The organism is Bordetella muralis, assembly GCF_054781015.1.
In genome coordinates this window covers 1-230,686 of sequence record NZ_BAAGVF010000004.1, presented here as the reverse complement: position 1 = coordinate 230,686, position 230,686 = coordinate 1, and the positions used below count along the sequence as shown (strand labels likewise).

Annotated in this window: 189 protein-coding genes, 4 tRNA genes, 1 other RNA gene and 6 pseudogenes (1 of these 200 cut by a window edge); 82 read left to right on the top strand and 118 right to left on the bottom strand. The window is 58.6% G+C overall.

The genetic code is table 11. The annotated features are described in order from the left end of the window. A protein-coding gene (locus tag ACYVIT_RS09680; RefSeq protein WP_415807567.1) for a heavy metal sensor histidine kinase crosses the window boundary here: on the bottom strand, window positions 1–782 show its 5' portion. Its footprint begins 589 nt before the window's first position; only the first 782 of its 1,371 coding nucleotides appear in the window; it begins with the start codon at window positions 780–782; its stop codon lies beyond the left edge, outside the window. Next, the gene (locus ACYVIT_RS09675; protein WP_415789067.1) at window positions 782–1,471 is read right to left on the bottom strand and encodes a heavy metal response regulator transcription factor; all 690 of its coding nucleotides are present in this window, start codon (window positions 1,469–1,471) and stop codon (window positions 782–784) included. The genes ACYVIT_RS09680 and ACYVIT_RS09675 overlap by 1 nt, the downstream gene beginning before the upstream one ends. Before the next feature lie 747 nt (window positions 1,472–2,218). Between ACYVIT_RS09675 and ACYVIT_RS09670 the strand changes: the two genes are divergently transcribed. The 7 genes from ACYVIT_RS09670 (at window position 2,219) to ACYVIT_RS09640 (ending at window position 10,980) form a co-directional block, all read left to right on the top strand. Continuing rightward, window positions 2,219–3,490 (top strand): TolC family protein, encoded by a 1,272-nt coding sequence (locus tag ACYVIT_RS09670; protein ID WP_415807568.1) that lies wholly within the window; start codon window positions 2,219–2,221, stop codon window positions 3,488–3,490. Between the two features lie 19 nt (window positions 3,491–3,509). Beyond that, complete coding sequence (locus ACYVIT_RS09665; RefSeq protein ID WP_415807569.1) at window positions 3,510–5,012, top strand: efflux RND transporter periplasmic adaptor subunit; 1,503 nt, start codon at window positions 3,510–3,512, stop codon at window positions 5,010–5,012. A 12-nt stretch (window positions 5,013–5,024) separates the two neighbouring features. Continuing rightward, window positions 5,025–8,204: an efflux RND transporter permease subunit gene (locus ACYVIT_RS09660; RefSeq protein WP_415789058.1), complete on the top strand. Its 3,180-nt coding sequence runs from the start codon at window positions 5,025–5,027 to the stop codon at window positions 8,202–8,204. Window positions 8,205–8,344: 140 nt separating this feature from the next. After that, window positions 8,345–8,794 carry a disulfide bond formation protein B gene (locus ACYVIT_RS09655; protein ID WP_415807570.1) on the top strand — a complete coding sequence of 150 codons (450 nt, stop codon included), beginning with the start codon at window positions 8,345–8,347 and terminating at the stop codon, window positions 8,792–8,794. Next, window positions 8,791–9,456, top strand: coding sequence for a DsbA family protein (locus ACYVIT_RS09650; protein ID WP_415807571.1), 666 nt, complete (start codon window positions 8,791–8,793; stop codon window positions 9,454–9,456). Before ACYVIT_RS09655 ends, ACYVIT_RS09650 begins: the two co-directional genes overlap by 4 nt. Window positions 9,457–9,641: 185 nt before the next feature. Beyond that, on the top strand, window positions 9,642–10,274 hold the full coding sequence (locus ACYVIT_RS09645; RefSeq protein WP_415807602.1) for a cation transporter: 633 nt from the start codon (window positions 9,642–9,644) through the stop codon (window positions 10,272–10,274). Window positions 10,275–10,473: 199 nt separating this feature from the next. Then, complete coding sequence (locus ACYVIT_RS09640) at window positions 10,474–10,980, top strand: ArsR/SmtB family transcription factor (protein WP_460478189.1); 507 nt, start codon at window positions 10,474–10,476, stop codon at window positions 10,978–10,980. 232 nt (window positions 10,981–11,212) lie between these two features. Here the strand turns inward: ACYVIT_RS09640 and ACYVIT_RS09635 are convergent, their stop codons facing one another. Continuing rightward, window positions 11,213–12,181: an arsenic resistance protein gene (locus tag ACYVIT_RS09635; protein WP_415807572.1), complete on the bottom strand. Its 969-nt coding sequence runs from the start codon at window positions 12,179–12,181 to the stop codon at window positions 11,213–11,215. Between the two features lie 198 nt (window positions 12,182–12,379). Between ACYVIT_RS09635 and ACYVIT_RS09630 the strand changes: the two are divergent. After that, window positions 12,380–12,745, top strand: a pseudogene (locus ACYVIT_RS09630) (ArsB/NhaD family transporter); the annotation flags it as partial. 229 nt (window positions 12,746–12,974) lie between these two features. Here the strand turns inward: ACYVIT_RS09630 and ACYVIT_RS09625 are convergent. The 9 genes from ACYVIT_RS09625 to cysS all read right to left on the bottom strand — a co-directional run bounded on the left by ACYVIT_RS09625 (window position 12,975) and on the right by cysS (window position 23,582). Then, entirely contained in the window at window positions 12,975–13,838 is an 864-nt protein-coding gene (locus ACYVIT_RS09625; RefSeq protein ID WP_415807573.1) for a phage integrase N-terminal domain-containing protein, read from the bottom strand. Window positions 13,839–14,889: 1,051 nt separating this feature from the next. After that, the gene (locus ACYVIT_RS09620) at window positions 14,890–16,065 is read right to left on the bottom strand and encodes an STY4528 family pathogenicity island replication protein (RefSeq protein WP_415807574.1); all 1,176 of its coding nucleotides are present in this window, start codon (window positions 16,063–16,065) and stop codon (window positions 14,890–14,892) included. A gap of 193 nt (window positions 16,066–16,258) precedes the next feature. Next, complete coding sequence (locus ACYVIT_RS09615; protein ID WP_415807575.1) at window positions 16,259–17,455, bottom strand: tyrosine-type recombinase/integrase; 1,197 nt, start codon at window positions 17,453–17,455, stop codon at window positions 16,259–16,261. A gap of 162 nt (window positions 17,456–17,617) precedes the next feature. After that, window positions 17,618–17,710 (bottom strand) — tRNA-Ser (locus ACYVIT_RS09610). A 70-nt stretch (window positions 17,711–17,780) separates the two neighbouring features. Further along, window positions 17,781–19,046: an aspartate kinase gene (locus tag ACYVIT_RS09605; protein ID WP_415807576.1), complete on the bottom strand. Its 1,266-nt coding sequence runs from the start codon at window positions 19,044–19,046 to the stop codon at window positions 17,781–17,783. 395 nt (window positions 19,047–19,441) lie between these two features. Further along, a complete protein-coding gene (tilS, locus tag ACYVIT_RS09600) occupies window positions 19,442–20,434 on the bottom strand; it encodes a tRNA lysidine(34) synthetase TilS (protein WP_415807604.1) in 993 nt (330 codons plus the stop codon). Between the two features lie 25 nt (window positions 20,435–20,459). After that, window positions 20,460–21,425 carry an acetyl-CoA carboxylase carboxyltransferase subunit alpha gene (locus ACYVIT_RS09595; protein ID WP_415807577.1) on the bottom strand — a complete coding sequence of 322 codons (966 nt, stop codon included), beginning with the start codon at window positions 21,423–21,425 and terminating at the stop codon, window positions 20,460–20,462. A 36-nt stretch (window positions 21,426–21,461) separates the two neighbouring features. Beyond that, on the bottom strand, window positions 21,462–22,106 hold the full coding sequence (locus ACYVIT_RS09590) for a DNA-3-methyladenine glycosylase family protein (RefSeq protein WP_415807578.1): 645 nt from the start codon (window positions 22,104–22,106) through the stop codon (window positions 21,462–21,464). A gap of 15 nt (window positions 22,107–22,121) precedes the next feature. Further along, the gene (cysS, locus tag ACYVIT_RS09585) at window positions 22,122–23,582 is read right to left on the bottom strand and encodes a cysteine--tRNA ligase (RefSeq protein WP_415807579.1); all 1,461 of its coding nucleotides are present in this window, start codon (window positions 23,580–23,582) and stop codon (window positions 22,122–22,124) included. Between the two features lie 261 nt (window positions 23,583–23,843). Between cysS and ACYVIT_RS09580 the strand changes: the two genes are divergently transcribed. From ACYVIT_RS09580 to ACYVIT_RS09570, 3 genes are all read left to right on the top strand, one after another. Beyond that, window positions 23,844–24,449, top strand: a complete 606-nt coding sequence (locus ACYVIT_RS09580) for a tetratricopeptide repeat protein (protein WP_415807605.1) — start codon at window positions 23,844–23,846, stop codon at window positions 24,447–24,449. 131 nt (window positions 24,450–24,580) lie between these two features. Further along, the gene (locus tag ACYVIT_RS09575; protein ID WP_415807580.1) at window positions 24,581–25,090 is read left to right on the top strand and encodes a peptidylprolyl isomerase; all 510 of its coding nucleotides are present in this window, start codon (window positions 24,581–24,583) and stop codon (window positions 25,088–25,090) included. Next, window positions 25,083–25,853: a UDP-2,3-diacylglucosamine diphosphatase gene (locus tag ACYVIT_RS09570; protein ID WP_460478188.1), complete on the top strand. Its 771-nt coding sequence runs from the start codon at window positions 25,083–25,085 to the stop codon at window positions 25,851–25,853. The genes ACYVIT_RS09575 and ACYVIT_RS09570 overlap by 8 nt, the downstream gene beginning before the upstream one ends. Before the next feature lie 102 nt (window positions 25,854–25,955). Here the strand turns inward: ACYVIT_RS09570 and ACYVIT_RS09565 are convergent, their stop codons facing one another. The 3 genes from ACYVIT_RS09565 to ACYVIT_RS09555 all read right to left on the bottom strand — a co-directional run bounded on the left by ACYVIT_RS09565 (window position 25,956) and on the right by ACYVIT_RS09555 (window position 29,485). Then, a complete protein-coding gene (locus tag ACYVIT_RS09565) occupies window positions 25,956–26,822 on the bottom strand; it encodes an undecaprenyl-diphosphate phosphatase (protein ID WP_415807582.1) in 867 nt (288 codons plus the stop codon). A gap of 24 nt (window positions 26,823–26,846) precedes the next feature. After that, window positions 26,847–28,430, bottom strand: a complete 1,584-nt coding sequence (locus ACYVIT_RS09560) for a TerC family protein (RefSeq protein ID WP_415807583.1) — start codon at window positions 28,428–28,430, stop codon at window positions 26,847–26,849. A 272-nt stretch (window positions 28,431–28,702) separates the two neighbouring features. Continuing rightward, window positions 28,703–29,485 carry an inositol monophosphatase family protein gene (locus ACYVIT_RS09555; RefSeq protein WP_415807584.1) on the bottom strand — a complete coding sequence of 261 codons (783 nt, stop codon included), beginning with the start codon at window positions 29,483–29,485 and terminating at the stop codon, window positions 28,703–28,705. Between the two features lie 151 nt (window positions 29,486–29,636). Here ACYVIT_RS09555 and ACYVIT_RS09550 point away from each other — a divergent pair, with 151 nt between their 5' ends. Further along, entirely contained in the window at window positions 29,637–30,428 is a 792-nt protein-coding gene (locus tag ACYVIT_RS09550) for an RNA methyltransferase (RefSeq protein ID WP_415807585.1), read from the top strand. A gap of 219 nt (window positions 30,429–30,647) precedes the next feature. Here the strand turns inward: ACYVIT_RS09550 and ACYVIT_RS09545 are convergent, their stop codons facing one another. Continuing rightward, on the bottom strand, window positions 30,648–31,640 hold the full coding sequence (locus tag ACYVIT_RS09545) for a Bug family tripartite tricarboxylate transporter substrate binding protein (RefSeq protein ID WP_415807586.1): 993 nt from the start codon (window positions 31,638–31,640) through the stop codon (window positions 30,648–30,650). Window positions 31,641–31,815: 175 nt separating this feature from the next. Here ACYVIT_RS09545 and ACYVIT_RS09540 point away from each other — a divergent pair, with 175 nt between their 5' ends. Then, window positions 31,816–32,577: an IclR family transcriptional regulator gene (locus ACYVIT_RS09540; RefSeq protein ID WP_460478187.1), complete on the top strand. Its 762-nt coding sequence runs from the start codon at window positions 31,816–31,818 to the stop codon at window positions 32,575–32,577. A gap of 114 nt (window positions 32,578–32,691) precedes the next feature. Here ACYVIT_RS09540 and ACYVIT_RS09535 read toward each other — a convergent pair whose 3' ends face one another. From ACYVIT_RS09535 to ACYVIT_RS09510, 6 genes are all read right to left on the bottom strand, one after another. Further along, complete coding sequence (locus ACYVIT_RS09535; RefSeq protein ID WP_415807588.1) at window positions 32,692–33,513, bottom strand: mechanosensitive ion channel family protein; 822 nt, start codon at window positions 33,511–33,513, stop codon at window positions 32,692–32,694. 114 nt (window positions 33,514–33,627) lie between these two features. Continuing rightward, window positions 33,628–34,773, bottom strand: coding sequence for a DUF1513 domain-containing protein (locus ACYVIT_RS09530; protein WP_415807589.1), 1,146 nt, complete (start codon window positions 34,771–34,773; stop codon window positions 33,628–33,630). Beyond that, window positions 34,763–35,836, bottom strand: coding sequence for an imelysin family protein (locus tag ACYVIT_RS09525; protein WP_415807590.1), 1,074 nt, complete (start codon window positions 35,834–35,836; stop codon window positions 34,763–34,765). Before ACYVIT_RS09525 ends, ACYVIT_RS09530 begins: the two co-directional genes overlap by 11 nt. Window positions 35,837–35,856: 20 nt before the next feature. Next, window positions 35,857–37,365, bottom strand: coding sequence for a di-heme oxidoreductase family protein (locus ACYVIT_RS09520; protein WP_415807591.1), 1,509 nt, complete (start codon window positions 37,363–37,365; stop codon window positions 35,857–35,859). Further along, window positions 37,362–38,660, bottom strand: coding sequence for an imelysin family protein (locus ACYVIT_RS09515; protein WP_415807592.1), 1,299 nt, complete (start codon window positions 38,658–38,660; stop codon window positions 37,362–37,364). Before ACYVIT_RS09515 ends, ACYVIT_RS09520 begins: the two co-directional genes overlap by 4 nt. 175 nt (window positions 38,661–38,835) lie before the next feature. Continuing rightward, window positions 38,836–39,381, bottom strand: a complete 546-nt coding sequence (locus tag ACYVIT_RS09510; protein WP_415807593.1) for an antibiotic biosynthesis monooxygenase — start codon at window positions 39,379–39,381, stop codon at window positions 38,836–38,838. Between the two features lie 304 nt (window positions 39,382–39,685). On the opposite strand from ACYVIT_RS09510, the gene ACYVIT_RS09505 reads away from it, so the two are divergent. Then, window positions 39,686–40,240, top strand: coding sequence for an NADPH-dependent FMN reductase (locus tag ACYVIT_RS09505; protein WP_415807594.1), 555 nt, complete (start codon window positions 39,686–39,688; stop codon window positions 40,238–40,240). A gap of 673 nt (window positions 40,241–40,913) precedes the next feature. Here ACYVIT_RS09505 and ACYVIT_RS09500 read toward each other — a convergent pair. Next, window positions 40,914–41,132 (bottom strand): dodecin, encoded by a 219-nt coding sequence (locus tag ACYVIT_RS09500; RefSeq protein ID WP_094822407.1) that lies wholly within the window; start codon window positions 41,130–41,132, stop codon window positions 40,914–40,916. Between the two features lie 355 nt (window positions 41,133–41,487). Between ACYVIT_RS09500 and ACYVIT_RS09495 the strand changes: the two genes are divergently transcribed. Further along, entirely contained in the window at window positions 41,488–42,456 is a 969-nt protein-coding gene (locus ACYVIT_RS09495) for a LysR family transcriptional regulator (RefSeq protein WP_460478186.1), read from the top strand. A 69-nt stretch (window positions 42,457–42,525) separates the two neighbouring features. Here the strand turns inward: ACYVIT_RS09495 and ACYVIT_RS09490 are convergent, their stop codons facing one another. The 3 genes from ACYVIT_RS09490 to ACYVIT_RS09480 form a co-directional block, all read right to left on the bottom strand. Further along, window positions 42,526–43,911, bottom strand: a complete 1,386-nt coding sequence (locus ACYVIT_RS09490) for an MFS transporter (protein ID WP_415807596.1) — start codon at window positions 43,909–43,911, stop codon at window positions 42,526–42,528. A 74-nt stretch (window positions 43,912–43,985) separates the two neighbouring features. Next, a complete protein-coding gene (locus tag ACYVIT_RS09485) occupies window positions 43,986–45,656 on the bottom strand; it encodes a hydantoinase B/oxoprolinase family protein (protein WP_415807597.1) in 1,671 nt (556 codons plus the stop codon). A gap of 1 nt (window position 45,657) precedes the next feature. Beyond that, complete coding sequence (locus tag ACYVIT_RS09480; RefSeq protein WP_415807598.1) at window positions 45,658–47,769, bottom strand: hydantoinase/oxoprolinase family protein; 2,112 nt, start codon at window positions 47,767–47,769, stop codon at window positions 45,658–45,660. A 336-nt stretch (window positions 47,770–48,105) separates the two neighbouring features. Between ACYVIT_RS09480 and ACYVIT_RS09475 the strand changes: the two genes are divergently transcribed. Continuing rightward, window positions 48,106–49,947, top strand: a complete 1,842-nt coding sequence (locus ACYVIT_RS09475) for a PhoX family protein (protein WP_415807599.1) — start codon at window positions 48,106–48,108, stop codon at window positions 49,945–49,947. 364 nt (window positions 49,948–50,311) lie between these two features. Here the strand turns inward: ACYVIT_RS09475 and ACYVIT_RS09470 are convergent, their stop codons facing one another. Both ACYVIT_RS09470 and ACYVIT_RS09465 read right to left on the bottom strand, forming a co-directional pair. Next, a complete protein-coding gene (locus tag ACYVIT_RS09470) occupies window positions 50,312–50,923 on the bottom strand; it encodes a YiiX/YebB-like N1pC/P60 family cysteine hydrolase (RefSeq protein WP_415807920.1) in 612 nt (203 codons plus the stop codon). Beyond that, window positions 50,920–51,321, bottom strand: a complete 402-nt coding sequence (locus ACYVIT_RS09465; RefSeq protein WP_179266627.1) for a DUF4878 domain-containing protein — start codon at window positions 51,319–51,321, stop codon at window positions 50,920–50,922. Before ACYVIT_RS09465 ends, ACYVIT_RS09470 begins: the two co-directional genes overlap by 4 nt. A 488-nt stretch (window positions 51,322–51,809) precedes the next feature. Here ACYVIT_RS09465 and ACYVIT_RS09460 point away from each other — a divergent pair, with 488 nt between their 5' ends. Further along, entirely contained in the window at window positions 51,810–52,760 is a 951-nt protein-coding gene (locus ACYVIT_RS09460; RefSeq protein ID WP_415807919.1) for a DUF3829 domain-containing protein, read from the top strand. A 49-nt stretch (window positions 52,761–52,809) separates the two neighbouring features. Here ACYVIT_RS09460 and ACYVIT_RS09455 read toward each other — a convergent pair whose 3' ends face one another. The 4 genes from ACYVIT_RS09455 to ACYVIT_RS09440 all read right to left on the bottom strand — a co-directional run bounded on the left by ACYVIT_RS09455 (window position 52,810) and on the right by ACYVIT_RS09440 (window position 56,601). Beyond that, entirely contained in the window at window positions 52,810–53,136 is a 327-nt protein-coding gene (locus ACYVIT_RS09455; RefSeq protein WP_415807918.1) for a DUF3325 family protein, read from the bottom strand. Further along, window positions 53,129–54,808, bottom strand: coding sequence for a PepSY-associated TM helix domain-containing protein (locus ACYVIT_RS09450; protein ID WP_415807917.1), 1,680 nt, complete (start codon window positions 54,806–54,808; stop codon window positions 53,129–53,131). Before ACYVIT_RS09450 ends, ACYVIT_RS09455 begins: the two co-directional genes overlap by 8 nt. Window positions 54,809–54,842: 34 nt before the next feature. Further along, complete coding sequence (locus ACYVIT_RS09445) at window positions 54,843–55,130, bottom strand: iron uptake protein (protein WP_415807929.1); 288 nt, start codon at window positions 55,128–55,130, stop codon at window positions 54,843–54,845. Window positions 55,131–55,707: 577 nt separating this feature from the next. Next, a complete protein-coding gene (locus tag ACYVIT_RS09440) occupies window positions 55,708–56,601 on the bottom strand; it encodes a LysR family transcriptional regulator (protein WP_415807916.1) in 894 nt (297 codons plus the stop codon). A gap of 323 nt (window positions 56,602–56,924) precedes the next feature. Between ACYVIT_RS09440 and ACYVIT_RS09435 the strand changes: the two genes are divergently transcribed. The 7 genes from ACYVIT_RS09435 to ACYVIT_RS09405 all read left to right on the top strand — a co-directional run bounded on the left by ACYVIT_RS09435 (window position 56,925) and on the right by ACYVIT_RS09405 (window position 63,623). Continuing rightward, a complete protein-coding gene (locus ACYVIT_RS09435; protein ID WP_415807915.1) occupies window positions 56,925–57,887 on the top strand; it encodes a tripartite tricarboxylate transporter substrate binding protein in 963 nt (320 codons plus the stop codon). A 20-nt stretch (window positions 57,888–57,907) separates the two neighbouring features. Continuing rightward, window positions 57,908–58,852 (top strand): tripartite tricarboxylate transporter substrate binding protein, encoded by a 945-nt coding sequence (locus ACYVIT_RS09430; RefSeq protein ID WP_415807914.1) that lies wholly within the window; start codon window positions 57,908–57,910, stop codon window positions 58,850–58,852. Window positions 58,853–58,891: 39 nt separating this feature from the next. Then, on the top strand, window positions 58,892–59,686 hold the full coding sequence (locus tag ACYVIT_RS09425) for a creatininase family protein (RefSeq protein ID WP_415807913.1): 795 nt from the start codon (window positions 58,892–58,894) through the stop codon (window positions 59,684–59,686). After that, on the top strand, window positions 59,683–60,477 hold the full coding sequence (locus ACYVIT_RS09420) for an HpcH/HpaI aldolase family protein (protein ID WP_415807912.1): 795 nt from the start codon (window positions 59,683–59,685) through the stop codon (window positions 60,475–60,477). Before ACYVIT_RS09425 ends, ACYVIT_RS09420 begins: the two co-directional genes overlap by 4 nt. Then, window positions 60,477–61,274: a maleate cis-trans isomerase family protein gene (locus tag ACYVIT_RS09415; protein ID WP_415807911.1), complete on the top strand. Its 798-nt coding sequence runs from the start codon at window positions 60,477–60,479 to the stop codon at window positions 61,272–61,274. The genes ACYVIT_RS09420 and ACYVIT_RS09415 overlap by 1 nt, the downstream gene beginning before the upstream one ends. Window positions 61,275–61,277: 3 nt before the next feature. Then, window positions 61,278–62,543 (top strand): Zn-dependent hydrolase, encoded by a 1,266-nt coding sequence (locus ACYVIT_RS09410; protein ID WP_415807910.1) that lies wholly within the window; start codon window positions 61,278–61,280, stop codon window positions 62,541–62,543. 93 nt (window positions 62,544–62,636) lie between these two features. After that, entirely contained in the window at window positions 62,637–63,623 is a 987-nt protein-coding gene (locus tag ACYVIT_RS09405) for a hydroxyacid dehydrogenase (protein ID WP_415807909.1), read from the top strand. Here ACYVIT_RS09405 and ACYVIT_RS09400 read toward each other — a convergent pair. Beyond that, window positions 63,607–63,927 (bottom strand): helix-turn-helix domain-containing protein, encoded by a 321-nt coding sequence (locus ACYVIT_RS09400; RefSeq protein ID WP_415807908.1) that lies wholly within the window; start codon window positions 63,925–63,927, stop codon window positions 63,607–63,609. The two genes, ACYVIT_RS09405 and ACYVIT_RS09400, sit on opposite strands and share 17 nt — an antisense overlap. After that, entirely contained in the window at window positions 63,927–64,289 is a 363-nt protein-coding gene (locus ACYVIT_RS09395) for a type II toxin-antitoxin system RelE/ParE family toxin (RefSeq protein ID WP_415807907.1), read from the bottom strand. Before ACYVIT_RS09395 ends, ACYVIT_RS09400 begins: the two co-directional genes overlap by 1 nt. Window positions 64,290–64,604: 315 nt before the next feature. On the opposite strand from ACYVIT_RS09395, the gene mutS reads away from it, so the two are divergent. After that, window positions 64,605–67,259, top strand: a complete 2,655-nt coding sequence (gene mutS, locus ACYVIT_RS09390; RefSeq protein WP_415807906.1) for a DNA mismatch repair protein MutS — start codon at window positions 64,605–64,607, stop codon at window positions 67,257–67,259. A gap of 50 nt (window positions 67,260–67,309) precedes the next feature. Beyond that, entirely contained in the window at window positions 67,310–68,449 is a 1,140-nt protein-coding gene (locus ACYVIT_RS09385) for a ribosomal protein uL16 3-hydroxylase (RefSeq protein WP_415807928.1), read from the top strand. 29 nt (window positions 68,450–68,478) lie between these two features. Here ACYVIT_RS09385 and ACYVIT_RS09380 read toward each other — a convergent pair whose 3' ends face one another. The 3 genes from ACYVIT_RS09380 to ACYVIT_RS09370 form a co-directional block, all read right to left on the bottom strand. Then, on the bottom strand, window positions 68,479–68,931 hold the full coding sequence (locus tag ACYVIT_RS09380) for a CesT family type III secretion system chaperone (RefSeq protein WP_415807905.1): 453 nt from the start codon (window positions 68,929–68,931) through the stop codon (window positions 68,479–68,481). A 64-nt stretch (window positions 68,932–68,995) separates the two neighbouring features. Beyond that, the gene (locus ACYVIT_RS09375) at window positions 68,996–72,262 is read right to left on the bottom strand and encodes a hypothetical protein (RefSeq protein WP_415807904.1); all 3,267 of its coding nucleotides are present in this window, start codon (window positions 72,260–72,262) and stop codon (window positions 68,996–68,998) included. A gap of 65 nt (window positions 72,263–72,327) precedes the next feature. Further along, complete coding sequence (locus tag ACYVIT_RS09370; protein ID WP_415807903.1) at window positions 72,328–72,711, bottom strand: type III secretion system chaperone; 384 nt, start codon at window positions 72,709–72,711, stop codon at window positions 72,328–72,330. Window positions 72,712–73,062: 351 nt separating this feature from the next. Between ACYVIT_RS09370 and ACYVIT_RS09365 the strand changes: the two genes are divergently transcribed. Further along, window positions 73,063–73,281 (top strand): endopeptidase, encoded by a 219-nt coding sequence (locus ACYVIT_RS09365; RefSeq protein ID WP_415807902.1) that lies wholly within the window; start codon window positions 73,063–73,065, stop codon window positions 73,279–73,281. Between the two features lie 160 nt (window positions 73,282–73,441). Here the strand turns inward: ACYVIT_RS09365 and bamC are convergent, their stop codons facing one another. From bamC to ACYVIT_RS09345, 4 genes are all read right to left on the bottom strand, one after another. After that, window positions 73,442–74,572, bottom strand: a complete 1,131-nt coding sequence (bamC, locus tag ACYVIT_RS09360; protein ID WP_415807901.1) for an outer membrane protein assembly factor BamC — start codon at window positions 74,570–74,572, stop codon at window positions 73,442–73,444. A gap of 11 nt (window positions 74,573–74,583) precedes the next feature. Continuing rightward, a complete protein-coding gene (gene dapA / locus ACYVIT_RS09355) occupies window positions 74,584–75,486 on the bottom strand; it encodes a 4-hydroxy-tetrahydrodipicolinate synthase (RefSeq protein ID WP_415807900.1) in 903 nt (300 codons plus the stop codon). A gap of 84 nt (window positions 75,487–75,570) precedes the next feature. Beyond that, window positions 75,571–76,218, bottom strand: coding sequence for a site-2 protease family protein (locus ACYVIT_RS09350; RefSeq protein WP_415807899.1), 648 nt, complete (start codon window positions 76,216–76,218; stop codon window positions 75,571–75,573). 26 nt (window positions 76,219–76,244) lie between these two features. Next, window positions 76,245–76,871 carry an L-threonylcarbamoyladenylate synthase gene (locus ACYVIT_RS09345; RefSeq protein WP_415807898.1) on the bottom strand — a complete coding sequence of 209 codons (627 nt, stop codon included), beginning with the start codon at window positions 76,869–76,871 and terminating at the stop codon, window positions 76,245–76,247. A 43-nt stretch (window positions 76,872–76,914) separates the two neighbouring features. On the opposite strand from ACYVIT_RS09345, the gene ypfJ reads away from it, so the two are divergent. The 3 genes from ypfJ (at window position 76,915) to ACYVIT_RS09330 (ending at window position 79,285) form a co-directional block, all read left to right on the top strand. Next, window positions 76,915–77,772, top strand: a complete 858-nt coding sequence (gene ypfJ / locus ACYVIT_RS09340; protein WP_415807897.1) for a KPN_02809 family neutral zinc metallopeptidase — start codon at window positions 76,915–76,917, stop codon at window positions 77,770–77,772. A gap of 209 nt (window positions 77,773–77,981) precedes the next feature. Next, a complete protein-coding gene (locus ACYVIT_RS09335) occupies window positions 77,982–78,518 on the top strand; it encodes a hypothetical protein (protein ID WP_415807896.1) in 537 nt (178 codons plus the stop codon). 2 nt (window positions 78,519–78,520) lie between these two features. Next, entirely contained in the window at window positions 78,521–79,285 is a 765-nt protein-coding gene (locus ACYVIT_RS09330) for a DUF1828 domain-containing protein (protein ID WP_415807895.1), read from the top strand. 24 nt (window positions 79,286–79,309) lie between these two features. Here the strand turns inward: ACYVIT_RS09330 and ACYVIT_RS09325 are convergent, their stop codons facing one another. Further along, on the bottom strand, window positions 79,310–79,582 hold the full coding sequence (locus ACYVIT_RS09325) for a hypothetical protein (protein WP_415807927.1): 273 nt from the start codon (window positions 79,580–79,582) through the stop codon (window positions 79,310–79,312). 227 nt (window positions 79,583–79,809) lie between these two features. On the opposite strand from ACYVIT_RS09325, the gene ACYVIT_RS09320 reads away from it, so the two are divergent. The 4 genes from ACYVIT_RS09320 to pntB all read left to right on the top strand — a co-directional run bounded on the left by ACYVIT_RS09320 (window position 79,810) and on the right by pntB (window position 85,111). Next, window positions 79,810–79,885 (top strand) — tRNA-His (locus ACYVIT_RS09320). A gap of 225 nt (window positions 79,886–80,110) precedes the next feature. After that, on the top strand, window positions 80,111–81,568 hold the full coding sequence (locus tag ACYVIT_RS09315) for a phospholipase D-like domain-containing protein (RefSeq protein WP_415807894.1): 1,458 nt from the start codon (window positions 80,111–80,113) through the stop codon (window positions 81,566–81,568). Window positions 81,569–82,059: 491 nt separating this feature from the next. Then, complete coding sequence (locus tag ACYVIT_RS09310; RefSeq protein WP_415807893.1) at window positions 82,060–83,670, top strand: Re/Si-specific NAD(P)(+) transhydrogenase subunit alpha; 1,611 nt, start codon at window positions 82,060–82,062, stop codon at window positions 83,668–83,670. A gap of 28 nt (window positions 83,671–83,698) precedes the next feature. Further along, the gene (pntB, locus tag ACYVIT_RS09305; protein ID WP_415807892.1) at window positions 83,699–85,111 is read left to right on the top strand and encodes a Re/Si-specific NAD(P)(+) transhydrogenase subunit beta; all 1,413 of its coding nucleotides are present in this window, start codon (window positions 83,699–83,701) and stop codon (window positions 85,109–85,111) included. Window positions 85,112–85,290: 179 nt separating this feature from the next. On the opposite strand, the gene ACYVIT_RS09300 is transcribed toward pntB, so the two are convergent. Continuing rightward, window positions 85,291–86,274 (bottom strand): alpha/beta fold hydrolase, encoded by a 984-nt coding sequence (locus ACYVIT_RS09300; RefSeq protein WP_415807891.1) that lies wholly within the window; start codon window positions 86,272–86,274, stop codon window positions 85,291–85,293. 193 nt (window positions 86,275–86,467) lie between these two features. Next, window positions 86,468–86,544 (bottom strand) — tRNA-Arg (locus tag ACYVIT_RS09295). 291 nt (window positions 86,545–86,835) lie between these two features. Here ACYVIT_RS09295 and ACYVIT_RS09290 point away from each other — a divergent pair. The 3 genes from ACYVIT_RS09290 (at window position 86,836) to ACYVIT_RS09280 (ending at window position 90,213) form a co-directional block, all read left to right on the top strand. After that, window positions 86,836–88,071 (top strand): phospholipase A, encoded by a 1,236-nt coding sequence (locus ACYVIT_RS09290; RefSeq protein WP_415807890.1) that lies wholly within the window; start codon window positions 86,836–86,838, stop codon window positions 88,069–88,071. Window positions 88,072–88,159: 88 nt separating this feature from the next. Then, a complete protein-coding gene (locus ACYVIT_RS09285; RefSeq protein WP_415807889.1) occupies window positions 88,160–88,804 on the top strand; it encodes a flavin reductase family protein in 645 nt (214 codons plus the stop codon). A gap of 146 nt (window positions 88,805–88,950) precedes the next feature. After that, window positions 88,951–90,213, top strand: coding sequence for an MFS transporter (locus tag ACYVIT_RS09280; protein WP_415807888.1), 1,263 nt, complete (start codon window positions 88,951–88,953; stop codon window positions 90,211–90,213). A gap of 41 nt (window positions 90,214–90,254) precedes the next feature. Here the strand turns inward: ACYVIT_RS09280 and prpR are convergent, their stop codons facing one another. Beyond that, a complete protein-coding gene (prpR, locus tag ACYVIT_RS09275) occupies window positions 90,255–92,180 on the bottom strand; it encodes a propionate catabolism operon regulatory protein PrpR (protein WP_460478185.1) in 1,926 nt (641 codons plus the stop codon). Between the two features lie 179 nt (window positions 92,181–92,359). Here prpR and ACYVIT_RS09270 point away from each other — a divergent pair, with 179 nt between their 5' ends. The 3 genes from ACYVIT_RS09270 (at window position 92,360) to ACYVIT_RS09260 (ending at window position 95,582) form a co-directional block, all read left to right on the top strand. Beyond that, window positions 92,360–93,556, top strand: a complete 1,197-nt coding sequence (locus ACYVIT_RS09270; RefSeq protein WP_415807926.1) for a CaiB/BaiF CoA transferase family protein — start codon at window positions 92,360–92,362, stop codon at window positions 93,554–93,556. 13 nt (window positions 93,557–93,569) lie between these two features. Further along, the gene (locus ACYVIT_RS09265; RefSeq protein WP_415807886.1) at window positions 93,570–94,493 is read left to right on the top strand and encodes a hydroxymethylglutaryl-CoA lyase; all 924 of its coding nucleotides are present in this window, start codon (window positions 93,570–93,572) and stop codon (window positions 94,491–94,493) included. A 69-nt stretch (window positions 94,494–94,562) separates the two neighbouring features. Continuing rightward, window positions 94,563–95,582, top strand: coding sequence for a Bug family tripartite tricarboxylate transporter substrate binding protein (locus ACYVIT_RS09260; protein WP_415807885.1), 1,020 nt, complete (start codon window positions 94,563–94,565; stop codon window positions 95,580–95,582). A gap of 10 nt (window positions 95,583–95,592) precedes the next feature. Here the strand turns inward: ACYVIT_RS09260 and ACYVIT_RS09255 are convergent, their stop codons facing one another. Both ACYVIT_RS09255 and ACYVIT_RS09250 read right to left on the bottom strand, forming a co-directional pair. Further along, entirely contained in the window at window positions 95,593–96,246 is a 654-nt protein-coding gene (locus ACYVIT_RS09255) for a VOC family protein (RefSeq protein WP_415807884.1), read from the bottom strand. Between the two features lie 158 nt (window positions 96,247–96,404). Then, the gene (locus ACYVIT_RS09250) at window positions 96,405–97,961 is read right to left on the bottom strand and encodes an AMP-binding protein (protein WP_415807883.1); all 1,557 of its coding nucleotides are present in this window, start codon (window positions 97,959–97,961) and stop codon (window positions 96,405–96,407) included. 222 nt (window positions 97,962–98,183) lie between these two features. Between ACYVIT_RS09250 and ACYVIT_RS09245 the strand changes: the two genes are divergently transcribed. Next, window positions 98,184–99,170, top strand: a complete 987-nt coding sequence (locus ACYVIT_RS09245; protein ID WP_415807882.1) for a Bug family tripartite tricarboxylate transporter substrate binding protein — start codon at window positions 98,184–98,186, stop codon at window positions 99,168–99,170. 54 nt (window positions 99,171–99,224) lie between these two features. Here the strand turns inward: ACYVIT_RS09245 and ACYVIT_RS09240 are convergent, their stop codons facing one another. Beyond that, entirely contained in the window at window positions 99,225–100,124 is a 900-nt protein-coding gene (locus ACYVIT_RS09240) for a LysR family transcriptional regulator (protein WP_415807881.1), read from the bottom strand. Between the two features lie 86 nt (window positions 100,125–100,210). Here ACYVIT_RS09240 and ACYVIT_RS09235 point away from each other — a divergent pair, with 86 nt between their 5' ends. Continuing rightward, window positions 100,211–101,368 (top strand): acyl-CoA dehydrogenase family protein, encoded by a 1,158-nt coding sequence (locus ACYVIT_RS09235; protein WP_415807880.1) that lies wholly within the window; start codon window positions 100,211–100,213, stop codon window positions 101,366–101,368. 198 nt (window positions 101,369–101,566) lie between these two features. On the opposite strand, the gene lpdA is transcribed toward ACYVIT_RS09235, so the two are convergent. The 14 genes from lpdA to ACYVIT_RS09165 form a co-directional block, all read right to left on the bottom strand. Then, the gene (gene lpdA / locus ACYVIT_RS09230; RefSeq protein ID WP_415807879.1) at window positions 101,567–102,964 is read right to left on the bottom strand and encodes a dihydrolipoyl dehydrogenase; all 1,398 of its coding nucleotides are present in this window, start codon (window positions 102,962–102,964) and stop codon (window positions 101,567–101,569) included. Then, a complete protein-coding gene (locus tag ACYVIT_RS09225) occupies window positions 102,964–104,283 on the bottom strand; it encodes a dihydrolipoamide acetyltransferase family protein (protein WP_415807878.1) in 1,320 nt (439 codons plus the stop codon). The genes lpdA and ACYVIT_RS09225 overlap by 1 nt, the downstream gene beginning before the upstream one ends. A 1-nt stretch (window position 104,284) precedes the next feature. Beyond that, on the bottom strand, window positions 104,285–105,328 hold the full coding sequence (locus ACYVIT_RS09220) for an alpha-ketoacid dehydrogenase subunit beta (RefSeq protein WP_415807877.1): 1,044 nt from the start codon (window positions 105,326–105,328) through the stop codon (window positions 104,285–104,287). A gap of 2 nt (window positions 105,329–105,330) precedes the next feature. Next, entirely contained in the window at window positions 105,331–106,563 is a 1,233-nt protein-coding gene (locus ACYVIT_RS09215) for a 3-methyl-2-oxobutanoate dehydrogenase (2-methylpropanoyl-transferring) subunit alpha (protein WP_415807876.1), read from the bottom strand. Between the two features lie 326 nt (window positions 106,564–106,889). Next, a complete protein-coding gene (locus ACYVIT_RS09210) occupies window positions 106,890–107,759 on the bottom strand; it encodes a polyprenyl synthetase family protein (RefSeq protein WP_415807875.1) in 870 nt (289 codons plus the stop codon). Between the two features lie 98 nt (window positions 107,760–107,857). Next, entirely contained in the window at window positions 107,858–109,735 is a 1,878-nt protein-coding gene (locus ACYVIT_RS09205; protein ID WP_460478184.1) for a 1-deoxy-D-xylulose-5-phosphate synthase, read from the bottom strand. A 102-nt stretch (window positions 109,736–109,837) separates the two neighbouring features. Further along, entirely contained in the window at window positions 109,838–110,761 is a 924-nt protein-coding gene (ispH, locus tag ACYVIT_RS09200) for a 4-hydroxy-3-methylbut-2-enyl diphosphate reductase (protein WP_415807873.1), read from the bottom strand. Between the two features lie 212 nt (window positions 110,762–110,973). Beyond that, the gene (locus ACYVIT_RS09195; RefSeq protein ID WP_415807872.1) at window positions 110,974–112,050 is read right to left on the bottom strand and encodes a terpene synthase family protein; all 1,077 of its coding nucleotides are present in this window, start codon (window positions 112,048–112,050) and stop codon (window positions 110,974–110,976) included. Window positions 112,051–112,505: 455 nt separating this feature from the next. Beyond that, window positions 112,506–112,582: transfer RNA gene (locus ACYVIT_RS09190), tRNA-Pro, on the bottom strand. 141 nt (window positions 112,583–112,723) lie between these two features. Then, window positions 112,724–113,104: an RNA-binding S4 domain-containing protein gene (locus ACYVIT_RS09185; RefSeq protein ID WP_415807925.1), complete on the bottom strand. Its 381-nt coding sequence runs from the start codon at window positions 113,102–113,104 to the stop codon at window positions 112,724–112,726. 106 nt (window positions 113,105–113,210) lie between these two features. Beyond that, complete coding sequence (locus ACYVIT_RS09180; protein WP_415807871.1) at window positions 113,211–113,843, bottom strand: SagB/ThcOx family dehydrogenase; 633 nt, start codon at window positions 113,841–113,843, stop codon at window positions 113,211–113,213. A 170-nt stretch (window positions 113,844–114,013) separates the two neighbouring features. Then, on the bottom strand, window positions 114,014–115,399 hold the full coding sequence (locus ACYVIT_RS09175) for a YcaO-like family protein (RefSeq protein WP_415807870.1): 1,386 nt from the start codon (window positions 115,397–115,399) through the stop codon (window positions 114,014–114,016). 8 nt (window positions 115,400–115,407) lie between these two features. Continuing rightward, window positions 115,408–116,037, bottom strand: coding sequence for a hypothetical protein (locus ACYVIT_RS09170; RefSeq protein WP_415807869.1), 630 nt, complete (start codon window positions 116,035–116,037; stop codon window positions 115,408–115,410). 10 nt (window positions 116,038–116,047) lie between these two features. Further along, window positions 116,048–116,956, bottom strand: coding sequence for a hypothetical protein (locus ACYVIT_RS09165; RefSeq protein ID WP_415807868.1), 909 nt, complete (start codon window positions 116,954–116,956; stop codon window positions 116,048–116,050). Between the two features lie 17 nt (window positions 116,957–116,973). On the opposite strand from ACYVIT_RS09165, the gene ACYVIT_RS09160 reads away from it, so the two are divergent. Then, complete coding sequence (locus ACYVIT_RS09160) at window positions 116,974–117,621, top strand: phosphatase PAP2 family protein (RefSeq protein ID WP_415807867.1); 648 nt, start codon at window positions 116,974–116,976, stop codon at window positions 117,619–117,621. Between the two features lie 220 nt (window positions 117,622–117,841). Beyond that, a complete protein-coding gene (locus tag ACYVIT_RS09155) occupies window positions 117,842–118,441 on the top strand; it encodes a nitroreductase family protein (protein ID WP_415807866.1) in 600 nt (199 codons plus the stop codon). A gap of 354 nt (window positions 118,442–118,795) precedes the next feature. On the opposite strand, the gene ACYVIT_RS09150 is transcribed toward ACYVIT_RS09155, so the two are convergent. Next, complete coding sequence (locus ACYVIT_RS09150) at window positions 118,796–119,719, bottom strand: LysR family transcriptional regulator (protein ID WP_415807865.1); 924 nt, start codon at window positions 119,717–119,719, stop codon at window positions 118,796–118,798. A 112-nt stretch (window positions 119,720–119,831) separates the two neighbouring features. On the opposite strand from ACYVIT_RS09150, the gene ACYVIT_RS09145 reads away from it, so the two are divergent. The 3 genes from ACYVIT_RS09145 to ACYVIT_RS09135 all read left to right on the top strand — a co-directional run bounded on the left by ACYVIT_RS09145 (window position 119,832) and on the right by ACYVIT_RS09135 (window position 123,068). Next, complete coding sequence (locus ACYVIT_RS09145; RefSeq protein ID WP_415807864.1) at window positions 119,832–120,797, top strand: Bug family tripartite tricarboxylate transporter substrate binding protein; 966 nt, start codon at window positions 119,832–119,834, stop codon at window positions 120,795–120,797. Window positions 120,798–120,831: 34 nt separating this feature from the next. Beyond that, a complete protein-coding gene (locus tag ACYVIT_RS09140; RefSeq protein WP_415807863.1) occupies window positions 120,832–121,995 on the top strand; it encodes a mandelate racemase/muconate lactonizing enzyme family protein in 1,164 nt (387 codons plus the stop codon). A gap of 212 nt (window positions 121,996–122,207) precedes the next feature. Further along, a complete protein-coding gene (locus ACYVIT_RS09135) occupies window positions 122,208–123,068 on the top strand; it encodes an amidohydrolase family protein (RefSeq protein ID WP_415807862.1) in 861 nt (286 codons plus the stop codon). 26 nt (window positions 123,069–123,094) lie between these two features. Here the strand turns inward: ACYVIT_RS09135 and ACYVIT_RS09130 are convergent, their stop codons facing one another. Next, a complete protein-coding gene (locus ACYVIT_RS09130; protein ID WP_460478183.1) occupies window positions 123,095–124,105 on the bottom strand; it encodes a helix-turn-helix transcriptional regulator in 1,011 nt (336 codons plus the stop codon). 191 nt (window positions 124,106–124,296) lie between these two features. Between ACYVIT_RS09130 and ACYVIT_RS09125 the strand changes: the two genes are divergently transcribed. Continuing rightward, window positions 124,297–126,531, top strand: coding sequence for a TonB-dependent siderophore receptor (locus ACYVIT_RS09125; RefSeq protein ID WP_415807861.1), 2,235 nt, complete (start codon window positions 124,297–124,299; stop codon window positions 126,529–126,531). A 116-nt stretch (window positions 126,532–126,647) separates the two neighbouring features. Here ACYVIT_RS09125 and pstB read toward each other — a convergent pair whose 3' ends face one another. From pstB to ppk1, 5 genes are all read right to left on the bottom strand, one after another. Further along, entirely contained in the window at window positions 126,648–127,457 is an 810-nt protein-coding gene (gene pstB / locus ACYVIT_RS09120; protein WP_415807860.1) for a phosphate ABC transporter ATP-binding protein PstB, read from the bottom strand. A gap of 42 nt (window positions 127,458–127,499) precedes the next feature. Further along, window positions 127,500–128,357, bottom strand: a complete 858-nt coding sequence (gene pstA / locus ACYVIT_RS09115) for a phosphate ABC transporter permease PstA (protein WP_415807859.1) — start codon at window positions 128,355–128,357, stop codon at window positions 127,500–127,502. Window positions 128,358–128,387: 30 nt separating this feature from the next. Next, on the bottom strand, window positions 128,388–129,404 hold the full coding sequence (gene pstC / locus ACYVIT_RS09110) for a phosphate ABC transporter permease subunit PstC (RefSeq protein WP_415807858.1): 1,017 nt from the start codon (window positions 129,402–129,404) through the stop codon (window positions 128,388–128,390). Window positions 129,405–129,515: 111 nt separating this feature from the next. Next, window positions 129,516–130,556, bottom strand: a complete 1,041-nt coding sequence (gene pstS / locus ACYVIT_RS09105) for a phosphate ABC transporter substrate-binding protein PstS (RefSeq protein ID WP_415807857.1) — start codon at window positions 130,554–130,556, stop codon at window positions 129,516–129,518. A gap of 143 nt (window positions 130,557–130,699) precedes the next feature. Then, window positions 130,700–132,769 (bottom strand): polyphosphate kinase 1, encoded by a 2,070-nt coding sequence (gene ppk1 / locus ACYVIT_RS09100; protein ID WP_415807856.1) that lies wholly within the window; start codon window positions 132,767–132,769, stop codon window positions 130,700–130,702. Window positions 132,770–132,948: 179 nt separating this feature from the next. Between ppk1 and ppx the strand changes: the two genes are divergently transcribed. Next, a complete protein-coding gene (gene ppx, locus ACYVIT_RS09095) occupies window positions 132,949–134,436 on the top strand; it encodes an exopolyphosphatase (RefSeq protein ID WP_415807855.1) in 1,488 nt (495 codons plus the stop codon). Between the two features lie 146 nt (window positions 134,437–134,582). Here ppx and ACYVIT_RS09090 read toward each other — a convergent pair whose 3' ends face one another. From ACYVIT_RS09090 to ACYVIT_RS09070, 5 genes are all read right to left on the bottom strand, one after another. Next, a complete protein-coding gene (locus ACYVIT_RS09090) occupies window positions 134,583–135,383 on the bottom strand; it encodes a GNAT family N-acetyltransferase (RefSeq protein WP_415807854.1) in 801 nt (266 codons plus the stop codon). Window positions 135,384–135,592: 209 nt separating this feature from the next. Next, window positions 135,593–136,936 carry a phosphoglucosamine mutase gene (glmM, locus tag ACYVIT_RS09085; protein WP_415807853.1) on the bottom strand — a complete coding sequence of 448 codons (1,344 nt, stop codon included), beginning with the start codon at window positions 136,934–136,936 and terminating at the stop codon, window positions 135,593–135,595. After that, on the bottom strand, window positions 136,933–137,775 hold the full coding sequence (folP, locus tag ACYVIT_RS09080) for a dihydropteroate synthase (RefSeq protein ID WP_415807852.1): 843 nt from the start codon (window positions 137,773–137,775) through the stop codon (window positions 136,933–136,935). The genes glmM and folP overlap by 4 nt, the downstream gene beginning before the upstream one ends. A gap of 27 nt (window positions 137,776–137,802) precedes the next feature. Beyond that, complete coding sequence (gene ftsH / locus ACYVIT_RS09075; RefSeq protein WP_415807851.1) at window positions 137,803–139,692, bottom strand: ATP-dependent zinc metalloprotease FtsH; 1,890 nt, start codon at window positions 139,690–139,692, stop codon at window positions 137,803–137,805. Between the two features lie 148 nt (window positions 139,693–139,840). Next, complete coding sequence (locus ACYVIT_RS09070; RefSeq protein ID WP_415807850.1) at window positions 139,841–140,476, bottom strand: RlmE family RNA methyltransferase; 636 nt, start codon at window positions 140,474–140,476, stop codon at window positions 139,841–139,843. 18 nt (window positions 140,477–140,494) lie between these two features. Here ACYVIT_RS09070 and ACYVIT_RS09065 point away from each other — a divergent pair, with 18 nt between their 5' ends. Then, window positions 140,495–141,103: a YhbY family RNA-binding protein gene (locus ACYVIT_RS09065; protein ID WP_415807849.1), complete on the top strand. Its 609-nt coding sequence runs from the start codon at window positions 140,495–140,497 to the stop codon at window positions 141,101–141,103. A 93-nt stretch (window positions 141,104–141,196) separates the two neighbouring features. Here the strand turns inward: ACYVIT_RS09065 and greA are convergent, their stop codons facing one another. Both greA and ACYVIT_RS09055 read right to left on the bottom strand, forming a co-directional pair. Continuing rightward, complete coding sequence (gene greA / locus ACYVIT_RS09060; protein WP_415807848.1) at window positions 141,197–141,673, bottom strand: transcription elongation factor GreA; 477 nt, start codon at window positions 141,671–141,673, stop codon at window positions 141,197–141,199. Between the two features lie 347 nt (window positions 141,674–142,020). Beyond that, the gene (locus tag ACYVIT_RS09055) at window positions 142,021–143,343 is read right to left on the bottom strand and encodes a solute carrier family 23 protein (RefSeq protein WP_415807847.1); all 1,323 of its coding nucleotides are present in this window, start codon (window positions 143,341–143,343) and stop codon (window positions 142,021–142,023) included. A 267-nt stretch (window positions 143,344–143,610) separates the two neighbouring features. Here ACYVIT_RS09055 and ACYVIT_RS09050 point away from each other — a divergent pair, with 267 nt between their 5' ends. The 5 genes from ACYVIT_RS09050 to ACYVIT_RS09030 all read left to right on the top strand — a co-directional run bounded on the left by ACYVIT_RS09050 (window position 143,611) and on the right by ACYVIT_RS09030 (window position 149,431). Continuing rightward, window positions 143,611–144,933: an ABC transporter substrate-binding protein gene (locus ACYVIT_RS09050; protein WP_415807846.1), complete on the top strand. Its 1,323-nt coding sequence runs from the start codon at window positions 143,611–143,613 to the stop codon at window positions 144,931–144,933. A gap of 77 nt (window positions 144,934–145,010) precedes the next feature. Beyond that, window positions 145,011–146,714 carry an ABC transporter permease gene (locus tag ACYVIT_RS09045; RefSeq protein ID WP_415807845.1) on the top strand — a complete coding sequence of 568 codons (1,704 nt, stop codon included), beginning with the start codon at window positions 145,011–145,013 and terminating at the stop codon, window positions 146,712–146,714. A 2-nt stretch (window positions 146,715–146,716) separates the two neighbouring features. Continuing rightward, entirely contained in the window at window positions 146,717–147,802 is a 1,086-nt protein-coding gene (locus ACYVIT_RS09040; RefSeq protein ID WP_415807844.1) for an ABC transporter ATP-binding protein, read from the top strand. A gap of 8 nt (window positions 147,803–147,810) precedes the next feature. Beyond that, window positions 147,811–148,752: a LysR family transcriptional regulator gene (locus ACYVIT_RS09035; RefSeq protein ID WP_415807843.1), complete on the top strand. Its 942-nt coding sequence runs from the start codon at window positions 147,811–147,813 to the stop codon at window positions 148,750–148,752. A 40-nt stretch (window positions 148,753–148,792) separates the two neighbouring features. Beyond that, window positions 148,793–149,431 (top strand): histidine phosphatase family protein, encoded by a 639-nt coding sequence (locus ACYVIT_RS09030; protein WP_415807842.1) that lies wholly within the window; start codon window positions 148,793–148,795, stop codon window positions 149,429–149,431. 21 nt (window positions 149,432–149,452) lie between these two features. Here the strand turns inward: ACYVIT_RS09030 and ACYVIT_RS09025 are convergent, their stop codons facing one another. The 3 genes from ACYVIT_RS09025 to carA form a co-directional block, all read right to left on the bottom strand. Next, a complete protein-coding gene (locus ACYVIT_RS09025) occupies window positions 149,453–150,211 on the bottom strand; it encodes an SDR family oxidoreductase (RefSeq protein ID WP_415807841.1) in 759 nt (252 codons plus the stop codon). Between the two features lie 118 nt (window positions 150,212–150,329). Continuing rightward, on the bottom strand, window positions 150,330–153,572 hold the full coding sequence (carB, locus tag ACYVIT_RS09020) for a carbamoyl-phosphate synthase large subunit (RefSeq protein ID WP_415807840.1): 3,243 nt from the start codon (window positions 153,570–153,572) through the stop codon (window positions 150,330–150,332). Window positions 153,573–153,582: 10 nt separating this feature from the next. Further along, window positions 153,583–154,740, bottom strand: coding sequence for a glutamine-hydrolyzing carbamoyl-phosphate synthase small subunit (gene carA / locus ACYVIT_RS09015; RefSeq protein WP_415807839.1), 1,158 nt, complete (start codon window positions 154,738–154,740; stop codon window positions 153,583–153,585). 255 nt (window positions 154,741–154,995) lie between these two features. On the opposite strand from carA, the gene tal reads away from it, so the two are divergent. Next, window positions 154,996–155,949 carry a transaldolase gene (tal, locus tag ACYVIT_RS09010; protein WP_415807838.1) on the top strand — a complete coding sequence of 318 codons (954 nt, stop codon included), beginning with the start codon at window positions 154,996–154,998 and terminating at the stop codon, window positions 155,947–155,949. A gap of 749 nt (window positions 155,950–156,698) precedes the next feature. Here tal and ACYVIT_RS09005 read toward each other — a convergent pair. From ACYVIT_RS09005 to ACYVIT_RS08950, 12 genes are all read right to left on the bottom strand, one after another. Continuing rightward, window positions 156,699–157,226 (bottom strand): carboxymuconolactone decarboxylase family protein, encoded by a 528-nt coding sequence (locus ACYVIT_RS09005; protein WP_415809043.1) that lies wholly within the window; start codon window positions 157,224–157,226, stop codon window positions 156,699–156,701. Between the two features lie 24 nt (window positions 157,227–157,250). Further along, a complete protein-coding gene (locus ACYVIT_RS09000; protein ID WP_415809042.1) occupies window positions 157,251–158,048 on the bottom strand; it encodes an ABC transporter permease in 798 nt (265 codons plus the stop codon). Between the two features lies 1 nt (window position 158,049). After that, window positions 158,050–158,859 carry an ABC transporter ATP-binding protein gene (locus ACYVIT_RS08995; RefSeq protein ID WP_415809041.1) on the bottom strand — a complete coding sequence of 270 codons (810 nt, stop codon included), beginning with the start codon at window positions 158,857–158,859 and terminating at the stop codon, window positions 158,050–158,052. Then, the gene (locus tag ACYVIT_RS08990) at window positions 158,852–159,892 is read right to left on the bottom strand and encodes an ABC transporter substrate-binding protein (protein ID WP_415809040.1); all 1,041 of its coding nucleotides are present in this window, start codon (window positions 159,890–159,892) and stop codon (window positions 158,852–158,854) included. The genes ACYVIT_RS08995 and ACYVIT_RS08990 overlap by 8 nt, the downstream gene beginning before the upstream one ends. A gap of 282 nt (window positions 159,893–160,174) precedes the next feature. Next, the gene (recR, locus tag ACYVIT_RS08985) at window positions 160,175–160,783 is read right to left on the bottom strand and encodes a recombination mediator RecR (protein WP_415809039.1); all 609 of its coding nucleotides are present in this window, start codon (window positions 160,781–160,783) and stop codon (window positions 160,175–160,177) included. An 84-nt stretch (window positions 160,784–160,867) separates the two neighbouring features. Further along, the gene (locus ACYVIT_RS08980) at window positions 160,868–161,194 is read right to left on the bottom strand and encodes a YbaB/EbfC family nucleoid-associated protein (protein WP_415809038.1); all 327 of its coding nucleotides are present in this window, start codon (window positions 161,192–161,194) and stop codon (window positions 160,868–160,870) included. A gap of 80 nt (window positions 161,195–161,274) precedes the next feature. Next, window positions 161,275–163,599: a DNA polymerase III subunit gamma/tau gene (locus ACYVIT_RS08975; RefSeq protein WP_415809037.1), complete on the bottom strand. Its 2,325-nt coding sequence runs from the start codon at window positions 163,597–163,599 to the stop codon at window positions 161,275–161,277. Between the two features lie 126 nt (window positions 163,600–163,725). Continuing rightward, window positions 163,726–163,823: signal recognition particle sRNA small type (gene ffs, locus ACYVIT_RS08970), an RNA gene on the bottom strand. Between the two features lie 209 nt (window positions 163,824–164,032). Continuing rightward, the gene (locus ACYVIT_RS08965; RefSeq protein WP_415807181.1) at window positions 164,033–167,515 is read right to left on the bottom strand and encodes a UvrD-helicase domain-containing protein; all 3,483 of its coding nucleotides are present in this window, start codon (window positions 167,513–167,515) and stop codon (window positions 164,033–164,035) included. Next, window positions 167,512–170,412, bottom strand: a complete 2,901-nt coding sequence (locus ACYVIT_RS08960; protein WP_415807180.1) for a PD-(D/E)XK nuclease family protein — start codon at window positions 170,410–170,412, stop codon at window positions 167,512–167,514. The genes ACYVIT_RS08965 and ACYVIT_RS08960 overlap by 4 nt, the downstream gene beginning before the upstream one ends. Window positions 170,413–170,583: 171 nt before the next feature. Continuing rightward, window positions 170,584–171,558, bottom strand: coding sequence for a Bug family tripartite tricarboxylate transporter substrate binding protein (locus ACYVIT_RS08955; RefSeq protein ID WP_415807178.1), 975 nt, complete (start codon window positions 171,556–171,558; stop codon window positions 170,584–170,586). Between the two features lie 124 nt (window positions 171,559–171,682). Next, a complete protein-coding gene (locus ACYVIT_RS08950) occupies window positions 171,683–172,792 on the bottom strand; it encodes a 2-methylaconitate cis-trans isomerase PrpF family protein (protein WP_460478182.1) in 1,110 nt (369 codons plus the stop codon). A gap of 61 nt (window positions 172,793–172,853) precedes the next feature. Between ACYVIT_RS08950 and ACYVIT_RS08945 the strand changes: the two genes are divergently transcribed. After that, on the top strand, window positions 172,854–173,789 hold the full coding sequence (locus ACYVIT_RS08945) for a LysR family transcriptional regulator (RefSeq protein WP_415807177.1): 936 nt from the start codon (window positions 172,854–172,856) through the stop codon (window positions 173,787–173,789). An 88-nt stretch (window positions 173,790–173,877) separates the two neighbouring features. On the opposite strand, the gene ACYVIT_RS08940 is transcribed toward ACYVIT_RS08945, so the two are convergent. After that, entirely contained in the window at window positions 173,878–174,081 is a 204-nt protein-coding gene (locus ACYVIT_RS08940) for a cold-shock protein (protein WP_415807176.1), read from the bottom strand. A 362-nt stretch (window positions 174,082–174,443) separates the two neighbouring features. Between ACYVIT_RS08940 and fabZ the strand changes: the two genes are divergently transcribed. Continuing rightward, a complete protein-coding gene (gene fabZ, locus ACYVIT_RS08935; RefSeq protein WP_415807175.1) occupies window positions 174,444–174,887 on the top strand; it encodes a 3-hydroxyacyl-ACP dehydratase FabZ in 444 nt (147 codons plus the stop codon). Window positions 174,888–175,285: 398 nt separating this feature from the next. Here the strand turns inward: fabZ and ACYVIT_RS08930 are convergent, their stop codons facing one another. Then, window positions 175,286–175,993, bottom strand: coding sequence for a FadR/GntR family transcriptional regulator (locus tag ACYVIT_RS08930; RefSeq protein WP_415807174.1), 708 nt, complete (start codon window positions 175,991–175,993; stop codon window positions 175,286–175,288). Between the two features lie 230 nt (window positions 175,994–176,223). On the opposite strand from ACYVIT_RS08930, the gene ilvD reads away from it, so the two are divergent. From ilvD to ACYVIT_RS08900, 6 genes are all read left to right on the top strand, one after another. Beyond that, window positions 176,224–177,933: a dihydroxy-acid dehydratase gene (ilvD, locus tag ACYVIT_RS08925; protein ID WP_415807173.1), complete on the top strand. Its 1,710-nt coding sequence runs from the start codon at window positions 176,224–176,226 to the stop codon at window positions 177,931–177,933. A 73-nt stretch (window positions 177,934–178,006) separates the two neighbouring features. Then, window positions 178,007–179,293, top strand: a complete 1,287-nt coding sequence (locus tag ACYVIT_RS08920; protein WP_415807172.1) for an MFS transporter — start codon at window positions 178,007–178,009, stop codon at window positions 179,291–179,293. Window positions 179,294–179,343: 50 nt separating this feature from the next. Further along, window positions 179,344–180,717: an FAD-dependent oxidoreductase gene (locus ACYVIT_RS08915; RefSeq protein ID WP_415807171.1), complete on the top strand. Its 1,374-nt coding sequence runs from the start codon at window positions 179,344–179,346 to the stop codon at window positions 180,715–180,717. Between the two features lie 693 nt (window positions 180,718–181,410). Further along, complete coding sequence (locus ACYVIT_RS08910; protein ID WP_415807170.1) at window positions 181,411–182,091, top strand: SOS response-associated peptidase; 681 nt, start codon at window positions 181,411–181,413, stop codon at window positions 182,089–182,091. Window positions 182,092–182,901: 810 nt separating this feature from the next. Beyond that, window positions 182,902–183,201 (top strand): hypothetical protein, encoded by a 300-nt coding sequence (locus ACYVIT_RS08905; protein WP_415807169.1) that lies wholly within the window; start codon window positions 182,902–182,904, stop codon window positions 183,199–183,201. A gap of 11 nt (window positions 183,202–183,212) precedes the next feature. Then, entirely contained in the window at window positions 183,213–184,040 is an 828-nt protein-coding gene (locus tag ACYVIT_RS08900) for a hypothetical protein (RefSeq protein ID WP_415807168.1), read from the top strand. Here ACYVIT_RS08900 and ACYVIT_RS08895 read toward each other — a convergent pair. From ACYVIT_RS08895 to ACYVIT_RS08880, 4 genes are read right to left on the bottom strand one after another with little or no spacing between them, the layout of a single operon-like run. Further along, complete coding sequence (locus tag ACYVIT_RS08895) at window positions 184,037–184,588, bottom strand: hypothetical protein (RefSeq protein WP_415807167.1); 552 nt, start codon at window positions 184,586–184,588, stop codon at window positions 184,037–184,039. The genes ACYVIT_RS08900 and ACYVIT_RS08895 overlap by 4 nt on opposite strands. Beyond that, entirely contained in the window at window positions 184,585–185,061 is a 477-nt protein-coding gene (locus ACYVIT_RS08890) for a hypothetical protein (protein WP_415807165.1), read from the bottom strand. Before ACYVIT_RS08890 ends, ACYVIT_RS08895 begins: the two co-directional genes overlap by 4 nt. Continuing rightward, window positions 185,045–185,398 (bottom strand): hypothetical protein, encoded by a 354-nt coding sequence (locus ACYVIT_RS08885; protein WP_415807164.1) that lies wholly within the window; start codon window positions 185,396–185,398, stop codon window positions 185,045–185,047. Before ACYVIT_RS08885 ends, ACYVIT_RS08890 begins: the two co-directional genes overlap by 17 nt. Before the next feature lie 18 nt (window positions 185,399–185,416). Then, complete coding sequence (locus ACYVIT_RS08880; protein WP_415807163.1) at window positions 185,417–185,965, bottom strand: glycoside hydrolase family 19 protein; 549 nt, start codon at window positions 185,963–185,965, stop codon at window positions 185,417–185,419. A 131-nt stretch (window positions 185,966–186,096) separates the two neighbouring features. On the opposite strand from ACYVIT_RS08880, the gene ACYVIT_RS08875 reads away from it, so the two are divergent. Further along, window positions 186,097–186,789 (top strand): hypothetical protein, encoded by a 693-nt coding sequence (locus ACYVIT_RS08875; protein WP_415807162.1) that lies wholly within the window; start codon window positions 186,097–186,099, stop codon window positions 186,787–186,789. A 12-nt stretch (window positions 186,790–186,801) separates the two neighbouring features. Here ACYVIT_RS08875 and ACYVIT_RS08870 read toward each other — a convergent pair whose 3' ends face one another. The 4 genes from ACYVIT_RS08870 to ACYVIT_RS08855 all read right to left on the bottom strand — a co-directional run bounded on the left by ACYVIT_RS08870 (window position 186,802) and on the right by ACYVIT_RS08855 (window position 191,740). Continuing rightward, window positions 186,802–187,572 carry a hypothetical protein gene (locus tag ACYVIT_RS08870; RefSeq protein ID WP_415807161.1) on the bottom strand — a complete coding sequence of 257 codons (771 nt, stop codon included), beginning with the start codon at window positions 187,570–187,572 and terminating at the stop codon, window positions 186,802–186,804. A gap of 2 nt (window positions 187,573–187,574) precedes the next feature. Then, the gene (locus ACYVIT_RS08865) at window positions 187,575–189,338 is read right to left on the bottom strand and encodes an SGNH/GDSL hydrolase family protein (RefSeq protein WP_415807159.1); all 1,764 of its coding nucleotides are present in this window, start codon (window positions 189,336–189,338) and stop codon (window positions 187,575–187,577) included. Window positions 189,339–189,400: 62 nt separating this feature from the next. Next, window positions 189,401–191,074, bottom strand: a complete 1,674-nt coding sequence (locus tag ACYVIT_RS08860; protein WP_415807158.1) for a host specificity factor TipJ family phage tail protein — start codon at window positions 191,072–191,074, stop codon at window positions 189,401–189,403. 507 nt (window positions 191,075–191,581) lie between these two features. Further along, on the bottom strand, window positions 191,582–191,740 hold the full coding sequence (locus ACYVIT_RS08855) for a hypothetical protein (RefSeq protein ID WP_415807157.1): 159 nt from the start codon (window positions 191,738–191,740) through the stop codon (window positions 191,582–191,584). On the opposite strand from ACYVIT_RS08855, the gene ACYVIT_RS08850 reads away from it, so the two are divergent. The 6 genes from ACYVIT_RS08850 (at window position 191,739) to ACYVIT_RS08825 (ending at window position 196,842) form a co-directional block, all read left to right on the top strand. After that, window positions 191,739–192,224, top strand: coding sequence for an ATPase, T2SS/T4P/T4SS family (locus tag ACYVIT_RS08850; protein ID WP_415807156.1), 486 nt, complete (start codon window positions 191,739–191,741; stop codon window positions 192,222–192,224). The two genes, ACYVIT_RS08855 and ACYVIT_RS08850, sit on opposite strands and share 2 nt — an antisense overlap. Before the next feature lie 148 nt (window positions 192,225–192,372). After that, on the top strand, window positions 192,373–193,290 hold the full coding sequence (locus ACYVIT_RS08845) for a TrfA (RefSeq protein ID WP_415807155.1): 918 nt from the start codon (window positions 192,373–192,375) through the stop codon (window positions 193,288–193,290). A 344-nt stretch (window positions 193,291–193,634) separates the two neighbouring features. Next, entirely contained in the window at window positions 193,635–194,072 is a 438-nt protein-coding gene (locus ACYVIT_RS08840; protein ID WP_415807154.1) for a hypothetical protein, read from the top strand. Next, window positions 194,069–194,776 (top strand): StbB family protein, encoded by a 708-nt coding sequence (gene stbB / locus ACYVIT_RS08835; RefSeq protein WP_415807153.1) that lies wholly within the window; start codon window positions 194,069–194,071, stop codon window positions 194,774–194,776. The genes ACYVIT_RS08840 and stbB overlap by 4 nt, the downstream gene beginning before the upstream one ends. 11 nt (window positions 194,777–194,787) lie before the next feature. Next, a complete protein-coding gene (locus ACYVIT_RS08830; RefSeq protein ID WP_415807152.1) occupies window positions 194,788–195,222 on the top strand; it encodes a hypothetical protein in 435 nt (144 codons plus the stop codon). Window positions 195,223–195,234: 12 nt separating this feature from the next. Further along, on the top strand, window positions 195,235–196,842 hold the full coding sequence (locus ACYVIT_RS08825; RefSeq protein WP_415807151.1) for a type IV secretion system DNA-binding domain-containing protein: 1,608 nt from the start codon (window positions 195,235–195,237) through the stop codon (window positions 196,840–196,842). 312 nt (window positions 196,843–197,154) lie between these two features. On the opposite strand, the gene ACYVIT_RS08820 is transcribed toward ACYVIT_RS08825, so the two are convergent. Together ACYVIT_RS08820 and ACYVIT_RS08815 are read right to left on the bottom strand one after the other, a co-directional pair. Further along, entirely contained in the window at window positions 197,155–199,077 is a 1,923-nt protein-coding gene (locus ACYVIT_RS08820) for a UvrD-helicase domain-containing protein (RefSeq protein WP_415807150.1), read from the bottom strand. After that, window positions 199,074–201,293 carry an ATP-dependent nuclease gene (locus ACYVIT_RS08815; RefSeq protein WP_415807148.1) on the bottom strand — a complete coding sequence of 740 codons (2,220 nt, stop codon included), beginning with the start codon at window positions 201,291–201,293 and terminating at the stop codon, window positions 199,074–199,076. Before ACYVIT_RS08815 ends, ACYVIT_RS08820 begins: the two co-directional genes overlap by 4 nt. Before the next feature lie 571 nt (window positions 201,294–201,864). Between ACYVIT_RS08815 and mobF the strand changes: the two are divergent. Then, window positions 201,865–203,805, top strand: a pseudogene (gene mobF / locus ACYVIT_RS08810) (MobF family relaxase); the annotation flags it as partial. A gap of 755 nt (window positions 203,806–204,560) precedes the next feature. On the opposite strand, the gene ACYVIT_RS08805 reads toward mobF, so the two are convergent. Together ACYVIT_RS08805 and ACYVIT_RS08800 are read right to left on the bottom strand one after the other, a co-directional pair. Then, window positions 204,561–204,791: a cysteine-rich small domain-containing protein gene (locus ACYVIT_RS08805; RefSeq protein WP_415807190.1), complete on the bottom strand. Its 231-nt coding sequence runs from the start codon at window positions 204,789–204,791 to the stop codon at window positions 204,561–204,563. Window positions 204,792–205,064: 273 nt separating this feature from the next. Further along, window positions 205,065–206,039 (bottom strand): NAD-dependent epimerase/dehydratase family protein, encoded by a 975-nt coding sequence (locus tag ACYVIT_RS08800; RefSeq protein ID WP_415807147.1) that lies wholly within the window; start codon window positions 206,037–206,039, stop codon window positions 205,065–205,067. A gap of 107 nt (window positions 206,040–206,146) precedes the next feature. Between ACYVIT_RS08800 and ACYVIT_RS08795 the strand changes: the two genes are divergently transcribed. Next, on the top strand, window positions 206,147–207,067 hold the full coding sequence (locus tag ACYVIT_RS08795; RefSeq protein WP_415807146.1) for a LysR family transcriptional regulator: 921 nt from the start codon (window positions 206,147–206,149) through the stop codon (window positions 207,065–207,067). Window positions 207,068–207,740: 673 nt separating this feature from the next. On the opposite strand, the pseudogene ssb reads toward ACYVIT_RS08795, so the two are convergent. From ssb to ACYVIT_RS08770, 5 genes and pseudogenes are all read right to left on the bottom strand, one after another. Next, window positions 207,741–208,043 (bottom strand): annotated as a pseudogene (ssb, locus tag ACYVIT_RS08790) (single-stranded DNA-binding protein); the annotation flags it as partial. Between the two features lie 129 nt (window positions 208,044–208,172). Further along, window positions 208,173–208,484 (bottom strand): DUF3560 domain-containing protein, encoded by a 312-nt coding sequence (locus ACYVIT_RS08785; protein ID WP_415807145.1) that lies wholly within the window; start codon window positions 208,482–208,484, stop codon window positions 208,173–208,175. Continuing rightward, window positions 208,471–208,671, bottom strand: a pseudogene (locus tag ACYVIT_RS08780) (cation transporter); the annotation flags it as partial. The pseudogene ACYVIT_RS08780 and the gene ACYVIT_RS08785, both read right to left, overlap by 14 nt. A gap of 40 nt (window positions 208,672–208,711) precedes the next feature. Then, window positions 208,712–208,985, bottom strand: a pseudogene (locus ACYVIT_RS08775) (metal/formaldehyde-sensitive transcriptional repressor). 59 nt (window positions 208,986–209,044) lie between these two features. Continuing rightward, window positions 209,045–209,578: a JAB domain-containing protein gene (locus tag ACYVIT_RS08770; RefSeq protein WP_415807143.1), complete on the bottom strand. Its 534-nt coding sequence runs from the start codon at window positions 209,576–209,578 to the stop codon at window positions 209,045–209,047. A 432-nt stretch (window positions 209,579–210,010) separates the two neighbouring features. Between ACYVIT_RS08770 and ACYVIT_RS08765 the strand changes: the two genes are divergently transcribed. Both ACYVIT_RS08765 and ACYVIT_RS08760 read left to right on the top strand, forming a co-directional pair. Beyond that, window positions 210,011–210,178: an AAA-type ATPase lid domain-containing protein gene (locus tag ACYVIT_RS08765; protein WP_460478191.1), complete on the top strand. Its 168-nt coding sequence runs from the start codon at window positions 210,011–210,013 to the stop codon at window positions 210,176–210,178. A gap of 50 nt (window positions 210,179–210,228) precedes the next feature. Then, window positions 210,229–210,644, top strand: a pseudogene (locus ACYVIT_RS08760) (transposase); the annotation flags it as partial. Window positions 210,645–210,849: 205 nt separating this feature from the next. Here the strand turns inward: ACYVIT_RS08760 and ACYVIT_RS08755 are convergent. From ACYVIT_RS08755 to ACYVIT_RS08740, 4 genes are read right to left on the bottom strand one after another with little or no spacing between them, the layout of a single operon-like run. Beyond that, complete coding sequence (locus ACYVIT_RS08755) at window positions 210,850–211,206, bottom strand: copper-binding protein (protein WP_415807142.1); 357 nt, start codon at window positions 211,204–211,206, stop codon at window positions 210,850–210,852. Between the two features lie 54 nt (window positions 211,207–211,260). Then, complete coding sequence (locus ACYVIT_RS08750; RefSeq protein ID WP_415807141.1) at window positions 211,261–214,410, bottom strand: efflux RND transporter permease subunit; 3,150 nt, start codon at window positions 214,408–214,410, stop codon at window positions 211,261–211,263. After that, on the bottom strand, window positions 214,407–215,933 hold the full coding sequence (locus tag ACYVIT_RS08745; protein ID WP_415807140.1) for an efflux RND transporter periplasmic adaptor subunit: 1,527 nt from the start codon (window positions 215,931–215,933) through the stop codon (window positions 214,407–214,409). Before ACYVIT_RS08745 ends, ACYVIT_RS08750 begins: the two co-directional genes overlap by 4 nt. Then, window positions 215,920–217,236, bottom strand: coding sequence for a TolC family protein (locus ACYVIT_RS08740; RefSeq protein WP_415807139.1), 1,317 nt, complete (start codon window positions 217,234–217,236; stop codon window positions 215,920–215,922). The genes ACYVIT_RS08745 and ACYVIT_RS08740 overlap by 14 nt, the downstream gene beginning before the upstream one ends. Before the next feature lie 1,279 nt (window positions 217,237–218,515). Here ACYVIT_RS08740 and ACYVIT_RS08735 point away from each other — a divergent pair. Beyond that, a complete protein-coding gene (locus ACYVIT_RS08735) occupies window positions 218,516–220,765 on the top strand; it encodes a heavy metal translocating P-type ATPase (protein WP_415807189.1) in 2,250 nt (749 codons plus the stop codon). Between the two features lie 331 nt (window positions 220,766–221,096). Here the strand turns inward: ACYVIT_RS08735 and ACYVIT_RS08730 are convergent, their stop codons facing one another. The 3 genes from ACYVIT_RS08730 to ACYVIT_RS08720 form a co-directional block, all read right to left on the bottom strand. Further along, on the bottom strand, window positions 221,097–222,299 hold the full coding sequence (locus ACYVIT_RS08730) for a glycosyltransferase (RefSeq protein ID WP_415807138.1): 1,203 nt from the start codon (window positions 222,297–222,299) through the stop codon (window positions 221,097–221,099). Window positions 222,300–222,416: 117 nt separating this feature from the next. Next, entirely contained in the window at window positions 222,417–222,800 is a 384-nt protein-coding gene (locus ACYVIT_RS08725) for a DUF4148 domain-containing protein (protein ID WP_415807137.1), read from the bottom strand. Between the two features lie 175 nt (window positions 222,801–222,975). Continuing rightward, the gene (locus tag ACYVIT_RS08720; protein WP_415807136.1) at window positions 222,976–223,329 is read right to left on the bottom strand and encodes a hypothetical protein; all 354 of its coding nucleotides are present in this window, start codon (window positions 223,327–223,329) and stop codon (window positions 222,976–222,978) included. Window positions 223,330–223,453: 124 nt separating this feature from the next. On the opposite strand from ACYVIT_RS08720, the gene ACYVIT_RS08715 reads away from it, so the two are divergent. From ACYVIT_RS08715 to ACYVIT_RS08690, 6 genes are all read left to right on the top strand, one after another. Then, window positions 223,454–224,128 (top strand): heavy metal response regulator transcription factor, encoded by a 675-nt coding sequence (locus ACYVIT_RS08715; RefSeq protein WP_415807134.1) that lies wholly within the window; start codon window positions 223,454–223,456, stop codon window positions 224,126–224,128. Then, window positions 224,125–225,507: a heavy metal sensor histidine kinase gene (locus ACYVIT_RS08710; RefSeq protein WP_415807133.1), complete on the top strand. Its 1,383-nt coding sequence runs from the start codon at window positions 224,125–224,127 to the stop codon at window positions 225,505–225,507. The genes ACYVIT_RS08715 and ACYVIT_RS08710 overlap by 4 nt, the downstream gene beginning before the upstream one ends. Window positions 225,508–225,585: 78 nt before the next feature. After that, window positions 225,586–226,089 carry a cupredoxin domain-containing protein gene (locus tag ACYVIT_RS08705; protein ID WP_415807132.1) on the top strand — a complete coding sequence of 168 codons (504 nt, stop codon included), beginning with the start codon at window positions 225,586–225,588 and terminating at the stop codon, window positions 226,087–226,089. A gap of 47 nt (window positions 226,090–226,136) precedes the next feature. Then, window positions 226,137–228,011, top strand: a complete 1,875-nt coding sequence (locus ACYVIT_RS08700; protein ID WP_415807131.1) for a copper resistance system multicopper oxidase — start codon at window positions 226,137–226,139, stop codon at window positions 228,009–228,011. 376 nt (window positions 228,012–228,387) lie between these two features. Further along, the gene (locus ACYVIT_RS08695; RefSeq protein WP_415807188.1) at window positions 228,388–229,206 is read left to right on the top strand and encodes a copper resistance protein B; all 819 of its coding nucleotides are present in this window, start codon (window positions 228,388–228,390) and stop codon (window positions 229,204–229,206) included. Window positions 229,207–229,244: 38 nt separating this feature from the next. Further along, window positions 229,245–229,721 carry a DUF411 domain-containing protein gene (locus ACYVIT_RS08690; protein WP_415807130.1) on the top strand — a complete coding sequence of 159 codons (477 nt, stop codon included), beginning with the start codon at window positions 229,245–229,247 and terminating at the stop codon, window positions 229,719–229,721. 100 nt (window positions 229,722–229,821) lie between these two features. On the opposite strand, the gene ACYVIT_RS08685 is transcribed toward ACYVIT_RS08690, so the two are convergent. Next, window positions 229,822–230,370 (bottom strand): DUF305 domain-containing protein, encoded by a 549-nt coding sequence (locus ACYVIT_RS08685; RefSeq protein WP_415807129.1) that lies wholly within the window; start codon window positions 230,368–230,370, stop codon window positions 229,822–229,824. Window positions 230,371–230,686: the final 316 nt, after the last annotated feature.

Here is a 230,686-nt window from a genome sequence, read left to right as displayed (position 1 = left end):
ATGTCCAGCAACTCTTCCTGATCGAGCCGCTTATGTAGGGCTAACTCAGTTTCGCCAATCAAGGTGGTCAGCGGTGTGCGCATCTCATGGGCTACGTCGGCGTTGAATCCCTCCATTTGGACGTAGGCCCTTTCTAGCCTCTGCAATACGGCGTTGAACTGGCGTACAAGAGGCAGGATCTCCCTTGCCTGCCCTTTCTCATTGAGGCGTTCACCGATGCGATCTGGTGATAGTTTAGCCGCCTGCTGTACGAGTGAGTCCAGCGGCGCCAATGCCTTTCGCACCGTCACAGTTCCCATAGCGGCGACAACGACGGCGCCAAATAGTGCACAAGCGAACAACGTCCCAGCCAGTCCCTTACGGAGACGGATATCGTCGGATATGTCCAGGATCAACTCTGCCGTCAGTGAGTCGCCGGGCGTTCCAGGATACGGCAATGTGAATGAGATGCGGCGTTCTCGGGTGGGGTCGTTGTCAATGGGATTGCCGAAAACCACACGTTGCCCATCGATTTCCAGAACCAGGGTAAACTCTGGGCGACCGTAGAAGAAGTCCTCCAGCTTATGCCGCATTCTTGCCGCATCATCGTCTGCACCGTTCTCTTCAACTACGTGCCGTACAACTTCAACTTTTTGTTGTATTAAGGCCTCCTGACGCCGGGCTAGATTAAGGTTCGTAGCGTAATAGACCGCCACGCACACGAGGCTAAGCGCCATAAACGTCTGGATGGCGAGCCACCACGAAAGCCATGTTCTTAGCGATTCCGGTCGCTTTATTGCCATCAGGGCTCCCGAATCTCTAGCACGTAGCCCATCCCGCGTACGGTATGCAGAAGCTTCCTCTCAAAGGGATCGTCCACCTTGCCTCTCAAACGCCGGACAGCGACTTCCACCACGTTGGTGTTGCTATTGAAATTCATATCCCAAACTTGTTCGGCTAAATCCAGCCTGGACAGCACCTCTCCTTGTCTACGCATCAATAGCGCCAGAAGCGTGAACTCTTTAGCCGTGAGGTCCAATCGCTGGCCATTACGGCTTGCTCGCCGCCGCAGAAGATCAAGTTCGAGGTCTCCGACCCGTAGTAAATTTGGGCCATCTGTTTGGGGGGGGTGTAAGCCGCTGCGCCTACCCAGAGCGAGAACTCGAGCTAACAACTCGGACATGGCGAACGGCTTGGATAAATAATCGTCGGCCCCTTCATGCAGCCCATGAACACGGTCCTCAAGCTTATCCCTTGCTGTAAGCATTAACACAGGAACGCGACTGCTCCTGCGCAACTCCTTCAGAACGCTCAGGCCGTCCATTCCTGGCAGCATAATGTCGAGCAGTATGAGGTCGTACTGGATTTCCTTCGCAAGATGCAGGCCGGCAAGACCGTCGGCCGCCACGTCCACGATATAGTTGTGGTCGCTAAGTGCCCGCCGTAGGTACTCGGCGAGCTTTTTCTCGTCTTCAATTACCAGAACTTTCATGGGCGTTGTGTAAAGGAAATGCCAAGAATGGCGATGTAGACATATTCTAGTCCAGGCATTTCCCGGGGTTGCCAACCCCGCAGGGTCAGACGGAGATTTGACCGTATATAACGAGCCTTAGCTGGGCGTATAGATCTCCTTGAGTCGAGCTCGTTCGTCTTCGCTCATTGCCTCTGCTTCCGCCCGGACCTCTGCTCGGGTACGCCCACTACCTTGCTGAGCCGACGCCGGCAGGGGTAGGCCCCTGTACTGCAATGCCCATGCACGCTTGTCGGCTTTGGCCTCCGCAAGTTCTGCCCGAACTTGCTCAGCTGTCTTCCCTCCCGCGGCGTGACTGGGGGCAGTCTCGTAACCGATTTCAGTGTCAGTTTGGTGCCAGGTCTCCGACGCTTGGGCGATGGAAGGCAGAGTGAGCGCGGCACCGAGTATCAGTACATTGCGGGTGTGACGAATCAGCATAAAAATCTCCATGTTCCGTATGCAGCAGGCGCGCGGCTGCGTCGCCTACACGCTTTTCGTTAAGCGTTGGTGACACTCTACAAAATGAACCTCGTCAATTCGCAAACACCCTGATTACGAATTCGTAAAGTTCCGAACATTACGGAATTGTCATTTTTCTGTCGAGATATTGACGAGGCGTGTTAGCTACAGTGCCGGCTATCTGCCTGTGATCCCGCCGGTGAAACATGGCCCGACCTGATCGGTCCAGCTAAGTCCTCGCCAAGCCTAAATTCCTTACGGTAAAAAATGCGTCTACTCTCGCCGCCGCTGGCCATCGCGGCCCTGTTGCTCGTCACTTCGACGCAGGCCAAAGAGCCTGCGAAACTCGACTCATTTCTTGCTAAAGCGGCGCCTATAGATACGGTAAGCGTTGACGGGCGCTTGCTGACACTCGAGCAGGCGTTGAGCATGGCGCTGGAGCGCAATCCGATGCTTGCCGCGTCAAAATATGAGGCTTCCGCAGGCGACGGTCTTGTTACCCAGGCTGGACTTATGCCAAATCCGTCCCTCGATATTGGCGTCGACGATACTCAGGAGGCCACGCGTACGACGACCGCCTTGCTCAACATGCCCATCGAGCTCGGCGGCAAACGTGCCGCGCGCGTCACTGCGGCGGAGCTTTCGCGTGACATTGCAAAGCAGGACGTAAATAGCGCCCGAGCAACGCTGCGCGCCTCCGTAATCGCTGCATTTTTCGATCTGGCCGTAGCGCAAGAATCAGTGCGCGTTGCGGACGATAATGTTGAGATTGCGGCCAGTGCGCTGCGCCTAGCAGAGCGTAGGGTCGCTGCAGGAAAAGCTCCTCCTTTGGAGAGCAGCAAGGCCGGAGTGGCAATGGCAAACGCTCGGATTGAGGCGCGAGCGGCGAAAGAAAACTTGCTGAATGCCCGCCGAAATTTAGCCGTTCTCTGGGGGGAAAACGATCCAAAATTTGATTCGGTAGAGGCAGACATCGATCTACTTCCGGCGAGAGGGACCTTGGATGCACTCCGCGCGGAGTTAGCGGGGTCGCCTATTTTGCAGTCGGGTCGGATGGCGGTCGACTTGGGACAGGCGTTAATCGAAGTCGAGAAGAGTAAGCGCTATCCAGATATCACGGTCAGCGTAGGTGTTGCTCGTGACAATGAGGTCGGACGCAACAAGCCGCAGATCGGTATTTCCATCCCTCTACCTATCATCGACAGAAATCAAGGCAATGTGTACGCCGCCTCAATGCAGGCTTACAAGGCCCGGGACACATATCGGGACTTGCAGGCACGACTGACGGCAGACTTACTAAAAGCTGTTTCTCAGTTCGATCTTGCCGTCGCGGCGGCGCGTGATTACCGAGGGTCGGTTATCCCGGGAGCCTCGCAAGCGTTTGAGTCAGCCAGCAAGGGATTTGAGGCAGGGAAATTTGGATTTCTCGACGTGTTGGACGCGCAACGTACATTATCAGACGCAAACATCGCATACCTCAGGGTAGTGGCATCAGCATACCAAGCCCATTCTGAAATCCAGCGGATCCTTGGACGTTGAGTCCAGTAGAGAAAACAATATGTTGAACAACGGATATTCGAGCATCGCAAAGCATGTCAAGTACGCGGTAGCGATTTTTGTGCTGTTTCTTACGGGCTCTGGTCCTCTGTACGCTGCTCAGGATGAACATGACCATGAAGAGCACGAGAGCACTCCTGCAAGCTCCGCCCAAATGGCCGAGGCCGCCGGCCCAAATGGCGGTACGCTCACGTCCGTCGAAACATTTGGGGTGGAACTGCTGCTTAGCGAAGAGGGAGGAGAGCCTCGCCTGAAGGTTTGGGGGTATGCCGAAGGGCAGCCGATTGCAGTAGAACCAGGGGAGGTGGTTGCGAAGTTGACGCGTCCGAATGGAGAAGTGGAGAACCTCACATTTCGCAAAGAAGGTGGCGGTTTGGTTAGTGTGCAATCTATCGCGGAGCCCCACTTCTTTAAAATTGAAGCCGACGTCCACTTATCTGATCAACAGGTCGTCCGCGCTTCTCTAGAGAAAGAGGAGGGCAGGATTTCCCTATCGCCGGAGCAGGTCAAGACTGCTGGTATCAAAATCGCGGTGGCGGGGCCTGCACCTTTGCCGACGTCTGCCCAATTCCCCGGGGAAGTCAAGTTCAATGCCGATCGTACCGCGCACGTAGTGCCGCGGATGGCGGGCGTGGTGGAAAGCGTTTCAGCCGACCTAGGGCAACAAGTTAAGAAGGGCCAGCTTCTGGCCGTGATTTCCAGTGCGTCGTTATCGGATTTGCGCAGCGAGTGGCTGGCTGCCACAAAGCGACGAGAATTGGCCGCACAGACGCATGCCCGAGAGAGGCGCCTATGGCGCGAAAAGGTTTCCGCAGAGCAGGATTACCAAATCGCACGTGCGGCATTAAACGAGGCCGAAATCGCCGTGCAAAATGCTACGCAGAAATTGAGCGCAGTGGGCGCACTCCCGCAGACGAAAGATCTCGCGCTGTTGGAGGTTCGCGCACCATTTGATGGAATGATAGTGGAGAAGCACATAGCACTTGGGGAGGCACTTGCAGATAACGCCAGCATATTCACAATCTCGGACTTAAGCACCGTCTGGGCGGAGTTTGTGATTGCTCCCAAAGATCTGGCCTCGGTACGCATCGGAGAGGACGCCATCGTGTCATCCACTGCGTTCGAGGCAACTGTACAGGGCAAAGTCTCCTACATCGGATCATTGCTCGGTCAGCAGACGCGCACGGCGACGGCACGCGTTACTTTGAACAATCCGGCAGCCGCCTGGCGACCGGGCCTCTTTGTGACGGTGCAGGTGATTACCGACGACTCGGAGGTCGCGGTCGGTGTCGACGCAGATGCCGTTCACACAGTTGATGGACAGTCCATTGTGTTCATCGAGGTCCCCGGTGGCTTTCTGGCGCAGCCGATCACGGTCGGAAAGAGTTCCAACTCGATGGTTGAAATAACGCGAGGCCTGAAGCCTGGCGTTCGCTATGCTGTTGAAAACGCTTTTACATTAAAGTCGGAGCTCGGCAAAGCCAGTGCCGATCACGCACATTGAAGCGGAGAGACCATGTTTGAGCGCCTCATCCGCTTTGTAATCGAGCAGCGTTGGATGGTTCTATTCCTGACACTTGGAATGGCCGCCATCGGTGTATATAACTATTCACGCCTTGCAATTGATGCGGTTCCCGATATCACCAACGTGCAAGTACAGATCAACGTTGGGGCACCAGGCTATTCTCCGCTGGAAACTGAACAAAGAATCACTTATCCGATTGAAACTGTCATGGCTGGCCTTCCGGGGTTGGAGCAGACGCGATCATTGTCACGTTATGGTCTTTCTCAGACGACAGTAATTTTTGAGGATGGAACGGATATCTATTTTGCAAGGCAGTTGGTAAACCAGCGCCTGCAAGAAGCCAGGGATAGCTTGCCGGCCGGAATAACTCCTACGCTCGGGCCAATTTCGTCAGGTTTGGGCGAAATCTACTTGTGGACCGTAGAAGCGGAGCCTAATGCCCGAAAAGAAGATGGTTCCCCGTATACGCCAATGGATCTGCGTGAGATACAAGATTGGGTCATTAAGCCACAATTGCGTAATATCCCTGGCGTGACCGAGGTTAATTCCATTGGTGGCTTTGCGAAGGAATACCAAGTCGCACCTAGCACCGAGCGGCTTGCATCATATGGGCTCACACTCGCCGACGTCATGACGGCGTTGGAAAGCAATAACGCCAACGTTGGTGCGGGTTATATCGAGCGCAAGGGCGAGCAATACCTAATACGCGCGCCAGGTCAGGTCAAGTCCATCGAAGATATCGGCAATATCGTGCTGACTTCGGTCAACGGGCAAGCAATTCGCATACGGGATGTTGCCGACGTAGGAATTGGCCGCGAATTGAGAACGGGCGCGGCTACGGATAACGGTCAGGAAGTCGTGCTCGGCACGGTGTTCATGCTCATTGGGCAGAATAGCCTTGCCGTCTCCGAAGCAGTGTCGGAAAAGCTAGATTCCATCAACAAAACCCTACCGGACGGCGTTAAAGCTGTCACGGTTTATGACCGGGCGAATTTGATTGACAAGGCGATAGCCACGGTCAAGAAAAATCTGCTTGAAGGGGCGGCGTTGGTCATAGTCGTCTTGTTTGTATTTCTTGGGAACATAAGGGCCGCGCTTATTACAGCGGCGATCATCCCACTTTCCATGCTGTTTACCTTCACGGGGATGGTCACCTATAAAGTCAGTGCCAATTTGATGAGTCTTGGGGCGTTGGACTTTGGCATCATCGTAGATGGCGCAGTCGTAATCGTGGAGAACTGCGTGCGACGTTTGAGCCACGCTCAAGCTCTTCAGCAGCGGGCACTGACGCGCTCTGAACGCTTTCACGAGGTTTTTGCGGCTGCGCGGGAGGCGCGCCGGCCTTTGCTCTACGGGCAGTTAATTATCATGGTGGTTTACCTGCCAATTTTTGCGCTGAGTGGTGTAGAAGGACGGATGTTTCATCCTATGGCGTTGACCGTGGTCTTCGCGCTGCTGGGCGCTATGATTCTATCCGTGACCTTTGTGCCGGCGGCAGTGGCACTCTTTATGGGAAACAAAGTATCGGAGAAAGAAAACCGCTTAATGACGTGGGCGACGCGTCGATATCAGCCTCTGCTGGAGGGCACGCTGCGCCGCACTCCAATTGTGCTGGCCGCAGCAACTATATTGGTTATCGTTTGTGGTGTGCTTGCTTCTCGTCTGGGTAGCGAATTTATTCCGAACTTGAACGAAGGGGACATGGCGATCCAAGCCCTTCGCGTTCCCGGAACTAGTCTCACACAGTCGGTCGAAATGCAAAAGCAAATCGAGAGCCGGCTTAAGGAGAAATTTCCGGAAATTGAACGGGTGTTCGCGCGCACGGGGACGGCGGAAATTGCTTCGGATGCCATGCCGCCGAATATCTCAGACGGCTACATCATGCTTAAGCCTATAGATCAATGGCCAGCGCCACGGAAGTCACATGCTGAACTGCTGGCAGCGATTCAGGAAGAAGCAGCACAAATTCCGGGTAATAATTACGAGTTCTCGCAACCCATTCAATTGAGATTCAACGAGCTGATCTCGGGGGTTCGCAGCGATGTGGCGGTAAAGGTTTTTGGCGATGATAACGAAGTCCTGAACGCGACAGCCACGGAGATCGCGGAAGTTCTGGAAACAATCCCTGGCGCTTCTGAGGTGAAGGTTGAACAGACTACGGGATTGCCGATGCTTACTGTCAACATCGATCGTGCGCGTGCAGCACGGTATGGACTGAGTATGGCTGCGATACAGGATACGTTGGCTATTGCTGCGGGCGGTCGCGAGGCTGGGACGTTTTTCCAAGGGGATCGACGCTTCGACATCATAGTGCGCTTACCGGAAAAAGTGCGGGAAAACATTGCGGAGCTTCGCAATCTGCCAATTGCACTGCCTGCAGCGCCTGATTCAAAGACGACCTATATTCCGCTAAGTGAGGTAGCAGACTTTGATCTTTCGCCAGGTCCTAATCAGATCTCACGAGAGGACGGCAAGCGCCGTATCGTTGTGAGTGCCAATGTGAGAGGACGCGATTTGGGCTCATTCGTGTCCGAGGCAACCAGCGAGATCGAAGCACGGGTGAAAGTCCCTTCTGGCTACTGGACTTCCTGGGGAGGTACATTTGAACAACTCCAGTCCGCAGCCAACCGGCTCCGAATAGTGGTCCCAGCTGCGTTGTTGTTAGTGTTCGGATTGTTGTTTGCCATGTTTGGCAACGTTAGGGACGGCTTGATCGTCTTTACAGGCATTCCATTTGCGCTTACCGGCGGTGTAGTGGCATTGTGGTTGCGCGGTATTCCGCTGTCGATCACAGCCGCCGTTGGCTTCATTGCACTCTGCGGCGTAGCGGTACTGAACGGCTTGGTATTGCTGTCGTTCATCCGTTCGATGCGCGAGGCTGGCAGATCTGTGGACCAGGCCGTACGGGAGGGTGCGATCAGCCGGCTGAGGCCGGTTTTAATGACGGCTCTGGTAGCCTCGCTTGGCTTTGTGCCTATGGCAATCGCAACGGGGACAGGGGCAGAAGTGCAGCGGCCCTTGGCGACAGTAGTGATTGGCGGAATCATATCCTCAACGATCCTCACCCTGCTCGTGCTTCCGGCGCTGTATCGGCTGGTCCACCGGCACGACAGAGAAGAGATGGAGCTGGAAGAGGTGTCTGAACAAGCCAAGCATGCACCCGCTGTATGAAGGTTTTGGCCGAAATGTCGGCCAAAACCTCCGCTGATGTGCGACGACCTTGCTTACTGCTGAAGGGCCGCATGCGCCGCAATCTACACGAGGCATTCAGCTTGCGTAGTAACGCGCAGAACCGTTAGGGAGAATGCTTCGTGATCGTCGCCGCTGCTTCAGAAGGGAACCACATTCGACGCTCCTGGGCCGGCCTGGTTCTGGCATGGGCAACTGCGCTGGGCGCAACATTATCTGCCCTTTTCATTGGCGAAGTGTTGGGGCAGACCCCCTGTGTATTGTGTTGGTACCAGCGGATATTCATGTTTCCGCTCTGCTGGATACTAGGTGTCGCCTGCTATCGTGAGGATTATGGGGTCTGGCGTTACGCCTCACCCTTGGCGCTAGTCGGCGGTGGGATCGCAGGTTATCACACGCTGTTGTACTGGCATGTGATTGAGCCGGAGATCTCCGTTTGTTCGGCGGCTAGCTCCTGTTCAGGTGCCGCCATGACAATCTTTGGTTCTGTACCCTTGCCGTTTCTCTCACTGCTTGCGTTTACTATGATCGTAGCCTCCCTTTTCACGGCCCGACACTATTCCAAACAATGAATCGACGTCTGCTTATCATCACCATCGGTGCAACTTCGCTTATCGTATTTGCTGTCGCCGTCCTATCTGTACGGTTAACGGGTGCGCCGGAATCGAAAACGATCCAGCAATCCGTCGCGCGTAAGGACGGAGCAATGCTAGTGCGCTTTCATTCCCCTGTGATTGGGCGCTTCGATGCGCCTATAACCATCGTCGAGTTCTTTGATCCTTCGTGCGAAGGCTGCCGTGCTTTTTATCCACACGTTAAAAAACTCTTGAAGAAGCACCCAGACGACGTCCGCTTGGTGTTGCGCTATGTGTTGCTTCACAAAGGATCCGAGCCAGTGGTGAGAATGCTGGAGGCGGCTCGTAAGCAGGAGCTCTTTCTCCCGGTTTTAGAGGCAGTGCTGAACGCGCAGCCAGAATGGCATGACGATCCAAACGTCGCTGCTGCATGGAGCGCTGCGGCACGCGCGGGCCTGAATGAAGCGAAAGCCCGCGTTGATATGCAGGACGGAGCCGTCAGCGCAATCATTGAGGCCGACGCGAAGGACGTCAACGCTGTAGGTATAAAGGGCACTCCCACATTCTTCGTCGAGGGAAGCCGACTTGACAAGCTTACGCCCCAGGAGCTTTCAAATGCAGTCGGAGAAGCAGTGGGCCGCCACAAACGGCAGCAGTAACGTGTGATGGGCAGCTTTGTTCTGCCTCATATTGAATGGTTCAAATACCGACGCCTCAAGATTAATCGTTGTTGATTTATGAAGGCATCCCGATTCGGTAGGCGTTTTCGGAGGTTTTGAATTCCGCCACTGCTGAGGCGAATCACTCAAGACCTTTAGTTCATCCCTTTGAAACTATCTGGGCATTGTCAATGAACGACAGCAACGGCAGTGATGAGAGCGACAAATTTGATGACCGCTCAATGGGCGATCGTAAGATCTTGTTGCTTGTTTTAATTATCAACCTGAGCCAGTGCTCAGTTGGGGTCGTGGTTGGAATGTGGGCTTCTTCAACTGCACTAATTGGAGCTGCCCTGGATAATCTGGCCGATGCGTCCGTGTACGGCGTCAGCCTCTATGCGGTTGGACGTTCACAGGCGATAAAAATCCGAGCCGCCCGTCTCTCGGGCTGGCTGTTGATTGCCTTGGCGGCGATGCTGGCAGCTGAGGTCCTTCGGCGGTTCTTTGGCGGCGAGGCACCAGTGGGTCCGGCAATGATGGCGATGGCCGCAGCGAATGCGGCACTCAATATCATCTGCTTGAGATTGCTAAAGCGCCATCGCGGAGAGGACGTCAACTTTAAGGCGTCAACTATCTTTACAAGCAACGACTCGGTCGTCAACCTCGGAATTGTCCTTTCAGGTGCCCTGGTATTGGGACTGGACTCCAATCTGCCGGACCTCATTCTTGGCTTGGTTGTGTCGGTTATCGCGGCCAAAGGTGGTCGCGACATTCTGGGCGAGGCTAGCAAGGCCGTGGAGAGTGCCGACTCGGCTTAGACACCGCGACACTTGTCCGTCAGGACCATGCCTGTCGACTAATAACCCGCCTGCTGCCTTTCAGCAGGCGGACAATGCGGCCCTAACGCCAGAGGCGAGCAGTAACTCGGTGGAATGGTCTCCGGCTGACCGCGGGACTCCGGCGATAGTCTGCGTGCAACCACGATGATTGCTGGATTGTTGCTGACACCAATCTGTCATGTTTGCGATATGGTCTGTCTGGATATACAGAATCAATGACGCTATTTGCGCCAATATGTCTACAGTACGCCCTACATCGCCAGCCGTTGCCAGCCATTTCAACCCTGATCCTCCACACGGAGAAACGTCTTTTCAGCACGCATTGAGCGCCTTTCACGCGTTGTCTCAGCCGACGCGCCTAGAGATATTTCGCCTGCGGGTGAGCCGAGAGCCCGAAGGTGTCGCAGCAGGAACGATTGCAGAACGCGTGGGTGGCCCCCACAACACGGTATCGCAGCACCTATCAGTGTTGGCGCGCGGGCCTAGTTTGGGGGGCCGACAAGGGCCTAGCATTATTTACCAGGCTGATGTTGCCTTGATGGGCGCTTTGATGTCCTTCATGTTGACCGATCAGGCGGCCAGATGCTCAGATTTCACCGGATTTATGTGTGCCGGCGGACTCATTGAAATGAGGGCGATTGGCGACATATTTACCAATTCGAAGCAGCAGCAAACCTCTGACTAGATTATCGGTCGTTTCGGATAGACGCGCGTTTGCGAGCAAACTCTTGCATACGAGGTTGAAGCCTCAATTTTATGGACTTAGAAGGGGGCTATCTCGGCGATCTATCGCGCTTCCACGCAGTCTCGATCCACCGCCCCTGCGGGACTGGACGAATCTGCCAGCAAGCCCAGTGCGCCGTGACATTGACGGGAGGGGTTGACTTCAGACGGTAACCTACGCGGCTAATCTCGCGCTAGCGAGGCCCTGCTCCCATACGCGGAAGCAGCTTCACGTAGACCAGTTCACTGATGAGCTCAACTAGCGTCTGCGCGACGATCACCGCAGGAATCAAGGGAACGGCGCCTGGAATGGCCATCCCGAGCGGCAGAACCACCAGCGAATTGCGGGTGGCGGCGCTGAATGCCACGGCACGCCCTTGGGCGGTGGGCAGCCGCCAAGCACGCGCCACGTACCAACCCAAAAGCGGTCCAGTGATAGCAAAGACGACATAGATCGGCACAACAGTACGCACGACACCCAGTGCATGTCCAAGTTGCGGTGTCGTTGCGGCTACGACGACGAACAACACCGCCGCGGTGGCTGGCACCGGTAGTAAGCCCAGCATGTTCACGATATCCTGGCCCGGTCTTCCGCGCGATGCCCAGGCTTGGCAGGCAGCGGCCAGGACCAGCGGTACGGCAATCAGCCAGATAAAGGCATGCATAAATGGCTCCCATTTCACCAGGTCAGCTGCCGTATGGTCCAAGAGCCATCCGAGGAAGATTGGTAGGAGCAACATTTGCCCAATCAACAACACCGGCGTGGAGGCCAGCAGTGGCCGAGCGTCAGCGCGCCCCAAGTGTGCGAAGGTCACGACATAATCGATGCATGGTGTCAGTAGTACCAGCAGGACGCCTATGCGTAGCAGCGGATCAGCAGGCAGCCAGGGTAGCAGCACGACAACTAGTAGCGGTACCGCTATGAAGTTCGCCGTTAGCAGCGCGCCCAGGAAGCGTACGTTCGATAGAGCCTCCCGCAATTCCGTCAGAGGTACCTGCAGAAAGGTCACAAAAAGCATGAAGGCCAGCAGAGGATCGATAGCTGGCGCCAGCGCCACTGTTCCAGGCAATTGCCACGCTAGGCACAAAGCCACTATGACGGCCGCGAAGTAGACAAAGATCTGCCAGGATTCCAGGCGTTCGCGATATTTGGCTAGGGACACGGTAAATCCTGGAAAAGCGATGGTATACAGCGCGATGAAGCACATCGCCACCGCCTATATGGGTACGGGCTTGGCCCTATAGGTACCACAAGAATCGTTCAAGTACGACGGCATCGGGCCAGGACGGTACCCATAAATTCCAAACTAAGAAAAGCCATACGAATAATTTCTCATGATAGCAGCTGTCGCAATCTTCGTGCCGACATGTTGTCGGGATTGGCAGAGCAGGGCATGTGGGCCGCGACGTTCGGCACAGGCTTTCTGGCAGCCTTTCTTTCCTCTGTCATGAACAACATGCCCACCGTATTGATAGGTGCATTGTCGATTGATGCTAGGCAAACCGACGGAGTCGTGAAAGAGGCCATGATCTACGCAAATGTCATCGGTAGCGATCTGGGGTCCAAGATCACGCCCATCGGAAGCTTGGCCACACTACTCTGGCTGCACGTACTCGAGTGCAAAGGCACCGTCATCTCCTGGGGGTATTACTTCAAGGTCGGTATCGTGTTGACGTTGCCAGTGCTCGCCGTGACTTTGGCTGCCCTAGTTTGGCGATTAGATTAGGTCGTACGTCAGCTACACCAGGGGCTTGACGCGAGCTCTCCTCCCGCGGATATGTGGAATGATCGCTGTGCGAGTCCCCGGCTCGGACGCACACGATCAACTCTTAATTCAGTACATTGTTTTTTTCAAAAAAAATGCCTGGAATTGTAGCCAGCCTCTGGTCGGTTGGCGCAGCACTGAGCGTCGGTACCGGTAAATCTTTGCCCCCATTGTTTGTTCAGAAACCGAGCTACCTCCCGAGGTAGGTAGCGGTGACTTGTGCTCTTTCATGCCCCAGCTCCTGGCTAATGGTTTGCCGCGCGTGAGCATCCTGCACGCGCTGCGCAGACGTCAGGAGCTTCGTTGACAGTCCGTCCGCCGCAGGGGCTTTCCAGCCGGTCAAGACCTCATAGCGGCTTTGCGCATACTGATGACGTAGCCCATGCATATGACTTAGGCCCGCTGCCTTGCACTGCCCATCGTAGACGTGCCGCTGCTGGATGTAGTTCTTGTGCGCCGGGATCAATGACCCGGTTCCCGCCAGACGGTGCGCCGCTTGCAGCACCTCACGCTGGGCTGGCGTGGTAATTGGTACGATTCGCTCCCTTCCACCTTTCGTCCATGAGCCTTTCAGGGCGAGATGGTCTCCTTTGTCTGCATAACGGGGCTGGAAGAGGAGCGATTCTTTCCGGCGCAATCCAAAGGCGGCCTGTAGCTGAAGGCTCATACGCACGTGGGCATCGGTAACGTGAGCAAGACCTGTGCCCAGTTCGCGTGCCTTGCTGACATTGGTCACATAGCGGCGCTCGGCCACGCCCAGTTGCGTGTTGTCCGCCGGCAGGATGCCCGCCTTGCCGATCTTCTCGGCCCACCAACGCAGGTGCGAAAGTCGATTCTTGATGGTGCCAGCGGACAAGCCTTCATCTTGCCAACGTTCTAAAAGGGCTTCGACATGCTTTCCCTTGAGCGATGGGGCCTTCATCTGTCGGAAACCGGCCTCGCGCAGTTGCCGCGCAACCAACGTCAGCGAGCGTGTGCGGTCGGCCTGGGTGGTGTGACTGCCGTCGCGGTTGCGCTGGCAAAGCTGGCGCAGGGTATAGGTCAAGTCATCCATTTTTCCGTCTCTGGGTGAACGTGTTGTCGGTACTGTCGTGTTGTCCTGAAACCCAATGGTTAGTGTTAGTGCCAACTCGCTAGGCGAGATCCCGTGAGGGCAAGGGCATGGTGTTCAGGGGACACCAAAGCCTCGAATGAGGCCTCCGTCTTGCTCCCTGCTGGAAGGCCGAACGGACGTACTGCGAGATGAAAATGCGCTGAACGTGGATGAACCCTCCGTGTTAAAAGTGAGTGAGATAAGTAGGGAAAGCCGCCGCAACCTAGCGCATTGCACGCAAGGCATGGTCGCTGGGGACAGTGCGCCGTGGGCGCGAAAAAGGATGAGTACAAGTAGATAAAAGAAGGCTCCACCCCATGGGTAGGGGTCGGTATGCAGCAGGAGCCTGGGCATACCTGGATGGGTTCCACCCTGACGGGCCAGTGCTTGAAGGAACCCGCGGTGCTGGGGTGCCGATGTATGAAGCCCATCGGTCTTGGCAACTGTCTGGTCAGTGTAGGCCGGCCATCATCATGTATGCCGCACACAATAGGATTTGGTTTTGCCCGTATTGTTGCTGGGATGCGTGGGGCCGTCACTGCGGCGCGCAGTGACGGCCCATGTCGCGGCATCGGTGCCGTGCTGCGGCAAAAGGCGCTGCGGCAGCGTTCGCGCCGGTCCCTTACCTGTTGCGGCACTGACGCGGCCTTCGGCCTTGTCGGCTGCCTGCGCAGGGATGCCATGGTTCCCATGTCACGCCTGCACAGGCAGCTCGCGTGCAAAGCCATGCGGCAGCCTCCACACGAGCGACGTGCAATCGGTCAGAGCAAGCCGCGAGTAGTGGGTGTCATTGGCGGGCGCGTAAGCCGCAGCAGCGGCGTGCCGCCGCCGGCGAGCACCGAACGGGTGAGCACCCGGCGTAAGCGCACCATCGACGCCCACGCAGCGTATCAGCCTGTCGGCTGGGTGCCAGGGATGTGTGTCCCCCTGCACTCTTGCCCTTCGGCGAGAGCGGTGCTCCAAGCGGCCGCGCCTCGTTAAGGCCCGCAGGAGCGCGAAGCCAAGGCCAGCCCTAGGCAGGACGAGGCCGCCAGCCGTTAGCCTGCACCACCTGCGCGGCAAGCTCGCCCGCATGCTCCGGCATATTCAGCGTCTTGCGCAGGTGAGCGAGGTACGCAAACGCGGTTTCGCGCGATGCGGGCTGCATGGGTGGCTCTGGACGGGTGGCCAGACGCGGGGTCGCCGCTGTTGTACTCGCACCGGGCTGTTGTGGCAGGCTGGCAGGTTGCTCCGCCTTGCGGCCCGCCCACAAGCGAAATTCTCCGGCAAGCACCCGCTTGATCAGGCCAAAAAAGTAAGCGATGACATTGCGCACGGTGCCGCTCTGGCTGCGTGCCTGCAATTCGTCCAGCACCTCTTGGCGATGCGCGGGCGGCAGCCGGCGCAAGGCGGCCTGCACATCTTTTTGCTGATCAGTTTTAGCGTTACTCAGGCAAGGCGGCAAGGCCAAGGGGGAGGATACTGAGCCGCCCTCCTTATACGCGCGTGCGCGGTACGTACGTTCTTTTTTATACATATACGTCTTATACGTACTGTCTTGCTCGTGCGGCATGGGGTGGGCGTGGCCGGTCTGCAGCGGACTCTCCATGCTGCTGACGGAATCCTCCAACGCCGGTGTTTGGGCAGCGTCCTGGTCCGATGGCGATGGCGGCATGGGACCAGGTGGCTCGTCGTCGTCGTGGCTCGGCTTGCGAGCGTCGTTATCGCTCGCCGTGGGCGCTTGCTCCAACGTTTCCCGGATGTGCATGGCGACGCGATCCACCTGGTTGTCTTCGCCGTCGACGGACTCGTGCAACAGTTGCGCCAAGCCAGCATCCCGCTCGCTGGCCTGCTCAAAGCGCAATGCGAGCTCATGCACCTCATACCGCTCGCTCAGGACATGGCCCGTCATGGGATCGCGATGCTGCCCAATCAGACTGATCCAGCCGGTCAGACGCAGCACGACGAGTACGCGCCGCGCGGTCAGGTAGCCCGCACGCTGCCCCAGGGGCGTGGTAGTGAGGTAGCGGCGCAATTGCCCCAGGCTAGCCAGTGGGCTCACACCGTCTGCGCCGCGCAGCATGCGCAGGACTTGCCAGGCATTGCGCTCTAGCGGCGTGAGCCGGGTATCGAGCATGAGCGCAGAGGGCGTGGTAAACAGGGCATTGTGCCTCTGCGGATCGTGGTGGTGATGATGATGGTCTGACATGAGAAGCCTCCAGAGATCGGGCCACAGCGGCCCGTTACCTCCCATCTCATCGCAGTCTCGCTCACCCGTCAGGCAACAATGCGATCTGCTCCATACCCGTATTGACCGGTGCGTAGATCGCACTATTATCGCCTCGGGGTACGGCCCGTTCACTGACCCACTTTTCCAACGCACTCGTTACGAGAGGCAAGTCTCAACCCGCCGTGCGCATAGCGACGACCTTGCTCATACGCAGCCTGCCTACGTGATCCGCCCAGGCCTGCATCATCTTCGCCCGGGGCGTCAGATACAGCGCATGGTTGTAGGCGGCGCTCACGTCATCGCGTTCCTGATGCGCCAATTGCAGTTCAATGTGGGCGTGAGGCCAGCCTTGCTCATGCAAAATGGTGGACGCCATGCCGCGAAAGCCGTGGCCGGTCATGCGGCCCCGATAGCCCATACGATATAGCGCATAAAGAATCGTGTTGTTGCTCATGTGCGTAGGCTTGCCCGTATCGGCGGGGAAGACATAATCGCGCCCGAAGGACAGCGCCCGTAGCGTTTCCAAAACGGCAATGGACTGACGACTGAGCGGCACAATGTGGGGCGTGCGCATCTTCATCCGTTCGGCAGGAATATCCCAGCGCTTGCCGGGCAGATCAAACTCGCTCCATGTTGCGCCAATCAACTCGGATGTGCGCACGAACGTCAGCACCATCAATTGCAGTGCCAGCCGGGTATGTTCGCCGCCGACGTAATGGTCAATGTCGCAAAGCAATTGCGGCAGGTCTTTGGCATCCAGTCTGGCATAGTTGCGTTTCTTGCGGGTGGGCAAGATGTCTGCCGGCTGCACATCGGCCACCGGATTGCGCTCGGCAAGATCGTGGGCCACAGCATAGCGCATGATCTGGCTGCATTTCTGCAATTGCCGCTTGGCAATATCCAGTGCGCCGCGTTGTTCGATGGCTTTTACGCAGTCCCGCACATGGGCAGTAGTCAGTTCCGCGACTGGCTTGTCGCCAATGGCAGGAAACACGTCAATCTCCAGACGTCGCCAAACATCAGCATCGTGTTTCGTGGTTTTGCCGATTTTCCACTGTTCGCGCCACTGCTGCGCCACCTTGCGAAACGTCAGGCTGGCCACCTGACGTTCTTCCTGACGCCCGGCCATCGGATCGATACCGGCCTTTAACTGGCGCTTGGTCTGAAGGTGCGCATCGCGCGCTGCCGCCAAGGTCAGAACCGGATACACCCCATAGGCCACAGTCTTGCGCTTGGCGTTGAAGCGGTAGTCGTAGCGCCAATACTTGCCCGCCCGGTTGACTAGTAGATAGAGCCCGGAACCATCGGTCAATTTATAGGGCTTGTCCTTCGGCTTGGCCTGCCGTACGGTGATATCCGATAACGCCATGACGGTATCTCTCCTGACGGTCGTTCAGATACCGTCCAACATACCGTCAGAATCTTGTCGCTGTCAACAGATCAGCTTGGATGTCCAGATAACAAAAAACCCGCAGAACATAGTGTTCATGCGGGTTTTGTGGACTTCTATAGATTTCTGTAGAACTTAAACTGGCGGAGACGGAGGGATTCGAACCCTCGATGCAGTTTTAAGCCACATGCTCCCTTAGCAGGGGAGTACCTTCAACCACTCGGCCACGTCTCCGCAGAACTTGTAATTCTAGCACGGTTTTTTTGACATACGCCACTGACGCATGCCAAAAACGGACGCGGAATCAGACTTTTTCAGCGGGTACCTGATCCAGGCCAAACGCCTTGTGCAACGAACGAACGGCCAGTTCCATGTATTTGTCGTCGATGACCACCGAGGTCTTGATTTCGCTGGTGCTGATCATCTGGATGTTGATGCCCTCTTGCGACAGCGTCTGGAACATCAGGCTGGCGACGCCGACGTGCGAACGCATGCCGATACCGACGATGGAGACTTTGGCGACTTTGTCATCGGTGACCAGTTCGCGCGCCTTGACGGCGGGCACGACTTCGCGCTGGAGCAGTTCGATGGTGCGCTGGAATTCGTTGCGGTTGACCGTGAACGAGAAATCGGTCGTGCCAGCGACGGACTGGTTTTGCACGATCATGTCGACGTCGATGTTGGCGGCGGCGACGGGGCCCAGGATGGAGAAGGCTACCCCCGGGGTGTCGGGCACGGCCAACAGGGTGATCTTGGCTTCGTCGCGGCTGAAGGCGATGCCGGAGACAACGGCGGCTTCCATTTTTTCGTCTTCCTCAAAAGTAATCAGCGTGCCCGAAGTCATTTCTTCTTCGAGCGGGATAAGGGGGTCGGTCAGCGAGGACAGCACACGGGTCGGAACGCGGTACTTGCCAGCGAATTCCACTGAGCGGATCTGCAGTACCTTGGAGCCCAGCGAGGCCATTTCGAGCATTTCTTCGAAGGACACGACGGACATGCGGCGTGCCTGCGGGACGACGCGCGGGTCTGTAGTGTAGACGCCGTCGACATCGGTGTAGATCAGGCACTCGTCTGCCTTGAGGGCAGCAGCCACGGCCACGGCCGAGGTGTCGGAGCCACCGCGGCCGAGCGTGGTGATGTGACCCTCGGGGTCGATGCCCTGAAAGCCAGTCACGATGACGACACGGCCGGCATCGAGGTCAGCGCGGATGCGGGCGTCTTCGATGGAGGTGATACGTGCCTTGGTAAAGGACGAGTCGGTGCGGACCGGCACCTGCCAACCTGTATAGCTGCGGGCGGCAACACCCTCGGCTTGCAGGGCAATGGCGAGCAGGCCGCTGCTGGCTTGCTCGCCCGTGGCGGCAATCATATCGAGTTCGCGGGGGTCGGGCTGGGGCGCGATTTCGCGGGCCAGGCCCAGCAGGCGGTTGGTTTCGCCGGCCATGGCCGACGGCACGACGACCACTTGGTGGCCAGCGGCATGCCACTTGGCGACGCGACGCGCGACGTTGCGGATGCGCTCGACTGAGCCCATCGAGGTACCGCCGTATTTGTGAACGATCAGGGACATCTCGTACTCTGGCTGGAAACCTGCCACTGCTGGGCAGGCAAAGCTGAGTATTTTAGCGCGTGGTGAAAATTTGCGCAGAGGGGGTCAATTTTGAGGAGGTTTAACGTTCGAAGTATCTCTATTTAGACGTACCGGCGGCGTGTCTGAGGGGGCGCAGGCCCTATCGTCCGGTCTGGCCGCCTGCGCGGCCAGACTCCCCTTCACCAGCCTCATCAGGCGGGGCGGACTCAACGGGCCTGCGCCCCCTCAGACACGCCGCCGGTACTCGCGATGGAGGCAGGCTAAGGTTGTTAAAACCTTTTGTTGGTTGAATTGCATTTTTAGAGCGTCTGCTTGACCTTATGAGGGCCGGCTCAATCCTATGGGAACACTTCGAGCGGATTGCGTATCGAGGCTTATGCCTCGCTGCGAGGCTCGATCCGGACTCGGCCGCGGTGGCAATGGATGACGTGCTGGGCGTGGGCGACTTGCATTTGGCGATCGTGGCCCAGGCTGTGTAGTTGGCGCAGCTGGCGTAGCAGGTCTGCCATGCGCGCTTCGGTGGGCATGCGGGCGCCGTTCAAGCGCAACCAGTGGCGTAGAACCAAGGATTGTCGGGCGGAGGGCAGACTGCGCCATCGGACCAGGGAAAAACTCGTGCCGTCGAGCGACAGTTCCAATGTGGCCATGTCGTTTTGTGCGACCTCTTCGAGGATGCTGCTTGTCTCGGCGGCGTGACGTGCGTGGCTGGCCAGGCGGGCTTGCCAGCCGGGCCAGCGGGCATCCAGCACCGGCGACAGCAATTCGCGAACGGCTGCGCGGGTGTAGCGAGGGTCGGCGTTGGTGTGATCCTGGACGGCATGCCAATCGTGCTGTTCGGCGAATGCGTGGGCGGCTTGCAGGATGCTGGCGCGGCTTTGGTTCAGCCACGGGCGATGATAGGTGATGCCATCGCGTTGCATGGTGGGTGCCATGGCGGCCATGCCATCGGGGCCCGTGCCCCGCAGCAGACGCAGCAAGACGGTTTCGGCCTGGTCGTTTTGATGATGCGCCAGCAGGATGTGCTGGACGTCATGTTGACACGACAATTCCGCGAGCGAGGCATAACGCGCGTCGCGAGCGGCGGCCTCTATACCCAGACCAGTGTTGGCATCAACCCGGGCATGTGCGGTGGCAACGGGTACGTCCAGGATACGTCCCAAGGCCTGGACGTGATCGGCCCAGCCATCCGCGGCCGTCTGCAGGCCATGGTGGACGTGGAACAGGATGATTTCAGTGCCGTGCTCGCGTGCCAGTGCAACTGCATGTGCAGCAAGCATCGCGGAATCTGCGCCGCCGCTGGTGGCGACGGCCAGACGTGCCGCCGGATTTGCCACGCCCTGCCATACCTTGCGCAGGGCCGCGGTCAAATCAGGGCTGGGAAACACGGCAATCTCAGTTACGGACTTCTTGGAATTTGCCGTACGACAGCAGGCGCTGCACGCGTTGCTCGACCAGTTGTTCGGCCGTCATGCCACGGAACTGGCGCAAGGCGTCGCCCAGTGCGCGGCGCAGCAGGCGGGCCATGACGCGCGGGTCGCGGTGGGCGCCACCTACGGGCTCGTTGACCACGCGGTCGATCAAGCCCAGGTCTTTCAGACGCGGCGCAGTGATGGCCAGGGCCTCGGCAGCCTCGGAGGCCTTGTCCGCGCTGCGCCACAGAATGGAGGCGCAGCCCTCGGGCGAGATCACCGAGTAGGTGGCGTATTGCAGCATCAACACGGCGTTGCCGACAGCAATCGCCAATGCCCCGCCGGAGCCGCCCTCGCCGATGATGGTCGTGATGACGGGAACTTTGAGTTCGGCCATGGCATACAGGTTGTGGCCGATGGCTTCGGATTGGCCGCGTTCCTCGGCACCCACGCCGGGATAAGCGCCCGGGGTGTCGACAAACGTAAAGATCGGCAGTTTGAATTTTTCAGCCAGGCGCATCAGGCGCAGGGCCTTGCGATAGCCTTCGGGGCGCGGCATGCCGAAGTTGCGCGCCGCGCGTTCTTTGGTGTCGCGGCCCTTTTGGTGGCCGATGACCATGCAGGATTCGCCATTGAAGCGCGCCAGGCCACCGACGATGGACTGGTCATCGGCATACATGCGGTCGCCGTGCAGTTCGTGGTAGTCGGTAAAGATCTCCCGGACATAGTCCAGGGTATAGGGACGCTGCGGATGCCGAGCCACCAGGGCGGTTTGCCACGGCGTCAATTTGCCGTAGATTTCCTTGGCCAGCGTCTGGCTTTTTTGCTGCAGCCGGCCGATTTCGTCGGAAATATCGACGGCAGAGTCGGCCTGGACATAGCGCAGTTGCTCGATTTTGTTCTCGAGCTCGGCCAGCGGTTGTTCAAATTCAAGGAAGGTATTGCGCATGTAGTAGGGTTCCGTTATTGGGTGCCAGGTGGTGCGTTAGTTCAGAGCCGTATGGGGCTCCAGACTGCGCCACAGGTACCAGGTCGCCACGGTACGCCAAGGCTGCCACGCCGACGAGACCTCTCGGGCCTCGAAGCGCGAGACAGGCTCTCCGCTGAAGTAGTGTAACGAGATTGCCTTGAGCAATCCCAGATCGTCCAAAGGCAACACGTCGGGTCGCTGCAAATGAAAGATCAAAAACATCTCGGCCGTCCAGCGGCCGATGCCACGAATGGCGACCAATTCTGAGACCACGCTTTCGTCGTCCATGGCATCCCATTTTTCCGGGTGCACACGGCGCTCGCCAAAATGCGCGGCTAAATCTTGTACGTATTCACATTTGCGCTGCGGCAGGCCTGCTTGCCGCAATCCCTGTACGCCAATGGTGAGCACACTGCTCGGCGTGGGGCGTTTGCCAACAGTCTCCAGAAACCGTTGCCACAGCGTATCCGCGGCCTTGTTGGAAATCTGCTGCCCCAGGATGGCGCGCGCCAGCGTGATAAAAGGCGAGCCGCGCGACGTCAGCCAGGTTTCACTATGCTGCGGAATGATTTTCTTGAGGATGCGATCGCGCCGCATCAGGTGGGCGACGGCTTCTTCCCAGTAGTCGGGCTTGGCGATGGCGATATCTGCGCTAGACATGACAGTGTGGATTCCTCAGGCGCGGCGCCATTGGGTGATACCACCGGGTTTGTCATCGAGCTCGATGCCGGCCTCGCGCAGCTGTGCGCGGATCCGGTCGGCCTCAGCGTAGTCGCGTGCCTGTTTGGCGGCCGCTCGCGCAGCGATCAGAGCATCGATCTGCTCGGCGCCCAATTCGTCAGCGGCGGCGCCCCCCTGTGCCAAGCTCGCTGCCGAATAGCGGGTCGTGCATTGAAAGTAGCTGGCCGGGTCCTGTTGCAACAGTCCCAGCACCGCGGCCAGTGCCTTGAGTTGGCCGGCAGCGTGCGAACTACGGGTGCGATTGGCGTCGGAGGCCAGCTCGAACAATGCCGCCAACGCCCCCGAGGTATTGAAATCGTCGTCCATCGCCGCCTTGAAGGCCTGCGCCGGCGGACTGCTCCAATCCACCTCGCTAGCGTCGGGCGCGACGTTCAGCAGCGCCTGGTAGAGACGATCCAGGGCGTTCTGCGCATCGACCAGGTTGTCCGGCGCGTAGTTTTGCGGGCTGCGATAGTGATTGCGCACGATAAAGAAACGCAACATCTCGGCTTCGCGCGGGTTGACGGCGTAGTCAGCCTGGTCGCCCGCAGCCTCGCCCTGGGCGATGGTCTGGCGGATGGTGCGGAAATTGCCCAGGGATTTGGACATTTTGTCCGAATCGACCATCAGCGGACCGCAATGCATCCAGATATTGGCCAAGGTGCCGCCGAATGCGCCCTCGGTCTGGGCGATTTCGTTTTCGTGGTGCGGGAATTTCAGGTCGGGACCGCCGCCATGGATGTCCAGGGGCAGGCCCAACAGGGCCTTGCTCATGGCCGAGCACTCGATATGCCAGCCGGGACGGCCCAGGCCATACGGGGACGGCCATTTGGTGTCTTCGGGTTCGTCGGGTTTGGCGGCCTTCCAGAGGACGAAATCCAAGGGGTCGCGCTTGGCCGAGCCGACGGCCACACGCTCGCCGGCGCGCAAGTCGTCCAGGGCCTTGCCCGAGAGCTTGCCGTAACCGGCAAAGCCGCGTACCGCGTAATTCACGTCGCCATCGTCGGCCCGATAGGCCAGGCCGTTTTGTTCGAGCTTGCCGATGATGTCGAGCATATCGCCCACATACTGGGTGGCCCGCGGCTCGCGGTCGGGTGACTGTACCCCCAGGGCGCGCTCATCGGCATGCATGGCGGCGATGTAGTATTCGGTAACCTCGCCAATCCGCCGCCCGGTCTCGACCGCGCGGCGAATGATCTTGTCGTCGATATCCGTGATGTTGCGTACATAGTCGACCGCCAGGCCGCTGGCGCGCAGCCAGCGCTGCACCACGTCGAAAGCCACCAGCATGCGGGCATGGCCCAGATGGCAATAGTCGTAAACAGTCATGCCACACACGTACATGCGCACCTGGCCGGGCTGGGCCGGCTTGAAGGGTTCTTTCGTACGCGATAACGTGTTGTAGATGTGCAGCATGACGCTTGAACAGGCCTCGATAAATTGCGGTGCAAGTCCCGCGGGGCGGTCGGCGCCGGCAGGCGAAACATCGGTGGATAAACGACGAACGCAACCGGGGCTAAAATGGCGGTCGTCAAGTATAGCAAGCGGCCTCGTTACGCGCCCAACGCGTCTCCATTTTTAACGGATACCCCTGTGACCCTAAACCGCCTTTTCCGTATAACCATGCTGATCCTGCCGCTGGTAGCCCTGCCAAGCGGTGCCGCTTTCGGGCAGGCCATGGGCGGAGGTGGCAACCTGCCCTACAACGACACGGAGACGCGCACCAAGCTGGATCCGCCGCGGCCGGAAGGCGGCTGGAAAGGCCTGGCCAATCTGCTCGAGGCCCTGAAACCGGGCGTGGACACGCGCCTGGATCCGACGCCGTCGCAGATCACGACCTATATCGAACGCCTGCTCAACGACGGCAAGAACGAAGAAGCCCTCGCGATGATCGAGCAGCGCGAGGCCGCCATCAAAGACCAGCGAGGCACCGATGTGCAGCTCATGTTCCAGCATGCGCGTGCGCTGGCTGCGTTGGGACGCACGTCCGAAGCGGTGAGCCTCTACACGGAGATGACTACCCGATTTCCAGAGTTGCCCGAACCCTGGAACAATCTGGCTGCGCTGTATGCACAACAAGGCGAATTGGACCGGGCCCACGAGGCCCTCGAGATGGCGCTACGCGCCGATCCGAATTACCCGGCTGCGCGCGCCAACATGGGAGACATTCAACTCATGATGGCGCTGCGGACCTATCGTAATGCTGCGAACCAGGGCGTGCCTGGCATGAACGCCAAGGCACGTGAAATCGAAAACATGCTGAAGGAAAGCCAACACAGATGATTTCGCGCTACTCTCCTCTACATTTGCTGCGCTTAGCGGCCTGCAGTGTTGCCCTGGCAATTGTGCCGGCAGCAGTGAGCGCCCAGCCGGCAACCCCATCAACCCCCTCCTCCAAAGAAGGCACAAAACCCATGAGCACCTCTCCCCGCGTCAAACTGCAAACCAATCAGGGCGATATCGTGATTACCCTGGATGCGGAAAAAGCCCCCAAGACCGTGGAAAACTTCCTGAGCTACGTCAAGACCGGTTTTTACAACGGCACGATTTTCCACCGCGTCATTGACGGCTTCATGATCCAGGGCGGCGGCTTCGAAGCCGGTCTCAAGCAGAAACCCACACAAGCCCCGATCGAAAACGAGGCCAACAACGGCCTGAAGAACGACAAGTACACCCTGGCCATGGCGCGCACCAGCGATCCGCATTCGGCTACCGCTCAGTTCTTCATCAATGTGTCGAACAACGACTTCCTGAACTTCACTGCTCCCACGCCGAATGGCTGGGGCTACGCCGTGTTCGGCAAAGTCACCGAGGGCACCGAGGTCGTCGACAAGATCAAGGGTGTGAAGACCGGAAACAGCGGCTTCCACCAGAACGTGCCGACCGAGGATGTGGTCATCGAAAAGGCCGAAGTCCTTGAATAAGGTGACATTGCAGGGCCCCGTCTGGCTGGCTTCGGATGTGCACCTGGGGCCGGCCACGCCGGCCACCGCAGAGGCATTTCTGGGGTTTCTGGACGCGGCGGCAGACGAAGCCGCCGCCCTGCTCTTGCCCGGCGACATTTTTGACGTCTGGATTGGCGACGATGTCATCAAGATCGCGCCGCCCTGGCTGGCGGCAGCGCTCCAGGGGCTGCAACGCACAGCGGCCCGCATTCCGGTCTGGCTGGGACGTGGCAACCGCGATTTTTTGATGGGCGCCGATCTGGCCAATGCGCTGGGCGCGCACTTGCTGCCCGAGCCCGCCCTGTTGGAAACGGACTTTGGCCGTATCCTGCTGACCCACGGCGATGAGTACTGTACGGACGATGCGGCCTACCAGCAGTTTCGGACCATGGTGCGCAATCCGCAGTGGCAAGCCCAATTTCTGGCCAAGACCATTCCCGAACGCATGGCCATGGCGCAGCAGGCGCGCGGCGAGAGTCAATCGGCGAATCAAATGAAATCCGCCGAGATCATGGATGTCAACGCACAAGCGATCGAGCAGGCCTTTCGCGAGGCCGACATCGATATTCTGGTGCACGGCCACACACATCGCCCTGCCCGGCATGTCCTGGAGGTCGATGGACGCCGCCGCGAACGCTGGGTGTTGCCCGACTGGGAATGCGATCATGCCACTCCGCCGCGTGGCGGCTGGCTGGTGATCGACCGCGATGGCATCACGCCTTACGATCTGGATATCGCCTGATCGCAGCCTGACTCTGGCAAGGGCCTGAAACAAAACGCTGGATTCACGATGTCGCGAATCCAGCGTTTTTTATTTCATGTTTGCAGTCTCAGACCCGTCACCTCAGACATGCGTCGTGAGCCAAATAGCCACCACAATACCCAACGCAATCCGATACCAGGCAAACACCCGATAGGTGTGATTGGCCACAAATCGCAGGACCGCCCGCACCACGACCAGCGCACTCAAGAAGGCCGCGACGAAGCCCACCGCGATGGCCGACAAATCATGGCTGCTCAGTAAACCGATATTGCGGTACATGTCATAGACCGCAGCCCCCAGCATCGTGGGCATGGCGAGAAAGAACGAAAATTCCGTTGCCGTCTTGCGTTGGATGCCAGCAATCATCCCGCCGATAATCGTCGCGCCTGAACGCGACACGCCAGGAATCATCGCGACGCACTGTGCGACGCCGACGCCGATCGCCTGCTTCCACGTAATCTGCTCCAGCGTACGGGCGGTGGCACGTTCATCCGACGCAGAGTCATCAGCCGCCCCCGGCACATCGCCAGGTGTATGGTGCGTGCGGCGCTCTACCCACAGCATGACGAGCCCACCCAGCACCAACGTCACGGCGACCACGCCTGGGTGATAGAACACGCTTTTGATGGTCTTGATGAAAATCGCCCCGATCACCGCAGCCGGCAGGAAAGCCAACAGCAGATTGCGGGTAAAGGCGACTTCGACAGGCACACCCGTCAGCGTACCGCGGATCAATTGCCACAAGCGCGCGCGGAACACCCACATCACCGCCAGGATCGATCCCAGTTGAATTACCACCTCGAACACCTTGCCGGAGCTCGAGGTGAAATTGATCAAGTCACCGATGACGATCAAGTGCCCCGTGCTGGAGACCGGAATGAACTCGGTCAGTCCTTCGATGATGCCGAGGAAAAAAGCCTTGATCAGGTATAGAGTGCTATCGGTCACAGTGTACGTAGAAAAAAAGATTAATTAACCATCGCCATCGGCATCGGCCTCTGACGGCATCAGATACATGCGCTCAACGCGCACCGAAGCTATGCGGCGGCCATCGAGCTCCATCACCTCGAAACGGAAACGATAATGCAGGTCCTCGTATTCGCAACTATCGCCAGGCCGCGGCAAATGGCCAAAACGCGCCAACAAGTAGCCCGCCAGCGTGGAATAGTCCTGCGCGTCGTCGAGCAGGCCTTCGGTTTCCAGCACTTGCTCGACATGATGCAGGTCGGCAGCGCCGTCGATTCTCCAGACGTTGTCCTCTAGCGGCGTGATGTCGGGCAGTTCGTCCTCATCGGGGAACTCGCCGGCAATCGCCTCGAAAACATCAATCGGCGTGACCAGGCCCTCGATCGCACCGAACTCGTCGGCCACCAGCACCAACTGCCCGCGTGAACGCTTGAGCGTGTCCATCAAGCGCAGGATACCAATAGATTCGTGGACGATGATGGGATCACGCAAACGGTTACGACGAATATGGCCGTCGGTGATCAAGTCCGCCACCAGATCTTTGGCGCGGCCAATTCCGATGACCTCGTCAAGTGAGCCGCGGCACACCGGGAAAAAGCTGTGAGGCGCCTCGGTCAATTGCGTGCGTATCGTCTGCGCGTCGTCATCGATATTGACCCATGACAGATCGGTGCGCGGGGTCATGATGGAGCGTATCGAGCGCTCGGCCAGTGTCAATACGCCACTGACCATGTTGCGCTCTTCGACACCGAAGGCTGGCGTGTCGGGCCGGTCTGGGCGCGCGATCGCGGTGTCGTCGCTCTCGGCTGGCGGGCGCTTGCCCAGCATGCGCAGCACGGCGCTGGCCGTACGGTCACGCATCGGGCGGGTCGCATCCAGGCGGAGCAGATTGCGGCGCGCCACCTGGTTCAGCGCCTCGATCGCCACCGAGAAGCCGATCGCGGCGTATAGATAGCCCTTGGGTACTTTGAAGCCAAAGCTTTCGGCCAACAGCGAAAAACCGATCATCAGCAAAAAGCCCAAACACAGCACGACCACGGTGGGGTGCGCATTGACGAAACGCGTCAACGGTTTGGAGGCAATCAGCATCACGCCAATCGCAATGGTCACCGCCATCATCATGATGGCCAGATGATCCACCATCCCTACGGCGGTAATGACCGAGTCCAGCGAAAACACGGCGTCCAGCACCACGATCTGCGTCACGATGACCCAGAAACTGGCGTAAACGCGCGGCCCGAACACCTCGGCGGCCTTGCCCTCGATGCGTTCGTGGAGTTCGAGGGTCCCTTTGAACAGCAGAAACAGGCCGCCCACCATCAGGATCAAATCTCGACCCGAGAACGTCAGCGGCCCAACAGAAAATAGCGGAGCAGTGAGAGTGACCAGCCACGACATGACGGACAACAGGCCCAGACGCATCAGCAGCGCCAAGGATAGACCCACGATACGCGCGCGGTCGCGCTGCGCGGGGGGCAGCTTGTCAGCCAGAATGGCAATGAAAATCAGGTTATCGATCCCCAGGACGATTTCAAGAACGACCAGGGTAAGCAGGCCGACCCACGCGGCGGGGTCCTGCAGCCACTCCATCAAGAGCTCCGAAAGTTTTGGAACCGCCAATCGTACATGGAAATGGCGCGACTTGCCGGCAACATGCCGGCAGATGAGGAAAAATCGGGCGGCGAATTTGCTTGGGCACGCGGCAAATTCGCGCGATACGGGGCATCATCAACATGAGAACGCCCCCCACAGCACACACTGACCCGCCCCTGATGACGAGGCGGGTGCCGGATTCGCCCTGGCCTATCCGGATCTCAGGCCGAAGGAACTGGCTCGCAATCGAGCCAGCGCAAGCGCCCTGCTCAGTCCTGCTTGGGCTGCAAAGCAGCCAACATCTGCGTAAAGATCTTGGGGCTGCCGGCGAGCACATTGCCGGAATCCATCCACCCTTGTTCGCCATCCAGATCGGCGACCAGACCGCCCGCCTCCTGGATCAGCAGGCTGCCTGCGGCCACGTCCCAGGGTTTGAGCTTGAGACCGCAGAAACCGTCCAGGCGGCCCGTGGCCACATAGGCCAGGTCCAGCACGGTCGAGCCCATACGGCGCACGCCGCTGCAGTTCTCGGTCATTTGGCGGAATCGGCCGCCGCCGGCATCGGCATCGCCCGAGCGCGGCCAATGCGCGCCCAGCAGCGCCTCGGCATAACGCGTGCGGCTCGACACGCGCACACGGCGGTCGTTCAGGAACGTGCCGCTACCGCGGCTGGCGGTGAACAACTCGTTGCGCGACGGGTCGTAGACCACGGCCTGCGTGACCTGCCCACGCTGGGTCAAGGCGATAGACACGGCATAATTGGGCAAGCCATGAATAAAGTTGGTCGTGCCGTCCAACGGATCGATGATCCATTGGAATTCGGCCTGCTCCGGCCCTTGCAGGCCGAATTCCTCGCCCAGCACCGCATGATCGGGATAGGCGGCATGCAGGGTCTCGACAATGGACTCCTCGGCAGCACGATCGACATCCGTGACATAATCGCGCGGTCCCTTGCGGGCTACGCTGATTCGTTCCAAGTCCAGGCTGGCACGATTGATGATGGTGCCGGCACGCCGGGCCGCCTTGATGGCGATATTGAGCATCGGGTGCATAAAATTCCGTACGTATGCAATAAGGCCCAACGGGAATGCCTGGTTTCACCAGCCGTTTCCCCTTGAGCGACAACATGGGGCGGCCCTGCCGCAATCGCGCGGCAAAGCCCCGAAAAATCAGGATGGCACTAGGCCAAACCGGGTATTTTAAATGACTCAAGCATTTTCACGCGTTCAGTTCATCATGGTACAGCCCAGCCACCCCGGAAACGTCGGGTCGGCGGCACGTGCCATCAAGACGATGGGCTTTCAGAATCTGGTCCTGGTCGAACCGAAATTTCCCGACATGACCACCCAACCCGAGGCCATCGCCCTGGCCAGCGGCGCCGTCGACGTCCTCGAACACGCCCGGATCTGCGCCACCCTGGAAGAAGCCCTGGCTCCGGTCACCCTGGCATTTGCCCTGACGGCGCGCGTGCGGGACCTGGGGCCTCCGCCCTGCGACATCCGTGAGGCAGCCGAACTGGCCAGCGATCACCTGGCCAACGCAGAATCGGGCGACACCGCCATCGTACTGGGCACCGAGCGGGCAGGCCTGACCAACGCGCAGATCGCATTGTGCCATCGCATTTGCCATATCCCCGCCAACCCGGAATACAGCTCGCTGAATGTCGCCCAGGCTCTGCAACTCGGGGCGTGGGAACTGCGGTACGCCCTGCTCAAGGCAGCCGGCGCGGCCATGTTGCCCGCCTCGACCGCGCAACAGGCCGACCCGGGCGCGGCGCTCGCCCCCAGCGAGGCCGTGCTGGCATTTCTGAAACACTGGGAAGAAGCCTTGATCCAGATCGAGTTTCTCGACCCGGCCCACCCCAAAAAACTGATGCCGCGCATGCGGCACCTGTTCAGCCGCAGCGGCCTGACCCGCGACGAAGTCGATATGCTGCGCGGGGTGTGTACCGCGATGCTGCGTAAAACAAAGATCGTCGACGATAAACAGAAATAGTTCGTCCGACTATCACTGACCGATGTGCTGGCGCCTCGGCACACGTCCCCGGAGCCAGGCCCTCATCATATTCCTGCCCGCCACAAACAATCAGGCGGGCCGCAGCCCGCCTGATTGCCGTTCCGTATCAAGAGAGCGTAAGGAAACGCAATACCGAAGTTGCTTCCTTGCCGCCCTATGGGGTTGTCCGGGTGAAAGATCCGCCCGTCCTTATTCCCATCAATCGACTTGTGCGCCCGACGCCTTGACCACCGGCGCCCAGCTTTCGACTTCCGACTTGATGAAAGCGCCGAACTGATCAGGCGTCGTCTTTTCACCCACAGCGCCCAGGCCCTCAAACGCCTTCTGCACCTCGGGATTGTCTTGTGCCTTGACGATCGCGGCGTTGAGCTTTTCGATGACTTCCGGCGGCGTGCCTGCCGGCGCGATCAAACCGAACCACGACGACACGTCGAATTTGTCAAAGCCCAATTCCTGCATCGTAGGCAGATCGGGCGCGGAGGGCGAACGCTTGGCCGTGGTCACCGCCAACGCCTTCAACTTGCCGCCTTTCACATGCGGCCAAGAGGACGGCATGTTGTCGAACATGAACTGAACCTGGCCGCCGATCAGATCGGTCACCGCCGGCGCGCTGCCTTTGTAGGGCACGTGCAATACGTCGATACCTGTACGCATCTTGAACAGTTCGCCAGCCATGTGAATCGACGTGCCGCTGCCCGACGAGGCAAACGCCAGTTTGCCGGGATTCGCCTTGGCGTAATCCACTAATTCTTGCACCGACTTCACCGGCACCTTCGGGTTCAGGACCAGAATGTTCGGAACCTTGGCGCCCAATGCGACCGGGACGAAATCCTTGGTCAGATCGAACGAAACGTTGCGGTACAGCGTCTGGTTGATGGCGCTGGTCACGGCCACAAACAACAATGTGTAGCCGTCGGGATCCGCACGTTTTACGTAATCAGTCGCGATGTTGCTGCCGGCGCCGGGCTTGTTTTCTACGACGAAGGATTGACCCAATGTCTGCGTCAACTCCTTGGCCATGATGCGAGCGATCACGTCAGTCGTGCCACCCGCAGAAAAACCTACAACAATGTGCACGGGCTTGTCTGGGTAGGCGGCTTGGGCACTGGCGGCGATCGCCATCGAGCCCAAAACACCGGCAAGCAGCGACGCGGCATGGCGAAGAAAACGGGGCTTTTGACCTGTGGTCATGTCGTGTCTCCTGTGAAGTGTCCATAGTACGGACGTTATGATTGGGAATACCGACCGGATTTTCCACTAGTCAATACGGTTCCGGCAAGGTAGAGTCCACACCACGGACGATTTTGCAGAGCGCCGCTTTACGAGCGCGCGTTGCATCGTTATTAGTTACAAGTTCGAGTGCAGCATGTCGATTTCTGAGAACTCTTCCGGGCCGCGTACCCTGCGCCGTGGCCTGACAGTACTGGCAACCCTGCGTGATCACGGCGCTGGCGGCTTGAGCATTACCGATCTTGCCCGCCTGACGGGGATCCAACGCCCGACGATCTACCGCCTGCTCGCGGCGCTGTTGGACGCTGGCTTGGTCTTATCCGTGCCCGGCACTAAAAAATACCGGGCTCAATGGGCGACGACGCCGGATACGGTGACCCCGGATCCCCGCATCAGCCAGACGCTGCCCAGCCTGAAACGCCTGGCCGAGCGCACGGGAGATGCCGTGTTCCTCGTGGTGCGCGAAGGCGACGAGTCGGTCAGCCTGCATCGTGAGATCGGCGGCTATCCCGTGCAGATCCTGGCCACATATGCCGGCAAGCGCCAGCCTCTGGGCGTCGGCTCGGGCGGCATGGCGATCCTGGCCGCCCTGCCCGATTCTGTTGCCCACAGCATCGTCGAGCGCAATTCAGGATATCTGGATGAATATGGCGGCATGACGCCTCACGAGATGCTGAGATTGATTGAAAACACGCGTGCGCGCGGATATTCCGTCGTCGGCAACCATGCCGTACGCGGCGCGCTGGGCGTGGGCTGCGCCCTGCTAGATCCTCAAGGAGCGCCCATTCTGGCGATCAGCGTGACGGCCATCATTGATCGCATGCCTGCGCCACGGCAGCGAGAAATCGCGGGCTGGATCCATGCGGAACTGGCCCGACTCTCATTGCGCGGCGTTTGATGGTGCCAGTCCGGGCCAGAAACGCGGCGGAATCAATGCGCAGCGGTTTCGCGTAAGGAACGCGCGGTTGATAACAGCAGCCCGCTCTCGCGCAAGGGAACGCCGAAATATGGCTTACTTGGACGGTTCCTGGATTTCGCGCACAGGAATGGGCGCCTTGAAACCAGCAGAGGCCAGGGTCTGACGGATCTGGTGAAACAGACCCCAACGCAGATCCCAGTATTGTGCGGCCGCACACCACATGCGGACATTGACCACCGTACCGTTGTCTTTGTATTCGCTTACCTTGACCAGCGGCGCGGGATCTTTCAGCACCAAGGGATGCGACTCGACGATCTTTGTCAGGCTAGCGATCGCCGCATCCAGGTCGTCGCCATAATGAATCGTGACAGGCAGATCCAGGCGGCGCGTCACATTGCGGCTGTAATTGGTGATAGTCGCGCCCCAAACTACGCTATTGGGCAGCGTGATGTGAATACCATCGGCCTGCACCAGGCGGCACAAAAAGAGGCCAACCTCTTCGACTGTCCCTTCGGTGCCCGTGCTCAGCGCAATATATTCGCCGGTGCGCAAGGGACGCAGGATCAACAGCATGATGCCCGCCGCAATATTCTGCAGCGTATTCTGCAATGCCAAGCCTACGGCCAAGCCCGCTGCGCCCAACACCGCGATCAAACTGGCTGTTTGCACACCGAATCGCGCCAACACCGCAATGACCGTGAAAATCCGCACGGTCCACACCACCACGCTGTAGAACATCGGCACAATCGTGGCATCGATACGCGGCGATCGCGTTGCGGCACGCCGCACCCAGCTGCCGAGCAAGGATGATATCCACCAGCCCAGGATCAATATCACCAGCGCCATGGCGACATTCACCGCGCCTTCGGTCAATCGCGGCATCAGGGATTCCAGGCTCATCAAGTACTCACGCATGTCTTTTTCCAACAGGTCGAAATCAAGCGCACAACGTTATCCGTGCGCCCAATGATTAAACAGCTCGAAACTGTATCAAATCACGGTGACTATGCCGAGTCTTGTTGGCTTCCGTCACAAACGCCGGAAATGGTTATCCCAGGACAGACCGGCGGACGGCGTCAAGATCGATTGTGGAGATGCGTCGGGACCTGCCTGCACCAGCGCGCCCATGCCGCTGTTGACTAAAAAGCGTCCCGGCGCCAACGGCGCGACGCCGCAGCCATCCGACAGGCGCGTTGTCCCAAGCATGCGGCCGTTGGTGGCCTCCCAATACAGCACCTGATTACCCACGGGACTGCTGGTCGCGATCACGCCTCCTGCCGGATCCGCAGCCACCGAGCCGATGTAATTGCGGCAATCGCGCAGCACGTCCTCAGGGCCGGCGAACAACTCTGGCTCGTGCCCCCTACGATGCCGCCCCACCAGCGCTGGCCGCTCGCTGGCCGGCCCCATATGCTGGCAACCGAACCACACTGCCCCATCAGCCGCCAACGCCAGATGACGGATCGACAAACGATGCAGATCCTGCGTCAACTCGACACGCTCGATCAAACGTCCATCGTTCGCATCGATATACGCCAACGACGGGCGCATCGTATCCAGATTCAATTCCAGCTTGCCGTAATCCGGATGCGTCAGAATGCCGCCATTGGCCACACAAAGCGTCTTGCCGTCTGGCAATAGGACGACCTCATGAGGACCAATGCCGCCGGTTTCAAATTCACCGACACGGCGATAGTCGCCACCCTCCGACGCATCGTAAACGCCCAGCACGCCCTTGCCCGCTTCGTAGGCGTTCTCTGTTGCCACCATACGTTTGCCATCGGGCAGATAGACACCGTGACCGAAAAAATGGCGCTCGCTCGCGGCCTCTAGCGCGACCGGAGGCCGGGAACCGTCGATACGAAAAGCGACGGCGAAAAATCCCGGCTGGCGACCGAACACCACAGCGCGCCCTCTCTCGGGATCCAGCGCAAAACTGTGGCCGCGTGAGGGCATGGGCACGACCAGTTGATCGCGGCCCTGAACATCCAATACAACGGCCTCATAACGACCGTGGGCCTTGCGCGCGGCCACATACAGCGGGCCTTCGGAGGCGGCCAAACGGTCTGTACGACTGGCTACTTCCTCGGATACATCCGTAGCGGCGCGCAATCCAGCAGGCGACAGACCAGCCAGTGCAGTCAAGGCCAAAAAGCGGCGGCGATCAATCTCCATCGAGCGCATTGAATCCAATCGTGACGCCCAAGGCAGGGGCGAAGTTCTGATCCACAATGTCTTTGGCATTTTTCAGGATCAAACCCGCCAATGCCAAGCGTTGCCACCCGGCCTCATCGGCCAACAATTGCTGCAATGGTTCGTTCACCTTGTCCAGCACTTCAGCGGCGCGATCAAGTTCACCGGTCAACGAAACCCCGATCCACTCTTCGCCCTTGGGATAGCGATAACCCCCCGCGTCGTAAAACGCACGCATCCCTTTTACGCTTGCGGCCAACATCGGTATGGTCGATTCGCTGCGCCAAAAGGCGGCGCGTGGCGCGCGGGCTGCCTGCACGGAGTCGCCCAAAACGGGCAACAGTTTGACGTCGCGCGCAAATTGCAGGCCGGTCGATAACGCTTTGATCGCCTCGGCGGCGACCTCTTGTTGAGTGCGATAGAGATCATTGCCCGCGGCAGGCGCAGTGAACTGCCGGCCAAATTCCCCTTTGGCGCTCCAGGCCTGTTGCAACTCGCCCGACACAGCCGCGACGTTGCCCGCCACAGCCACGGCGTAGCTGCATGCATAGGCCGTATCCTTGCCCGGCGCCGATTTCACCAGACCCGGCGAGTCGTACAACACGTATTCCAGTGCAGGCAAACCTTGCATGGCCACACTGCGCGAGGCCAGCGCGCCCGGTGCTACTGCCGCTGGATCCGCCGCCGCCAACAACGCACGGACCTGACGCTGCATCACCCCGCGGGTGTCCGGCCAGAACGCCAATTTCTCATAGCGGTTGCCCTGCACCAGCGGTCCGAAACGTAAAAACTCCACGCCAGCCCAGGCCTGCAGCGTCCCGGCAAAGGTCTGCTGTACGCCTTTCACATCAGCTTGTCCGCCGCTATCGCACCAGGTCTTTAAAGCCTGCTCCAAATGATTGGCCTGTTCCGCCAGCTTGGCGACAGCGGGCCGCGCGTACCCATCGGCCAGGCGCTTGCCCAAATCGCTGGGCGCCTGCGCCAAGGCGGGCCAGGGTGCAAACACCATGACCGCAGCCGATATCCATTGCTTCGTCTTGAACATACTTGCTCCTCTCGGACCGCTCACAGCGACTCCAGGAATCGAATCAGATCAGCCCGCTCCTGCGGCGTCATCGCGACAACCCTGTCACGCGCAGCCTGGGCTTCGCCACCGTGCCACAGCACCGCCTCCAGCAGCGACCGCGCACGTCCATCGTGCAGCCACGTCGCATTGGGATTCACCGTGCGCGTCAGGCCTATGCCCCACAACGGCGGCGTGCGCCATTCGCTGCCGCTGGCTTCATCCTCGGAAACCTGATCCGCCAATCCCTCGCCCATGTCGTGCAACAGCATGTCGGTATACGGCCAGATCAACTGAAAACGATGTTCCTCTCGCGCCGCGTCCCGCCGCGTCACATACTTGGGCACGTGACAGGCAACACAATTTGCCTCGTAGAACAGTTTTTTCCCGGCCAGCACGCGAGCGTCGTCGACATCACGTCGCTGCGGCACAGCCAGATTCACAGAATACGTCGTCACGAAATCCATCAGCTCGGCCGGGACCTCATGTTCGCCCAAATGCGGTTGTGCACCGTGCGGCATATCGAAGCACGCGGGCTGAGCCTTGGTGCACTCGCCGTAATGACTGGGGAACAACGGCGTAGACAACCCCATGTCATTCGAAAACGCCGCCGCGCTTTGCTGTTCTACTGTCGGTTGGCTGGCTTTCCAATTAAAGCGTCCCAGCACGCGCTCGCCGGTGCGGCGATCACGCGTCCAGTTGGGCCGCCCGCTGATGCCATCCCCATGATCGGCAGCTGCATTGGCCAGGATATCGGCGGGATGGATCGCCTCCAGCAGCCCCAGGCCTATCATCGGTTGGGCAATACGCGGCGATATCTGCACGTCCTGGCGCATTGGGCCATAACCCAGGTTTTCGATGCGGTAAGTCGGCTTCATCAACGTCGCCGTCTCGCCGCCATTCAATGGCACCGTCACCGGTTCATAATCAATTTCCAGGCTGCCTTCGGACGGCAATCCTGCGACCGCGAAATTCTGCAACTGCACGCCATAGACTGGCTCAGGCACAAAGGGCAAATGGCCCGACGCCAATTGCCGACGCTCCTCGTCCGTCGTCGCAGGCACCGACAAGCGCAGCAACAAGGCCACCGCGTCCGAGCGTTCGAGCGGATCGAATCCCGGCACCGAGCCTCGGCCGTCCTTGGTATGACAGGCCTGGCACGAACGCGCATTGAACAACGGCCCCAGGCCGTCCGATGCTTGTGTCGATGACGGCGACGAGACCCAGTCTTTACGGAACAGACCGTTGCCCACCAGGAATTCCTGACGTCCTTCGAACGTCAGATTGGCAGACGGATGCGAAAAGATGTCTGCGTTGATCATCTTGCGCGTGGTCCCGGCCCCGGCAGGCAAGGTCTCGAATGACTCCGGCGCCGAAAAATCGCGCGTCGGCGCGGTGACCTTGGCCACGCGCGCACGGTCTTCTTCTGTCAAATCATCACGCCCGTCAGAGGCGCCAACGGCGCTGGCTGCCGCCAGCGCCGTCAGTATTGCAACAGCGAGCTTGTTCACTGAAATACGGCTTCCGGTTTGTCCAGACTATCCGAGCCTTCCAGTGCGACGTCGCCCAACTCCAGCGCCGCAATCACACGCTCCAGACTGCGCGTCTGGTCGATCAGGCTGTCGATGGCTTTCTGCACCACCGCATTGCCCTCGGCATTGCCCGATGCGATCATCTGGTCATAGGTCTCGACCTTTTCCGCACGATCACGCATGGCCTGCATTGCCGCGACCGTCGCATCCAACTTGGCGCGCATTTCTGCATCCAGCTTGGCATCGCGTGCCTTGACCAGATCAGACAGGCTCGCACCCGTGACGTTCTTGCCATCTGTGCGCTGGTAGTCGCCCAGATAGACGTTGCGAATACCGATCTGGTTGTAATAGTGCGAGTTATGCGTATTGTCCGAGAAGCAATCGTGCTCTTCTTCAGGATCGTTCAGCATCAGGCCGAGCTTCATGCGCTCGCCGGCCAACTCACCGTATGACAGGCTGCCCAGCCCCGTCATCATGGCGATCAAACCGGCCTTGGGGTCCTCTTCGACGGCCTTGCGGGCGGCGCCATCGGATTTCCAGTTAGCGACCATGCTCTCCAGGTCGGAGACGAGCAGATCGGTCACCGCCTTGAGATATTCAATACGGCGTTCGCAATTGCCGCCGGTGCAGTTGGCAGGATCAAAATCCGTGTGCGGACGGTTGCCCGAGTGGCGTTCCTGCGGCGTGCCGGTACGATCGGCAGGGGCGGCGCCCGTACCGTTCAAATCCTGTCCCCACAACAAAAACTCAATGGCGTGATAACCCGTCGCTACGTTGGCCTCGTTACCGTCGGCCTCGTGCAGCGTCTCAGACAGCAGTTCGGGCGTGATCTTGCTGGCGTCGATGGTCTTGCCGCCCACATTGATCTTGGAATTGGCAATGACATTGACCGCATAAAACGCGTTCTGGTCGTTTTCCGTACCATACGACGCGTCCACGTAATCGATCAGGCCTTCGTCCAGCGGCCATGCATTCACGCTGCCTTCCCAGTCATCCACAATGGGATTGCCAAAACGGAAGGCTTCCGTTTGCTGGTAAGGCACCCGGGCCGCCAACCAAGCGGTGCGCGCGCCCTTCAGCGTCTCGGCGCTGGGCTTGGCGATCAAGGCATCAATCGCCGTGCGCAAGGCCTGAGCCGTCGTCAGGGAATCCTCATAACCCGCCAATGCGATGTCGGAATAGGTTTTCACCACCGCCTTGGGTTCGGCAGCCGCCTGAGCGGCGCCTCCCGTCAGGGCGGCCATCAGCAGCGCGCCATAGAGCAACTTGCGCATCGGAACAATCTCCTTTGTTGAAAAAAGCGCGCCCCGCGTGGCCGCGCTTTCTTAGAAATCGATGAGATAACGCAAGTGTAAACAATTTTCGTTTAATGTTCAGTTCAATGTCAGTGTTCTTTATCCCAAATGTCAGAATCAGCCGATAACTCCGGTTAACTACCTCGTCCCACGATTAATTTCTGGCCGACGGGTGGAGCCACCCTCGCAATAGGCGCGTAATAACCGGAATACAAATAAAGGACAGTACCGGCGTCATACAAACCGTCGTGACCAACACGCGCCAGAATATCGGCAAGGCGCTCAATTGCTCGTTCAGCAGCAAACTGAACAGCAGCAACATCGGAAAATACGCCAGCCAGATGCTGACGGCCTGCTTCCAGCGAGGCGGCGCAGTGCGCACCGCGCCAAACCAAGTGTCCATGCCGCTGACCCGATGCACCCGACTCGTACGCACCAGGCTCGCCCCGCGCTCGAGCCACATCCGGCGCGGCAGCGAGTTTTCCCAACGAGCCAGGCTGGCAGCATCGACAAAGCGCAAGACGATCTGGTACTGATCGCCCCCCTCGGGAGGCTGCAACACCCCCGATCCCAAAAAACCTGGAAAGCCTGCTGCCAGGATTTCACCCTGGCGCATCCAAGTCAGAAAATCCCCATAACGTTCGGGAGAAATATGGCGTGTCACCAGCATAGTGACAGGTGCGGGAACATGAGCGGACATACGAAAACTCCTGGCTGCTTGCGGGCCGGTGTCGAACGAGTCCGGCCTCTTAGTACTTACCCTAGCAAACGGCATGCCAATTCGAGGAGCCTCTCGCTACCTGGGGACGATCATCTGAACCGTCCCACGTTATTGCTGCATTGCACCAATCCAAGCCAACGTGCATAGATATCATCGCAAACTGCACCAAAACAGTGCGCCGTGCCACATGCTTTTCCTCGCCATCGATATATGGGTCCGCGTATTGAGGCTGCAAAGACCGAGGTCTACACTAGGCGCTTTCCTCTCGTCTGGAGCACGTGCAATGAGCAACACCAAGATCGCGGTTTTCGTGGGCAGCCTGCGGGCCGCCTCTATCAATTTGCGCCTGGCTCGCGCCCTGGAAAAACTCGCGCCCTCAGACGTCCAGTTTGAATACGCCAGCCTGGGTGACATCCCGCTGTTCAACCAAGATCTTGAGACGGATTTACCCGCGCCGGCAGCCAAACTGAAAGCCTTGATCGCCGAGGCTGACGGTCTGCTGTTCGTCACCCCTGAGCACAATCGCTCGATACCCGCAGCCTTGAAAAACGCGATCGACTGGGGCTCCCGTCCCTGGGGACAAAACTCGTGGCCCGGCAAAGCCGGCGGCCTGCTCGGCACCTCGCCCAGCGCTGCGGGCACGGCCATGGCCCAACAACACCTGCGCAACATCCTCGCCGCAGAGGGGGTCAATGTGTACACAACTCCTGAGGTGTTCCTGCAAGACACCGCCGGGCTCATCGACGATCAGTACACCATCACCAACGAACGCACCCGCCAATTCCTGCAGGGCTGGCTCGATGGCTATATCGCCTGGGTGAACAAGCTCAAGGCATAAGACCAGATCACTGCCGACGACACGGCGGCAGACAACAGAAGCGGGGGAAAGGCTCACACCTTCCCCCGCTTTTTCTATCCACACACCCTCGGCTTATCCCCGTCTAATGTGGACAAGCCACTGAACAGTTTTCTGACAAGCGGGGAATCATCTTTCACGACAAGGACTTACAAGCGCTGATTAAAAAATGCCCAATCAACGTCTGGACCTGTCATTCCATGCATGAAAGTCCAAAAAACGGCATCGACGACAGCAAAAACCTCTTTTTCCATCGATCTCAATGCGCTTTGGGTCCTGAACTATCCACACACCCTGAGCTTATCCCCGCGTAATGTGGACAAGCCACTGAACAGTTTTCGGACAAGCAGAGAATCGCCTTTCGCGACAAAGGCTTACGATGACCGATCAAAAAATGATCAATCGGTGCTTCCACTCGGCTTTTAGCGCCAATCGGTGAACAGACCGCATCCCGAAGCGAAAAATTTCCGGACTCGCAAGGTTTTACACACCCACTCGAACCTGAACTATCCACACACCCCGGGTTTATCCCCGGACAATGTGGACAAGCCACTGAACAGTTTTCGGACAAGCAAAGAAAGTCCTTACACCGCAAACACTTACGATGCATGGTGAAAAAATGCGCAACGATCAGGATCGCTGCGCCAACGCGGCGTCAGGGCTCTTGCTCCAGACGCATCCCGATCTTCAGGCTCACTTGCCAGTGGGCGACCTTGCCATCCTTGATATGGCCGCGCACCTCGGTGACTTCGAACCAGTCCAGATTGCGCAACGTTTCCGATGCACGAGCGATCGCCTGCGTAATGGCATCGTCCGAAGACTTCGTAGACGATCCCACCAACTCGATCTGCTTGTAGATATGGCTATTGGACATTGCTGTACCTCCTAGAAAAAAGGTCCCACGCTTCTGTCACCACGTGACGACGCGCCAATCGCTGGACACCGCCCGTCATGGAGAATCGCCCCACAACACCGGCGGCGCACTCTGCAACTCATTATTGATGTGTTTGTCAGCAACTGCAATGCCTGAGCCTCTGCTGAGGGCAACAAGCAGAAAACCCCAACACCCTCGCGCGGAAATCACCGCGCGCAGACACCCGAACCAGAAATACTTGCCGATCCAAGGCCTGCTTCAGAAAGGATTACGATTGGGGGTTTCCACGTGATCTGGTGATAGCGGGACGTCTTTCATTCCGTATCGCACCCCATCAAGCGTCCCATTCGCGACCATGCGTTATCGCCTTCCTCCTTTAAATACCTTGCGTATCTTCGAGGCCATCATGCGCCGGGGCTCCATACGTCAGGCCGCAGAAGAACTGTGTCTTACCCCGCAAGCCGTCAGCCAACAGCTCAAGCAACTCGAAGCTCATTTGGAACAGCCCCTGTTCCAACGCAATATTCGCAGCCTGACTCCTACCCAAGCAGCACATACGCTGTATGACCACGTGCGCGACGGCCTGGATCGGTTCTCTCAGGGCGTCAGCGCCGTGCAGACCTCTCGCACGGCGCAACAGTTATATCTGTATGTCAGCCCGTATTTTGCGACGGAGTTCCTGGTGCCCCGACTAGGTCAATTCACCGCGCTGTTCCCTGGCATCGATTTTCGGATGGCTGTGGGTGTGGACTTGATCGAGCTCGATGATCGGGGAATGGATGCGGCCATACACTGGGATTACGGTGGCAACGTCGACTATATCGAAACGCCCTTGATCGACGACTTGAAAGTGCTGGTCGCCACGCCCGGTCTGCTGGAACGGATCCCGTTGAACAGCCCCTCGGACTTGCTCAAACACAGCGTGGTCACCTCATTGGTGGCCAACTCGCTCTGGGACGACACGCTGGACCTGCTACAAGTAAAGGAACGTGCCTCGCAACGGGTCATGCTGCTGCACACCCACGCGGCAATGATGGAGGCTATCCTCGCAGGCCTGGGCGTAGGGTTCATCTCGTATGCCGATGCCGTCAGGGAAATCGCTGCGGGCCGGCTCGTGGCGCCCTATGGCGTCGATCTGCTCAAGCAACTGCCCGCGGAAAAAATGCCTCGCTTCACGCTGCTGATCAAACCTGATCGCAAGCATTCGCCGTTGCTCAAGCAGTTCACCGCATGGCTGTTGGAATACGTTTGCACAGAAGACATCGCGGGCTATCCCTCGGCGTGCCGCCAGGTTTCCAGCGCGTCGAACACCGCGCGGCGCTGAGAGCCCCGCAGAAAAACCGACGTCTTCCGTGCGATCTATCACTACGACAGGGGCATCGCCCCTGCATGCTCAATGCGGACGCGCCACATCCCCATGCATGGGTTCGCCGGTACGGTCACGGCTATACAACAGCGCCACCACACCCACCAACGCGCCCAGCATCAAATAATAGGCCGGCATCATCGGATTTCCCGTACGCTGAATCAGCCACGCATTCAACATGGGGGCAGTGCCTGCGAACAACGCCACCGACACGTTGTAGCTGATCGCCATTCCCGTGAAACGCACATGAGGCGCGAATAACGCGGGCACAGCGGCAAAGATGCATCCCAGCATGGCGGCCAGACACAGATTCATCACCATCAAGGCGGCCAGTTTCTCGAGATAGCCGCCCGTCGACAGCATACTGAAGCACGGAATCGCCAACACCAGGATCGCCATGCTGCCTGCCAACATCGTCGCCTTGCGCGTGATGCGGTCGGCCAGCCATCCCATGACCGGGATCATCACGATCAGGAAAATCTGCGGTCCGAGCGACAGCATGAATCCTTGGGCGGGCGCCATCGTCAAGGTGCTGATCAAGTACGTCGGGATATACGTCACCACCGTGTACAAGGTGATATTAGTGACAATGATCAGGCCGCAAGACTGCAGCAGCGGGCCTCTATGCGTTTCAAACAAATGGCGCCAGCTGACTTTGGGAGGCGCGGTCTTGCTTTCCCGAACCGCTTGAAACGTCGGCGTTTCCTCCAGATGATTGCGGATATACAGGCCAATCGCACCCAGGGGCAATGCCAACAGGAACGGCACACGCCAGGCCCAATCATTGATCTGATCCGCGGTGAACAGACTGGTCAGAACCGTCGTAATGATGGCGCCAAATGCAAAGCCGCTGATGCAACCCACCTCGACCCAACTCGTCACGGCTGTGCGGTGTTTGTCAGAGCAATACTCCGCCACAAAAATCGCAGCGCCACTGCCCTCGCCACCCGCCGAAATGCCTTGCAGCAAGCGCATCACCACCAGCAATATAGGCGCGGCGATACCGATCGTATCGTGCGACGGGATCGAACCAATGGCGCATGTCGCCAGCGCCATCATCAGGATCGTGACCGTCAGCACGTTCTTGCGGCCATAACGATCCCCGATCGGACCGAACAGAAAACCGCCAAAAGGCCGTGCGAAAAACGCGACAGCAAACGCCGCCAATGAGGCGATCAACTGCATTCCCGGTTCGCTGGAAGGGAAAAACACTTTGCCCAGGATGGCGGCCAGATAACCATAAACAGAAAATTCGAACCACTCGACAAAGCTGCCCACCACCGAGGCCAGCACGACACGGTTCAACTCTTTCTTGCCGACTTTACGCGGTGCTGTTCCACCAGTGTCTTGCACGTCCTGATCGGAAATTCCGTCCGATATGGGACGGCCAGCGCTGATTGCATTGGTATTCATTTTTTCCCCATCATGTATTGATATTGAATGAACACTGCCGATGCGGCACAGCCACCGGCAGTCCCGCCCTGCGATCAATCAAACGCGTGTGGATAGTCGCGGCGCGCCTCGGCCTCGCTGATATAGCCGTAGTGCACATCGCGCTTGACCAGTTCGGCGGGCCGCTCAGCCGGCTCACCAAAACCGCCGCCACCGGGCAAGTCCAGCACCAGCCGCTGTCCCTCTGCAATCAGCTGACTGCCCTTGGCACGCAACGCCGTGCCGTCGTCCAGCGCGACCTTGCCGGCTCCGCCGTTGCTGCCGCCGTGATGGCCTCGCGCCGGAAAAGCCACGCGATCAAACATCGCGTTCAACGTGAACTGATATCCCTCGTGAGCACCGATCTCGATACGCTGCCCCAGGCCGCCACGCCAACGCCCTGCCCCCCCCGAATCGGGCAACAGCTCCTTGCGCCATACAACGATCGGGCCAATACTCTCCGTCACTTCCGAGGACATGGTGTGCACACCGCTCGGGAAAGCCGTGGTACTCAGCCCGTCACTGTTGGGCCGAGCGCCCGTGCCGCCGGTATTGAAAATCAGCATCTCGTGGCGCGACTCGCGATTATGTTCACGCGCGCCCTGGAAGCGCATCTGCAGGTTCCACAGTGCACTGGCACCCTCGGCAGGAATCAAATCCGGGCGATAGCTCTGCAAGGCTCCCAGCACCACGTCGGGAATCAAATGCCCCAGCACATGCCGTACCGCCACCGGAGCAGGGAACGGTGCATTCAGAATGCAGCCCGCCGGAGCCGTGATTTCAAACGGGCGCAGCGACGCCCAATTATTGGGTATCTCAGGAGCGATGGCGCACTTCAACGCATAACACGCATAGGCCTTGGTATAGGTGAGAGGCACATTGATACCGTACCGGCTCGTGCCCGAGGTCCCTGCGAAATCCGCGTACATGGTGCCGCCCTGCGGCTGCACCGTCACCCGCAGATCAATCGGGCTCTCGTACCCATCGACCCGCATCTCATAGCTGTGTTTACCTTGAGGCAGCGCCGCAATGTAGTTGCGCGTGGCGCGCTCGCTGTGGTCAAAAATAAACGCCGCCAACTCCGTCAGATCAGGCAGCCCGAACTCGTCCAGCATGGCTTCAAGACGGCGCCGCCCCGTATCATTGCAAGCAACCAGCGAATGGAAATCGCCGACCACCTGATCCCGTTCGCGCACGTTATTGCGCAGAATCTCGACCAGATCCTCATTCAGTACGCCGCCCTTGTAGAACTTCATCAAGGGGATGCGAATACCTTCTTCGTACACGTCGCCCGCATCGGGACCAAAGCCGCGCCCACCGATATCCACCACGTGCGCCGTCGAGGCAAAAAAGCCGATCAGGCGAGGCGCCGCCTCCGCTGAGGACTTGCGGTAGACCGGCGTCACCATGGTGATATCGTGCAAATGTCCCGTTCCCATCCAGGGGTCGTTCGTCACCAGCACATCACCCGGCACCAGGCCATCCTCACCGAACTTGGCCACGAAATGCCCAACCGACTCCGCCATGGAATTGACGTGCCCCGGCGTACCGGTCACGGCCTGCGCAATCATGCGTCCGTGTGCATCGAACACGCCTGCCGACAAATCGCCCGCCTCGCGCACGCTCGTGCAAAACGCCGTACGGATCAACGTCGCAGCCTGTTCCTCGACCACCGAGATCAGGCGATTCCACATGATTTGTTCGCGGACTTTGATATTGGTGCTCATGTCACACCCCTTCTTTCTGTTGACGTTGGATGAGTAAGCTGTCGTCCTGCTGCAGGATCAAGCTGTAGTCCGGACTGACATAGGTCGAGGTCTCTTTTTCCGTCACAATCAATGGCCCATCCAGCCGCACGGCACGCGGCAAGCTGGCACGGTCATAGATGGCGCAATCATGGAAATCGCCGGACTTGGCATCGAACACATCGCGTCGATCAATCGGTGGATATTGCTCGCGCGATCCCGCATGGTCGCCCGTGCTCGGCTCGATGCGCGCCGGCATTTCCGTTTCGGTGCGCAAAGACAGCGCCCAGCTCACTACCTCGACGTCCAGCCCGGCCACTTCGTGGCCAAACAGCTGAGTATAGGCCCGCACAAAATTCGCGCGCAAGACTTCAAGACTGGCGTCGTTCAACTCCCCCGTAGGCGCATCCACCGGGATTTCCCAACCCTGGCCGGCATAGCGCATATACGCCCGCAACTCGCGGATGGCATCGTCGCCATGTCCCGTTTCCCGAAGGAAACTCGCGACCTCGTCATTCATCTCGGCAATCATGCCGTTCACAATGCCGGCATCGAACTGACTCAAGCGCATGACCGCGCTGCGCAGTGATTCATAGCCGAAAGGCGCGCGCAGAAATCCAATGGCCGACCCGACACCTGCGCCTGGCGGCACGAGCAGACGTTCCATGCCGAGTTTCTCGCACAGCCGCACCGCATGCAACGGCGCGGCACCGCCATAGGCGATCATCGTGTATTCGCTCAGATCGCGACCGCTCTCGACCGCGTGCATGCGTGCGGCGTTGGACATATTCTCGTCCACCATCTCGGCCACCGCATAGGCAGCCTGCACATTCACGCTCTGCAGCGGATCCGCGATATGCGTCTGCAATGCCTGACGCGATGCCTGCTCGTCCAAGGTAATCGAACCGCCCGCAAACCGCTTGGCATCGAGCTTTGCCAGCACCAGATCCGCATCCGTCACTGTCGGACGCTCGCCACCTCGGCCATAGCAGGCCGGCCCAGGCTCGGAGCCCGCGCTTTCCGGGCCGACCCTGACTTGTTTCAAATCATCGACATGCGCGATCGAACCACCGCCCGCACCGATCTCCACCATTTCGATCACCGGGATCGAAATCGGCATGCCGCTGCCCTTCTTGAATCGATATGTGCGCGCCACCTCGAACGTGCGCGCGGTCTTGGGATGCAGGTCTTCAATCAAGCAGATCTTGGCCGTCGTTCCGCCCATATCGAATGACAAAACGCGATCCAGACCGTATTTCGCGGCAACGTGGCTGGCGTAGATCGCTCCGCCCGCAGGGCCGGATTCCAGCAAGCGCACCGGAAACTCCGCAGCACTCGCCAACGACATCAAACCGCCACCCGAGTGAATCATGTACAGCGGGCACGCCATACCCTCTGCCGCCAGAGCCTGGGCCAGGCGATTCAGGTACGACGACATCAGCGGCTTGACATAAGCATTCGCGCAGACCGTGTTGAACCGTTCGAACTCGCGGATCTGCGGCGAGACCTCACACGAAATCGACACCGATACATCGGGCAACGCGCGCCGCAGGCTGTCACGCACCAGACGCTCATGATCGCCATTGCGATAGCTGTGCATCAACCCCACTGCCACGCTGGTAAAGCCCCCGTCGCGAATCGCATCAATGATGCGGTCCAGGCCTGCCATATCGAGCGGCACCAACTCACGCCCGGACGCATCCAGACGCCCCTTGAGCGGAAAGCGGTCGCAACGCGGTATCAGCGGCGCAGGCAATTGAATCGTCAAGTCATACTGCTCGAAACGGCCCTCGTTGCGCATTTCGATGACATCGCGAAAACCGTCGCTCGTAATAAATGCCGTCTTGGCGCCCCGGCGCTCGATCAGCGCATTGGTCGCGAGTGTCGTGCCATGCACGATGGACTGAATTGCCGCAGGCGCAATTCCTGCTTGTTCTATCGCCAACTTCAAGCCCTGCACAATGGCGCGCTCGGGCTTCTCATAATCGGTCAGCACTTTAGCGGTGTACAGCCGCCCCTGATATTCCAACGCCACATCGGTGAATGTCCCGCCGATGTCGACCCCTGCCCTGCAAGCCAAATTCTTGTCGCTCATGTATTACCCATGTACGGATGAAAGGGTTCTGGCGATGTGCCGCGCGGTCTGCGCCACATTGCTCTGTGCCCATCATCGGCCAAGCCGGGCAAAGATGACAAACAAGTAATAACACGCATTAGGACAAGCCAGGCTAGGCCAGCAATTACCCTTAAGGGACTACCCTTATCCCGCTATATGGCAATTTAATGGCGCTTCTATGACAGCGCATCGATCAAAAAATGTCGAAATACGATGTTTTTTATCTTTAGCCATATCGGCGTCATACAGGCACCGTAGTCTCTCGTCCGCCAACTGACGTTTTACTGAAAAACGACTCACATTACGAGGATCTACATGTCATATTTGACGGACAAACTGCGTGCCCCCAGCCGTGACGCCCGCGGCGAAATCACGGTTCCGGGCCAAATGCTCGAGGACATCGTGGCGGCCAACCCCGCCCGCCGCACGCTCTTGAGAAACAGTATCGGCCTGTCGTTGATCTCCGTCTTTGGTGCAACGCTGACGGCCTGTGGCAGCGGCAGCGATGACGATGACGACAGCGGTGGCGATACCGGCGGTGGCGAGACGCCCGGCCCCACGCCCGAGCCGGGTCCTGATTATTCCGTCACGTTCAAGCCCTTGGACGATCTGATCACCGCAGACATGGTCACCGTACCGGAAGGCTACGTGGTAGACGTGCTGTATTCTGCGGGCGACAAGTGCGCCATCGGTTCGATCGGCTACACCGGCGTGCCGCAGTCCTTCCCGGTCACCGAGAACCAAGCCGGCGGCCAGCACGACGGCATGCATTTCTATCCGCTGGAAGGCATCGACCCGAGCAAGGGCGGCCTGCTGGTACTGAATCACGAAAACGTCGACGGCGAAACGCTGGACCTGAGCACCAACGAAACCCAGACCAACTTGTCCAACGTCGGCGTATCGGTGATCGAGATCGCCCGTACCGACGACGGAAAATGGTCGGTCAACACGAACTCCAGCTACAACAAGCGCTATACCGGCAACACCGTCTATGGTGTGAGCGGTCCGGCCGCCGCCGTGGTGGGTTCGACCGTGGTAGGCACTCTGAACAACTGCGCCAGCGGCCCGACGCCCTGGGGCACGTACCTGACCTGCGAAGAAACAACCGACAACTATTGGGACCCGTCCCAAGCCGAGGAAGGCTACGGCTGGGTCGTCGAGATCGATCCGTACAGCCCGAACTCCACCGCTGTCAAACGTACCGCCATGGGCCGTTTCGACCACGAGAACACCGCCTACATGCTGGACGAGAACAACCGTGTCGCGTTCTACATGGGCGATGACGGCACACCGGGCTGCATTTATAAATTCGTCCCCAACAAGGCTTACGATCCGTCGAACCGCGCCAATAACTTTGGCCTGCTCGACGACGGCACGTTGTATGCCGCCCGCTTTAACGACGACGGCTCGGGTAATTGGGTCGAGCTGACGGTCGGCAAGAACAATCTGACGGTGGGCGCTGTAGACCCGGGCAACTACACCCAGGTTGCCCCGGGCACGCTGCCCGAGTCGTCGCTGATCGACTTCAAGACGCAAGCCGATGTGCTGATCAACACCAAGGCTGCTGCACGCGTGGCAGGCGCTACGTTGATGGACCGCCCGGAGTGGATCACCCTCGGCGCCGACAAGACGGTTTACTGCACGCTGACCAACAACAGCCGCCGCCAACGTACCAGCGCGGCCAACCCCCGCACGCAAAACCAGCACGGTCACATCGTGCGCTGGAAGGAGAATGGTGACTCTCCGCTGGCCACGACCTTCCAATGGGATCTGCTGCTGCTGGCGGGCTTTGACAAGTCCGAAGGCCAAGCCGAGAACGTTACCGGCAACATCAATGGCGACACCTTCTCGAGCCCCGACGGCATTCGCGTCGATCCCCAGGGCCGCCTGTGGGTGCAAACCGATTCCGGCGCCTCCGGTTTTGGGAATAACTCGATGTATTACATCGATCAGAACACTGGCGAATCCAAGCGCTTCCTGGTGGGCCCGGCCGGTTGCGAAATTACCGGCATCGCTTATCCGGATGATCTGACGGCGTTCTTCATCAACATTCAGCACCCGAACGGCGTGTGGAATACGTTGCGCGCAGAGGGTGGTGATGCACGCTCGGCTACCATCGTTGTCCGGCGTGAAGACGGTAAGCCCGTCGGCGCCTGATTGACGTGGCGGGAGGGGTCGTTGCTGTAGGGGCGGCTTCTCTCGAGCGTTCTTGGCTGGTGGAGTTTTACGCTGCCGCTCTCGTAAGAAGGCATGTTCATCATGCGTATTGGGTCTCTTGCGAGCAAGCATATGGTTCTTAAGCGCCAGGGGCTGCCTTGTACAGGCTGTGCCGGCCCTATCGTCCGGTCTGGTCGCCTGCGCGACCAGACTGCCCTTCGCCACCTTCATCAGGCGGGGCGGCTGGGCAAACTCGCTTCGCTCAAACATGCCCAGCCGACTGCCCCCCGCCCGATGAAGGTGACTCGGCGGACTCAACGGGCCGGCACAGCCTGTACAAGGCAGCCCCTGGCTGGCGTTGTGCTCACATTGCGGATGATGACTCTTCGGCCCTGGGCGAGGGGGTGAGTGGATGTAGTTTCTTTGATGCCAGCAATGAACTGGGCAATAGGTATTCGCCGTTCAGCAGTGGCAGATTTAATCGGGTGAAGGGCACATCGAGATTTATGCCGGCTTGGCGCCAGGCATTCCACACTAATACGGTGCAGTATGTACCCGCGGGATCTGCTACGCGAAAGGGTTTGCCTAACATGGCCTGCGCGTCCTGGATTGCTCGGGTGCGATGCGTCGCATCGGCGTCCACGTGATAGATGGCATAGCGTTTTGCGCGCTTGGCGTCGACGAAAAACGCCAAGGTATCGGACACGACGCCGTCTGGCCGGCCCGGTACCTCAGAGGGGGTTGCATGCAGCACGTGCCAGTTGCCCGGCTGACCGATCAGCATCCCCACATGGCTGAACGGGCCGCCGTCCACCGCCATGACTGCGTCGCTGACGGGCTCGGTGCCCTCGCGAAAAATCAGATCGCCAGGTTGCGCGGCGTCGGGCAGCACCACTTCATCAGCATAGGCGTGTGTCCATATCAGCCAGCCGCCGAGACACAGCACGGCCAGCCGGCGCGCGCGAGCCGAGCTCATTTCAACAGGATTTTCCAGCTGTCGTCTTCTTTGATCAGGCGATGGTTTTCGGTCTGTTCTTTGCCGTTCTTGAATTTGACCTTGGAGCGGACCGTGGCCAGCTTGCCCTCTTCGTTGATCTTTGACTCCAGAATTTCTACGCTGTCCAAGCCGTCGTTCGCTTGAATGCGTGCCTGCATTTCGCCCACGATCATTTGCACTTTTCCTTTGGCAGCCATCATCTGCGCGGCGGGAACGCTCGAAAACGAGATTTGCTCTGTGGCTTTCTCTACATCACCCTTCGCGGCGGCCTCGTAAAACGTTTCTACTGTCGACTCCGGCTTGCCACTGGAGCATGCCGTCAAGGCCAGAGCGAATACCGCCATGAAGAAAGCCGAAAATATGCGAGAGGGAAACATCTTCTTTTCCTTTGATAAACGGGAACGCGGCACCAAACGTGCGCATCGCGGCGAATGATATCCAGAATTTTTTATTCATGGCCTCGCACATGCATCAATTTGATGCACACGAATAACTAAACGTATCTTTACAGTTCTTTTGTTGTCATCCGGGTGATCCATCCCTATTAAAGGCGTACACTCCCGCCTGCCTCATAGGCTGACAAAAACGCCTTTAGGCGATGTGAAGCCTGACCGTCGATATGCAAATTTTTTTCGCAGCAAAAAAAGGCCATCCGATTGCGCATGGCCGGCCCGGTGTCTTGAATATAGGCATTGCCCTCTCTCTGTCTGATGTTTCACCATCAGTCTCTTGCGCAGGTCTCTCGCCTGTGCGTCACGGCGCGTCAATGTTCCTGACGAATATCTGAATACGACGGTTGTCTCGTTCCACCCCTACGTTCAATGACGCAGCTTGCCGTCGGGCCGGCAACTGTGTTGGAGTCTATATGTCTTTTCAAATGAAACCCCTGTTCGCTGCGCTCTTTGTTGCTGGCACGCTGATTCTGAGCGGCTGCAATGACGACAACAAGCCAGCCGCCCAACAAGCCGACGCTGCGCAAGTTTCCGCCGAGCAACAGGACATCATCAAGTACAACGCGTTCATTGACGCGGCCAACGGCAACTCGTTTGCCAAGGATCTCGCGGATCACTTGAAATACTACGCGGACGATATCAAGAATAAAAAGCCGCTGGCCAATTATTCGGTGGTGAGCACCTACAACATCAAGACCACGCGCGAAGAGTTGGACAAGGCCCTGGCCCTGCCCGGCGACTTGCCTGAGCTCGACGCCACCGGAAAGCCGCTGAAAGATGCCTTGGCCAAGCTCGAGCCGATCAATGCCGAGTTGAGCAACTACGCGGAATCAAAAGGTTTCCTGGCCGACGACGGCAAAAAGGCCCAGGAAAAAGAAGCAGAATTTGTCGCTGCGCTGACCGAGGTCGCCAAGACCCAGAACGCGTTCTTTGAGGCGATCGCCAAGCGTGATGAGATCAACACGCGCGCAGCCTTTGAAAAGGCTCCCAAAGACACTCTCGAGTATTACCGCGCCGGCCTGATCGTGTACGCCAAAGAGGCCGCCAATCGTTCGGATGCCTTCTTTGAAACGAAGGGCGAGCAGAAAGCCACGGACGCTCTCAAGGAAAGCCTGAACAAGACCGCTGAAATGGTGGACGGCTGGAACAAGAAAGTGACTGAAGCCAAGCCCGGCGGCTGCTCCAGCATGACGATGGCAATGAACAGCTTTCTGAGCAGCGGCCGCAACGCAATTGCACACGCCGCGCGCGGAGACTACCAGCGCGGCCAAGGCATGCTCATGGGTCCGATGCAAATGGACGTGCAGAGCTTTACCCAGGACTTCAACAACCTGATCAACAAGTTGAACGAACAACGCTGCTAAACGCATAGCGTGGGCGAGCGGGCTCGGGTTACCCTGGGCGCGCTCGCGTCTAGTTCAGCCCGGCACGAATTCCCGGCAGCAATATCGCCAACCAACGTGCGCGCCAAGACAGCGTAAAGGCGACCACCAGCGCTGCAGCGGCCAAAGTCATAAACCAGACCAGTGCCGCCATCGTCGCGTGATCCACCGCCAGGCACAGCAGCAAAGCCCCTAGCAGAGACAGTCCACCCAGCCAACGGAGCCGTCGCGCCAGTGCAGGCGAGCACACAGCCTCGTCATAGACCTGCGCCCAGTGCGCCTCCATCGCCAGCGCCAGCCACCCCATGCCGGATAGGGCAAGCACAAAGGCAAACAACAACGTCAAGCTATCAGGCATGTGCAGGCCCCGAGGACTCTGGCTGCAACACGGGCGCTCGTTGCGTGCGCTGCTTCAGTTTGCGAGCCGCAAACAAAGCGACCACTGCGCCTGCCAGCATAAACAAATCCACACCCGCCACCGGCCAGTAGCCCGCGCTCAACGTGCGCAGCAAGTGATCGCCCGTCGTGGTCCAGTTAAGCAACACCGCCACCACGGCCAGTCCCGCGACCGCGAGACACTGCTCACGCCAAGCGGGATTCAGCCGTCCCTGCGCCACTGGCGCCGACCGCCAGAACGCATGCACCATGGCGAGCGCCCAGACGCCCCAGAAAATATAGCGTTCCATCGCCTGCCGTTCCGGCCAGCCTGCTCCCATGGAATCAGGCAGCAATCGATTGGCAATCAGAATCCCCAATGTCGCCACCACCATGCCCGTAACCGTGGTCACCGCCAACGCATCCACCACTCGGGCCCCTTGGCTGCCCTGCTTGGCGTGCTGCCGTTTGCGTTTTTCGACAAAGAATAAAAAGCCCGTGGCGATGCACACGCACCCCATCAGTCCGCCCAACACATACAGCCACCGCAGCAACCAATGACGGAAGTGCTGCAAATGCAGACCTGTCAGAAACTCGTTGACGCTATCGACCGCGCTGCTCGGCGGATCCTCGCGCAGTAGCTCACCCGTGGACGCCTTGAAGTGAATCCCTTCGCCGGTCAAGGCGATACGATCCGTGCCGGCGCGATAGATACTGACATAGCCGTTCGCGTCACCGACGTGCCGCATCGCCAAGAACCCAACCTCTCCGGCCATGCCCTTTTCTGCCCAGCGGCGTTGCGCCTCGACCACCATCGCGTCGACAGAAGCCATCGGCGCAGCAACACCGGCCCGGTCATGCGGCAGTCCCGTTTCCTCGGCATCCAGGCGCTCGTGCAACTCATGCAAAGGCTCTAGCTGCGTATGCGTGATGGGGAAGTAAATTCCCGCAAAGATCACCAGGCCCGTAAAAGCAAAGAAAAAATGGAACGGCAACGCCACCACGCCGGTGAGGTTATGCAGATCCAGCAGGCTGCGCTGCTTGTTTTTATTGGGCCGGAATGTAAACAACTCGCGAAACAGCTTGCGATGCATGATCACGCCACTGACCAGAGCCGCCAACATGATCAGCGCCGCCAACCCTACGATCCAATAGCCGACATCCTTCCAATAAAAGGTCAGGCTGTAGTGCATGGGATAGAAAAAGCCGCTGCCGATCTTGAGTCTGTCATCCGGCAAAGACGCTCCGGAACGCGGATCAATGGTGCGCAACGCAAACACACGCGTATCGTGCTCTTTGGCGTTGGGTACCTCATAGCCGACGAACAACCCCAGCACGGGATCCCGATGCGTGGTGTACGCGCCCCAGACTGACGGCGTCGTAAAGTGCGTGGGGACAGGGCCATTGACCTTGTTGCGCAGTTGATCGATCCGTTCGGCCGAGGGCTGCATCGTTTCGAAAACAGGCTTGAGCACCTGATCAAACGACGGCATAGGCTGCGCCTCGAACCGCGAGGACGGAATCGCCCAGCGATCGATCTCGCGGTCAAACACCGACAAGGCGCCAAAGAAAAACACGATCATCAACACAAACCCGAGCACGAGGCCGAACCAGGTGTGCAACCAGGCCATGCTGAGGCGTAAATTCTGGAACATAGGAGACTCCGGTCTCTTTTTAGTTGTCGTCGGTTCAGATCAGCATGTGCTGAATCAAGGAAGCCGATGCCGTCATCAACCCGCCACCACCCAATAGCACCAACCACACGCGCGGCATGCTGCGGGCGGCAAACGCCCATAGAAAAACCACCAGGAACACCAGGAATCCCAGGATGTTGCACAAGTGCTCGGCGTCGTGAAACTCCATCCCTGCCGCAAACAGGCCGGCGACCCCCAAGGCGATCCCACCCCAGGTGAAGACATAGCCTCCCAGCAAAGCCGCCCCAATACGCCCGGCGATGTGAATCCGTTCTATCGTCATATTTGATACGCGAGTCTTGCGCTGATGCAGTATCACCAGCCCGCTGGGCAGCCCGCGCCCAGCCATCTTTTTTCAGCTAACTGTCAATATTGACACAAAACCGCATAGAAGGAAGAATTTTCTAAAGTCCGATTATAAGATTGATTCTTGTTTAGAACTCAGGAATTTTATCTCCCCCCTGCCCGCCGGCAGCACCTTCCCCCAAAAAAATGCGCCAGTGGATCCACGTCCTCGTATCACGTTTTCCGACGAGATCCCGCCTCCCGAACCGACGCGTAACCACGCTTGCCTGCTTGCCCGGCTCACGCCAGCGTGCATCTGTTGTGGTTAGCGTCGTTGAGTACGCTGGCCATTCCTCTCACGTCGCCGATCGCGTGGACGGTGCCGTCGCTACGGTGGTGGGCATACGGCACCGCGGCGCCGCTGGAAGTGGATGCGACAGCATTATTCGGGTCAGTTGTCTGGGCTTGGGGCTGGCACAGATGACAGCGCTGCGTGTCATGCATGGACGTCCAGATGGCGTATGGGCATTATCTAGATCAACGCCCACTTAATCTCTGCATCTCGCCAGTCGACTTCACTCCAACAGCGGATGCACGAACGGAGATCCACGCACCTGTTCGCAAGTGACTCGCACAAATTGCGCCACGAGTTGCGCCTGCCGCTGGTTGGCCGGATGCACGACGCCGACCTCGCGATGCAGTTGGTGCTCGCCTAGATCGAGAACGCGAACGGATGCCTGATGACGCCCCACATCTTTAATCGGCACCAGTGCGGCGCCCAGCCCAGACGCCACCATCTCCAGGATGGCGTCTACGTCCTGTGACTCCACCTGATATTTAGGAACCAGGCGCTGGCCCTGCAAAAAACGATCGACGACCCGTCCGCCAAAGGACGCGCTGTCATACCGGATGAAGGGCAACGTTCTCAGAATCTGCCGCCAATCATCGCCCCCGACATGCGCCGGGCAGATCACTTTGAATGGTTCCTGCAGTAAAGGCACCCATTTCAACTCGGGCGGCAAAGCAAAGAAAGGCTTTACCACGATCGCAGCATCGAGCTTGCCGTGATCGACCAGGGTTAACAACGGCATAGAGCCTCCCAGCTCCAGATGAGTACTGACATCAGGGTACTCACCGACCAATGCCTGAATGATGCGAGGCAGGTATTGACGCTGCATGCTCTGAATCGCCCCTAATCGCAAATGCCCACGCAACGCCGTGCGTTGGGACTGATCGCACAGCTCGTCATAAAGATGCAGTATCTGGGTCGCTCGCGCCACGGCGTCTGCACCGGCAGCATTGAGCTTCACTTGGCGTCCTCTGCGATCAAACAGCGATGTCTGCAAGGACTCTTCCAGGCGCTGAATCTGCGCGCTGGCAGCGGCCTGAGTCAAGCCGATGTGCTGTGCAGCGGCCGTAATACTGCCGTGCTTGGCGACGGCCACTAGTGTGCGAAGCTCTTTCAACATAGGCGCACAAATAATATTTGTGAATCACACAAAAAAATAGAGTTTTTCAATTACCTAATCTATATATACCATCTTCTCCAGGCTAGACGAAATTGTTCAATTTCCGTTGGCGCCTACCACGCCTGACGTGTCGAAGAATACGGACAAGGCAAAAGTTTTTGTTTGAATTCAAAAGCTTAAAAAATCACAAGGGGGTTTTAATCATGATGTATTTCCGCTTTCTCAAAAGAGGTCCTCATACAGAGATCCCGGCGCCCTCGCCGGGCTGATCATGGCCTGAGTGCAAGTCGTCCACTTTCACTTTCTTCCTATCCGGAGGGGCCATGCACCGCTTTTGCGTCTTATCCGGGCTGCTCGCGATCCATAGCGTGATCGCGTGCACACCGGTGTTTGCTCAGGACTTTCCACTTAAACCCATCACGCTGGTAGTGCCGTTCACTGCGGCGGGCGGCACCGACCTGACCGCTCGTCTGTTTGCCCGCGCATTGGAACGGCAATCCGGTCAACCCGTGACCGTGCTGAACAAGCCTGGCGCAGGTGGCGAAATCGGGATGAGCTACGTAGCCAGATCCGAGCCCGATGGCTACACATTAGGCATCATCAACACGCCCAATGTGCTGACCATTCCCATCGAACGGCAAGCGCAATTCGATCTCGCGTCGTTCGCCCTCATCGCCAACCTGGTCGATGATCCCGCGACATTCAGCGTCCATGCCGATCAGCCTATTCATTCCATTTCTGGCCTCGTCGAGGAGGCCAGACGCAGCCCGGACGGCCTGACATACGGGACAGCCGGCATAGGCTCGGCCGGGCATATCGCCATGCTCATGCTCCAACAGGCCGCTGGTATCAAGCTACGCCACGTCCCATTCAAAGGGACCGCCGACGTACGCACCGCATTGCTCAGCAAACACATCGATATTGCCACCGCCAACCTCAGTGAAGCACTGGCGTTTTCCCAAGGCTCGCCCTGGCGCACGTTGGGCGTCATGAAAGCGACGCGCTCCGCCACGGCGCCCGAGCTGCCAACGTTGGCAGAATCAGGATACGCATTACAAGCCGGCTCATTGCGCGGCATTGGCGCACCGGCGGCCATCACGGCACAGCGCCGACAGCAAGTCGCCGCATTAATAACAAAAGCTGCCAACGATCCTTTGTTCATCGAGGACGCACACAAGGCGGAGCAGGACACCAGGGTGATTCCCGGAGACGAGTACAACAGGGTGCTGCAGGAACAGCAGAAGCAATTCCAGGCCCTGTGGAAAGCATCCCCATGGAACCGTTGAACCCCTTGGAGTCCCACACCATGAACAAAGTCCTCTGCTGCGCCCTCGTTGCCTTGCCTGCACTCTGCTCGGCGGCCTACCCCGCTCATCCCATCAATCTCATCGTGCCTTTTCCTGCTGGCGCGGGTTCGGATCAAACGGCCCGCACGATTGCCGCCTGCATGGAAACCAAGCTCGATTCGGCTCGCATTGTCGTCCTCAACAAACCGGGCGCTTCGGGTGATATCGGCCTGACGGCCTTGGCTCGAGCTGAGCCCGACGGCTACACAATCGGTCTGGTCAATACCCCTGGCGTGATCAGCCTGCCTATCGAACGCAAAACGGCTTATACGCTAGAGAGTTTCGACTTCATTGCCAACCTTGTTGAAGACCCCGGCACGATAAGCGTCCATGCAGACAGTCCCATACATTCGATCCAGGACCTAATTGCCGCAGCCAAAGCCAAACCCGGTGAAATCACCGTTGGCACACAAGGAGTCGGCTCCGCGGGACACATCTCCGCGCTCTCGCTCGAACATGCAGCGGGTATCCAACTTTCTCCCGTGCCATTCCAAGGAGCCGCTCCCGCCAGTGTGGCACTGCTCGGCAAAGTCGTTGACAGCACGATGGCCAACCTGGGTGAAGCCATCACATTTGCCAACGGTAAACCCTGGCGCATTGTAGGCGTGATGGGTGACAAACGGGCCGAGCAGGCACCGGACATTCCGACGTTTCACGACGCGGGCTATGAGGTCATTGGCGGCTCGATGCGAGGGTTGGCTGGACCGCGCGGCATGCCAGCGGAGGTGATCGCCGACCTGAGCCGAGCCGTGGATGAATGCAATCATGATCAAACCTATCTCAGCCGCGCCAAGGCTTCATTTCAACCTCTGCGTTATCTCAAGCGCGACGAATATGTCGCCAGTCTGAAAGCAGTCGACCAGCAGTTACGCGAGCTGTGGACGGTAAAGCCTTGGCAACAGTGAACAGCTCCCTTTTTTCTTGCACACAACAGGCCCTGCATTATGCGAACAGATCAGCATCCCTACGATGACATCCGAGCCTATCTGGCAGAACGCGATACCGTCTTGATCCCTGTCGGAGCCGTCGAACAATACGGCAGCCATCTGGCTACAGGCACTGAATTGCGCATCTGTGAATCCATTGCGACCGAGATCGGTGAGCGTACAGGCTTGGCGGTAATACCCATCGTTCCCGTCAATTATTCGGCCATGTTTCTGGACTACCCCGGCACCTTGTCGGTGGAAATGCACACGATCGAATCCTATCTAAAAGACATGTGCGATGCCTTGGCCGGCCAGGGATTTCGCCATTTCTTTTTCATCAATATCCACGCGGGCTCACTGGGACCGATCGAAAGCGTTTGCCGCCATCTGCGTCGCAAATACGACGCGGTGGGTGGCCTGATCGATGTGTTCTCGATCATGCGCGATGTGGCAGGCGACAGCTTTCAGACGAAACGCTCGCCCAGCGGCCATGCCTCTGAGATGGTGACCTCCGTCGCATTGGCCAAGTTTCCGGAGCTGGTTTTCATGGATCGCGCACGGGCCACGGAATCGCTGCGCCCCTTCACTGCCGACGTCAAGACTGTCAGCAGTGGCAAAGTGTCGCTAGGCAAATCCAGCTTTGCGGTATTCAGCGACATCAGCGACTACGCCCCCATCGGCACACAGGGCGATCCCACCCATGCCAGCGCCAGCCTCGGGCACACCATCTGGGATGCGAGTGTTCAATACATGAGCGAGGCCGCACTCAAATTCAGCACTATGTCCTTTACCTCGGAAACCGCCGCCTCATGAAACAAAACCCACTCAAGCAGCTTTGGACTCAGAACAAGCCTGTATTTGGCACCTGGGCGACCATGGTGCATCACCCTCGCTTTATGAAACTGCTCGCCACGACGGGCCTGGATTTCGTGCTGATCGAAATGGAGCACAGCGACTTTTCGATCGCTGATGTGGCGACACTCTGCCTAGTAGCGCGCGAGGCGGGGATCGTACCCGTCGTACGCCCCGCAGGGTCGGACTCTCATGACTACACGCGTCCGCTAGATGCCGGTGCAATGGGTCTGCTATTGCCCAATATCGAGACGCCGGAGCAACTCGAACAGATCCTGCGTTACACGAAATACTATCCCGATGGACAACGCATTCTGAACATGCGGGGACCGCACACGGACTACATCAAACTGTCATCGCCCCTATCCCAGGCCGCGGAGATCAACACCAACACCGCCACTGTCGCCATGATGGAAACGCGAGTCGGGTTGGATAATCTGGACCGTGTCTGCCAAGTGCGAGGCCTGGACGCCATCATGATAGGCCCCGATGATCTCACCCAGGATCTTGGCATTCCGGGTGATATGCAACACCCGCTGTACCAAGAGGCCGTCGAACATGTCATCGCCACATGCAGCCAGCACGGCATTCCCTGGGGTTTCAGTTGCCAAGACTTGAATGCCGCCGAGCGTTGGATCGCCCGCGGTATCCGCTGGATGCCGTTCAGCAACGATGTCAACGCCCTGTTCAATACGTTCAACACGGCGGCCGCCGGCTTGAAACGCCTAGCAGCGCGCGAGGAAACCGCATAATGCCCGTTCAAACGCTAATGAAAACGACCGCGCAATACCGTCCCTATGGTTGGCGCGCGAAAATTGGGCTGATCGTCCCATCGACCAACACCATCAATGAGCCGGAGTTCTACCGTCTGGCCCCCGAAGGCGTCACAATCCACACGGGCCGTGCCATCAACGCAGGTCCTGCCACACAGGAGAACTACGACCGCATGGCACAAGGCGTGCTTGAAGCCGCCGATCTGATAAAGACTGCCGAAGTGGACGTCGTGGCCTACGGATGCACATCCGGTTCGATTGTCTGCTCATTGGACGAACTGTGCGATGGGATGAGCGAGCGCGTCGGCGTCCCGGCCATCGCCACCGCGGGCGCGGCAGTAGCGGCATTACGTGCATTAGGCGCCAAACGCATCGCAGTAGGTACGCCCTATATCGATTTCGTCAATCAACGCGAGCGCGATTTCCTGGAACAATATGGCTTTGATGTGGTATCGATCCAAGGCCTGGATCTAGGCCATACACAGGAAGAAAGGCGTGATATCGGGCGTGTGCCGCCACAATCTACATTCCAGCTGGCCCGAGCCATCGATCGCACTGATGCGGACGCCATCTTTCTATCGTGCACCAACTTGGCCACACTCGATATGATCGCCGCTATCGAAGACGAACTCGGCAAACCTGTCGTCACCAGCAATCAGGCCACGTTCTGGGCATGCTTGCGCCTGCTGGGTTTGTCCAACGCGATCCCAGGTTATGGACGATTGCTCACCGACCACCTGGCGCCAATCACCCGCGCAGATTACTCATTGGTGTAAGCCATGAACCATCTTCCCGATCCCGATATCGATTTGGCAGCCCGCCTTTTCGAGACCCTGCGTACACAGTCGTTCGACGGACTGGGCATGACCCGCGACACCTACGGTGCCGGAGAGCAACGCGCCCACGACTTGGTGCAAAACACGGCGCGCGAATTAGACCTGGAAACCCGTGTTGATACCAGTGGCAATCTCTACATCACCTTGCCAGGACATTATCGGGATCGGCCCATGCGGTTGACAGGCTCGCATCTGGACTCTGTACCTGCCGGCGGGAATTTCGATGGGGCGGCAGGAGTGGTTGCAGGACTGGCGGTGTTGGCAGGTTGGCATATGGCCGGCTACCGCCCGGAAACAGACGTTACCGTCATGGCGATTCGTGCAGAGGAAAGCACTTGGTTTCCCTACTCCTATTTGGGCAGCAAGGCCGCTTTTGGTTTGGTCGACGCCTCCGTGCTCGACTTACCACGCGCCGATACCCGCCAGACGCTACGTGAACATCTGGCCACATTGTCTATTGACCCTGCCGCATTCGGACGTGCTGCGCTACATCCCACCGGAATCGATCGCTTTGTCGAGTTGCACATCGAACAAGGTCCGACTCTGGTCGAAGCCGACATACCTGTGGGCATCGTTACCGGCATCCGCGGCAGCTTTCGATATCGCGACATGCGTTGGATCGGCGAATACGCACATTCCGGTGCAGTCAACCGGCGTTACCGGCGCGATGCCGTGCGTGCCGCGGCCTTATGGATGACCGCGCTGGATAAAACCTGGGCAGACCTTGAGGCTGCTGGCGAGGACCTCGTCGTGACAGTAGGCCAACTATCGACCAACCCGGCTCAGCATGCCTTCAGCAAAGTGGCCGGCGAACTGGATTGCTGCATCGACGTACGCAGCATTAGCATCCCCCTGCTCGAGCGGTTTGATCAATTGTTGCGCGATCACGCATTGGAAACGGCGCGAACCACCTCAACCGAGGTGCACTTTGGCCCCAAGACGGGCTCGCAACCCGCTCTCATGGACACAAAGCTGATCGCCCAATTGACCGCCATGGCTTCGGCCCGCACCATCCCTGCACTGACTATGCCCAGCGGGGCAGGACATGATGCGGCGGTGTTCGCGCAACAGGGCATTCCAACCGCCATGATTTTCGTGCGTAATCAAAACGGCTCACACAACCCTCATGAGGCCATGGACCTATCGGATTTCGCGGTGGCGACGCAATTGCTATCCGATATTCTCGCCGCTGACCACGCTGCTATTTAGTCATCAAGAGTCCCTGGTAGTGCCTACAGATACACAACGGCTCTCCTTTTTCTTTCCGGCATGAATGCCGGGATTTCTCGAGGCAATCCATCGATGAAATGTCTGATCGTCCAACCCATTCATGAACAGGGCCTGGCAATGCTGCGCACAGCGGGCATCACCTGCATCACCCCCAAATCTGCATCCATGCAAGACGTCGCCAATGCCATTAGAGACTGCGATGCTGTCATTACCCGCAATGCGGGCTTGAACACGCTCGCCATCGAATCCGCTCCGAAACTGCGTATCATCGGCAGCCACGGCGCGGGTACCAATGCCATTGATCTCGGGTCAGCCGAACGGCTGGGAATCCCTGTCGTGAACACTCCCGGCGCCAACGCGCGCTCCGTGGCGGAACTGGCCCTGTCGATGATGTTGGCGCTAGTCAAACGCACGGTGGCACTGGATCAGGCCGTACGCAATGGCAATTGGGATGCGCGGTATGAGCCGGGCCTGTATGAGCTTTCCGGCATGTCGCTGGGCATCGTCGGCTTCGGCCAGATCGGACGATTATTGGCGCGGATGGCAGCTGGTGGATTTGGGATGACGGTTCGCGTCTACTCTCCCTCGGTCGCGCCCCGTGAGATTATCGCCGACGGTTTCGAAGTCGTCGATAGTCTGGCGGACGTGGTCAGTCAAGTGGATATTCTTTCCTTACATCGGCCGTCTCGTGCGGGAACAGCTCCGTTACTGACGGATGCCTTACTCGCGTCCATGAAACCAGGGGCTCTGGTGATTAATACGGCTCGTGGCGATCTGATTGATGAGGAGGCACTCAAGCGTCATCTGAAGTCCGGCCAGATCGGTGGAGCAGGTCTCGATGTTTTTTCACAAGAGCCGCCCCCTGATGATTCGCCGTTACTGCACATGTCACAAGTCGTCCTGGCGCCTCATGCAGGAGGCAGTACGGAACAAGCCCTGGCTCGCACCGCGCGTGCCGTCGCCAGTCAGGTCATCGAGGTACTACAGGATCAATGCCCCGCTCATCTAGTTATTCCGTCGGTATGGGGACGGCGACGTGGGATCAGGCCGCAACCGTGATGCCTGGCAAATGGGCGCGTCGTGCGGGTTGCACCACGATTTCGACATGCTGGTCCAGTGACACCAGCGCTTGCATCAGCCGTTCGAGCGAAATGTTTTGAAGCTTGTAACGGCGGACTTGGGACACCTTCGGTTGTGTCATACCAATGATCGCCGCCGCCTCGATCTGACTGAGACCGCGTTGATCGATCAACTCATTGAGTTTAAGTGCCAGCGCAGCCTTAGCTGACAGCTCCGTGGCATCATCGAAACCCAGATCCAGCAGCACATTGTCGATACCCTTGGAATGATCGATACGAGTCATCATATTCTCCTGTTCGTCCCATAGCGGGCGAGCACTGCCTTTAACCGCTTTTCGATCAACGTCACGTCCGGTTGCGGCGTGGCGATCCCGGTCTTGGATTTTTTCTGGAAAGCGTGGAGTACATGCACAGCGTCACATATCCGTACGGTATAAACCGCGCGAAAGGCATCGCCCCGATGATCATCCACCAGTTCGTACACTCCGGAACCGAGCCCCTTCCATAGCTTGGCTGAATCTGGAGTACCACCCAACTGAGCTACAAACAGCGCCACGCCCATGTCCTTCTGCACCTCGATCGGAAATTCCTTGAAATCCTTTTTTGACGAACCTTCCCAATAGAGAAGCTTACGTTTCTGCTCCATTATTATATCCGTTCAGGTATAGAGGGTAAACTCCCCATGTCGGCGAGGCGGCATCGACAAAGCCCGGCATGTGTTCGTCGATCTTGCAGCACATACACACAGACGAGGGCAGCGCCATCGCCGAATCGCTCTTCACATATCACGGGGGAATCAACACGCAAGTTTGATTTGCATACCCGAGATCTTATTTGCGTCCAACCATGACAGCTGGATATTCAACCAGCCACCATTCCAAATCAGACTAATCTCCCGAGCCGGTGCTTACACTCGCGTCGCCTTGAGGCGTAAATGCCGAGGCCCGATACAATACCGGGCATGAATTCCGCACCGCAAAAATCCCCTACCGACTCCCTGGCCGGCCATACGCCGATGATGCAGCAATATCTACGCCTCAAAGCCGAGGCGGGACCGTTGCTGCTGTTCTATCGCATGGGCGACTTCTATGAAATGTTCTACGAAGACGCCGAGCGTGGTGCGCGTTTGCTGGGCCTGACGTTGACCAAACGAGGTGCCTCGAACGGCACGCCGATTCCCATGGCGGGCATTCCGGTGCACGCCATGGAGCAATACCTGGCCCGTCTGGTTGCCCAGGGTGAATCCGTCGCCATTTGCGAACAAATCGGCGACCCTGCAGCATCCAAAGGTCCAGTCGAACGGCGCATCGTGCGCATTGTCACGCCCGGCACTCTCACCGACGAGGCCCTGCTGCCGGCCAAAGCCGACCGTGCGCTGGCGGCTGTCTGCATCAGCGGTAAGGCACGCAACCAACGCGCCGGACTGGCATGGTTGAACTTGGCCAGCGGCGAGTTTCGCGTGACCGAATGCGCGCCCGCGCAGATCGAGTCGGAATTGCATCGCATTGCACCCGCCGAACTGGTCTATGCGGAAAGCGCCGAGCTGCCCTTGGCGTTCGACGGCGCTCGCACGCGCGTTCCGGATTGGCACTTCGAAAGCGATGGTGCACGTGCGCATCTGCTGGCGCATTTCAAGACCGATACGTTGTCGGGCTTTGACGTGGACGATATGCCGGCAGCCATCTGCGCAGCGGGCGCTCTGCTGCGCTACGCCGCACGGACGCAATCGCAGGCCTTGGCACATGTGCAGAGCATTGCCGTTGACCGCCCCGGCCAATATGTATTGATGGATCCGGTCACGCGCCGCAATCTGGAGTTGACGCAGACCCTGAGCGGCGAAGACTCCCCGACCTTGTTCTCGTTGCTCGACAGTTGCCAGACGCCGATGGGCAGCCGGTTGCTGCGACGCTGGTTGCACCATCCCCTGCGCGACAACGCACCGGCCCAGGCCAGGCAACAAGCCATCGCCGCCCTGCTGGCAGGCCGCATGGATGTGGAACAAACCTTTGGCGCGGCAGGTTTGTTGGAAACGCTGCGCGATGCGTTGGATGCATTTCCCGACGTCGAACGTATCGCCTCGCGTCTGGCGCTGAGATCGGTGCGCCCACGAGAATTGGCCAGCTTGCGAGACGCGTTGTCTGCCCTGCCCGCGTTGCGCGAGTTGATCGTGCCGCTGGAGAACACGCCTCGCCTCGCGCAGCTCGCAGCCCATCTCTCGCTGGACCCGGCCATTGGCGACCTGCTGAGCCGTGCGATTGCCCAAGAGCCGGCTGTCGCCATTCGCGACGGCGGCGTCATCGCTACCGGCTTCGATGCCGAACTGGACGAGCTACGGGCGCTGGCGGCGGACGGAGGAGATTTTCTGCTGCAGCTGGAAGCTCGTGAACGGGAACGGACGGGCATCAATAACCTGCGCGTCGAGTTCAATCGCGTGCACGGTTTTTATATCGAAGTCACCAAGGGCCAGACCGACAAGGTGCCCGACGACTACCGCCGCCGCCAGACGCTCAAGAATGCCGAACGCTACATCACGCCTGAACTGAAGTCCTGGGAGGACAAAGTCCTGTCCGCCCAGGACCGCTCGCTGGCTCGGGAAAAATGGCTATACGAGCAAGTCCTGGATGCACTGGCAGCGTTCGTGCGCCCGCTCTCGGAGTGCGCCGTCTCACTGGCGGAATTGGATACCTTAGCCGCATTGGCTGAACATGCTCGCCGTCATGGCTGGGTCGCACCCGAGTTGACCGAGCAGGCCGATATTTCCATCGAGGCAGGCCGTCATCCGGTGGTAGAGCGTACGATCGAGCGCTTTACGCCCAACAACTGCTCGCTCGACGCCACACGCCGCATGCTGTTGATCACCGGCCCGAACATGGGCGGTAAATCCACATACATGCGGCAGATCGCCTTGATTGCATTGCTCGCACGTACGGGCAGTTTTGTGCCCGCACAGCGTGCCACCATCGGCAAACTGGATCGGATTTTCACGCGCATCGGCGCGGCAGATGATCTGGCTGGCGGACGCTCGACTTTCATGATGGAAATGACCGAAGCCGCAGCAATCCTGGCAGCCAGTACGCCGCATAGTCTGGTGCTGATGGACGAAATCGGCCGAGGCACCTCCACCTATGATGGCTTGGCATTGGCATGGGCGATTGCGCTGCGTCTGATCACGCACAACCAGGCACTGACCCTGTTCGCCACGCACTATTTTGAATTGACACGTCTGCCTGCGGAACAACCCACCGCCGCCAACGTGCACTTGGCCGCCGCCGAATCCGCGGGAGGCATTGTGTTCCTGCATGAGGTCCGCGAGGGCCCTGCCAGTCGCAGCTACGGGATTCAAGTCGCCCAGCGAGCCGGGATTCCCGCAGCGGTCATTCGCCATGCCTCACGCGAACTGGAACGCCTGGAAGCCCAAGGCGCCCCTACGCCGCAACTGGGTTTATTCGCCGCTGCCCTGGACGCCGACGCGCAAGCCAACGCCGCCAGCGATCGTTCCGAGCAATCGGCGGCGTTGGACACGTTGCGTGACGAACTGGCCCACATCGATCCCGACAGCCTGACGCCGCGCGAAGCGTTGGAAGCCCTTTATCGTCTCAAAGCCTGCCTACCGTGAACATCAACGAACCCTTGACTCTGCTTGGCGGCATCAGCGCCGCCGACTTCATGCGTCGCTTCTGGCAGCGCAAGCCGTTGCTGATCCGGCAGGCGATTCCGAATTTCAAACCGCCCGTCAGCATTGCGAATGTGAAAAAGCTGGCGCGCCGCGATGATGTGGAATCACGCCTGATCTGGCGCGAAGACGGCACCTGGCAAATGGAAAACGGCCCCTTTGCGCGCCTGCCCAAACCCGCGGAGCCGGACTGGACGCTGCTCGTGCAAAGCGTGGATCTGCACGACGATGCCGCCACGGCGTTGTTGCAGTTGTTCCGTTTCATTCCGGATGCACGCCTGGATGATGTCATGATCAGCGTGGCCTCGGATGGCGGCGGCGTGGGACCGCATTTCGATAGTTACGATGTTTTCTTGCTGCAAGCCTCGGGGCGCCGCCGTTGGCGCTATGGCCGGCAGAAGGATCTTTCCTTGCAGCCGGACCTGCCGCTAAAGATATTGCAGAACTTCACGCCTGAGCACGATGTCATCCTGGAACCGGGCGACATGCTGTATTTGCCGCCACAGGCAGCACACGATGGCGTTGCCGTCGGCGGTGACTGCATGACGATTTCGATCGGGTTTCGGGCGCCTACGCAGGCCATTTTGGCGCGAGGCCTGCTCGAGGCGGCAGCGGACCAGGCCATGGCTCGCGTCGGATTGCTGGGAGGCCCCTATGGTGAACCGGCGCTACCTGGCCCAAAGCTGGATGCGCTATATCGTGACCCCGGCCAACCTGCCGTCGAAACACCTGCCGCCCTGCCCGACGGTTTGGTACAAGCAACGTTGGATACCTTGGCCAAGGTCCGTTTCGATGATGCACTAGCCTCACGTTTTCTAGGATGCTGGCTGACCGAGCCCAGCAACCTCAGCGTCTTTGAACCCGCTGACGGCCCGCTCGTCGACCTGGCAACAGAATGGCCAGAGAACGGCTATTTGGAACTGGATCGCCGCAGCCGCATGCTATATCGCGGCAAGCAGCTATTCATCAACGGCGAGACGGCCACTGTCGCTGCGCACCCTGCATTGCGTGCCCTGGCCGATGCGCGCCAACTGCAATGCAACGACCCACGCTGCAGCAAGCTGGGCGAGGATGAACGTGAATGTCTGACGGATTGGCTGGATGCCGGTTGGCTGCATTATCGGCAGGTCTAAGCCGCCGGCAACCGTGCCGAAAGGTTCAATCAAGCTACGATTATCTCGCGGTCGACGTCACCGTCAGACTCGACACCCAGGTCGCCGTCGGCTCGTTCGGGAAAGAACAACCGCAGTTTCACCAGACGCCACGCCTCGATAAAGTCCTCCATGCGGCTGACCACATCATCATGGGACATCCGCGCTACAGGCAGACGATGAACGAGAAACATTGGCCCATAGCGGTCAGTCAGCGCGATAGCCCCGAGATCGCGCATGTGCAACAGAAAGTTCATGTACAGGCAGACTTGCGGATTCAGCGCCTCCATCTGACCTTCGTCGGCTAATAGGGCGCTGATCATCCACGCCCCCCGGTCCACGTCGTTCGTGATACAGAGGATAAGGGCGTCGTCCAGCGCGATGGTACAGACGCCCTCGTCGAAGGAGAGCGGCAAACCCAAGGTCGCGCTCAACTGCTTGAGGTGCGCTTCAGAGCTCGTCATTGCATTCATGCTCATGGTTTCAATCAGTATCCTGAATCGAGACGGCGACGCGGCTGCACGCTCATCACGGCCGCATGAGGCCATTGAGATCATATTGGGCGCCATGCCGGCGCCGCTGCATCAGCAACTCATCCAGGTTCTGTAGTGCAGTCCGCGGTTGGGGCGAAACTTCCTTCACCGATGGCGGTGTTTTTTCATGCAGCTTGAATCCAGTACGAGCAAAACCAACACGGAAGCTATCGTACCGGCCACGAGACAGTACCTGTGGATCAGAAAAGTTGTAACGGTCAGGAATGATGCTGGACGTTGAGGCGAGCTTTATCCCTTCGATATTCACACCCGCCAGCCACATCATGCTGCGCACCCAATCCGCACAATTCCCCGCCCGCACGGCAAGGCGGCCTTTTTCATCGGTCGCGGTAAAGCCGTCCGCCCCCTTGATCATTTCAGCGCTGCGTATGTTGTACCGGCTCTCCAGGGCGGCTGCCAGTTCGGCGAGCGCTTCGTCGCTCATCGGAACGGGAACTCCGGGTAGCTCGCCACCGAAATTCCTGATGCGAATTTTGGCCAGATCTTCGTCGGAATTCTTTGCTCGGATTCCGGCCACAACTTCGTCGGGATTCTTGGCGCGAACCACTGACGGCGGTGGTAGCGAGTCGCGTACTATTCTCTCGGCCTCTACTGCCAATCTGATGTTGTCCTCCAGGGACGTTGGCGCTGTTTTCAGGTTATCAATATAGTCATTGAGCCGTTCGGCGTCGGTCAAAAATACATCTCTAAGCCGATCCGCCGTCCAGCTCTTGCGCCAGCCGGCCGGCTTCAACTCGCCAAGTCGGGCGGCAAGCGGCTCAAAGTCCTGCGTTGTCAACGCCTCTGAAAGCGAGTTGTGCTCAGACGTCGGCTGACGAGCTGCCTTTTCTCGGATGCGCGCCATGATCAAGTCAACTCGACGAGGATCGGATGAGGCGAGCTTTTCCTGCTGGGTCGCAATAGCGTCCTTTACGAACTGCTCATATATGGCTTCGAAGGAACCATTCTTCTTATACCTCTTGAGTTCGTCCGAACTGGGGGTGGCCTCCCAATTGTCGGGTCTGAGTTTTCGCATCGCGGCAGCAAGCCTGTCGTTCGCGCTTTGCCAATACTCGTTCGCGATAGTCTTGGACACTTCCCGCATCTGTAGTTCTTTCCGAACCGCCTTGAGATCCAACTCCAAGGTTTCGATGTTCGATAGTTTCTCAATTTTGTGAGACAGCTGATGAATGATACGTTGGTTATTCCAAAGGCCCGCCAACAAACCATTGACCTTGGGTAGGGAAAGCTTCTCAAGCTGCTCGCGCTCGCTAGCTGAAAGTCCCTTGCCGTCCTCCAGCAACCCTTTAACGCTGTGTCTGAAACGATGGGCTTCTTGTCTAACGCGGCTCTCCAGATCTGTTCGCTTTACTCGTGCCTTGTCTGTAGCGACGTATGCTTCCTCTACGGTTCCGATTCGCTCCCTCATAGTCCCGAGAGCCCTGCGCATTGGCGTGTCGGCAGGCTGACTCTGCAGCGGCTCGAGCGATAGTCCCCCAAGGAGCCCCTGAGCGCGAAGCGATTGAAGTACCTCCGGGCACCATGGCCTCTCTACGGGGACGGCTGCAGCTTGCGCGGGAGCTGCAGCTTGGGCAGCGGCTGCAGCCTGGATGGCGACCGCTTCCTTGCTGTCGAGTTTCGTTTCGGCGAAATGATCCAACAGCATTTGGATGCGAACGAGCTCCTGCATGGCACTGGCCTGCTTATGTTGGTAGCTCTTGAGCTCCTTGCTCAACTCTTCCGTGGAAGCATTCCTGCCGTAAAGATGATAGAAGGGCACATCATTCGGCTCTTCCTTTATCTCACTTTCACGCAGGATTTTCGCGGTCTCGATGATTTTTTTTATCTCTATCATCGGCAAACGTATGCTGGTGACATCCTTCATTTTTCCGCTCCCCATGCCCAACAGGTTGGTAGGAACAGATTTACCGATTTTCAGATCTGCCGCTGAAATAACCGTCGGATTAGTCATTTCATACTCAGCCTCTCCGTTCATGCTCCGAGTCACAGTCCCCTCCGCGAATCTGATCGTCCCACGGAACAGCGACTCATCCGTGAGCTTCTCAAACAAAGACGGGGCTGGCCGTAACGGGTCCGCTATGTAAGAAAAATCGAGTTTGGTAAGCTTCCACACATGCATTTCGGGATCCAATGTCTCGATATACATGGCTGCGTGCCGAGGGCTCTCAGTGATCAAATGAATAACACCCGCGTCCTTCTCGAGGGTGAATCCCGAGTAGCGAGAGTGGGCGGGGTCTCCCGCACTAGCTCCGAACATCTCATTAAACGGTCTTTCGGCACGGCCTACGGTCGACCGATTTTTGAAAGCCAATCGCTCTAACGCTTGAAAGTCGTTTTTCGTGAGATCACAGAGCCGTCCGGTCTTCTTGTCAATTAATCTGCTTTCTACGTATTTACTGACGAGTCGATCGAAGGCCACCTCTTTGGTACTGACTGCGTCCACGCTACCATTTCGAAAATAGGCCAGCTTAAGCGATGCCAGGCAGTGCGCCAGAGTTCTCTCGGCCACGCTTTCCTCAGTGGGAACGCTTCCCTGAGGAGCAAGCATCAGACGTGTTACGCTACGCCTAGCCTCAATAGCGCCTTGATTTCCCTGACTCGACATGTCGCTGTTCGTAGTAAGGCGAATGACCTCTGATCCGGTCTGACACCGCCGTAGCAGAGCCTTATAGTCTTTCAAAGGATCGAAATTCTGAGCGTCTGACACACGGCCGCCCGTGGATTGCGGACGATAGCGTCTCAGTCCGCTCATCGTGATGGATGCAATTTGGAGTTCGGCCTTGCTTTTGAGCTCGGCAATCTTCCTGGGCGTGAGGAATGCGCCCTTTTGAGAGGCAAGGAGATCAATCTCCGCTTCGATCCGTGCGATGGCAGCGAGTCGGACCACTACGATCGACGCCATTGTTTGATCGGTGCCACGGAACGATCCCTTTTTTTCTGCGCTACTGATTTCAGAATTTAATATAGAGGCGTATTGCTCCGCCTCATCGTCTATAAACGGAATGTCCAGATACTTTTCCCGAAGCTCGGATTTGAGTTGCTTGAACAGTTCTTGCTGCTGATCTAACGTCGACGCCGTGTGAACACGGTAGCCAAGCCAGCCCCAGAAACCCCATGCTGAAACGGTAGATCGTGTGCCGAACTCATTGCTTTGGGAGTTGTTGTCCGAGGACGTTTGCGCAACCACCGCGTCGTTCAGGGCATCTTGGGAAAAGGTTGTAGAAAGTAGTTTGCCGACCATCTCGACACTCCATTGCTTTAATAGAATCACTCGGCGGCATATCGCTCGGACAGGCCGCCCATTAATCAATAAGCTCGCAATCGTTGTTGCCAATTGACGGCAACTTCGCAAAATGTCTTGAGAAGAGGCAAAAAGTCATCTGGACTATGGACGCCGGTAGGGACACTCTTGAAAAGGCATACCACAGGATCATCCGGCCGCAGGGCGAGCACAGCGCCTTCCGTGCCGGCCCCGAGAAAATTGGCGTGCCCCATGTCCTGCAGAAACGCGTCACCACTGGGTGCGCCGCCTAGCTCCGTATACAAGAGCACCGTCTCGATGCTGGAAGTCTCCAGACTGACTGTGACCTGCTGATCGCTCTCGAGCGTAAGATAGAGGACGGCACTGTCCTCAGGTTGAGGGGCGCCTAAAAGGCGTGCGAGTTCCCTCAGAAAGAGTTGCCCACTCATTTGCATCGTCCGCTCCGGATGCGTGATTGAGATACTTAATTGTGATTGTGAGTGGCAGCATGAAATTTAAAGTTCCAACTGGAACTCGAGAGCGGGCCTGTCTGTGCACAAATCCTACAGAAAGAAATTCGTATCTATCTCCCACAGACTACGGACGAGAGGAAGCGTTTGAAACATTAAGAAATACCCAACACGCATCAGTAAAGCTTGTTACATTTCAGATGCCACCGCTTTAATTTTTACACGCCAGCATTCGCCTGATTCCTGTAGCCTGACTACTGGTTTCCCCTAATGGGATTCTGATTTCCCCGACTTGGGGCCGCATGATCGTCATTTCACAGGAGTCTCAACATGATCAGCAAAACCTTGATTCTTGCTTCGGTATTGGCCGTAGCGCTGACCGCTTGCGACAAGAAGGAAGACACCTCGAGCCCCGCCGGCTCGGCACCGTCGACCACGGCACCGGCACCTACGACCCCCGCACCCACGGCACCTACGCCCGCTCCGGACAGCTCGACCACGACGCCGTCGACCCCGGGCACCTCGACCACGCCTGGATCGGGTGGCTAAGTCCCCCGTCTGGTGAGATTCGCCAGACATGAAAAAGGGCTGCGGCGATTGCCGCAGCCCTTTTTTTGCCAATCTGAGCCAGCCCCAAAGTAAAAACGCCCCCGCGGGGGCGTTTTTACTTTGGGGCTGGGCCATTGACAGTGGCCCCCCTGCTCGAGCATCAGACCATTTTGTCCTTCAGCACGCCCAACAGACGCTGCGCCGTGGCACTATTGTCACGTTGGCCGCTGGCGTTGAGCACCGTCACCTGCGTCTGACCACCGACTTCGGTCAGATGGATGCGGTATTGCGCCGCCTGGGTTTGTTTGTCACCCGAGAACATCCGGCTGAAGAAACCCGGCTCGCTTTGCTGGGCGCCCGTATCCGTATCCACATAGCGCACGAAATACTCGCCAGCGGAACGATCACGATCATCCACCGCAAAGCCACCCGAATCCAGCGCTACGCCAACACGACGCCATGCGCGGTCAAAGGACTCGTCGACCACCAGCATGGCGCCATCGGCGCGCACGTCCTGCTGGACCTTCGGCGACTGCGGCGAAGCCTCGGCCTGAGCAACCAGCTTGCGAGCGCTGTCGACGTCCGTGCCTAGATACACCATCAGGCGCGCCAGCATGGCGGCGTTCAGACCGGGGTCTTCTTTGCCGTGTTCCCATTGCACTTGAGAGTCATCGGAGCCCACGCGCTTTTCGAACATCTGCTGGTGCGAGATATAGATCTCGGTACGCCCATTGACGCGCTCGACACGCGTACGGAATTTCTCGCGCTCGCCGCTATCCCACACCGAATCCAGAACGGAACCCAACGCCTGGCGCAGCCAGCTCTCGGGGATCTTGGCACGGTTCTCGGCCCAGTTCGTGTCGATCAAACCGGCCTTGGGATTGTTGTTCGCAATCGTAAAGCCAGTATCTGTCCAGAAATCGACCACTTTGGGAAAGACTTGCTCAGGAGGCAAATCGACCACCAGCCAACGCAAATCGCCATCACGCTCGACACGCATGTCGCTACGCTCGGGCAGCACATTACTGGTCTGTGCTGTCGTAGAAGCGACTTGCTGGCCCTGCTCTTGATATTGCGAGAACGTGGTGCTGCCCGATGCAGGAGCACGATAACGTGGATCGTTCGATGCCTGAGTCAGATCCGGAGGGATGCTCAGCGGTTCGCCACGTTTTGTGCTTTTGTAATCGATCGACTCTTCGCCGCCCAGAAATTCATTCACATCGCTGCAACCCGCCAGCAATGCCAGAGCCATCAATGCCGACGCAGCGGCATGACGTTGGTTCATACGCATCCTCACTTAAATTAGAGCAGACCCGTTTCCTGGAGTGTGCGACGGACCGTATCGTGATGCTGCGCGCCGAGCTCAACCAGCGGTAACCGGTAACCCAACGACGTACGGCCCATCTGGGCAAGCGCCCATTTCACAGGAATGGGATTAGCCTCGACAAACAAGGCCTTGTTAAGACGAGCCAGTCGCGAGTTTAGTTCACGCACTTTTGGAACGTCACCGGCCAAGGCCGCAGCACAAAGCTCACGCATGAGCCGTGGTGCGACATTGGCTGTCACCGAAATATTGCCTCGAGCACCCAACAGAATAAGTGCGGCTGCGGTAGGATCATCGCCGCTGAACACCTGAAAATCTGCGGGGGCTTCGCGCAACAACAACGCCCCGCGGCCGATATCGCCGGTCGCGTCCTTGATACCGATGATGCCCGGGACTTGGGCCAGACGCAGCACGGTTTCGTTGCTCATGTCAGCGACCGTACGGCCCGGCACGTTGTACAAGACCGTCGGCAAATCCACCGCCTCAGCAACGGCGCGGAAATGCTGATAGAGGCCTTCCTGGGAAGGTTTATTGTAGTAAGGCACCACGGACAGGCCAGCCTGCGCGCCCACGCGCTTGGCGTGACGCGTCAGATGGATCGCCTCGTCGGTCGAGTTGGCGCCGACGCCCGCGATCACAGGAATACGCCCCGCCGCGTGCTCTACCGCCACGCGGATGAGCTCGGCATGCTCGTCCATGGACACCGTGGGAGACTCGCCCGTTGTACCGACCACCACCAGGGCGTCGGTGCCTTCGGCGACGTGCCAGTCGATCAAAGATCGATAAGCCGGATAATCCAGGCTGCCATCAGGCTGCATGGGCGTTACCAACGCCACCATGCTGCCCTGAAAAGTAATCGTTGCGGAATCGGGGGATGCCATGAAAATGGGCTCCGAACCCGGCGCAACATGCACCGGGCGAGAAACAGGTCAGTCGAACCGTCGAGTTTACCGGAATATTGGCAATTACAAGAACCACGTAACGATGGTTGAGCCCAATTCCATAAAGGGCCGCATCAAGGTCCACAATACATCGGTCGCCAGCAATACCAGCACGATCAGCAAGCCATAGGGCTCGATCCGGGAATATTGCCAGGCCAGCCGATTAGGCAACAGGCTGAATACGACGCGACCACCGTCCAGAGGCAGAATAGGCAGCAAATTGAGCGCCATTAGGACCAAATTGACGTTAATACCCGCCATACCAACCTGGTACCAATAGCCCTCTTCGATACCGGCAGCCAGGAACAGGCGCATCGAGATGACCCACAGAATGGCCATGACGAGATTGGCGGCTGGCCCTGCCAAGGCCACCCACAACATGTCCTGCTTCGGGCGGCGCAGACGTCCGAAGTCCACCGGAACGGGTTTGGCCCAACCGAACAGCATGCCCGGCCCGCCCATCAATTTGGACATCAGCAAGATCGCCACGGGAACCAGTATGGTGCCGACGGGATCGATGTGGCGCACAGGGTTGAGCGTGATGCGCCCCGCCTGCTCGGCAGTGGGGTCCCCGAACATGCGAGCCACATAACCGTGGGCCGCCTCGTGCAGAGTGATCGCGAAAATAACGGGGATCGCGTAGATCGCGATGGCTTGAATAATGTCGGACATGAGGCGCCGGAGTTATCTTTTTAATATCAGACCAAACCCAACGTGGCGGGATCACCCCGGCCACGTCGCAGCACGGCCGGCTCGTCGCCGGTCAAATCAATAACGGTAGTGGGAGATTGCGGGCAAGCACCGGCATCGATGATAGCCGCCAGATCGTGGGCATAGCGATCGCGGATATCCTCGGCGTCGTTGAGCGCCTCGTCTTCATCCTTGGGGATCAGCGTCGTTGACAGCAACGGCGCCCCCACCTGTTCGAGCAGCGCCAATGTCACCGCGTGCTGAGGCACCCGGATCCCGATGGTCTTGCGAGACGGGTGAGATACCCGGCGCGGTACCTCGCGGGTCGCCTCGAGAATAAAGGTCCAGGGCCCCGGCGTCGCGGCCTTCAGCAAACGGTATTGGCGATTATCGACCCGCGCGAATTGGCCGATCTCGGCCAGATCGCGACACAAGAGTGTCAAATGGTGACGTTCGTCCAATCCGCGCAACCGGCGCAACGCATCAGCGGCCGCCTTGTCGTCAAGATGGGCCACCACGGCATAACTGGAGTCGGTAGGCACCGCCACCAAGCCGCCATCGCTCAGCCATTGCGCGGCCTGTTTGAGCAAACGCGGTTGCGGATTGTCAGGATGAATGGAGAAAAAGAGAGCCATGGGTTTATCCTAGCATCCTTAGCGCTTGCTCAGGAGAAACAAGATGCGCATGGATGACTCGCGGGAAAGTCAAAATATCGAAGATCGACGCTCAAGCGGCCCGCGGTTCGGCGGACGCCGGGGGTCGATCGGTATAGGCACCATCGTACTGGCTTTAGTGGCGATCTATTTCGGCGTGGACCCCTCGGTCGTGCTGCAAATGGCCGATGGCACTGCGCCGGTACAACAACAGCAAACCTCGACCCAGCCGCCGGCCGACGATCCGCAGACGCGCTTCGTGTCCAAAGTCCTGGGCGAGACCGAAGACGTCTGGAGCACGATTTTCCAGGAAAACCTCAATCGGCAGTATGTCCCGCCCAAGATGGTCCTGTTCCGCGGCGCTACGCCGACCGCCTGCGGTACCGGGCAATCCGCCATGGGGCCGTTTTATTGCCCCGCGGACAGCAAGGTCTATATCGATCTGAGTTTCTTTGACGAAATGGAGCGCCAACTGAACGCGCCGGGGGATTTTGCCCAGGCCTACGTCATCGCTCACGAAGTCGGCCACCATGTCCAGCACTTGCTCGGCATTTCCGATCAGGTCGATCAGTTGCGCCAGCGTAACCCCGGCCAGGCCAACGCCCTGTCGATCCGCATGGAACTGCAGGCAGACTGCTTCGCCGGTCTGTGGGCGCGCCGTGCCGACCAGGCTCGCAATATCCTGGAAAGCGGCGACATCGAAGAAGGTCTGAACGCGGCCACCGCTATTGGCGACGATACGCTGCAGAAGAAAAGCCAGGGCTACGTCGTCCCTGATGCCTTTACGCATGGATCTTCCGCCCAGCGTGTGCAATGGTTCAAGCGCGGCCTGGACAGCGGTGACCTGCGCCAATGCGACACGTTCTCCGCGAAAAGCCTTTGATCGCCCTGCATTGAATATCCGGGCAAATCCGCACAGCGGATAGATCGCCCAGGCTGTCTACCATGCCGGCTCGCCAAATGGTAGACAGCACCGCATGACGGCCTGTCAAACGGTTGCGGCCTGCCGACAACGCCATGATCTTGTAATATTACGGCCCTTTCGGGTGCCCACTGGCGCACCCGCTGAACGACAACAGCCCCGAACGGCGCATGGCCACTACGCAAGCCCCTCTCATTACCCCGGCAGAAGTCCGCGAAATCCTGGCAGAGCCCAAGGAAACCGCCAAAGCGGTGACCTGGGTTCCCCGCCCTGCGCCCGGACAAGCCCAATGGGTAGAATTCGTCTCGTCCTGCCGTCTGCGCGGCGAGACACGCGACGACATCATTTTTCGTACGCTCTATCGCCCGGCGCGCACTGCCGTGCACGGGCAAGCCATCATTACCTTGGCAGAAGCCTGTTCGGCCAGCCTGTTCATCGGACCGCATCGCGTGCTGGGTATTGATACCAACGATGCGTACCACACAAATCTGGCTGGCACGGACCTGCCGCTCTATAGACACGTGCTCGATCAGCGTACCCACCAGCATCTCTGGCATCACGAGGGAGAAGGCTATGCCGAGCCCGTCATCCCTGCGCTGAACGACATTGCCACCCTGATCCCTTATTTTCTGCAACGCGCCAATCTGACGCTGGCGGGCGGCTTTGCCCACCCGCTCAAAGGCCGTCAGATCGAACTGCTCATCTGAATATGACCGCATTTCTGCCCCCGGCCGGCTGGACGGTCGTGCCCGCCGGAGAACGCGCTGTACGCGCCATCACGCCCGTCGCCATGGGCCTGGACGGCCAGCATGCCACGTTCTACATCGCCCATCCCGACGACGATTCGTTCTTCTTGACCGACGCGGGCGAAGCCGCCATGCATGCCGCCACCTATGGCGTCGAGCTCACACCCAAACGGCTGGACCAGTTGAATCAAACCCCTGGCCTCAGCCTGGCGCATTTCGACCATAGCGGCGCCATCACGGCCGCGGGCCCGCAATCCCAATTGCAGGACGCGCTGTGGGATGCAATCAAATTGACGACCGCCCTGACCTTTCAGTGCAGTCAATGGATGCCCAAATTCAGCCGCTTGCGTTTTCGCGCCGAAGTCGGCCGCACGCTGGCCGAGGCCGTGGGCGCCGAACGGTTGGTCCAAAGCGCAAAAGCGCGCGCCAGCAGCGGCCATACGGCCGAATTCGCCTATGCTGTGCGCAGCAGCGCTGGCGCCTCGCTTACCTACATCGAGCCGATTGCCCTCAAAGCTGGCAAAAAAATCGATTGGACACAGGTCTATCAGACGCACGGCAAAATGTCGGACGTCAAAATGGCCGATGCGGATAACAGCCGCCTGGTCATCCTCGAGGATGGCGCAGCCGCCGAGGAATTCAACAAAGCGGTATCGATTCTGGAACAGTCCGCGATTGTCAGACCACTGGGCAAAGCTCGCAGTTGGTCGGAGATCTTCGCTAATTGACGCGACAGGATGGGCCGGGCGCGCCTATCCCGTCACCCCTGTCAGGGCATCGACAATCGCGCACCCATGGCTGATCGCCTGGTGCACGGCTTCGCGCGGACTAAATACAAAATTCCCTTCGGCAAAGCTGGGGACTTCATATTCGTCACCCGACTCCTGTACGGAGTCAGCCTGAACCACGAATACCGAAGCGGTAAAGACGGGTGACCCCGACGCGTTTGCCTTGCTGTCTTGGACACCCCGGGTGACTTTCGCCGTCAACCGATATCCTTTGTAAACAAAATTATTTGGATGCACTCGTAGGCCCTCTCTAAAGGGCAGCATACCTCGCATATCATGACAAGCCTGATAAGTTTTGTAACGGACTGAGGAATCGTCCACATCCTAGTGATGCGTAGCGCATCCAACAGTCCAACGTGCCGTGCGGGTTCCCCGCCTTATCGACCGCACGACGCCTGAACCACCCGCATTTGCGCTGTCGATTTTTTCTATGCTATAGTTCGGCCTCTTCGCAGTACTCAGCGGTGGCTGTAGCTCAGTTGGTAGAGTCCTGGATTGTGATTCCAGTTGTCGTGGGTTCGAGCCCCATCAGCCACCCCATCGCACTTGCAGAGATATTCAAGCCCTTGATTTCCATTGGAACGAGGGCTTTTTTCATGTTCGAGCTGCCGACAAAAACGAAAAGGCTCATTTGCAAACGCGGCGTCGAAGTCCACTTGTTGCTCCCCCACGACGAAATGCGAGCTAACGGCTACAACTTGGTATCCTGACGCACCTGCCGTATATCAGGCATGACCCTCCCGCGAGAGTTATTCAGAGCTGCATATGGATCGCTTCGACGACCTTTTACATGAATACTGGCCCCATTTAGTATTCGGCATCAGCGTAGTGGCCGGCACGGGTGCGGCCGTCCATGCCGCCATGACCAAACAGGATGTCCGGGCGGCAATTGGGTGGGTCGGGGTGGCCCTGTTTTCTCCTCTGTTTGGTGCTCTGTTTTATTTTGTCGCCGGGGTAAACCGCATCCGTCACACGCGCGTTTCACAGCAGCGTGACGAAACGCCATTGCCCTACGCCAGCTACGAGCAGACCCCCATCGACGATGTGGTGCCCTACTCGGCCAGCCAATTTGCGTCGCTCAGGACACTCGGTGACCAGATCAGCCATTTCCCGGTCGTAGGCAACAATTCCGTCACGCCGCTCTCCGGAGGCGACGAAGCTTACCCTGCCATGATGCAGGCCATCCGCCAGGCGCGTCATTGCATCGCCATGCAGAGCTATATTTTTGACAGCGACGCGATCGGCCGGGAAATGGCGCAAGCGCTGATCGAGGCGCACGAGCGCGGTGTGCAGGTCCGCGTCCTGATCGACGCGATCGGCAGCAAGTATTCCCGTCCGCCCATCGTGCGCATGCTGCACCGCGCGGGCGTGCGCGCCGCGCTGTTCATGACCAACCCGCTGGGCGTGCTGCGCATGCCGTATGCCAATCTGCGCAGCCACCGCAAAATTCTGGTTGTCGACGGCAACCTGGGCTTTACCGGCGGCATGAATGTGCGCGCGGCATTTGTCACCGCCTTATCCGGTGATCAAACCAACAAAGACGTCCACTTTCAATTGGCGGGTCCGGTCGTCACGCAACTCATGTCGGTGTTTGCACACGACTGGACTTTCACTACCCAGGAGATGCTTGAAGGTGAGCCGTGGTTTCCTGCCCCGGCCTCGACGCCGGCCGGCACGGTACCGCTGCGCTGTGTTCCTTCCGGCCCCGATCGCGCCGTCGTCAGCACGCGCAATATGCTGTTGGGCGCCCTCGCCGTCGCACAGCACCACATCCGCATTCAATCGCCTTATTTCCTGCCTGATCAACCGCTGATCCTGGCGCTGGCAACCGCGGCACGGCGCGGCATTACCGTAGATGTCGTGATTCCGGGGCGCAACAACCTGCGCTTGGTCAACTATGCCATGACAGCCCAGCTGGACCAGATCATCCGCACGGGATGCCGTGTATGGCGCTCATCGGGCTCGTTCGATCATTCCAAGCTGATGACAGTCGACGGCGCCTGGTCGTATATCGGTTCGTCGAACATGGACCCGCGCAGCCTGCGGCTGAATTTCGAACTCGACACGGAAGTCTACGATCACAACCTGGCACAGTGGATCGGCAATCGCGTGGACGCGTACATCGCAGGTGCCCGGCAAGTCACTCTCGACGACCTCTATGGACAGCCATTTATCAAGCGGCTGCGCAACAAGATTATCTGGCTGGCTTCGCCGTATTTGTAATACGTACGGTATTTTTTAAAGCGTCTGTATACGCTGCCGCGCCACATACAGTACGACACACAGCGTTTTTCCTGAGTCGATATAACCGACACGTAACCGTTCAGGAGCAACGCGATGAAACGACCGTATCCCGCCAGCCATCCCACCGGCCGCTTACCCCGTCTGAGCATAAAACGATTATTGGCGGTACTACTTTTGCTCATGGGCGGATTGAGTGTCGAGGCCGTCAAACCAGTGCAGTGTTCATTGATCGCCAATAGCCGAAATTATCGTCCTCGCGCCCCCTCATCAAAGTAGCCCCCATCGAAGGGGCACACGAACCATTGAGGCCCGGACGACGGATTTACGGACCATCGCGGCGCGTAACCTGACTTACTCTGCTTGAGGGCCATTATGCCCCTGCGAACTATAGGTCGAAGCCCCCTATTCAGCAGATCCATGATATGAATACGGAAAGCAAGAAACCGTATCCATAAAAAGGGAGGCATTTGATGCAGTCAGACCCCATCTCATCGCCGCAGCGAATCGGCGTACCCCGCGAGATATTTCCTGGCGAAAAGCGCGTCGCCACGGTACCCGAGGTGGTAGAAAAGCTCGTCAAACTGGGTTTCCAGGTGGCAGTCGAGGCGGGCGCCGGCGAAGCGGCCAACTTCAGCGATGAGTCCTATTCGGCTGCCGGTGCAGAAATCGTCCAGGGCGCTGCGGCACTCTGGGCAGAATCCGACATCGTCCTCAAAACACGTCCGCCCAGCACCGAAGAAGTCTCCCTGATGCGCGAAGGCGGGATCCTGATTGGTTTCATCTGGCCCGCCCAAAACCCGGACCTGATGCAGCAACTCGCCGCGAAAAAAGCCACCGTGCTGGCCATCGACTGCCTGCCGCGCACGCTGTCGCGCGCCCAGAAAATGGATGCCCTCACGTCCACGGCCGGCGTCAGTGGCTATCGGGCCGTCATCGAGGCGGCCAATGCATTCGGGCGCTATTTCAACGGACAGATCACCGCGGCAGGCAAAGTACCGCCCGCCAAAGTCTTCATCGCGGGCGCCGGCGTGGCAGGCCTGGCGGCCATCGGGACGGCGGCCAGCCTGGGCGCCATCGTACGCGCCAACGATACCCGCGCCGAAGTCGCCGATCAGGTCAAATCCCTGGGCGGCGAATTCGTCAAGGTCGATTACGAAGAAGAAGGCAGCGGCGGTGGCGGCTATGCCAAGGTCATGAGCGAAGGCTTTCAGGCCGCACAGCGCCAGATGTACGCGCAGCAAGCAAAAGACGCGGACATCATCATCACCACGGCCCTGATCCCCGGCAAGCCGGCACCCAAGCTCATCACCGCCGAAATGGTGCAATCGATGAAGCCGGGCAGCGTCATCGTCGACATGGCTGCAGAGCAAGGCGGCAATTGCGAGCTGACCGTACCCGGCGAAGCCGTCGTGCGCCATGGCGTCACGATCATCGGCTACACCGACCTGGCCTCGCGCCTGGCCAAACAGTCGTCCACGCTGTACGCCACCAACCTGCTGCGCCTGACCGAGGAACTGTGCAAGGCCAAGGACGGGCATGCCGTGATCAATATGGAGGACGATGCGATCCGGGGCCTGACGGTCATCAAGGACGGCGCCATTACCTGGCCCGCTCCGCCGCTCAAGCCTGCGACGCCTCCTGCCGCCGCTGCAAAACCGGCAGCCCCTGTTGCCGAAAAGAAAAGTGCCCATGGCCATGGGAGCAGCGGTCCATTGCCAGCCAAAACACTGGCGATCATTTTTGCCGTCGCCGCAGTGGCCTTCTGGTTCATCGGCGCCTATGCGCCGGCAGCCTTCCTGGGGCACTTTACGGTATTCGTACTGGCGTGCTTCATCGGATACATGGTGGTGTGGAATGTGACCCCGGCACTGCACACACCGCTGATGAGCGTGACCAACGCCATTTCCAGCATCATTGCCATCGGCGCGCTAGTGCAGATTGCGCCGCCGACGGCGGGCCTGAACGATAGGCCCGACGCGCTGATTCACTGGCTGGCCTTTGCTGCGCTCGTGCTCACGGCGGTCAATATGTTTGGCGGCTTTGCCGTCACCCGTCGCATGCTCGCCATGTTCCGTAAATAAGAAAAATAAATAAAGGAAAGACATCATCATGTCCCAAAGTCTCGCCACGGTGGCCTATCTCGGTGCCGCCATTCTCTTTATCTTGAGTTTGAGTGGCCTTTCGAATCCTGAAACTTCACGTCGCGGCAATCTGTTCGGCATGATAGGCATGGCGCTGGCCGTATTGGCGACCGTGTTCGGCCCCAGCGTCAGTTCTTCGGGCATCGCATGGATTGTCATTGCGCTGGTCGTCGGCGGCGGCATCGGTCTTTATGCCGCCAAGGTCGTCAAAATGACCCAGATGCCTGAGCTGGTGGCGCTCATGCATAGTCTGGTGGGTCTGGCGGCCTGCATTGTCGGATTTGCCAGCTATATCGACCCCACCATGAAATACGAAGGTGCGGAGAAAATCATCCACGAGGTGGAAATCTACATCGGTATTCTGATCGGTGCGGTCACGTTCTCGGGCTCGCTGATCGCGTTTGGCAAACTGGCAGGCCGCATCGGTGGCAAGCCACTGCTGCTGCCTGCGCGCCACTGGCTCAACCTGATTGCCCTGCTGGTCGTGATCTGGTTCGGCCGCGAGTTTCTGGCGGCGCCTGACGTCAATGCCGGCATGCTGCCGTTGATCGTGATGACGGTGATTGCCCTGCTGTTCGGCATACATATGGTCATGGCGATCGGTGGCGCGGATATGCCCGTCGTCGTCTCCATGCTCAACAGCTACTCCGGCTGGGCGGCGGCCGCCACCGGATTCATGCTGAGCAACGATCTGCTGATCGTAACGGGCGCATTGGTTGGATCCTCAGGCGCAATTCTGTCGTACATCATGTGCACGGCCATGAACCGCAACTTCATCAGCGTCATTGCGGGCGGTTTTGGCTCGGGCAGCGGTACGCCCGCCAAGAAAAGCGATACAGCAGAACCGCAAGGCGAAGTCGTGCCCGTCAGCGCCGCCGAGACCTCCGAGATGCTGCGCGATGCCAAAAGCGTCATCATTGTGCCGGGTTACGGTATGGCGGTGGCCCAGGCTCAGCACACGGTGTACGAGATCACCAAGACGCTGCGCGAAAAAGGCGTGGACGTCCGCTTTGCGATTCACCCGGTGGCAGGCCGTATGCCAGGCCACATGAATGTGCTGCTGGCCGAGGCGAAGGTGCCCTATGACATCGTGATGGAGATGGATGAAATCAACGAAGATTTCCCCGATACGGACGTCGCCATCGTCATCGGCGCCAACGACATCGTCAACCCCAGCGCCGCCGAAGACCCCACCAGCCCCATTGCCGGCATGCCGGTGCTCGAGGTCTGGAAAGCCAAGACCTCGATCGTGATGAAACGGTCGATGGCATCGGGATATGCGGGTGTGGACAATCCGTTGTTCTACAAAGAAAACAACCGCATGTTGTTTGGCGATGCCAAAAAAATGCTGGATGAAGTGCTGGTCTCGCTGAAGGGCTGATCCCGAACTCGCACTGCAGGCTCCCGAGCCGCTATCATCGAGACTGATGATAGCGGCTCGTTTTTTCATGGCACCATCCGTACGTATTGAACGCCTTCGCGGCCATGCCTCTGCGCTATTCGAGAAGCATTGCCGGGTGATGAAAGCGTTGCAAGAACGGCGAGACCACTTCGAACAGCTTAACTACGAATAAACGCCAGCAGATCCGCATTGAATTTATCTTTGTGCGTATCAGTCAACCCGTGAGGCGCGCCCGGATACTCAATCAATTTGGCATTCTTGATCAGTTTCGCAGATGCCCTGCCCGCGGCGTCGATCGGTACGATTTGATCATCGTCGCCGTGAATGACCAATGTCGGTACGTCGAATTTCTTGAGGTCTTCCCTCATGTCGGTCTCTGAGAACGCCTTGATCGAGTCATAGGTGTTCTTGTGTCCACCCAGCATGCCTTGCATCCACCACAGATCGACCAGCGCTTGCGAGACCTTCGCCCCCGGGCGATTGAATCCATAGAACTGCACCGGAAAGTCACGATACAGTTGTGACCGGTTGGCGAGTTGAGCAGCACGAACGCCGTCAAAGACCTCGATAGGCGTTCCACTCGGATTGCTGGGCGTTTTCAGCATAAAAGGCGTCACAGCCGATACCAGGACGACCTTTGCAACACGCTTGGTGCCATGACGGCCGATATAACGGGCGACCTCGCCGCCACCGGTAGAAAATCCGACCAGGATGGCGTTTTTCAGATCCAGGGTTTCGATGACCGTCGCGAGATCATCGGCATAGGTATTCATGTCGTTGCCATTCCACGGCTGACTGGAACGGCCATGCCCGCGCCGGTCGTGCGCGACGGTGCGGTATCCCAGCTCAGACAGGAACAGCATCTGCGATTCCCAGCTATCGGAATTCAGCGGCCATCCGTGGCTGAAAACGATAGGCTGGCCGTCGCCCCAATCCTTGTAGTAGAGCTGGGTGCCGTCCTTGGTCACGATGGTCGAGCTGGATACGGCCGCGCGGCCCTGCGCCGCCCCAGGTGCGGAACTCGTCTTGGCCACGGCAGACTGGGACATACCCGCCGCCAATAAGGTCCCCATGGCGGTCGCACCGCCGATCAGAATATTGCGGCGGGATGAGGGTTCTTTGCTTTCGGTGTTGTGAGACATGAGATCGATCCTCGTCATTTTCAATGGGATGTGATCGACGAGGAGGCCCTGGCCCAATCCACCGATCACGTACGTTGATACTGCGAGGAGATCGTAGGGCGGGCGCTATTGAGGCGGTAGCCATGCGAAAGGACGCATGGTGTTGCCTGGTGCGCAGCAATGCTGTCGGCGGATATGTCAGGCCAGATGAATCTGGCCCGCCCTACACGATTCGAACGTGTGACCGCTCGCTTAGAAGGCGAGTGCTCTATCCAACTGAGCTAAGGGCGGGTATCGAGGCAGTGCGTATGATAACGCGCGGCAATTGTACCGTCTCGCGGCGACCGGCCTGAGTCCGCAGAATGTAAAACTCATCGGAATCGGTGAAAATATCCCGCGATCTGCGCCTGATACCCTTAGACATACGACACAATCATTAAATTTTACATGCCGTTGCAGTAGCATCCTGGCGCCGAAACGTGACGATGCTACATTGCCTCGTCGTCTTATCTCTGCCTGATTATGCTTTCGGATACGGTTTCCTCGTTTTCTGGCGCGTTGCGCCCCCTGGTTTTAACCGCGATGCTCGCCACGGCGATGCCTGCGGTAGCCGGGATTACATACCAACTGGAGCGGCCATCGGCGGCGCCGGGCGAAACGGTACAGATTCAAGCTGTCCTCTTCAATGACGGTACAGCGGCGACGCACTGGCGTCCCCCCACCCAACTGGTCGTACAGTGGCGGGGAACGGACGGCAATATCGTGCGCAGCATAGCAACACTGGCCAGCCCGCAGGCGGCAATGAACATCCCGGTCAACAATTTTGCACGCATGTCGTGGACGACGGTGGTGCCGCAACAGTCTCGAGGCCTGCAGGCGCTGTCCATCGAGGGCGAACCCGCCATGATGGCGTTGGACGTCTCGGGCCGGGAATCGGGTACGCTGGCCAGCACGCCGGCAAACAGCCCGGTGGTCGATGCAGGCACGGGCCAGCCGGTACCAGCAGCTGCCGTCTCGGCTGCTGGCGCACAACCCGATGCGGGCCCGGCACCTGACCAGGCTGCACTGGCGCGAGTGGAGAACAAACCATCCGCATTCGATGCGTTCCGTGGCGCGCTCTCGGAGTACGAGCCGATTTATTTCGATGTCGGTACCCGTGGCGGGACGACGGCGCGCTTTCAGATCAGTGCCAAATATCGCCTGTTCAATCCGCCCAGCGGCCGCGCGCCGACGTTCGGAGAGAACTTCTACATCGGCTATACGCAACGCTCGCTATGGGATCTGGAAGGCGATTCCATGCCCTTCATCGACACCACGTTCAATCCCAGCGTGTTCTGGCTGAACGACAATATGTGGAACTCCAGCAACCAGAATTGGCGCCTGGGCCTGAATACTGGTGTCGAACACATGTCCAACGGCAAGGACGGCGAAGACTCGCGCTCGTTGAACGATTTCTATGTCCAACCGGCGATCAACTACCGTTTCGACAGCGGCAGCACGCTGACTTTCGCGCCCAGGATCAAGGCCTATTTTGCGGTAGAGGACGAGAACGCCGACTATAGCGACTATGCGGGACACGTAGACTGGAATCTGCGTTGGGCGCAAGACAACGGCGCAGTGATATCCGCGATGTATCGCCAGGGCGCGAGCCGTCACCGCACGACCCAGCTGGATTTTGCCTGGCCGCTGAAACGGACGTGGCTGAATATGAACGGCTATCTGCACCTGCAATACTTCAACGGCTACGGCGAAACCTTGTTGGGCTATAACCAGCGCAACGAATCCCAGTTCCGTATCGGTCTGTCGCTGGTGCCATAATGAGGTGAATACCGTATCGCTGACGAGGCCCGCATCATTTACGGGTCTTGCACGCGGTACGTCCCGCCAACACCTACGAAGCCAGACCATGTATTTCGATATCTCTGCACTGAAAGGAAATAACGCCTACAAACTGATGACGGCGACGATCGTGCCGCGTCCGATCGCATGGATCGTGAGCCAGGATGAGCAAGGGCGCAATAACGCGGCCCCGTTCTCATTTTTTGGCGCCATGTCGGGCGAGCCGCCTGTGGTGTGTATCGGCATAGGCACACGGCCGGAAGGCACGCACAAGGACACCGTCACTAATCTGCACATCGGCGCCGGGTTCGTGATCAATATGGTGTCGTCGGAGCTGATGGCGCAGATGAACGTCACGGCAATCGATTTCGCGCCTGGCGTGGACGAACTGCAAGCAGCCGGCCTGGAAATCGCCGCCTCGAGCAAGGTGGCGCCCCCTCGCATTGCGGCCAGTCCGGTCGCCATGGAATGCCGCGTGCAGCAGCATCTGGACGTCTCTGCCCATCGGCGCATCATTGTGGCTGATATTCTGGCCATGCATATTCGTGATGATGCCGTGCTGGACGCAGAGCGCTGCCATATCGACACGCCCCGCCTGGATCTGGTGGGCAGAATGCACGGCGGCGGCTGGTACAGCATTCAGAACAAACTGGTGGAACTGCCTCGCATGACCGAAGCCCAATGGCGCGATCTCACGCCCCCTGAAGAATAAAGCCTGGGCTTGCCGGACAGCCGGCAGCGCATTCACGCAAAGTTCGATAGCCGTACAGCGCCAAGCGCATTTTCCCAAAATGTCCGACAATTCCCGTCCAGGGCGCCCGATCTAGAGGCAGCCCGCAACAGGATACGGAGAAGGCAGTGGCTGGGACACGGAGTGGCAACTGGTACTTTGGGTGGAACATTGTGGCGGCGGCCACCCTGCTGACCTTGCTGACGGTGGGCATGCGCATGGGCGTAGGCCCTTTTTTTCTGCCTATCGCCCGCGACCTGGGGTTCAGCCGCAGCCTTTTATCGGGCATCGTCGCCATCGGCATGTTGTGCTATGGGTTAGCCATGCCGGTGGCTGGCTTGCTGGTCGCCCGGCATGGCACGCGCTTTGTTCTGTTGCTGGGCACGGCAATTGTGGTCATCTCGAGTATCTGGTCCGTCAACGCCCACAGCGCAGCCAGTTTCTTTTTATCCTTTGGCGTGCTGTTGTCAATCGGATTGGGCTTTACGAGTCCCGTCGCGCTGACGCCTGTACTGACACGCTGGTTTACCCGTCGGCGCGGCATGGCGTTGTTCTTTTTGTCTACCGGATCCATGGCCGGGATCGCGATCATGACGCCCGTGCTGACTTTCGCTATTGAGTCTACCCATTGGCAGACCACGCTGCTGGGCTTTGCAGTGGTGTTCACAGCCATCACCGTTCCGCTGGCCCTGTTCGTCATTCGCGATCAGGCGCCCGAACACACAGATCTGACGCCCGAGCAGATCGCCCGTAAATCAAGCAGCCGCCGCACCAGCATCCCTGAAAGCCTGAGCTTTCGCGAAGCAACGCGCACGCAACCGTTCTGGCAGATCACACTGGGACTCTTTGCCTGTGGCTTCAGCATGAACCTGCTGGGCACCCACGGCATGCCTATGCTGATGGATCATGGTTTTGACGCCATGACGAGCTCGCTGGGGATCGGATTGATTGGACTGGTGGCGATATTCAGCACGCTGGTGCTGGGCCGGATATCGGATAGCTTGCCGCGACGCCATATTCTGGCGACGATTTATTTGATACGCGGCCTGGGTTTCTTTGCCCTCATGGTGGTAGGTACACACTGGGAACTCTATCTGGCAGCAGCCATCGGTGGCATTGTCTGGGCTGGCAGCATTGCGATGTCGTCGGCGATTCTGGCCGATATCTATGGCGTTCGTATTGTGGGGGTCCTGTACGGCTGCGCCTATCTGGGCCATCAGGTCGGTGCGATGATCAGTTCGTGGCTGGGCGGTTGGGGCTACGAGACCTTTGGCACACATTGGGTGGCCTTTGGCAGCGCGGGTGCCATTCTGCTGCTGGCCTCGTTGATCTCGATACGTCTACCCGCACAGGGGTTCACGTTGATGGCCGCGCCCAAAATGGCGCACTGATTGGTATCGACAGGACATCTGGCGATTTCAACGCGTGAGCGTCAATCCTCATTCATCCAGCGCCACAAGGTAGAACGGCTGATGCCCAGGCGGCGTGCGGCTTGTTGGCGCCGGCCGCCGCACGCCTCGAGCGCCTGCACGGCACGCGCTCGCAAAGACCCGTGGCCCGCGTCATTCGCCAAGGTCTGGGTACCCTCAAAGAGTTCTGGGCAATCATGCCGCAAGGCATCGTAATCAATGTCCTCAGGGCCGTCGTATTGCGAGAGGAATACGGCCATACGCTCGCTCATGTTTTCCAGTTCCCGGACGTTGCCAGGCCAGGGATATTGCCTTAACCGCGGCAACCATGGTGCAACGAGTTCAACAATGTCGCCCGTTGGCATTGCGCCCAGTCGGGACAGGCACCGAGCAACCAAGGTGTGCAGCAACGGTCCAATATCATCGGGGCGCTCGCGTAGCGCCGGCACTTCGAGACGCAGAGTATTGATGCGGTAATACAGGTCTTGCCGGAAACGCCTCTGTTCGATCATGTCGCGCAACGGCTGATGCGTGGCGACGATGATGCGTACATCGACGGGAATAGCAGCCGTCGCACCGACGCGGGTAATTTCGCGCTCTTGCAGCACGCGTAATAGGCGACTTTGCAGAGGCAGCGGCATATCGCCGATCTCGTCCAGGAAAATTGTCCCTGTGTGCGCAGCCTCGAACAAACCACGTTTACCGCCACGCCTCGATCCGGTAAAGGCGCCCTCCTCGTATCCGAAGAGTTCGCTTTCCAGCAATGACTCGGCAAACGACGCGCAGTTCACCGCGATGAAAGGCCGATCGGCGCGGCGGCTGTCGTTGTGTATGGCCTGGGCGAATAGCTCTTTGCCGACGCCGCTCTCGCCTGCGATCAAGACGGTCAGGTCGGTTTGCGCATAACGGCGAGCCGCCTGTACCGCACGCAGAAAGCCAGGGCTTTGGCCGATCAGCTCGTCGAATCGGTATTTCGCCGTATTTTGCCGGCGGCGTTGCTGCACGCGCAGGCTCGTGTCTGCCTCGTGGATGCGGCCCGCGTCGTAGAGCGTCAGCGCCGCGCCGACAATCGCGCCACGTTCGCGGATGGCCGTGCGATTGACGATCCAATCACGACCGCCAAAGCGTTGCAGGCCCGCGCTCTCTTGCTGACCTGTGTCCAATGTCGTGCGCAGGGTCAGTTCGGGCCGCAACTGGTCTAGCGGCTGCCCCGTCACGTCCTCGTCGTTGACTGCCAACAAGCGTTGCATCGGCGGGTTGACAGCAATGATGCGATGGTCCCGATCGACCGCCAGCACAGCATCCTGCAGGCTGTGCAGTACGCCGTTGAGCTGTTCGTAACGCCCCGCCTCCAGGCGCGCGACGCGTGCCAACTCGATGGCGTCTTCGAAGCCCTTGCGCACGCTGGCAAGGGAATATGCCAGCAGCCCATGCAGCCCCGCCTGCTCGGCCAGTTCGACGACCAGGCTGGACCCCACGATGACCTGAAAATTATCACGCCTCAGTTGTTCGAAACGTTGGCGGGCATCATCAGGCGTCTGATAAGCGTGCTGCACGATTTCGATGTTCAACAGGTCTTTGACTGCATCCAATTCGGGAATGGTGCGCCCGTACATCACAACACCAACTCTGTTGGCAATGCGCCTGGCCTTGATCAAGGCCTGCAGAATATCGAAGCCTCCTAGTTGGATCGTAGCGACGGGGGCCTGCAAACCGGCACGCAGGATACTGGCATTGGAACCCGCGCTCACGAAGGCATCGACCAGCCCGCGGCTCAGCCGGTCGCGCGCAATGTCCAGCGCACCGCCAAAGGTGCCGTCTACGACTTCGATATGGGCACGGCCGGTGTACTCGGCCACAACCGGCATGGCGAATTCCCGGATTTGCCGGTAGCTCAGAAAACACAGGCGAGGCAGGTCGGCACGTGTCGTCAGGTCTGCGTAGCTCATAGAGGCGCGCTTGTTTCAGCGGGACATTTTGATGTCTCAATTATGTCTCATAGAACACACAAACTGAATCAATAAAAATAATTCACATAAAAATCAATGAGTTATGAAAACAATAAAACTGGCACAGGCTTTGCGTAAAGCATGGTTCTCACGAAACGCCTATGGACAGGAGGCTCGCTTTGGCGCTTGAACACATTACCGTGCTGGATTTGACTCATATGCTGTCGGGGCCCTACGGCACGATGCTGCTCGCCGACCTGGGTGCGCGCACCATCAAGGTCGAACCCCCGGGCAGTGGTGAAGGCACCCGCCGTTTGCTGGAACATGATCCCGATTACTCGCGTGACGGCATGGGCGCGTATTTCCTCACGCTGAACCGCAACAAACAAAGCGTGTGCATCGACCTGAAAAGCGAAACCGGTCTCGCGGTATTCAAAGACCTGGTACGCAGCGCGGACGTGGTGTTCGACAATTTCAGCGTTGGCGTGACGAAACGACTGGGTATCGACTACGCCTCACTATCGGGGGTCAACCCGCGCATCATCACCTGCTCGGTGACGGGTTTTGGCAGTACGGGGCCCGACACGCAGCGCCCGGCTTTTGACCAGGTCGTACAAGCCATGGGTGGAGGCATGTCCATTACCGGCACGCCTGAACAAGGGCCTACGCGCAGCGGCATTCCGATAGGCGACTTGGGAGGAGGCGTGTTCGGTGCCATGGGCGTATTGGCCGCCTTGGCCGAACGCGAACGCACCGGCCGTGGCCAACATGTCGATGTGTCCATGCTCGACGCACAGATTTCGTTGCTGAACTATATGGCGACCATGCATCTGATGTCCGGCATCGTGCCCGCAGGCATAGGCAATAGCCATTTTGTGCATGTGCCCTATAACAGCTATCCCACTGCGGACGGCTACATCATCGTTGCGTGCATCGGTGATGCCTTTTGGAAACGGTTTCTGGAATGCATCGATCTGCCTGCGTTGCGTAAACCGGCATACGATCTGCAGCCAGGCCGGTTTGCTGCCAAAACGCAGATCGACGCTATCGTCGGCGACGAACTGCGTGAACACCCGACCGCGTATTGGTTGGAAAAACTGTCGGCAGCGCGCATTCCATGCGGCCCGGTGAACAATTTCCAGCAGGCATTGAACGACGCGCAGGTGCGGGCACGGGATATGGTTGTCGAGGTGCCACTGAAGTCCGGAGAGATGCTATCCATGCCCGGCAATCCCATCAAACTGTCGGCAGCAAACGATCGTCAATATGGCACCCCGCCTGATGTAGGAGAACACACGGACGCAGTGTTGGGTACGCTGCCCGGCTATGACCGCGCGCGCCTGGCCATACTGCGCGATAACGGCGCCATTGCCTGATCAGGAGCCGGCCATGTCTATGAACACCCTGACCATTACGGATGTTGCGCCGCGCGATGGGCTGCAGAACCAGCAGGTTCCAGTTTCCACCTCAGCCAAATTTCAGCTGGTCCAGCTATTACACGAAGCAGGCGTGACGAGTATCGAGGCGACGAGCTTCGTATCGCCAAAGGCTGTGCCGCAAATGGCAGATGCGGCGGACTTGATGGCGGAAATCAACCGGCATCTGCCGCATCTGCGGGCATCGGCGCTCATTCCCAACCGGAAAGGATTGGAACGCGCTCATGCCGCAGGTGCGCGAGAAGTCGCCGTCGTACTGTCCGCGACGCAGACGATGAACCAGAAAAATATCAACATGGACCTCATCACGGCGACGAACGTCTGCGAAGACACATTGCGCGCCGCGCAGGCACTCGGTTTGCGCACCCGCGCCTATGTCGCGGTGGCCTTCGACTGCCCGTTCGAAGGTCCGACGAATCTGGACACCGTTGTAGCGTTGGCCGAGCGCATGCATCAAGCAGGCGCAGAGGAAATTGTCATCGCTGACACCATAGGCTCGGCTTCGCCAGGTATGGTCAAGAACCATTTTGAAAGGCTGGCCAGTGTGCTGCCGATCGAGAAACTTGCGGCACACTTTCATGACACGCGCGGCATGGCTACGGCTAACGCCTGGGCTGCAATACAGGCCGGTGTGCGGCGTTTCGACGCCAGTGTGGGAGGTATCGGCGGTTGTCCGTTTGCACCGGGTGCAGCCGGCAACGCTGCAACCGAAGACCTGGTGTTGATGGCCGAACGCAGTGGCTATACGACAAACATCTCGCTCCCGGGTTTGCTCAAAGCCATCGACTGCGCCGAAGCGCAACTGGGCCGGACCTTAGGCGGGCGCAGCATTGCCTGGCTAAAGCGGCAATACACAACCGATAGAGCCGCGTCATGATCGGCACATGACACGCGTCATCAACAACGCATAACAACACTCACGCATAACAACACCAAGGAGACATACATGCCCATCCATCATTTCATCCAACGGCGCCGTCAACTATTGAATGGCGCACTCACCTCGATCTGTGTCGCGATTACCGCATTCGGCGGTCCGCTGGTGCATGCCAATGAAACAGCAAAACAGTATCCCTCCCGACCCATACGTCTCATTGTCCCGTTCGCACCAGGCGGAGTATCAGATACGGGCGCGCGACTGGTCGCAGACAAACTCGGCCAACGCTTGGGGCAGCAAATCATTGTCGACAACAAGCCCGGTGCGTCGGGCAACATCGGCACGCACATGGCCGCACAAGCCACACCTGACGGCTACACCCTGCTGTTGGGCTTCGATGGCACGCTGGTCATCAACCCGTACGTGCACAAGGACATCCCGTTCGATACGCTGAAAGACCTGGCCCCCGTGAGCAAGATCGGGGATGCGGCGTTGATCATCGTCGCGAACCCCAAAGTCCCGGCCAATACGCTGCAGGAGCTGATCGCCTATTCCAAGACACAGCCCAAGGGCATTTCCTATGGCAGCGCCGGCGTAGGCAGCACGCCGCATCTAGCGGGTGAACTGTTGCGTCAACGTACGGGGATAAAGCTGGAACACATTCCTTATAAAGGCGGCGGCCAAGCCATGGCGGATGTCGTAGGAGGCACACTGCCGCTGTTATATACCGCAGTCGCGGGCGCCTATCCCTATGTTGAACGCAAGCAACTCAAGGCCATCGCCGTCAGTACAGAAAAGCGCTTGCCGTCGCTGCCCGATGTTCCCACCGTATCAGAGTCCGGTGTGGACGGATTTGTATCGAACTCATGGATAGGTATTCTGGCCCCGGCCAAAACCCCGGCGGATATCGTCTCGAAGCTGCAACAGGCGATTCATGATGTAGTCCATACGCCCGAAACCGAAGAGCGCCTGGCAGGCCTGGGGATCACCGCGTCCGGGAACACCCCGCAGGAGTTTCGACAACAGATAGAGACTGACCTCAAGACCTACAAAGCCGTTGTTAAAAGCGCCAATATCCAGGCTCAGTGAACCGGCATACCTACGCTGAAAAGTCGGTGGACAGCAGACGCAGCCCGTGAGGCGTACGGATATGGGCAACCAGGTACGGCGATGCGCCAGTGGGCAGCGCCCGCACCTGTACCTTGCTATTGAGCAGGTTCAAGGCATCCAATGCATCACGTACGCGCTCAGGCGCGGAATGACACAGCTCCAAGGCCTGCAGTGTGCATCCCCTGTCATCCAGCATGCTTGCAGGATGTGACGGCACATCCCACTGGATCAAGGTGGGAGCCACGCCGCTCTCGGGCAGGCTCCCGTCCTCAGGAATCGTGATGCGCCAGGCCAACGCGCCCCGGGTCATGCTCTCAATCGGGCCCGTCTCCCACGAGCAGGCAGCCTGAGCAGCAACGATATCGTCGGTACGTATCACCCAGGTTCCCAGCCTGGGTGTGGACGCGGGCGTCATCCTGTCCAGTTCAAACCATCGGGCGCGTTGCGGTGCCGGGGCGTCAGGATCGGCTGCGATGACTTCCAGATAAACATCGTCGCCCAGCCTCAGCAATTTATTATGCGTGCCCATGCGCGGATGCTGTCCCCCTGCTTGCAGGGACACACCCAAAGCCTGTTCGACAAAACGTGTGCCACTGGCCAGGTCTGGCGCCACCACGGCAATGTGATCTAGGAAGGACTGCATCAGGGCTCCTGGAGGTCCACGGGGCAAGCGAAGCTGGCTTCGCATCAACCGTCAAAGGACAGATAGTCTACCTCGCCCGCCCGATACTGCCCTGTTGCATGCATCAACATCCACAGCCAAACAACAGGCCGCGTATGATGTGCCGGCCTGCGAGCCTCCTAGCCTACCTTGCGCTCATGGCCTTCCCAATACGCATCACGCAACGGTTTACGTGCCAGTTTCCCGTTCGCGTTCTTTGGCAACTCGGCCACAATATCGATGCTGCGCGGCTTCTTGAAATCGGCCAGATGCGCGCGGCAATGCTCCATGAGTTCGGCCTGCCCTGTCTGCGCGCCGGGTTTCAGTACGAGCACCGCCTTGATCGATTCACCCCACTTATCGTCAGGGATACCGAATACGCATGCTTCGTACACGTCGGGGTGTTGATACAACGCCTGCTCGACCTCGGTGGGATAGACGTTGAATCCGCCAGTGATGATCATGTCCTTCTTGCGGTCGACAATATAGACGAACCCCTCTTCGTCCATGCGCGCCAAATCGCCAGTATGCAAACGCCCGTCGCGCAGCGCCTGCGCCGACAATTCCGGCTCGCCCCAATAACCTGCAAATACGTCGGGGCCGCGTACGGTGATCTCGCCCACCTCGCCTTGCGGCACTGGCTGTCCGTCATCACCGAGCAAGGAGAGTTCGCCTTCGCCAAACAATCGCCCGCAGGATGACAGACGCTCTGGACGCGAAGCCAACGCATGCGCATGGTCGGCCGTGCTCAACAAGGCCAGTCCGCCGGTGGTTTCGCCAGTACCGTACCCTTGGCTCAACTTCGGCCCCAGCGCCTCCCATGCCTCGCGGACACGGGCGGGCGCCATCGGCGCACCGCCATAAGAGATCTGACGCAGCGCGCTCAAATCGTGGCGATGCAAGCTGGGCTCGGCAATCAACATATTGATCATCGTCGGCACCATGAAACTGAATGCCGCACGATGCTTTGCCGCCGAGGCGAGAAAGGCCTCGGGATCGAAACGATCATGCAGCAGGATGGTGCCTCCCTGGAACAAAAAGGGCTGCATGAACATACCGCTGGCATGCGTGATCGGGCCTGCCAGCGCCAGCACCTCGCCTGGATTGGCGCGCATGCGGCCCATGACGACCTTGCGTAGCGACGCCATACGATTACCCACCGTTTGCATCGCCGCCTTCAATTTTCCGGTGGAGCCTGATGTGAAATGCAACACCGCCAGATCGCTTTCCGCCATTTCGATATCGGGATTCCGGTCCGCAGCTGCCGCGATAAAAGACTCGTATGTGCGCCAACCCTCGATCGCGTCGCTGCCCGTCACGATCATATGGCGCACACTGCTCAACTCGCCCAAGATCGACGCCACGCCTTCGCTATGCGCAGGGTCGACGATGAATACCGTCGCCTGGGCGTTATTGACCGTATCGACAACCTCTCGGCTGGACAGGCGCGCGTTCAACGCGACCTTGACCAGGCCGGCTTTGTACAGCGCACATTCGAGTTCGATGATTTCAGGACAATTCCAGGCCTGGACGGCGACGCGGTCGCCTTTGACCAACCCCAATCCCAGCAAGGCATTGGCCAAGCGATTCGAACGCGTTTCCAACTGTCCAAAACTGATTGTCTTTTCACCATAGATGATGGCTGGCCGATCACGCCAATAGGTTGCGTTGCGGGTGGTATATCGTCCTTGATTCATCGGATGCTCCATCGTTTTGTGCATGGCAGGATGGTGCAGCCCGAGTCATGCTCGGCAAATAACAGGGAAGAGTTTTTCAATGCCGCAGGGTTATCAAGCGAATATCATGCCGTAAAGTTATCGAGATACGCGCATCGGGCATCGCTTGAGGGGCCCACCCAGGTTAAATCTGGCCACGACAGGCGCATTCGACAGCCTGCTTGCGATTCCTAGGAGACACTCGTGCAAATACGCGTTCATCGCCCCTGGCAAACTCTGGCCGCATTGGTGCTGGGTTTGGCGGCCCTGATTCCGGCTACCGCCCGAGCCGGCACGTATCCGGATCGGCCCATACGTTTGGTGGTGCCCTTTACCGCCGGCGGCCAATTCGATTACATCGCCCGTCTGGTCGCCGACCCTCTGGGGCGCGAACTAGGCCAGAACATCATTGTGGAAAATGTGGGGGGTGGCGGCGGCAGCATCGGCGGTGCGAAAGTCGTGAACTCCCCTGCGGACGGCTATACGCTGCTGGAATATGGCGGCAACTTTGCCATTGCCAAACATCTGACGCCGAATCTGTCCTTCGACCCTATAGCCGACCTGATACCCGTTTCCGGAATCAGCCTGTCACCTCATGTCATTCTGGTCAACAGCCGTCTGCCCATCCATAATCTGGCCGAGTTGACCGCCTATGCAAAAGCCAATCCCGGCAAGCTGAGCTACGGCAGCCCTGGCGTGGGCTCATCCATGCATTTGACATTCGAGGCAGTCAAGCAACACTTCGGCATCGATGCCGTGCATGTGCCCTATCGCGGCGGCAGCAACATGATCAACGACCTGGCCGGCGGCCAAGTGGGCGTGGGCATCATCGCCGTGGCACCCGCCATGCCATTCATCGAGAGTGGCCGCGTGCGCCCCATTGCCGTGACCGGCCGCGACCGCGCTGGTTCATTGCCTGATGTACCGACGGTAGCAGAGGCCGGCTATAAGGACTTTGAAAGCGGCAGTTGGGGCGGCATCGCAGTGCCCAAAGGCACGCCTGCGGATATCGTCGAGCGCCTGAATCAAGCCATGATCAAGGTCGTGAATCAACCCGACGTCAGGAAAGCACTGCAATCGCAGTCGTTCACGCCCATCGCCGGCACGCAAGCAGAGTTTCAGGCGCTGATCCAGGCCGAATCGGACCGCTATGGGCCTCTGATCAAGCAACTCGGATTGCGCAACGAATAAAGGTTGACTCGCCGCCGCCGACAACCGTATAGGTCTATGCCAGTACCCTGGCCGTCAACGCCCTCGAGCCCGCTCACGCAGAATTTCGATCAGGCGTTCGGCCAGTGGCGACTGATAGCTGCCATGACGCGTCATGATGCCGATCTCGCGATGCCAGGTGACATCGTCGAGCGGCACCGCGGCCAAACCCTGCCCCGCCTCGGATCGCAGCGTGATTTCGCTGATCACGGTCAACAAATCCGTACTCTGCAAAATGCTCACCAGGCTGGATACCGACGAGTTGGACTCCACCATGATATTGGGCGGCGGGGCCCCATGCTGTTCAAATCTGGTCTCCAGCCAGCGGCGTGACGCGACCTGCAAACCAGGCAGCATCCAGCTATAACCCTGCAAATGTTCAAAGCGGATCCGCGCATGGCCAAAAATCGGATGCCCACGGCGAGCGGCGACAAAGAGGCTGTCACGACACAGCGGAATGCGATCAAACTCCGCAGGCGCAGCCGAATCATGTAGCGAGCTGATCGAAAAATCCAGGTCGCCCTGACGCAACGCCGGAATCAACGCATCATTGAGAGCAACCACAACATTGATTTTTGCCGCGGGTCTCTGCGCCATCAACTCGACACAAGCCTGGTTAAACACCGGCTCAACCAACAAGGGTGTCACCCCTACACGCACCAGGCCCACACTGCCTCGATGTAAATCGCCAGCCTCGCGCAATGCCTCGTCCAGCTCGCGGCGGGCTTGCAGGCTGCGTTGGTAAAACGCCTTTCCGGGCATGGTCAGCTCCATCCCCTTTGGTGTGCGCACGAACAATTGCAGCTTCAGCTCGTCCTCGAGACGCCGAATCCCCTTGGTCAGCGCGGGTTGGCTGATACCCATGCCATCAGCCGCGCGGCCGACATGCCCGACACGCGCCACGGCCAGAAAGTAGTCCAGATCTTCGAGTCGCATGATTCCGCCTGGTTATTGAACTCAAAGAAAAGATAATCACCAAGCGTGCAGGCGCTGTCAAGCTAGCACTTATTCCAGGAGACATCATGGCCCAAGACAGCCCCACCCTCGCCGAGTTGCGCGAACGCCTGCACCGTTATCTGCATGACGAACTGATTCCCATGGAGCGCGCACGCGGCTTGGGGTATGAGGACGAGTTTCCACGCGAGCTGGTCAAATCGATTTGGCAACGCTCGCGCGCCCTGGGCTTATACGGCCTGCAACTGCCCAAGGAAATCGGTGGGCAGGCCTTGCTGTACCGCGATCTATGTATTTTGAAAGACGACGCCGCCGCATCGGGCGCCATTCTTTTCCCCCATGTTCTGGGCGATTGGGGCGGACCTTCGCGGATCGGCAATCTCGTCCGTTACGCCACGCCGTATCAGTTGGAACGCTACATCATGCCAGTCGTACACGCCGAGCGTGGCGCCTGCTTTGCCATGACAGAGCCGCAGTCGGGCTCGGACGCCACCAGCCTGCGCACACTCGCAGTCGAAGACGGCGACGACTACATCATCACAGGGGTCAAACACTACATCACGGCATCGATGTTTGCCGACTTTGCGATCACGATGTGCGTCACGGACCCAGAAAAAGGCATGGACGGAATCTCGGCCATCCTGATCGATCTGGATCTGCCTGGGGTGCGGCTGGAGCATGATTGCGTACCGATGACGGGGCAGTATGTCGATGCAGACATCGTACTGGATCATGTACGCGTGCCGAAAAAGAACCTGATCGGCAAACCGGGAGAAGGCTTTCGCATCGCGATGAATCGCGTCAGCGTCAATCGCCTGTTGCACTGTCCGACGATGATAGGGTTGGCGCGGCAGGCTTTTCGCATGGCCGTCGATTATGCAAAAACGCGTCAACAGTTCGGTGGCCCGATCAGCCGCTTTCAAGCGATCCAGCACATGCTGGCCGATATGGCGACCTCGCTCTATGCCTGCGAACAAATGGTGTTGGGCGCCGCACAGCGGGCAGATGCGGGCAACGACGTGCGCGAACTCGCGGCCATGTGCAAGCTCTTCGTATCCGAGCGGTGTTTTGAAATCGCCGACAAAGCCATGCAGATACACGGCAATGTCGGCGTGACCAAGAATCATCCGGTGGAATTCATCTTTCGCCGATTGCGGTTATATCGCATTGTGACTGGCACCAGCGAGATACAGCGCAACACGATCGCGAAAGGGATTTTGACCTAGTCACTCGCGGCATACGTGCGCATCGTGATTTCGACGAGGTATGAGTTCTATTGGACGTCGAAGCGTGGCAGTGACCGTGTCGTAACACCCAGAGATTTGCTATGCATCCGTCACCCGCGCGCCGGGCCGGCTTTGTGAAGCCCTCACGGCCCGATTGCCTCGGCTCGACGTCCAATAAGCCCCCCACCCTCTGCCCAACTAAATATGCAACGCCTGCCCCAACGCACGTAAAGCAGCCTCTTGAACAGCCTCCCCCAACGTAGGATGCGCATGAATGGTTCCAGCCACATCTTCCAACACGGCCCCCATCTCCAGCGATTGCGAAAACGCCGCGGCCAGCTCGGATACCCCGCGCCCAACCGCCTGCCACCCGACGATCAGATGGTTATCGCGGCGCGCGACGACACGCACAAAGCCGTCTGTCGACTCCAGCGTCATGGCGCGCCCATTGGCGGCGAACGGGAATAGGCCTACCAGACAATCCAACCCGGCATCCTGAGCCTGCTGCGGTGCCAGACCCGCCGTGACGATTTCCGGATCGGTAAAACACACCGCCGGAATGGCCGCTGGCGTAAAGCGACGCTTGTGACCAGCCACCAATTCGGCAACCATCTCGCCCTGCGCCATCGCACGATGCGCCAGCATCGGCTCACCCGCGATATCGCCGATCGCCCAGACATTTCGCATCGACGTCCGGCATTGATCATCAATACGCAATGCATTGCCCGATCGGCTCAACTGCAGGTTTTCCAGCCCCCATCCCTGGGTACGTGGCCGCCGCCCGATAGCCAGCAGAACCTGATCCGCCGGCAACACCGTCTCAGCCCCCGATGCATCCTGTATGCGCACTGCATCGCCGGCCGCATTCATACCCATGACCTTGCGCCCGAGGTAGAGTGTGATCCCCATCTTCGCCAGCGCCGCCGCGACCGGCTTGGTCAGATCGGCATCGTAGGTCGGCAAAATACGATCCTGCGCCTCGACCACCGCGACCTCGGCGCCGAGTTTGCGATACACCGTACCCAGCTCCAATCCAATATAGCCACCGCCGACCACCACCAGTCGTTCGGGGATAGATGACGGCGACAGCGCTTCGGTAGACGAAATCACTCGGCCTGCGAAAGGCATGGACGGCAACGGCATCGGCTCGGATCCCGCCGCCAGCAGCAAGTGCTCGCACTGAATCCGTTGGATACCTTGTCCGGTATCGACCTCGACCGTCTTGCCATCCAGCACCTGTGCCCAGCCGCGCATCAGTTGCACACCGTTTTTCTTGAGCAAGGCGGCTACGCCCCCGGTCAACCGGCTCACGATGCCGTCTTTCCAGGCGACAGTCTTGGTGATGTCTATCGACGGCGTCTGCACTGAAATACCCAAGGGTGCAGTCTCGGCGTACTCGCGAGCACGTTCAAACTCGCCCGCCGCATGAATCAGCGCCTTTGACGGAATGCAGCCTATATTCAAGCAGGTGCCACCCGGCTGCTGTCCCTCGACGACGATCGTGGGCACACCCAATTGACCGGCGCGGATCGCGGCGACGTAACCGCCCGGCCCGCCGCCGATCACCAACAATGTTGTGTTCAGCGTCTCGCTCATCACGCCTCCACGAAAAGTAAGGCCGGCTGTTCAAGCAATGCGCGTACTGCCTGGATGAACTGCGCTGCATCCATGCCGTCGACCACACGATGATCAAAGGACGAAGACAAGTTCATCAGCTTGCGGGCAACGACTGCGCCTTGCTGGAACATCGGCCGCTCGACAATGCGATTCACACCCACGATACCGACCTCGGGATGATTGATGACGGGCGTACTGACAATACCGCCCAATGCCCCCAAACTCGTGAGTGTGATCGTGGACCCGCTTAACGCATCACGTTCGGCCTTGCCGCTGCGCACAGCTTGGGCCAACCGTGCGATCTCTTGCGCAATCCCCCAGATATCGAGCGACTCGGCATGGCGCACAACAGGCACGATCAAACCGGCATCGGTCTGCGTCGCCACACCGAGATGCACTGCGCCGAAACGGGTCACCACACCCGCCTCGTCGTCGTAACGCGCATTGATTTGCGGAAAATCCCGCAATGCGATCACCATGGCGCGCGCCAGCAAGGGCAACAGCGTGAGCTTGCCTCGCGATTCGCCATACTTGCGATTCAGTTGCGCGCGCAGCCCCTCGATCTCAGTCACGTCGATTTCCTCGACATAACTGAAATGAGGAATACGCCGCTTGGATTCCTGCATTTTCTGCGCGATCTTACGACGCAGGCCCACGACGGGTACCTGTTCCTCGTCATGGCGCTCGCGATATCCGGATAGTGCTGCCGATGCCGTTGCGCCCTGCCCTTGTACATAGGCATCGAGGTCTTCGTGCATGATACGGCCCGCCGGGCCAGATCCATGCACATAACGCAGCTCGATGCCGAGATCCCAGGCACGCTTGCGCACGGCGGGCGAGGCCAAGGGACGTTCGCCAGGCTGACGAGACGGCGCGGCGTGCTGCACAGCGGATGTTGCTGCGGTGGATTTCCGGGCAGTCCCAGACGAAGACAGTGTCTCGGCTTGACCTGCGGCATCTCGAGGCACGCTCGGCTCACCCGCTGGTTTGTCGGCCACGGCGGTTGGCGTCTGATCTGCTTGCGCAGCCGTCGCATCGCCCTTGAAATTACCCGCGCCCTCGACCTCCAAACGAATCAACTCACCGCCCACGGCCATCGTGTCACCCACGTTGCCGCCCAGTGCGATCACCTTGCCCACTACAGGCGATGGAATTTCCACCGTCGCCTTGTCCGTCATCACGTCGGCCAGAGGTTGATCCTCGGTCACGGTATCGCCAACCTTTACATGCCACGCAACCAGCTCGACCTCGGCAATCCCTTCGCCGATATCCGGCATCTTGATGATGTGAATCCCCATGTCATGCCTCCATCACGCGTTGGAATGCCGCGCCCACGCGAGCCGGCCCGGGAAAATATGCCCATTCCTGAGCATGCGGATAGGGAGTATCCCAACCCGTGACACGCTCAATAGGAGCCTCCAGGTGATGAAAGCAATGCTCTTGAATCAAAGACACCAACTCGGCGCCAAAACCGCAAGTCCGTGTCGCCTCATGCACCACGACGCAACGTCCGGTCTTGCGTACCGAGTTCACGATCGTGTCGAGATCCAGCGGCCATAGCGTACGCAGATCGATCACCTCGGCATCGAGACCTGTTTCCTCGGCTGCAGCCAGAGATACATGCACCGTCGTACCATAAGTCAGTACCGTCAACGCTTCGCCCGGCCGCACAACAGCGGCGCTGCCCAGGGGCACGGTGTAATAGCCCGTGGGGACCTGGCTGGCAGGATGTTTGCTCCACGGCGTCACGGGGCGATCATGATGTCCATCGAACGGGCCGTTGTAGAGACGTTTCGGCTCGAGAAAAATCACCGGATCATTATTCTCGATCGCTGCGATCAACAGGCCTTTCGCATCGTACGGGTTGGAGGGCAGCACGGTACGCAAGCCGCACACCTGCGTGAACATGGCCTCGGGACTCTGGCTATGCGTCTGCCCGCCATAGATACCGCCACCGCAGGGCATGCGAATCGTCATCGGTGCGATGAACTCATTCACCGAGCGATAACGCAGCCGCGCTGCTTCGGACACAATCTGATCCGACGCAGGATAAAAATAATCGGCGAACTGGATTTCGCACACAGGCCGCAGCCCATATGCCCCCATGCCCACCGCGACACCGACGATACCGCCCTCTGAAATAGGCGCATCAAATACACGCGATGAACCGTACTTGGCTTGCAAGCCTTCGGTGCAGCGAAACACGCCCCCGAAATACCCCACGTCCTGACCGAACACCACCACATTGTCATCACGTTCCAGCATGACGTCCATGGCCGAACGCAATGCCTGGATCATGGTCATCGACGTCGTCGCCGGACCCGTATTCTTGTCGTTTGCCATGATCAGACTCCCAGCTCTTGGCGCTGCCGGCGCAGATGGTCCGGCATCTCTTCGTAGACATCCTCGAAAATACTGGCCGCACTGGGCACGTGCCCATCGACCAGCGTGCCAAAACTCTCGGCCTCTTTTTGCGCCGCCAGAATCTCGGCCTCGAGCTCTGCCTTCAAGGCGTCGTGCTGCTCATCCGACCAAATGCCCAGACTGATCAAATGCTTTTTGAATCGGGCGATCGGGTCTCCCAACGGGAAATGGCTCCAGTCGTCGCCCGGCCGATACTTCGTCGGATCATCCGACGTGGAATGCGGCCCCGCCCGATACGTGACCCACTCGATCAAGGTTGGCCCCAGATTGCGGCGCGCGCGCTCGGCGGCCCAGTGCGAGGCGGCATATACCGCCAGGAAATCATTGCCGTCCACGCGCAGCGAGGCAATCCCGCAGCCTACGCCTCGCCCGGCAAACGTCGCACCCTCCCCACCCGCTATCGCCTGAAAGGTCGAAATAGCCCATTGATTGTTGACCACATTCAAGATCACAGGCGCGCGGTAGACGTGAGCGAACGTCAATGCAGTATGAAAATCCGCCTCGGCAGTCGCGCCGTCGCCGATCCAGGCGGAGGCGATACGCGTATCGCCCTTGATCGCCGACGCCATCGCCCAACCGACCGCTTGAATGAACTGCGTAGCAAGGTTGCCCGAAACCGAGAAGAACCCGGCGTCACGCTTGGAGTACATGACAGGCAGTTGGCGTCCCTTTAGCGGATCCCGCTCGTTGGACATCAACTGGCACATCATCTCGACCAGCGACACATTGCGCGTGAGCAGAATGCTCTGTTGGCGATAGGTCGGGAAACACATGTCGCCCTGCTCCAGGGCCAGCGCATGCGCCGAGCCGATGGCTTCCTCGCCCAGGCTCTGCATATAGAACGAGATTTTCTTTTGCCGCTGTGCCGTCAGCATGCGGGAATCGAAAATGCGCGTCTTGAGCATGGCGCGCATCCCGGCGCGCAGCGTATCGTCATCCAACTGTGGTGCCCAGGGGCCCTGGGCATGCCCCTCGTCATCGATCACGCGCACGAGACGATAGGCCAGATCGGCGGTATCGACGGCCGCGACATCAATGGGGGGTTTGGGGACATCGCCCGCGGGCGAAAGATGCAGATAGGAAAAATCGGTCTTGCAACCCGGGCGCCCGGTGGGCTCGGGGACGTGCAATTTTAGTGGGCCATATTGGCTCATGGTGTTGTCTCCACGCTCGATCGTGTCATGCGTTCTTGCTTTGCATTAGCCATATGCGAGGGGGTAACCGCGCACGAGGCCGCCACCGGATCGCGCGCGGGGTAATGCTACGCGTCTGGCTATCAGCAGATTAGCATAAGCGCGAACACATTCGCGCAGAGACAGCGCGCCTCACGGCAGCACAGGCAGGGCAGCTAGCGGGATTTCCGGCGTTGAATCTGGCGACAGGCGCGGACGGTGCTCACGACGGAATCTCCTGCGGATAAGGTGACAGCGCCCTGATACTGAACCGCTCGGCGGTATGGAAGTTGACCTCAGCAGCGCTATCATTTGCGGCGTTCGACTGCAAACCGGGCAACGGCACGAAGTGCGTCGGCTTCGGGACCGAACGCGTCAAGATGCCGGATCGCCCGGTCGGAGAATTCGTGCGCACGTACCTCGGCCTCGCCTTCGCCGAGAAGCGAGACGAAGGTCACCTTGCCGCTGGCTGCATCCTTGCCGGGGGTTTTGCCGATGTCCTTGGCCTCGCCGCGTACATCGAGCAGGTCATCTGCAATCTGGAAGGCAACGCCCATGTCGTACGCGTAGGATATCAGCGCCCTGCGCGCGTCGTCTGCCGCCTTGCCCAGAATGGCCCCGGCCTCGCCGGCAAAGGCGAAGAGCGCCCCAGTCTTCAGTTGCTGTAAACGGATGAGCCCATCGAGATCCATCACGGGGGTCTCATGCACCGCCATGTCCATGGCCTGGCCGCCGATCATTCCCGCGACACCGGCCGCCCGGGCGAGGCCGGTGACGAGCGAGATCCGCACATCGGACTCTGGATGGGTCACAGCATTGCCCAAGATCTCGAGCGCCAGCGTCAACAACGCGTTGCCGGCAAGAATCGCGGTTGCTTCATCGAAGGCCTTGTGAGTGGTCGGCCTGCCGCGGCGAAGATCATCGTTGTCCATGGCCGGCAGATCGTCATGGATCAACGAGTAGCAGTGGACCATCTCCAGTGCCGCGGCAGTCCGCAGGACACCTGGCCCCGTTACGCCAAACACGCGCGCCGAGGAGACAACCAGAAATGGGCGCAGGCGCTTGCCTCCCGCCAAAGTGGCATAGCGCATAGCCGCGACCACGGGAGGCTCTCCTGGCCTGAGCTCCGGCAGCAAGGAGTTGAGAACCTGCTCGATGTTCTCAGCCGTGTCGGCCATAGCGCGGCCCAGATCATACGCGCCATCTAATGGCAATATGGTGGACGTTGCTAGTGCACTCTGTGCAGAATCTTGCATTCGTTGAGCCCCCATAGCGTTCAGAATTGCGGATGAGCCGATGCGAACCTCCGGCGGTCACCCGGACTGCATGCGCATAGGTCCAGCGCAGCCGTCACGATGTGGCGTGCGGTCAAACCGGCATCGTCGTACTGCGCATGCGGGTGATCGTGGTCGAGGAAACGATCGGGCAAAACCATCGGCCGGATTCTGGCGCCGGTGTGGATCTGGTTAGTGACGGCGAGGTGATGCAGCACCAGCGAGGAAAAGCCGCCGACGACCCCCTCCTCGATCACGATCAAAGCCCGGTGCTCCCGAACCAGCCGCTCGACAAGTTCACAGTCGATCGGCTTGGCAAAGCGGGCATCTGCTACGGTGGTGCTCAGGCCAAGGCCGTCCAGTTCGTCCGCTGCCTTGAGGCATTCCTGCAGTCGGGTACCGAGGCTGAGAATCGCGATATCCCCCCCACCTTCGCGCACGATGCGGCCACGGCCGACCTCCAACACCTTGCCGCGGGCCGGCAGAGCGATGCCGGTGCCCGCGCCTCGAGGGTAGCGCACGGCCGAGGGTCGATCGTCGATCGCGACCGCCGTCGCCACCATATGCATCAACTCCGCCTCGTCGGATGGGGCCATGATCACAATGCCCGGCAGCATGCCGAGATAGCCGAGGTCGAAGCTGCCGGCATGCGTGGCGCCATCGGCCCCAACCAGCCCAGCCCGGTCGATGGCGAACCGAACTGGCAGTGATTGCAACGCAACGTCGTGAACCACCTGGTCGTAAGCGCGCTGCAGAAAGGTTGAATAGATGGTACAGAATGGCTTCATCCCTTCCGCCGCCATGCCGGCGGCGAAAGTCACGGCATGTTGCTCGGCAATGCCGACATCGAACGCTCGCTTCGGGAAACGCTTGGCAAAGGCATCGACGCCAGTGCCCGACGGCATCGCGGCTGTTATGGCCACGATCGCTGAATCGATCTCTGCCTCGGCGATCAAGGCCTTGGCATAGACCTCGGTATAGGTCGGCGCCTGCGGCGACGACTTGGCCTGCACGCCAGTCGTCACATCGAAGCCGGACACGGCGTGCAGCCGATCGGGGCTTCCCATCGCCGGAGCATATCCATGGCCTTTTTCGGTCACGATATGGATCAGGACGGGGCCGGGGGACGGGTCGTCGCGAACGCGGCGTAGCGTCAGCAACAGTTGATCGAGGTCGTGCCCGTCGATCGGCCCGACATACCGAAAACCGAGATCCGAGAAGAGCGTCCGGTCCGGGCGCCCGCACGCCGGCTCAGAGCCTCCACGCCCGGTCAGGTTCGAGAGGTATCGGTTTAGGGCCCCGACGGGCGCGGCGATCGACATGGCGTTGTCGTTGAGCACGACTATCAGGCGTGCGGCCATCGCCCCAGCATTGTTCAATGCTTCATAGGCCATGCCCGCGCTCATCGCGCCGTCACCGATCACGGCAACGATATTCCGCCGTTGCCCGCCGAGATCGCGCGCCACAGCCATGCCGAGGGCCGCCGAGATCGACGTCGAGCTGTGGGCGGCGCCAAACGGGTCGTAACGGCTTTCGGCCCGCCGCGTAAATCCTGAAAGGCCGCCCCCCTTGCGCAGCGTGCGGATGCGATCGCGCCGATCGGTCAGGATTTTGTGGGGGTAGGCTTGGTGGCTTACATCCCAGATGAGACGGTCTTCCGGCGTGTCGAAAATGGCGTGCAGGGCCACGGTCAGCTCGACGACGCCAAGTCCGGCACCTAGGTGGCCGCCTGTTAACGAGACTGCATCGAGAAGTTCGTTCCGCAGCTCCTCAGCGATGCGCTTCAAGAGGTCCGTATCATCGATCTGGCGAAGGCTGTGTGGCCCTTCAAGGTTGTTCAGCAAAGGAGTGATGTGTCGTCGCTCGTCAGCAGCGCTCATTGTGAAATCCTCAATCGTTGCTCCGCTTAATCCGAGGAAACAGGTTGCTTCCCGCGGAGACTGCATCGGGAGTACGGGGCGGCATAGAAAGGAGATGGCGTGTCAATCAGCCAACCTTGCAGGCAAGCGAAATCGGACATTCTCCTCAATCGTCGACAATGTCGTCACTTCGGCATCGTGGCGGCGCTGCAATACCTCGACTAATTGATCGACGAGACTGTCCGGCGCGGATGCGCCGGCGGTAATGCCGACGGTACTCTTGCTGTGCAGCCATGCCGGATTCACTGCCGAGGCGTCGTCGATCAGGTAGCTCGGAACGCCGAGCTCCTCGCCGATCTCGCGCAGCCGATTGGAATTGGAGCTGTTCTGCGAGCCAACGACCAGAATGACCTCGGCGATTCTGGCCAGCTCTCGCACCGCGCGCTGCCGATTCTGCGTGGCGTAGCAGATATCCCTGATGTCCGGACCGACGATGGCCGGAAAGCGCGCCTTCAGTGCGTCGATGATCACCCGCGTATCGTCGATGCTCAGCGTCGTCTGGGTGATATAGGCCAACTTCTCGGGATCGTCGACAACGAGCGACGCCACCTCTTCGGCCGTAGAAATCAGCTTGACGGGGCCAGAAATCCGTCCCAGCGTCCCGATGATCTCGGCATGTCCTGCATGGCCGATCAGGATGACGGTTCGGCCCTCTCCCGCGTAGCGCTGCCCTTCTATGTGAACTTTGGTCACCAGGGGGCAGGTGGCGTCGATCACATCGAGCGTTCGCTGCTGGGCATTGCGTTCGACTGAGTATGCGACGCCATGTGCACTGAAGACAGTGACGCTGCCAGGCGGAACCACGTCGAGTTCATCCACGAACACCGCGCCTTTGGCTTCGAGATCTGCCACGACATGGCGGTTATGGACAATCTCATGACGCACGTAGACCGGCGGGCCAAATCGGCTCAATGCCCGCTCTACGATCTCGATCGCCCGTTCGACGCCGGCACAGAATCCTCTAGGTCGAGCTAATACAATCCGCATGAGCTACCCTTTGCTGAAACCACTAACCTATTGAGGCGGCCGTTTCGATTCACATGATTGGCGTGCCAAGATGGCCGGCTCGTCTATGAGATCGAACAGCTCGTGAGTGAGAGAGACGTCCGTATGAGCACACCGGACAACCGTCGCGCTGGATCTATGTGCACGGTCCGCAATCGAACGACGTGCATCAGCGGGACGCCACAGCTCCCAAGCTAAGAACCCGTCTGAACCGCGACTGCATGCGGTACGAGTAACTCCGGAAGGAAGCTGGGCGGCTGGTCCTTCGTTGTGTATTCAATTTTCACAAGGCGATCAGTCTTCAAAGACCAATCATAGTGGCCGCGGATCATCCGCTGATACTCCTGAACCGTTCGCATGGCCGCCGCCTTGGTCGCCGCATCAACGCCAAGAGCGTCAAGCTCTCCGGGAAGTTCAGATTTCGCCGTAAGGAATGCCGCAACATGGCCGGTAGTGACAGCATTGGCCAAATCGATTGCGTGCTGTAGTGAGCATTCTTGCACTTCGCGCGCAACCACGACCATGTTGAAGGGATAGTCACGCGCTACCTCCTTCTCGAGCCCAATGATGTCATTGTGTAGCCCCGTAATAAGAACGCCAGATGCACGTAGCGCCAGAAACGCTTCACACTCGATCACGTGGTCGGGCAAATCGGCCTGCGCGATGATCTCGAAAATGTCGAAGATCATCCGCATGCCAGTCGAGTTCTTACGGTGTGCCAGATACTCCCCGATCCCGAGACGCTCGTTGCCAGCGCGGTGAATGGCCTCAAAGCGATATGAGTCGATATAGGAACGAGCGTCTCGAGCCAGCCGACGCAGCCAAGCCGACGATCGCGACCCGCGAGTAGTGCGGCCCCACAGATCTGCAAGCGCGAGCGCGAGAGGGTTGGTCGCGGGAGGAGAGACGTCGTTAAGAACGCCCATGAATGGGGCGATCATCTCCGGCACGAGATCGGGACGAACGCCAAGAGGTCCGTCGTCGAATTGATCGTCAAATAGAAAAAACCAGGTGTACCACTGGGCCATCAGATCAAGCAGATCCTTATCTGCAGTCGGATGAGAGAGCTTCGTGAGTTGACCGAATCGCGCCTCCTGAAATCGAGTTCGCGAGGCAGGGGTCGGAAGCAGGCCATGCATCTCAGCCCATCTCGTTGTAGCTTCCTCGGGAGAAGGCAACGGATTCACTTCCTGTGGAAATGGCATAACGAACGCTGGCATCTGAAAATCCAGCAAGCTGGAGTGCGGCTCGGACTCGGTACACAAAGTCATTTACTTCCCTCGATGTAGGAAAAAATTTCTTCGACGCCATGGTCCGCTGCGCAGACATGCCGATTAATGACTAGATACCATATTGCACAGTATTGCACGTCAATGCCAATAAGCGCCTATATTCGCACAAAATATATGAATGTTTTGATACAAATCATGAATGTGAGATTGAGCGCGATGATCCAGAGACCGCGTGCCTTCCATATAGCTCGTTCTTTGCGTTCAAGCGATGCGTCTCGTCGACGATCAGGAAATCGTACGAGCTTGGCTCGTTGTCGACGAAGCGTCCCGAGCCGCAGAACAGGCTGGCAAATTTTGTCTGGTAATGGTTCCAGCCCGTCTGATGAATACCCATCCCCGTTAATGGGGCAGCGCTCTCGTTGCCCGGCAGTGAGGCAAAATTCCCAGAAAGGGAAAAGGCCTACAGATCTAGATCTGTAGGCCTTTGATTTCATTGGTCGGGGCGGCGGGATTCGAACTCGCGACCCTCTGCTCCCAAAGCAGATGCGCTACCAGGCTGCGCTACGCCCCGTGGGTACTGATTTGCCTTGACCGTAAACGAAAAAACGCGTCGTTCTCGTCAGGGAACGGAATGCTACCACAATCAACGAATCAGCGCCGGGAGCCGGCACGGGTTGGCGATTGCCTCGTTACAGCAGTTATCCTTGCAGACTCACTTGCCACGCATCTGATCAATCAGCCGTCGATCACGTTTGGTGGGGCGCCCTGCAGCGATACCTTGGGCGGGTTCGGGAGCCAGTCTGCGCATCTCGGCAGCGCGCTCGCGTGCCGCGATGCTTTCTGCAGTTTCTTCGTAAAGCAGGCGCGCGACCGGCGCAGGACCGCGTACGGCGCTCAGCGCTCGAACGTGTACGTGAATCGGCGGATCTTCCTTACGCACGCTCACCCGATCGCCTACGGCGATTTCACGTGCGGGTTTGGCGGCCTGATCATTGACCAGTACCCGCCCCTTACCGATTTCCTGCGAGGCCAGGCTGCGCGTCTTGTAAAAGCGCGCCGCCCACAACCATTTGTCCAGTCGTAATTTATCCATCATGGAAATATTCTAGCGGGGGCGAGCTCCAATGTGGGCTCGCAACGCCCGACCCACATGCACCGAGCAGCACGGTACAGAACCCGCTGCCCATGCAAGCCACGGTTTACGCTTTCTTGGGGCCAAACGCATACGCTGATACGGCCACGTGACGAGGCGCCGACAATCCTAAAAGCGCCAGCACCGCCTCATCGTGATAGGAACCAATCGCGCAGCCTGCCCAGTCGATCTGCGCAACTTGATAGCTGAGCGCGCCGAGCTGAACGCCTGCCTCGATCAGCAGAAAGCGCCCGCCACGCTCGCCGTATTTGGCGAGCGTATTCTCTGGACGAGCGACCATGAAAACGACGGCCGCAGGCTCATCGATCCAGTCCACTCCCAATGTGTGCGCCAGATCCGGCCAAGAGGGGCAAGCGCATACCGGTGCCAGCCCGTGACGCACATTATCGTACCAGGCAATTTGGCCGGATAATGCCTTTGGACCGTCCAATCGGCACAACGCCACATAAGTCTGAATGGGATACTTGGCGCCGCCCGACGGCAACAGCCGTGTTGTGCCCTGCGAACGCGTTCGCAGCGGATGCAGTACGTGCCCCAGGTCGCGCAACGTTGCGGACTCATCGCCGAATGAGCGTGAACTGGCACGACGATTCCAGACAGAGGTATCACGATCTGGCGCATCGGCATCGTCATTCGACACTTCGGGCAGCGCCAGCGTACCGGCTCGATGTACTGGCATCGGCGTTCCTGCCGGCCTTACAGCGTCACGCGCTATACGCTGCCCCATCGCCATTGCCCGGCTATCGTTGAGCGCTCCGTTTGTCCAGAACAGATGAAACAAAGGCGCATCGGCCCAGGGCGAATCTGAATCGGAATGCATATGGGATGCCATGGCAACGGGCCGGGTTCTCAGCCCAACGGATGAGGAAGAGGATTCGGAAAAGCTGTGTGGCGCACACTACCGGGATAACGCCATTGGATATCCGCACAACGGCCACCCAGAAACGGCGCGCGTTCGTCGGCGTGCAATCCGCTCAATTGCGGCGACAGCACTCGCATCACACGAAGACCGGTGGCCGCCACATCGACCGTCGTGAGCTCTCGATAGTAAAGATCAATGCCGCTACTCGTCAGTGATACCTGCAATGCACGCAACTGCGCCAAGGACTGGCCGCAGCCTGATACATCAGAGCACACGTTATCAGCTGCCATGGTGCGGCTCACAGCGCTCGCCATTGCCGCCTCGACGCTCTCTGCCCGTGTTCTCCTCGTTGCCGTTACTGCGTCAAAAGCCCGCTCGACATGAGGCGTGGCGTGTTCCATCAACGCAGTCTGGCGCCACAAATCAGGCCGCAAGGTATAGAACACGGCATGCTGATCAAAACGGCGCAACGCATCAGGCTGACGCGGCAAATCGTCGCCTCGATCTGCCAGATGAGATGCAAAGGTCAACGCCTGTGCCCATTCCAATAGCGCTTTATGCAATGCCTCGCTCAAGTTCGCACGACACGCAACGCCCAACACAAAACGTGGATGCCCCGCATATGGCAGGCCGCCGGCGACAGCGACGACACGATGAGGATTCCACGCCTGGGTCAGATCAAAGGCCGCGATTTCCCCGCCACTGGCAGCGACATAATCGGTCCACTCGACAGGCAAGCTCAACTGGCGGCCACCCAGGCCATTGAGCCATGTTGTCGCCAACGCGTCGCGCTCTAATAATTCCTGCGCGGCGCGCAAGACAGCAAGCCAAGGCCCATTAGCCTCGTCGCGCCACGCGGCAAGGCCGCTGGATGTCGAAGGCATGCGCGCCTGGCCCGATCGCGGGCCCAACCCAACCAGTTCTTGGGGCACCCAATACATCTGGTTGTCGGCGAGCCGATATACCGGCGCATAGAGATCATCTGGCGAGGGCACCATCGGCCACGGAAAATCGGGCTGTGCTCGCTGCTCAGAGGAAAACAAGGCGAACACGTCGTCATCCAGTCGCTCGTCGTCAACGAGTTGTGAACGCATACGCAAGGTCAATGTGGCCTGCGCCGCCGCCAGACGCTCCAGGGCCTCTGCGATCGCGCCAGCGATGGCACCCCGCGAATCCAGCGCGACGGCCCCGGATACCGTTTGCCATGCGTTCACGGGGTCTTTGGGCACCGCCGCATTCGCCAGCAGCTTGCCGTCAAAGATCGGACCCAGCCTGTCGCAAGGCTGCGGATCGACAGGGCTGACGGGCGGCACCAGCCCGCAACGTGCGCCTGCCGCCTGCTCCAGTAAACGGTGCGATAACAGCTGAGGCATATCCGCAGTCACATGTTCTCAATCCAGAAATACATCTCAAGCGCCGCGCACGCCACAATGCCGATCAACATCAACAGCGCGACGGCAGCCCCCCGCCCAGGAGATCGATTCGAACGTTCGTAAACTACGCAGAATATGCCGATGTAAACCGCGAAAAAGGCAATGGCGCCAAACAGAGGCTGTACGAGAAACCCGAGCACCCCTGCAATGGCAGCCAATACAATCGACAGCGCCCCCATCGTGCGGCGCTCGCCCTTCGACATAGGCTGGCGCAGGCCTGCGGACAAGCGTGCATCGTAATGTCGGCCAGTCTCTGATGTTGCCATGGGCGCTTGTACAGGCGAGGCACTCGCTTGCCCATTCGTATCGATATGATCCGCTGCAGGCACGATGACAGCGGACGATGATGGCTCAGTCGCAGCAACCGTTGAAGACGCGCCGGCCGAAGTCGAGTCAGACGCTCCCGCTCGCCCCAACACCTCGGGTACAAGCCCCGAGAAAATCGACGATGTGGCCACACTCGCGATGCCGACGGTGACCAGACAACTGCTGCACGTCGTCGACGTCGATCCGCCCCCAGCCGCTGACAGATTATCCTGGCGCCCAGAGGGATCGAACTGATCAGGCAGACGATACAAGGCAAACTCCTCAATGACCCGCCGGGCCAGACAAGGGGACAGGCGGAGACACCTGCCAAGGTAGATCCAACGCCCCGGCCAACGGGTCATGCCGGCTCTCACATACCGGGCACCAGGGGAGTTGGAAGACCTTGTCACGCACACTGGACAAGGACTGTAAATTCAAACTGACGCTATGTTCGATGAACGGCAGCAGGCCGCCAGGCGCCGTCAACAAAGGCGCCAACAAGGCAGCGATCGTGTGCGGTCGGGTCGACACGGCGGGTTTGGCAGGGCCTGACAAATCGCCCCAGCGATGAGCAACACGATGCCCCAGGCATGCGACGCACGCCGTATCGCCTGGCACAACGTACGGGCCAATACTCACCGTGTGGTGATACGCCGTATCGATGAACAAGTGCCGCTGCCGCGGCCGCAACGCGGCATAGGACCTCAACGCGGACTCCCATTGAGCATTGGTGCGCACGACGAGCAGGAGATCCTCGATATTGCCATCCGTGGCGGCAACGGCATCAGGCGGCACATCGCCCTGCAATGCGATTCGGTATTCCGCGACCATCGTGGTCAATACCGGCATCAACGCATCACACGGATCCCCTAGCCACGCGACCGAAAAACGGTTGACCTCGCCCAACGCCCGAGGCGGCACCAACGCCCCGACCCGCCGTATCTGACGCACCGCTGCGCCACATTCCGGATCATCCCGCAACGAGGACAAACTCCCGTTTTGCCATGCCTGAAAAACGCGATGTACACAAGCATCGGAGACGGCTTCGTCTACGATATAGGTTTCGTCGGCACCACCAGTCAACACGAGCAGCATACGCCCGTCATGCGCCTGCTCCAGCAACGTCCAGGCTGGACTGTTGACCCAGCGGTCGCCAGGATGAGATAAGGCCGCGCTCGAGTTATCTGTCATCAACCTGCAAAACAATAATGGTGCAAGAATCGGAGTTTACCGGTGATCGAGAGATATCGGATCATCCCTGGCGAGAAGCCATCGGCTGGATGCTGCTTTCGAGTCTGCTGTTTCTCATCGGCTACAGCCTGACCAATCGCTGGGCGGCGGCCCAGCCCGACGCCGTGTCATGGCATACCGCGTGGGACGACAAGATTCCCTTTCTGGCCTGGACGATCTGGCCTTACCTCAGCCTGAACCTCATTTTTCCCTGCACGTTTTTCGCGTTCGAGCGCCTGCACGCATTGCGGCGGCATGCTGCCCGCATTGTGGCGGCGCAACTAACCTGCTTTGCGGCATTTGCGCTCGTTCCCTCGATCAACGTACGCCCGTTGCCCCAGCCGGATGGAGTGACAGGCCTGCTCTTTAGCCAATTGAGGGCATTTGAGCAGCCCTACAACATGTTCCCGTCACTGCATGCGGCGACGCTGCTATTGGTCTGGTCAGCGTGGTTGCCGCAGTTACAGCATCACCGCCTGGCTCGCTGGGCATGGCATGGCTGGTGCCTGCTGGTGCTGGTTTCCACGGTCACGACATGGCAGCACGATCTCTGGGACATTGCGGCCGGACTGGCGGTCGGATTCGCCACTCTGGTGATCTGGCCCATGCGATCCGTTTCGCATTGACGTCCCCTGCCAGGCCAACTCCCTACTCCCGTGCGGGGGCAAAAGGAAAGGTGGATGGCCGGCATTTTCCCCTGGGGGCTCCATTAGCACCACCAGAGGAACAATTTGTCCTACGCCAAAACGTGCTTTTTCCGGCGAAAACCGGTGACGTTGATGCAACGCAGCAGTTAGAATTTGCCCGTACTTTCACTGTCTATCTATTAGTCGGGAGACTTCTTTCATGAGCAACGCCTTTCTTGAAGCGCTGAAGCAACGCCGCACCCAATATGCATTGGGTCGCAACCTGTCGGCCTCGAAAGCGGAACTGACCGCCCTGATCCAGGACGCCATCAAGCACAGCCCCTCGTCATTCAACTCGCAAAGCTCGCGAGCCGTCATCCTGTTTGGCGCCGAAAGCGACAAAGTCTGGCAAATCGCGATTGACGAGGTCCGCAAAGTCGCCCCGGCCGAAGGCTTTGACAAAACCGAAGCCAAACTCAAGAGCTTTGCCGCCGGCGTAGGCACTGTCCTGTTCTACGAAGACCAAGACGTCGTGCGCAGCCTGCAAGAACAGTTCGCCCTGTACGCTGACAACTTCCCCGTCTGGTCGGAACAATCGGGCGGCATGGCCCAGCTGTCCACCTGGGCAGCCCTGGCCAACGCCGGCGTAGGCGCCAGCCTGCAGCACTACAACCCGCTCATCGACGCCGCCGTCGCTGCCGAATGGAACATCCCCGCCAGCTGGAAATTGCGCGCCCAGATGCCCTTTGGCTCGAACGAAGCCTCCTTCGGCGACAAAGCCTTCATGGACGACGCCGAACGCTTCCGCGTAGTCGGCTAACCAGCAAAAAAGCCCCGACGTACCCGCAAAGCCAGCGGCTCCGACCCACCGTAGCCGCAGCTTTGCCATCCCACGTCCGCCGCATTCCCTCATCGTCCGCCGCACTTTCTCGTCGTCCGTCGCATTTCCTCAATGCGAGTCCCGGCCGCGTGCCTGAGCGAGGTGCCGGGCCGTAGAGCGCGGATTTAGCCTCGCGCAGCGAGGCCGAGGCCCCTGGTCATGGGCCGAGTCCGTGCGATAGGCCCGGCACCTCGCTCAGGCACGCGGCCGGGACGTCTCCATAGAGACACCTCCGAACAGCAACGAACACTCCACCGCTACGCCTCGCAACATCTGTTCTAGGCGCGCCCTCCTTTACCGCCAAACCGCCCCGCCCGAAAGCCGAGCAAACGCCTCCCCGAGAAAATCAACAAACACCCGCACCCGCCGCGCCATTTGATGCCGCTGCGGATAAACCGCGTAGATATTCGCCTCAGGCGTCCGATAGTTCCTCAGCACCACCTGCAATCGCCCGCTCTCCAGATACCGGGCTACGTCCCACTCCGCCCGCATGATGATGCCCAGCCCATCCAGTGCCCACTGCACCGCGATGTCGCCGTCATTCGTCACCAGCGGCCCGTTGATCTTGGCCAACTCCGACCCTTGCGCCGAGGACAATCGCCACAGGCCATGCGCCTCATCCCCGTGCCGGATCGCAATGCAATGATGACGCGCCAGATCGCGCGGCGTCTTCGGCACCCCATACTTTTGCAGGTAATCCGGCGAGGCACACAATAGCCGCCGATTATTCGCGAGTTTCCGCGCGACCATACGCGAGTCGGGAGGCTCGCCAAAACGGATACACACATCAAAAGAGTTATCCGATGCCGGCGGCGGATTGACGGTCAATTGCAGCTCGACATGTACCTTGGGATAACGCTGATAGAACCTCGATATCAGGGGCGCAATATGGTTGCGCCCAAAACCCAGCGTGGCATTGACTCTCAGCAATCCCTGAGGCTCGACACGCGATTTTGATAGATAGTGCTCAAAATCCTGAATATCCGAAAGAATGCGCCGGGCGTGACTGAGATATTCCTCTCCCTCTGCCGTCAGGCTCATTCGCCGCGTCGTCCGCGCCAACAGCGCCACGCCGAGCCGTTCCTCCAATAATTTCAGGCGGCGTGTCGCCGCCGGCGGAGAAATTCCCAACTCCCTGGCCGCCGCGGTCAGGCTGCCCGCATTCACCAACAGACTGAAAAAAGCCATCTCGGCAGAAGCACCCGTCAACTCGTTCATTATTAACCTGGGGCTGAAAAGTAGAGTCAGTTTTGGGCCATTTTAAACACCCATAACCCGTGTCTAATTTCTGCATGCAGGACTTCCATTCATAAAACAAACCGGAGACAACATGCATAAATTACAGAAACTCTTGCTGATAGGCGCGTGCGTAGCTACGTTTGCCTCGCACGCCACCACGACCTATCCCACACGCCCCGTCACCGTCGTCGTTCCTTATTCCCCAGGGGGAACAACGGACATCATGGCGCGCATTGCCTCACAAGCGCTCATGGAGTCCACGGGCCAATCCTTTGTGGTCGAAAACAAGGGTGGCGCCAGCGGCACGATCGCCATGGGCTTTGTCGCCAACGCGCAGCCCGATGGCTATACCCTGCTATCCAACGAGATGACGCAGACCATCGTGCCCAGTCTGTTTCCATCCCTCACGTTCGATCCCATCAAAGATCTGGACGGCGTTTCCATCTATGCAGAAGCCCCCTATGTACTGACCGTCAGCTCAAAACTGCCCGTCAATACACTGCAGGAGCTGGTCGACTATGCCAAAGCCAATCCCGGCAAGGTCAATTTCGCATCGGGGGGTGTCGGCAGCGGCCCCCACATGGCAGGTGAACTCCTGAAATCTGTCGCAGGCATCGATATGACTCATGTGCCCTACAAGGGCTCAGGGCCGGCACTGAATGATCTGCTCAGCGGCCAAGTCGATGTATTGATTACTGCAGCTCCCACTGCCGCGCCCTATGTCGATTCCGGCCGCCTCAAGGTATTGGCCGTCGCTCACGACAAACGCGTCAGCACGTTGCCCAAGGTACCCACAGCGGCAGAGGCCGGTTTCCCCGAGTTTCGCGTTGCCAATTGGTTCGGATTTGCCGTACCCAAAGGAACACCCAGCGCGGTCAGCCAGACCTTATTTGCAGACCTCAAGCAAGCATTGGATAAGCAGAGCTTTCGCGACAAGCTCATCGCAGCGGGTGCGGAGCCCGTCACGATGACACCGGAGCAGACCAAGCAATTCATCGAGAACGAAGCCCAGAGATGGGGTGCGCTCATCAAGAAAGCCAACATCGTCAATAACTGACAACCCACGCATCAACGACAGGGAACCCAGCAGCATGAAGATCAAGAAAGTAGAACCTTTGCACGTAGGCCAATTCATGTTCGCGCGTATCACGACTGATGCGGGCATCATTGGTTTCGGTGAAGCCGGAACCTGGGGTCACATCCAGGCGGCCGGGGCCTGCATTGCCCGCTTTGCAGAGTATCTGGAGGGCAAAGACCCGTTCCCCATCGAACATCACTGGAACGTCATGCATCGTTTCAGCTATTTTCAGGGGCTCGCCGAAAACGCCGCCATCTCTGCGATCGATATGGCATTGTGGGACATCAAAGGCAAGGCCCTCGGCGTGCCGATCTATGAACTGCTCGGCGGCGCAGCGCGCACCAAGGCTCGTATCTACGGCCATATCTACGAAAACACCATAGAAAAAATGCTGGTCGAATGCGAAGCAAAAATGAATGCCGGCTTCACCGCGTTTGGCCATTTGAATCCATTCCTGGACGAAGGACACGATCAGGTCTACTTCAAGACGCATATCAAAAAGATGCGTGATGCAATCGACAACACGGAACGTATGCGCGAAGTCGTTGGAGACCGCGTGGATCTGCTGATCGAAATCCATCGGCGGCTGACGCCGGCAGAGGCCATCACCTTTTCCCACGGTATTGAGCACACCCATCCGATGTTCATAGAAGACCCCATTCGCCCTGAAAGCAATGATGCGATGGCGCGTGTGGCGGAGAAAATCAATATTCCGATCGCGACGGGTGAACGCTTCTCTACGCTGTACGAATTCGAAGCACTGCTGGCGAGAAACGGTGCGGAGTACGCACGCGTAGACCTGTGTCTATGCGGCGGCATTACGGGCGCCAAGAAGGTCGCGGCCATCGCCGAAGCCCATCAGGTGCAGGTCGTACCGCACAATCCCCTATCGCCCATCGGCCTGGCTGCCTGCTTGCAAGTCGCTGCCGCCATTCCCAACTTTGCCATTCAGGAATACGCAACGGGCTTCGAAGCGGGGATTTTCGAATCACGTGCGGAACACCTGGGCAGCGATGTCGTCGATGTGGTTCCTCTGCCAACAGACGGCTTTGTCGACATCCCGACAGGCCCTGGCCTGGGCATGAATCTGCTGCCAGATGCCCAAAAAATTCGCCCACCGCTGACCAAACCGATTTCCATGCGACGCCATTTTGACGGATTTGTCGTCGATCAATAAGCGATACAGCAGAACCCGTGCGCCGGCTCGTGTCACGCGCCGGCCATCTGCTATGGCCCTCTCGCGTGAATTGGTTTTGATGGGGCCGCTGACAAGCGCGGTATTGAAACCCGTACTCGCACGGGGTGGTCTTTTTTCTTGCATGCTTAAAATCGAGGATTGCCGCCCACAACAGACTGGGCTCTCCCTTTTGACAGCATGCAGGAACACTCGTGACCGCACCGACTCAAGCCGCCTCCGAAATCCCAGCTACCGCATCGCACGAGGTGCAATTCCTGCCCGCAAATGCCTGCGATTCGCACATTCACATTTACAACCCCGACTTGATCGCAGCACCAGCCGCGCCCAATCCCCTGGCATCCTGCACCGCGCAGGCCTATCGGCAAGTGCGAGACGAACTAGGCCTGCAGCGCGCCGTGGTCGTCACCCCTGCGCCTCATGTCACGGACAATCGCGTCACGCTGGACGCCATCGAGCAATTGGGCGCCAGTCAGACGCGCGGTGTCGGTGTGGTGTTCCCTGACGTGTCTGACGGCGAATTGCAAACTCTGCATCAAGGCGGCATTCGCGGCATCCGCTTTACTGTCGCCATCGCCCATACCTCGATTGTGCGTATCGATATGATCGAGCCGCTGGCCAGGCGCATTGCCTCGCTGGGGTGGCATGTACAACTGCACATGACGCCCGCGCAGATCGCGGAAAACGCTGACATGATTTTGCGCCTGCCCTGCACGGTGGTGTTTGACCACCTGGGGCGCATGGCGCCGACGACAGATGCCTATGAAGCAGCGCGGCGAGTCGTCCATACACGGCTGCAAGGAGGCACGGGCTGGGTCAAGCTATCGGGCCATTATCTGGCAGGCGGCGTCGACTCGGCGGCGCCTGTCGCCAATGAACTATTGCAGGCTGCACCCGAGCGATTGGTATGGGGATCCGACTGGCCCCATCCGACGGAGATGCCGACACCACCCGCTACCGCGTCGACATTGGCAGCGCTGCACACCTGGGTGCCAGACAGCGAATTACGCGCTCGCATCCTCGTGGATAACCCGGCAGAGCTATACGGATTCTGACACGCTGAAGAAACGCCTGAACGTCATCATTCAGGCACTCGCCGCCCGGCTTGCCCGGGCGGTATGCCATATCGCTGACGAAATGCCGTGGCGAAGTTCGCCGGGCTGGAATAGCCTGCAATCAATGCCGCCTGGGTCACGCTGATCGCGTCGCGTTCCAGCGCCATACGCGCACGGTCCAGGCGCGCGTCGCGCAGATAAGCAAACACCGTTTTGCCCCAGACCGCACGAAAATGACGCTGCAGGGTATTCACGCTCAGGCAGGCATGCTTGGCAATCTGCACCAGGCTCATCTCGTCGGCCTCCCCACTGTCGAGCAACTCGCGCACCTGCTCCATCCGGGATCGCTCTCGCTGCCGCAACCCGTCGGCCACCGGTGACAGCACCGCGCCGCTCAGGCTGCTCAACGCCTCCACCGCCAGACCGAGCGACCGGGATTCTTGATACATGCGCAGCAATGCGCCGTCCAGCTCAGACGGCGCCAACAGTTGCTCGACCAATGCGATGGCATGCGCAGAGGCATTCCAGGGATGTACCGACAGATGCTGCCGGGCGAACGCCAGACATGAAGGCAAAGCCTCCCCTAAACGCTGCTGTAGCCACGTGTCGCTCACGGTCAGACTGACACTGCGCTCGAGATCGCCTCGACGGGACTGCCGCTTGAACGCGGCGGGCTGCGTCAAAGCCACCACGGCCCCGCACGCGCCGCCATCCGGCCGAGGCCCTAACAGCAAGCGGTATCCGTCGTAGCTGACGTCGGCCTTGCCACCCACCGTCAGGGCAATACGCAGCCCAGGTTGCAAGTGGGCATGTACCGCAACGCCCTGCAAGTCGCGCGCATCCACTCGATGCAGACTCAGGCCATCGGCTAGCTGCACCGTATCCACCACCCCCTCAAACATGGGGCGGTTCGTGCCAGGCGCCACCACGGCGTAGTGCACCGCGCTATGGCGCGCCTGCCGGTGCAAGGCGGGTTCGTCGAGCAAGGGAGCGTTGCGCCGCAGTGCCGCGCTATGACTGAGCGATACCGAACTCATACAGATACGAACAGAGAGAAATGGGGATTTAGCAAAACAATCTAGTGTGCAAGCAAAGCCCAGACCTGAGCTTTGCTGACATAATCCTGACGTAAAAATGATAGTGTAAATCATTCCCAATAACACATATCAGGCGCGCCACGAATGTAACTGATGGCGCGCTATCTATTGCGCACCCCGGAGAAATCGGCATGTCCACGCCACCCTTCAAGCGCCAGTATCTAGGCGCCCTGATTACTCTCGCCCTCTCAGGTACCGCTCTGGCCCAAAGCCAGGCTGACGCTCCCCTGCCAAACGACTCTGCCGTCGTACAGGAAATGTCCGCCGTTGAGGTCCTCGGTACGGCAGAGGAAGAAGTGAAAGAATCATTGGGGGTGTCCGTGATCACTGCTGAAGAGATTCAGCGCCGTCCTCCCACCAACGATTTGTCCGACATCATCCGTCGCGAACCCGGCGTGAACCTGACCGGCAATAGCTCCAGCGGCGCACGCGGCAACAGCCGTCAAATCGATATCCGCGGCATGGGCCCGGAAAACACGTTGATCCTGATCGATGGCAAACCGGTGGAGTCGCGCAACTCGGTACGCTACGGTTGGAATGGCGATCGCGATACCCGCGGCGACACCAACTGGGTCCCCGCAGAAGAAGTCGAGCGCATCGAAGTCATCCGCGGCCCTGCCGCTGCGCGCTACGGTTCAGGCGCCATGGGCGGTGTGGTGAACATCATCACCAAACAGCCCAGCGACAAGCCCACGGCCTCCGCCACCTACTACATCAACCAGCCGGAAGACAGCGACGAGGGCAATACCAATCGCGTCAATGCGCGTTTGTCCACACCGATCTCGGACACGCTCAGCATGCGGGTCTATGCCAACTACAGCAAGACCAATGCCGATGACCGCAACATCAACGCGGATCATGCGACGGTCGATGAAAACGGCATCGCCAATACGTCCGGCCGCGAAGGGGTGATCAATCAGGACATCAATGCCCTGTTTGCATGGCGTCCGGACACTCGCAACACGCTCGAATTCGAAATGGGCTTCAGCCGCCAGGGCAACATCTATGCCGGCGACACGATGAACAACGCCAACAGCGAGTTCTCCGACAGCCTGTATGGCAAAGAAACCAACGCCATGTATCGCGAGAATTTCGGCTTGACGCATCGAGGCAACTACGACTGGGGGACCTCTCGTTCGGAACTGTCATACGATTACACGCGCAACGCCCGTCAAGCCGAGGGTTTGGCTGGCGGTCCCGAAGGCGCGCCGACCGATCTAGGCAAAAGCACGGCACGCCTGCGCAGTTTGCGCGCGGCCAGCGAGGCCAGTGTGCCTTTCACGCTCGGCCTGCAGCAAGTAGCGACTGTCGGGGTGGAATACCTGCATGAATCGCTGGACGACCCCTCGTCCCTGCGCCAGAGCTACGATACGGGCACTACAGGCAACGGTATCAACGGCACGCCCAGCGGCGATCGCCCGACCAGGACGAGCCAGGACAGCTACGCCCTTTTCTTCGAAGACAACATCCAGGCCGGCAAGCGCACCATCGTGACCCCGGGCTTGCGCTATGACCACAATAGCGAATTCGGCGGCAATTTCAGTCCGAGCTTGAACCTGTCGTTCAAAGCAACCGACTCGCTGCGCCTGAAGGGCGGTATTGCCCGCGCCTACAAAGCCCCCAACCTGTATCAGTCCAATCCCAACTACCTGCTCTACAGCCGCGGACAAGGCTGCTGGGCCGCCGAAAGCAACTCGGGTGGCTGCTACCTGGCGGGCAACGACAATCTGAAGCCGGAAATCAGCGTCAACAAGGAAATCGGTTTCGAATACGATCCAGGTACGTGGCGCGCCAGCGCCGCGTATTTCCGCAACGATTACAAAAACAAGATCGTTGCAGACACAGAGTATCTGTACCGCTTGAACAACGGCGCGCCCGTGCTGCAATGGACCAATAGCGGTAAAGCAGTTGTAGAGGGTTTTGAGGGTAACCTGTTCATCCCCCTGACCCCGACGTTGGACTGGAACACCAACTTCACCTACATGATGCAAACCAAGAACAAGGACACGGGCGAGCCGCTGAGCATCATTCCGAAGTACACCGTCAACAGCACGCTGGACTGGTTTTACACCCCCGAATGGTCGTTCCAGGCAAACGTGACGTACTACGGCAAGCAAAAAGGCCCGTCGATGAACCTGCGTACAGGTGAAACGCTGGAAGGCGAAGGCCGCCAGACTGTCAGCCCCTATGCCCTGGTGGGTCTGAGCGTAGGCTACGAGCCGAACAGCCACCTGCGTTTCCGCGTCGGGGTAAGCAACCTGTTCGACAAGAAGCTCTATCGCGAAGGCAACGCCAGCTCCGCCGGCGCTGCGACGTACAACGAGCCGGGCCGCGCTTATTACGCAACCATGACTGTGACGTACTGATCGCGAGCTCAGCGCGAATCGCTGACTGGAGCTTCGCCCTGTCGACGGTTTCCGCGATAAAGGTGCATAAAAAAAACGCCAGACAAGTCTGGCGTTTTTTTTTATGCTGCTGGCTATTAACCAAAACGACCCGTAATGTAGTCTTCGGTTTCTTTGCGAGCCGGCTTCACAAAGATCTGGTCGGTGTCGCCGAATTCCATCAGCTCGCCCAGATACATATAAGCAGTGTAGTCGGAACAACGAGCGGCCTGTTGCATGTTGTGGGTCACGATCACGACGGTGTAATCGCTCTTGAGCTCGGCGATCAGTTCTTCGATCTTTGCGGTCGAGATCGGATCCAGCGCCGAACAAGGCTCGTCCAGCAACAGCACTTCAGGTTTGATGGCCACGCCACGCGCAATACACAGACGTTGTTGCTGACCGCCCGACAAGCTATTGCCGCTTTGATGCAGCTTGTCTTTCACTTCGTTCCACAGCGCAGCCTTGCTCAAGGCCCATTCCACGCGCTCGTCCATTTCACCCTTGGACAGGCGCTCGAACAGTTTGACGCCGAAAGCGATGTTGTCGTAGATGCTCATGGGAAACGGCGTGGGTTTCTGGAACACCATGCCGACTTTGGCGCGGATCAACGAAATATCGGTCTTGGACGTGAGCAGGTTTTCGCCGTCGAGCAGAATTTCGCCCTCGGCGCGTTGGCCGGGGTACAACTCGAACATACGGTTGAACGTACGCAGCAGGGTCGATTTGCCGCAGCCCGACGGGCCGATGAACGCGGTGACCTTGTTCTCACGAATCGACATGTTCACATTGCGAATCGCGTGGAACTTGCCGTAGTAAAAATTCAGGTTCTTGACTTCGAGCTTGGACTTGGCTGCGGGAGCAGCGGCCGCGTTGGCAGCTTTGTCGGCGAGAACGGTATTTTCCATTTGTCTTCCTATCACCGGCGCCCCACGGCGCCGGCATGGCAATTACGATTTGCGGAACAGGCTGCGAGCCAGGATGTTGATGCTCAGCACCAGCAGCGTAATCAACGTGGCACCGGCCCAGGCCAGATCGTTCCAGTCTTTGAATGGGCTGGCCGCGTATTGGTAAATCACGACCGGCAGGTTGGACATGGGCGCATTCATGTTCCAAGACATAAACTGGTTCGACAACGCGGTGAACAGCAGCGGCGCGGTTTCACCCGAAATGCGGGCGATGGCCAACAAGATACCGGTAATGATCCCGGTCTTGGCAGCGCGATAGCAGACCAGGGTGATCATGCGCCATTTAGGGCAACCCAGGGCGGCCGTTGCCTCACGCAGGCTGTTGGGGACCAACAGCAGCATATTGTCGGTCGTGCGCACCACCACGGGAATCACCAGGATGGACAGTGCCAGCGCACCGGCCCAGCCGGAATAGTGTCCGACTTGGGACACGTATACGGCATAGATGAACAAGCCGATGATGATCGAGGGCGCGGACAACAGCACGTCGTTCAAGAAACGCGTCGCCGGCGCCAGCCAGCCGCGCTGGCCGTATTCAGCCAGATAGGTGCCCGCCAACACGCCGATCGGCGTGCCGATCAGCGTACCGACACCTGCCATCAGCACGCTGCCGACCACCGCGTTGATCAAACCGCCTTGTTGACCCGGAGGCGGCGTGATCTCGGTGAACAGCGTGAACGACAAGGCGGGTGCGCCTTTGAACAGCAGCGTCAGAATGATCCAGAACAACCAGAACAATCCGAACACCAGTGTGGTCAGCGAGATGGTCAGCATGACCTTGTTGACCAGATTGCGACGGCGATAAATGCCGTTGCTCATGTTGATTGCAGATTCAGCCATGTTTCTTCCCATTAACGTCCGGCAGACCGATCAGCTCTTTTTGCCTTCGGAGGCCGTCGCACGCAACAGCAGCACTTTCGACAGGGCCAGAACGATGGTGGTGATCAGGAACAGAATCAGACCCAGTTCCAGCAACGCGGATTTCTGGAGGCCCCCGGCTTCGTTGAACTCGTTGGCCAGTGCGGACGCAATCGAATTGCCCGGCGCAAACAACGAGCCCGGAAACTGAAAGGCGTTACCGATCACAAAGGTCACCGCCATGGTTTCACCCAAGGCACGTCCCAGCCCCAACATGATGCCGCCGATCACGCCCGTCTTGGTAAAGGGCAGAACCACGCGCCACATGACTTCCCAGGTCGTGCTGCCCAGGCCGTAGGCTGACTCTTTCAGCATGGTGGGCACCAGTTCGAACACGTCGCGCATCACGGCGGTAATGAACGGAATGACCATGATGGACAGGATCAGGCCGGCCGTGAAGATACCGATACCGAACGGCGGGCCGGCAAAGATGCCGCCAATCACGGGGATGCCCCCCAGCACGGAAATCAAGGTCGGCTGCACATACTGCTGGAAAATGGGCACAAAAACGAACAAGCCCCACATCCCGTAGATGATGGACGGAATGGCAGCCAGCATTTCAATTGCCGTACCCAAGGGGCGGCGCAGCCACGCGGGCGACAACTCGGTCAAAAATATCGCGATACCGAATGACACGGGTACCGCGATGATCAAGGCAATGGCCGAGGTCAGCAGCGTGCCGACAATCGGGACAATCGCGCCGTAGTTCTGCTGGACAGGATCCCAATCGTTGGTCCACAGAAACGACAAGCCATACTTGGCCAGTGTCTCGCGGCTGCCATAAATAAGGGACAGCATGATTGCTGCCAACAGAATGAACACCAGAAAGGCAAAAAGCCGCGTGGCGTTCTTGAACAGCGCATCCATTAGCGCGTTATTGTTTTGCTTCATAGGCGAAGGCGTACCGGTAGTGACGGAATCCGTCTGATGAGACTGGCGTGGCACACCATTATCCATTACCGCGCTCATGGATGGGCTTTCCTTGAAATACGCTTAGAGATACTCGGGCCTGGCGGCGCAGACGATGCGCGGACCTTGATGGGCCCGCGCATCGTTACATCTTAGTGGCTACTAAGATGCTTATTTCCAGACGGGTTTGCCGTCAGCGGACTTGATTTCGCTCCAGGTGGCGCGAATTTCAGCCGTCACGTTGTCAGGCAGCGGCACATAGTCCAGCGCTTCTGCGGACTTGGCGCCATTCTTGAAGGCCCAGTCAAAGAACTCGAGCACGGCGCGGCCTTGCTCGGGCTTGTCTTGAACCTTGTGCACCAGGATGAAGGTAGCAGCCGTCACGGGCCACGAAGCGGCGCCCGGCTCGTTGGTCAGGACCACGCCCATGCCAGGCGCGCTCTTCCAGTCGGCGTTGGCAGCAGCGGCAGCGAAAGCGGTTTGTTCGGGTTGCACGAACTTGCCGTCTTTGTTCTGCAGTTGCGTCCAGGCCAGCTTGTTCTGCTTGGCGTAGGCGTATTCGACGTAACCGATGGAGTTCTTCAGCTGGCCAACGTAGGCAGCGACGCCTTCGTTACCCTTGCCGCCCTGCCCGGTGGGCCACTTGACGGCTTTGCCTTCGCCAACCTTTTCTTTCCACTCAGGCGAGACTTTCGACAGGTAGTTCGTCCAGCCGAAGGTCGTGCCCGAACCGTCCGAACGGTGCACCACGATGATGTCCGACGAGGGCAGCTTCAGATCGGGGTTCAGCGCTTTGATCGCGGCGTCGTCCCATTTCTTGATCTTGCCCAGGAAGATATCGCCCAATACGGGGCCGGACAACTTCAGTTCGCCCGGCTTCACGCCGTCGACGTTGACCACAGCCACGGTACCGCCGATCACGGCCGGGAATTGCAGCAGACCGTTCTTTTCCAGGTCGTCGGCCTTCAGGGGATCGTCCGAGGCGCCGAAATCAACGGTCTTGGCTTTGATCTGTTGCTGACCGCCGCCCGAACCGATCGATTGGTAGTTCACTGCGGTATTGGTCGCAGCCTTGTATTCCGACGCCCACTTGGCGTAGACCGGGTACGGGAACGAAGCACCAGCGCCGGTGATATCAGCAGCCTGTACAGCAAAAACGGCGCCGCTCAGCGCAACACCGATGGTAATTTGTTTGAATACGCGGTTGAACATTCGAATTCCTTCTGTGTTCGTTTAGGAGGTCGCGGCGGGCTGTTTCCGCCCGTCCGATCATCGACGTAACGAATGTTAGAAGCCCAACATGACAAGACCATGACAGTCACATACACGAAACGTGTCAGTGTGGGCTGGCGGCCTTATTTCAGCCGTTCCATCAGGAATTCGTGCATATTGAACGCCGCGCGACGGTTGCGCACACGGCTAGAGGTACCGTCGGGCTGCTGATCCCAGGCCAATTGATTGTCGCGCCAGGCATAGGTAAAGGCCTCGTCTATGACCCTCTTTTTCAGATCCTTGTCCCGCACCGGAAACGCAATCTCGACGCGGCGGAAGAAATTCCGGTCCATCCAATCGGCCGAGGACAGATACACGGGCTCGTCGCCATCGGCATAGAAATAAAACACCCGGGAATGCTCGAGGAATCGCCCGACAATGGAGCGCACCCGGATGTTTTCCGAGAGGCCTGGCACCCCTGCTCGCAGCGCGCATACGCCTCGCACCACCAGATCGATCTTGACTCCGGCCTGGCTGGCCTTGTAGAGCTCGGCGATGATCTGTTCCTCGAGCAGGGAATTCATTTTGGCCATGATTTTGGCCTTGCGTCCCTGTTTCGCGGCACGGATTTCCGCCTGGATCAGAGACATCATGGTCTCGTGCATGGTAAACGGCGATTGCAGCAGCGACTTCAGCGTCCGGCGCGCGCCCAAGCCCGTCAGCTGGGCAAAGACCTTGTCCATGTCCTCGCACAAATCTGGATCCGCGGTCAGCAGACCAAAATCGGTGTATAGCCGTGCGGTGCGCGGATGGTAGTTGCCGGTGCCCAGGTGAGCGTACCGGCGCAGCCGCCCTTTTTCGCGGCGCAGCACCAATGCCATTTTGGCGTGCGTCTTGTGCGCCACCACGCCATACACCACATGCGCCCCTACCTCCTCCAGGCGAGCGGCCCAATTGATATTGGTCTGCTCGTCGAAACGGGCCATCAACTCGACCACGACGGTCACTTCCTTGCCGGCGCGCGCCGCCGCCAGCAGGATTTTCATCAATTCGGAGTCTTCGCCGGTGCGATAGATGGTCTGTTTGATCGCCATCACGTCCGGATCCACTGCCGCGGCCGTCAGGAAATCGATCACGGGTTGGAATGACTGGTAGGGGTGATGCAACAACTGATCGGCACGGGCGACGGCCGCGAACAACTCCGCAGGTTTGTCGGCAACCCTGTCCAGCGGCGGCGGAACGGAGCCGTGGTGAGGCGTAAACAACAGATCCGGACGGTTGTCGACGTTGCACAACTGCATCAGCCTGGACAGGTTGACCGGGCCGTTCACGCGATACGTATCATCGGCTGTCAGCGAGAATTCCCGCTGCAGATAAGTTTCCAGATCGTCGGGCGTCAACCGGTCGATCTCCAGACGTACGGCGGCGCCGAAGTTGCGCTGCGACAGTTCGCCCTGCAGGGCGTGGCGCAGGTTGGTAACTTCTTCTTCGTCGACAAACAGGTCGCTGTTGCGCGTCACCCGCCATTGATAGCAACCGAGCATTTCCAGCCCCGGGAACAACTCGCCGACAAAAGCGCGCAGCAACGAGGTCAGCAGGATGTAGCCGTCGGGCTTGCCGGAGAGCTCGGGCGGCATTTTGATCAATCGCGGCAGCGCTCGCGGCGCCTGCACGATGGCAATCGAGGCCTGGCGGCCGAACGCGTCTGCACCCGACAAGGCCACAATAAAATTGAGGCTCTTGTTATAGACCCGCGGAAAAGGGTGAGCCGGGTCCAAGCCGATCGGCGTGAGCAAAGGCATCACGTCGCGATTGAAGACCTTGTGCGCCCATTGCTGTTGCTCGGCATTCCATTCCGAAGCGTGCAACAACGCAATTCCCTCGGCATCCAGGCAGGGAAAAATCTCGTCATTGAGCAGGGTGTATTGGCGATCCACCAGAACGTGGACCTTTTCCTGTACGCGCGCAAAAGCCTCTGAAGGGGTCAAGCCATCAGCCCCGACCAAGGCGGGATTCTGACGCAGTTGTTCCTTGAGGCTGGAAATACGGATCTCGAAGAATTCGTCCAGGTTCGAGCTGACGATACATACGTAGCGCAGGCGCTCCAGCAGCGGCACCTGGGGATTCTCCGCCATCGCCAGCACCCGTTCATTGAACTTCAGCAGGGAAAGTTCACGGTTCAAAAACGGGGGCTCGACCAGCGACGTAGACATACCGGGTTCCAATTCTAGAGACAAAGGCTGCGGTTTTACTGCAATTGTGTGACTATTCCATGACAGTCTGAAATATATGCCTAGCCTACGCCAAAACGATGACATCCGTTGGCGATTATGGGGCGCTGTCACATCGGTTCCTTATAATTGGCGCTCTTACAGCCTTATCGACATCCCGCATGGACCACCTCCTGGCCGCCGTAGACCTCGGTTCCAACAGTTTTCGCCTGTCTATCGGACGGGTCGTCCAACAAGAAGGCGGTCCCCAGATCTATCAGATCGACCGCCTCAAAGAAACCGTACGGCTGGCCGCGGGACTGGATCAGGACAAGCGGCTCAGCGACGAGGCGGTGGATCGCGCCGTGTCAGTCCTGGAGCGTTTTGGCGAACGCCTGCGCAGCTTTCATCCCAGCCGGGTGCGCGCCGTCGCGACCAATACGTTTCGCGTCGCCCGGAATACCCAGGAGTTTCTGCCCCGCGCCGAGGCGGCGCTGGGCTTTCCGATCGAGGTGATTGCCGGGCGCGAAGAAGCCCGGTTGATTTATCTGGGCGTAGTGCATTCCCTGCCGCCATCGGCCAACAAGCGGCTGGTGATCGACATCGGCGGCGGCTCGACAGAGGTCATCATCGGCAAGGGCTTTGAGCCGGGCTTGATGTCATCGCTCTATATGGGCTGTGTCAGCTACAGCCGGCAGTTTTTTCCCGATGGCGTCGTCGATGCCCATCAGATGAAGCAAGCCGAGCTCATGGCACGCCGGGAAATCGAAGTCATCGCCAAGCAATACCGCAAGACCGGCTGGAAAGAGGCGTATGGGTCCTCGGGTACGGCCAAGGCGTTGTACGCGATCCTGACGGAATGCGGTTTTTCCGAAGACGCCATCACGCGCGCGGGCTTGAACAAACTGAAAGAACGCATCATCCGCTCGGGCCAGGTCATTCCCGAGGAACTCCCCGGTATCAAGCTGGAACGGGCAGACGTGCTGCCCGGCGGCTTGGCCATCATGAGCGCCCTCTTTGACGAATTGGGCATCGACCGGATGCACACTGGCGAAGGCGCACTGCGTGTCGGGGTTCTGTATGACCTGCTGGGCCGCGACGCTGCCCACGACAAGCGCGACGAGTCCGTTCACCAGTTCATGAAGCGTTATCACATAGATAACAATCAGGCCCAACGTGTACGCCAGGCCGCGGTGACATTTTTCGACTCGATTTATGCTCCTGACGAAGGTCACAGCGAGCTGCGCAACGCATTGGGCTGGGCCGCCAATCTGCATGAAGTGGGGCTGTCAATCGCCCATAATGCCTACTACAAGCACACCGCCTACGTGCTGGACAATGCCGACATGCCCGGCTTTTCCCGGGCAGACCAGCAACTGCTGGCGCTGTTGGCGCTGGGGCATCAGGGCAAGCTGGTCAAACTCGAACCCCTCGTCCGAGACCGCAGCCAATGGATTGCCATCCTGTGCCTGCGCTTGGCAGTGTTGCTGATGCGCCGCCGTACCGACATTCCTCAACTGCCGTTGAGCGTGTCGGTTCGAGGCGAATCGATCGTGGTTCGAGTCAAGCAGGACTGGCTGACCAAGCACCCGCTCAGCGACTTTACCTTGCGCGCCGAAGAATCAGAATGGCGAAAAGTCGGTTTCTCGTTCGAGCTGCTTGAGTTCTAGCCGGAACGGGCGCGTGGCCCGCCGAATGAGCCGGATGCGCAGTCTTCTGAGGGCCCTCTGAACGGGGCTGCGCCCACTCCGCCCTGCACGGGCAGAAAGGGATTTGGGGGCAACTCCGCGTTTCCTTGAGAGCAGCCCTCGCATGATCAAATCACCTCGGCAGCAACGGGATCCAGCCCGAAATGGCGCCGGTAACGGCTGTCCATCTGGGTCATGTCCAACAGAACCGGAAAATCCGCGGCGTTGAAATCCGGGTCCCAGGCAGGCTCGCCGCAGATACGCGCACCCAGCTTCATATAACCCTTGATGAGCGGCGGGACGCGCGCGGGCAAGGTGCTGTTCAAGAGCTCGACGGGATAACGATGCAGCGGCTCGACGCGCGGGGCATCTGGATCTTTCAAGTGACTGGCGATATTGCGCCATACCTCGGCAGCCGTCACGCCGTCATCACGCAGACTGACACTGGCACAACCCAGCATATAGCGATAGCCGCCGCGGCGCATGAACTCGGCCAGACCGGACCACAGCAACATGATGGCAGCGCCGCTACGGTGTGCAGCATGCGTGCAAGAACGGCCGACTTCGACCAACTCGCCACGCAGCGCCCCGAGGCCGGACAGATCAAATTCGGACTCGGAATAATAGCCGCCCGCTGCGAGCGCCTTTTCCGGAGTCAAGATGCGATAAGTACCCACGACCCTGCCGGTGTCGAGCTCTCGCACCATCAAGTGCTCGCACCACGGATCAAAGCGGTCTTGCTCGATGCCATCCTGCGCATCGGGGAACACTGCCCCCATGTCCTCGGTAAAAACGGTATACCGCAGGCGCTGAATCTGCTCGACCTCATCGGCCGTGCTCGCCAAGCCCACGACCAAGACGTGCGAGGCAGAACCCGTCCAGGGTTCGGCGTTGTCACGCCGGGCATCGATACGTGCTAATTCGAGCATTGCGCAGGACTCCTTGAGGTATGCACAGTGTGGAGGCCGGATATGTCAGGCTTCTGACAAAAATATGACATGACCATGAAGTTTACGCCCATCCGAACAATCTCGAATTAAATCAATATAAATCAAAATAAATCAAACAAACTCGTTTGACGAATAAAGGGCCGGCTCCATCAGGACCCGGCCCCCCTTTTTATGATCGCGACACAGAATCAGTTGAGACTGGCCGCCAATTTTTCAGCGCTGGCCTCAGCCAAAGCAGCGTCTTCTGCTTCGACCATCAATCGCAATTTAGGTTCGGTACCGGACGCTCGAATGAGCACACGGCCACGCCCTGCCAATTCGGCTTCGACGGCTTGCGCTGCCACCACCAGGCCCGAATGCGATTTCCAGTCGGTTCCCGGCGTCCAGGCGACGTTGATCATCTTTTGTGGATACATGCGCAAATCGCCCAACCATTGCGACAAACTCTCGCCACTGCGGCGCAAAGCCGTCAGCACTTGCAAGGCGGCAATGATGCCGTCGCCAGTGGTATGGCAATCCAGGCACAACAGGTGTCCGGAGCTCTCGCCCCCGAACAGCCAGCCGCGCGCCTGCATTTGCTCCAGCACATAGCGGTCGCCGACTTTGGCGCGTTCGAAACCAACGCCCAGGCGCTGCATTTCCCGCTCGAAACCATAGTTGGTCATCAAGGTACCGACCACACCAGCCACTGGACCCTGCATCATGCGTTCGCGCACGATGGCGTACAGCAGCTCGTCGCCGTTATAGATGCGGCCCTCGCCGTCGACCATCTGGAGCCGATCGGCATCGCCATCCAGGGCAATGCCCAGGTCCGCGCCACGCGCCTGGACGACTTTCACCAACGATTCGGGATGCAATGCCCCCACGCCTTTGTTGATGTTGAAACCGTCGGGCGAAACACCGATGGCGTGCACATCGGCACCCAACTCGCGGAATACGTGAGGTGCGACGTTATACGCGGCACCATGCGCGGCATCGACAACGATCTTCAGGCCATTCAAGTCCAGCTCGTTGGGGAACGTGCTTTTGCAAAACTCGATATAGCGGCCCTGCGCGTCTTGCATTCGACGGGCGCGGCCTAGTGCTTCGGACCCCAGGCAACCCAAGGGCTCATCCAGCTCGGCTTCGATTTCGGCCTCGACTTCGTCGGGTAATTTCATACCTTGAGTCGAAAAAAACTTGATGCCGTTGTCTTGATAAGGATTGTGCGACGCGCTGATCACGATACCGGCTGCCAGACGGAAGGTACGGGTCAAGTATGCAACGGCTGGCGTTGGCAACGGCCCGGCCAGCAACACGTCGATACCCGCCGCGGACAAGCCCGCCTCCAGCGCCGATTCAAGCATGTAACCGGAAATACGCGTGTCCTTGCCGATCACCACTTGCGGGCGGCCGTGGCCGCGCTCGCTGTACTGGCGTGCCAGAACGCGTCCTGCCGCGTACCCTAGACGCAAAGCGAAAGCCGCATTGATCACCTCGCCGCCCACCTCGCCGCGCACTCCGTCAGTCCCGAAATACTTGCGTTGTGTCATGCTCGAATAGCTCCTTGTTCAGATGCGTACCAGACTTTCAGGGCATCTACCGTCTCCGCCACATCGTGCACACGCACGATCGAGGATCCGTGCGCCACGCAGGCCAGCGCACCGGCAATACTGCCGGCCAGGCGATCGGCCACGGGCTTGCCGGTGGCGTCACCGATCATGGTTTTGCGTGACAACCCTGTCAGTAATGGATAACTGGATACGCGCAGACTGGAGAGCCTGCGTAATAGTTGATAGTTGTGATCCGCCGTTTTGCCAAAGCCAAAGCCCGGGTCCAGGACGATACGCCGCGGATCGACCCAGGCGGCCCGCAGACGTTGCGCGCGAGCCCCCAGAAATACGCCGATCTCGCCAAGCAGATCGGTATATTCCGGCGCCCGTTGCATCGTGCCGGGTTCGCCTTTCATGTGCATGATGCACAGCCCGCAGCGCGACTGCGCCACGGCGTCAATAGCCCCAGGCTGGCGAAAACCGTAGATGTCATTAATCATGTCGGCGCCCGCGTCCAGCACAGCGCGCATGACCTCTGGCTTGAAGGTATCGATGGAAAGCGGGACACCACAGTCGCGCAGCGCCTCGATGACGGGCAGCAAACGCGCCAGCTCGTCCTGGGCCGAGACAGGTTCGGCCCCTGGCCGCGTGGACTCGCCGCCTAGATCCAGAATCTGCGCGCCCTCGTCAATCAAGCGTCGCGCATGGCTGACCGCCGCGTCGGTATCTGCGTGCTGGCCACCGTCGGAAAACGAATCGGGCGTGATATTGACAATGCCCATGACGAGCGGGCGCTCGAGATCAAACTCGAAGCGCCCGCACAGAAAGGTGTTGGCCATATAAAACGATAGAAACTCGAAAGCAGCTTAGACCGCGGCCGGCGTACTGCTGCCACCCGGCGCCAACCCGGAGGGCGGCGTATCGGTGCTATCTGCCGGACCTTGCGGCGTCTTGGGCGGACGCGGCGGACGGCCCGAGGTAATGTCCTCGATTTGATCCGCGTCAATGGTTTCCCATTCGAGCAGCGCGCGGGTCATTGCCTCGACCATATCGCGGTGATCTTCCAGGATCTTGCGCGCCACGCCGTATTGCTCGTCGATGATGCGACGGATTTCGAAATCCACCTTTTGCATGGTGGCTTCGGACATGTGGGTGGTCTTGGTCACGCTGCGGCCCAGGAACACCTCGCCTTCGTTTTCGGCATAAACCATGGGGCCCAATTCGTCCGTCATCCCATAACGGGTGACGATGTCGCGGGCGATGGCGGTGGCGCGCTCAAAGTCATTCGAAGCGCCTGTCGTCATCTGATTCATGAAGATTTCTTCGGCAATACGGCCACCGAACAGGACAGCAATCGTGTTCAGCAGGCGGTCCTTGTCCATGCTGTAGCGGTCGCCTTCGGGCAACTGCATCGTCACGCCCAGCGCACGGCCACGCGGGATGATGGTGACCTTGTGCACGGGATCAGTCTTGGGCAGCATGCGCGCCACGATGGCATGACCGGACTCGTGGTACGCGGTGTTCTTGCGTTCTTCTTCGGGCATGACGATCGAGCGGCGCTCGGCACCCATGATGATCTTGTCTTTGGCCTTTTCGAAGTCGGTCATGTCGACGGTGCGGCCATTACGGCGCGCTGCAAACAAGGCGGCCTCGTTGACCAGGTTGGCCAGGTCGGCACCCGAAAAGCCCGGGGTACCGCGCGCCAGGATGCTGGCATCGACGTTGGTCGACAGCGGGACCTTGCGCATATGCACGCGCAGAATCTGTTCGCGGCCACGGATGTCGGGCAGCGGCACCACGACCTGGCGGTCGAAACGGCCCGGACGCAGCAAAGCAGGATCCAGCACATCGGGACGGTTGGTCGCGGCAATCACGATCACGCCCTGGCCCGACTCAAAGCCGTCCATTTCCACCAGCATCTGGTTCAGCGTCTGCTCGCGTTCGTCGTTACCGCCGCCCAGGCCTGCGCCACGCTGGCGGCCCACGGCGTCGATTTCGTCGATAAAGATGATGCAAGGCGCCTGCTTTTTCGCGTTTTCGAACATGTCGCGCACGCGGGCAGCACCCACACCGACGAACATTTCGACGAAGTCAGAACCTGAAATGCTGAAGAACGGGACCTTGGCTTCGCCAGCGATGGCCTTGGCCAGCAGGGTTTTACCGGTACCGGGCGAACCGACCATCAGCACGCCGCGCGGAATACGGCCGCCGAGTTTCTGGAATTTGGTGGGATCGCGCAGGAAATCGACCAGTTCCTGGACGTCTTCTTTGGCCTCGTCGCAGCCAGCCACGTCAGCAAACGTGATCTGGTTGGTGTTCTCGTCCAGCATACGGGCACGCGATTTGCCGAAGCTGAACGCCCCGCCCTTGCCACCGCCCTGCATCTGTCGCATGAAAAATACCCAGACGCCGATCAACAGCAGCATTGGGAACCACGATACGAAGATGCTCATCAGCAGGGACGGCTCCTCGCGGGCTTTGCCCGAGACGTCCACGCCGTACTTCAGCAGATCGGACACCATCCAGATGTCGCCCGGCGACGTCAGGGTGTACGAACGGCCCGTATCAGGGGTGACATACAGAACATCCGCCTGCACGTCTACCTTGCGAATACGGCCTGCCTTGGCATCCTCCATGAACTGGGTGTAACTCACGCCGTCTTGCGATTGCGCACGCCCATCGAACTGTTTGAATACCGTGAACAGGACCAGTGCGATCACCATCCAGACCGCGACTTTAGAAAATGAGTTGTTCAAGGTCGATCTCCTGCTTTTGATTCCGACCGGTGACCGCACCCCCGCGCATATGGCACAGTCACAAGTATGTCAATAGTTCATTCTACCCTGTCGGGAGGGGTTCCGTCTGAAAGCCCGATAGGCGCCTGATACATCATTGTCAAAAAACCTAAAGTTTCAGGTCACGCGCCACTAGAAAAGTCTCCGAGGACTTGTCCCGGGAGGCTTTGGGCTTGCGTTCCACCACACGCTTGAAGCGCTGTTTGAAGCTTTGCACGATCTGCGAAAAACCGCTGCCGTGAAAAGCCTTGACGATCAGCGCGCCGTCGGGCTTGAGGTGGTTGCAGGCAAATTCCAGCGCCAGATCGCAAACATGCTGAATGCGAGCCGAATCGGCAACACCAACTCCCGACAAGTTGGGGGCCATGTCCGAAATAACAAGGTCTATCGGCTGGCCGCCCACTAATTCTTGCAACTGTTGCAAAACGTCGTCATCGCGAAAATCACCCTGGATGAATTCGACGCCAGCGACAGGTTCCATAGGCAGGAGATCCAGCGCGATAATGCGGCCGTCGACCGTGCCCCCAGGGCCGGCCAGACGCTCGCGCGCCACCTGTGACCAGCTGCCTGGCGCCGAGCCGAGGTCGACCACGATGTTGCCCCGACGCATCAGTTTTTCGGCATCGAGGATCTCGATCAATTTGAACGCAGCACGTGCCCGATAGCCCTTTTGTTGCGCCATCTTCACATAAGGGTCGTTAATGTGCTGGTGTATCCAGTCTTTAGAGAATTTCTTTTTGGCCATTACCGTACAATTCCACGCATGCCTATATTAGAACTCACCTCACGCGAGCGCAGCGATTTGCGCTCGGCCGCCCACCCCCTCAATCCGGTCGTCCTGATCGGAGACAACGGGCTGACCGACGCGGTCTTGAAAGAAATCGACCGCGCCTTGACATCCCATGGGCTGATCAAGGTACGCGCAGGCGGCGCCGACCGCGACGAACGCGAGGCCATGCTGGCGACCATTTGCGACACGCTGTCGTGCGCATCGGTGCATCATCTGGGCAAGATATTGATCTTGTTCCGCCCGCTGCCCGGTAATGTAGCCTCTGCGCCGGCCGAAGGCACCCCCGCACGTCGCAAGGCATCCGAGCCTCATACCCCCAAGAAAATGGCGGCCGAGGGCAAAACCCTGTCCAAATCCGCGCCCGCTCGCAAACGAGCCGCGCCTGAAGTGTCGGCCAAAAAATCCTTTTTGGGGCGGGATGACCTCAATAGCGCTGGCCGTCCGATGCGTCCGACGACCAAGAAAAAATCCAGCACCACATCGCATGGCATTCCGCGCCGCTCTGGTAGCGCGCTCAGCCTGCGAGCCGGCGCCCGCAGCGGGCTGCGCGCCTCGGCAGGACGCAAGACCACCAAAAAGTAAGACAGTGAAGCAAGCTGGCCTGGCAACAGGCCGGCCCCAACTCAACGCCCACACCCACCGGCCTGGCATCGCTTGGGGCGGATATCCATCACACTACAGGTAGCGCACGCTCAGGACTTCGTATTCGCGAATGCCCGAAGGAGCCTTCACCTCGACCACGTCGCCTTCGGATTTGCCGATCAACGCACGAGCGACCGGGCTGGACACCGAAATCAGGTTGGATTTGATGTCGGCCTCGAGATCCCCCACGATCTGATAGGACAGGCGATCGCCCGAATCCAGGTCCTCGATATCCACCGTCGCGCCAAACACGGCGCGGCCTTCTGCATTCAATGCCGCCGGATCAATCACATGCGCATTGGAAAGCGTGCCCTCGAGTTCTGAGATGCGGCCTTCGATGAAGCCTTGGCGCTCGCGCGCGGCATCGTACTCGGCATTTTCCGACAGATCGCCCTGGGCACGGGCCTCGGCAATAGCATTGATCACGGAGGGGCGCTCAACAGTTTTCAGCCTGTGCAATTCGGCTTGCAAACGCTCGGCTCCGCGCGCGGTCAGAGGAATGGCAGACATGTCGTTTCCCAACAAAAAGTAGAAAACGCCCCGAATGGGAGCGTTTCGGTAAAAAAAAATGCAATCAGACTCAGGTCCATCGCCACGATGGCGGGACAAGCCAATGATACAAACTAAAGATCAAACAGGCAGGAACGGTATCGGGCCCGATTTATTAGTAGGGTATCTGGCCGTGCGTCCCGGTCAGCCATTAGGCACATCTACGCGTGCCGGCGACCAAAACAAAACCCCGGCTCGGATTTGGAACCGGGGCAAGCAAGACCTCATTGTGGTCAAAATCCGCCAGAATTGCAAGCCATGCGAGCCCCCTCATTCCAGGCAAGCCAGCACGCAAAATCTATGTAGATTTACACCACCTGACGGCCGCTGCGTTGCAACAAAGCGTACAAAATGATCGCGCCGAACGTAGCGGTACCGATGCCCCCCAGAGTGAAATCCCCGAGTTTGATCGTGAAATCGCCGGCCCCCAATACCAAGGTCACGGCAGCCACGATCAGATTACGGTTATCGCTGAAATCGACCTGACTCACCACCCAGATCCGTGCGCCCGCGACGGCAATCAGCCCGAATACGACCACTGACATACCGCCCAGCACCGGGCCCGGAATCGTTTGAATCAGTGCGCCGAATTTCGGCGAGAACCCCAGCAGGATCGCGATCACTGCCGCCACCACAAATACCAGCGTCGAATAGATGCGCGTCACGGCCATCACGCCGATGTTTTCCGCGTAGGTAGTCACCCCTGTTCCGCCGACGGCGCCGGACACCATCGTGGCCACCCCATCGCCAATGAAGGCGCGCCCCATGTAGCGGTCCAGATTCTGTCCCGTCATGGCGCTGACGGCCTTGATATGCCCCAGGTTCTCGGCCACCAGGATGATGGCGACCGGTACGATCAAGCCCATGGCGTCGGCCTTGAATACGGGTGCGGCGAAATGAGGCAGGCCGAACCATGCCGCCGCAGCAACGCCCGAAAAATCGATGGGCTTGCCCAGCCCCAGGCCATTGGCGCACACCGCATAGATCAGGCACGCCAAGAGCAGCCCCACCAGGATCAGCAAACGCTGAATCGTGCCGCGCGTGTAGACGGCAATCCCGCCCACGCACAGCACGGTCACGACCGCCATCCCCGTTTCAAACCCCGAACTGCCCATCGCACCCTTGGCTGCGATAGGCGCCAGGTTCAGTCCGATCACCGCCACCACCGCGCCCGTTACGACCGGCGGCATCAGACGCTCGATCCAGGCGGCGCCGCCATCGCCCCGCGCATTGGCCGCGGCCACGATGATTCCGATCACGGTATAGGCCAGGCCGCACGCAATGATCGCACCTAGCGCTACACCTATATTGGCGTTCGGGCCCGATCCGGCATAGCCTGTGACGGCCACCACGCCACCGATAAAAGCAAAGCTGGATCCCAGGTAGCTCGGCACCCTGCCGCCCACAAACAGGAAAAAGATCAGCGTGCCGATCCCCGACATCAGAATGGCAACATTGGGGTCAAAGCCCATGATCAGCGGCGCCAATACGGTCGAGCCAAACATGGCCACCACGTGTTGAGCGCCCATGGCAATGTTTTTGGGCCCGGACAAGCGCTCATCCGGCGCGATGACAGCGCCAGGCACGGAATCGTCGGCCAGCTTCCAACGCGGAAAATAAGAATTCGGCATGAAATCCCCTGTATCAAGACAGGAATAATTAATCGGCGGGCGAAGTGTAGGGGGCCGCGCGTTTGCCGGCAATCCGGTTAAGCCCGCGAACGGGAAGACGCTGATCATAGTGAACAAACAAGCCCGCCATCGACAGACCGGCACACACTCAAATGCGTTGCAGCAAACCACGCAGACTAATGGGCCGCATCAAAATTTGTGATTGGACGCTGGGCACCTCCGTCGCTACCTTGTTCCAACAATTTCAAAACACTACGGAGACAAATCATGCCCCTCATGCGCACTGTCCTCGCGTCAGCCCTGCTGGCTGCCTGCGCGCCCGTGCTGGCCGGCACCGTCACGGTCATCACGTCTTTTCCCAAGGACCTGACTCAGGCGTATAAATCAGCATTCGAGAAAGCCAACCCCGGCATCACGCTGGAAATCCTGAATAAAAACACGGTCTCAGGCATTGCCTACGTACGCGAGACGCCAGCAGGCCAGCGGCCCGAGGTCTTCTGGGCCAGCGCTCCCGATGCCTTTGAAGTACTGGGCCGCGAAAAACTGCTGAGCCCTGCGCCCGACGCCGCCAATGCCGAAGTCCCGGACAAAATCGGCAGCTATCCCATCAACGATCCGGGCGGCTTGTACATGGGCCAGGCCCTGGCCGGCTACGGCATCATGTACAACACCCGGTACATCAAAGCCCACAAACTCACGCCGCCAGTCGAATGGAAAGACCTGCTGGCGCCGCAGTGGTTTGGCCACCTGGGCATGACCGCGCCCTCGCGCTCGGGCACCATGCACTTGACCGTCGAGACCATACTGCAAGGCGAAGGCTGGGCCGATGGGTGGCAAACGCTGCTGCGCATGTCGGGTAACGCCAGCCAGATGACGGAGCGATCGTTCGGTGTTCCCGATGGGGTGAACAATGGCCAATTCGGCGCAGGCCCGGTCATCGATTTTTTTGGCCTGTCCAGCAAATACTCCAAGTTCCCGGTCGAGTTCGTCTATCCGTCTGAAACTTCGGTCGTTCCCGCAAATATTGCGCTGATCGCGGGCGCCAAGAATACCGAGGAAGGCAAGAAATTCATCGCCTTCACGCTCAGCAAAGCGGGGCAGGAGCTGCTGCTAGAGCCCAAGATTTCGCGACTGCCGGTATTGCCGTACAAGGATTTGGCCGGAAAAATCCCGCAGGGTTATCCAGACCCGGCTGAAATCGCCCAGCGCAGCAAAGTGCATTTCGATGCCGACTTGTCCCAGACACGTTATTACGTCGTCCAAGCCTTATTCGACCAGACCATCACGTTCCGCTTGAGCGATCTGCAGGCCGCTACCAAAGCCATTTACGAAGCCGAGCAAAAACTCGGCGACAAGGCAAAAACAGGCCAGGCCGCCGAACTGCTGGACCAGGCCCGCAAGCTGGCATGGTCGCCATTGATCGATCCCAAGACGGCGGCAGATCCGGAGTTCCTGAAAGTCTTTACCCGCGACAAGAAAGACGCCTCGACCAACAAGCAGATCACCCAACTCGAAGGCGAATGGAGCGGCAAGGCCAAGGCGAACTACGAGCAAGCGGTCAAACTGGCACGGCAAGCCGCCGCGCTGTAATGGCAGCACAAGCTGTTGCGATGATGTTTTGACATCCTGCCCCGCGTAGACCTCGCGGGGCTTTCTCGGAGCAATTGATGACGTTCGCGAGCCGCTCGCGCCTGCCCGCCGGTCCGCTGTTGACGGCGCTACTGGTACTGGCCTTTCTGTGCCTGTTCTTAGTGGTACCAGTGGGCACCGTGTTCTACACCGCTTTTATCAACGCCGATGGCAGCTTCACGCTCGGGCATTTTGGTGCTTTTTTCGCCCAGCCGCTGATGCAAGAGGCCTTTTTCAACAGCCTGTATGTCGCGGGCTGGTCAGCACTGTTGGCCTCGCTCATTGCCGTGCCGTTGGCGTATTTCACCGTGCGCTTTGAGTTTCGCGGCGCCTTGCTGATTCAGACGCTCGGCGTACTGCCGCTGATCATGCCGCCCTTTGTCGGCGCAGTGGCGATGCAGCTGATCTTTGGCCGGTCAGGCACCGTGAATCTATTACTGGATGATTGGTTCGGGTTCACCATCCCGTTCATGGACGGCCTGAACGGGGTCATCTTTGTCGAGTCATTGCACTACTTTCCGTTCATCCTGATGAACCTGGTCGTCGCATTGCGCAACATCGACGGGTCCATGGAAGAAGCCGCTTTCAACTTGGGCTCCCGTGGCTTTCGGCTGTTTCGCCGCGTGATTTTTCCGCTGGCCCTGCCGGGCTATGTCGCGGGCACGTCGCTCGTGTTTGTGAAAGTTTTTGATGATCTGGGCACGCCGCTGGTGTTGGGCACCACCAATATGCTGGCGCCGCAAGCCTATTTGCGCATCACTCAAGTCGGCCTGGAAGACCCGTTGGGTTATGTGATCAGCGTCATCATGATCGCCTTTTCCATTCTGGCGCTATGGCTATCGGCGCGCGTCCTCAAAGGCAAGGACTACTCCACTTTGCAAAAAGGCGGCAGCTCGATCCAGAAACGCAAACTCAACACCGGAGAAAGCATCCTCGCCTATGGCTGGATCGCGCTGGTCTTGCTGTTGGTGCTGTCACCTCATTTCGGGGTGCTGCTGCTATCGCTCGCTACGGTATGGAGCTATGCCCCGCTGCCTGATGGCTATACCCTGGAACACTATGCCGCGATCTTTACCGAATCGCACGGCATGATCACCAACACGCTGCTCTATTGCGGCCTGGCGGCAGGCGTGGACGTGATCCTGGGGACCGCAATTGCGTATCTCATGCTGCGTACGCGCCTGCCAGCCCGCCAATGGCTGGATTTTCTCGCGTCTGCCGCGCTGGCCATCCCGGGCATCGTGTTGGCGATCGGCATGCTGCGTACCTTCCGCGGGCTCGAGTTTCCGTTGACGGGCACCTTGATCACATCGTCGTGGCTGCTCATCATGATCGCGTATTCGGTGCGGCGGCTGCCGTACGCATTGCGATCGTGCGTGGCGGCGCTGCAGCAAATCAATGTCTCGCTGGAGGAAGCCGCCGAATCGCTGGGGGCAAACCGGATGCGCACCATCCGGCGAGTGGTCGTGCCGCTGATGGCCGGCGGCATGCTGGCCGGTTTTGTGACCAGTTTCGTCACGGCAGCGGTGGAATTGTCGGCGACCATCATGCTGGTGACCCGTGACAGCCAGGCCCCCATGAGCTATGGCATTTATCTCTACATGCAAAGCGCTGCCGGACGCGGTCCCGGCGCTGCGCTAGGCGTACTGGCCGTCATCGCAGTCGGCATCGGCACATACGTATCGCATTTGTTGGTCGAGCGCGCGTCGGCGCGCCAACGCCCCGCGCGCAATGAGGAATAACGATGAAAAAAGTCAGCGTCGAATGCCGTAATATCCGGCTCTCCTACGGCAAAACCGAAGTCCTGAAAGACGTCAATATTCACATCGAGCCGGGCGAGTTTTTCGCCTTGCTCGGTCCTTCAGGTTCGGGAAAGTCCACCCTGCTGCGCTTGATTGCCGGCTTTAATCAACAAAGCCATGGCCAACTGCTGATCGACGGCAAGGACATTGGCAACACGCCGCCGTGGGGCCGCAATATCGGCATGGTGTTCCAGAACTATGCCTTGTGGCCGCACATGACCGTATGGGACAACGTCGCGTTTGGACTGGTCGAGCGCCGCCTGCCGCGTGCCGAGATACGCAACAAAGTCGAGGCCGCGCTGGATCTGGTGGGCCTGTCGCAGTACGGCAACCGCAGGCCGAATCAATTATCCGGCGGACAACAACAACGCGTCGCGCTGGCACGCACGATAGTCATTGAGCCCCAGGTGCTGTTGCTGGACGAGCCGCTATCCAATCTGGATAAGAAGCTCCGCGTACAGATGCGCCAGGACTTGCTCAACCTGCAACGCCGCCTGGGCATCACGACCATTTTCGTGACCCACGACCAAGAGGAAGCCATGACCACGGCCGACCGTATGGCGGTGCTGGATCACGGCGTCGTGCAGCAAATCGGTGCGCCAACCACGCTGTTCGATTTCCCGGTCAATCGCTTCGTCGCCAACTTCGTCGGCACGATGAACGTCCTGGAGGGCACCGTGCGCGAACGTAGCCGCAGCAATCTGATATTGGCCGTACCGGGCGTGGGCGACCTGCATCTGCCCCTGACAAACGAAGCTCCGGATTCCGACAAGCTCGCCGCGAGTTTCCGCCCGCACACGGTCCAGATCGACATGGCCGATGGCCTGGGAGATGCACGCTACGTCTGGCTGCCTGGTGTGGTGGAAACCAGCGAATTCCTGGGCGAATTCACCCGCTATCAGGTACAGGTGGGCGATCATCGCGTTACTGCCGATCAGTCCCATCTGGCGGGCCTGTCGCCCTTTCCGGTCGGGTCGCCTGTCTCGATCGGACTGGAGCCCTCTCAGATTCGTCTGCTGGCGGCATAATCGCCGTCATGGAGATCTATCAAATCCGCGCCTTTGTCACGGTTGCCCGCCTGGGCAACCTGACCAAGGCTGCGGATGCCCTCTCGCTCACGCAGCCCGCCGTCACAGCCCAGATAAAAGCCCTGGAGCAAAGCCTTGGCGTCGCGCTGTTCGAGCGCGCCGCAGGCCGCCTGACCTTGGCCAAAGCCGGCGAGGTGCTGTTGCCGACTGCAGAGTCCCTACTTGTCCTGGGCGCTCAATTCAAAGCCGAGGCGCAACAACTACAGGGCAGCCTGCACGGCGCCGTCGATCTAGGCGTTCCCAGCGAACAGCCGGATTTTCTGCGGCTGGGTGAGCTCGCCTCAGCGGTGCGGGAACAACTGCCACTCATCGAACTCAAGACCCTGACACTGCCTACCTCGGTCCTGCACGAGCACATCAGCACCGGCCGGCTGCATGCTGCGCTCACCATCGCCGCCAACCCGCCTCGCGCCGTGCATTGGATGCCGTTACGCAGCGTCCGCTACCGGATCGCACTGCCGGTGTCGCTGGCCAATTCGCTCAAGCGCGGCGGTTGGCGCGAAGTCGCGCAGCTTCCCTGGCTGGATGGTCCGGCCGGCAGTCACACCCATTTATTGCTGCGCGACATGTTCGAACGGCATGGCCTGGCCCCGCGCATCGTCATGCAGCACGACGACCAGGCGAACCTGGATGCACTGGTCCGAGCCGGCGCCGGCTGCGCCCTGCTCCGGGAGGAAACCGCTCTGGCGGGCGCTGCCGGCGGAGAGTTCATCGTCTGGGGGCAGGCTCGCGCCGATGCCACATTAGGATTCATGATGCCCCACGAACGCGCCAGCGAACCTGTGCTGGTCGCGTTGATTTCGCTCATGCAGAAAATCTGGAAATCGCGACGACTGCCTGCGGAACCCGAGGCCACGGCCGAGCAAACCACCAACCGGGTTACCCTATAGCCTACCGCCCATTGCGGGCCTACCCTTCACCACCACTCGCATGACTGAAATCTGGTTTATTCGCCACGGAGAAACCTCCTGGAACCGCGAAGGCCGCCTGCAAGGCTGGCAAGACATCGAACTCAACGCTAGCGGGCGCGAACAAGCCGCTCAGTTGGCCGCACGCATGGCCACTGTCGAACAGACTTTCGACGCGCTTTACAGCAGCGATTTGCAACGTGCCTACACCACCGCTGAGCCTATTTCCGCCGAACTGGGCCTGCGCATACGCACTGAACCCGGCATACGCGAACGCGGCTTCGGCGTGCTGGAAGGACTGGACCTGGCACGCATCGACGAACTCGCCCCCGAGGCTGCAGCCGCCCGCAAAAGCCGCGACCCGCACCGCCCCATCGAAGGCGGTGAATCTCTGGGCCAATTCCAAGCCCGCGTCATCGCCACCGTCAACGATCTCGCGCAACGCCACACCAACGAACGCATCCTCGCCGTCACGCACGGCGGCGTGCTGGACATTATCTGGCGTCAAGCTTCCAGCGTGGCCCTCGACGGCCCGCGTCCTGTGCCATTACTCAACGCCAGCATCAACCGCATCGGCATCGAGGGGCGCCAATGGCAGGTCCTCGAATGGGGCGACATTGCGCACCTGGATATGGAATCCGCCAGCGACGTCGTGCCGTAAGGCGCGACCGATTCACAGCCATTACTTGCGCGGTTTGCGCGGCGCATTGCGTGCCGCGCGATCGTAGACCCAATTCGGCAGCAGGCGCATGAGCTTTGACACAACGCCCATTTGCCAAGGGATGACGGTATACGACACGCCGCGTTCGATAGCCACCTGAGCGCGGGCAGCGAATGCATCGGCTTCCATCAGAAACGGCATACCGTAGGGATTTTTCTCGGTCATCGCGGTTTTTACGTAGCCTGGGGCAATCGTGACCACGCTGACTCCCGCGCTCGCGAGTTCCAGCCGCAGGCTTTCACAATAGGTGATCACCGCGGCCTTAGAAGAACTGTAGGCGCCCGCGCCGGGCAAGCCTCGGATGCCCGCAACGCTGGCAATGCCGACGAGCCGGCCGTTTTGCGCCCGCTTCATCGATTCGATAAAAGGCTCGAACGTGGCGACGGTAGCCAGCAGATTCGTGTCAACAATGGCCTTGAAAACGTCGAAGTCTTCCGTGTATTCGGTCAGCGTGCCTGCGCTGATTCCCGCACTGGCAATGACCACATCGACTCGCCCGTCATTCGCTGCCAAAAAATCCTGGGCAGCCGCATGCAACGCGTCGCGATCGCGCACATCCAACGCGTAGCAAAGATGTTGTCCCGGCAACTCGTCTGCCAACTCACGCAGCGCCTGACCCCGTCGCGCGACCAAGCCGAGCGTGGCACCTGAACGGGCATAACGCCACGCCAAAGCCCGGCCTAGACCACTGGACGCACCCGTAATAAAAACCGCTGTCATAGCAACTCGCAAGATCGACCCGTACATGGGCCAGGAGAATATTCGTCAATGATAGTAGAGCCAGAAATAAAAACAGGCCCTTTATGGGCCTGTTTTTACCGCAACGCGATGAGCGTACTTATTGCTGAGGCAAACTGGCGTGCAGTTCTTGCAGCGGATACACCTGCAGGCCGAGGCCCTGGCGCAGGTATTGCATACCCTCGACCGCGGCGCGAGCACCGGCGATCGTCGTAAAGAACGTCACGCGAGCGGCCAGCGCCTGCGTACGGATCGTACGCGAGTCGGCAATCGCATTGCGGCGTTCTTCGACGGTATTGATCACCAGCGAGATCTCGCCGTTCTTGACCATGTCCACGATATGCGGACGGCCTTCGGTGACCTTGTTGACCATTTGCACCGGAATGCCGGCAGCGGAAATCTGCGCGGCCGTCCCACGGGTCGCCACGAGCTTGAAGCCCAGGTTGTGCAAGCCACGCGCGACTTCGACGGCGCGGGTTTTGTCCTGGTCTTTCACGCTGATAAAGACGGTGCCGTTTTCGGGCAAGCGCACACCAGCTGCAAGCTGCGACTTGACGAAAGCCTCGCCAAAGCTCATGCCCACGCCCATGACCTCGCCGGTCGATTTCATCTCCGGTCCCAGAATGGTATCCACGCCCGGGAATTTCACGAACGGGAACACAGCCTCTTTGACGGAGTAATACGGCGGCACGACTTCGCGCGTGATGCCTTGATCGGCCAGCGTACGCCCAGCCATCGCGCGAGCCGCGATCTTGGCGAGTTGCAGGCCGGTGGCCTTGGACACGTAAGGCACCGTACGCGATGCGCGCGGATTGACTTCCAGCACATAGACGTCGCCGCCCTGGATCGCAAACTGCACGTTCATCAGGCCGCTGACGTTCAGCGCACGCGCCATCATCGAGGTCTGGCGCTTGATCTCGGCGATGATCTCAGGCGACAGCGAGTACGGCGGCAGGCTGCAGGCGGAGTCGCCCGAGTGCACGCCGGCTTGCTCGATGTGTTCCATGACGCCACCGATGAACACGGTTTCGCCGTCGGCCAGGCAGTCCACGTCGACTTCGGTCGCATCATTCAAGAAACGATCCAGCAGCACGGGGGAATCGTTGCTGACCTTGACCGCCTCGCGCATATAGCGTTCGAGGTCCTGCTGCTCGTGCACGATTTCCATCGCGCGGCCGCCCAGCACGTAGCTGGGACGCACCACCAAGGGATAACCGATCTCGGCGGCATGGGCCAGAGCCTCGCCTTCGGTACGCGCGGTACGGTTGGGCGGCTGGCGCAGGCCGAGCTTGTTCAGCAGTTTCTGGAAACGCTCACGGTCCTCGGCAACGTCGATGGACTCGGGGCTGGTGCCGATGATGGGCACGCCATTGGCCTCGAGCGCACGTGCGAGTTTCAACGGCGTCTGGCCGCCGTACTGCACGATCATGCCAACGGGGTTTTCCTTGTGCACGATTTCCAATACGTCTTCGAGCGTCAACGGCTCGAAATACAGACGGTCGGACGTGTCGTAGTCGGTGGACACGGTTTCGGGGTTGCAGTTGACCATGATGGTTTCGTAACCATCTTCGCGCAACGCCAATGCCGCATGCACGCAGCAATAGTCGAATTCGATACCTTGGCCGATACGGTTCGGGCCGCCCCCCAGCACGATGATCTTTTTGCGATCGGTCGGCTGCGCCTCGCATTCGTCTTCGTACGTGGAGTACATGTAGGCGGTGCGCGTGGCGAATTCCGCAGCGCAGGTGTCTACGCGCTTGTAGACCGGGCGCACATTCAACTGATGACGCAGTTTGCGGATCTCGGACTCAACGGAATCCAGCAGGAACGCCAGGCGGCGATCCGAGAAGCCCATGCGCTTGAGGTGCCACAGTGTGTCGTAGTCCAGATCGGCCATCGTCTTTTGCTCGAGCGCGAGTTCGATGTCGACGATTTCCTTGATCTGCGACAGGAACCACGGATCGATGTGCGTGATCTGGTGGACTTCTTCCAGGGTGAAGCCTTGTGCGAACGCATCACCCACGTACCAGATACGCTCTGGACCCGGCTCGCCCAACTCGATCTGCAGTTTTTCGCGATCGGTGGTTTTCTGGTTCAGGCCGTCGACACCGACTTCCAGACCGCGCAGGGCCTTTTGGAAGGACTCTTTGAACGTACGGCCGATCGCCATGACTTCGCCCACAGATTTCATCTGGGTGGTCAAGCGGGAATCGGCTTGCGGGAATTTTTCGAACGCGAAACGCGGCACCTTGGTGACCACGTAGTCGATGGACGGCTCGAACGAGGCCGGCGTAGCGCCGCCGGTGATCTCGTTACGCAGCTCATCCAGGGTGTAACCCACGGCCAGGCGCGCAGCGACCTTGGCGATGGGGAAACCGGTGGCCTTCGAGGCCAGTGCCGACGAACGCGACACGCGCGGGTTCATCTCGATGACGATCATCCGGCCATTGTCCGGGTTGACCGCGAACTGCACATTCGAACCGCCGGTATCGACACCGATCTCGCGCAGCACCGCGATGGATGCGTTACGCATGATCTGGTATTCCTTGTCGGTCAGCGTCTGAGCAGGCGCCACCGTGATGGAATCACCGGTGTGTACCCCCATGGGGTCCAGGTTTTCGATCGAGCAGACGATGATGCAGTTGTCGGCCTTGTCGCGCACGACTTCCATCTCGAACTCTTTCCATCCCAACAGGGATTCTTCAATCAAGAGTTCGCTGGTCGGCGAGGCCTCGAGGCCGCGACGGCAGATGGTTTCGAATTCTTCGGCGTTGTAGGCGATACCGCCACCCGAGCCACCCATCGTGAAGCTGGGGCGGATCACGGTCGGGAAACCCGACGTGCCGGTTTCGCTGGCGATGCGGCGCTGGACTTCCCAGGCCTCGTCCATGCTGTGCGCCACGCCCGACTTGGCTGACTCCAGACCGATGTCGGTCATGGCCTGCTTGAATTTCTGGCGGTCTTCGGCCTTTTCGATGGCGTGTTCGTTGGCGCCGATCAGCTCGACGTTGTGCTTTTGCAGCACGCCATGGCGGGCGAGATCCAACGCGCAGTTCAATGCGGTCTGACCGCCCATCGTGGGCAGCAGCGCATCGGGTTTTTCGCGCTCGATGATCTTTTCCACCGCCTGCCAGGTGATGGGCTCGATGTAGGTCACATCGGCCGTTTCCGGGTCCGTCATGATGGTGGCGGGGTTGCTGTTCACCAAAATGGTGCGGTAACCCTCGGCCTTGAGCGCCTTGCACGCCTGAGCGCCGGAATAGTCGAATTCGCATGCCTGCCCGATGATGATGGGGCCGGCACCGATGATGAGAATGCTTTTTAGGTCTGTACGCTTGGGCATAATGCGGTATTTATTTCTTCTGGCCGGCCATCAGGCTGATGAATTTGTCGAACAGCACGATAATGTCGTGCGGGCCCGGGCTGGCCTCGGGGTGGCCCTGGAAGCAGAAAGCAGGACGATCGGTCAGCTCAAAACCCTGCAAGGTGCCGTCGAACAACGACACGTGGGTCGCGCGCGAGTTGGCAGGCAGCGTCGCTGCATCCACACCGAAGCCGTGGTTTTGGCTGGTGATGAATACGCGCTTGGACTGCAGGTCCTGCACCGGGTGGTTCGCGCCATGGTGGCCGGTCTTCATCTTGACCGTCTTGCCGCCAACAGCCAGGCCCATGATCTGGTGCCCCAGGCAGATACCGAACGTCGGGATCTTGCGTTCGAGGAACACACGGGTCGCCTCAATCGCGTAGTCGCAAGGCTCTGGGTCGCCAGGGCCGTTTGCCAGGAACACGCCATCCGGGTTGAGCTTGAGCACGTCTTCGGCAGACGTCTGGGCCGGCACCAGCGTGATACGGCAGCCACGGTCGGCCATCAGGCGCAAGATGTTGTATTTCACGCCGAAGTCGTACGCGACCACGTGAAAACGGTCTTGGGCAGGCGACGTAAAGCTCTCGCCCAATTGCCAGGTACCTTGTTTCCAGTCGAGCGAGTCTTTGATGGACACGACCTTGGCGAGGTCTTGGCCGGCCATGCCGGGAAAGCCTCCAGCCAATTCGACGGCGCGATCGGCGTCGTCGCCGACCAGGATACAAGCGCCCTGAGCGCCGCCGTCACGCAAAATACGCGTGAGTTTGCGCGTGTCCACGCCCGAAATCGCGACCACGCCCTGGGCAGCCAGGTAGTCGGGCAACGATTGCGTCGCACGGAAATTCGAGACGCGCGACGGGCAGTCACGCACCACCAGGCCCGACGCCAGGACGCGAGAGGTTTCGACGTCCTCGGCGTTGACGCCGGTATTGCCTATATGCGGATATGTCAGTGTGACGATCTGGCCGTTGTAGCTAGGATCGGTCAAAATTTCCTGGTAGCCTGTCATGGCCGTGTTGAACACGACCTCGGCGACTGTGTGACCCGGCGCGCCGATGGACACGCCTCGGAAAATGGTACCGTCCGCCAAAGCTAGAATTGCAGGAGGGAAGCGATCAGCGCCCTCGGGAAAAAGTTGCGGCAGCACAGTAAACCCCGGTTTCAGAATCGATAATCAAACCTTGTAATTATACCCTGTCGGGCCGTTTTCCCCCGAAAACCGCGCCAATCAAGGCCCGGAGCCGCTTTTTTGGCTGCTGGATCCCCAAAAAATGTAATAAATACTCCGTCAGGGCAAAGCGCCGAAAACGCCGTATGGCGGTACTTTTTGTCAAAAAAAGGGACTGCGCGTAGTGATACCCTAGCTCTTTATTGTCAACCTTTGCCTACGCCGACCCGTCCCATGTCTAGCCAGCTTGAAGCTTTACGCAGTCACACCACGGTTGTTGCCGATACCGGCGATTTCGAAGCCATGCGGGCATTACGCCCGACTGACGCTACGACCAACCCGTCGCTGATCCTGAAGGCCGTCCAGAAAGACGCCTATCGGCCGTTGTTGCAACAGGTTGTCCAAGATCACCGAGGCGCGTCAGCGGCCGAACAGACGGATCGATTGCTCGTTGCCTTTGGCCGCGAAATTCTGAAAATCGTACCGGGCCGCGTGTCGACCGAAGTCGACGCGCGCCTGTCGTTCGACACCCGCGCCACCATTGAGCGGGGCCGTGGCCTGATCGCGCTCTATGAGGCAGCCGGCATTGCGCGCGAACGCGTGCTGATCAAGATCGCGTCCACCTGGGAAGGTATCCAGGCTGCCCGCGCCCTGCAAGCCGACGGCATTCGCTGCAACCTGACGCTGCTGTTCTCTCTGCCACAAGCCATGGCATGCGCCGACGCAGGCGTGCAATTGATCTCGCCGTTTGTGGGACGTATCTACGACTGGTACAAAAAAGCCGCAGGCGCCGACTGGGTCGAGGCCGAACGTGCGGGGGAAAACGATCCCGGCGTGCAGTCCGTCACCGAGATTTACCGCTACTACAAGCGTCACGGCATCGCGACCGAGATCATGGGAGCGAGCTTTCGCAATGCCGGCCAGATCCGGGCCTTGTCCGGTTGCGATCTGCTAACCATCAGCCCGGAATTGCTCACCGAATTGGATCAGACCGAAGGCGATGTACCCGCGCGCCTGAGTGTCGACAACATCGGCTCGGATGTCCCGGCGCACCGCACGGCTGACGAGATCTGGTTCCGCACCGAGTTGAACGCCAACGCGATGGCGACGGAAAAATTGGCCGAGGGGATTCGTTTGTTCTCAGCCGATGCGGTCAAACTCGACGCCTTGCTCGCTGCTGCCAATTAGGCGGGCTTGAATCACCCTGTTCTTAGCGGTTTAGGTTTTCAATTGTGGCCAGTTTAGATGGCTTGCTGATTGGGGAGTGCTATTGAACGTTGCAGAGCGGGGGATTGAGTGCTATTGGACGTCGAGGCGTCTCTGATTCCCTCCGTCGCTGGCACGGCTGGTCTTCGTAGGCTTCGTAGGAACTGGCTTCTGCAAGGATGAAGATCTTGCAGGGCTGCTATGCACGGGCGCCTACGGGCGCGCCCGTGCATAGCGTTCGTGATTGGCATGCGAAGGCTGTGGCATCGGGAATGAACAGAAGATCTCTCGAGCTACGATTTTGTTATACCTAGAGCTGAGCTACGCATCATCTTCGCATGCATCAACTCTAACCAAGCAGATCTTCCAACCTGGCACCACGCCACCCCGCCGCATGCCCGGACCGATCGCCATTTTCGGGGGTGCAGGGCACCCGAAAATGGCAGCCCTGCAAGATCTTCCTCTTCGCCAACACGGCAGCATAAAAATGCCAAGCAAAACAACCGTGCCAGCGATGTGATGAGCTTGAGTTACTGCGAGTCGAGCCGAGGCAATCGGGCCGTGAGGGCGCCTCAAAGCCGAGTGGAGCGGATGTCGAAGGGAGCGCGAAGGCGCGGACGAGACGAGCGAACACGGTGTCCGGCGCCCGCGCGCCGGACCGGCTTTGTGAAGCCCTCACGGCCCGATTGCCTCGGCTCGACGTCCAATAAGCACACCACCCGCGGAACAACTCACCGATGGTCGTGCGAATGCACCTGCAGCGCTTCCAAAAAACGCGACACCATGTTGTAGGCAGCCACTGTCGCAGTAAGCTCAACCATCAATTTATCGCTACCGACGGCTTGGCGTGCCGCATCGAATACCGTTTGCGGCACTTGGACGTTGCGCGTCATCGTGTCGGTATAGGCCAGCACTGCGCGCTCTTTTTCCGAGAAAAAATCCGAGGATTCCCATTGATCGAGCGCGTCCAGTTGTGCCTGGCTGATGCCCTCGCGCAAGGCGATGGGGGCATGTTGATCCGCCTCATACGGCGCGCCGTTGATAGCGGCCACACGCATGATGACGAGCTCGCGCAAGTCACCTGGCAAGGTGCTCAATTGGCGAATGGAGGTCAGATAATTCAGCCAGCCGCTGGCCACGGCCGGGCTGTGCAGCAGCATCTGGTACAGATGCAGGACGCTGCCACGTTCGGCAACGATGCGATCGACCAGAGGCTTTGCCTCCGGATGCGATAAATCCGCGTAATCTAGACGTGCCACGATGCCACCCTCCTGAAACTGGACTCAGATTTTTTCGGTCTCGCCCGTTTTGGGCTGCCATTTCATCAATCGTTTTTCGCCGATGCCGACCAGATAGTCGAGCAACAGCGCAAAGGCTGTCAGAACGACGATGCCCGCAAACACCGTATTGACGTCAAACGTGCCTTCGGCCTGCAAAATCAGGTAGCCCACACCACTGGCCGAGCCCAGGTATTCGCCGACCACTGCACCGACGAACGCCAGACCCACCGAGGTATGCAAGCTGGAAAACACCCAGCTCGTTGCCGATGGCAGGTACACGTGACGCAGCAATTGACGGCGTCCAGCGCCCAGCATACGCGCGTTATCCAACAACGTCGGACTGACCTCGCGCACGCCTTGATAGACGTTGAAGAACACAATGAAGAAGACCAGCGTCACGGCCAGTGCGACCTTGGACCAGATCCCCAGGCCGAACCACATCCCGAAAATCGGCGCGAGAATCACGCGCGGCATCGAGTTCGCAGCCTTGATGTACGGATCAAGGATGGCACTGGCGGTATTCGACAGCCCCAGCCACAGCCCGAAACCCAAACCCGATATCGTGCCAATGAAAAACGCCAGCACGGTTTCCGAGAGCGTCACCCACAAATGGCGATAGATATCGGCGTCGGTAATGAACCACGCCCAGATGCGTTTCGAGACCTCGAGCGGTTGGCCAAAAAAGAAGGCAACCTTGGGATCCAGAGATACGACGTACCACACGACAAGGATGACAGCCAGCAGCAACAGCTGCCAAAAGCGCAGGCTGAACGACGAGCCCGGTTTAGACAATTTCGACATATCAGGCTCGCTTTTGCTGGGCATAGCCCTTCAGAACTTCTTCACGCAACACGCCCCAGATCGCGGCATGCAACTCCACAAAGCGCGGATGGGTACGCACTTCGGCCACATCGCGCGGACGCGGCAGGTCAATGGCGAACTCACCGATGGGATGCGTGCCGGGCCCTGCCGACAGCACCACCACCCGATCGCTCATCGCAATGGCTTCGTCCAGATCGTGCGTGATGAACAGCACGGCTTTGCGCTTGGCCATCCACAAATCGAGCACCTCGTTTTCCATCAACTGGCGCGTCTGGATATCGAGTGCCGAAAAGGGCTCGTCCATCAAGATGATGTCGGGATCGCGAATCAGCGTTTGCGCCAGCATGGCGCGCTTGCGCATACCACCCGACATCTGGTGCGGGTAGCGTTCCTCGAAGCCGCCCAGGCCCACTCGCCTCATCCAGTCACGGCCACGTTCCAGCGCCTCGGCACGGTCCACGCCGGCAAACTCCAAGCCCGCGATGACGTTTTCCAAGGCGCTGCGCCACGGCAGCAGCGCCTCGCCCTGAAACATATAGCCTGCACGAGTGTTGATGCCCTGCAGCGGCTGCCCGAAGACTTTGACCTCACCGGACGAGGGGCGCAACAAACCCGCCCCTACGTTCAGCAGGGTGGATTTGCCGCAGCCCGTGGGCCCCACGACCGAGACGAACTCGCCCGGTGCGATAGCCAAGGTCGTGTCCTGAACGGCGGTATAGCGTTTGTCTGCGCCATCGCGGGACACGAAGGTGCAAGTGATATGGTCGAGTAAGAGTGCGGCGTCAGCCATTGGGGTATTTCTGGTTAGCACGTTGGGTAAATTCGTTGGTCCAGGCCTTCGACGGATCGATCTTGGCGGCGTCAAAGCCCTTGACGTAGGCGGCCAGCGCCTTCGTAGCCGTAGCGGCACCGTCCTCGGGAATCACACCATCAGGCGAGAAGCCTTCTTTGCTCTTTTCGAGCGCCGCCTTGTATACGTCGGGCTCTCCCAACAGATATTGGGTTGGCACCGTCTTGGCGATCTCATCGGCGCTGGCTTGCTGGAGCCATTTGTCGGCGCGCACGATCGCATTGGTCAATGCCTGCGTCGTGTTGGGATTCTCATCGAGAAAGGCTTGCGGGGCATACAGGCTGCCCGCGGGCATGTTGCCGCCAAAGATAGCCTTGGTGTCTTTCAAGGTGCGGGTATCGACAATGATGTCCATATCGCCGGCCATTGCCAGCATCGACACCACGGGGTCCGTATTGGACATCGCATCGATCTGGCCGCTGCGCAAAGCCGTCACTGCCCCCGCACCGGCCCCGACGCCGATGAACGACACATCGCTATCGGTCAAGCCGTGTTGCGCCAGGAAGAAGCTGACCACCATGTTCGTCGACGAGCCAGGCGCGGTCACACCGATTTTCTTGCCTTTCAGATCGGCCGGACTCTTGTAGTTGGGCAGGGTCTTTTTCGAGACGCCGAAACCGATCATGGGCGCGCGGCCCTGCAGCACAAAGGCGCGGTAGAACTGCCCCTTGGATTGCATGTGCAGCGTGTGCTCAAAGGCACCGGACACCACATCGGCGCTGCCGCCCACGACGGCCTGCAGAGCCTTGGAGCCGCCGGCAAAGTCCGCGATCTTGACGTCCAGGCCTTCATCCTTGAAGTAGCCCTTGATCTCGGCAATGCTGAGCGGCAGGTAATAAATCAGGGGCTTGCCACCCACCGCGATCTGCACGCTCTTTTTTTCTAATTTCTGGGCCCGCACAATGGCTGGCGCCATGCTCATCGCACCGGCCGCACCGGCCAGCTTGAGTAAATCACGACGAGTGATTGACATGGAGGGTCTCCTTTGCCGCTATGCGGCCTGTGTGTCCATTGCGGCCTGACTAGCCGTCACGTAATCATTATGCAGACACAAAACCGGCGCTCGAGCGCGACCATACCGATCACGCCAGCGAACGTCCTGTTTGACCGTCGCCGCAGCATCATACTCCAGTGATTTCCGGAGTTCTTCCGTTGTTTTCCCTAGGCGTGGTGGTACGGCAGACATCTACATTGAGATGCCGGTCGGACAAGGAGCACCGAAAATCCGCATGAAAACATGACGTTGGGAGCGGAGCTATGCCGACTTGCGCTCCATCAGTGCCCAGGCGATCGTCCCTGCGTCGACATATTCCAGCTCGCTACCGGCCGGCACGCCGCGCGCCAGACGGGTGATCTTGAGCCCTTTGTCGGCCAAGACCTCATTCAGGAAATGCGCGGTCGTGTCGCCCTCAGCCGTGAAATTGGTGGCCAGGATGACCTCCTGCACAACACCGTCGGAGACCCGTTCGAGCAAGCGGTCGAAGTCCAGCTCGCGAGGGCCGATGCCCTCCAGCGGCGCTACCCGGCCCATCAAGACATAGTACAAGCCACGATAACCGTGACTGGCCTCGATCATGTTTTGATCGGCCGGCGTTTCGACAATGCAGAGCAGCGACGGATCGCGTTTGGGATTGGCACAGGTCGCGCAGATCTCGTCCTCGGTAAAGCTGTTGCAGCGCGCACAATGACGCAGGTTCTGCACAGCGCCTGCCAAGGCCCTGCCCAGCATATCGGCCCCCTGCAGATCGTGCTGCATGAGGTGATAAGCCATCCGCCGGGCCGAACGCACGCCGACGCCAGGCAGGCGGCGCAACGCCTCGATCAACGAGACGAGCGGCTCAGGTTCAGGCAGTTGAGGATCCATCTCGGCCACAGAAACAACGAAAAGAAACGACGAAAAGCGACAATCAGGCGCGCACAAAAATACGCACCCACTCGCCTGACAGGATTAAAAGGGCAGCTTCATTCCCGGCGGCAAGGGCATGCCGGCAGTCACGCCTGCCATTTTTTCTTGCGCAGTGGCTTCGGCCTTGCGCAGCGCATCGTTGAACGCGGCCGCGACCAGATCCTCGAGCATGTCTTTATCGTCGGCCAACAGGCTCGGATCGATCTCGACACGCTTCACGTCGTGGCGGCAAGTCATGGAAACCTTGACCAGGCCACCGCCCGAGGCGCCATCGACAACGATGTCGGCCAGCGCGTCCTGGGCTTTTTTCATGTTTTCCTGCATCTGCTGCGCTTGGCGCATCAGACCAGCCAGTTGTCCTTTCATCATGATGGGAACGTCCTTGAATAGGGATAAAAATTTAACAGGTGTTTGGGTTCAAGACGAGAACGGCGACCTATCTACACTGATCATGCACGAGGTTCGACGGCCCGCACCGCGCTGACACGGCCGCCGAAATCGGCTTTCAATGCCAGCACAAAGGGATCGGCGTCTACTGCCTCCTCGGCTGCTTGTTGGCGCGCTGCCTTTTCGATCTGCGCCACGGCGTGAGCCGTGCCGTCGCCCGTCGCACCGACCTCGATTTCCAAACGCAGCCCTTGGCCGAAATGTTCGCATAGTACGGTTTGCAAACGCACGCGGCTTTCGCTTTCCGCCAGTGTTTTCACTGCGACGCGCAGCACGACGGCATCGCCCTGCACGCCTGACCATTCGCTTTGCCGAGCCAATTCTGCCGCCAGGCCGGTCACCGGCAATTTCGCCGCCAACGCCGGCCATTCGGCGGCCGACATGCTGTTCAGGCTGGCGCCGGGCTGGCGTGAACGGCGAGGAGGCGGTGCGGCTGGACGACGCGGCGCGGGCGCCAGGTCTGCCACCGGTGCCGCTGTAGCCAGCGTCTCGAACTCATCGTCCGGGTCAGCGGTGAACTCGGACGCGGGCATGTAACCGCCCTCGGCCTCGTCCGGAATGTCTTCGTCCACCCAAGCTGGCGGCTCATCGGGACGCGGCGGCGAGGCCTTGGCCTGCGTATGAGCAGCCGACGGCGTAACAGCCAGCGCGGCTGCATGCGCCGCTTTGAGGTCGGAGGACGAAGCAGCGTCAGGCGTCGAATTGTGGCTCTGAACTGACGGGGTCGCCGCGCCCTGAGATTGAGCTTGAGCGGGATCCTCGGCTGCAGGCAAGTCCTCCCACGGCGGAATGTCTTGTTCTGCGCGAATCGCAGCCGGCTGTGCCTCAGACGTACGAGCCTGCTGCGCAGCTGCCCCCGTCGAAGCAGCCGGAACGGCGCCCGTCTGAGCGCCGACCCGCGCAGACGGGGCCACAGCAGGCTGACTCGATGTTGAGGCTGACGCTGCAGCATCAGGCGACGCTACAGGAACAGGCGCGCCAGCGCCAGAGGCGGTGCTCGGTGCCGCATTTAATGCCGCCCCTGGTGCATCAGTATTCGATGTTGCGGCAGCTCCCTTCGCCACATCAGCGGCCGGCCGTTCGGAACCGGTCGCCACGGTTGCGCCAGGCGGCTCCTGCGGCGCGGTGCTTGCCACGACAGGCCCTGACGCGCCCTGTTGTGCGGCAGTGACGGCCCCGGAGGCAGCAGCGGATAGTCCGCCCGCCGCCGGCGCAGGAGCCTGTACGGCCATTTGCGGACCTGCCTGCCCGTTCAGCGCCAACATACGCAAACAGGCCATGATGAAGCCTGCATGCTCATCCGGCGCGAGAGAAAGCTCGCTGCGGCTATGCACTGCTACCGAATAAAACAACTGCACCGCGTCAGGATGCAATAACGCCGCCAAGCGCGCGATATCCCCTGCGAGAGGATCCTCGGCCGACGTCGCGCCAGGCACGCGCTGTTCGATGGCGACACGAGATAGCAGCACCGCCAGATCGGCCAGCGCGCCCGCATACGACAGTCCACGCGTCGACAGTTCTTCTGCGACCGCCAGGACGCCTGCGGCCTCGCCTGACGACAACGACTCGAGCAGACGTACTAGATGGCGTTGATCTATTGTGCCCAGCATGCCGCGCACGGCGTCTTCGGTCAGATTGCCCGCGCTGTAGGCGATCGCCTGGTCAGTCAGGGACAAGGCATCACGCATCGACCCGCCCGCCGCCTGCGCGATCAGACGCAAGGCCGGTAGTTCATTGCCGATGGACTCATCCGCCAGTACCGCCTGCAAATGGCCGACGATGGCGTCAGGCGGCATTTGTTTCAAGTTGAATTGCAGGCAGCGCGACAGCACCGTGACCGGGATTTTCTGAGGGTCCGTCGTCGCCAGGATGAATTTCACATGAGGTGGCGGCTCTTCGAGCGTTTTCAGCATGGCGTTGAACGCATGCCCGGTCAACATGTGGACTTCGTCGATCATGTAGACCTTGTAACGGCCTGCACCGGGCGAATACACCGCCTGCTCGAGCAACTGGGTCATTTCCTCGACGCCGCGGTTCGACGCTGCATCGAGTTCCAGGTAATCCACAAAGCGCCCGGCATCGATCTCGGTACACGCACGGCATTGGCCGCAGGGTCGAGAGGTAATACCGGTTTCGCAATTCAGCGATTTCGCCAAAATGCGCGACAAGGTCGTTTTACCGACGCCACGCGTGCCGGTGAACAGCCAGGCGTGATGCAGGCGCTGAGAGTCGAGCGCGTGGGTCAGCGCGCGCACCACGTGGTCCTGGCCTACCAGGGTATCGAACGAACGTGGGCGCCACTTGCGGGCCAGTACCAGATAAGTCATGGACGGATTGTAGAGCCAGTTGTGCGCGCCTGTGCGCCCAAAATACAAAGGGGCGCCGCAACCAGCGCGCGAACTGCCCTGATGCTGGCAATTCGTTCCGATTACGGCGCCCCCTTGGGGAAACCGGTTGACGAGCCTTACTCCGGCACTGATCCTAAACGACTATGGCTGCTTCGTTCCCGACCTGACCAGGTTCACCGCCGAACCATGCGAAGGGGCCCGTCAAATGAGATTCTAGCAGAGCGGCCGCAAGGCCGCTTGCTCGAAGCTCATTTGGCGGGCCCCGGGGGGCCTGTATGGGGGGCTCCCTCCCCGGCCCTCCCTCCGAGAGGGAGGGGGTGGGGTGTCTGATAGTTGGGGAGATGGTTCTTTTGGGCGGGTTTTCTTTGCCTGTGTCTGCCTTCAGATCATCTTGTGATTTTTTTGTTTCGGCTTATAGATCTATCCAGAGCGCTGCTCTCGGGAAATATAGGACTGATCTGGCGGGGCGGGAGTCCAGGGCGGTGACTTGGGTGCAGTAGCGCAGGAGCTGGTCCGCATGGCGCTGGCGCATGCGGGTGGCGAAATGTTCGGTGGATTCACCGGCGTGTGGGCGGGCGGTCTTGTAGTCGACGATGAGCCAGCCGTCTTCGGTGCTGAGGGCCAGGTCGATGACGGAAACGCGGCCGGTGGCGTCGATGAGAGGCCATTCGCGGCGGGCAGAGGATTGTGAGAGCAGCCAGCGGCCGCGATCGTGATCCAGCGTTGCCAGTAATGTATCCAAGACGGCATGCGCGGCGTCGGGGGCCAGTGCGGACGGCAAGCCTGCGCGAGTCAACTGCTTTTGCATGACGGGCAAATATGCGCGCAGCGCCTCGGCGGACCATTGGGCCAAGCCGTCTTGACCAATACGGGCTAACCAAGCATGCGCAAGCGTACCGATCGCAGCATCGTGCACGGTGTCCAGTTGCCAAGCAGGATGCTCTACCCCCTGCCCCTGGTTGAAGTTCTGTGCGGTCAACCCCAATTTCGAGTCGTTCGCAGACGAACGCTGAGCACGCAACAGATCAATCGCCTGGTCAGTGATACGACGTAACGGCTCGCCGGCATATTGCGCTGCCGCACCGGCATCCAAGGCAGCAGTATCCTGCCAATCCGGTGGCGGCGATTTTTGATCCGCGGGCAGCCATTCCCACAACCGCCCCAGCAAGCTGTTTGCGGCTGGGGGCTTGGATTGTCCTGTCGCAGGATCGACCACGACATTTCCTACGAGATGCAGACGGTGGCGTGCACGTGTCGCCGCGACGTACAGCAATCGATCGGTTTCGTAGGAGGCACGGCGCTTTTCGCGCAAGGTCAAGTACCGCGATACCGGATCGGCTTCTTTATCTGCACGAGGCTTGACCGGACCAAATAGCACGCGTTCATGACTTTGCTCAAAACTGACCAGAGGCGCGCGTTCGGCGCGTGGAGATTTGTGCAGACCGTACAAGATTACCGTATCGAATTGCAGCCCCTTGGACTTGTGCATGGTCATGATTTCGACCACATTGCTGTCGTCGGCTCCGCCCTCTGGTGCCGCATAGAGTCTGGCCAGCGCGGTATCCAGCTGTGCCGGATCCAGCCCCCCATGAGGCGCCAGGCGTTCGATCAAGCCAAACAGGCTTTCTGCATCCTCGGCTGCGCTGGCACTGGCGTACAAAGCGGCCCCGCCCAAGCGTTGCCAGAGAGACTCCAGCCACGCAGCCAAGGGCATCGCGCCGCTCGCGTTCGCCGCGTCCAACAGAATGGCACTGACGTGAGCCAAACGAGCGTATTCGTCTGCGGTTAAACGTTGTTGTGCCAGACATTGCGCAGGCTCATGCTGCAGCGCCGGCTGCGGATCGTCCCACAACGACAAACTTTGGCCTCGGGGCAATATCGAGGCGTTGTTTTTCGCCTCGTTCGCCACGTGCAAAGCCGCGGACAGCAGCGTAGGAACCGGCGTTGCCAAATCGTGCCCAAACAAGGCATGCATGCTGTTTAACGTTAGCCCGCACCACGGCGCACGCAATACCGATAGCCAGGCCAAGCGATCCGCGGGATGAGCCAAAGCTCGCAGCAATTGAACCAAATCCGACACTACCTGACGCTGTCCCAATGGCACGAGGTCCACGGCGCGGCAAGCAATACCAGCCTGAGTCAAGCGGCGCACCAACTGCCCCAAATGGCCTCGCGCCCGCACCAAAATAGCGACGGGATGCCGGCTCGCAGGATCGCGGTCCTGCAGCGCCTGCTTGACCAGTTGCACTGTCAACGCCTCGGCCGCCTGGTCAGCCTCGCTCGCACCTGACGTACTAAAGGCCCCATAAAAACGGACAGGTTCGCCCGGCAACGCCGGATTGAATGCGGCCGAGTCGGTATAGGCGATTGCCCCCGCGGCGGCATCGTTGCGCGCAGGCAGCAAACCACGGAACGTCGCGTTGACCCACTCGACCACGCCAGCCTGTGAGCGGAAATTATCGGTCAGCTGCAGGAACTCTGGAGCGATTTCACCGATACCGACTTCCGCCGCCTGCAGGAACAATCCTACCTCTGCCTTGCGGAACCGGTAGATGGACTGCATCGGATCGCCCACCAAGAACAGGGTTCGCCCATCCCCCGGTTGCCAACCGGATGTCAACGTCGCGAGCAAATGAATCTGCGTCAAACTGGTGTCTTGAAACTCGTCGATCAACAGATGACGTATCGACGCATCGAGTTTCAATAGCAACTCACCGGGATCATCAGCGGAGCCCAAAGCATGCGAAGCACGCTGCGCGATCTCGATGAAGTCCACTTCACGGGTTTCCGCAAAGCGCAGGTGCAATTGCGCGACCGCCAGCTTCAGCGTCATCAACTGTGCGCTCAAAACACGCCATTGCTCCTCGCTGAACTCCGCCGGCGGTATGGAGTCGACCGCATCCAGCATCCAAATCCAGGCGGCTTGAGGGTCGGCCGCATCCAGCCATCGCGTAAACGCCTCTTTGTGTTCGCACTTGGGCGGGAAACCCAGTTTCTTGTTGACACCACGCGCGCTGCGCAACGCGCCTGCGGACGTCAACAATAAATGGCGTACGGCTTTCCAGTGCCCCAGCCATTCGGCATCAGGCATCAACGGCTCGTCCCAATCGCGCAGCGCAGCCAAGGCATGCGCGGGATCTTCTTCATCCAACGCCGCAACAGCCATCCGTGCAGGCCAGCACAACGCATCCTCCCAGCCCAATGGCATAGCCTGTGCCAAGGCGTCCAAGTCCTCGCCGATGGCCTCGGCCAATGCGTCCTGCAGGGCCATGCGATCACTGCCGTGCGCCAATAACGGCAGCCATTGGTCACGCTGTCCCAGCATCGCTGCAATCGCTTCGACAGCAGCCTGCGTATCGACATCCAGATGCTTTAACAGGATACGCACGTCGTCGAAATCATCGACCAACGCCAATGTTGCACGTGCAGCCGCCTCATAATGTGCCTGGGCATTGTCCGCGATATCCGGCATGCCGCCCAGCTCCGACAGCCATGGCATCCCACGCACCAGTCCCGCGCAAAATGAATCGATGGTGCGAATCGACAATCGCGCCGGATGCTGCAACAGTTTCCAACCGAGGGCCTCGTCACGCGCCAGCGCCTCGCGCGCCAACTGCCAACTGCGCTGACCGTGCTCGGTCTCGGGCATGGGGCCATTGCCGTCGCGCAGCTTGCTCAACACGCGAGCGTGCATTTCCGAGGCAGCCTTGCGCGTGAACGTAATGGCGACAATTTCCTCTGGCCGATTGACCGTCGCCAACAGCGCCAGAATGCGATCCGTCAACAACTCGGTCTTGCCCGAGCCGGCAGGGGCTTGCACCAGATACGATGCAGCGGGATCCAACGCACGAGCCCGTGCGAGATGATCGGAGGGTTGGCGAACAGCGCTACTCATTCCGCGTCATCCTCGTCTTCCAAGTGCACTCTCAGAAATGGCATGGCATCGCAATATTTCAAATCATCCTGACGATAGACCACGTTTGCGGCGTATCCCGTCGCATATTCATCGGCCAAGCCCTCCACCGCGCCTCGCCAGCGATGCAGAATATCGGCCCAGGCCTGTCCCTCGAAAGCCTTGCTCTTTTCAATCGCCGTCACGCCCGGCATGCCCAGATCCGTGTCCGTCAACCCGCTCGCTACCACCTGACGCGCGTGCACTTGCGCCAATACCAATGCCGCCACATCCGCATCGGGAGTATCGCCGGACAGCACTGATGCATAGAACGGCAACTGCAAATTCACCGGACGAACCCGCGCCCAATCCGATTCAGGATTCCCGGGAGACATTCCGGTTTTGTAGTCCACAATCACGGCTCTGCCGTCAGGCAGGCGATCCAATCGGTCCAGGCGCACCGTCAACGCCAATGGCCCACGCGACCAATGATGAGTTTCCTCGACTTGGGCCACCTCGAACGGCATACGCTGCGCTTCGACATCAAACCACCCCGCCAAGACCGTCCGTCCGCGCTCGCACTCCAATTCACGCAATGCTGGCGGATAGGTTTTCAACTCAGTACTGGCGGCCTCGTCAATGGCCTGATCAATCAAGGCGGACAAACGTCCTTCTTCCATCGCTGCGTGCAAGTCCTCCTGACTGGAGAACATGCGCCACACCAGCTCCAGCGCGCGATGCAGGAACTGCCCGCGCACATTCTGATTCGCCATATCAGCATAATCAGCCAGTGCCCGGCCGCCCAAGCGATGACGTACAAAGGCCCATAGCGGATTACGGGCCTGCGTATCCAGCACATCCAGGCCGCCTGTTGCCCCCGCTGAGCGTTCTGTTCCTGAGGGGGGCGGCTGTCCTGCAGGCATAATCGCCGGTAATACTTCGCTGTTCTCGCCATCGGAGACCGGCGTCGTCAGGGAGGCGTAACCTTCGTCCGGCATTCGTTGTGATAGCGCCGGCCCTCGATCGTCGTTCAACACCTGTTGCGGTAACAAGGCAGGCGCTGCCGCCACAGGCATCTGCCAATCCATTAACGGCACTTGCGCAATCAGAGGCGACGGCCGCAGCTCGCGCTCGCCATCCAAGTGCGAATGACTCACTACGACCTCAGGCGCGCAACGGCACAACGCCGCATACATAGACTCCGCCCATTGACGCTCGCGTTCAGGCGTTGCACGCGGCGCCCCCGCCTGCCGCAACACCACCAGGGGCAACAACGGATTGGGCTGTGGCGTGGCAGGCAGGACATCATCGGTCAGTCCCAGTATCCAGACACCATCCCAATGCCCGCCTTCGGCCTCGAGCAAGCCCAACACATCCAGCCGGGCCGATGGATCACGCTGCGGTTGAAAAGACGTTGCCGCCGCCGCGCGCTCCAGCAGACGCACGGCAGCACGGCCATTCAATTGCCCAGCCGCAGGCGCCAATGCCGCATAACGGCCAAACAAATCTCCCAATGCGCCCATGACCTGATAGCCCACGCTATCCAGCGGCCGTTCCCCCGGAAACCCCAGTGCAACCAACGCAGCACGCATCGCAGGCATCCAGAGATCGCATGTCGCACGCTCGCCCACCTGCCGCCAAATCTCCAGCGCGGCAGGCCAGGCGGTCGAGAGCACTGTCGCCTTTCTTGCAATCGGGGCGATCTCCGCGCTGTTTGCCGTGTTGTTGATTGCATCCTGGGCAACGCCAACGTCCGTGTTGCGGGTCGCGTCAGCTACAGCCCGGTCAGCCGTCCGCACGTTCTCGCTGGCGATATCCCGCTGCCATTGCGCTGCATCGATATGGCTGAGCCCCTTGCGGCGCCAGCGCGCGTCGATCATCGCCAACCGCGCGCCATCGCTACGGTCACCCGCGCAATGGCCAGCCAGCAATGCCGCCCCCAAGACCGGCGTATCCACCGCACCGGCATAGGCCATATCGGCCAACGCGTGCAACCACGCCAACGCCGCACGAACTGCGGGCCATTCTGTCAGCGGCCGTCCCACTGCCACGTTAAATGCATGCCCGCGCTGAGCCAGGGCCTGCCCCACTACACGCCGCGCAAACGGCGACTCGGACTGCAACTGGGCCGACACAATCGCATAGCGTCCCACAGGATCCTCGGCCAATCGCTGCGCCGCCCAAGCGCCAGCCGCCCGCCATTCTCCGCCCTGATCGTCCGCACAATACCGTACCGGCCTCGCCGCCTCGGCCTCCGCATCCTGTAGCCACGACAGTTGCGAACCACCGTCCTGAAACGCATCCAGCAACGCAGCAAAACGCGGCGACACATCAGTAAAGCCCGCCAACACCAGATACGGCGGCGCGGCTACCGCCCCCTGCTGCAGCGCATCCAACACGCGCGCATAGCCTTGATTCGCATCCTCTGCATCGATCGCACGCAACTGCTCGCGATAACGCGCGCGCCATCGTGCAAAACCGCGATACTCGTCCGTATCGGCACCGCTGGGCACCTGCAGATCCCACTCATCCATCAACGCGTCGGCATCCATCGCCAACGCCGCCGCCTGGGCGACGTCCAGCAATACGCGTTCGCCCTCCTCTGACGCAATCGCGTCCACCCATACCATTTGCGTCGCAAAGGTATCGAGGCGATGCGCAGGCAGATCGGCGTCCGCGACAAAGGCCAGATCGGCTCCCGCCTCGACCAACCAGGCGCCCAACGGCAGCACCCGCGGTAATTCACTGACTTGGCGTTCACGGCGCAGTTGACCAGCCAAGTCCAGCGTCAGACGGCGCGCCAGCCGGTTGTTCACCGTCAGCACCAAGGTCTGCGCGGCCGGCAGGCGGCCAACGTGTTCCAACGAAATTAGGGAGCGGAATTCCGCGTCGTAGTTCATGCGGTCAACAAAAAGCGGCTCATACCGAAATTATCGGAGATCAGAGCCGCTAGGATAACCGCATCAGCCGCGTTAACGGAGGATCAATTCATCACTCTGAGAGTAGGGAAATCCTCCTCCCAGACAAGCGGCCACGAATCAGACCGCCTCACTCGCCCTCAAGCCGGCAGCCTATCGCGCCGCCAGCGCCGTCGTGGCGGCGAGCTTTTTCCAACGCACGGCCTCGCTTTGCACAAACGCACCCAGCTCCGCTGGCGTACTGGTATGCACCTCAGCGCCCTGCTCGTCGATTTTCTTGACGACTTCAGGGTCATTCAATGCTTGATTCAAGGCCGTGTTCAGCTTTTGTACGAGAGCGGCATCCGCCTTGGCCGGCGCAAAAATCGCATACCACTGAGGCACCTCGACACCAGGCACGCCCGCCTCGGCCAGCGTCGGCAGTCCGGGCAAAACAGATGTGCGCGTTGGCCCGGCAACCGCCAGCGCCCGGATCTTTTCAGATTTCAGATGGGAATAGACGCTGAACAAACTGGGGAACATGACTTGCGTCGTCCCGGACAAGGTGTCGGTCAATGCCGGCGCCGAGCCCTTGTACGGGATGTCCAGCATATTTGCCCCGGTAGCTTGATTGAACAATTGCCCAGCCACAGCCGGCGCCGTCCCCGCCCCTGCCGAGGCAAAGGTCAGGCTGTCCGGATGATCCTTGCTGTACTTCACCAAGCCCGCCACATCTTTGACCCCGATACTGCTGGACACCACCATGATGGTAGGCGAATCCGCCACTCGGCCAATAGGCGTGAAATCCTTGACAGGGTCGTAGTTCAGCTTTTGCAAAGCTGGATTGATGCCATGCGTGCCGATATAACCCAGCATCAGCGTATAACCGTCAGCGGGCTGGCGCGCCACATAATCCGAGGCGATCGCCCCCTGCGCACCGGGCTTGTTGACCACAATGATCGACTGGCCCAGCAGATCTCCCATTTTTTGTCCCACCACGCGTGCCAGGGCATCATTGCCTCCACCCGCCGCCGTTGGGACCACCAGAGTGATCGGGCGATCCGGATAATCCGCATATGCCGCGCTCATGCCAAAGGTACAGCACACCGCGACGGCACACGCCCACTTTTTGCTCGTCAGAAAATCCATTTGTGTCTCCTAGTTTTATCAAATTCGTTGCGTGGGCCAGCTCATATAGCGCCCACATTGCGATCCTGCGTTCACATGAACGGTAATCGGCGGCATCCGTGCGCCACATCGATCATCGCAATCGCTAAGCAGCCTCGCGTTGCAGCAAGTGACTGCCTATCTGATACTGACCGGGCACATACAGCATCCCTTTCATGATCTTGCGTGCCGTACGCACCAGCCCCGCTGCGCGCACCACGCCGCTAGACACGTCCAAGGCCACATCAATATCCATCCCGCCCGAGGGATGCTCGATGCGCACCGTCCGATACCCGTCTTGAACATCCGGACCACCGCACAGATGCGCCACCGTACCCGGCATGAAAAACGCACTGGCCACGCCCACCGCCCCGGTTGCCGCGTGCGCTCGATGGCACACATGCGGAGTGAAATAACGCGACCGGATGGACGCCCTGTTTTCAGCTGGTGCCAGCAACACCGGCTTGGGGATCACACTATTGCTGACATCACCCAACCCCATACGCTTGCCGGCCTGCAGGCGTATACGAGCGATCCGTTCCAGCAACGCTACATTGCCATCCAATTGGGCTGCCGTCTCGTCCCCACGCAGCCCAAAATCCTCGGCCCGCATCAACACCATCGGCATCGCCGCATCGATCAAGGTCACCGGCAGACCCTCTATCATTTCAAGCCGGTTTCCCGTGGGAAACAAACGTCCGGTGACCGCACCCCAAGCATCCTGAAAGTTCAATCGTACGGGAGCCGCGGTACCAGGAACGCCGTCAATGCGTGTATCGCCTTCATAGGTAATACGGCCGCCCGGCGTTTGCACCACTGCTTCAATTACAGCTCCCGTGTTGACGTTATGAACGCGCACCACCGTCATTCCCTCACGAGCCGCGATCAGCCCTTCATCGATCGCAAACGGCGCGGCGCCCGACAGCATGTTGCCGCAGTTCGGCCGTGTATCCACCGAGGCTCGGTCCACAGACACCTGCGCGAACAAATAATCGATATCGCAATCGTCTCTCGATGAACGGGACACGATCGCGACTTTGCTGGTCAGGCTGTTTCCCCCGCCCAGGCCATCGACCTGCAATGCATGGGGCGAGCCCATCGCCAGCAGCAACAGACGATCCCGCTCTGCAGGATCGGCAGGCAGCCAATCCCCCAGAAAAAAGGGGCCGCGTGACGTACCGCCACGCATCAGTACACAAGGGATTACGGTTTCCATGTGAGGAATTCTGCGCCGGGCACGCTACTATGTGAATTGCAACTTATCTATGGATTAATGCATGGCACGCATCAATTTCGACCTGCAGGAATTGCAGGCCTTTGTCGCTGTCGCCGAGCGTGCCAGCTTTCGTGCTGCCGCAGAGGACCTGCACCTGTCTCAGCCCGCGCTCAGCCGGCGCATTGAGAAACTCGAGGATCTGCTGGGTGCGCGCCTGCTGGAGCGCACAACACGACGCGTATCGTTGACCAACGTAGGCCGTGTTTTTCTGGAACGCGCCCGCAGCGCGATTGACGAGCTGGATCGAGCCGTCCTGAGCATCGAGGATCTGGCCACGCAGCGCGGCGGCCTTGTCACCGTCGCTTGCGTCCCTTCCGTCGCGTATTACTTTTTACCCTCGGTCATCCGCGACTATTCCGAGCGATTTCCTCGCATCCGGGTCCGGATCATCGACGAAACGGCCAATACGGTGCTCAACAGCATCGTTACCGGCCGTGCGGATTTTGGGATCAGCTTTTTTGGCACGCAAGAGCCGGACATGGATTTCAAAGCCGTATTGCGCGAGGACTTCGTGCTGGCGATACGCAACGATCATCGATTCGCCCGCCGACGCAGCGTCTCGTGGGAAGAACTCTCGGAGGAACGCTTTATGACCGTGGCGAAAGAAAGCGGCAATCGTCTGTTGATCGACGACGCCCTCGCCAAGAGCGGTAAACGCACCGTCAGTGCGTTCGAAGTCAGCCACATCATGACATTGCTCGGTATGGTCGAGGCAGGATTAGGCGTCGCGGCCGTACCGCAATTAGCCATGCCATTAACTCGCCATGCCACGCTGACCAGTCTCAAACTCGAGCATCCCCGCGTTACCCGCACGCTCGGGCTGATCACACGCCGTGGCCGGCCATTGGCACCCGCTGCGCAGCAGCTCTACGACATGGTTCATCAGGCCGGCAAAATGGCCAAACGCACCCCGGCGTCAAAAACCGGGAAAAAATAGCGAGATACCGAGACGGCGAGACGAGGCTGAATACCGAGCCATCAACAAAAAAACCCTCCACAGAGGGTTTCTTGACTCGACGAGTTCGTTAGAGAACGCGAATCTTTGTGGCTTGCGGGCCTTTTGCGCCTTGGGCGGCGTGGTAGCTCACGCGCTGGTTTTCTTCCAACGACTTATAGCCTTCGCTTTCGATCTCGGAGAAATGGGCAAACAAATCTTTGCCGCCATTCTCGGGCATGATGAAGCCAAAGCCTTTTTCCGAGTTAAACCATTTGACGATACCGGTTTCCATAGCACTTCCTTATATAAGTAATGTTCGAGCAACGGCCCAAACAGACGATCAAGGAAGGATTGAGGACAATGATGACACGGTAGTCGCGCCTGACCGCTCAACGATCACGACACTTGAAGATCTCCGTCAATATGAGCCCCGTACATCGGAAAGTCAATCGAAGTTTCAATTGAACGCATAAACGGCGTGGAATTCCCGAGTTCTGCAACGCTATCCGTGCCAGACTGCCGGATACGAAGCGCGGCAACACTTCATATCACCCTCATCCGCGCAACATGCCAGGCACTGTGGCACACTGCCAGCACGCAAACAGCGTAGAAGCCAGGCACGGGCTCCAGTGCGACCGAATAGGTACTTCCCGTATGGGCCTGAACATCAAATCAATTATGGAGCGCCTGCCGCATCGCTATCCCATGCTGTTGATTGATCGTGTAACTGAGATCATTCCTCGGCAAAAAATCACCGCAATCAAGAATGTCTCCACCAACGACCCATTCATGGCAGTCGGACAGTGCATGCCAGGCACGCTCATTATCGAAGCCATGGCGCAGTCTGCGGCGTTGTTTTCATTCGCCGACGAGGGAACGGAAAGCAGGCCGGAACAAGGACAGGCGGTCTACTATTTTTTGGGCATTGACGACGCGAGGTTCATCAACCCGGTAACGCCCGGGGACCAGCTACGCATCGAAGTGCAGGCATTGCGCTTAAGCCGCGCCATTTGCAAATACCGCGGCCAGGCATTTGTAGAAAAAGACCTCGTCGCCGAAGCCACTATTCTGTGCGCCGTACGGAATTCACCCGAATAATCCAGACAGGCCGACGCGTTGCCCTTACCGCGTCGGCTATCGTGTTTGCGCCTCATTCAAACGCCGTGCTTCCTCTTCCGCATACGCTTCCTCGTCAGGCTCGTACGATCCCTCATAGAGGCACGAATCGCGATCCCAGGTGCACTTGTTGAAAAGCCGGCTAGTCGTGCGCGAACTCATGCACCCTGCCATCACCACAACAAGACATACCACGGCACCACAACGGCCCAACGTTTGAATCGACATATTCCCTAGCCCTAAAAAAAGAGTGTTGCAGCCATTGTTATAGCAAGTCTTGGCAACTCAGAGCAGGTATGAACCCCGGAGCAAGCCGGATCTCTCGATTGACAACGTTCTCGTCGGCGGCAGATAAATCGGCATTGAGCGCAATACGAACGCTAAAGGACTTCCTTGTCCACATGCTGAACCACCAGATCAATGACGCGCGACGTGTTCTTCGATGCGAGCGCCTCGATGATCGCGCAGTGCTCCTGGTGCAGCGTGTCGCGGCTTTCCGGCACAAAACCGTAGATTCTCCAGGCCTGCGTCCATAGTTGATGGATCTGCTGCTGCATCGCGGACAAGATAGGATTGCCGGCCAGCTCGGCGACCTTGGCCTCAAAGCTCAAATCCAGACCGGCATTCTCCTCGAACTCGCCCTTTGCAGTCTGGTCCTGAGCGTTGTCGTCGATCAGTTCTTTCAGGATGCGAATGCCGCCTTTGTTGGCCTTGATCGAATACGCCTCGAAAACCGCACGCTCGACCGCCGTACGTGCCGCGATCAGCTGCTGCATGAATTCCTTGCTCACGCCCTGCGCCAGCAACGCATTCAAATTGTCACCACTGGTGGCAACCGCGTGCTTTTCGACAAAATAGGTGCCACTGCCCACGCGAGTCTCGATACGTCCGGCGGCCTCGAGAACCTTCAGCGCCTGGCGGATCGACGAACGGCTCACAGAAAAACTCTCGGATAGTTCTCGCTCGGACGGCAGCTTGTCTCCAATTTGGAATTGGCCGCTGTTCAGCAGACTCTCAAGCTGCTGGCACACCTCTTGAAAAATGTCTGTGCGCTTGATGGGAAGCATTGAAAAACGGGGCTTGCTCATGTGGGCTCGATGCCGAACATCCAAAACTACGGGACTCGGAACTTTACCATTCTTCAGCAAAATGGTCCGTCCACTTTCTCGTACATCGCTTTTATTTTCCTGCCAATTGGGGTAAATCCGATCAAATTGGATAGTTGTCAGACCACTTTTAGTCAGATAGCATACCAATCATCCCCAGCCTTATCCGTCGCACAGCCGCGTACGGGCAGCGAAACCAGGAGACAGCAGCAATGTACAGAAGCAATTTTGAGCCCGGCTCCACCCGTTGGGCAGTGCGGCGCAGCCAGTGGCGCAGCATGGGCATCCGTGAAGAAGACATGGACAAGCCCAAGATCGCCGTCATCAACACCTCGAACAAACTTTCCTGCTGCTACGTCCATCTGGATGCCATCAGCGCTCTGGTCCAGCAGGCCATCCGCGATGCCGGCGCCCTGGCGTTTGAAGTGCGCACGGTGGCCCCCAGCGACTTTGTCACCAGCGCGGGGAAAAAAGCTCGCTATCTCATGCCGACCCGCGATCTGATGGTCAACGAGGTGGAATGCATGATGGAGGGCGCGGTGCTGGACGGCATGATCTGCCTATCCTCCTGCGACAAGACGACACCTGCCCATCTCATGGCGGCAGCACGCCTGGACGTCCCCTCCCTGCTCTTGACCTGTGGCTACCAGATCGGCGGCAAGTGCTCAAACGAGAAATTCGAGGATCAGTTCTTCGACATCGACGACGTGTACGAGCAGATCGGCGCGCTGGCGACCCGCACGATCACACTCAAGGACCTGACCGACATGACGGATGTGGCGATCCAGTCGCCTGGCGTCTGTGCTGGCCTGGGTACCGCTAATTCCATGCATATTGTGGCCGAAGCCATGGGCATGACGTTGCCTGGCAACTCACCCATCTGGGCCAACGGCCGCCGCCTGAACGAATATGCGCAAGCCGCCGGCCGTCAGATCGTCGAATTGACCCGCCACGGCGTCTCGGCACGCAAGATCATCACCGAAGAGTCCATCCGTAATGCCGTCATGATGGTGCTGGCCGTCGGCGGCTCAGTCAACACGGTGCGTCACATTGCCGCGATCGCCACCGAGGCCGAATTGCCCCTGGACGTCGTGAAACTCTATGAAGACTACGGCAAGTCCATCAAACTGCTGACGGCCGTACGTCCTAACGGCCCCTTCCGCACCGAAGACCTGGAAGCCGCCGGCGGAACGCCCGCGGTCATGAACCAACTGCGCGAACACCTGCATCTCGATGCGCTGACCGTGACGCGTCAGACCGTGGGCGAGAACATCCGCGATGCGCGCGTCAAAGACGGCAAAATCATCCGATCCCTGGCTGATCCCGTCAGCGTGAGACCAGGCGTAGGCATTCTGCGCGGCAATCTCGCGCCCAATGGGGCCATTGTGAAATTGTCCGCGGTGCCGGGCGAACGCGCCGAATTCTCCGGCCCCGCCAATATCTACGAAGGCGAGGACGAAGCCATTGAGGCGCTGGGCAAAGGCTTGATCAACAAGGGCGACGTGATCGTCCTGCGCAACATGGGTCCCAGCGGCGGCCCCGGCACAGTATTCGCCTGCAGTTTCGTAGCGGCACTCAATGGCGCCGGCATCGCCGAATACGTAGCAGTCGTCACCGACGGCGAATTGTCCGGCTTGAACCGGGGCATCATCGTCGGCCAGTTGATGCCGGAATCTGCAGCCGGCGGCCCCCTCGCCGTGGTCAGGCAAGGCGAAACCATCCATATCGACTTCGTCAACCGCAAGATCGACATGGACGTTCCGCAGGACGAGATCGCCCGGCGCCTGAGTGAATGGCGTCCCCGTGAACTCGAACTCGGCGGCGGCAACAGCACCTATCTCTTGCAGTATGCCCAACTCGTGCAGCCCATCGAACAAGGCGCGGTGCTGGGCAAACGCAAGGTTCACGCACATACCTCTTGATCCCCGGCCGGCGCCCTGGCACAGGCCAGGGCGCCGGCCAACTCATAACAACGGCACACGGAGACAGCCCATCATGTCCACGCAGACAGAGGCACAAAAATCCAGGAAAGCGGGTCTGGCAGCATTCATCGGTACCGTCCTGGAATGGTACGACTTCATCATCTATGGCACCGCGGCAGCCATCGTACTGAACAAGATTTTCTTTCCGAACAGCGATCCGCTGGTCGGCACCCTCGCCGCTTTCGCCACCTATGCGGTCGGATTTCTCGCTCGCCCACTAGGCGGACTCGTGCTCGGCTACCTCGGTGATAAGGTCGGCAGAAAGACGGTACTGGTACTGACATTGTTCCTCATGGGCGGCGCCACCACCGCCATCGGTCTATTGCCAGGCTATGACAGCATCGGCCTATGGGCGCCGGCATTACTCGTATTGATGCGATTGATCCAGGGTTTTGGCGCAGGCGGAGAATATGCGGGCGCCGTGGTCTTGTCCGTAGAGCACGCACAGAAAGGCAAGCGCGGCGCGGCCGGCGCCTGGGCCCCTCTGGGCTTTGCCGCAGCTACGTTGCTCGCCAACGCAGTGTTCTTTTTCTTTCTGAACACCTTGAGCGAAGCGCAATTCATGGCCTGGGGATGGCGCATTCCCTTCCTGCTCGGCGCCGTCTGCGTGTTGGTCGGCTACCTGATCCGACGCAACATCGAGGAACCGCCTGCCTTTGAGAAAGCCCAGCAATCGCAGCAGACAAAGAAGATCGGCCTGCTCTCAGCCATCAAGCATCATCCACGCAGCTTCTTTATTGTCATCGGCTCGCGCATGGGCGAGAACGGTTTTGCCTACCTCTATCCTGTATTTTGCGTGTCATACATGGTGACCACGCTCAAGATGGAAAAATCGATGGCATTGTGGGCCGTCATCATTGCATCGGCTATCCAGCTCGTGACGATTCCGTTCTACGGCGCGCTGTCCGATCGCATCGGACGCAAGAAAGTCTATCTCGGCGGCATCATTGTCTCCGTGCTGTGGCTGGCGCCCTTTTTCATGCTGCTGGATGTGCAGGCCTTCTGGGCCGTCGTGCTGGGCTTTGCGGTCGGCCTCGGTATCGCCTATCCGGCCATGTTGTCGCCACAGGCTGCCTGGTACGCGGAACTCTTCGATACCGAATTCCGGTTGGCAGGCTTCGCGTTTTCGCGGGAACTCGGCTCGCTGCTGGCTGGCGGACTGGCGCCCTTTATCGCGACGGCGCTCTACACCTATTATCAGCACTGGTGGCCTATCGTGGTCTACATGGGCGGTATGGGTGTCCTGACCCTGATCGCACTCGCGCTAGGGCCTGAAACCGTGCACAAGAACATCGATTAACGCAAAGGCAGCCGCCGTCAACGGCGGCTTGCACTGATGAAGGAAACAGCATGGACAGCAACAACACCGATTTCCCCGCCTGGCATCTCGAAAGCCGCTACGACGCCGTACCCGACCTGCCCGTCCTGGCAGAGGTCGACGTGTTGGTAGTAGGCGGCGGTGCCGCCGGCGTGGCTGCCGCGACAACGGCTGCCGAACACGGCAAACGCACCTTGGTGATAGAGCGCTACGGATTCTTTGGCGGCGCGGCCGTGGCCGGTATGTCAGGGACGATCTGCGGCATGTATCTGGCGAGCGACGTCCACGCCGAACCCCGTCAGGTCGTCCAAGGATTCACTGAACGTTTCCGCGCCGAGCTGGCCCGCCGCAACGGCGTCACCGCACCGCAACGCTACGGCAAGACCTGGACCGTGACACACGATCCGCTCATGTGGAGCGAGACGGCGGATCAGTTCGTCGAGGAAGCCGGCGCCAAAACGCTGTTCCATACCAGCGTGACCGGCGTCATCATGGAACAAGACGCCTGCACCGGCGTCGTCATCGAATCGGCTGCAGGGCGTTCCGTCATCCTGGCCAAGCGCATCATCGACGCATCCGGCGATGCCGCAGTCATTGCGCGCGCCGGTTACGGCTATGTTTTCGGGGATCACGGAAAAATTCAGAACCCGACGATGTTCTTCAGACTCGGTCAGATCGACATGCCGCGATTTCTGGCCTATTGGGGTGACGACACCATCAACCCGCCCAAAGTCAGCGAGGCCATTGAGCAGGCCGACTCTGCCGGGCGCTACGCATTGCCTCGTAAAAAAATCTGGATCTTCCCGACTACCCGCCCCGGCGAGCTGCTGGTCAATGCAACCCGGCTGACGGCACGTGACGGCCATATGCTCAATGTCATCGACCCCGAAGACTTCACCGAAGCCGAGATCGCCGGCCGCCGTCAGGTCCGCGAATATGCCGCCTTTCTCGCGGACAATATTCCCGGCTGCGAGGCGAGCTACGTGGTTAACACCGGTACGCAAGTCGGTGTGCGCCAGACTCGCAGCATCGTGGGCGTAGAGACTTTGACCAACGACGATGTGCTGTCCTGCCGCAAGCGCGATGACGGCATCTGCAGAGTGCCATGGCCGATCGAACTGCACGCAGGCGAAAAACCCAAGCTGCACTGGTTGCTGGATGACTACTACGAAGTGCCCTATCTGGCTCTGGTGCCCGAACAAGGCGAAAACCTGATTGTGGCCGGCCGATGCCTGAGCGCCGAACACGAAGCACTGGCCTCGGCGCGCGTTACCGCACAGTGCTTCGAATACGGCCGGGCCGCCGCCATCGCGGCGATTTTGTCGCTCGATAGCGGCCGGCGCCTGCGTGATATTCCGGGACAGGAAGTCCGCGCAACCATGCAGGCATTGGGAAGTGCGCTGTAAGCGCCAGACGCACTATGTGAGCAAGTGCGCTCGGGCCGTTCACAACGACGATCCGAGCACCTGTTATTTCAAACTGGCCGCAACACCAGGGAGCCCATCAAAAATGGGCGCGTTGATTTTCGTATCAGCCACCACAGAAGCAATCTCGGCGGGGGGTGTTGCTGATGGTGTTGATCGGCGCGTTACCGACCCCGCTGCAACCCGAGACAAGACCTGCACACAGCGCGAGCACCACAGTCAACCTTTTTGACCATTTACCATGCACTTGTGCGCCTCGTTTATGCGTTCCATCATCGCCTGCGCATTTATATCAGACGATCGAGGTATTCACAGCTACGTGACCGAGTCAATGTGCCGAGAGTCGAAGACACAGCGAGAATCGGCGCATACAGCGAGCGATGCGAAAAGTTCCCAGTATGACTCGCCGGCGAACCAACGATGAGTCATATGCAGGCAGCAAAAAGCCCGTAAGAACTTGTTCTTACGGGCTTTGCAGACCAGGAGATACCTGGAGAATTCTTGGTGCCGACGGCGAGACGCCAATATCAAGCGTTGGCGGGATATTTTTATAATTCTGGGGCTATTTTGGGGCCTTCTGCGCGATTTCTGGTCTCCGGGTGAGACCCGAATTCAAGTCAAGACAGAACCGTCGAGCCCATATACTAACTGCCTGGATCCAATGGAGACTGCCCCATGTGCGGACGCATAGTCCAAAAATCTGGCCCGATGGATTACGTCGAGCGGATCGATACCAACTGGGCAACGATCTTCGATGATCCCGTCGGTCCTCGCTACAACGTGGCGCCTGGCACTCGACCGATCACGGCCCACCGGTTGATTGACGGCACCGAGCAGATGATGCGGCTACCGTGGGGCTATCAGCCAAATAACTCCAAGCATTTCATGGTCAATGCCAAACTGGAAACCATCCAAAAGAACGGTTGGCCATGGAAGATGTTGATTGGCCGTGGCCGGATCCTCGTGCCCGCCGATGGGTGGTATGAATGGAAGCCGCTCTCTGACGACCCGAAACCGCCCAAGCAGCCCTACTACATCCATGGCGACGGCCCGCTATTCTTCGCGGCCCTGACGGCTTGGCGCCCCGGTGACGAAATGGACAAGGCTCATGGGTTCGCCATAGCAACCAACGATTCACGAGGCGGCATGGTCGACGTGCACGATCGACGCCCCATAGCGCTGCCGGCCGATTTGGCGCGTGAATGGATAGATCCAGGCTTGCCAGTGGATGAGGCAAAGGCCCTGCTGAACGAGGGCCTGCCGGAAACTGCCTTTACCTGGCACCCAGTACGGCAAGAGGTCGGCAGCTCCAAATATGAATTGCCCGACGCGATCGAGCCAGTTCTAACGCTTTGACTGCTGCGCGTACAAAGCAACAGCCCCCTCAAGAGAGGCGCGACTTCCGCGCCATTCGCCACCGCCCCACAACTCAAAAGCCCAGCCGCCATTCACAAAGACCCGACATATGGACCATCCACCAGGGCCAGACCAATAGTATTCATCGACCTGCTCCCAATCGGCTGCGCTCATCCGTGTCTCGGTATTCGTGACAGATTGCCACTGTGGCACCAATTCTAGAGCGGATATACTGGATGTTCAACCAGTATTTCTAGTGCTCCATGTATGTTCCCGCCCCCACTGACCAGCAAACGTCTAAAGCAGATTCAGGAGCTGCGTAGAGATGATCCTGACGTACACGAGCTGCTTTGGTATATCGCGCGCCTGCGGAGTTACGTGCGTCGCTTTGATCAATTGCTGGAAAGCATGCCCGTCAGGGCAGCGGGCACTACCGACTTGCTCGCAAGGTGTGGCGAAATGGAAATCGGGGAGGAAGATTTTATTCAGGAGCGCCGAGCCCGAAATCTCCCCCCTCCTAGCCCGAAGCCAGCGGACGCCGATAGGTACGTTGAAAGGGAGGCGCCGAACGAAAACGGGATCTTGGCCAAAGTGCCTGGGGAATACCTGGACGAAGCTCGGCAGAGTCTCCCGCCGGTCGATTTGGCTGAGGATCGCATCTATGAGGCTGTCGTTGCGGCCGGTCATCTTGGGCCCATACGGGTCCAATTCAGGCGTCACAAGGCTAGGCATCACAAGCACAGTCACTGGTTTTGGTCTGCGTTTAAGGCAGAGCGCACCGAGCCATGAAACATTAGGTATCATTTCGGTATGGCGACATACCCCATCCCCGAATACCTACAAGACTCCCACGACGGCGACGAGTGGGCTATTGTTGCCATCCTGGGCGGCCGCGTCGTGGCGCTGCGCTATATCTCGGACGTTGCGCCGGAGATCGGACTGACGGAGTCTGCTATTGGGCAATGGCTAGATCGCAATCCTCTGGAGTTGCGCGAATTGAAGGCGCTGGGGTCAGTGAGCGCTGGGATCGTCACAGCGGACGGATTTGAGGTGCAATGGGAGTTGTCCGTGCAAAAGCTGTTTCATGAGTTCTTACGCGGGACTAAATAAGGACGCTTGCGATGCGACTTATAAAGAGCTGTAATCCAGAACACAATATCCGAACGAGCTCTACTGCGAAGCTGCAGGTAGGTTCGTATTATTTTTACAAACAACATGAAAACTTAGAGATCAAGGATGAGGGCGAGGCGACAAATAAACTCTATGTCGATATTCGTGGACCATTCTCGATATCTGCCGCGAACCTAAATGCGCTAACCGGCGGCCAGTTTGTCTCTGGTACTGATCAGCACTCATCAGCACCTCGACTACCAGCGTTCACCCGTATAAAGGTCCAATGCCTTAGGGTCAGGCGCGATGGAGACCCTGTCATAGTTGATGAGGCGCGTTTCGAAATAGAGCGCTCACTGCCTAATGGTTTTGTATTCTGCATGTCCCTGACAGACGAAAACCAGACTAGCCCACTCTTTGAATCATACAGCGACTCATGGTCGCTACCATTTGAAAAATCCGGCCTTTTTGCGTGGCATCTGTCTCGGATGATGACAACGCAACTACAGCCTGAATGGATTGAGCCAAAGCTCCAACAAGATATCGAGTCTGGAAAAATCTCGCTCGACCAAGTAACAGTAGAGGTACACGACCGGGCCATTTTATATACAGATCGTCATATCACTCTAACCGCAGGAGACGAGGAGAAAATCAACGGCGTGTTCTCGATCATCCGGTCTTTGGCTTTTACCAAGCCCCCGCGATATAGTCGCGACCGAGAATATAGATTTCTTCTTAATGTAATTGCCGAGCATGCAAACGGAACAAAGACCATCTATGCTCCGGCGGCAGAACTCGTTCGCCTTACGCCAGACATTCCATGGGTAGACCTTGACTAGTGTCTACTAAATCTCGCAGGACCTTGAAAAGCAGTTATAGATCGAACATATCCCTGCAACCCATTCACTTGATCGGCCCATCCTGCAGCGTCCGCTCCCACCTCGCCAAGTCGTCTTGATAGGCTTTCTGCTCGCGCAAGACATTCTCCAAGTATTCCGATCCAGTCGGGGCCGGCCGCATCAGGTCCTCTGACGGCTCCGGCAGTTGGGGTACGGTTGCGATGCTGCCGCAACAACCCGTCAATACGAGTATTGACAGCAGTAAGCTCAAGCTCCAAGGTCTGGGCTTTCTGCTCGGCGAGTTGGCGGGCCAGCACGGCGCCGCGATGTTGGGCATCAGCACGATCTTTCTCCACTTGCATGCCGCGCTCGATGGCGGCTTGTTGGGCTTTCACTTCGGCCAGCGCTGCGGCATGGCCGGCGTCATAGCCAGACGACCAGCGCCACGACCAAGCCAAGACGCCGAGCGATACCAGCACAGCACCGATCGCGCCTGCGACTAGGTATCCCTTCCAGCCCGTCACCAGATCGAGCACCTTCTTGATCATGATCCCCCCAGCCAGTCAGGAGGATCTTTGGGCTCTACAGGCTGAGGCGTCACCGCTTCTTTCACGTCTGCTGCAGCTTCGCTCACCTTATTGGCTGCGGACTTCGCGGTAGTTGCTGCCTGACGAGCCGTCGCACCTGCCCCTGCGGCAGTTTTGGAAGCGCCTTCAGCCTTGGAAACGGCCTCTTGCGCAGCCTGAACAGCGGCGTCTGTCTTTGCCACCAATGGCGGTAGCCGCTGATCGATGATCACCAGCAAACCTTTGTTGACGTCGATTAGCCGTGTCACTTCGGCCTGATGGCCGGAATTTATTGACGCCACCGTGCGGTCAAACCAGAAGTACAGCGGCGTACCAAATATCAGCCCGCCCAGACACAAGATTCCCACATAGGCGAGCCATACCTTCAACGCTCGCAATAGGTGATTGGCGCGGTCTTCATCGCAGCGGCAAAGCCGCTCAATTACCTTGCCCATGATCGATCTCCTCATCATCTGTGCCGACCGGTACAGGCTCTCCAGTTAGGCGTGCGATACGAACCTGCGCCTCGCGAAGTTGGTACTTAAGAAGCCGGATATCACCCTTCATTGCAGCCCAATCCTTGCGCATTTCTTGCAATTGGCCGTCGAGTTCAATGGCCCTCTGCTTCCACTGATCTCGCTCGGCCGTGATGGTGGCCAGCGCATTGCCCGAGGCCGTAGCTGAAGCAACACTGTTGTCCAGCGTTCGCATGAGTAGAGGTACGAGCCACTTGCCGACAAAGCCGGCCACGATTACGGATATGCCACCGTATGCCCATTTTTCGAGATCCATCGCCCCTCCTAAGGGCTGTTATGGAGCGCCAAACACAAGGCGCACCGTCTCATACCGGCGTTGCCGGTCCTCCCACCCATTGGGCAGCCCGTTCTTGTTTTTGCCGTTCACGCGGATCGACAGGCGTAAAAAATCGCCGGAATCGGCGATCTCGTTGCAACCCTTGTTTTTCCACCACCAGCCACTACATCGGGCGGCGTCTACAGGCCGCTCCAGCCATTCAGGGTGATTGATGTAGTCGACGCCTAGGCCATCAGAAACAGCCTGGTAGTTTGCCCGCCCAGTGATCTGGATCAGCCCCCGACCGCGATATCGCGATCCGTCCCCTGGCTGAGTATTGCCAAGATCCGCCCTACCCTCGTAGCGACGTTGGGCTGGCGTCGGGCCCCAGATCTCTCGCGTATGCACGAAACCCGCCGACTCGTGGCCGATGGTAGCGATATACATCGCTGCGCGCAAAGGCGAAACGATCGCGAATTCCATCATTGATCGCTCTACAGCGTCATACCACTTGGCGGCCATTTCAGGCGAGAGCATGGCCGCTTTTGCAAAATCAGGCTCGCGCATTGAATCTCCAGGCGTAAAAAAACCCGCATCGGCGGGCCGCTCAAATAGTGATAAATTATTTCCGCGCACTTGGACGCTGTTGCCGACACGTGCGTCGCACAACGAGACCCAACAAAATCAACGCCAAGATAATGACCACTATGGCAAAAATGGAAACCAAACCAATGACATCCATTTGGGACATCTCCTTAGAAACAGCAAATCGGATGTATTTTTGGGCATCTCTCGCTGCAATTGGACTGGGAGCCATCACCGTCCTATCTGCCGTTCTGACGTTCTGGGCATCCGGGGTCATTTCCAAACACAATGACCAAGCAATAAACAGCGCGAGAGCTACAGCGGAACAATCTCGCGAATCCGCCAACCGCCTAGAAGCAGAAACAGAAGGACTGAAAAATAAAAATCTTCAACTGGCAATAAGGCTAGAAGAAGAGCGCACAGCGCGTCTGAAGTTGGAGGACAAATTGGCCCCAAGGAGACTCTCCAGTGATCAGCACCGAGCGTTGGTTCAGTATCTTCAGCGTTTACAGCCCTTCGACATAGCGGTCGGCAGCATCAGCGGAGATGTAGAAGCGATGGGCTTTGCGGAGCAATTGCGAAGCGCAATCAAAGAAGCCGGTTTCAAGGTATTCGACGGCATTGATCAACCCGTGTTCAGCGGCAGAGCTTATGGCGTGATAGTTGATATTTCAGACTCTAATATCGAAGCTCAAGGTGCTGACACAGTTAGAGCTTTAGCCGCAGCCGGAATCAAGTCCGAGTTCAGACTCAACATGCTCCCGACACACCGCAGCATCCAAATCATTATCGCCACAAAGCCCTAATCGATATTGGGGCTAAAGATCGGTTAGTCCGACACTCGGTCCGAACCCGGTTCGAATGCCATCCACCAACGCTGTTAAGCCACCAGACGGCGGAATGGTGTTATAGATCGCGACCATTCTCACGCGGCAGCTACCTTGCGTCGAGGATGAGCTGATGACCGATCCGATGCGCAACGTATTGTTGAACGTCAAACGCGCTTCTCCCGTAGCAGCGTTGTTAACTGCGGCCGAGGCGCCACCCTGGCCGATCACGGAGGAACCAGAGTTGTTTGATCCGTTAAATAAGCCGCCTATCGTTGCCCATCCACCAGGCAGCCCACGAGCCACATAGAGCCCAGTCAGAGGGCCTGCGTTTGCCCCACCCTGATCACGAAACACTCGAGTACTCAATATGCCGTCTTGAATGGATGCAAACATCGTGTCACCCCGCGCATATGGCGTTCCGACATCCTGTGCGAGCGTCAAATTGGAAATGACCGGTGCGGCACTTCCGTTGATCTTTTGGACAACTGCAACCAGTGTCATATCCGGCGTACCTGGCAATTGCGTATCAAAGTAGGCGCCGGGGCCCACGCCGGCGCCGTCAGTCGAATAATCGGGGGACCCGACGACTAGGAGTGGTAGAGCCGGATTTGCAAAGTTCCGGCACGACATCGAATCGCTCAAGCCCAAGACGTACAGGCCTACAAGGCCATCCGTGTAGGACAACTGAGGCATCGAGAAATCACCATCCCAGGGATAGTTTCGTTCCGTTGCGGCCACGCTGGTAATTAAATGACCCATCTTTAGACTCCGAGAACAGGAAAAAGTGATTGGTGTACGAATCTTTGTGCCCCAGCATTCGATACGTGGGCACCATCCGCCCACTGACCGCGAGCATTCTCGACCGCATGTGAAGCCCATGCGTCGTATCCGTTCACCCATTCGGTCGCATTCGCTAGCGCGACGTTATACGCAGCACTTCGGTACTGGGATTGGGGAATCAATATGGCCCCGGTGGACCGCTGCATTGGCATGACAATCACGTTGCCACAGTCAGAATGGGCTGTGCGATACGCCGCAATGATGGCTTCGTGCGCCTGTTCGAAAGTCGCGATACTCGCGCGCGGGCGCACTGGATCGTTGGTGCCCAGGATCGTCACAACTAGATCTAGGTCGAGTGCGGTGGCGTAGTAACGAATCCACTCGGCAAACTGCATGAAATCGTAGCCAGTGGCCCCGCCCTGGCCCAACTTTAGAACCTCTATGCCAACTGCGGCACTATCGCGCAGCAGGAACCCTGTTAAACCCACTGTGCCTGAAACCGTCTCGATTCGTACGGCATCAGCATTTCCAGACGTCAGCGGAATCACCGCTGACTGAACGGGAGAGCCTCCAGTGTCCGGCGTGACGGTCGTCCACGCCCCGTCGTTAGCTTGCCACCGGAACGATCCAGATTGAGCGGCGAAGAATACGGTCAACGAGTCGCCATGCACGAGATTTCCAAGGTCGTAGGAATCGCCCGCTGTTGATGAGTACAGGACAAAACCATCCGGCCCGGTTGGCATTGGAGGTGGATCGAACGGTTCTTGTGTCGGGTCATAGAGCGTCCATCCCGCAGACCGCGAGCCGGTAACGCCATCCATGTAGTAGCTCGGCGTAAACGAAATCCAGCCAGTCCCTGCGCGCCCGAACTTCTCATACAGCGCCGGGCAGAGAGCCTCGAGAATTGTCAGAAACTCAGTCCAACTATCGCCCGTCATTCCAAGGCGGGCTTGGCCAGAGCCAGCAAGAATCTGGCCGAGCTTTGCATGCCAGCGGCGCAATGATGAGCCATCCGTACGAAGGGGCAGATCGCGCGTCAGCACCGTTGGAACAGACGATGCATTATTGACCTGGGCCGTGTCCTGAATCGCCTTTGTCAGTCGTGGGCCAAACCCCGCAGCGTCTATAAGGCCATCGTCTATCCAAAGGTAGACTCGCCCGTTCTTACCTTGAACAATTCGAGCCGCGCTCCCCGTATCTTCATCGATCCCGATGTACTGGGACATTCGATCAACGGCGATCCGCTGGGTCTCGCTGGTCAACCTCGGACCGAGCCCCATCGCCTCAATAAGACCGTGATCCAGCCAGACATAAATACGTTTATCCGGACCTGTTACCACTTTAATGTAATCAGCCGAATCCACAGACAGGCCAAGGGTGGTGGCAATCGTTACCTGCAGTTCGTCAATGTCGCCTTGATTGGCGGGCTGAGGATCATCTCGCGTATACACTCCGGTGGAATCCGCAGTGTAGTAGCCGTTGTTTTCTGTCGTATCGCCCCAGACTCTCGCTCGACTGCCGGGTGCATTACCCGAAGCGGGGATATCGACAGCCAACTCATACGGAGTCACCCCAGCCTCCATAAGCGCGGCGTCACGCACCTCCGCTTTGAGCGTGGCTAGATTCGATACATCGTTGCCCACCCGATTGACGTTCGGCACGCCAGCCGGATCATTGGCATATTTCTTTAGTGTCCCGGCGTCAAACGAAGCACCATTAAGCTCTTCTTTGCTAATAGCAGCCATATGCGACTCGCATAAAAAAGCCCCGCTCTATGGCGGGGCGTATGGTTGAAACGGGTTAGCTGTTACGGATGAAAATCCAGGTCGTGCTCGTAGTACCGATCGTCGTAGTTGATTGCTCTCAGTGGCACCGTGCCGTCAGCATTGGCGCGGTCCTTTTCGCCCAGGATGAACGCACGAGCTTGGCGCGGGCTTGTTCCGACGCCTATCACATAGGTAGTCGGGAAGTAGGCTCCAGTGCGTCTCGTTAGAATGGGCGTGCGCGGTTCTCGCTCCAACAGCGCCCAGCGGGCACCACCGCCGGACGACACACCCATTCGCTCGACATAACCGTCCCGATTCTGAATGAATATCTGATATGCCTGCCCCTCTTGCCACTGCATCGGCTGCGAAAGCGTCACTAACAATGGATCGTCTTCGTCCACCTCAATGAACTCACCATCCTGGCTACGGCCTCGTGTATTGTCGGCATTCAAGAATCGCTCTGATGGAATGAGAAGGTTGGCTTCTGGCAAACCCGTAAACTGCGTGGCGCAATCCTGATACATCAATTTCCCGTACTCACGCCAGGCGAGAATCCAAGCCTGCTCGCTGAGTCTCACACCTACAGATTCAATGCGTTTCGGGTTGACTGCCGACCTGTCCTCGGGGATATATATGGTCGCTGGCGCGTCGTTATTATTTGGATCGATCCACTCAAACTCGATGCCGTCGTTCTCCGCATCATTACCCTCGGTGCGTTGTTCGCTACCCGGAATCTTATTGCGATGATTGAACAGCAAAGTGCTGTCATCGGTAGCGCGCTCGAAGTAAAGGCGGATCACACTGCCTCGGCGGTATGCGCGACAGAAAGCCGCGCCCGAGATCATAGTAAGAATCTCTTCAAAGGAAAGATTGTCCTTATCAATCGTGTAGTTGAACTGAGCAACGTCGATGCCAAAGTAGTCCTTTATCTCCTGCTCGGTCTGATAAATGTTGTCGAAATCGACTTCATCCGGAGTACGGTTACCTATGAGCGGATCCAAGCACACAGCAGAGAGAATATCGGCAAGACTGTTCGTCGGAAAAAGCTCTGTCGTGAACTCGGAGCCGGAGATCCGCCGCGGAAGATTTCGGGTGACGAGCATGTTGAGCTTAGGATCTTTGATCGCAAGCGCCCCATCAGTCGCCAGGCGTACCGCATGGACAGTGGTCACGTCGCCGAAATGCAGCTGATCCACGTACCCACACGCATACAAATCACGCCACTTCACCTCGTCGATGGTCGTACCTTCAAAATCGGTATCTGTGGCGGTAAGCCTACGTGCGCGGAAGCGCCAGCGATTGCTAGGGTCGTTCACCAGCTCGACGTTGAGCGTATAAGCTCGAGTCGACCTCGATGTAGCTGACCCGACCACTGTGCGCTCGAATGCATGCACGGCCCCATACGGGTTGCCTTGCACATCGACTCGCTGGGCCTCGAAGCGGAAATCCACATTGCGGCGGTACTGCTGCTGCCCATTGTCCGCATAGAGCGCGGCGGCGACCATGTTGGCGATAATTCGCCGGATCGGCCGCTGAGACTCCACGGTGACCCAGCCGATCCAGCGCTCAGCCGTCGTCGCAATGACCGGAAACAATGTGACCGTTTCCCCGCCGTAGTCATTGGCCAGCACGGTCCAATCTGCATTCACAGCGCTTGGATTGTCGAGCGTGATCTGGTTGCCGGTGACCGTGTTGATCGTATATGTCCCGGACATATCGACTTGTACAACACCCGAGGGCCGAGAAAGCGTGGGGCCGCCCGTGGCGTTACCAAGCTTCGCCCGCAAAGCAGCCCACGCGGAGCTGTTCTCCGTGACATCGAATCGCAGCGTTGTAGATTGGCCTGGAGCCTGATTGGTCCATACATCGGCGCCTCGAGGTCTCCAGAGCGATAGATGCGGTAGATCACTACCGCGGGATTCTTAAGCAATGTCCCTGCCGTGCGAGCCCGCTCGATCTCATCTGGCAACACCTCGCCAAGATCTCCAAACGTCACCCCGAGGCCAAAATCCAGATTCCCCCGATCGCCCAGCGGCTCGAGCCTCATGGGCATCCAGTCGAAGAACTGCAATTCCCCGGCTTCGTCACGAAGCCAGAGCCCCTGTCGGTAGTACGGCTGAAACCGATAAATCTTCGAAAAGCTGACCTGTGAGATCTGCAGTGTGTGCAGCTCGATTTCTGATGCACTTGATCCCAGGTAGAAATCGACGTATTGACTTGACTCAGGCATGAGGCAAATCCTCATTCACAAGTTTGTTGAGTAGATTCAAAACCTCTTTGGCGGCAGGCAGGCTTCCGTAGATCATGAGCAACATGATCAAGGTCGCCCAGTAGTCCCACTCGCCGGCGTCATATTCAGGTATCGCATCGACCTCTAACATGGCCGCTACCGGGTCCGGCAAAACCACCTTTGCCCGATCACTTATCGATCGGGTCCCCGCCGATGAACGGCTGGTCACCATCGAGGATGTCCATGAACTGATTCTGCCACGGCACAGAAATCGGATTCACCTGATGTATGGCGGTACACGCGGTCGAGTTCCGGCTACGGACAGTCTGGCCGCCTGCATGCGTCTGTCGCCAGATCGGATATTCCTGGCCGAACTACGCGGTCCCGAAACCTGGGATTATTTGGCAGCCTTGAATACAGGTCACCCGGGATCAGTCACCACCACGCATGCCAACAGCGCTACTGATACTTTTGACCGTCTCGCCATCCTCATCAAGCAATCGCCTACCGGCGGCAACCTTGATCTGCCGACCATTCAGGCCTTCTTACGTCAGACCGTAGACGTCGTGCTGCATTTTGAGCGATTTCGGCTGAAAGAACTTTGGTTTGAGCCTCGAAGACTGGTCGGCGGCTAAATCGCCGCACGCACCACATCAGCAAACGTCCGTTATCTCGTTGCCGGCCTGGTATGAACAGGCGCGGTTACTCCCTTCCCCTGAACCCGTGTGAGGCACTGCACACGCGCCAGGCAGGCCTTGTATGGGCTCGCCTGGAGCTTGACTCATGATTTCGCCCACTCGCCTGCCCTTTCACCAGGACGGCAAATTGCTGCATATGTCTGCCGCGATGCAACGTGCTCACCAAAAGGCCGATCAAGCACTGGCGGCTGCCGCAGAAAAGCAGGCCGGCACTCCAACACCGTTTATCCTGCCCGGTATCAAGGAAACAGCACGAGCCATCCCCAACTACATCGCCCGAAGCGCGGTCTTCGCACCTGTTCGTCGAGGCTGGCGCACACTGCACGATGACACGGTATTTCTGGAAGGCAGCAACATTCTGCTCAAGGGATCCGGCAAGCAGTTGAGCGAAGACCATGCGGACATCTGGATGCATGCCATGTATCTGCAGACCACCGCATTGTTAGGTGAAGCCCCCATCATCAATCGCGCGGATTTCTTACGCGGAATGGGCAGGCCTACCGGAGGCAGCCAATACGAGTGGCTACATGAGGGCATGAAGGATTTGGCCCGCTTTACCCTGAGCATCGAAGCCCGTCGTAAGGATGGCTCTATCAAATACAGCTACGGCAATCACCCCTCAACCCGGGTGCTCGCCATGATCGGCGGCTTTGATTATGACGAACCCAGTGGCTACTACACCATCTACGCCGATCCGCGCTGGGCACAGATTTTCGGCAATCGGGAGTATGCCTTGGTGGACTGGTCCAAACGACTGCAAATGCGGCTGGATCTCTCCAAAAGCCTGCAGCGACTCATCGGAACGTCATCTGACATCCAGCAAAAATACGGCCTGAGCATCCTGAAAGAGCGTGCCCAATACACCGGTCGCATGCGAGATTTTCGAGCAACTCTTGAGCGCAGTTTGGCCGAACTGGAAGCGCTGGAAGTAATCGCAGAGCCCCGAATCGAGACGGCGACCAAGGGACATGAACAAGCTGTCTGGACTCGTCTGGATCGCTAATTGATCATGTCATAACGTCTCATCCCGTGATCCAAACCTACTCAATTACGGCCATTTTTTGGTTATTTATTGATCAGATCTTGCCTGTGGATAAGTCGTCTTTGTCGTCGGCATAGCATCGCGCCCTCATCGGCATAGCATCGCGGGTTATCGGCACAGCATCGCGCTTTATCGGCATAGCATCGCGCATCATTTTTGGAAACCCGCATGAATAGGGGCTTTCCAGCCATCTCGACGCCTTCTACCTTATTTCTACCTTATTACTACCAAGCAGACCTGTGGATAAGTCCACCCGCTGCGCCATCCGATTACCAACACTGTCTTCACCTCACTCATGGAAGCCTATGAATGAATCCCGACCCGTAGCGCGCTATCGCGCCGCCCTTGCTGCCCTGGACCCTCGTATCAGCATCGCCGCACAACTACGTGCTCTGTTTCCGCTGATCGAAGTGGAATTGGCGACAGGTGTTCCACATGCTGCGGTGCTGGACGACTTGGCCGCCGCAGGCTTGGCCGTACAGCACAGCACCTATGCCATCACGCTGTACCGTTGGCGCAAGGCCCAGCGGCGAGCAGTCAGACCATCTACCCCAACAACGAAATCCTCATCTCCTGTTCCGGCACTTGATGCCATTCAAGGCCGACCCCGCGATATCCAAACCCCTGGCGATCTGCGAAAGATTCGCGACATGCGGATAGACCTGGAGGCCTTGCGCCGTGAAGGGCTCGCCAATCGCACTCCATCTGCTGACAACATCCCCGTCAAAAGGAATAAATCATGAAAGTCGCCGTTCTCAACTACACCGGTTCCGTTGGCAAAACGGTAGCTGCCTCTCACCTCCTCGCTCCCCGCATGAACAGCGCTCAGATCTTTGCAGTCGAATCCACCAATGAAACGGGTGCTGATCTGGGCCTGGATGTTGATCAGCTACGCGGCGAACACTTTGGCCGATTGTTCCGGGAACTGCTCACCCGCGAAGATGCGATTGTCGATGTGGGCGCCAGCAACATCGAGGATTTTCTGACGCACATGATGCGCTATGAAGGAGCTCACGAGGAAATGAGCTACTTCGTCCTGCCAGTCATTAACACCGGCAAGGCACAGCGAGAGACCATCAAGACTGTGGCAGCCCTGGCCGAACTGGGCGTGGATCCAGATCGGGTGCGGATCCTTTTCAATCGTGTCGATAGCAGCGTGCAGGATGAGTTTCCCTCCATCCTGGCCTATGCCGCCAAAACAGGCGAAGTACAGGCCAGCCCCGGCGCTGCCATCTACGAAAACGAAGTCTTTGAACTGCTGGCCGACCAACGCACGACCATTGCCAACGTGTTGGCCGATCAGACGGATTACCGTGCACTGCTTCGGGCTGCCGACCCTGAAGACCATGTCCGCATTTCACAGCTAAGCAACCGGCACGCCCTACGCGCCCTGGCTAAACCGGTGGACAGGCAAATGAACGCGGCTTTCACCGCCCTCTTTTCCTGAGCCGTACCACCATGGAGTCACACCCGAATCCCAGTGGCGCCCGTACCAAACTAGATTTGCTGTACCACGAGGTACTGGGTGAAGTAGTTGGCCTCGTAGATAGGCTGGAAAACGCTACCCAAAGCTTGGATGCTGTGCAGAAGCACATGCAGACCATGGCCGACACACAGCAAGTCTTGCCTCAGCAACTCAGCCGCCACCTGATCGCCGCGATGGAAGCGGCAGCGAAACCCATCAACCAGCACGCTCAACACGCCATTCAGGCCATGCTGAATGACACCAACAATCGCCTGAATCATCTCGCGCGAGACGCCGGGCAATATGCCAGCATCGCCCACCATTCCGCACGGCGTATGGTCCTGATCGCACTGGCAGTGGGCGGCGCAGCAGGCATTTTGGGGGGCTTACTAGCAGGCCTGGCCTTGGGCCAGATCCTGATCTCTTGAGGACCGATACTCATGTCCACCCTGATCTCGCCCATTACGCGGCGGCGCATTGCCGCCTTCTCTTTGGCAATCTTTCCAACTGGCACCTGGATGGCCGCTGCCACCTGGGGAAGCCACATGCACTGGCGAGACTGGAACGCCAGAACCTTCCGGCATTTCGTGTTGCTGACACCTCAGTACCCCTTGCTTTACTACGCACTGGGTGCCGGCCTGGTGCTCGCATTAATGCTGATTCTGTTTGTCGGACGCACGGCCAAGACCGAAGGGTTTGAAGGTGCTGCCTACACCCGCTTCATCCGCGGCACCCGTACCACCTCGGCCAAAAGCCTGGCTCGCCTGTGCGAAGAAAGCGACAAGCAGCAAATCGACGTAGGCGGTATCCCCATGCCGACCGCCAATGAAAACCTGCACCTGCTGATTAGCGGCGCGACGGGCTCCGGTAAGTCGGTGCTGCTACGAAACATGGCCGCCTCTGTGCTGAACCGCTCACACCACAGCATGAGAACCATCCTGCTAGGCCAGCCACCAAATCGCAATGACCGCACCATCGTCATCGACCCCAACGGCGATCTGCTCAGCAAATTTTGGCAACCAGGCGACGTGATCCTGAACCCCTATGACGCCCGCAGCCAAGGCTGGTCGTTCTTCAACGAAGTCCGAGCCGACTATGACTGGAAGCGGCTGGCCCATTCCATGGTCCCCATGAGCCAGGATAAGAACGCTGAAGAATGGAACGACTTCGGCCGACTGCTGCTACGCGAGACGGCCAAGAAACTCCATCAGTTACAGGGCGACGGGGCTAGTGTCATGGATCTGTTTCGCCTGTGCACCATCGAAGACCCCAAGGTCTTGAAACAATTTCTGGAAGGCACCCTGGCCGAATCTCTGTTTGTTGGCTCCAGCGAAGCCAGCAAAGCACTGTCTTCCGCCCGTTTCGTGCTGTCGAACAAGCTGTCCGAGCACACCGGCATGAAACCGGGAAGGTTCTCCATCCGAGACTGGCTGGCTAGGCCAGACGGTGGAAACCTGTACATCAACTGGCGCGAAGACATGATGAGCTCCATGAAGCCACTCGTATCGTCATGGGCCGACGTATTCATCACATCCATCTTATCCATGCCCGAAGGCACCCACCGACGCTGGTGGCTGTTCATTGATGAGCTGGCCAGTCTGGAAGCTCTGCCGTCACTGGAAGCGGGTTTGACCAAAGGGCGGAAAAACGGTCTGCGTATCGTTGCGGGTTTGCAGAGCACATCCCAGCTGGAGTACATCTACGGGCGCACCATGGCCACTACCATTCGAGCGAGTTTTCGCAACCTGGCTGTGCTGGGCGGCTCCCGCACCGACCCGCAAACGGCAAAGGATATGAGTGAAAGCCTCAGCACTCATGAAGTTGAACGCCCCAAGTACAGCGTCAGCCGGAGTGTGGACCATCGCAACACCTCGGATAATATGGATCGGACGACAGAAGACGTGGTGACGGCGGCGCAGATACAGTCGCTACCAGCGTTGGACGGATATGTGGCCTTGGCGGGGGATTTTCCGATTGCGAGGGTGAGCTTACCGTTCAGGGAATTTGCTGTAGCCGCGACGGCGTTTCAGGAGTCAGGGAAGTATTGAATGCACTGCACCTACCGCAACACCATCAAGCGGATAGAATACCTGCAAGGCCGTAAGCGGCCAGAAGCTGTCGGTGAGGACTCTTTAAATTCAGGCTGAGTACCGCCACCAAGCCTTCGCAAGCCAGTGACCGCTAATGCCCAAACCGGACATTGGCCCACAAAAAGGCCTGACGACCGTTGTACATCTCAAACCTGAAATTAGCGAAGCGTTGTGTGGACTGTTAGTCTCGACGTGGTCGTATAAATTGGGAAATATCGTTCTGAATGGCCATTTCCCTGGGACCATAGGCGCCCGCCCAAAAGAGAAACTTCAAGTCACGGTCTCGATGTGCCAACCCTTACCAACAAGGGCATCGCGTATCTTCACTGGGACACGATTCTCATTTGCGGCAAGACATAGCAAGGTCGTTGGACGTGACATCGCCACGTAGAGATTTCGCATCTGTGCCTGCTGAGTCTTCGGAAGTTTCGCTAGCTTCTTTGATGGCATACCTGCGATGTACTCGAGGCCGAGAGCAACGTCGAACTTACGACTGACGCCGCCGTAGGACTCGAGCACCAGCGAAGCTGAATGTGTCTCCCCTTTCATCCCAGCAACCGTCCCCAGTACAAACTGAAGTGACCTCTCTTGGTGAAGCACTTCACACTTAGCCGCTATAGGAGCAGCCGCAGCAGTCGCTGCTACTTGCTCGTCGAACAGCCCCAACGCCTTGAATGTGTCGAGTCCGAACCCATCTGGAAGATACGCTTTAAGTCCTTCATACAGAAGCTGGAATAGAGTTTCGCGCTGGTCGCTTGAACAAAGCTGCTCACCGGAGAGTGTCAACTGACGGGTCAGCGCTTCTATACGACCAGCAGGCGCAAACGCGCTGGCGGCACGTGGCAACGCGCGCCCGTCACGAAGGTCCTTAGCCAACGGCGCACCCGCTTCACGAAGTACGAGCAGCAAGGCCCTACGAACATCGGAAACTCGCGCACTGAGCGACGTTTCTTGACGAGGCTGCCCAGTATCTCCAATAAGGTTCCAGAAGTTTCCTGAGCGCATACCTATGCTGGGTAGACCCTCGCCATAAGCCGGCCAGTAGTCACTTAAATGACGCCCAGCCAAAACACTGCCTTCGCCCAATTTTCGAGCACACATTACCTTCACGTCGCTTGTGCTGATGTCCGTCTCGCTCAGACGTTCAAGGACGATACGTCCGTAGTGCGAGACCACCTTCGTCGCGTCATCCGTCGCGTACAGCAGCAAAACGGGAGCATGGGCGTTGGCTGCTTCACCGACAACCGCAGCGCCGCTCATGCGGACGCTGCCCACAGCGTGCGCAATTGCTCCACCAAACCGCTTGCTAGTGCTGATGTACCCGTGGTTCTGGCGTGGAAATGTTAGCTGCTCAGCATTCTCCTCGTCCGTCAGAATCTTTTGATCGATGTCTCCGAACCGCTGCATCACGGACTTCCCATCGAAGATGCGATTCAAGAAGGACTCCTGGTCCCATGACGTATCCTGCATCTCGTCAATGAATACCATGGGAAAGCGGCGATGTACAACGTCGACAAGGTGCGGGCACGTCTGGAGCGCCAAGTCCGCATACGCGAACATGTCGCTATGCCGAAAGATGCCCAAGCTGGAGAGTTGTGTCTTGAGGCTGACTAGGGACTTATACGACGCCGTATGAGCTGCCGGCAGAGAGCCGCTCTCAACATTCACTGTAAGCGCTGCAGTTCTGTAAAACAGCGACGTGGCGATGCCCTCGCCATTGCTCTGGTTCTCCAGGAAATAACGCAACTTGAAAAACTGCCCCAGTTGCAACCGGGCGAGCGCCTTCTCAGCAAACACCGAATCGTCGATAACGTCGACCTTCTGATGCAAGCTTCGCAACATCGGCAGGGCGAAGAACTGATTGACGAAGCTATGAATGGTGCCGATGAAGTGAGGGTAGCTAAGCAACTGCGCTCCCTCCACCGTCTCCGCAAGGCGCCGAGCAATCTCGTCGCGCGCGACGTTCGTATGACTCAGGACGCAGATACCGCGTCGCGTATGAGGCCACTTCTTGGCCAGCAACAACAATTTTGCCGCGAGCAACGAGGTCTTCCCGCTGCCCGGCACAGCGTTGAAGTCCCGAGAGTTGTTCTCGAGCAGCGCGCAGCGGCGTTCGTCATCGTCGAAGTTCAAGTCCCTGGCCAGCGTCGCCAGGTCCGCAAGATCTTCGGATTTAAGGCTTACCGCGCTCACTTGCCAGCTCCCTCAGTTCCCTTTGCCGCCTCGGTGCCTAGCGGCATTGGATTCGCGGACTGACTAGCTACCACCTGAGCAGGTGCAGCAGCGGAAGCAGCGGCAGGCGGGGGGACTTTCGGGACAGAAGGGATTGCCGAAGGCACCGCAGGGATTGCCGAAGGCACCGCAGGAACTGCCCGAAGCGTCGAAGGCGACGGAGACGCCACCGCTGCGCCAAGATCCAAGGGAGTTGCCACCGCGACCGACGCGACTACACCGGCTGCCGCATCGGGCGCTACCGCGGACTTCGTAGCGGGAGCCCTGGTCAGGTGAGCAAGCGCAGTCTGCAGATACGGAGGCAGCTTCGTGAATAGAACATCGCCCTCGCCATATGCACCTGTGTAGACTAGGTAAGCAGCATACTGTGCAGCGATGGCCTTCGAGGCCTCTTTCTTTTGGAGCGGCCGATAGATGATTGAGGCGAGCTCGTCCGGAACATGCCCAGCGGCCTTCAACGTGGTCCAATTCCGCTTGGCAGCCGCCAGCGTATTGGCCTCATCCTGCTCATCGAGACGCTCATCGCGAGACTTGGCCTTCACTGCAAGCTGAATTGCAAAGTACATCAGCTCCGCGCAGCCATACAACGCCAAGTCGTACTCAAGCGTCCAACGGTCTGAGACACAGACGATGGTCTTGCCACCTTCTGCTCGGTCTTTCTTGCTCTTCACATGCGCAGTGATCTCCGACGCGGAGTAATCCGAGTCAAATCGATTGCCTGTGGCGGGCTTCGGCACGTAAGACTTCGCAACATCCGGGACGATATCTCGGTCTGTCAGACAAACTACCGGAATTGGGATTTCCGGTCCGACGCCCTCACGCTGCAAGACGCGGGCGTAGTGGTACAGGCCGGTGTGGCCGACGTTAACCATCGACACGCCATGCTTGGAAAACGACCGACCGCACATCTCCGCGATAGCGGGGAGCAAGATGGCTTCTGCGGGCCCCTCCACCATCATGACACCACGAGCAAAAAAGAGATTAGCCTTCGTGGCGTCGATAAACCGACGCAAGAACGAATAGTCCGTGCGCTTGAGCTTTGTCTTCCCCGCTTCCAGCGGAAAGGTCTGGGCCTTATGCACAAGCGTCATATCCTCGATGCGCGCAGTTGAGACCAACGATGGACTATGAGTCGTAAGAATGACTTGAACCCTTTTGTCAGCCTGTTCTGCGTTCGAATGTTCCTTTAGGAGGTCCATGACCCTTTCCTGCAATTGAGGATGAAGATGAGCCTCGGGCTCTTCGACGAGCAGCAGTCCCAGTTCCTCACCATCACGCAGCAGGACCAGTTCCGTAGCCATAAACAGCGCGTTGTTGTAGCCAAGGCCACGGGCGCATCGCGCATCGGGATGAATATGCGAGCCCGGGAGCAGCGATAGCTCGAACTTCTCCAGAATTGGCGTCAGCGCGAGGTCAGGGACGATGCGAATGCGGGATTGAAGGTCGTCTTCGGAGAACGCGAACTGGCTGAGGTAGTTGTCGTTGATGTCCTTCTCGACTCCCTTTACGACCTCATGCTCGCCGAGGTGATGCTGTGCGAAGGCCATCAGGCCAACCAGCCGCTCTGGGATCTCTTTGGGCGAGGCCTTGTCGAAGTCGTTCACCTCCTGGCCTGCGATGTCGTTGTGCGCGCCCAGAATTTGAGAAAGTCGCGATTGTCGGCCAGGCCGAAGTTCAGCTTCGGCGTCGCGAAGCGGCCTCAAATAGGTCGCTCGCACCAGTTCTCGGACCGCGTAGCCAACCTCCGGGCCGGTTCCGTTCGTTCCGGTCCGAACTATGGTGTCTACCCGCGCTCGCTTTGTCGCTTGGGGCGGGTGGTAGCGCGCTTCGAGATGAAGAATGAGCGAGCAGGTGCCGTCTTTCTCAAGCGTCAGCCACTCAAGAACAGAAGCCTCTTGATCAGGACTCAGGCCGCAAAGCGTGGCTTCGATGGTGAGCGTGTGTGCACGGTCAGTTCCGTTGATGTGGAAGTCCTGCTCGAAGAGCCGCACGGGCTCGTAGCTGGTGGTGAGCAGTACCTGGCGGATGGAGTCAACGATGCAGGTCTTGCCCGCATCGTTTTCACCCACCAAGATGTTGAGCCCAGGATTGAGTTCCCAATCAAGTGCAGGCGCAGGCGTACCCGTACCGTCCCCGAATGCGCGGTAGTTCCGCGCGTGGATGTGTTTCAGATACATGGTCGCTCCCTTGCTAAATCATCACGTTGTCATCCCGCGTGGCTGAGCCTGACGCTCGCGGATATTTTTTTCGTAACGTGATGTTAACGCCTTTATTCCGATGGCATACCGACAACATACACATCATGTGATGTGGCGAGCACTCACTCGTTGACCCATACCAACCCGTTTTTGCCTCTGAAAGGGGCATGATTGCCAACATTTTCGAGGTCAAACTTAGGCGTATATGGCTCGCTCACGCAAAAGCCACTAATAATAATTTTTAGCAGCAATAACCGTTTGAAAGCTAAAGCGATCGCCGGAATTGTCACAGCAGGAGCTTTTGTATGACTGCAAGAGGTTAGGAAGCAGGAACTCGCAATGCGATCATGACTGGCACCGCCTGCTGCGAAACTAACGTTGGCCGATGGAGCCCAAGTGTCAGGAATGGCTCATTAACTGCCGCCCGTTTACCCACGGAACCTGTGGATGAACGTGTGCAACCACTACCCCTTCCCTCATACGCTAGCGTTGGCGCGCCCTAACGCTCGCTGGCCAATCTCTCGCCACCCCACCCTCTCCCGGAGCTCCCATGATCTCGCACAGCCAGATCTACCGCGCCCGTGCGGCCCTCGCCACCCATTACTACGCCGACCAGGCCGATGACTACTACAGCCGTGAAGGCGGTGCCGCCAGTTGGCAAGGTGAAGGTGCCCAACGCCTGGGCGCCGTTGGCAAAATCGATCCCGCACGCTTAAAAGCAATGTTGCAGGGCGACTTTGGTCGTGGCATCGCAGCGGGCCGGTCTATCCGCAAGGATGCGAAGGCCCGTGCCGCCCTAGATCTCACCTTCGGCGCGCCTAAAAGCATCACATTGCAAGCCTTGATCGGCGGCGACGAGCGCCTAATCCAGGCCAATGACAAAGCCGTGGCTGCTGCCCTTGCTTATGTCGAGCAGCATCTGACCTTGGGTCGCCACAAAGAAAACGGCAAGTCACGAATCGAACACACGGGCAACCTCATCATTGCCAAATTCCGCCACGAGACAGCACGCCCTACCGAAGGCGCTGCCCCAGACCCTCACCTACACGTCCACGCCGTGCTGATGAATCTGACCCAGCGAGCCGACGGCAGTTGGGTGGCTTTGTCTAATGAGAAAATCTTCCAATTGCTACGCGTGACAGATTCAATCTACCAAGCAGAGCTGGAACGCAATGTCCGGGCGCTGGGATATGGGGTTCGCCACGAAAAGAGCCATATCGAACTGGCCCACATCAGTCGCGAGAAAATTGAGTTTTTCAGTAAACGCAGCGCCGGCATTACTGCTGAACTGTCTGCACGCGGCACCAGTCGTGAAGAAGCGCCTCACGCCTTGCGCCAAGGCATCACCCTGGCCCACCGCCAGGCGAAGACTCAAGAACTCAGCCGCACAGAGCTGCATCGACAATGGCGTGACGCCGCGACCACCATCGGAATGCAGTTTGACCATGCCAGACAACAAGCGGACATCCAGCCGACCCAAAACATGAAGCAGTCATCTGACTTGGTCGCACAAGCCTCACTGAACTGGGCAATCCAACATCTGGCTGAAAGGGAATCCGTCATGCCACTGGCGGACTTACTGCAAAACGCCGTACGCCATGCCGGTGGCCATACGGACATTACAGCCATTCAGGCTGCGATTCAGGGCCGCGTGGAGTCCGGCGCACTGATCCGGGAAGCACCGCACTACTGCAGCACCCAAGACAGGATGGCTCTTCCCATGACGCGCGCAGGCTGGGCGACAGAGGTCATACGCCTGCGCGGCCTGGCTCAGGGTAGCGCCCTGCAGCTGGTTGATCAGGCCATTACCGAAGGACGCCTACTAATGGAAAGCCCACGCTATGCGACCCGGCAAGCCTACGAAGCGGAGTCCAGAATACTGGCCGCCGATCAAGCGGGCCGCAGTGCCTGGCAGACCACGATTGCAGATACCAGTGTCGAAAGCAGCCTGGACACACGCCTGACGCCCGGCCAGCGCGAAGCTGTCATGCTAATCACGACCGACGTCGATCAAGTCGCCGGTATCCAAGGCCTGGCTGGCACCGGTAAATCCTTCGCTCTGCAGAACGCCCAAGCCATCCTCCAACAGCAGAGACACACCATGACGGCCCTGGCTCCCTACGGAAACATGGTTCGCAATCTGCGCGAAGACGGCATACCGGCTAACACGATTGCATCAGTGCTTGCAGCTTCCGACAAACGCCCCTTCATCAACACCCTAGGGCCGAAAGCCGTCGTAGTGATTGATGAGGCCGGAGTCGTACCCATACGGCAGATGGACAAGCTGCTGGCCCTCATTCAACCGACAGGAGCCAAAGTGGTCTTGCTGGGTGACACCGCCCAGACCAAGGCCGTTGAGGCAGGTCGCGCGTTTGCCATGCTGCAGGAAAACGGCATGAAAACTGTACTGATGGCAGACATCCAGCGCCAACGCTCTGAACGGCTGCGCCAGGCGGTGCAGTTGGCCGCCGAAGGCCAAGCCAGCCGATCCCTGCCACTCCTGGATCAGGTACTCACCATCCCGGATCAGTTCACCGCCGACGAGCACGGCCACAAAAGCCGGGACAGTTCCGCCCGATATGAGGCCATTGCTCAAGCCTATGTGCAGCTTCCTCCGGCAGACCAGGCGGGCACCATCGTGGTGACCGGCACCAACGCTTCGCGCGAAGCCATTAATGCACGGATCCATACTCTGCTCGGCCTAAAAAATAAAGGGCATCAATGCCAGCTACTGGCTCGCCATGACACTACCCGTGCGGAACGCAGCGTAGCGCGGTATTACGCCGTGGGCGACATCGTCGTGCCCGAACGGGACTATCAGTGCGGCCTAAAACGTGGAGGGCTGTACCGCGTGATCGACAGCACGCGCCACGATCGTATTACCGTCGAACCGATTCGGCCCGGCCCGTCACCTACGCAGCCCGTGGAAATCATCCCGAAAACCATGAGCAAGCTATCGGTCTATCGCCTGAATCGGGCAGAGCTGTCTGTGGGCGACCATGTCCGAATCACACGCAACGACGCCCATAATGACTTGGTCAACGGCCAACTGGCGAAGGTCGCGACGATCGATGCAAGCAGCATCACCATCGAAACCCATGGTCGCCACGTGCAGCTGCCCACAGATCGACCGCTAAACATGGACTATGCCTACACGACCACCGCGCATAGCGCCCAAGGGCTGACCTGCGACCGAGTTCTTTACAACGCCGAAAGCTTCAGCCGCACGACTGCCCAGGATACTTACTATGTCAGTATCTCGCGCGAACGGCACGAGGTTATTGTGTTCACAGACGATGCAAAAAAACTGCCTGAGCGGGTGGACCAGATGACGTACAAGGGGCTGGCACATGACCTGCAGGCGGTGGCGCCTGAAGATCTGACACACGGCCAGAACGAACAGGATCCTCTTGCCCTACGCGCAGAATCTGAACTGGAAGTAGGATAACTAGCCACCCCTTGTTCTCTATTCCACATACAGTCTAGTTAACCAAACTAGCAACCGCAGCTGCGTCAAAGTGAATTTGTTGTCATGCCCGGCAGATATCGGCCATAGGCGGTCTTTCCGAAGAGTTGGTATGGCGTCTCGCGACTGTCAGGTCTCGCGTGCTAAGCGGACAAACCTGCCCACAGACGGATTAGCAGGTATGGAGGTGGGCAGGCTAAGCAATATGAGGCCGTTATTGACACGCCCACCGCTCCGTCCCCTAACGCTGCGACTCTGCTTAACGCCGTATGAAGTTGGCCCGGTCAGCTTTTCCGGCCAATCGTGGCCTCGTAGGCCATGCGGTATTCATCAATGCCGTCAACAAACGTCGATCGATGCTCTGACCATCCGGTTACAGCCCGCACTTTGTCCGAACCGACCCACTGCCAGAAGTTGGCGAGTCCGTGAGCGGTTTGCATCGGAACGCCATCAGTTGGAATGACAAACTCTAGCGGCAATCCATACGACTCCGCCAGTGCCTCACCGATCTCTTTCGCGGTTTCATAACGCGCGTTGGAGAGGTTGAACGCCTGTTGCGCCACCTCGCTTCGCAACGGATGCTCGGCGAGGGCTACATACGCGTCTCCGCAATCATCGACATGCAGCGAATGCATAATCGCGTTGGGGTCGGCAATCAGCTTCAACACGCCGGAACTATTCGCCGCGAGATCGAACAGCGCCCCACAATGACTCGATGTGTGACCATAAACGATTGTCGGTCGAAGCACTGTCGCGTCGAAGCCAGCATGCGAACTTTCGAGCAGCCATAGACCGCAATTCATCCGGGGAACTAGTGGTGCCGGGGCGTTCATGGGGCTGTCTTCGGTATGCGGCTTCAAACCTGGATCGCCATTTTTCAGACTCATCTTGCCGTAGTCCTTACAACCACTGGTGAACATTACCAGTGGGCGCACGCCTGCGCTCTGGCTACGTCGCGTCACCTCACCGATCATTGCGCGGACTTTTTCGAAGTGGGTAACCGGGTTACTCCTGTCCTCGGTATTCGAGACGATGACATCAAAAACCACATCATTTGTTTGGTCGAGGAAGGACAAGTCCGTGGGCGAACCAATCACGGGGTAAATCTCATTCTCCGCGAGATCGAGCGCATCCTCTTGTTTTCGGATCAGGCCATACGTTCGCCAACCAGCCCGGCTGAATGCTTTCGTAACCGCATTGCCGATGTACCCGTTCGCTCCTGTCACCAGGACGGTCTTGCGGCGTGTCGTGTCGTTCATGAGTAACCCTCCGATTGTTGATTACAATTACCCAAAGAGAAATTAAACCGTATTTATTGGCGAACAATAGTCGCCACGCCGTGGAATCCCAGTCGTCAGAGGACAAGATGGACGATCTAAATGTTTTTCGCACTTTCGTCGCAGCGGCTGAAGCTCACAGCTTTGCATTGGCAGCCGACAGGCTTGGGCTCACGCGTTCGGCGGTGGCCAAGGCTGTCGCGCGTCTTGAGACGCGGACAGGCACCCGCTTATTTCAGCGAACCACGCGCGCAATGGTCCTGACGGAGGAAGGTCGAATTCTCTGCGAGCAATGCGCCAAGACGTTGGCTGAGCTCGACGGTGCGCTGATGGATATGGCTGGGCGACTTGGCGAACTGCGCGGAGTGTTACGGATGACAGTGCCCGATTCGTATGGACGTAGCCACTTGCTTCCGGTCCTCGTTCAGTTTCTCAAGGCTTGGCCCGGCATTGAAGCGGACGTCAACTTCAGTGATCGCTCGTCGAATATTGTTGCTGACGGGTACGATCTGGCGGTTCGTATCGGGGCAAGCGACTTGGACGATGAACTGGTATCACGCGTTGTCGCCCGTCACCGGGTGAGTCTCTATGCCTCGCCCACGTACCTCGCGGAACATGGCGAGCCAACAACGGTTGAGCAGCTTTCCGAGCATGTATGCCTACGATTTTCTCAATATGGACGCCCACTTCCACTACAGCTTCGGGACGAACACGGCAAACCGATCGCGCTTGAGTTGAACGGTAGGCTACGATTTGATAGCGGTGAGGCACTACGAGACGCTGCAAGTGCCGGACTTGGCATAGTCCAGCTTCCTGATTTTGTGGTTGAAGGCCAGCTTGATTCAGGTGATCTGAAGAGAATTCTTGAAGCACACGAACCGGAGCCAACTCCCATCGTCGCCATCTATCCGTCCCGACGACTTCTGCCTCCAAAGGTACGTCTGTTTGTCGATGCTTTGGTGACCGGTCTGGCTGCGGAGCGGACGACCGATTCCGATGTGTGCGTGTGACGGCAACGGGTCGTTTTCTGCCCTTCAGATCTGGCAATGCCTGTCTGGTCAAGTATGAATCAGTACCTCTGACATTTCCCCGTACGCTTGATGCCACAACACTGTAAGGCCCCTGCCGCCCATAGGCAATCGTCACGCAGCACTCATGCTGTCGCCATGCAATCAAAGTGCAGATGGAAAGCAGTCAGCGTGTAGTCGGTACGTTGCTAGCGGCCGGTGCCCGGGCCGTCTACCAGAAACAAGGCTACAACTGTAGCCGGATATTCGTTCGACAAATCAAGCTCTTATGCTGTTTTTTCGCTCTTTATGTTCTACGGTGCGGCTCACCGCCATTTGCTCCCAATTCCTTGAAAGGTAAACGCTTTTTCTACCCCGTCAGGGGTGCGTCTTGTGTGGGGCTTTTAAGGCCACAAATGAGCGTAGGCGAATTGGGGGGCGGAAAGACCCAGCCAGACCGGAACCGGGCTGGCATCGTCATCGGATAGGGGCCCAGGCGCAGCCTGGGACGTGCACGACACCTGCAGCACAAGCTGCTCTGAATTTCACTGGCGGATGCTAAACCTCGACCACCGGAACGAAGACATGCCATAAAACAGCAGGCCACAGAACAGTAGACCATGACGCAACAAGGCCCGGACAGTGCCGGGCCATGGTTGGGAAGTCCAGGCCGGTATTACCCGGCCCAGTGCTTCATCAAGCAGAACAAAATGTCTGATGGATCGACTTCTGCAGACTCTGCTGCGGGTGCCTTGCTCTTGGCGCTACGACCTTTCGGGCGTGCTGCGGGCGTGGCCTGGGTTGTTTCGGCGTGTCCGTTATCGCGGCTCCCCAGCATCTGCATTTGATCAGCGATGATCTCGGTGTTGTAACGGTCAGTGCCGGTGTCTACATCTTGCCATTTGTGGGTTTTCAGCCGGCCTTCCACAAAGACGGTACGGCCTTTGCGCAGGTACTCGCCAGCAATCTCGCTCAGGCGAAAGGGGTTATTCCTGCGTCTGTGTTTCATCCAGGGCGTGGATGACATCGCGGGCGGCCCATTGAGCGTTACCCGTCAACTGCCGCACCCAGGCGCTGCGTGTCGGACTCCAGTGGAAACCGTGGCGCTTCAACAGGCGCGTTTCCTTGGCCGGTTTGCCGTCACACAGGAACATGGCGCGGTGATGCGGGTTTCGGTATGGGTCTCGGCATGGCGGCGAATGACGGCATTCAGCTTCTTCATAGCGTCTTGCGAGGCCTGCGGCGTCGCAAGCTTGGCCGTGAGTTTTCCAATAGCATCCGGGTCGTCGCTGGAAATTCCGTTCTTGCCTACTGCTGCGGCCTTACCGGCGTAGTGTTCGGTCTTCTTCTGCAATTCAAGGGATTTTTCATAGCTGCGGCTGATGCGCTCCCGATAACGGCGGTCGCATCGCACCGGCATGCGTAGACATATGCCAGCCGTCGGCCACCAACGCCATTGAGCCATAGAGTGTGCCGGCGATGATTTCCACCAGCATCATGCTGGCCGTGAGGCCAATGACCAGCCACACCCTACGTTCATTGCGCTGGTGGTCGCTACCGAGAAAGAAGTGATTGTGGCCCGAGGCCGGGATGGTCTTCGTTCTCATCAGCGATCCTATATCTCGCGAGCTGCCTGTAGGCAGAAAGTCATTTCATGTAAGCGCGGATGACCTCAATCATTTCCTCGCCGCCCTGCTTGCGCTCCCTGTCTGTTTCGACTGTCAGGATGTGTTCGCGCAAGTGATCTTCCATCACCTCTGCCGTCAACCCATTGACCGCGCCGCGCACAGAGGCGATCTGACGCAGCACTTCCACACCTGCCGCTTCCGAATCCAAAGCGCGTTCAATGCCTTCCAACTGTCCTTTGATTCGGCGGACACGGGCGATTAGTTTGTCTTTTTGGCGGGGACGTATGGGACATAGGGATGAACATGCGGCGTCTGCCTGTGCAGGCGGGCTCTCACCCGTCCTGCTCCAGGTTTACACCTGACCTCGCTCCGCTAGCGAAGTGCTGTTCTGCCCGGTCACGATGATGTGATCCAGCAAACGAACATCAACTAGCGCCAAGGCATGCTTTAAGTGCCGTGTCAGTGCCAAATCGGCCTCACTGGGTTCCGGTATACCGCTTGGGTGGTTGTGCGACATGATGATCGCAGCAGCATCCAGACGTAGCGCCGTTTTAACGATTTCACGCGGGTATACGCTGGCCTGCGTCAACGTGCCATGGCTCATTTCCATGTAACGGATCACCTTAAGCTGGCTGTTCAAGTACAGCACAGCAGCAACCTCATGCCCCATGCCCGACAGTTTGGCCTGAAAATACCGTTTTACAGCGTTCGGGTTTCCCATGTCCGCCCGATCACCGATCAAGCTTTCAGCGGCGACCCTGGCGGCGGCCAGTACGTGCGAATCGGTCGCAACGTAATAGCAGCCTGATGGGCTGCGCACATAAAGCGTCTGCCCTGCGTTCATGTTGTCGTAGCCCAAAGCTGCTGTGTGGTTAACCTGTTCCATAGTCCTACCCCTTCAAATACCGGTTGGTTTTCCTGCTGACCGGGGCCGAAGATTCCGAGCCTGATCGTAGGTTTTCAGCATTCGCAGCAATACGGTTCCTGCGGGGTTGCCGCCGTTGCCGTGAGTTCGTCGCCTTGCCGTGCTGAACTGCTGGCCGGGGCTGATGAATAGGACCGTGGAATATATGGAGGGGACCCGCCTGGCGGGGAGGAAGCCGTTTATGCCGCGAAAGCCAGGGCAGCGGACACGGATGGCGGTACAGTCGGCGGTTTGGGCGGCGCACTCGTGGCAATGGGAACGACGGCCCGCTATGCACTGATTGCGAATGCTGGCCCGCGCGGTGAGCGCCACCATCGCCGGATGGGCGATCTAACTGGACGTGGTTTGTAATTGTTGGCGACCGCCAGCACGCAACACGAAAACTCAGCCCGGATGCCCGAGCGGGCGCAGCGCTTTATCAGCGCGATGGTGCAGCAGCTGAATGATCCGCCCAAATCCTTGCATCCACTAACGAAATTGCGACAGCAAGAATATTCGTGGCCAGGCAATATCCGAGAATTGCACAACGAAATCGAGCATGCCTGCCTTGACCTTGCCTAGATTCCACGTATAGCAAGAAGTTGTTAACTTCGCAGGTACGGAGAATTGAAATGAAAGATGGCAGGTTGCCTAAGAGGCAGTACACAGAGGAATTCAAGGCCGAAGCGGCAAGGCTCGCGGGGTCGGTGGGTAGTCATGAGGCGGCACGGCGCCTGGGCATTCTTGTCTCCACTGTGGGTAATTGGGCGCGTCGTCAGAGGGCTTCGGTCGAGAGTGACGGTCGGTTACCGGCTGCTGTGACCGAGGTTGCCACGCGCCGCCCGGTGAGTGAGTTGGAGGCTGAGAACAGCCGCCTTCGCAGAGAGTTGGCCGAAGCGAAGCAGGATGTAGAAATCCTAAAAAAAGCGACGGCGTACTTCGCCAGAGGGTCACGATGAAGTACGCCTGGATTGACGCGCATCGCGACCAGTACACCATCAGTCGTTTGTGCCGCGTGCTGGATGTATCGCGCAGCGGCTATTGCCAGTGACGGGTGCGACCGCCCAGCTGGCTTCAATGAGCGCGGAAGAAAAAGCGTACATCCAAAGCTTCTACACCGGCGCCTAAGTCATCCACCTTTCGCCAATACAAGTTGGGCAGCCAATCGGCTGCCCAACTTGTATTTGAAATCCCCACCTGGCGCACTGCGACTCTTGCTTGCTGCGCCAGGTGGTTCTTCGAAACGGCAATCTCTACTGCTTCTTCAGGCTCGTGATGGTATAGGTGCCGTTCAGGTTCTCCAGCCGAAATTTAACCTTTCCTCCTTCTTTAGCCTGCTTCAGTACCGTTGCGTCTTTGGCTTTATAAGCCATTGTCATCGGGGGCATGCCGACGTTTTTAAGCTCGCCATGCTCGATCGTTACCATGCCGCTTGACTGATCCACCTTACGAACCACGCCATCAGCTAAAGCAGTGTCCGTCGAGCGCGTGGAAGGCGTTGAGTTGGTGTTGCCGCCCATATTCATGTTGTTGCTATCGGCCGCGTGGACCGCGAGTGGAACGCCAAATGCGAGGCTCGCGCCCAGCGAATAGGTAATTAGTTTTTTCATAACAATTCTCCATAAGTGAAATATGCGGTGCGCATGCACCGGATAAGGGCCACCTCATTGACGCTGTTGTTCAAGACGGCGGATTTGTCGTCTTTGCAGCAAGAACCAAGCGGCTGGGATGACAAACATCGATAGAATGGGCGCCGTGACCATTCCGCCTATCATGGGCGCGGCGATTCGCTGCATGACTTCCGAGCCCGTACCTTGACCTAACATGATCGGAAATAGTCCCCCGAGGACGACGGCCACGGTCATGGCTTTGGGACGAACCCGGATTACCGCTCCTTCTCGAATCGCTTCTACAAGCAAGGACTCAGTCAACGCCTTGCCACTCTTGAGCCGATCATTCAACGCGGTTTTAAGATAAAGCAGCATTACTACCCCGAATTCAGCTGCCACGCCCACAAGAGCGATAAAGCCAACAGCGGTTGCCACGGAAATGGCATGTCCGAGCATCCAGATCAGCCAGAAACCTCCTATTAGCGCAAACGGCACGGTCAACATCAGCAACAATGCATCCGCCACGGAATTGAATGTAAGGAATAAAAGCACGAAGACCAATGCCAGCGTCATGGGCACGACGGTTCGCAGTTTTGCTTCGGCTCGTTCAAGGTATTCGAACTGGCCCGACCAGGCAATGGAGTACCCAGCCGGGAGTACGACTTCGCGCGCGACCGTCTCCTGCATGGTCTGGACCACCGAAGACAGATCGGCGTTTTGGATGTCAACATAGACATAGCCCGTCAAGCGCGCGTTTTCGCTGCGGATCATGGGTGGACCGTCGGTGATCGCAAGGTCCGCCACATCGTCAAGACGGATCTGGGCGCCGCGGTTCGTAACAATAGATAACTGTCGCAACTCTTCCAGAGAATCGCGTATCTCGCGCGGGTATCGAACATTGATGGGGAAACGCCGCCGCCCATCAATCACCTCTCCTACGTTTTCGCCGCCCACTGCCGAGGACACGACGGATTGGATTTCGGTAATGGCCAGCCCGTAACGCGCGGCCGATACACGATCAATATCGACGTCGATGTAGTGTCCGCCTGTCAAGCGTTCGGCCAACGCGGACGATACGCCTGGAACGTCCTTAACCACCGCTTCAACCTGCGAGGCGATCTTATCGATTTCCTCCAGGCTCGGGCCGGAAATCTTCACGCCTACCGGCGTCTTGATCCCAGTGGAGAGCATGTCAAGCCGATTTCGGATGGGGGGCACCCAGACATTGGTCAGACCCGGTACCTTGACGGTTCGGTCCAGTTCTGCGATCAGCTTTTGAGGCGTCATACCCGCGCGCCACTCATCGCGTGGCTTGAACTGGATGGTGGTCTCGAACATTTCAAGTGGGGCAGGATCCGTGGCCGTATCCGCACGGCCAGATTTACCGAACACCGTTGCGACCTCAGGAACCGATTTGATCATGCGGTTAGTCTGCTGGAGAAGCTCGGTGGCTTTCTGCGCAGACAAGCCAGGCAGGGCTGTTGGCATATACAACAGATCGCCTTCATTCAGTGCAGGCATGAATTCACTGCCAAGGCGCGACAGGGGCATCAATGTCATCAGCAAGGTTGCGAGTGCCAACGCGATAACCACCCATGGGCGCCGTAGCGTTGCATTAAGCATCGGCCGATATATCCGAATCAGTACACGGTTGATTGGATTAGCCATTTCGTGGGGAATACGCCCTCGGATGAAGTAGCCCATGAGGACCGGCACGAGTGTCACGGAGATAATTGCGGCGGCTGCAATCGAGTATGTCTTCGTGAATGCCAAGGGCGAGAACATTTTCCCCTCTTGTCCCTCCAGAGAAAATACCGGTATAAAGGACAGCGTAATGATCAGCAACGAGAAGAACAGGGCCGGCCCTACCTCCGACGTAGATGTCGCAATCAGTTCCCAGCGCCGCGAGGTTGTAAGCGGGGTGTCGGGATGCTTGTGCTCATACGCTTCAAGGTGTTTGTGCGCGTTCTCGATCATCACGATAGCAGCGTCGATCATCGCGCCAATCGCAATCGCGATGCCGCTGAGTGACATCAGGTTCGCGTTAACGCCCTGGTACCGCATCACGATGAACGCTGCGAGTATGCCCAGTGGCAACGAAAGAATGGCGACAAGGGCACTGCGCAAATGAAACAGAAACAGAGCGCAAACTATACCGACGATAATAAACTCTTCGATCAGCTTGTCGGTAAGATTTGCCACGGCCCCCTCAATCAACTGCGAGCGGTCATACGTCGTCACGATCTCAACACCCGGCGGCAGGGACTTCTTCAGTTCAGTCAGCTTCGTTTTAACCGCGTCGATAGTGGTGAGCGCATTTTTTCCGGAACGCATTACGATCACGCCTCCGGCGACTTCGCCTTCGCCATTTAACTCAGCGATTCCCCGGCGCATCTCAGGGCCGATCTGAATGCGCGCAACGTCGCCCAGCAAGACGGGGGTGCCAGTGTCGTCGGTGCGCAGTACGACGTTTCTGAAATCCTCCAGCGTCTTGAGGTATCCCGAGGAACGAACCATGTACTCGGATTCCGCCAACTCCAGCACCGAGCCTCCCGACTCCTGGTTCGACTTGGCTAGCGCATCTTTCACCGCCGCCAATGTGACTCCATACGCGCGTAGCTTATCCGGGTCTACGACCACCTGATACTGGCGGACCATACCCCCGATAGAGGCTACCTCGGAGACGTCTGGCACTGCCTTTAACTCAAACTTCAAGAACCAGTCATTCAAGGCTCTTAACTGGCCCAGATCGTAAGAACCGGTTCGATCCACCAATGCATATTCATAGACCCAGCCTACCCCAGTGGCATCTGGCCCGAGTGAAACGCTGGCACCGGCGGGCAGCCGGCTCTGTACCTGATTCAGGTACTCCAGCACGCGCGATCGGGCCCAGTACTGATCAGTATCATCATCAAAAAGCACGTAAACAAACGCGTCGCCAAACGATGAATAGGCTCGGATCGTTTTAGCGCCGGGAACGCCCAGCAAGGTTGTGGTGAGCGGATAGGTTACCTGGTCTTCGACAACCTGCGGCGCACGGCCCGGATAAGACGCCTTGATGATGACTTGGGTGTCCGAGAGATCGGGCAAGGCATCGACCGGCGTATCCAGCAGTGAAAATACGCCCCACGCTGCAATCACGAGGGTTCCCAGCAGCACAAGAAAGCGGTTATAGATGGACCAATGAATGAGGCGCGCAATCATCGTGCTTCCTCCGTAACCGGTTCAACCGATACCAATTGATAGCCATCGTCCGACTGCTTGAAGGAAAACCGCACAGTCTGACCCGCCTTCACGTCCGGGAAGGCATCCGCAGCGGGTTTGCTGAACGTCATCGTCATGGCGGGCCAGCTTAGCGCCGGGACTGCTTGGTGCGAAAACGTCATGCTGTTCGCAGCAACCTTTTCGACTTTACCGGTCGTTTCATACGTTGTTGCAGATGTCGTCGTTGTCTTGGCGGTATCGTCAGCGCCAGTCCGAGCGCCTCCTTGTAGCTTAGGAAGGACAGATCGCAGGCTCGCTTCCGAGTCGATCAGGAACTGGCCCGACGCGACGACCTGTTGTCCGTCGCGCAGTCCGCGCAGGACTTCTGTCCGATCACCGAGCCTAATGCCAAGCTCGACTTCAACCGGCTGCAGCCGCCCCGTCTCGTTCTTCACAATGACCACTGAACGCTCACCCGTTGTGATCACCGCCTCAGAGGGAACGAGCAGGCGTGAGACCGTTTTTTCCGCACTAATGTGCGCGCGCATCAGCATTCCGGGGGTCAACCTTAGCTCAGTGTTGTCGATCTCCAGCCGAACCTGCAGGGTGCGGCTGCTAGTACTGATTCCGGGGAGGACCTCACGAATTCGCCCCGTCACGCGCTGAGTTGAATCGCCCGAAAATACCGCCTCAACGGCCATCCCAGGGCGGACCCTTAACGCCATCGATTCGGGCACCTCGATCACAAGCCACAGCTTGTTCAAGCCAACCAACTTAGCCAATGTCTGCCCAGGGGTAACCATTGCGCCGTTGCGCACTGAGAGCTCGGTGATCACGCCCGAGACGGGTGCAGACAAGGTAATATAGCTTTGTGCTTTTCCGGTTCGATCAAGGGCACTGACTACTTCCTTCGGTATCGACAGTGCCCGCATGCGCGCGCGCGATGTCGACAACATCTCTTGATCAGCTCCGCCGTGCTTAAGTGCAAGGTACTCTTCTTGCGCCGCAAGCCAATCAGGAACGAACAGCGATGCGATGGCCGCGCCTTTTTCGACGTGCTGCAAGGGTGCGTCCGTATGCAGGCGTTCGATGAATCCATTCACACGAGACTGAATGAACACCGCTTGTGATTCGTCAAACTGCGTCGTGCCGATCGCATCGAACCCTTGTTTCGTTTCCTCTTTCGTGACCGTAGCGTACCGGATGCCCAGATTTTGCTGAAGTGATGGATCGATCTGGATGCCGCTGGCCGCGCCTTCATCCGCATAAACCGGCTGTAGTGGCATATCCATAAAGGGCGATTTTCCCGGCTTGTCAAAGCGCTGGTTTGGCACCATGGGATCGTGCCAGTACAAAACTTTTCGATCCGAATCAGGTGCAGACTTACTGTCGCTCGCCACACTCGCATCCGAGTTGCTCGTAGCGCTACCGGCTTGGCGGCTACCCAACACATAGCCGGCACCGAGCAATACGACCACCGCAGCAAGTGCGACCATAACGCGTATCCAGTTAGTTGGCCGCATGACTATTCCTTTGCATAAATTCATCACTGTTCGCAATAACCTGGTACTCGAGCTGAGCCCAAATTTGTGCGACATCTCGCTCAAGTTCGAGTATCTGAAGCTTTGCCTCTAGCAGTCCTCGCTTGGCTTTGAATACATCTGCCAGCGATCCCGTGCCCGCCTTGTAGGCGGCGGTCGCAAGCCCAACTTGTCGTTGTGCTGCGGGCAGTAAGGTAGTGTTAAGGTTGCCAACTCGTTCTCGCCCGTTGGCAAGTGATGTGGACAAGTTCTGGATACTGGCCTGAACCTGGCGTTGGCTCTCGTGCAACATAAAGCGAGCTTTATTGCCCAATGCAGCTCTTTGAGCCACATCCCGGTCTTGCCGGTTAGCCCGATCGACGGGCAGTGGGATGCTCACACCTACCGACACCATGTCCTGGTATTGGCTACCCCGGTTCTGATATGTCACGCCCCAGGTCCAGTTCGGGGTCCTATTGCTGCTAGCAACCGCAGTGGCCGCATCAGCAATGGATATGTCGCGCTGCGCAACGAGGAGCTCAGGCTGCACGCGGTTGAGCTCCTGTATCGTGAGCGACGAAACATGGCTTTGCAACGGTGGGATTTCACCCGCTATACGCGCCACAGGCGAGGCAACCCATCTACTCAATGAAATCAACGCTGAACGATGCTCCTGCTGGGCTCTGAGCAATCGATCTCTAGCCTGAGAGCTCAACATCTGAGCCTGCGTTACATCATCGGCCGTCGCGCGCACGCCGCGATAAGAAGCCCGCGTCGCGGCGAGTTCGTCAGTCATCTGCGTGGTTAACGCTTTGGACAGCCCGAGGGCACGCTGGGCGTAGGCTGCATTGAGCCAAGCAATTGCCGCCTGCTGCCGCGTATTCGCAGATTGCAACAGTAGGTCTGCCTGCTCCCTGCCGACTTGCTGGTTGGCAAGGTGCGTCCGGCGCTCGCGTTTGTCCGCCGGGACCCACTCCTGTTCGATGCCGATGCGCCGCATTGTCATCGAGTCCTCATTGAGCGAATAACGCATCGGACCTTCAATGGGAACGCTATCGATACCCAATTTCAATACCGGGTCAGGCAACTCGCCCGCCGACACGACGGCATTCGAACTGGCCAATACAGATGACTCGCTCGCCTGTATGGCGGCCGATCGGTTCGTGGCCTCGTAAAGCGCTTCCTCAAAAGTGAGGCCGGCCTCTTGCCCATAGGCAGATGCACTTGCTATTGCAAGCAGCGCGCACAGGGCGCGAGCGCGCACCAGAACGCGCTGCGGTGCAAGCGCGCGTATGGATACAAACATGGTTGACTCCGGATAGTTTTTTCAGGTCACTCGCGACCGCAGCCGCGAGACAAACAAAACCGGAGTCAGGTCAAATGCGTAACCTGAGCGTTTGCAGGAATAGGGCACTATCGCCCCTGGCTAGGTCGGGCAGGTCGGCGTAGGCGGAAACTGGCCATGCGAGCGACAGAGGTGGGGAGGAGACCGGATACAAGAACAGCAAAACCGGCTCTGATGCAGCCGACTGTGCGGCAGCGTTGTTCAGTTGCTTTTCATCTGAAGAATGCGCCGCGCATAGCGATGGCTGCACCTCATCGACCATATGGGAGTGGTCACCCGGTTGGGCGCAGCCGTGGTTCTGCGCATGGCCCACTGATGCCGCAACCAACAACTGAGACTGAGGACACACATAGCTCGCCAATGCCAGGCGCGAGAATAGTAGTGTTGGGAGCAACACTAAAATAAGCAACCAGCGGGCAGTGGAGCAAGACATGCGCATGATGTTCAGTAATCAGCCATTTAGAGGGCTATTCCTTTATGTTCGTTAATTCAGATCAGTTTGCATGTGACCTGTCACTTTACGGGCCGCCAGTTCGTCCAGAATCCGTGTCCGGACCTTGCAGCTATGGGACGCGTTTTCCATCGGACAATTTAGTTGCTCTATGAGTAACGTTTTCATATCGACCCAATCCGTTCAAGTTAACAACACTCGGGAAAGCTATTTTGTCATCATGCTTATAGTACGCAAGCTTCTGTGTGCGGCCATTTTAACGAACTATCCCTGACAGAAGGTGGACGTCTCGATTACATTTTTGACATGCTGTCGGTCGCGCTGTAATGTCAAAGGGGAATGGCCGTATTCAATGAGCGCATAAACTTCTTCGCTGACTGAAAACCAACGACCTAAAAATCGACTTCGTCGCCTTGTCTGTCAAGAAAGATGATCCCAAGTGGACAGAAGAGATCGATGAATCGCCCCTGGGGCGATTCAGTGACCTTTCATACGTTGTTATTAACAACTAACAAGTAGTTAGTGTTGATTCCACTCAAAACGGTAGTCCACATGACAAAAATGTAATTCGCGGGGATACGAGTTTGCGACTAAAAACAGGTGGGTATGTGGCATGATGGAATCTGCCCCAAACTCCCGGGGAGCTGACAGTGTCAGCAGTACATGGGCTGGATTCGCGCTCACTCTGAAAGGTTTATTGTCATGGCGCAGAACAAATCTGAACATCCTCACGGGCAGAATCCGAAACACTCGGAGTCTGACTCCCCACTCAGCGACCCCGTGTGCGGGATGCCGGTAACAGAAAAGTCTCCGCATCACATTGAGCGTGCAGGCAAGTCTTTCCATTTCTGCAGTGCAAAGTGCTTAGAAGCCTTCAGTCGCGAGCCTGAAAAGTTCAGTGCTCTGAAAAACAAGGGCGAATCGACTTTCGAGCAAGAGGTTCCTGGCACCATCTATACCTGCCCCATGCACCCCGAGATTCGACAAGATCATCCCGGAAGCTGTCCGAAGTGTGGCATGGCGCTCGAGCCGCTGATGCCATCCGTGGAGGACGACAACCCGGAGCTGGAGGATTTCACCCGACGATTCTGGTGGACGCTGCCATTCACCATCGTTGTCACAGTGCTCGCCATGTTTGGCCATCAGTTGGGATGGTTCAGCATGACTGCTCAAACCTGGATTGAGCTGGTGTTATCGATACCGGTGGTGCTGTGGGCCGGTCAGCCTTTTTTTGTGCGGGGTTGGCAGTCGGTAATCAATCGTAGCCCCAATATGTGGACGCTCATCGGTCTGGGTACAGCCGCTGCATTTAGCTATAGCGTTGTGGCGACAGTGGCTCCGGGGATATTTCCTGAAACATTCATGGCCATGGGTCGCATCGCGGTCTACTTTGAAGCTGCAGTAGTCATCATCTCGCTGACGCTATTTGGTCAAATACTCGAACTTCGAGCCCGTTCACAGACGTCAGCTGCCATCAAATCGCTGCTTGGGCTCGCACCAAAAACGGCGCGCCGTATCAACGCGGATGGTACGGAGGAAGATGTGCCCCTGACGCATGTCCATGAAGGAGATCGCTTACGTGTGCGCCCTGGAGAGAAAGTGCCGGTTGATGGCATCGTCGAAGAAGGCGCAAGTTCTCTTGATGAGTCCATGCTCACTGGGGAACCTCTTCCCATCAGCAAGCGCCCAGGCGATAAGGTTATTGGCGCAACAATGAATACTTCGGGCGCGCTGGTTATACGCGCCGAGAAGGTCGGATCGGCGACGGTGCTCTCACAGATCGTCCAGCTCGTAGCGCAAGCACAGCGCTCTCGCGCTCCGATGCAACGCATGGCAGATCATGTAGCCGGATATTTTGTGATGGCGGTAGTGGTCATCGCCATTATTACGTTCTTCGTGTGGGGGTTGCTTGGCCCTCAACCCAGTTGGGTGTACGGATTGATCAATGCTGTGGCCGTGCTAATTATCGCCTGCCCGTGCGCTCTGGGATTAGCCACGCCCATGTCCATTATGGTGGCAACCGGTCGTGGTGCAACGCAAGGCGTGCTGTTTCGCGATGCGGCAGCTATCGAAAATTTTCGCAAAGTCGATACCCTCATCGTTGATAAGACCGGCACCTTGACCGAAGGTCGGCCAGTGTTCGAGCAAGCCATCCCCGCTGGCGACATGGCCGCCGACGAAGTGCTGCGCCTGGCGGCAAGCCTTGATCAGGGCAGCGAGCATCCATTGGCAGATGCCATTGTCAACGCAGCGCGCGAGCGGAATTTGAACCTCAGTGCCGTCAACGACTTTGAGTCGGGTAGCGGCATTGGAGTGCGCGGCCAGGTCGAGGGGAAACGTCTTGCCCTGGGCAACACCGCCCTGATGGGCCAAGAGAACGTTGACGTTGGGACCATGGCTAGTGCTGCCGAATCGTTGCGCACAAAAGGTGCAAGTATTATGTATCTGGCCACAGACGGCCAATTGATGGGTCTGCTAGCTGTCTCTGATCCGATCAAAGAAAGTACGCCCGAAGCCGTGAAGGATCTAAAAGCGGCGGGCATCCGCGTCATCATGGCAACAGGCGACGGCGTTTCGACGGCTAAAGCTGTAGCAGAAAAACTCGGTATAGACGAGGTTCATGGTGAAGTGAAGCCGGCCGACAAGCTTGATCTTGTCAGCAAACTGCAAGCAGAAGGTCGAATCGTTGCAATGGCAGGCGACGGCATTAATGACGCCCCTGCCCTGGCCAAAGCGGATGTTGGTATTGCGATGGGCACTGGCACGGATGTGGCCATGAACAGTGCGCAGGTCACCCTAGTCAAGGGGGATCTACGTGGTATTTCCGTCGCACGCCACTTGTCCGACCAGACGATAGCAAACATGAAGCAAAATCTGGGCTTCGCTTTCGTTTACAACGCCCTGGGCGTGCCGTTGGCTGCCGGGGTCTTGTATCCATTTGTGGGCCTCTTACTCTCGCCCATGTTCGCGGCGTTGGCAATGAGTCTGAGCTCGGCTTCGGTGGTTTTCAACGCCCTTAGACTGCGCAAATCGACATAAAGTCCCTAAATGCGACTACTCCAAGTCCCCAACGTAGATGCGCGCACGTGACGTTTACTTAGTTCAGACCACGATTAAGCGCGACCATAACCCTGCGAAGGCCTTTAGAACGAACAGGTGGGATGGCGCTTGCTGCCGAGTAGCGCCCATCAATACCGCTTAGCTTTCCAGGGAAACGATCATGTACATTCAACCGAAGCCGGCACACCATGCGAGTGCCCGCTGCATAGGTCGCCTATTGCCGTTGTTGCTGGGAGCCAGCAGGGCTACCCGCGACGAAAAAACGCGTACATCTTACGTAGAGGAATACCTGCGAATCATCGATGCGGTTCTAAAGTAAGAGATTCGAGCCATCGTGTATCCACACCGTGGCAACCGCAGCAGACGCAACTATGGTCGGTCCAATAGTCAACTGGGAATGGCCTACGGAATCCAAGTAAACGGCCTGCGTGCCGGCAACAAAGCTGTCAAGTGAGAATTCGGACACGGCTTTCTCTCTTGCCGCTTGGCGCATAGGGGCCAACACGGCTCGATCCTTCAAGACGTTTTCTATAACGCCAGCGACCGCAGTGGGCTTTTGGGCGGGAACTATCCACCCATCGCGTTGCGGATCAATATTCTCGGCGAGCCCACCCGCATCGCTGACGATAACTGGGATGCCCATAGCCATCATCTCGCGGCAAGCGAACGATATGGTCTCGATCTCAGACGATAGTACGAACCCTATATCCAGGGCGGCAATGAACGGACGAACGTCGTCCAGCAGGCCAGCAAAGATGACATGATCTGTCATGCCGAGCTGCTCAACTTTTGCCAACTGTTCTTCCGATGGAGTAGTCCCCGCGATCAAAATCAAAATTTGATTGCGAAGATGCTCGGGTAGCAAGGCCACGCCTTCCACCATATCGAGCCAGCGTTTGTAGGCCGCAGTGCCCGCGTTGCTACCGACTACCAGACGATTTGTATAGTTGGGTGGAATCCAACGCGCTCGATAGCGGGAAACCTCAAGATGTGGTTCGGGGGAAAATCGATCAACATCGACGCCGTTGTAAACGATTGCGAGGCCGCACCGGGCGTATGGACTACGTTCCAATTTGCGCCGACTATGTTCACATACACAAATCACCCGCGACGTGCCCAGGCGTGCTCGAATGAGAGTGCCCAGCCCGTTCGCATCCCGGTCATTGTGTTGTGTGTAAACGATTGCAGGTCGACTGACTCCCAACCCCTTTACGGCTAGCATGCACAGGCGATGATCTGCGGAGCCATTGACGTGCACAATGTCGAACTTCTCTTTGCGCAAGAAATCCCGGAATCTTCGAGCCTCTCGGAGCGTACGAAGCAGTCCGCCCCGAAAATCCTGTGTTACGGCGACAACATCAGGAGATGACGAGACGGTCTTATATAACCGGCTCGTCGGCGGAGCCGCTACAACAATCTCGTGCGAATCCTTTAGCGCATTCACGAGGGAAAGAATGTAGGTCGTATGGCCCCCGCCATCCGCCCTGTGAAAGTTCGTATATAGAATCTTCATCTCATTCTGATCTCGTGGGCCGGGGCTATCGAGGGCCCTGGCATGATCCGTTCGATCACGACTGGGGCCAACGAAGGACGAATCGGCACTCCCAGACTCTCAAGGGGAAATGTAGGTTCAGTTCTTGACGATTGGCGGGTAGTCCAGGTCGCCGTAAGACACCAGGCCAGCGGCCTTGGCATCCGCCAATTCAGCGAGAACCTGCGTGCGTGTTTTGGTGCTATCGGAAAACTCTTGAGCAGGATATTCTTGCTCGCCATAAGTCATTAAGCCCGCCACTCTGGCTTGTTGCAGCTCATCTCTTACCTGCTCCCTGGTCTTGGTGCTGGGATGCCGTGTGGGTGCTGGATAAGCCTGTTCGCCATAGGTGACCAGGCCGTTGGCCTTCGCTTCCTGCAGCTCGGCGCGTACCTGCGCACGAGTTTTGGTATCGGCATAGGCGATCGTGGTAACGCCTACGGAAATGGCTACTGCTGCGATGGCGTAAGAAATACGTTTCATGTGATTCTCCTTCTTGGGTTTTGCTTGATTCACGCTGTCGATGTCACTCGCGAACCTTTACCGCGATTGGCATACGATCTGACGACTCGGAATAGGTTTGGCCAGTGGCGCATCCGCTATCGCAATCGAGATTGCGCACGTTCTGTTGAGGTATTACGTGCCAGGTGTGGACTTCTCAAGCACCAAATGGCTCGACCCATCCGGCTTCTCCATCTATCGCTCGCCAATGCTCGTGTTTTTGGATAGCGATCGAGGCAGACTGCCGAGAAGTCGTGTGGCTGACGAGTTCGAGGCCTTGCCACCCTTGATCTGCCTCGCTCTCTCGCCATCCGTCGCTGGATACAGGGTGGGCCTTCCATGCTGCAAGGTCCTCACGAATCTGCTCGCGGGTAACCGAAGTGGGTGCATAATGCGTGGCAACACCAATTTCGTCGTTGGTTATCTCGAATGTCTGCGACGCACTCGAGATCATCGGCCCCAAAAGGCTACCGGCAATGGCAATAGTGACTAGTGATTTTCGATTCCACATAAATGACTCCGTTCGAATCAGTTGCTCAAATGCAAGCCTGACTAACACTTCGAACTTTACGCACCCAGTACTTACATAAGTCGGACTGGTTGATTACATTTATGCAAGGAATAGGAGGCGAGACATGCGGATTCTAGTGATCGAGGATGAGCGGAAGCTGGCGCATTATTTGCAGAAGGGCTTGTCGGAGCACAACTATGTTGTGGACGTCGCAATGGACGGTATCGATGGCCGGCATGCGGCGCTGGAAGGAAGCTATGACCTGGTCGTGCTCGATGTGATGCTGCCCGGAATTGACGGCTTTGGCATTCTGAAGGATTTGCGCGAGCACAAAGACACGCCAGTCCTCATGCTCACCGCGCGTGACAAAGTTGAAGATCGCGTACGCGGCCTGGAGGATGGCGCGGACGACTATCTTGTTAAGCCCTTTGCGTTTTCGGAGTTATTGGCGCGCATACAGGCATTGCTTCGACGTGGTCGCGGCCAAGAGTCCACCCTGCTCAAACTGGACGATCTGGAACTGGATTTGGCGCGACGCAAAGCGCAGCGTGCAGGAGTCCGACTGGACTTAACCGCCAAGGAGTTCACGCTGCTCGCCCTCTTATTGCGCCGCCAAGGGCAGGTTCTCTCTCGAACGATGTTGGCCGAGCAAGTATGGGATATGAATTTTGATGGCGATACGAACGTCATTGAAGTCGCTGTACGACGTTTGCGTGCCAAGATTGACGATCCGTTCGAAGTCAAACTTCTGCATACGGTACGCGGCATGGGCTACGTTCTGGAGCTACGTGGCGAATGAAATCTCATCTGACAAGCTCGATTCAGGTTCGACTCACGCTCTTGCTAGGCCTGATTGCCCTCGCAGTCTCTACGGTGGCTGGCTGCACCTTGTTCTGGGCGTTAAAGCGTGAGGTCCAGCGGCAGGAAATGACTGAGGTCGCTGGAAAGCTCGAACTTATCGACCACATGGTAGACATGCAGACGATGTCGACGCAGCTCGACGGGCTGCGGCAGACGCTTGACAATGTCCTCGTAGGCCACACGAATTTGCGGGTGTGGATTATCCGGCCAAATGGCGAGGTCTTTTACGGTACAGAGGCGCCGCTTGTTACCCAAGCGCTCTCGGATGGCGAAGTGCTGCTCCAAACGCCAGATGGGTTACAGATGCGAGGTATGCGATTAAGCCTTGATGGGCCGCCGTTCACCGGCTCGCAGCTCTTGGTCGCCGTCAATCTGCGCCCGAGTGCCCAATTACTCTACGCATTCGCCACTGCATTGCTCCTGATATGTGCAGTCTGGATCGGCGTAACGGTGATACTTTCAGCATGGGCGGTTCGTCGTTCCCTGGCTCCGATTCGTCGTCTCTCGATGCGTGCTACCCAAATCGGACCGGACAATTTGAAGGTGCGACTGCCTGAGGAAGGCATCGACCTCGAACTTCAGGAATTTACGCACACCTTCAACAAGATGTTGGCACGCGTGCAGGCGGCGTATCAGCAGATGGAAGGATTCAATGCGGACGTGGCCCATGAGCTACGCACCCCTTTGGCAACGTTGATCAACGGCACTGAAGTCACGCTCTCTTCATCACGTTCCCCAGATGAGTTACGAGAGATGCTGGAATCCAATCTGGAGGAGCTCCACGGGCTGAAGACGCTAATCAATGACATGCTTTTCCTCGCGCGGGCAGACGGCGGGGAAGTCGCGAGAGACCTTCAACCCGTGAGGGTTCGCCGTGAGATTGAACAGGTCGTCGAATACTACGAGGCGGCGTTGGACGAGGCGGGAGTGCGTTTAACTGCGGACGGCGACGCCCAGGTTCGGGCGAATCCTCGCTTGCTGCGACGCGCTATCGCTAATCTCATCAGCAATGCGATCAAGGCCACACCCAGCGGGCAAACGATCCGCGCGCGCTGCACACGAGACGATCAATTTGTCGAAATCAGTGTCATCAATTCCGGCACACCGATTCCTCAGGACGCGCTACCGCGCATTTTCGATAGATTCTTTCGTACGGACAGCGCTCGGAGCGGACGGACCGATGGCCACGGCCTGGGGCTCGCCATTGTCAGCGCGATTGCGCGTATGCACGGAGGCTCCGCGTTCGCCAAGTCGAACAACCAAGGGTCAGAGGTTGGATTCACAATTCTGCGCGACCAGAACATTACAGAAAAGTAATTTTTCTGACAGGTTGCGGTTGGGTGTGGCTCATTAAAGTGGCAGCTTTCCCTCTTTCTCCGACTTGCGAGGATTAACATGAGCAAAGCTGTCAAACGCTTTCACCTGTTGGCTGCGGCCGGTGCCGCCCTTTTTTCGTTTGGTGCGCTAGCCGCTGGCGCACATGACGGAGGTCATGGTAATGGGCACGGCGCAGGCCACGAGATGGCGTCCGTGATCGGCAAGGCTGGCAACCCTGCCAAGGTGTCGCGCACGATTGACGTCGACATGACCGATGCTATGCGGTTTACGCCGGAGCGCATCGACGTCAAAGCCGGCGAGACGGTGCGCTTCAAAGTCACAAACTCGGGCAAGATCCGTCACGAAATGGTGCTCGGCACCGAGGCTGACTTGAATGGCCATTATCAGATGATGCTGAAGGATCCCGGCATGCGACATGAAGAAGCCAATTCCGTGTCTCTAGAAGCCGGAAAGACCGGTGAAATCGTGTGGCAGTTCGACAAAGCGGGACAAGTGGCATTCGCGTGCCTGGAGCCCGGGCATTACCCGGCAGGCATGAAGGGGGCCGTTTCGGTCAAGTAATGATAATGCGGAGCCGGGTAGCCAATGTGGCCCCGGGGAGAGAGCAAATGACAAAAGCTGTTTTGAAGCAACGCCGCCACTTTGTTCAGGGTTTGGCCGCTGGTGGACTGTTGGCCGGCCTGGGCCTTTGGCGCCAGCCGGCGTGGGCGCTCGCAAATCCGGGGCAAGCGAATGTACTTTCGGGCACGGAGTTTGACCTGGAAATAGGGCAATCGCCAGCCGATTTCACCGGTTCTCCGCGCACGGCAACGACCGTCAACGGCATGCTGCCCGCACCGACGCTGCATTGGAAAGAAGGCGATACGGTAACACTGCGCGTGACGAACCGCCTGAACGAAGACACTTCCATCCACTGGCACGGCATTTTGCTGCCGACGGGCATGGATGGTGTGCCCGGATTGAGCTTTCCCGGTATTCGTCCGGGCGAGACGTTTACGTACCAGTTTGAAGTGCGCCAAAGCGGCACATACTGGTATCACAGCCATTCTGGATTCCAGGAGCAGACTGGCCTGTATGGCGCGATCGTCATTGAGCCCAAACGTCCAGATCCCGTGCGCGCCGAGCGCGACTATGTCGTGTTGCTCTCCGACTGGACAGACGAAGACCCGATGAGTGTGTTTCGCAAGCTCAAGGTCATGCCTGACTACTACAACTACATCCAGCCATCGGTAGAAAGTTTGATGGAAGATGCAGAGAAAAGCGGTTGGAAGAATGCGTTGAATGAGCATTTCATGTGGCAGAAAATGCGCATGAATCGAACGGACCTTGCCGACGTGTCAGGGGCGACCTATACATTTCTCACCAATGGGAAATCGCCAGCGGGGAACTGGACGGGTCTGTTCAAACCTGGCGAACGGATTCGCTTGCGTTTCATCAATGGATCCGCGATGACGTACTTCGACGTACGCATCCCCGGATTGAAGATGACGGTCGTGTCGGCAGACGGTCAACCAGTCAGGCCCGTGGAAGTCGAAGAGTTCCGAGTTGCAGTAGCGGAGACCTATGACGTCATTGTCGAGCCCGAGGAAGATCGCGCCTACACGATTTTCTCACAGGCGATGGATCGATCTGGATTCGCGCGCGCTACGCTTGCTCCTCGTGAGGGCATGCAGGCCGAAGTCCCACCCCTGGATCCGGTACAGGTTCTCACCATGATGGACATGGGGATGGCCCACGATATGCCTGGGATGGACATGGGCGGGATGGATATGGGTGGCGATCAAGGCGGCTCGATGAAAGGGATGGATCACGGCTCGATGGGCGGTCCCGACAAGGCGTCTTCCAGCGTGGCGAATCATGACTCCATGGGAGGAATGGATCACGGCAATATGGCCGGCATGGCAGGCATGAATCACGGCGGCATGAGCCATGGCTCTGGATCTGGCGAGGGAGGGATGGTTGAAGTCAAACACCCCTACCCAGCAGAAAATAGCCCAGCAGCCACGATGCCCCCCGACGTTGTCTCAACTCGGCTCGATGATCCTGGCGTTGGGCTGCGAGACAATGGTCGTAAGGTCCTGACATATGCCGACCTGCATTCGATGGTGGAGCCGCCGGATAATCGAGCGCCGACCCGGGAGATTGAATTACATCTTACCGGCAACATGGAACGCTACATGTGGTCTTTCAACGGCTTGAAGTTCACAGAGGCGAAACCGATTGTGCTCAAGTTTGGCGAGCGAGTCCGATTTGTCCTGATCAACGACACGATGATGACCCATCCCATTCATTTGCATGGGATGTGGAGCGACCTCGAGTCGCCGGATGGCAACTTCCAAGTACGCAAGCACACCATCAGCCTCAACCCAGCGCAGCGTGTTAGTTATCGCGTGAGCGCGGATGCGAGAGGAAATTGGGCGTATCACTGCCACCTGCTGTATCACATGGAAGCGGGCATGTTCCGCGCCGTTGTCGTGGAGTAAATCGAAAATGCTGACATCAAGAGTGAAACGAATTCGACTAGCGTCGATTTTGGGTGGCGCGATCATCGGGCTTTCGACCCCGGTAGCGATGGCTCAAAGCAATGCCGCCAATGCACCATCGGGACAACAGAGAGGCAGTTCCGCGACCGGTATGGAGCACCAATCAATGCCGGGGATGGATCATGGGTCCATGCCCGGCATGTCAACGGGCCCCGAAGCTTCGAGCAACCAACCCATGCAGGGCATGGATCATAGTTCGATGCCTGGTATGAACAATGACGCGAAAAACACCGGCGCTAACTCCATGGGCAATATGGACCATGGCTCTATGAAGGGCATGAATCACGGTTCGGCAGCTGGAAAACCGGACGGTTCGATGAAAATGGATCATGGGTCCATGAAAGATATGGATCACCGATCCATGCCGGGGATGGACCATAGCACCATGGGCGGGATGTCAATGGGCACCACCTCGAGTGGTCCTGCAGTGGGGACATTGCCAACCAGTGACGGCACAACCGACCAACGCTATTCAGCCTACGATATCCATCCTCATATGATGGATGACATGATTACGACTCATCTGCTCTTTGACAAACTAGGTGTGGCCTACGATCGAGATGGCGAGACAGGTTTGCAATGGGATGGCCAGTTTTGGATCGGGCGCGACCTGAATAAGCTCTGGATCAAGAGCGAAGGTGATCGCATAAATGGCGGGACCGATGGCAAGGTTGAAGCGTTCTGGAGCCATACTTTCTCACCGTACTGGGATTTCCAGCTAGGTGCCCGGCGCGATTTTGGCACTGGCCCTAAACGTAATTGGGCTGCGTTTGGTATCCAAGGCGTCGCCCCGTACCAATTCGAGACCGAGCTCACTGCCTACGTGGGCGAACAAGGACGTACGGCGCTTGCCCTGAAGGCCGAGTACGACCTGCTGATTACCCAGCGGCTCATCTTAACCCCGGAGATCGAGGCAAGCGTCTACGGAAAGGACGATAAGGCGCGTGGAATAGGTGCCGGCCTGTCTGATGCCTCATTGTCGCTGCGGTTGCGCTACGAGATTACGCGAGAGATCGCGCCGTACATTGGCGTGTCGTTCGGCCGAAAATTCGGCAAAACGGCCAGCTACGCGAGCGAGGAGGGAGAGAGCCGATCTGAGCGAGCGATTTTGGCGGGCGTACGCATTTGGTTCTAGGTGGATAGCCTGCCTTACTCGAATAACGGAACTGGAAAATGACCAGATACAAATGCACTGACAACACCCTGAGCCGTCGTGCGCTCTTGATCACGACCGCGCTGTTCCCGTTAGCATCGCTAGCACAACCGGCAGTGACTGTCGAAGTTTGGAAGACCCCGACCTGTGGCTGCTGTAAGGACTGGGTGAAGTATCTTCAAGAAAGTGGCTTTCAGGTGAAAGTTCATGACGTGCAAGATACCTCTGCCATTCGCCGCCGCAATAAAATCCCGGACGATTACGGATCGTGCCACTCTGCTTTGGTAGAGGGCTACGCGTTGGAGGGACATGTGCCTGCTCGAGAGATTAAGCGGCTGCTGCGCGAGCGTCCTGCCGCCGTGGGTTTAGCCGTGCCCAGTATGCCCCTCGGGTCGCCTGGGATGGACGGACCAGCATACGGCGGCAGGCGGTTCGCGTATGACGTATTGCTAATAAGCCATTCTGGCGGGGCTGACGTTTACCAAAAGTACCACTAGGCAGGCGGCCACGTGCCTGGTGAGCACGTGGTGTCAAACGCAACAGATCCGCCGACAAAATGAAGTAGCCTCATAACTTGGCAGCTTGTACGCATTCACCTTACTCAGGCCGAGGCGCAGGCAAACCGAGTGCCCGATAGCTTCGCAGGTCCGGGGCGTCATCTGCCGGCGGATGCCTTTCCAGATCGTCTATCAGCTGCTTCATTTCCGCTATCTCCTTTACCTGTGCACGGATAATTCCATCGGCGAGCTTGCGCACCCGTGGATCGCGGATGTGGGCACGTTCACTCGTCAGAATTGCAATTGAGTGGTGAGGGATCATCGCTCGCATATATGAGGTGTCGTCAACCGTCGTCTGGCTACGTACAAACCACAGCGCGACGGCAAAAATCGCCACACTACCGATCACGATGCCGATGTTGGCTTTTGGGTTTCTGTACATCGACCACATAAAACCGAGCATGATGACAGCCATCACCGCACCCATTACGACGGCCATCCACAACCGCGTTTGGCTGAACTCGATATGTGACAGGGCGTAGACATTCAAATACATGAGCCCATACATGATAATGGCCGCCACGATGATCATCATCGCGAAGCGGCCGTAGCTCATCATCCCTTTGTTCTTACTGGGGTTCTCCATCATCCATCTCCTACGTTCTTACGTACACGACCTCCGCTATATCGAGCACCGTGCCAATGCGGAGGAGTAATACCGGCTTGCGTGTCGAGATGCAGCAAATATCGTTCCGCGCCACCGAAGAACGATGCGCTCCGTGTTTGTCTGAATGCTCCTCGGAGGGACGTCATACTAGAAACGACAGACCCTTCAAAGCTAACGAAAAAGTAATACAGCTGTTGGATTGGAGTCAGGTGGCCCCTGCCAGAATTGTTCTTACGCATCCCGGCATCAAGGACGCACATCGGTTACCCGCTTGTACAAACGACTTGCCGAGTTTAGA

Excerpts from the sequence above, each read along its gene's own strand:
- ACYVIT_RS08800 (WP_415807147.1), bottom strand. The coding sequence starts at position 206,039 with ATGAACGACACGACACGCCGCAAGACCGTCCTGGTGACAGGAGCGAAC.
- ACYVIT_RS09540 (WP_460478187.1), top strand. The coding sequence starts at position 31,816 with ATGTCGATTTCTGAGAACTCTTCCGGGCCGCGTACCCTGCGCCGTGGC.
- ACYVIT_RS09385 (WP_415807928.1), top strand. The coding sequence starts at position 67,310 with ATGCGTCGCTTCTGGCAGCGCAAGCCGTTGCTGATCCGGCAGGCGATT.
- ACYVIT_RS09335 (WP_415807896.1), top strand. The coding sequence starts at position 77,982 with ATGGCCACTACGCAAGCCCCTCTCATTACCCCGGCAGAAGTCCGCGAA.
- ACYVIT_RS09530 (WP_415807589.1), bottom strand. The coding sequence starts at position 34,773 with ATGGAGATTGATCGCCGCCGCTTTTTGGCCTTGACTGCACTGGCTGGT.
- ACYVIT_RS09125 (WP_415807861.1), top strand. The coding sequence starts at position 124,297 with ATGTCCACGCCACCCTTCAAGCGCCAGTATCTAGGCGCCCTGATTACT.
- ACYVIT_RS09265 (WP_415807886.1), top strand. The coding sequence starts at position 93,570 with ATGTCTATGAACACCCTGACCATTACGGATGTTGCGCCGCGCGATGGG.
- ACYVIT_RS08855 (WP_415807157.1), bottom strand. The coding sequence starts at position 191,740 with ATGTTAGAGGTCGATGCGATACCTGAATATGACGCCGGCGAGTGGGAC.
- ACYVIT_RS09285 (WP_415807889.1), top strand. The coding sequence starts at position 88,160 with ATGTATTTCGATATCTCTGCACTGAAAGGAAATAACGCCTACAAACTG.
- ACYVIT_RS08840 (WP_415807154.1), top strand. The coding sequence starts at position 193,635 with ATGAATGAATCCCGACCCGTAGCGCGCTATCGCGCCGCCCTTGCTGCC.
- ACYVIT_RS08795 (WP_415807146.1), top strand. The coding sequence starts at position 206,147 with ATGGACGATCTAAATGTTTTTCGCACTTTCGTCGCAGCGGCTGAAGCT.
- ACYVIT_RS09145 (WP_415807864.1), top strand. The coding sequence starts at position 119,832 with ATGCATAAATTACAGAAACTCTTGCTGATAGGCGCGTGCGTAGCTACG.
- prpR (WP_460478185.1), bottom strand. The coding sequence starts at position 92,180 with ATGAGCTACGCAGACCTGACGACACGTGCCGACCTGCCTCGCCTGTGT.
- ACYVIT_RS09580 (WP_415807605.1), top strand. The coding sequence starts at position 23,844 with ATGGGCGGAGGTGGCAACCTGCCCTACAACGACACGGAGACGCGCACC.
- ACYVIT_RS09300 (WP_415807891.1), bottom strand. The coding sequence starts at position 86,274 with ATGTCTCACAACACCGAAAGCAAAGAACCCTCATCCCGCCGCAATATT.
- ACYVIT_RS09050 (WP_415807846.1), top strand. The coding sequence starts at position 143,611 with ATGCCCCTCATGCGCACTGTCCTCGCGTCAGCCCTGCTGGCTGCCTGC.
- ispH (WP_415807873.1), bottom strand. The coding sequence starts at position 110,761 with ATGCGGATTGTATTAGCTCGACCTAGAGGATTCTGTGCCGGCGTCGAA.
- ACYVIT_RS09180 (WP_415807871.1), bottom strand. The coding sequence starts at position 113,843 with ATGCCAGTACATCGAGCCGGTACGCTGGCGCTGCCCGAAGTGTCGAAT.
- ACYVIT_RS09220 (WP_415807877.1), bottom strand. The coding sequence starts at position 105,328 with ATGGCAAACGACAAGAATACGGGTCCGGCGACGACGTCGATGACCATG.
- ACYVIT_RS09460 (WP_415807919.1), top strand. The coding sequence starts at position 51,810 with ATGTCTTTTCAAATGAAACCCCTGTTCGCTGCGCTCTTTGTTGCTGGC.
- ACYVIT_RS09255 (WP_415807884.1), bottom strand. The coding sequence starts at position 96,246 with ATGCAGTCCTTCCTAGATCACATTGCCGTGGTGGCGCCAGACCTGGCC.
- ACYVIT_RS09465 (WP_179266627.1), bottom strand. The coding sequence starts at position 51,321 with ATGTTTCCCTCTCGCATATTTTCGGCTTTCTTCATGGCGGTATTCGCT.
- ACYVIT_RS09485 (WP_415807597.1), bottom strand. The coding sequence starts at position 45,656 with ATGAGCACCAATATCAAAGTCCGCGAACAAATCATGTGGAATCGCCTG.
- ACYVIT_RS08910 (WP_415807170.1), top strand. The coding sequence starts at position 181,411 with ATGTGCGGACGCATAGTCCAAAAATCTGGCCCGATGGATTACGTCGAG.
- ACYVIT_RS08900 (WP_415807168.1), top strand. The coding sequence starts at position 183,213 with ATGCGACTTATAAAGAGCTGTAATCCAGAACACAATATCCGAACGAGC.
- ACYVIT_RS09450 (WP_415807917.1), bottom strand. The coding sequence starts at position 54,808 with ATGTTCCAGAATTTACGCCTCAGCATGGCCTGGTTGCACACCTGGTTC.
- ACYVIT_RS09165 (WP_415807868.1), bottom strand. The coding sequence starts at position 116,956 with ATGACAGATAACTCGAGCGCGGCCTTATCTCATCCTGGCGACCGCTGG.
- ilvD (WP_415807173.1), top strand. The coding sequence starts at position 176,224 with ATGTACAGAAGCAATTTTGAGCCCGGCTCCACCCGTTGGGCAGTGCGG.
- ACYVIT_RS09250 (WP_415807883.1), bottom strand. The coding sequence starts at position 97,961 with ATGAATCAAGGACGATATACCACCCGCAACGCAACCTATTGGCGTGAT.
- ACYVIT_RS09055 (WP_415807847.1), bottom strand. The coding sequence starts at position 143,343 with ATGCCGAATTCTTATTTTCCGCGTTGGAAGCTGGCCGACGATTCCGTG.
- ACYVIT_RS09615 (WP_415807575.1), bottom strand. The coding sequence starts at position 17,455 with ATGGCGTTATCGGATATCACCGTACGGCAGGCCAAGCCGAAGGACAAG.
- pstA (WP_415807859.1), bottom strand. The coding sequence starts at position 128,357 with ATGGCTGAATCTGCAATCAACATGAGCAACGGCATTTATCGCCGTCGC.
- ACYVIT_RS09030 (WP_415807842.1), top strand. The coding sequence starts at position 148,793 with ATGACTGAAATCTGGTTTATTCGCCACGGAGAAACCTCCTGGAACCGC.
- ppk1 (WP_415807856.1), bottom strand. The coding sequence starts at position 132,769 with ATGTCTACGTCGCTGGTCGAGCCCCCGTTTTTGAACCGTGAACTTTCC.
- ACYVIT_RS09070 (WP_415807850.1), bottom strand. The coding sequence starts at position 140,476 with ATGGCCAAAAAGAAATTCTCTAAAGACTGGATACACCAGCACATTAAC.
- ACYVIT_RS09535 (WP_415807588.1), bottom strand. The coding sequence starts at position 33,513 with ATGCGTGAGTACTTGATGAGCCTGGAATCCCTGATGCCGCGATTGACC.
- ACYVIT_RS09160 (WP_415807867.1), top strand. The coding sequence starts at position 116,974 with ATGGTGCAAGAATCGGAGTTTACCGGTGATCGAGAGATATCGGATCAT.
- ACYVIT_RS09625 (WP_415807573.1), bottom strand. The coding sequence starts at position 13,838 with ATGGATGACTTGACCTATACCCTGCGCCAGCTTTGCCAGCGCAACCGC.
- ACYVIT_RS09480 (WP_415807598.1), bottom strand. The coding sequence starts at position 47,769 with ATGAGCGACAAGAATTTGGCTTGCAGGGCAGGGGTCGACATCGGCGGG.
- ACYVIT_RS08880 (WP_415807163.1), bottom strand. The coding sequence starts at position 185,965 with ATGCGCGAGCCTGATTTTGCAAAAGCGGCCATGCTCTCGCCTGAAATG.
- ACYVIT_RS08995 (WP_415809041.1), bottom strand. The coding sequence starts at position 158,859 with ATGGCTGACGCCGCACTCTTACTCGACCATATCACTTGCACCTTCGTG.
- stbB (WP_415807153.1), top strand. The coding sequence starts at position 194,069 with ATGAAAGTCGCCGTTCTCAACTACACCGGTTCCGTTGGCAAAACGGTA.
- ACYVIT_RS09405 (WP_415807909.1), top strand. The coding sequence starts at position 62,637 with ATGAAATGTCTGATCGTCCAACCCATTCATGAACAGGGCCTGGCAATG.
- ACYVIT_RS08915 (WP_415807171.1), top strand. The coding sequence starts at position 179,344 with ATGGACAGCAACAACACCGATTTCCCCGCCTGGCATCTCGAAAGCCGC.
- ACYVIT_RS09350 (WP_415807899.1), bottom strand. The coding sequence starts at position 76,218 with ATGTCCGACATTATTCAAGCCATCGCGATCTACGCGATCCCCGTTATT.
- ACYVIT_RS08905 (WP_415807169.1), top strand. The coding sequence starts at position 182,902 with ATGGCGACATACCCCATCCCCGAATACCTACAAGACTCCCACGACGGC.
- greA (WP_415807848.1), bottom strand. The coding sequence starts at position 141,673 with ATGTCTGCCATTCCTCTGACCGCGCGCGGAGCCGAGCGTTTGCAAGCC.
- ACYVIT_RS09175 (WP_415807870.1), bottom strand. The coding sequence starts at position 115,399 with ATGCCTCAGCTGTTATCGCACCGTTTACTGGAGCAGGCGGCAGGCGCA.
- glmM (WP_415807853.1), bottom strand. The coding sequence starts at position 136,936 with ATGACACAACGCAAGTATTTCGGGACTGACGGAGTGCGCGGCGAGGTG.
- ACYVIT_RS09025 (WP_415807841.1), bottom strand. The coding sequence starts at position 150,211 with ATGACAGCGGTTTTTATTACGGGTGCGTCCAGTGGTCTAGGCCGGGCT.
- ACYVIT_RS09395 (WP_415807907.1), bottom strand. The coding sequence starts at position 64,289 with ATGGAGCAGAAACGTAAGCTTCTCTATTGGGAAGGTTCGTCAAAAAAG.
- cysS (WP_415807579.1), bottom strand. The coding sequence starts at position 23,582 with ATGCTGCACATCTACAACACGTTATCGCGTACGAAAGAACCCTTCAAG.
- ACYVIT_RS08920 (WP_415807172.1), top strand. The coding sequence starts at position 178,007 with ATGTCCACGCAGACAGAGGCACAAAAATCCAGGAAAGCGGGTCTGGCA.
- ACYVIT_RS09315 (WP_415807894.1), top strand. The coding sequence starts at position 80,111 with ATGGATCGCTTCGACGACCTTTTACATGAATACTGGCCCCATTTAGTA.
- recR (WP_415809039.1), bottom strand. The coding sequence starts at position 160,783 with ATGGATCCTCAACTGCCTGAACCTGAGCCGCTCGTCTCGTTGATCGAG.
- ACYVIT_RS09510 (WP_415807593.1), bottom strand. The coding sequence starts at position 39,381 with ATGTCCGCTCATGTTCCCGCACCTGTCACTATGCTGGTGACACGCCAT.
- ACYVIT_RS09665 (WP_415807569.1), top strand. The coding sequence starts at position 3,510 with ATGTTGAACAACGGATATTCGAGCATCGCAAAGCATGTCAAGTACGCG.
- ACYVIT_RS09000 (WP_415809042.1), bottom strand. The coding sequence starts at position 158,048 with ATGTCGAAATTGTCTAAACCGGGCTCGTCGTTCAGCCTGCGCTTTTGG.
- ACYVIT_RS08690 (WP_415807130.1), top strand. The coding sequence starts at position 229,245 with ATGACCAGATACAAATGCACTGACAACACCCTGAGCCGTCGTGCGCTC.
- ACYVIT_RS09130 (WP_460478183.1), bottom strand. The coding sequence starts at position 124,105 with ATGAGTTCGGTATCGCTCAGTCATAGCGCGGCACTGCGGCGCAACGCT.
- ACYVIT_RS09090 (WP_415807854.1), bottom strand. The coding sequence starts at position 135,383 with ATGCTCGAATTAGCACGTATCGATGCCCGGCGTGACAACGCCGAACCC.
- pntB (WP_415807892.1), top strand. The coding sequence starts at position 83,699 with ATGTCCCAAAGTCTCGCCACGGTGGCCTATCTCGGTGCCGCCATTCTC.
- ACYVIT_RS08990 (WP_415809040.1), bottom strand. The coding sequence starts at position 159,892 with ATGTCAATCACTCGTCGTGATTTACTCAAGCTGGCCGGTGCGGCCGGT.
- ACYVIT_RS09445 (WP_415807929.1), bottom strand. The coding sequence starts at position 55,130 with ATGACGATAGAACGGATTCACATCGCCGGGCGTATTGGGGCGGCTTTG.
- ACYVIT_RS08870 (WP_415807161.1), bottom strand. The coding sequence starts at position 187,572 with ATGGGTCATTTAATTACCAGCGTGGCCGCAACGGAACGAAACTATCCC.
- ACYVIT_RS08965 (WP_415807181.1), bottom strand. The coding sequence starts at position 167,515 with ATGAGTAGCGCTGTTCGCCAACCCTCCGATCATCTCGCACGGGCTCGT.
- ACYVIT_RS08725 (WP_415807137.1), bottom strand. The coding sequence starts at position 222,800 with ATGAAACGTATTTCTTACGCCATCGCAGCAGTAGCCATTTCCGTAGGC.
- ACYVIT_RS09310 (WP_415807893.1), top strand. The coding sequence starts at position 82,060 with ATGCAGTCAGACCCCATCTCATCGCCGCAGCGAATCGGCGTACCCCGC.
- ACYVIT_RS08860 (WP_415807158.1), bottom strand. The coding sequence starts at position 191,074 with ATGTCCGGGACATATACGATCAACACGGTCACCGGCAACCAGATCACG.
- fabZ (WP_415807175.1), top strand. The coding sequence starts at position 174,444 with ATGGGCCTGAACATCAAATCAATTATGGAGCGCCTGCCGCATCGCTAT.
- lpdA (WP_415807879.1), bottom strand. The coding sequence starts at position 102,964 with ATGAGCGAGACGCTGAACACAACATTGTTGGTGATCGGCGGCGGGCCG.
- ACYVIT_RS08975 (WP_415809037.1), bottom strand. The coding sequence starts at position 163,599 with ATGACTTATCTGGTACTGGCCCGCAAGTGGCGCCCACGTTCGTTCGAT.
- ACYVIT_RS09550 (WP_415807585.1), top strand. The coding sequence starts at position 29,637 with ATGACTCAAGCATTTTCACGCGTTCAGTTCATCATGGTACAGCCCAGC.
- ACYVIT_RS08845 (WP_415807155.1), top strand. The coding sequence starts at position 192,373 with ATGATTTCGCCCACTCGCCTGCCCTTTCACCAGGACGGCAAATTGCTG.
- ACYVIT_RS08945 (WP_415807177.1), top strand. The coding sequence starts at position 172,854 with ATGGCACGCATCAATTTCGACCTGCAGGAATTGCAGGCCTTTGTCGCT.
- ACYVIT_RS09210 (WP_415807875.1), bottom strand. The coding sequence starts at position 107,759 with ATGGCCGACACGGCTGAGAACATCGAGCAGGTTCTCAACTCCTTGCTG.
- ACYVIT_RS08895 (WP_415807167.1), bottom strand. The coding sequence starts at position 184,588 with ATGATCAAGAAGGTGCTCGATCTGGTGACGGGCTGGAAGGGATACCTA.
- ACYVIT_RS09370 (WP_415807903.1), bottom strand. The coding sequence starts at position 72,711 with ATGAGTGGGCAACTCTTTCTGAGGGAACTCGCACGCCTTTTAGGCGCC.
- ACYVIT_RS09430 (WP_415807914.1), top strand. The coding sequence starts at position 57,908 with ATGAACAAAGTCCTCTGCTGCGCCCTCGTTGCCTTGCCTGCACTCTGC.
- ACYVIT_RS08695 (WP_415807188.1), top strand. The coding sequence starts at position 228,388 with ATGAAAATGGATCATGGGTCCATGAAAGATATGGATCACCGATCCATG.
- ACYVIT_RS08745 (WP_415807140.1), bottom strand. The coding sequence starts at position 215,933 with ATGCGGCCAACTAACTGGATACGCGTTATGGTCGCACTTGCTGCGGTG.
- ACYVIT_RS09290 (WP_415807890.1), top strand. The coding sequence starts at position 86,836 with ATGCTCGCCACGGCGATGCCTGCGGTAGCCGGGATTACATACCAACTG.
- mutS (WP_415807906.1), top strand. The coding sequence starts at position 64,605 with ATGAATTCCGCACCGCAAAAATCCCCTACCGACTCCCTGGCCGGCCAT.
- pstC (WP_415807858.1), bottom strand. The coding sequence starts at position 129,404 with ATGAGCGCGGTAATGGATAATGGTGTGCCACGCCAGTCTCATCAGACG.
- ACYVIT_RS09455 (WP_415807918.1), bottom strand. The coding sequence starts at position 53,136 with ATGCCTGATAGCTTGACGTTGTTGTTTGCCTTTGTGCTTGCCCTATCC.
- ACYVIT_RS09490 (WP_415807596.1), bottom strand. The coding sequence starts at position 43,911 with ATGAATACCAATGCAATCAGCGCTGGCCGTCCCATATCGGACGGAATT.
- ypfJ (WP_415807897.1), top strand. The coding sequence starts at position 76,915 with ATGCGCATGGATGACTCGCGGGAAAGTCAAAATATCGAAGATCGACGC.
- ACYVIT_RS09375 (WP_415807904.1), bottom strand. The coding sequence starts at position 72,262 with ATGGTCGGCAAACTACTTTCTACAACCTTTTCCCAAGATGCCCTGAAC.
- ACYVIT_RS09660 (WP_415789058.1), top strand. The coding sequence starts at position 5,025 with ATGTTTGAGCGCCTCATCCGCTTTGTAATCGAGCAGCGTTGGATGGTT.
- ACYVIT_RS08710 (WP_415807133.1), top strand. The coding sequence starts at position 224,125 with ATGAAATCTCATCTGACAAGCTCGATTCAGGTTCGACTCACGCTCTTG.
- pstS (WP_415807857.1), bottom strand. The coding sequence starts at position 130,556 with ATGTTCAACCGCGTATTCAAACAAATTACCATCGGTGTTGCGCTGAGC.
- ACYVIT_RS09595 (WP_415807577.1), bottom strand. The coding sequence starts at position 21,425 with ATGCGCAATACCTTCCTTGAATTTGAACAACCGCTGGCCGAGCTCGAG.
- ACYVIT_RS09545 (WP_415807586.1), bottom strand. The coding sequence starts at position 31,640 with ATGACCACAGGTCAAAAGCCCCGTTTTCTTCGCCATGCCGCGTCGCTG.
- ACYVIT_RS09435 (WP_415807915.1), top strand. The coding sequence starts at position 56,925 with ATGCACCGCTTTTGCGTCTTATCCGGGCTGCTCGCGATCCATAGCGTG.
- ACYVIT_RS09235 (WP_415807880.1), top strand. The coding sequence starts at position 100,211 with ATGGCCCAAGACAGCCCCACCCTCGCCGAGTTGCGCGAACGCCTGCAC.
- ACYVIT_RS08950 (WP_460478182.1), bottom strand. The coding sequence starts at position 172,792 with ATGGAAACCGTAATCCCTTGTGTACTGATGCGTGGCGGTACGTCACGC.
- ACYVIT_RS08755 (WP_415807142.1), bottom strand. The coding sequence starts at position 211,206 with ATGAAAAAACTAATTACCTATTCGCTGGGCGCGAGCCTCGCATTTGGC.
- ACYVIT_RS09640 (WP_460478189.1), top strand. The coding sequence starts at position 10,474 with ATGTTTGCGATATGGTCTGTCTGGATATACAGAATCAATGACGCTATT.
- ACYVIT_RS08890 (WP_415807165.1), bottom strand. The coding sequence starts at position 185,061 with ATGGGCAAGGTAATTGAGCGGCTTTGCCGCTGCGATGAAGACCGCGCC.
- ACYVIT_RS08715 (WP_415807134.1), top strand. The coding sequence starts at position 223,454 with ATGCGGATTCTAGTGATCGAGGATGAGCGGAAGCTGGCGCATTATTTG.
- ACYVIT_RS08930 (WP_415807174.1), bottom strand. The coding sequence starts at position 175,993 with ATGAGCAAGCCCCGTTTTTCAATGCTTCCCATCAAGCGCACAGACATT.
- ACYVIT_RS08805 (WP_415807190.1), bottom strand. The coding sequence starts at position 204,791 with ATGTGGAATAGAGAACAAGGGGTGGCTAGTTATCCTACTTCCAGTTCA.
- ACYVIT_RS08825 (WP_415807151.1), top strand. The coding sequence starts at position 195,235 with ATGTCCACCCTGATCTCGCCCATTACGCGGCGGCGCATTGCCGCCTTC.
- ACYVIT_RS09045 (WP_415807845.1), top strand. The coding sequence starts at position 145,011 with ATGACGTTCGCGAGCCGCTCGCGCCTGCCCGCCGGTCCGCTGTTGACG.
- ACYVIT_RS09225 (WP_415807878.1), bottom strand. The coding sequence starts at position 104,283 with ATGGGGATTCACATCATCAAGATGCCGGATATCGGCGAAGGGATTGCC.
- ACYVIT_RS09555 (WP_415807584.1), bottom strand. The coding sequence starts at position 29,485 with ATGCACCCGATGCTCAATATCGCCATCAAGGCGGCCCGGCGTGCCGGC.
- ACYVIT_RS09560 (WP_415807583.1), bottom strand. The coding sequence starts at position 28,430 with ATGGAGTGGCTGCAGGACCCCGCCGCGTGGGTCGGCCTGCTTACCCTG.
- ACYVIT_RS09380 (WP_415807905.1), bottom strand. The coding sequence starts at position 68,931 with ATGACGAGCTCTGAAGCGCACCTCAAGCAGTTGAGCGCGACCTTGGGT.
- ACYVIT_RS09440 (WP_415807916.1), bottom strand. The coding sequence starts at position 56,601 with ATGTTGAAAGAGCTTCGCACACTAGTGGCCGTCGCCAAGCACGGCAGT.
- ACYVIT_RS08720 (WP_415807136.1), bottom strand. The coding sequence starts at position 223,329 with ATGTGGAATCGAAAATCACTAGTCACTATTGCCATTGCCGGTAGCCTT.
- ACYVIT_RS09505 (WP_415807594.1), top strand. The coding sequence starts at position 39,686 with ATGAGCAACACCAAGATCGCGGTTTTCGTGGGCAGCCTGCGGGCCGCC.
- ACYVIT_RS08685 (WP_415807129.1), bottom strand. The coding sequence starts at position 230,370 with ATGATGGAGAACCCCAGTAAGAACAAAGGGATGATGAGCTACGGCCGC.
- ACYVIT_RS09670 (WP_415807568.1), top strand. The coding sequence starts at position 2,219 with ATGCGTCTACTCTCGCCGCCGCTGGCCATCGCGGCCCTGTTGCTCGTC.
- ACYVIT_RS09065 (WP_415807849.1), top strand. The coding sequence starts at position 140,495 with ATGCCTATATTAGAACTCACCTCACGCGAGCGCAGCGATTTGCGCTCG.
- ACYVIT_RS08960 (WP_415807180.1), bottom strand. The coding sequence starts at position 170,412 with ATGAACTACGACGCGGAATTCCGCTCCCTAATTTCGTTGGAACACGTT.
- ppx (WP_415807855.1), top strand. The coding sequence starts at position 132,949 with ATGGACCACCTCCTGGCCGCCGTAGACCTCGGTTCCAACAGTTTTCGC.
- ACYVIT_RS09475 (WP_415807599.1), top strand. The coding sequence starts at position 48,106 with ATGTCATATTTGACGGACAAACTGCGTGCCCCCAGCCGTGACGCCCGC.
- ACYVIT_RS08815 (WP_415807148.1), bottom strand. The coding sequence starts at position 201,293 with ATGTATCTGAAACACATCCACGCGCGGAACTACCGCGCATTCGGGGAC.
- ACYVIT_RS09425 (WP_415807913.1), top strand. The coding sequence starts at position 58,892 with ATGCGAACAGATCAGCATCCCTACGATGACATCCGAGCCTATCTGGCA.
- bamC (WP_415807901.1), bottom strand. The coding sequence starts at position 74,572 with ATGCGTATGAACCAACGTCATGCCGCTGCGTCGGCATTGATGGCTCTG.
- ACYVIT_RS09470 (WP_415807920.1), bottom strand. The coding sequence starts at position 50,923 with ATGAGCTCGGCTCGCGCGCGCCGGCTGGCCGTGCTGTGTCTCGGCGGC.
- ACYVIT_RS09365 (WP_415807902.1), top strand. The coding sequence starts at position 73,063 with ATGATCAGCAAAACCTTGATTCTTGCTTCGGTATTGGCCGTAGCGCTG.
- ACYVIT_RS09205 (WP_460478184.1), bottom strand. The coding sequence starts at position 109,735 with ATGAGCGCTGCTGACGAGCGACGACACATCACTCCTTTGCTGAACAAC.
- ACYVIT_RS09500 (WP_094822407.1), bottom strand. The coding sequence starts at position 41,132 with ATGTCCAATAGCCATATCTACAAGCAGATCGAGTTGGTGGGATCGTCT.
- ACYVIT_RS09260 (WP_415807885.1), top strand. The coding sequence starts at position 94,563 with ATGCCCATCCATCATTTCATCCAACGGCGCCGTCAACTATTGAATGGC.
- ACYVIT_RS08770 (WP_415807143.1), bottom strand. The coding sequence starts at position 209,578 with ATGGAACAGGTTAACCACACAGCAGCTTTGGGCTACGACAACATGAAC.
- ACYVIT_RS08865 (WP_415807159.1), bottom strand. The coding sequence starts at position 189,338 with ATGGCTGCTATTAGCAAAGAAGAGCTTAATGGTGCTTCGTTTGACGCC.
- ACYVIT_RS08740 (WP_415807139.1), bottom strand. The coding sequence starts at position 217,236 with ATGTTTGTATCCATACGCGCGCTTGCACCGCAGCGCGTTCTGGTGCGC.
- ACYVIT_RS09150 (WP_415807865.1), bottom strand. The coding sequence starts at position 119,719 with ATGAACGAGTTGACGGGTGCTTCTGCCGAGATGGCTTTTTTCAGTCTG.
- ACYVIT_RS09620 (WP_415807574.1), bottom strand. The coding sequence starts at position 16,065 with ATGTCAGACCATCATCATCACCACCACGATCCGCAGAGGCACAATGCC.
- ACYVIT_RS09650 (WP_415807571.1), top strand. The coding sequence starts at position 8,791 with ATGAATCGACGTCTGCTTATCATCACCATCGGTGCAACTTCGCTTATC.
- ACYVIT_RS09215 (WP_415807876.1), bottom strand. The coding sequence starts at position 106,563 with ATGAGCCAATATGGCCCACTAAAATTGCACGTCCCCGAGCCCACCGGG.
- ACYVIT_RS08980 (WP_415809038.1), bottom strand. The coding sequence starts at position 161,194 with ATGATGAAAGGACAACTGGCTGGTCTGATGCGCCAAGCGCAGCAGATG.
- ACYVIT_RS08955 (WP_415807178.1), bottom strand. The coding sequence starts at position 171,558 with ATGGATTTTCTGACGAGCAAAAAGTGGGCGTGTGCCGTCGCGGTGTGC.
- ACYVIT_RS09240 (WP_415807881.1), bottom strand. The coding sequence starts at position 100,124 with ATGCGACTCGAAGATCTGGACTACTTTCTGGCCGTGGCGCGTGTCGGG.
- ACYVIT_RS09420 (WP_415807912.1), top strand. The coding sequence starts at position 59,683 with ATGAAACAAAACCCACTCAAGCAGCTTTGGACTCAGAACAAGCCTGTA.
- pstB (WP_415807860.1), bottom strand. The coding sequence starts at position 127,457 with ATGGAAAATACCGTTCTCGCCGACAAAGCTGCCAACGCGGCCGCTGCT.
- ACYVIT_RS08765 (WP_460478191.1), top strand. The coding sequence starts at position 210,011 with ATGCCCGAGCGGGCGCAGCGCTTTATCAGCGCGATGGTGCAGCAGCTG.
- ACYVIT_RS09195 (WP_415807872.1), bottom strand. The coding sequence starts at position 112,050 with ATGACTTTGTGTACCGAGTCCGAGCCGCACTCCAGCTTGCTGGATTTT.
- ACYVIT_RS09400 (WP_415807908.1), bottom strand. The coding sequence starts at position 63,927 with ATGACTCGTATCGATCATTCCAAGGGTATCGACAATGTGCTGCTGGAT.
- ACYVIT_RS09040 (WP_415807844.1), top strand. The coding sequence starts at position 146,717 with ATGAAAAAAGTCAGCGTCGAATGCCGTAATATCCGGCTCTCCTACGGC.
- folP (WP_415807852.1), bottom strand. The coding sequence starts at position 137,775 with ATGGCCAACACCTTTCTGTGCGGGCGCTTCGAGTTTGATCTCGAGCGC.
- dapA (WP_415807900.1), bottom strand. The coding sequence starts at position 75,486 with ATGGCATCCCCCGATTCCGCAACGATTACTTTTCAGGGCAGCATGGTG.
- ACYVIT_RS08735 (WP_415807189.1), top strand. The coding sequence starts at position 218,516 with ATGCCGGTAACAGAAAAGTCTCCGCATCACATTGAGCGTGCAGGCAAG.
- ACYVIT_RS09345 (WP_415807898.1), bottom strand. The coding sequence starts at position 76,871 with ATGGCTCTCTTTTTCTCCATTCATCCTGACAATCCGCAACCGCGTTTG.
- ACYVIT_RS09675 (WP_415789067.1), bottom strand. The coding sequence starts at position 1,471 with ATGAAAGTTCTGGTAATTGAAGACGAGAAAAAGCTCGCCGAGTACCTA.
- tal (WP_415807838.1), top strand. The coding sequence starts at position 154,996 with ATGTCTAGCCAGCTTGAAGCTTTACGCAGTCACACCACGGTTGTTGCC.
- ACYVIT_RS09590 (WP_415807578.1), bottom strand. The coding sequence starts at position 22,106 with ATGTCTAGCGCAGATATCGCCATCGCCAAGCCCGACTACTGGGAAGAA.
- ACYVIT_RS09415 (WP_415807911.1), top strand. The coding sequence starts at position 60,477 with ATGCCCGTTCAAACGCTAATGAAAACGACCGCGCAATACCGTCCCTAT.
- ACYVIT_RS09515 (WP_415807592.1), bottom strand. The coding sequence starts at position 38,660 with ATGCGCAAGTTGCTCTATGGCGCGCTGCTGATGGCCGCCCTGACGGGA.
- ACYVIT_RS09140 (WP_415807863.1), top strand. The coding sequence starts at position 120,832 with ATGAAGATCAAGAAAGTAGAACCTTTGCACGTAGGCCAATTCATGTTC.
- carB (WP_415807840.1), bottom strand. The coding sequence starts at position 153,572 with ATGCCCAAGCGTACAGACCTAAAAAGCATTCTCATCATCGGTGCCGGC.
- ACYVIT_RS09155 (WP_415807866.1), top strand. The coding sequence starts at position 117,842 with ATGAGCAACGCCTTTCTTGAAGCGCTGAAGCAACGCCGCACCCAATAT.
- ACYVIT_RS09575 (WP_415807580.1), top strand. The coding sequence starts at position 24,581 with ATGAGCACCTCTCCCCGCGTCAAACTGCAAACCAATCAGGGCGATATC.
- ACYVIT_RS09410 (WP_415807910.1), top strand. The coding sequence starts at position 61,278 with ATGAACCATCTTCCCGATCCCGATATCGATTTGGCAGCCCGCCTTTTC.
- ACYVIT_RS08785 (WP_415807145.1), bottom strand. The coding sequence starts at position 208,484 with ATGCCGGTGCGATGCGACCGCCGTTATCGGGAGCGCATCAGCCGCAGC.
- ACYVIT_RS08750 (WP_415807141.1), bottom strand. The coding sequence starts at position 214,410 with ATGATTGCGCGCCTCATTCATTGGTCCATCTATAACCGCTTTCTTGTG.
- ACYVIT_RS08850 (WP_415807156.1), top strand. The coding sequence starts at position 191,739 with ATGGCCGCTACCGGGTCCGGCAAAACCACCTTTGCCCGATCACTTATC.
- ACYVIT_RS08705 (WP_415807132.1), top strand. The coding sequence starts at position 225,586 with ATGAGCAAAGCTGTCAAACGCTTTCACCTGTTGGCTGCGGCCGGTGCC.
- ACYVIT_RS08885 (WP_415807164.1), bottom strand. The coding sequence starts at position 185,398 with ATGGATCTCGAAAAATGGGCATACGGTGGCATATCCGTAATCGTGGCC.
- ACYVIT_RS09330 (WP_415807895.1), top strand. The coding sequence starts at position 78,521 with ATGACCGCATTTCTGCCCCCGGCCGGCTGGACGGTCGTGCCCGCCGGA.
- ACYVIT_RS08940 (WP_415807176.1), bottom strand. The coding sequence starts at position 174,081 with ATGGAAACCGGTATCGTCAAATGGTTTAACTCGGAAAAAGGCTTTGGC.
- ACYVIT_RS08830 (WP_415807152.1), top strand. The coding sequence starts at position 194,788 with ATGGAGTCACACCCGAATCCCAGTGGCGCCCGTACCAAACTAGATTTG.
- ACYVIT_RS09185 (WP_415807925.1), bottom strand. The coding sequence starts at position 113,104 with ATGGATAAATTACGACTGGACAAATGGTTGTGGGCGGCGCGCTTTTAC.
- ACYVIT_RS09605 (WP_415807576.1), bottom strand. The coding sequence starts at position 19,046 with ATGTCCCTGATCGTTCACAAATACGGCGGTACCTCGATGGGCTCAGTC.
- ACYVIT_RS08875 (WP_415807162.1), top strand. The coding sequence starts at position 186,097 with ATGACCACTATGGCAAAAATGGAAACCAAACCAATGACATCCATTTGG.
- ACYVIT_RS09525 (WP_415807590.1), bottom strand. The coding sequence starts at position 35,836 with ATGTTCAAGACGAAGCAATGGATATCGGCTGCGGTCATGGTGTTTGCA.
- ACYVIT_RS08700 (WP_415807131.1), top strand. The coding sequence starts at position 226,137 with ATGACAAAAGCTGTTTTGAAGCAACGCCGCCACTTTGTTCAGGGTTTG.
- ACYVIT_RS09035 (WP_415807843.1), top strand. The coding sequence starts at position 147,811 with ATGGAGATCTATCAAATCCGCGCCTTTGTCACGGTTGCCCGCCTGGGC.
- ACYVIT_RS09495 (WP_460478186.1), top strand. The coding sequence starts at position 41,488 with ATGCGTTATCGCCTTCCTCCTTTAAATACCTTGCGTATCTTCGAGGCC.
- ACYVIT_RS08730 (WP_415807138.1), bottom strand. The coding sequence starts at position 222,299 with ATGAAGATTCTATATACGAACTTTCACAGGGCGGATGGCGGGGGCCAT.